This window comes from Mycobacterium noviomagense (genome assembly GCF_010731635.1).
Classification (GTDB): domain Bacteria; phylum Actinomycetota; class Actinomycetes; order Mycobacteriales; family Mycobacteriaceae; genus Mycobacterium; species Mycobacterium noviomagense.
In genome coordinates this window covers 2,107,236-2,337,921 of the sequence record NZ_AP022583.1, presented here as the reverse complement: position 1 = coordinate 2,337,921, position 230,686 = coordinate 2,107,236, and the positions used below count along the sequence as shown (strand labels likewise).

196 protein-coding genes, 1 tRNA gene and 8 pseudogenes (2 of these 205 only partly in view) are annotated in these 230,686 nt (G+C 65.6%); 102 read left to right on the top strand and 103 right to left on the bottom strand.

Features of this window, described 5'->3' with window-relative positions; all coding sequences use genetic code 11:
- Both G6N15_RS10700 and G6N15_RS10695 read left to right on the top strand, forming a co-directional pair.
- A protein-coding gene (locus G6N15_RS10700; RefSeq protein WP_083089735.1) for an aminotransferase class I/II-fold pyridoxal phosphate-dependent enzyme crosses the window boundary here: on the top strand, positions 1 to 2,771 show its 3' portion. 130 nt of this gene lie to the left of the window's left edge; only the last 2,771 of its 2,901 coding nucleotides appear in the window; the start codon falls outside the window, past its left edge; its stop codon occupies positions 2,769 to 2,771.
- Positions 2,768 to 4,159, top strand: coding sequence for an NAD(P)/FAD-dependent oxidoreductase (locus G6N15_RS10695; RefSeq protein WP_083089736.1), 1,392 nt, complete (start codon positions 2,768 to 2,770; stop codon positions 4,157 to 4,159). The genes G6N15_RS10700 and G6N15_RS10695 overlap by 4 nt, the downstream gene beginning before the upstream one ends.
- Here G6N15_RS10695 and G6N15_RS10690 read toward each other — a convergent pair.
- The 4 genes from G6N15_RS10690 to purT form a co-directional block, all read right to left on the bottom strand.
- Positions 4,156 to 5,310: a glycoside hydrolase 5 family protein gene (locus G6N15_RS10690; protein ID WP_083089737.1), complete on the bottom strand. Its 1,155-nt coding sequence runs from the start codon at positions 5,308 to 5,310 to the stop codon at positions 4,156 to 4,158. The genes G6N15_RS10695 and G6N15_RS10690 overlap by 4 nt on opposite strands.
- Positions 5,311 to 5,485: 175 nt before the next feature.
- Positions 5,486 to 6,757 (bottom strand): O-succinylhomoserine sulfhydrylase, encoded by a 1,272-nt coding sequence (locus G6N15_RS10685; RefSeq protein ID WP_372506541.1) that lies wholly within the window; start codon positions 6,755 to 6,757, stop codon positions 5,486 to 5,488.
- Positions 6,754 to 7,167 carry a rhodanese-like domain-containing protein gene (locus G6N15_RS10680; RefSeq protein WP_083089738.1) on the bottom strand — a complete coding sequence of 138 codons (414 nt, stop codon included), beginning with the start codon at positions 7,165 to 7,167 and terminating at the stop codon, positions 6,754 to 6,756. Before G6N15_RS10680 ends, G6N15_RS10685 begins: the two co-directional genes overlap by 4 nt.
- Positions 7,168 to 7,186: 19 nt before the next feature.
- Positions 7,187 to 8,536, bottom strand: a complete 1,350-nt coding sequence (purT, locus tag G6N15_RS10675; protein WP_083089739.1) for a formate-dependent phosphoribosylglycinamide formyltransferase — start codon at positions 8,534 to 8,536, stop codon at positions 7,187 to 7,189.
- A gap of 95 nt (positions 8,537 to 8,631) precedes the next feature.
- Between purT and G6N15_RS10670 the strand changes: the two genes are divergently transcribed.
- Positions 8,632 to 9,090 (top strand): winged helix-turn-helix transcriptional regulator, encoded by a 459-nt coding sequence (locus G6N15_RS10670; RefSeq protein ID WP_308203559.1) that lies wholly within the window; start codon positions 8,632 to 8,634, stop codon positions 9,088 to 9,090.
- A gap of 91 nt (positions 9,091 to 9,181) precedes the next feature.
- Positions 9,182 to 10,030: a class I SAM-dependent methyltransferase gene (locus G6N15_RS10665; protein WP_083089741.1), complete on the top strand. Its 849-nt coding sequence runs from the start codon at positions 9,182 to 9,184 to the stop codon at positions 10,028 to 10,030.
- A gap of 5 nt (positions 10,031 to 10,035) precedes the next feature.
- Here G6N15_RS10665 and G6N15_RS10660 read toward each other — a convergent pair whose 3' ends face one another.
- Together G6N15_RS10660 and G6N15_RS10655 are read right to left on the bottom strand one after the other, a co-directional pair.
- Positions 10,036 to 10,671 carry a PaaI family thioesterase gene (locus G6N15_RS10660; RefSeq protein WP_083089742.1) on the bottom strand — a complete coding sequence of 212 codons (636 nt, stop codon included), beginning with the start codon at positions 10,669 to 10,671 and terminating at the stop codon, positions 10,036 to 10,038.
- Positions 10,668 to 11,966, bottom strand: coding sequence for an adenylosuccinate synthase (locus G6N15_RS10655; protein ID WP_083089743.1), 1,299 nt, complete (start codon positions 11,964 to 11,966; stop codon positions 10,668 to 10,670). The genes G6N15_RS10660 and G6N15_RS10655 overlap by 4 nt, the downstream gene beginning before the upstream one ends.
- Between G6N15_RS10655 and G6N15_RS23795 the strand changes: the two are divergent.
- The 5 genes and pseudogenes from G6N15_RS23795 to G6N15_RS10635 all read left to right on the top strand — a co-directional run.
- Positions 11,965 to 12,291 (top strand): annotated as a pseudogene (locus G6N15_RS23795) (DUF2510 domain-containing protein); the annotation flags it as partial. The gene G6N15_RS10655 and the pseudogene G6N15_RS23795 overlap by 2 nt on opposite strands.
- A gap of 267 nt (positions 12,292 to 12,558) precedes the next feature.
- A complete protein-coding gene (locus G6N15_RS10650) occupies positions 12,559 to 13,770 on the top strand; it encodes a hypothetical protein (RefSeq protein WP_139797904.1) in 1,212 nt (403 codons plus the stop codon).
- Positions 13,771 to 13,932: 162 nt separating this feature from the next.
- Entirely contained in the window at positions 13,933 to 14,583 is a 651-nt protein-coding gene (locus tag G6N15_RS10645) for a peptidase M50 (protein ID WP_083088608.1), read from the top strand.
- Between the two features lie 111 nt (positions 14,584 to 14,694).
- Entirely contained in the window at positions 14,695 to 15,420 is a 726-nt protein-coding gene (locus G6N15_RS10640; RefSeq protein WP_083088650.1) for a site-2 protease family protein, read from the top strand.
- Between the two features lie 45 nt (positions 15,421 to 15,465).
- Positions 15,466 to 16,353 carry a cation diffusion facilitator family transporter gene (locus G6N15_RS10635; RefSeq protein WP_083088609.1) on the top strand — a complete coding sequence of 296 codons (888 nt, stop codon included), beginning with the start codon at positions 15,466 to 15,468 and terminating at the stop codon, positions 16,351 to 16,353.
- On the opposite strand, the gene G6N15_RS10630 is transcribed toward G6N15_RS10635, so the two are convergent.
- Positions 16,354 to 16,770: a DUF3151 domain-containing protein gene (locus tag G6N15_RS10630; protein WP_083088651.1), complete on the bottom strand. Its 417-nt coding sequence runs from the start codon at positions 16,768 to 16,770 to the stop codon at positions 16,354 to 16,356.
- A gap of 108 nt (positions 16,771 to 16,878) precedes the next feature.
- Between G6N15_RS10630 and G6N15_RS10625 the strand changes: the two genes are divergently transcribed.
- On the top strand, positions 16,879 to 17,778 hold the full coding sequence (locus G6N15_RS10625; RefSeq protein ID WP_083088610.1) for an Rv0361 family membrane protein: 900 nt from the start codon (positions 16,879 to 16,881) through the stop codon (positions 17,776 to 17,778).
- Here the strand turns inward: G6N15_RS10625 and fbaA are convergent.
- The gene (gene fbaA, locus G6N15_RS10620) at positions 17,775 to 18,809 is read right to left on the bottom strand and encodes a class II fructose-bisphosphate aldolase (protein WP_083088652.1); all 1,035 of its coding nucleotides are present in this window, start codon (positions 18,807 to 18,809) and stop codon (positions 17,775 to 17,777) included. The two genes, G6N15_RS10625 and fbaA, sit on opposite strands and share 4 nt — an antisense overlap.
- A gap of 95 nt (positions 18,810 to 18,904) precedes the next feature.
- Here fbaA and G6N15_RS10615 point away from each other — a divergent pair, with 95 nt between their 5' ends.
- A complete protein-coding gene (locus tag G6N15_RS10615) occupies positions 18,905 to 19,579 on the top strand; it encodes a DedA family protein (RefSeq protein WP_083088611.1) in 675 nt (224 codons plus the stop codon).
- A gap of 101 nt (positions 19,580 to 19,680) precedes the next feature.
- On the opposite strand, the gene G6N15_RS23525 is transcribed toward G6N15_RS10615, so the two are convergent.
- The 8 genes from G6N15_RS23525 to clpB form a co-directional block, all read right to left on the bottom strand.
- Positions 19,681 to 21,030: a 3-oxoacid CoA-transferase gene (locus G6N15_RS23525; protein ID WP_083088612.1), complete on the bottom strand. Its 1,350-nt coding sequence runs from the start codon at positions 21,028 to 21,030 to the stop codon at positions 19,681 to 19,683.
- 12 nt (positions 21,031 to 21,042) lie between these two features.
- Positions 21,043 to 22,173 carry a glycoside hydrolase family 76 protein gene (locus tag G6N15_RS10605; RefSeq protein WP_083088613.1) on the bottom strand — a complete coding sequence of 377 codons (1,131 nt, stop codon included), beginning with the start codon at positions 22,171 to 22,173 and terminating at the stop codon, positions 21,043 to 21,045.
- Between the two features lie 264 nt (positions 22,174 to 22,437).
- A complete protein-coding gene (locus G6N15_RS10600) occupies positions 22,438 to 23,082 on the bottom strand; it encodes a TrmH family RNA methyltransferase (protein WP_083088614.1) in 645 nt (214 codons plus the stop codon).
- Positions 23,079 to 23,951, bottom strand: a complete 873-nt coding sequence (locus G6N15_RS10595; RefSeq protein WP_372506543.1) for a hypothetical protein — start codon at positions 23,949 to 23,951, stop codon at positions 23,079 to 23,081. Before G6N15_RS10595 ends, G6N15_RS10600 begins: the two co-directional genes overlap by 4 nt.
- Before the next feature lie 26 nt (positions 23,952 to 23,977).
- Positions 23,978 to 24,517, bottom strand: a complete 540-nt coding sequence (gene pyrE, locus G6N15_RS10590) for an orotate phosphoribosyltransferase (protein WP_083088653.1) — start codon at positions 24,515 to 24,517, stop codon at positions 23,978 to 23,980.
- Position 24,518: 1 nt separating this feature from the next.
- Positions 24,519 to 25,295: an SDR family NAD(P)-dependent oxidoreductase gene (locus tag G6N15_RS10585; RefSeq protein WP_083088616.1), complete on the bottom strand. Its 777-nt coding sequence runs from the start codon at positions 25,293 to 25,295 to the stop codon at positions 24,519 to 24,521.
- A gap of 42 nt (positions 25,296 to 25,337) precedes the next feature.
- A complete protein-coding gene (ttfA, locus tag G6N15_RS10580) occupies positions 25,338 to 26,174 on the bottom strand; it encodes a trehalose monomycolate transport factor TtfA (RefSeq protein ID WP_083088617.1) in 837 nt (278 codons plus the stop codon).
- Positions 26,175 to 26,335: 161 nt separating this feature from the next.
- Positions 26,336 to 28,882: an ATP-dependent chaperone ClpB gene (gene clpB / locus G6N15_RS10575; RefSeq protein ID WP_083088618.1), complete on the bottom strand. Its 2,547-nt coding sequence runs from the start codon at positions 28,880 to 28,882 to the stop codon at positions 26,336 to 26,338.
- 160 nt (positions 28,883 to 29,042) lie between these two features.
- Between clpB and G6N15_RS10570 the strand changes: the two genes are divergently transcribed.
- Complete coding sequence (locus G6N15_RS10570) at positions 29,043 to 29,348, top strand: hypothetical protein (RefSeq protein WP_083088619.1); 306 nt, start codon at positions 29,043 to 29,045, stop codon at positions 29,346 to 29,348.
- Here the strand turns inward: G6N15_RS10570 and G6N15_RS10565 are convergent.
- A complete protein-coding gene (locus G6N15_RS10565) occupies positions 29,345 to 29,788 on the bottom strand; it encodes an SRPBCC family protein (RefSeq protein ID WP_083088620.1) in 444 nt (147 codons plus the stop codon). The genes G6N15_RS10570 and G6N15_RS10565 overlap by 4 nt on opposite strands.
- Positions 29,785 to 30,132: an ArsR/SmtB family transcription factor gene (locus tag G6N15_RS10560; RefSeq protein WP_372506542.1), complete on the bottom strand. Its 348-nt coding sequence runs from the start codon at positions 30,130 to 30,132 to the stop codon at positions 29,785 to 29,787. The genes G6N15_RS10565 and G6N15_RS10560 overlap by 4 nt, the downstream gene beginning before the upstream one ends.
- Before the next feature lie 49 nt (positions 30,133 to 30,181).
- On the opposite strand from G6N15_RS10560, the gene G6N15_RS10555 reads away from it, so the two are divergent.
- From G6N15_RS10555 to G6N15_RS10545, 3 genes are all read left to right on the top strand, one after another.
- Entirely contained in the window at positions 30,182 to 30,853 is a 672-nt protein-coding gene (locus tag G6N15_RS10555; RefSeq protein ID WP_083088621.1) for a GAP family protein, read from the top strand.
- Positions 30,854 to 30,923: 70 nt separating this feature from the next.
- A complete protein-coding gene (locus G6N15_RS10550) occupies positions 30,924 to 32,090 on the top strand; it encodes an FAD-binding oxidoreductase (RefSeq protein WP_083088622.1) in 1,167 nt (388 codons plus the stop codon).
- 25 nt (positions 32,091 to 32,115) lie between these two features.
- Positions 32,116 to 33,006 carry an aldose 1-epimerase gene (locus tag G6N15_RS10545; protein WP_083088623.1) on the top strand — a complete coding sequence of 297 codons (891 nt, stop codon included), beginning with the start codon at positions 32,116 to 32,118 and terminating at the stop codon, positions 33,004 to 33,006.
- Positions 33,007 to 33,091: 85 nt separating this feature from the next.
- Here G6N15_RS10545 and G6N15_RS10540 read toward each other — a convergent pair whose 3' ends face one another.
- The 5 genes from G6N15_RS10540 to G6N15_RS10520 all read right to left on the bottom strand — a co-directional run bounded on the left by G6N15_RS10540 (position 33,092) and on the right by G6N15_RS10520 (position 37,926).
- Complete coding sequence (locus G6N15_RS10540; RefSeq protein WP_083088624.1) at positions 33,092 to 33,469, bottom strand: heat shock protein transcriptional repressor HspR; 378 nt, start codon at positions 33,467 to 33,469, stop codon at positions 33,092 to 33,094.
- On the bottom strand, positions 33,469 to 34,647 hold the full coding sequence (gene dnaJ / locus G6N15_RS10535; RefSeq protein ID WP_083088625.1) for a molecular chaperone DnaJ: 1,179 nt from the start codon (positions 34,645 to 34,647) through the stop codon (positions 33,469 to 33,471). The genes G6N15_RS10540 and dnaJ overlap by 1 nt, the downstream gene beginning before the upstream one ends.
- A gap of 63 nt (positions 34,648 to 34,710) precedes the next feature.
- Positions 34,711 to 35,418, bottom strand: a complete 708-nt coding sequence (gene grpE, locus G6N15_RS10530) for a nucleotide exchange factor GrpE (RefSeq protein WP_083088626.1) — start codon at positions 35,416 to 35,418, stop codon at positions 34,711 to 34,713.
- Entirely contained in the window at positions 35,415 to 37,289 is a 1,875-nt protein-coding gene (gene dnaK, locus G6N15_RS10525) for a molecular chaperone DnaK (protein ID WP_083088627.1), read from the bottom strand. The genes grpE and dnaK overlap by 4 nt, the downstream gene beginning before the upstream one ends.
- 241 nt (positions 37,290 to 37,530) lie before the next feature.
- Complete coding sequence (locus G6N15_RS10520) at positions 37,531 to 37,926, bottom strand: hypothetical protein (RefSeq protein ID WP_083088628.1); 396 nt, start codon at positions 37,924 to 37,926, stop codon at positions 37,531 to 37,533.
- 193 nt (positions 37,927 to 38,119) lie between these two features.
- Between G6N15_RS10520 and G6N15_RS10515 the strand changes: the two genes are divergently transcribed.
- The 3 genes from G6N15_RS10515 (at position 38,120) to G6N15_RS10505 (ending at position 40,318) form a co-directional block, all read left to right on the top strand.
- Positions 38,120 to 39,622 carry an amino acid permease gene (locus G6N15_RS10515; RefSeq protein ID WP_083088629.1) on the top strand — a complete coding sequence of 501 codons (1,503 nt, stop codon included), beginning with the start codon at positions 38,120 to 38,122 and terminating at the stop codon, positions 39,620 to 39,622.
- A 62-nt stretch (positions 39,623 to 39,684) separates the two neighbouring features.
- Positions 39,685 to 39,924, top strand: a complete 240-nt coding sequence (locus G6N15_RS10510; protein WP_083088630.1) for a FitA-like ribbon-helix-helix domain-containing protein — start codon at positions 39,685 to 39,687, stop codon at positions 39,922 to 39,924.
- Positions 39,917 to 40,318, top strand: a complete 402-nt coding sequence (locus G6N15_RS10505) for a type II toxin-antitoxin system VapC family toxin (protein ID WP_083088631.1) — start codon at positions 39,917 to 39,919, stop codon at positions 40,316 to 40,318. The genes G6N15_RS10510 and G6N15_RS10505 overlap by 8 nt, the downstream gene beginning before the upstream one ends.
- 7 nt (positions 40,319 to 40,325) lie before the next feature.
- Here the strand turns inward: G6N15_RS10505 and G6N15_RS10500 are convergent, their stop codons facing one another.
- Entirely contained in the window at positions 40,326 to 41,393 is a 1,068-nt protein-coding gene (locus tag G6N15_RS10500; protein ID WP_083088632.1) for an NAD-dependent epimerase/dehydratase family protein, read from the bottom strand.
- Positions 41,394 to 41,503: 110 nt separating this feature from the next.
- On the opposite strand from G6N15_RS10500, the gene G6N15_RS10495 reads away from it, so the two are divergent.
- A complete protein-coding gene (locus tag G6N15_RS10495) occupies positions 41,504 to 42,310 on the top strand; it encodes a lysophospholipid acyltransferase family protein (RefSeq protein ID WP_083088633.1) in 807 nt (268 codons plus the stop codon).
- A gap of 7 nt (positions 42,311 to 42,317) precedes the next feature.
- On the opposite strand, the gene G6N15_RS10490 is transcribed toward G6N15_RS10495, so the two are convergent.
- Positions 42,318 to 43,754, bottom strand: a complete 1,437-nt coding sequence (locus tag G6N15_RS10490) for a WS/DGAT/MGAT family O-acyltransferase (protein WP_083088634.1) — start codon at positions 43,752 to 43,754, stop codon at positions 42,318 to 42,320.
- Between the two features lie 217 nt (positions 43,755 to 43,971).
- Here G6N15_RS10490 and G6N15_RS10485 point away from each other — a divergent pair, with 217 nt between their 5' ends.
- Positions 43,972 to 45,180 (top strand): cytochrome P450, encoded by a 1,209-nt coding sequence (locus tag G6N15_RS10485; protein WP_083088635.1) that lies wholly within the window; start codon positions 43,972 to 43,974, stop codon positions 45,178 to 45,180.
- A 9-nt stretch (positions 45,181 to 45,189) separates the two neighbouring features.
- Here the strand turns inward: G6N15_RS10485 and G6N15_RS10480 are convergent, their stop codons facing one another.
- On the bottom strand, positions 45,190 to 48,078 hold the full coding sequence (locus G6N15_RS10480; RefSeq protein WP_083088636.1) for an MMPL/RND family transporter: 2,889 nt from the start codon (positions 48,076 to 48,078) through the stop codon (positions 45,190 to 45,192).
- Complete coding sequence (locus G6N15_RS10475) at positions 48,075 to 48,521, bottom strand: MmpS family transport accessory protein (RefSeq protein ID WP_179961803.1); 447 nt, start codon at positions 48,519 to 48,521, stop codon at positions 48,075 to 48,077. The genes G6N15_RS10480 and G6N15_RS10475 overlap by 4 nt, the downstream gene beginning before the upstream one ends.
- A gap of 321 nt (positions 48,522 to 48,842) precedes the next feature.
- Here G6N15_RS10475 and G6N15_RS10470 point away from each other — a divergent pair, with 321 nt between their 5' ends.
- Positions 48,843 to 49,484 carry a cutinase family protein gene (locus G6N15_RS10470; protein ID WP_232070447.1) on the top strand — a complete coding sequence of 214 codons (642 nt, stop codon included), beginning with the start codon at positions 48,843 to 48,845 and terminating at the stop codon, positions 49,482 to 49,484.
- On the opposite strand, the gene G6N15_RS10465 is transcribed toward G6N15_RS10470, so the two are convergent.
- On the bottom strand, positions 49,485 to 50,093 hold the full coding sequence (locus tag G6N15_RS10465; RefSeq protein ID WP_083088637.1) for a TetR/AcrR family transcriptional regulator: 609 nt from the start codon (positions 50,091 to 50,093) through the stop codon (positions 49,485 to 49,487).
- 581 nt (positions 50,094 to 50,674) lie between these two features.
- Here G6N15_RS10465 and G6N15_RS10460 point away from each other — a divergent pair.
- The 4 genes from G6N15_RS10460 (at position 50,675) to G6N15_RS22870 (ending at position 53,552) form a co-directional block, all read left to right on the top strand.
- A complete protein-coding gene (locus G6N15_RS10460; protein ID WP_083088638.1) occupies positions 50,675 to 51,232 on the top strand; it encodes a hypothetical protein in 558 nt (185 codons plus the stop codon).
- Positions 51,233 to 51,253: 21 nt separating this feature from the next.
- Complete coding sequence (locus G6N15_RS10455; RefSeq protein WP_083088639.1) at positions 51,254 to 52,183, top strand: LLM class F420-dependent oxidoreductase; 930 nt, start codon at positions 51,254 to 51,256, stop codon at positions 52,181 to 52,183.
- A 57-nt stretch (positions 52,184 to 52,240) separates the two neighbouring features.
- Entirely contained in the window at positions 52,241 to 52,792 is a 552-nt protein-coding gene (locus tag G6N15_RS10450; RefSeq protein WP_083088640.1) for a hypothetical protein, read from the top strand.
- Positions 52,793 to 52,874: 82 nt separating this feature from the next.
- Positions 52,875 to 53,552: an oligopeptide transporter substrate-binding protein gene (locus G6N15_RS22870; protein ID WP_179961740.1), complete on the top strand. Its 678-nt coding sequence runs from the start codon at positions 52,875 to 52,877 to the stop codon at positions 53,550 to 53,552.
- Between the two features lie 220 nt (positions 53,553 to 53,772).
- Here G6N15_RS22870 and G6N15_RS10440 read toward each other — a convergent pair whose 3' ends face one another.
- Positions 53,773 to 53,997 carry a hypothetical protein gene (locus G6N15_RS10440; protein ID WP_083088641.1) on the bottom strand — a complete coding sequence of 75 codons (225 nt, stop codon included), beginning with the start codon at positions 53,995 to 53,997 and terminating at the stop codon, positions 53,773 to 53,775.
- 343 nt (positions 53,998 to 54,340) lie between these two features.
- Here G6N15_RS10440 and G6N15_RS10435 point away from each other — a divergent pair, with 343 nt between their 5' ends.
- The 3 genes from G6N15_RS10435 (at position 54,341) to G6N15_RS10425 (ending at position 60,523) form a co-directional block, all read left to right on the top strand.
- The gene (locus G6N15_RS10435) at positions 54,341 to 56,182 is read left to right on the top strand and encodes an Hsp70 family protein (RefSeq protein ID WP_179961802.1); all 1,842 of its coding nucleotides are present in this window, start codon (positions 54,341 to 54,343) and stop codon (positions 56,180 to 56,182) included.
- A 171-nt stretch (positions 56,183 to 56,353) separates the two neighbouring features.
- Complete coding sequence (locus G6N15_RS10430; RefSeq protein ID WP_083088642.1) at positions 56,354 to 59,215, top strand: heterodisulfide reductase-related iron-sulfur binding cluster; 2,862 nt, start codon at positions 56,354 to 56,356, stop codon at positions 59,213 to 59,215.
- 15 nt (positions 59,216 to 59,230) lie between these two features.
- On the top strand, positions 59,231 to 60,523 hold the full coding sequence (locus G6N15_RS10425; protein WP_083088643.1) for a pyridoxal phosphate-dependent aminotransferase: 1,293 nt from the start codon (positions 59,231 to 59,233) through the stop codon (positions 60,521 to 60,523).
- A gap of 153 nt (positions 60,524 to 60,676) precedes the next feature.
- On the opposite strand, the gene G6N15_RS10420 is transcribed toward G6N15_RS10425, so the two are convergent.
- Positions 60,677 to 61,120 carry a DUF732 domain-containing protein gene (locus G6N15_RS10420; RefSeq protein ID WP_083088644.1) on the bottom strand — a complete coding sequence of 148 codons (444 nt, stop codon included), beginning with the start codon at positions 61,118 to 61,120 and terminating at the stop codon, positions 60,677 to 60,679.
- A 195-nt stretch (positions 61,121 to 61,315) separates the two neighbouring features.
- Here G6N15_RS10420 and G6N15_RS10415 point away from each other — a divergent pair, with 195 nt between their 5' ends.
- Positions 61,316 to 62,605, top strand: a complete 1,290-nt coding sequence (locus G6N15_RS10415) for a YibE/F family protein (protein ID WP_083088645.1) — start codon at positions 61,316 to 61,318, stop codon at positions 62,603 to 62,605.
- Here the strand turns inward: G6N15_RS10415 and rfbA are convergent.
- From rfbA to dcd, 8 genes are all read right to left on the bottom strand, one after another.
- Positions 62,556 to 63,422: a glucose-1-phosphate thymidylyltransferase RfbA gene (gene rfbA / locus G6N15_RS10410; protein ID WP_083088646.1), complete on the bottom strand. Its 867-nt coding sequence runs from the start codon at positions 63,420 to 63,422 to the stop codon at positions 62,556 to 62,558. The two genes, G6N15_RS10415 and rfbA, sit on opposite strands and share 50 nt — an antisense overlap.
- Positions 63,423 to 63,432: 10 nt before the next feature.
- Positions 63,433 to 63,807, bottom strand: a complete 375-nt coding sequence (locus tag G6N15_RS10405) for a nuclear transport factor 2 family protein (RefSeq protein ID WP_083088647.1) — start codon at positions 63,805 to 63,807, stop codon at positions 63,433 to 63,435.
- Positions 63,808 to 63,856: 49 nt separating this feature from the next.
- Complete coding sequence (locus tag G6N15_RS10400; RefSeq protein WP_083088648.1) at positions 63,857 to 64,612, bottom strand: maleylpyruvate isomerase family mycothiol-dependent enzyme; 756 nt, start codon at positions 64,610 to 64,612, stop codon at positions 63,857 to 63,859.
- A gap of 4 nt (positions 64,613 to 64,616) precedes the next feature.
- A complete protein-coding gene (locus tag G6N15_RS10395; RefSeq protein WP_083088649.1) occupies positions 64,617 to 65,942 on the bottom strand; it encodes a UDP-glucose dehydrogenase family protein in 1,326 nt (441 codons plus the stop codon).
- Between the two features lie 90 nt (positions 65,943 to 66,032).
- The gene (locus tag G6N15_RS10390) at positions 66,033 to 67,658 is read right to left on the bottom strand and encodes a DUF7159 family protein (protein WP_443677491.1); all 1,626 of its coding nucleotides are present in this window, start codon (positions 67,656 to 67,658) and stop codon (positions 66,033 to 66,035) included.
- Positions 67,659 to 67,770: 112 nt separating this feature from the next.
- Positions 67,771 to 69,222 carry a DUF7159 family protein gene (locus G6N15_RS10385; RefSeq protein WP_179961801.1) on the bottom strand — a complete coding sequence of 484 codons (1,452 nt, stop codon included), beginning with the start codon at positions 69,220 to 69,222 and terminating at the stop codon, positions 67,771 to 67,773.
- Positions 69,223 to 69,360: 138 nt separating this feature from the next.
- A complete protein-coding gene (locus tag G6N15_RS10380; RefSeq protein WP_179961800.1) occupies positions 69,361 to 70,845 on the bottom strand; it encodes a DUF7159 family protein in 1,485 nt (494 codons plus the stop codon).
- 220 nt (positions 70,846 to 71,065) lie between these two features.
- Positions 71,066 to 71,638: a dCTP deaminase gene (dcd, locus tag G6N15_RS10375; protein ID WP_083090125.1), complete on the bottom strand. Its 573-nt coding sequence runs from the start codon at positions 71,636 to 71,638 to the stop codon at positions 71,066 to 71,068.
- An 82-nt stretch (positions 71,639 to 71,720) separates the two neighbouring features.
- On the opposite strand from dcd, the gene G6N15_RS10370 reads away from it, so the two are divergent.
- The 3 genes from G6N15_RS10370 (at position 71,721) to G6N15_RS10360 (ending at position 74,388) form a co-directional block, all read left to right on the top strand.
- Positions 71,721 to 71,794 (top strand) — tRNA-Gly (locus G6N15_RS10370).
- A gap of 191 nt (positions 71,795 to 71,985) precedes the next feature.
- A complete protein-coding gene (locus G6N15_RS10365) occupies positions 71,986 to 72,837 on the top strand; it encodes a L,D-transpeptidase (protein WP_083090126.1) in 852 nt (283 codons plus the stop codon).
- A 318-nt stretch (positions 72,838 to 73,155) separates the two neighbouring features.
- Positions 73,156 to 74,388: an IS256 family transposase gene (locus tag G6N15_RS10360; protein WP_083090143.1), complete on the top strand. Its 1,233-nt coding sequence runs from the start codon at positions 73,156 to 73,158 to the stop codon at positions 74,386 to 74,388.
- Between the two features lie 132 nt (positions 74,389 to 74,520).
- On the opposite strand, the gene G6N15_RS23190 is transcribed toward G6N15_RS10360, so the two are convergent.
- Together G6N15_RS23190 and G6N15_RS10355 are read right to left on the bottom strand one after the other, a co-directional pair.
- Positions 74,521 to 75,162 carry a hypothetical protein gene (locus G6N15_RS23190; protein WP_083089784.1) on the bottom strand — a complete coding sequence of 214 codons (642 nt, stop codon included), beginning with the start codon at positions 75,160 to 75,162 and terminating at the stop codon, positions 74,521 to 74,523.
- Between the two features lie 282 nt (positions 75,163 to 75,444).
- On the bottom strand, positions 75,445 to 76,110 hold the full coding sequence (locus G6N15_RS10355; protein WP_083089771.1) for a hypothetical protein: 666 nt from the start codon (positions 76,108 to 76,110) through the stop codon (positions 75,445 to 75,447).
- Positions 76,111 to 76,378: 268 nt separating this feature from the next.
- Between G6N15_RS10355 and G6N15_RS10350 the strand changes: the two genes are divergently transcribed.
- Both G6N15_RS10350 and G6N15_RS10345 read left to right on the top strand, forming a co-directional pair.
- On the top strand, positions 76,379 to 84,337 hold the full coding sequence (locus tag G6N15_RS10350) for a BTAD domain-containing putative transcriptional regulator (protein ID WP_439650662.1): 7,959 nt from the start codon (positions 76,379 to 76,381) through the stop codon (positions 84,335 to 84,337).
- Positions 84,334 to 85,095 carry a hypothetical protein gene (locus G6N15_RS10345; RefSeq protein ID WP_083089773.1) on the top strand — a complete coding sequence of 254 codons (762 nt, stop codon included), beginning with the start codon at positions 84,334 to 84,336 and terminating at the stop codon, positions 85,093 to 85,095. The genes G6N15_RS10350 and G6N15_RS10345 overlap by 4 nt, the downstream gene beginning before the upstream one ends.
- A 70-nt stretch (positions 85,096 to 85,165) precedes the next feature.
- On the opposite strand, the gene G6N15_RS10340 is transcribed toward G6N15_RS10345, so the two are convergent.
- Positions 85,166 to 86,407 (bottom strand): type II toxin-antitoxin system HipA family toxin, encoded by a 1,242-nt coding sequence (locus tag G6N15_RS10340; protein WP_083089774.1) that lies wholly within the window; start codon positions 86,405 to 86,407, stop codon positions 85,166 to 85,168.
- Positions 86,404 to 86,613, bottom strand: coding sequence for a helix-turn-helix domain-containing protein (locus G6N15_RS10335; RefSeq protein ID WP_232070393.1), 210 nt, complete (start codon positions 86,611 to 86,613; stop codon positions 86,404 to 86,406). The genes G6N15_RS10340 and G6N15_RS10335 overlap by 4 nt, the downstream gene beginning before the upstream one ends.
- Before the next feature lie 265 nt (positions 86,614 to 86,878).
- Here G6N15_RS10335 and G6N15_RS10330 point away from each other — a divergent pair, with 265 nt between their 5' ends.
- The 3 genes from G6N15_RS10330 to G6N15_RS10320 are packed head-to-tail and all read left to right on the top strand — an operon-like array spanning position 86,879 to position 90,149.
- The gene (locus tag G6N15_RS10330; protein ID WP_083089776.1) at positions 86,879 to 88,099 is read left to right on the top strand and encodes a PP2C family protein-serine/threonine phosphatase; all 1,221 of its coding nucleotides are present in this window, start codon (positions 86,879 to 86,881) and stop codon (positions 88,097 to 88,099) included.
- Positions 88,096 to 89,712 (top strand): sensor histidine kinase, encoded by a 1,617-nt coding sequence (locus G6N15_RS10325; protein ID WP_083089777.1) that lies wholly within the window; start codon positions 88,096 to 88,098, stop codon positions 89,710 to 89,712. The genes G6N15_RS10330 and G6N15_RS10325 overlap by 4 nt, the downstream gene beginning before the upstream one ends.
- Positions 89,709 to 90,149, top strand: a complete 441-nt coding sequence (locus tag G6N15_RS10320; RefSeq protein WP_083089778.1) for a response regulator — start codon at positions 89,709 to 89,711, stop codon at positions 90,147 to 90,149. Before G6N15_RS10325 ends, G6N15_RS10320 begins: the two co-directional genes overlap by 4 nt.
- A 13-nt stretch (positions 90,150 to 90,162) precedes the next feature.
- On the opposite strand, the gene G6N15_RS10315 is transcribed toward G6N15_RS10320, so the two are convergent.
- Both G6N15_RS10315 and G6N15_RS10310 read right to left on the bottom strand, forming a co-directional pair.
- Positions 90,163 to 90,555: an ATP-binding protein gene (locus G6N15_RS10315; protein WP_232070392.1), complete on the bottom strand. Its 393-nt coding sequence runs from the start codon at positions 90,553 to 90,555 to the stop codon at positions 90,163 to 90,165.
- Positions 90,556 to 90,632: 77 nt separating this feature from the next.
- Complete coding sequence (locus tag G6N15_RS10310; RefSeq protein WP_083089779.1) at positions 90,633 to 91,013, bottom strand: STAS domain-containing protein; 381 nt, start codon at positions 91,011 to 91,013, stop codon at positions 90,633 to 90,635.
- A gap of 144 nt (positions 91,014 to 91,157) precedes the next feature.
- On the opposite strand from G6N15_RS10310, the gene G6N15_RS10305 reads away from it, so the two are divergent.
- Positions 91,158 to 92,660: a glycosyltransferase family 39 protein gene (locus G6N15_RS10305; RefSeq protein ID WP_139798024.1), complete on the top strand. Its 1,503-nt coding sequence runs from the start codon at positions 91,158 to 91,160 to the stop codon at positions 92,658 to 92,660.
- A 6-nt stretch (positions 92,661 to 92,666) separates the two neighbouring features.
- Here the strand turns inward: G6N15_RS10305 and G6N15_RS10300 are convergent, their stop codons facing one another.
- On the bottom strand, positions 92,667 to 93,506 hold the full coding sequence (locus G6N15_RS10300) for a glycoside hydrolase family 16 protein (RefSeq protein ID WP_083089781.1): 840 nt from the start codon (positions 93,504 to 93,506) through the stop codon (positions 92,667 to 92,669).
- Positions 93,507 to 93,680: 174 nt separating this feature from the next.
- The gene (locus tag G6N15_RS10295) at positions 93,681 to 94,508 is read right to left on the bottom strand and encodes a glycoside hydrolase family 16 protein (RefSeq protein WP_275998628.1); all 828 of its coding nucleotides are present in this window, start codon (positions 94,506 to 94,508) and stop codon (positions 93,681 to 93,683) included.
- Between the two features lie 345 nt (positions 94,509 to 94,853).
- On the opposite strand from G6N15_RS10295, the pseudogene G6N15_RS10290 reads away from it, so the two are divergent.
- Positions 94,854 to 95,641, top strand: a pseudogene (locus tag G6N15_RS10290) (adenylate/guanylate cyclase domain-containing protein); the annotation flags it as partial.
- A 41-nt stretch (positions 95,642 to 95,682) separates the two neighbouring features.
- Here G6N15_RS10290 and G6N15_RS10285 read toward each other — a convergent pair.
- The gene (locus tag G6N15_RS10285; RefSeq protein WP_083089783.1) at positions 95,683 to 96,072 is read right to left on the bottom strand and encodes a hypothetical protein; all 390 of its coding nucleotides are present in this window, start codon (positions 96,070 to 96,072) and stop codon (positions 95,683 to 95,685) included.
- A 200-nt stretch (positions 96,073 to 96,272) separates the two neighbouring features.
- On the opposite strand from G6N15_RS10285, the gene G6N15_RS10280 reads away from it, so the two are divergent.
- Positions 96,273 to 96,740 (top strand): hypothetical protein, encoded by a 468-nt coding sequence (locus G6N15_RS10280; protein WP_179961799.1) that lies wholly within the window; start codon positions 96,273 to 96,275, stop codon positions 96,738 to 96,740.
- An 18-nt stretch (positions 96,741 to 96,758) separates the two neighbouring features.
- Here the strand turns inward: G6N15_RS10280 and G6N15_RS10275 are convergent, their stop codons facing one another.
- From G6N15_RS10275 to G6N15_RS10265, 3 genes are all read right to left on the bottom strand, one after another.
- A complete protein-coding gene (locus G6N15_RS10275; RefSeq protein WP_163748021.1) occupies positions 96,759 to 98,204 on the bottom strand; it encodes a DUF7159 family protein in 1,446 nt (481 codons plus the stop codon).
- A gap of 256 nt (positions 98,205 to 98,460) precedes the next feature.
- Complete coding sequence (locus tag G6N15_RS23520) at positions 98,461 to 100,416, bottom strand: Hsp70 family protein (RefSeq protein WP_083089974.1); 1,956 nt, start codon at positions 100,414 to 100,416, stop codon at positions 98,461 to 98,463.
- Positions 100,417 to 100,571: 155 nt separating this feature from the next.
- A complete protein-coding gene (locus G6N15_RS10265) occupies positions 100,572 to 101,801 on the bottom strand; it encodes a hypothetical protein (protein ID WP_083089975.1) in 1,230 nt (409 codons plus the stop codon).
- A gap of 38 nt (positions 101,802 to 101,839) precedes the next feature.
- On the opposite strand from G6N15_RS10265, the gene G6N15_RS10260 reads away from it, so the two are divergent.
- Complete coding sequence (locus tag G6N15_RS10260; protein ID WP_083089976.1) at positions 101,840 to 102,466, top strand: TetR/AcrR family transcriptional regulator; 627 nt, start codon at positions 101,840 to 101,842, stop codon at positions 102,464 to 102,466.
- Complete coding sequence (locus tag G6N15_RS10255) at positions 102,466 to 102,939, top strand: nuclear transport factor 2 family protein (RefSeq protein ID WP_083089977.1); 474 nt, start codon at positions 102,466 to 102,468, stop codon at positions 102,937 to 102,939. The genes G6N15_RS10260 and G6N15_RS10255 overlap by 1 nt, the downstream gene beginning before the upstream one ends.
- Here the strand turns inward: G6N15_RS10255 and G6N15_RS10250 are convergent, their stop codons facing one another.
- Positions 102,940 to 103,596 (bottom strand): L,D-transpeptidase family protein, encoded by a 657-nt coding sequence (locus G6N15_RS10250; protein WP_083089984.1) that lies wholly within the window; start codon positions 103,594 to 103,596, stop codon positions 102,940 to 102,942. It lies immediately after the preceding gene.
- Between the two features lie 269 nt (positions 103,597 to 103,865).
- Between G6N15_RS10250 and G6N15_RS10245 the strand changes: the two genes are divergently transcribed.
- From G6N15_RS10245 to G6N15_RS10215, 8 genes are all read left to right on the top strand, one after another.
- A complete protein-coding gene (locus tag G6N15_RS10245; RefSeq protein ID WP_083089978.1) occupies positions 103,866 to 106,391 on the top strand; it encodes an ATP-binding cassette domain-containing protein in 2,526 nt (841 codons plus the stop codon).
- Between the two features lie 77 nt (positions 106,392 to 106,468).
- A complete protein-coding gene (locus tag G6N15_RS10240) occupies positions 106,469 to 106,783 on the top strand; it encodes a DUF2563 family protein (protein ID WP_083089985.1) in 315 nt (104 codons plus the stop codon).
- Positions 106,765 to 106,899, top strand: a complete 135-nt coding sequence (locus tag G6N15_RS23790; protein WP_372506519.1) for a putative alpha/beta hydrolase — start codon at positions 106,765 to 106,767, stop codon at positions 106,897 to 106,899. The genes G6N15_RS10240 and G6N15_RS23790 overlap by 19 nt, the downstream gene beginning before the upstream one ends.
- A gap of 336 nt (positions 106,900 to 107,235) precedes the next feature.
- Complete coding sequence (locus G6N15_RS10235; RefSeq protein ID WP_083089980.1) at positions 107,236 to 109,194, top strand: TNT domain-containing protein; 1,959 nt, start codon at positions 107,236 to 107,238, stop codon at positions 109,192 to 109,194.
- 1,007 nt (positions 109,195 to 110,201) lie between these two features.
- Entirely contained in the window at positions 110,202 to 110,669 is a 468-nt protein-coding gene (locus G6N15_RS10230; RefSeq protein WP_139798055.1) for a hypothetical protein, read from the top strand.
- Positions 110,666 to 112,855 carry a DUF5632 domain-containing protein gene (locus G6N15_RS23585; RefSeq protein WP_308203550.1) on the top strand — a complete coding sequence of 730 codons (2,190 nt, stop codon included), beginning with the start codon at positions 110,666 to 110,668 and terminating at the stop codon, positions 112,853 to 112,855. Before G6N15_RS10230 ends, G6N15_RS23585 begins: the two co-directional genes overlap by 4 nt.
- A complete protein-coding gene (locus G6N15_RS10220) occupies positions 112,852 to 113,430 on the top strand; it encodes a hypothetical protein (RefSeq protein WP_083089465.1) in 579 nt (192 codons plus the stop codon). The genes G6N15_RS23585 and G6N15_RS10220 overlap by 4 nt, the downstream gene beginning before the upstream one ends.
- A 300-nt stretch (positions 113,431 to 113,730) precedes the next feature.
- Complete coding sequence (locus tag G6N15_RS10215) at positions 113,731 to 114,690, top strand: hypothetical protein (protein WP_163748017.1); 960 nt, start codon at positions 113,731 to 113,733, stop codon at positions 114,688 to 114,690.
- A 184-nt stretch (positions 114,691 to 114,874) separates the two neighbouring features.
- Here G6N15_RS10215 and G6N15_RS10210 read toward each other — a convergent pair whose 3' ends face one another.
- Positions 114,875 to 115,531, bottom strand: a complete 657-nt coding sequence (locus G6N15_RS10210) for a phosphatase PAP2 family protein (protein ID WP_083089467.1) — start codon at positions 115,529 to 115,531, stop codon at positions 114,875 to 114,877.
- Between the two features lie 94 nt (positions 115,532 to 115,625).
- Here G6N15_RS10210 and G6N15_RS10205 point away from each other — a divergent pair, with 94 nt between their 5' ends.
- Positions 115,626 to 116,108: a mitochondrial porin family protein gene (locus tag G6N15_RS10205; RefSeq protein WP_083089470.1), complete on the top strand. Its 483-nt coding sequence runs from the start codon at positions 115,626 to 115,628 to the stop codon at positions 116,106 to 116,108.
- Here G6N15_RS10205 and G6N15_RS10200 read toward each other — a convergent pair.
- On the bottom strand, positions 116,096 to 116,428 hold the full coding sequence (locus G6N15_RS10200) for a hypothetical protein (RefSeq protein ID WP_083089472.1): 333 nt from the start codon (positions 116,426 to 116,428) through the stop codon (positions 116,096 to 116,098). The genes G6N15_RS10205 and G6N15_RS10200 overlap by 13 nt on opposite strands.
- Positions 116,429 to 116,517: 89 nt before the next feature.
- Here G6N15_RS10200 and bluB point away from each other — a divergent pair, with 89 nt between their 5' ends.
- Positions 116,518 to 117,189: a 5,6-dimethylbenzimidazole synthase gene (bluB, locus tag G6N15_RS10195; RefSeq protein WP_083089475.1), complete on the top strand. Its 672-nt coding sequence runs from the start codon at positions 116,518 to 116,520 to the stop codon at positions 117,187 to 117,189.
- 11 nt (positions 117,190 to 117,200) lie between these two features.
- Here the strand turns inward: bluB and G6N15_RS10190 are convergent, their stop codons facing one another.
- Positions 117,201 to 117,404: a hypothetical protein gene (locus G6N15_RS10190; protein WP_083089477.1), complete on the bottom strand. Its 204-nt coding sequence runs from the start codon at positions 117,402 to 117,404 to the stop codon at positions 117,201 to 117,203.
- Between the two features lie 282 nt (positions 117,405 to 117,686).
- On the opposite strand from G6N15_RS10190, the gene G6N15_RS10185 reads away from it, so the two are divergent.
- Positions 117,687 to 119,087 carry a sulfatase family protein gene (locus G6N15_RS10185; protein WP_232070445.1) on the top strand — a complete coding sequence of 467 codons (1,401 nt, stop codon included), beginning with the start codon at positions 117,687 to 117,689 and terminating at the stop codon, positions 119,085 to 119,087.
- Positions 119,088 to 119,091: 4 nt separating this feature from the next.
- Here the strand turns inward: G6N15_RS10185 and G6N15_RS10180 are convergent, their stop codons facing one another.
- Positions 119,092 to 120,258, bottom strand: a complete 1,167-nt coding sequence (locus G6N15_RS10180; protein ID WP_083089482.1) for a zinc-dependent alcohol dehydrogenase — start codon at positions 120,256 to 120,258, stop codon at positions 119,092 to 119,094.
- 50 nt (positions 120,259 to 120,308) lie between these two features.
- Positions 120,309 to 120,803: an SRPBCC domain-containing protein gene (locus G6N15_RS10175; RefSeq protein WP_139797995.1), complete on the bottom strand. Its 495-nt coding sequence runs from the start codon at positions 120,801 to 120,803 to the stop codon at positions 120,309 to 120,311.
- A gap of 89 nt (positions 120,804 to 120,892) precedes the next feature.
- Between G6N15_RS10175 and stf0 the strand changes: the two genes are divergently transcribed.
- Entirely contained in the window at positions 120,893 to 121,696 is an 804-nt protein-coding gene (gene stf0, locus G6N15_RS10170; RefSeq protein ID WP_083089484.1) for a trehalose 2-sulfotransferase, read from the top strand.
- 13 nt (positions 121,697 to 121,709) lie between these two features.
- Here stf0 and G6N15_RS10165 read toward each other — a convergent pair whose 3' ends face one another.
- Positions 121,710 to 122,474, bottom strand: a complete 765-nt coding sequence (locus tag G6N15_RS10165) for a trans-aconitate 2-methyltransferase (RefSeq protein ID WP_083089487.1) — start codon at positions 122,472 to 122,474, stop codon at positions 121,710 to 121,712.
- Positions 122,475 to 122,556: 82 nt separating this feature from the next.
- Here G6N15_RS10165 and G6N15_RS10160 point away from each other — a divergent pair, with 82 nt between their 5' ends.
- Positions 122,557 to 123,474, top strand: a complete 918-nt coding sequence (locus G6N15_RS10160; RefSeq protein WP_083089489.1) for an amidohydrolase family protein — start codon at positions 122,557 to 122,559, stop codon at positions 123,472 to 123,474.
- 8 nt (positions 123,475 to 123,482) lie between these two features.
- On the opposite strand, the gene G6N15_RS10155 is transcribed toward G6N15_RS10160, so the two are convergent.
- Entirely contained in the window at positions 123,483 to 124,061 is a 579-nt protein-coding gene (locus G6N15_RS10155) for a TetR/AcrR family transcriptional regulator (protein ID WP_083089491.1), read from the bottom strand.
- 201 nt (positions 124,062 to 124,262) lie between these two features.
- Here G6N15_RS10155 and G6N15_RS10150 point away from each other — a divergent pair, with 201 nt between their 5' ends.
- The 3 genes from G6N15_RS10150 to G6N15_RS10140 all read left to right on the top strand — a co-directional run bounded on the left by G6N15_RS10150 (position 124,263) and on the right by G6N15_RS10140 (position 126,986).
- On the top strand, positions 124,263 to 125,480 hold the full coding sequence (locus G6N15_RS10150) for a cytochrome P450 (RefSeq protein WP_083089493.1): 1,218 nt from the start codon (positions 124,263 to 124,265) through the stop codon (positions 125,478 to 125,480).
- A 61-nt stretch (positions 125,481 to 125,541) separates the two neighbouring features.
- A complete protein-coding gene (locus tag G6N15_RS10145; RefSeq protein WP_083089495.1) occupies positions 125,542 to 126,162 on the top strand; it encodes a TetR family transcriptional regulator in 621 nt (206 codons plus the stop codon).
- Positions 126,162 to 126,986 carry a hypothetical protein gene (locus G6N15_RS10140; RefSeq protein ID WP_083089496.1) on the top strand — a complete coding sequence of 275 codons (825 nt, stop codon included), beginning with the start codon at positions 126,162 to 126,164 and terminating at the stop codon, positions 126,984 to 126,986. The genes G6N15_RS10145 and G6N15_RS10140 overlap by 1 nt, the downstream gene beginning before the upstream one ends.
- A 57-nt stretch (positions 126,987 to 127,043) precedes the next feature.
- Here G6N15_RS10140 and eccE read toward each other — a convergent pair whose 3' ends face one another.
- From eccE to eccA, 11 genes are read right to left on the bottom strand one after another with little or no spacing between them, the layout of a single operon-like run.
- Positions 127,044 to 128,006, bottom strand: coding sequence for a type VII secretion protein EccE (eccE, locus tag G6N15_RS10135; protein WP_083089498.1), 963 nt, complete (start codon positions 128,004 to 128,006; stop codon positions 127,044 to 127,046).
- 41 nt (positions 128,007 to 128,047) lie between these two features.
- A complete protein-coding gene (gene mycP, locus G6N15_RS10130; RefSeq protein WP_083089500.1) occupies positions 128,048 to 129,430 on the bottom strand; it encodes a type VII secretion-associated serine protease mycosin in 1,383 nt (460 codons plus the stop codon).
- Positions 129,427 to 130,830 (bottom strand): type VII secretion integral membrane protein EccD, encoded by a 1,404-nt coding sequence (eccD, locus tag G6N15_RS10125; protein ID WP_139797998.1) that lies wholly within the window; start codon positions 130,828 to 130,830, stop codon positions 129,427 to 129,429. Before eccD ends, mycP begins: the two co-directional genes overlap by 4 nt.
- Positions 130,831 to 130,889: 59 nt before the next feature.
- Positions 130,890 to 131,750, bottom strand: a complete 861-nt coding sequence (locus G6N15_RS10120) for an ESX secretion-associated protein EspG (protein ID WP_083089504.1) — start codon at positions 131,748 to 131,750, stop codon at positions 130,890 to 130,892.
- Between the two features lie 23 nt (positions 131,751 to 131,773).
- Entirely contained in the window at positions 131,774 to 132,064 is a 291-nt protein-coding gene (locus G6N15_RS10115; RefSeq protein WP_083089506.1) for a WXG100 family type VII secretion target, read from the bottom strand.
- A 30-nt stretch (positions 132,065 to 132,094) separates the two neighbouring features.
- Entirely contained in the window at positions 132,095 to 132,388 is a 294-nt protein-coding gene (gene esxG / locus G6N15_RS10110) for a type VII secretion system protein EsxG (RefSeq protein ID WP_083089508.1), read from the bottom strand.
- A 49-nt stretch (positions 132,389 to 132,437) separates the two neighbouring features.
- Positions 132,438 to 133,955, bottom strand: coding sequence for a PPE family protein (locus G6N15_RS10105; RefSeq protein ID WP_083089510.1), 1,518 nt, complete (start codon positions 133,953 to 133,955; stop codon positions 132,438 to 132,440).
- Positions 133,956 to 133,957: 2 nt separating this feature from the next.
- A complete protein-coding gene (locus tag G6N15_RS10100) occupies positions 133,958 to 134,266 on the bottom strand; it encodes a PE family protein (RefSeq protein ID WP_083089513.1) in 309 nt (102 codons plus the stop codon).
- Between the two features lie 25 nt (positions 134,267 to 134,291).
- On the bottom strand, positions 134,292 to 138,254 hold the full coding sequence (gene eccCa, locus G6N15_RS10095) for a type VII secretion protein EccCa (protein WP_083089516.1): 3,963 nt from the start codon (positions 138,252 to 138,254) through the stop codon (positions 134,292 to 134,294).
- Positions 138,251 to 139,852, bottom strand: coding sequence for a type VII secretion protein EccB (eccB, locus tag G6N15_RS10090; RefSeq protein ID WP_083089518.1), 1,602 nt, complete (start codon positions 139,850 to 139,852; stop codon positions 138,251 to 138,253). The genes eccCa and eccB overlap by 4 nt, the downstream gene beginning before the upstream one ends.
- A gap of 49 nt (positions 139,853 to 139,901) precedes the next feature.
- Entirely contained in the window at positions 139,902 to 141,743 is a 1,842-nt protein-coding gene (gene eccA, locus G6N15_RS10085) for a type VII secretion AAA-ATPase EccA (protein ID WP_083089521.1), read from the bottom strand.
- Between the two features lie 692 nt (positions 141,744 to 142,435).
- Between eccA and G6N15_RS23930 the strand changes: the two genes are divergently transcribed.
- Together G6N15_RS23930 and G6N15_RS10070 are read left to right on the top strand one after the other, a co-directional pair.
- A complete protein-coding gene (locus G6N15_RS23930) occupies positions 142,436 to 145,075 on the top strand; it encodes a PPE domain-containing protein (protein ID WP_456299208.1) in 2,640 nt (879 codons plus the stop codon).
- 83 nt (positions 145,076 to 145,158) lie between these two features.
- Positions 145,159 to 146,613: an aldehyde dehydrogenase family protein gene (locus tag G6N15_RS10070; RefSeq protein WP_083088805.1), complete on the top strand. Its 1,455-nt coding sequence runs from the start codon at positions 145,159 to 145,161 to the stop codon at positions 146,611 to 146,613.
- A gap of 68 nt (positions 146,614 to 146,681) precedes the next feature.
- On the opposite strand, the gene G6N15_RS10065 is transcribed toward G6N15_RS10070, so the two are convergent.
- Both G6N15_RS10065 and G6N15_RS10060 read right to left on the bottom strand, forming a co-directional pair.
- Entirely contained in the window at positions 146,682 to 147,590 is a 909-nt protein-coding gene (locus G6N15_RS10065) for a class I SAM-dependent methyltransferase (protein ID WP_083088804.1), read from the bottom strand.
- Between the two features lie 70 nt (positions 147,591 to 147,660).
- Complete coding sequence (locus G6N15_RS10060; RefSeq protein WP_083088803.1) at positions 147,661 to 148,560, bottom strand: oxygenase MpaB family protein; 900 nt, start codon at positions 148,558 to 148,560, stop codon at positions 147,661 to 147,663.
- A gap of 111 nt (positions 148,561 to 148,671) precedes the next feature.
- On the opposite strand from G6N15_RS10060, the gene G6N15_RS10055 reads away from it, so the two are divergent.
- On the top strand, positions 148,672 to 149,280 hold the full coding sequence (locus G6N15_RS10055) for a TetR/AcrR family transcriptional regulator (protein WP_372506524.1): 609 nt from the start codon (positions 148,672 to 148,674) through the stop codon (positions 149,278 to 149,280).
- Between the two features lie 6 nt (positions 149,281 to 149,286).
- Here G6N15_RS10055 and G6N15_RS10050 read toward each other — a convergent pair whose 3' ends face one another.
- The gene (locus G6N15_RS10050) at positions 149,287 to 149,862 is read right to left on the bottom strand and encodes a VOC family protein (RefSeq protein WP_083088810.1); all 576 of its coding nucleotides are present in this window, start codon (positions 149,860 to 149,862) and stop codon (positions 149,287 to 149,289) included.
- A 299-nt stretch (positions 149,863 to 150,161) separates the two neighbouring features.
- On the opposite strand from G6N15_RS10050, the gene G6N15_RS10045 reads away from it, so the two are divergent.
- The 3 genes and pseudogenes from G6N15_RS10045 to G6N15_RS10035 all read left to right on the top strand — a co-directional run bounded on the left by G6N15_RS10045 (position 150,162) and on the right by G6N15_RS10035 (position 154,089).
- On the top strand, positions 150,162 to 151,295 hold the full coding sequence (locus G6N15_RS10045; protein WP_083088801.1) for an alpha/beta fold hydrolase domain-containing protein: 1,134 nt from the start codon (positions 150,162 to 150,164) through the stop codon (positions 151,293 to 151,295).
- A 113-nt stretch (positions 151,296 to 151,408) separates the two neighbouring features.
- Positions 151,409 to 151,851 (top strand): annotated as a pseudogene (locus G6N15_RS10040) (2-hydroxyacid dehydrogenase); the annotation flags it as partial.
- Between the two features lie 30 nt (positions 151,852 to 151,881).
- Positions 151,882 to 154,089: an acyl-CoA dehydrogenase gene (locus G6N15_RS10035; RefSeq protein WP_083088800.1), complete on the top strand. Its 2,208-nt coding sequence runs from the start codon at positions 151,882 to 151,884 to the stop codon at positions 154,087 to 154,089.
- Between the two features lie 154 nt (positions 154,090 to 154,243).
- Here the strand turns inward: G6N15_RS10035 and fadD2 are convergent, their stop codons facing one another.
- Entirely contained in the window at positions 154,244 to 155,995 is a 1,752-nt protein-coding gene (fadD2, locus tag G6N15_RS10030) for a long-chain-fatty-acid--CoA ligase FadD2 (protein ID WP_083088799.1), read from the bottom strand.
- Between the two features lie 47 nt (positions 155,996 to 156,042).
- On the opposite strand from fadD2, the gene G6N15_RS10025 reads away from it, so the two are divergent.
- The 10 genes from G6N15_RS10025 (at position 156,043) to G6N15_RS09980 (ending at position 166,187) form a co-directional block, all read left to right on the top strand.
- Complete coding sequence (locus G6N15_RS10025; protein ID WP_083088798.1) at positions 156,043 to 157,275, top strand: DNA polymerase domain-containing protein; 1,233 nt, start codon at positions 156,043 to 156,045, stop codon at positions 157,273 to 157,275.
- 35 nt (positions 157,276 to 157,310) lie between these two features.
- Positions 157,311 to 157,895 carry an acyl-CoA-like ligand-binding transcription factor gene (locus tag G6N15_RS10020; RefSeq protein ID WP_083088809.1) on the top strand — a complete coding sequence of 195 codons (585 nt, stop codon included), beginning with the start codon at positions 157,311 to 157,313 and terminating at the stop codon, positions 157,893 to 157,895.
- Between the two features lie 7 nt (positions 157,896 to 157,902).
- The gene (locus G6N15_RS10015) at positions 157,903 to 158,883 is read left to right on the top strand and encodes an ABC transporter substrate-binding protein (protein ID WP_083088797.1); all 981 of its coding nucleotides are present in this window, start codon (positions 157,903 to 157,905) and stop codon (positions 158,881 to 158,883) included.
- A gap of 107 nt (positions 158,884 to 158,990) precedes the next feature.
- Positions 158,991 to 159,641, top strand: a complete 651-nt coding sequence (locus G6N15_RS10010) for a 5-oxoprolinase subunit B family protein (RefSeq protein WP_083088796.1) — start codon at positions 158,991 to 158,993, stop codon at positions 159,639 to 159,641.
- Positions 159,642 to 159,651: 10 nt separating this feature from the next.
- Positions 159,652 to 160,569, top strand: a complete 918-nt coding sequence (locus tag G6N15_RS10005) for a 5-oxoprolinase/urea amidolyase family protein (RefSeq protein ID WP_139797917.1) — start codon at positions 159,652 to 159,654, stop codon at positions 160,567 to 160,569.
- A 10-nt stretch (positions 160,570 to 160,579) separates the two neighbouring features.
- On the top strand, positions 160,580 to 161,128 hold the full coding sequence (locus G6N15_RS10000; RefSeq protein ID WP_083088794.1) for a GNAT family N-acetyltransferase: 549 nt from the start codon (positions 160,580 to 160,582) through the stop codon (positions 161,126 to 161,128).
- A 172-nt stretch (positions 161,129 to 161,300) separates the two neighbouring features.
- A complete protein-coding gene (locus tag G6N15_RS09995; protein ID WP_083088793.1) occupies positions 161,301 to 162,704 on the top strand; it encodes a nitrate/nitrite transporter in 1,404 nt (467 codons plus the stop codon).
- A gap of 173 nt (positions 162,705 to 162,877) precedes the next feature.
- A complete protein-coding gene (locus G6N15_RS09990) occupies positions 162,878 to 164,278 on the top strand; it encodes a nitrate/nitrite transporter (RefSeq protein WP_083088792.1) in 1,401 nt (466 codons plus the stop codon).
- A 77-nt stretch (positions 164,279 to 164,355) separates the two neighbouring features.
- On the top strand, positions 164,356 to 165,501 hold the full coding sequence (locus tag G6N15_RS09985) for a uroporphyrinogen-III synthase (RefSeq protein ID WP_083088791.1): 1,146 nt from the start codon (positions 164,356 to 164,358) through the stop codon (positions 165,499 to 165,501).
- Positions 165,498 to 166,187, top strand: coding sequence for a sirohydrochlorin chelatase (locus G6N15_RS09980; RefSeq protein ID WP_083088790.1), 690 nt, complete (start codon positions 165,498 to 165,500; stop codon positions 166,185 to 166,187). The genes G6N15_RS09985 and G6N15_RS09980 overlap by 4 nt, the downstream gene beginning before the upstream one ends.
- A gap of 4 nt (positions 166,188 to 166,191) precedes the next feature.
- Here the strand turns inward: G6N15_RS09980 and nirD are convergent, their stop codons facing one another.
- Positions 166,192 to 166,560: a nitrite reductase small subunit NirD gene (gene nirD, locus G6N15_RS09975; protein WP_083088789.1), complete on the bottom strand. Its 369-nt coding sequence runs from the start codon at positions 166,558 to 166,560 to the stop codon at positions 166,192 to 166,194.
- Positions 166,561 to 166,581: 21 nt separating this feature from the next.
- Positions 166,582 to 169,170: a nitrite reductase large subunit NirB gene (gene nirB / locus G6N15_RS09970; protein WP_083088788.1), complete on the bottom strand. Its 2,589-nt coding sequence runs from the start codon at positions 169,168 to 169,170 to the stop codon at positions 166,582 to 166,584.
- A 289-nt stretch (positions 169,171 to 169,459) separates the two neighbouring features.
- Between nirB and G6N15_RS09965 the strand changes: the two genes are divergently transcribed.
- The 5 genes from G6N15_RS09965 (at position 169,460) to G6N15_RS22735 (ending at position 173,657) form a co-directional block, all read left to right on the top strand.
- Positions 169,460 to 169,756 carry a hypothetical protein gene (locus tag G6N15_RS09965; protein ID WP_083088808.1) on the top strand — a complete coding sequence of 99 codons (297 nt, stop codon included), beginning with the start codon at positions 169,460 to 169,462 and terminating at the stop codon, positions 169,754 to 169,756.
- A 74-nt stretch (positions 169,757 to 169,830) separates the two neighbouring features.
- Entirely contained in the window at positions 169,831 to 170,652 is an 822-nt protein-coding gene (locus G6N15_RS09960; RefSeq protein ID WP_083088787.1) for a hypothetical protein, read from the top strand.
- 34 nt (positions 170,653 to 170,686) lie between these two features.
- On the top strand, positions 170,687 to 172,603 hold the full coding sequence (locus tag G6N15_RS09955; protein WP_083088786.1) for a fumarate reductase/succinate dehydrogenase flavoprotein subunit: 1,917 nt from the start codon (positions 170,687 to 170,689) through the stop codon (positions 172,601 to 172,603).
- Positions 172,603 to 173,349, top strand: a complete 747-nt coding sequence (locus tag G6N15_RS09950) for a succinate dehydrogenase/fumarate reductase iron-sulfur subunit (RefSeq protein ID WP_083088785.1) — start codon at positions 172,603 to 172,605, stop codon at positions 173,347 to 173,349. Before G6N15_RS09955 ends, G6N15_RS09950 begins: the two co-directional genes overlap by 1 nt.
- Before the next feature lie 146 nt (positions 173,350 to 173,495).
- Entirely contained in the window at positions 173,496 to 173,657 is a 162-nt protein-coding gene (locus tag G6N15_RS22735; protein WP_169922531.1) for a hypothetical protein, read from the top strand.
- 54 nt (positions 173,658 to 173,711) lie between these two features.
- Here G6N15_RS22735 and G6N15_RS09945 read toward each other — a convergent pair whose 3' ends face one another.
- Positions 173,712 to 174,716: an isopenicillin N synthase family dioxygenase gene (locus G6N15_RS09945; RefSeq protein ID WP_083088784.1), complete on the bottom strand. Its 1,005-nt coding sequence runs from the start codon at positions 174,714 to 174,716 to the stop codon at positions 173,712 to 173,714.
- Positions 174,717 to 174,917: 201 nt separating this feature from the next.
- Between G6N15_RS09945 and G6N15_RS09940 the strand changes: the two genes are divergently transcribed.
- Entirely contained in the window at positions 174,918 to 176,753 is a 1,836-nt protein-coding gene (locus G6N15_RS09940) for an acyl-CoA dehydrogenase (RefSeq protein ID WP_083088783.1), read from the top strand.
- A gap of 348 nt (positions 176,754 to 177,101) precedes the next feature.
- On the opposite strand, the gene G6N15_RS09935 is transcribed toward G6N15_RS09940, so the two are convergent.
- The gene (locus G6N15_RS09935) at positions 177,102 to 178,406 is read right to left on the bottom strand and encodes an acetyl-CoA C-acetyltransferase (RefSeq protein ID WP_083088782.1); all 1,305 of its coding nucleotides are present in this window, start codon (positions 178,404 to 178,406) and stop codon (positions 177,102 to 177,104) included.
- A gap of 196 nt (positions 178,407 to 178,602) precedes the next feature.
- Here G6N15_RS09935 and G6N15_RS09930 point away from each other — a divergent pair, with 196 nt between their 5' ends.
- Together G6N15_RS09930 and G6N15_RS09925 are read left to right on the top strand one after the other, a co-directional pair.
- Entirely contained in the window at positions 178,603 to 179,967 is a 1,365-nt protein-coding gene (locus tag G6N15_RS09930) for a 3-oxoacyl-ACP reductase (protein ID WP_083088781.1), read from the top strand.
- A 2-nt stretch (positions 179,968 to 179,969) separates the two neighbouring features.
- Positions 179,970 to 180,812, top strand: a complete 843-nt coding sequence (locus tag G6N15_RS09925; protein WP_083088780.1) for a MaoC/PaaZ C-terminal domain-containing protein — start codon at positions 179,970 to 179,972, stop codon at positions 180,810 to 180,812.
- Here G6N15_RS09925 and G6N15_RS09920 read toward each other — a convergent pair.
- Complete coding sequence (locus G6N15_RS09920) at positions 180,809 to 181,444, bottom strand: TetR/AcrR family transcriptional regulator (RefSeq protein WP_083088779.1); 636 nt, start codon at positions 181,442 to 181,444, stop codon at positions 180,809 to 180,811. The genes G6N15_RS09925 and G6N15_RS09920 overlap by 4 nt on opposite strands.
- 97 nt (positions 181,445 to 181,541) lie before the next feature.
- On the bottom strand, positions 181,542 to 182,690 hold the full coding sequence (locus G6N15_RS09915) for a glycoside hydrolase family 3 N-terminal domain-containing protein (RefSeq protein WP_083088778.1): 1,149 nt from the start codon (positions 182,688 to 182,690) through the stop codon (positions 181,542 to 181,544).
- Positions 182,691 to 182,834: 144 nt separating this feature from the next.
- Here G6N15_RS09915 and G6N15_RS09910 point away from each other — a divergent pair, with 144 nt between their 5' ends.
- From G6N15_RS09910 to G6N15_RS09900, 3 genes are all read left to right on the top strand, one after another.
- Positions 182,835 to 183,008: a DUF2613 domain-containing protein gene (locus tag G6N15_RS09910; RefSeq protein ID WP_071700116.1), complete on the top strand. Its 174-nt coding sequence runs from the start codon at positions 182,835 to 182,837 to the stop codon at positions 183,006 to 183,008.
- Positions 183,009 to 183,015: 7 nt separating this feature from the next.
- The gene (locus G6N15_RS09905) at positions 183,016 to 187,320 is read left to right on the top strand and encodes an alpha-(1->3)-arabinofuranosyltransferase (protein WP_083088807.1); all 4,305 of its coding nucleotides are present in this window, start codon (positions 183,016 to 183,018) and stop codon (positions 187,318 to 187,320) included.
- A gap of 83 nt (positions 187,321 to 187,403) precedes the next feature.
- On the top strand, positions 187,404 to 188,858 hold the full coding sequence (locus tag G6N15_RS09900) for a lipase maturation factor family protein (RefSeq protein WP_083088777.1): 1,455 nt from the start codon (positions 187,404 to 187,406) through the stop codon (positions 188,856 to 188,858).
- A gap of 41 nt (positions 188,859 to 188,899) precedes the next feature.
- On the opposite strand, the pseudogene G6N15_RS09895 reads toward G6N15_RS09900, so the two are convergent.
- A pseudogene (locus tag G6N15_RS09895) lies at positions 188,900 to 189,779 on the bottom strand (helix-turn-helix domain-containing protein).
- 192 nt (positions 189,780 to 189,971) lie between these two features.
- On the opposite strand from G6N15_RS09895, the pseudogene G6N15_RS09890 reads away from it, so the two are divergent.
- A pseudogene (locus tag G6N15_RS09890) lies at positions 189,972 to 190,840 on the top strand (alpha/beta hydrolase family protein).
- Between the two features lie 105 nt (positions 190,841 to 190,945).
- Here G6N15_RS09890 and G6N15_RS09885 read toward each other — a convergent pair.
- The 5 genes from G6N15_RS09885 to G6N15_RS09865 form a co-directional block, all read right to left on the bottom strand.
- The gene (locus G6N15_RS09885) at positions 190,946 to 192,100 is read right to left on the bottom strand and encodes an NAD-dependent formate dehydrogenase (RefSeq protein ID WP_083088806.1); all 1,155 of its coding nucleotides are present in this window, start codon (positions 192,098 to 192,100) and stop codon (positions 190,946 to 190,948) included.
- 373 nt (positions 192,101 to 192,473) lie between these two features.
- Positions 192,474 to 192,974 (bottom strand): Dps family protein, encoded by a 501-nt coding sequence (locus G6N15_RS09880; RefSeq protein WP_083088776.1) that lies wholly within the window; start codon positions 192,972 to 192,974, stop codon positions 192,474 to 192,476.
- A gap of 62 nt (positions 192,975 to 193,036) precedes the next feature.
- Positions 193,037 to 193,192, bottom strand: coding sequence for a hypothetical protein (locus G6N15_RS09875; protein ID WP_163748015.1), 156 nt, complete (start codon positions 193,190 to 193,192; stop codon positions 193,037 to 193,039).
- 78 nt (positions 193,193 to 193,270) lie between these two features.
- Positions 193,271 to 194,725: a catalase gene (locus G6N15_RS09870; protein WP_083088775.1), complete on the bottom strand. Its 1,455-nt coding sequence runs from the start codon at positions 194,723 to 194,725 to the stop codon at positions 193,271 to 193,273.
- A gap of 137 nt (positions 194,726 to 194,862) precedes the next feature.
- Positions 194,863 to 196,626 carry a GMC family oxidoreductase gene (locus tag G6N15_RS09865; protein WP_083088767.1) on the bottom strand — a complete coding sequence of 588 codons (1,764 nt, stop codon included), beginning with the start codon at positions 196,624 to 196,626 and terminating at the stop codon, positions 194,863 to 194,865.
- A 444-nt stretch (positions 196,627 to 197,070) separates the two neighbouring features.
- On the opposite strand from G6N15_RS09865, the gene G6N15_RS09860 reads away from it, so the two are divergent.
- Complete coding sequence (locus G6N15_RS09860) at positions 197,071 to 197,466, top strand: hypothetical protein (protein WP_232070390.1); 396 nt, start codon at positions 197,071 to 197,073, stop codon at positions 197,464 to 197,466.
- A gap of 67 nt (positions 197,467 to 197,533) precedes the next feature.
- Here the strand turns inward: G6N15_RS09860 and G6N15_RS09855 are convergent, their stop codons facing one another.
- Positions 197,534 to 197,746 carry a TOBE domain-containing protein gene (locus tag G6N15_RS09855; protein WP_083088733.1) on the bottom strand — a complete coding sequence of 71 codons (213 nt, stop codon included), beginning with the start codon at positions 197,744 to 197,746 and terminating at the stop codon, positions 197,534 to 197,536.
- A 239-nt stretch (positions 197,747 to 197,985) separates the two neighbouring features.
- Here G6N15_RS09855 and G6N15_RS09850 point away from each other — a divergent pair, with 239 nt between their 5' ends.
- Positions 197,986 to 198,918: a LysR family transcriptional regulator gene (locus G6N15_RS09850; protein ID WP_083088734.1), complete on the top strand. Its 933-nt coding sequence runs from the start codon at positions 197,986 to 197,988 to the stop codon at positions 198,916 to 198,918.
- 84 nt (positions 198,919 to 199,002) lie between these two features.
- Here G6N15_RS09850 and G6N15_RS22945 read toward each other — a convergent pair.
- The 4 genes and pseudogenes from G6N15_RS22945 to G6N15_RS09835 all read right to left on the bottom strand — a co-directional run.
- Positions 199,003 to 199,074 (bottom strand): annotated as a pseudogene (locus tag G6N15_RS22945) (FAD-dependent oxidoreductase); the annotation flags it as partial.
- Between the two features lie 28 nt (positions 199,075 to 199,102).
- A complete protein-coding gene (locus tag G6N15_RS09845; RefSeq protein WP_083088735.1) occupies positions 199,103 to 200,677 on the bottom strand; it encodes a succinic semialdehyde dehydrogenase in 1,575 nt (524 codons plus the stop codon).
- A 119-nt stretch (positions 200,678 to 200,796) separates the two neighbouring features.
- Positions 200,797 to 202,440, bottom strand: a complete 1,644-nt coding sequence (locus G6N15_RS09840) for an acetolactate synthase large subunit (protein WP_083088736.1) — start codon at positions 202,438 to 202,440, stop codon at positions 200,797 to 200,799.
- Between the two features lie 70 nt (positions 202,441 to 202,510).
- Positions 202,511 to 203,959 (bottom strand): RNA-guided endonuclease InsQ/TnpB family protein, encoded by a 1,449-nt coding sequence (locus G6N15_RS09835; protein WP_083088737.1) that lies wholly within the window; start codon positions 203,957 to 203,959, stop codon positions 202,511 to 202,513.
- 350 nt (positions 203,960 to 204,309) lie between these two features.
- On the opposite strand from G6N15_RS09835, the gene G6N15_RS09830 reads away from it, so the two are divergent.
- Together G6N15_RS09830 and G6N15_RS09825 are read left to right on the top strand one after the other, a co-directional pair.
- Positions 204,310 to 204,714 (top strand): GNAT family N-acetyltransferase, encoded by a 405-nt coding sequence (locus G6N15_RS09830; protein ID WP_083088769.1) that lies wholly within the window; start codon positions 204,310 to 204,312, stop codon positions 204,712 to 204,714.
- A 97-nt stretch (positions 204,715 to 204,811) separates the two neighbouring features.
- A complete protein-coding gene (locus G6N15_RS09825) occupies positions 204,812 to 206,227 on the top strand; it encodes an NADP-dependent succinic semialdehyde dehydrogenase (RefSeq protein ID WP_083088738.1) in 1,416 nt (471 codons plus the stop codon).
- Positions 206,228 to 206,239: 12 nt separating this feature from the next.
- On the opposite strand, the gene G6N15_RS09820 is transcribed toward G6N15_RS09825, so the two are convergent.
- Together G6N15_RS09820 and G6N15_RS09815 are read right to left on the bottom strand one after the other, a co-directional pair.
- On the bottom strand, positions 206,240 to 207,181 hold the full coding sequence (locus G6N15_RS09820) for a R2-like ligand-binding oxidase (RefSeq protein WP_083088739.1): 942 nt from the start codon (positions 207,179 to 207,181) through the stop codon (positions 206,240 to 206,242).
- Positions 207,178 to 207,849, bottom strand: a complete 672-nt coding sequence (locus G6N15_RS09815) for a TetR/AcrR family transcriptional regulator (RefSeq protein WP_083088740.1) — start codon at positions 207,847 to 207,849, stop codon at positions 207,178 to 207,180. The genes G6N15_RS09820 and G6N15_RS09815 overlap by 4 nt, the downstream gene beginning before the upstream one ends.
- Before the next feature lie 189 nt (positions 207,850 to 208,038).
- Here G6N15_RS09815 and G6N15_RS09810 point away from each other — a divergent pair, with 189 nt between their 5' ends.
- On the top strand, positions 208,039 to 209,019 hold the full coding sequence (locus G6N15_RS09810; protein WP_083088741.1) for a phosphotriesterase family protein: 981 nt from the start codon (positions 208,039 to 208,041) through the stop codon (positions 209,017 to 209,019).
- 53 nt (positions 209,020 to 209,072) lie between these two features.
- The gene (locus G6N15_RS09805; RefSeq protein ID WP_083088770.1) at positions 209,073 to 210,494 is read left to right on the top strand and encodes an AMP-binding protein; all 1,422 of its coding nucleotides are present in this window, start codon (positions 209,073 to 209,075) and stop codon (positions 210,492 to 210,494) included.
- Here the strand turns inward: G6N15_RS09805 and G6N15_RS09800 are convergent.
- Entirely contained in the window at positions 210,463 to 211,701 is a 1,239-nt protein-coding gene (locus G6N15_RS09800) for an acyltransferase family protein (RefSeq protein ID WP_083088742.1), read from the bottom strand. The genes G6N15_RS09805 and G6N15_RS09800 overlap by 32 nt on opposite strands.
- A gap of 129 nt (positions 211,702 to 211,830) precedes the next feature.
- Here G6N15_RS09800 and G6N15_RS09795 point away from each other — a divergent pair, with 129 nt between their 5' ends.
- Both G6N15_RS09795 and G6N15_RS09790 read left to right on the top strand, forming a co-directional pair.
- The gene (locus tag G6N15_RS09795) at positions 211,831 to 213,171 is read left to right on the top strand and encodes a DUF3068 domain-containing protein (RefSeq protein WP_163748013.1); all 1,341 of its coding nucleotides are present in this window, start codon (positions 211,831 to 211,833) and stop codon (positions 213,169 to 213,171) included.
- 30 nt (positions 213,172 to 213,201) lie between these two features.
- Entirely contained in the window at positions 213,202 to 214,917 is a 1,716-nt protein-coding gene (locus G6N15_RS09790; RefSeq protein WP_083088771.1) for a hypothetical protein, read from the top strand.
- A 34-nt stretch (positions 214,918 to 214,951) separates the two neighbouring features.
- Here the strand turns inward: G6N15_RS09790 and G6N15_RS09785 are convergent.
- Positions 214,952 to 215,185 (bottom strand): annotated as a pseudogene (locus G6N15_RS09785) (type II toxin-antitoxin system VapC family toxin); the annotation flags it as partial.
- Between the two features lie 38 nt (positions 215,186 to 215,223).
- On the bottom strand, positions 215,224 to 216,414 hold the full coding sequence (locus G6N15_RS09780; protein ID WP_083088744.1) for a glycosyltransferase family 4 protein: 1,191 nt from the start codon (positions 216,412 to 216,414) through the stop codon (positions 215,224 to 215,226).
- A 25-nt stretch (positions 216,415 to 216,439) separates the two neighbouring features.
- Between G6N15_RS09780 and G6N15_RS09775 the strand changes: the two genes are divergently transcribed.
- On the top strand, positions 216,440 to 217,207 hold the full coding sequence (locus G6N15_RS09775; protein ID WP_083088745.1) for a class I SAM-dependent methyltransferase: 768 nt from the start codon (positions 216,440 to 216,442) through the stop codon (positions 217,205 to 217,207).
- Between the two features lie 114 nt (positions 217,208 to 217,321).
- Entirely contained in the window at positions 217,322 to 218,794 is a 1,473-nt protein-coding gene (locus G6N15_RS09770; protein WP_083088746.1) for an aldehyde dehydrogenase, read from the top strand.
- Between the two features lie 11 nt (positions 218,795 to 218,805).
- On the opposite strand, the gene G6N15_RS09765 is transcribed toward G6N15_RS09770, so the two are convergent.
- Entirely contained in the window at positions 218,806 to 219,543 is a 738-nt protein-coding gene (locus G6N15_RS09765; protein WP_083088747.1) for a polysaccharide deacetylase family protein, read from the bottom strand.
- Positions 219,544 to 219,612: 69 nt separating this feature from the next.
- Positions 219,613 to 220,599: an FAD-dependent oxidoreductase gene (locus G6N15_RS09760; protein ID WP_083088748.1), complete on the bottom strand. Its 987-nt coding sequence runs from the start codon at positions 220,597 to 220,599 to the stop codon at positions 219,613 to 219,615.
- A gap of 96 nt (positions 220,600 to 220,695) precedes the next feature.
- Between G6N15_RS09760 and G6N15_RS09755 the strand changes: the two genes are divergently transcribed.
- Together G6N15_RS09755 and G6N15_RS09750 are read left to right on the top strand one after the other, a co-directional pair.
- The gene (locus G6N15_RS09755; protein ID WP_083088749.1) at positions 220,696 to 221,793 is read left to right on the top strand and encodes an acyl-CoA synthetase family protein; all 1,098 of its coding nucleotides are present in this window, start codon (positions 220,696 to 220,698) and stop codon (positions 221,791 to 221,793) included.
- Positions 221,794 to 221,836: 43 nt separating this feature from the next.
- Positions 221,837 to 223,202: pseudogene (locus G6N15_RS09750) on the top strand (aldehyde dehydrogenase family protein).
- 17 nt (positions 223,203 to 223,219) lie between these two features.
- On the opposite strand, the gene G6N15_RS09745 reads toward G6N15_RS09750, so the two are convergent.
- On the bottom strand, positions 223,220 to 223,774 hold the full coding sequence (locus G6N15_RS09745; protein WP_083088750.1) for a nuclear transport factor 2 family protein: 555 nt from the start codon (positions 223,772 to 223,774) through the stop codon (positions 223,220 to 223,222).
- 568 nt (positions 223,775 to 224,342) lie between these two features.
- Between G6N15_RS09745 and G6N15_RS09740 the strand changes: the two genes are divergently transcribed.
- On the top strand, positions 224,343 to 224,918 hold the full coding sequence (locus G6N15_RS09740; RefSeq protein WP_083088772.1) for a TetR/AcrR family transcriptional regulator: 576 nt from the start codon (positions 224,343 to 224,345) through the stop codon (positions 224,916 to 224,918).
- Between the two features lie 25 nt (positions 224,919 to 224,943).
- On the opposite strand, the gene G6N15_RS09735 is transcribed toward G6N15_RS09740, so the two are convergent.
- From G6N15_RS09735 to G6N15_RS09725, 3 genes are all read right to left on the bottom strand, one after another.
- Positions 224,944 to 225,240 (bottom strand): hypothetical protein, encoded by a 297-nt coding sequence (locus G6N15_RS09735; RefSeq protein ID WP_083088752.1) that lies wholly within the window; start codon positions 225,238 to 225,240, stop codon positions 224,944 to 224,946.
- 29 nt (positions 225,241 to 225,269) lie between these two features.
- Positions 225,270 to 226,769, bottom strand: coding sequence for a class I adenylate-forming enzyme family protein (locus tag G6N15_RS09730; protein ID WP_083088753.1), 1,500 nt, complete (start codon positions 226,767 to 226,769; stop codon positions 225,270 to 225,272).
- A gap of 124 nt (positions 226,770 to 226,893) precedes the next feature.
- Positions 226,894 to 227,247, bottom strand: a complete 354-nt coding sequence (locus tag G6N15_RS09725; protein ID WP_232070389.1) for a methyltransferase family protein — start codon at positions 227,245 to 227,247, stop codon at positions 226,894 to 226,896.
- Between G6N15_RS09725 and G6N15_RS09720 the strand changes: the two genes are divergently transcribed.
- A complete protein-coding gene (locus G6N15_RS09720) occupies positions 227,171 to 227,611 on the top strand; it encodes a TetR/AcrR family transcriptional regulator (RefSeq protein ID WP_163748301.1) in 441 nt (146 codons plus the stop codon). The genes G6N15_RS09725 and G6N15_RS09720 overlap by 77 nt on opposite strands.
- Here the strand turns inward: G6N15_RS09720 and G6N15_RS09715 are convergent.
- Positions 227,608 to 228,444: an arylamine N-acetyltransferase family protein gene (locus G6N15_RS09715; RefSeq protein WP_083088755.1), complete on the bottom strand. Its 837-nt coding sequence runs from the start codon at positions 228,442 to 228,444 to the stop codon at positions 227,608 to 227,610. The two genes, G6N15_RS09720 and G6N15_RS09715, sit on opposite strands and share 4 nt — an antisense overlap.
- A gap of 12 nt (positions 228,445 to 228,456) precedes the next feature.
- Complete coding sequence (locus tag G6N15_RS09710; RefSeq protein WP_083088756.1) at positions 228,457 to 229,239, bottom strand: crotonase/enoyl-CoA hydratase family protein; 783 nt, start codon at positions 229,237 to 229,239, stop codon at positions 228,457 to 228,459.
- A 215-nt stretch (positions 229,240 to 229,454) separates the two neighbouring features.
- Between G6N15_RS09710 and G6N15_RS09705 the strand changes: the two genes are divergently transcribed.
- Both G6N15_RS09705 and fadD12 read left to right on the top strand, forming a co-directional pair.
- Positions 229,455 to 230,261: a 1-acyl-sn-glycerol-3-phosphate acyltransferase gene (locus G6N15_RS09705; RefSeq protein WP_083088773.1), complete on the top strand. Its 807-nt coding sequence runs from the start codon at positions 229,455 to 229,457 to the stop codon at positions 230,259 to 230,261.
- A 13-nt stretch (positions 230,262 to 230,274) separates the two neighbouring features.
- Positions 230,275 to 230,686 carry the 5' end (the start) of an acyl-CoA ligase FadD12 gene (fadD12, locus tag G6N15_RS09700; protein ID WP_083088757.1) on the top strand. 1,229 nt of this gene lie beyond the right edge of the window, so only the first 412 of its 1,641 coding nucleotides appear in the window; the start codon lies at positions 230,275 to 230,277; the stop codon falls past the right edge of the window.

Below are 230,686 nucleotides of genomic sequence, written 5' to 3'. Positions count from 1 at the left end.
TCGAGATCGTGGAGGGGCTGCTGGCTCAACTACGGCCGTTCGAACGCTACTGGGCCTTCCCCGGTATTCATGTGTTCAACCAGACGCACCGGCTCTTCGCCACCGGCGCATTCGACAAATTCGGCAGGACGGTCGCCAAGATCAACCGCGCCTTGGTCACCGAGTCCTACCGCACCGGCGCGCTGGGATCACCGCTGGAAGGCGAGAACGAGGCACTGAATGCGGGCCCGGCGATCGCCGAGGTGCTGGGCCACCACCTGCCTATGCGGCCGTACTTCGAGCTGCTGATCGTAGCGACGATGAGCGAGGGCGAAGAACGCGCGTTAGCCAACGAGATTCGTAGCTGGCGCCGCCCGGACGACGCGTTCGTCTACGAGATTGTGGTCGTCGGCAGCGGTGACGAAGCAATGATCGCCGCCCGGCTGAACGCCAACGTGCAGGCGTGCGCGATAACGCGGAGGTTCTCGCACCGCTCGCGTCGCGATCTTTCAGCGTTGGCGCACTTCTGCGATGCCCACGTCGCCGAAGACCTCGCTGATCACACGCCCGAGGAACGAGCCGAAATTCTGGCCATAGCGCTGCGGGAAACCCGCCCGGAGATCGACCTCTATCTGATCACCGAGCTCGAAGTGGAGGACGTCGCCGCGCGGCTCGGCCACCACTTCCGACGGGTCTTTCATGCCGGGGAAGGCACACTCGACCGGCATCTGTCGCTGCTCGAGGGGGTCGCAGCGCGCTACCGGACACCGTTTTTCAGTGCTCTGCGCGAATACAGCCACCGGCCGACCGGGGTATTTCACGCGCTCCCGATCTCGCAGGGCAAGTCAATTGTCAACTCGCACTGGATTTCCGACATGGTCCAGTTCTACGGGCTGGAGCTGTTTTTGGCGGAGACCTCGGCAACCTGCGGTGGGCTGGACTCGTTGCTGGAGCCGACCGGGCCGCTGCGAGACGCACAGCAGTTGGCGGCCAAGACATTCGGCGCCCGGCAGACCTACTTCGTCACCAACGGCACTTCGACGGCCAACAAGATCGTCGAGCAGGCGCTGGTCGCGCCCGGCGACATCGTATTGATCGACCGCAACTGCCATCAGTCCCATCACTACGGGCTGATGATGGCCGGCGCGCAAGTCACCTATCTGGACGCCTATCCGCTCAACCAGTATTCGATCTACGGCGGGGTGCCATTGCGCGAGATCAAGTCTCGGCTGCTCGCGCTGCGCGCGGCCGGCAAGCTCGAGCGGGTCAAGCTGCTGGCGCTGACCAACTGCACGTTCGACGGGATTGTCTACGACGTCGAGCGGGTGATGGAGGAATGCCTGGCGATCAAGCCGGATCTGGTATTCCTTTGGGACGAAGCATGGTTCGCGTTCGCGCGGTTCCACCACGTGTACCGCAAACGGACTGCGATGCACGCGGCACGGGTGATTCGCGAACGGCTGCGCTCGCCGGAGTATCGGCGGGCCTACCACGACTACGCCGAGCAGTTCGCCGGCGCCGACGACCAGACGCTGCTCGATACCCGGTTGATGCCTGATCCCGCCGCTGCCCGGGTCCGGGTGTATGCCACCCAATCCACACACAAAACGCTTACCTCGCTGCGCCAGGGCTCGATGATCCACGTCTTCGACCAAGACTTCGATCAGAAGGTGCAAGAACCCTTCCACGAGGCATACATGGCACACACCTCCACATCGCCGAACTACCAGGTTCTGGCGTCGCTCGACATCGGACGGCGCCAAGCCGACCTCGAAGGCGTGGAGCTGGTGCAAAAGCAGGTCGAAAACGCGATGCAGCTGCGGGATGCGATCGACAAACACCCACTGCTGAGCAAGTACATGCATTGTCTGTCGACGGCGGAAATGATTCCCGATCGATTCCGCCCGTCGCATCTCGACCAGCCACTGCGCACGGGCTTGACCAACATGGCCACCGCGTGGGGCCAAGACGAGTTCGTGCTCGACCCCAGTCGCATCACCCTGTACATCGGGCCCACCGGAATCGACGGCGACACCTTCAAACGCACCGAATTGATGGACCGCTACGGGGTTCAGATCAACAAAACGTCGCGCAACACCGTGTTGTTCATGACTAACATCGGCACCACTCGAAGCTCGGTGGCCTATTTGGTGGAGATTCTGGTCAAGCTGGCCCAAGAGCTCGACGAGCGGGTCGGCGACATGAGCTTGACCGAGCGCGCGCACCACGAACGGGCGGTACTGCGGTTGACGACACCGTCGGCGGCGCTGCCCGATTTCAGCGGATTCCACGCCTGCTTCCTCGAGAAGAACGGTGACAAGGCGGCGTCGACACCGGACGGTGATCTGCGCCGGGCGTTCTACCTCGGCTACGACGACAGCTTGTGCGAATACTTAAGTGCCGACGACATCGAGGAGAAGATGGAGTCCGGTCAACCGGTGGTCTCGGCCACCTTTGTCACCCCATATCCGCCGGGGTTTCCTGTCCTGGTTCCCGGGCAGGTCTTCAGCCCCCAGATCCTGTCGTTCATGCGCAGCCTCGATATCGCCGAAATCCACGGCTATAAGCCGCATCTGGGCTATCGGGTGTTCACGGACAAAGCTTTGGAAATGGCCGAGGCCAGCTTGCGCCCCTGGAGCCGGGTCAGTGACGGGCGCCAGGTGCCCAGTGGGTCGGGCATGCGTCTCGACGCAGAAAGCCCTGCGGCTCACCGTGAACCGGCGCCGTCGTCGGCCGGTCCGACCGCAGCGGAACCGGCGGGTCCGCCAGAGCCGCGGGGGGCCGGGCAATGACGGGGGCGGCCGGCCGGCATCATGTGGTGATCATCGGCTCCGGGTTCGGCGGCCTGACCGCGGCCAAGGCGTTGAAGCACGCCGACGTCGACGTCACCCTGATCTCCAAGACCACCAGCCACCTGTTCCAGCCACTGCTCTATCAGGTGGCCACCGGGATCTTGTCCGAGGGCGAGATCGCCCCCACGACTCGGCTGATTCTGCGCAGGCAGAAGAACATCCGAGTGCTGCTGGGCGATGTGGAGGCCATCGACCTTCACGAGCAGACGGTGACGTCGCGGCTGATGACCATGCACACCGTCACGCCGTTCGACAGTCTCATCGTCGCTGCCGGCGCTCAACAGTCCTACTTCGGCAACGACCACTTCGCCACCTACGCGCCGGGCATGAAGACCATCGACGACGCGCTTGAGCTTCGCGGCCGGATTCTGGGCGCGTTCGAGGCCGCCGAAGTCAGCACCGATCCTGCTGAGCGGCAACGCCGTCTGACATTCGTGGTGGTAGGCGCCGGTCCGACAGGGGTCGAATTGGCCGGCCAGATAGCCGAACTCGCCGAGCGCACACTGGCCGGGTCGTTTCGCACCATCGATCCCAGCGAGTGCCGGGTGATTCTGCTGGACGCCGCGCCGGCGGTAATGCCTGCGATGGGTGAGAAGCTCGGCGGCAAGGCGCAGCGCCGGCTGGAGAAGATGGGCGTCGAGATTCAGCTCAACGCAATGGTGACCACCGTTGACTATCAAGGTATTACAGTCAAGGACAAAGACGGCAGCGAACATCGCATCCAATGCGCGTGCAAGGTGTGGGCCGCCGGTGTGCAGGCCAGCCCGCTGGGCAAGATCCTCGCCGAGCAGTCGGACGGGACGGAGGTCGACCGCGCGGGGCGGATGCTGGTGGAGCCGGACCTGACGGTCAAGGGCCACCCGTATGTATTCGTGGTCGGCGATCTGATGGCCGTACCGGGTGTGCCGGGGATGGCACAGGGCGCGATCCAGGGCGCGAAGTATGCGACCAAGTGCATCAAGCGTTCGCTGAAGGGCCATGACGATCCCGCTTCGCGGGCGCCGTTCAAGTACTTCGACAAGGGCAGCATGGCGACGGTGTCTCGGTTCAGTGCTGTCGCACAGGTCGGCAAGCTGGAGTTCGGTGGCGTTGTGGCCTGGCTGGCCTGGCTGGTCCTGCATCTGGTCTATCTGGTTGGGTTCAAGAACCGCTTCACCACCTTGATCCACTGGGGAGTAACCTTCCTGGGCCGCAGCCGAAGTCAGATGGCCATCACCAGCCAGATGATCTACGCCAGGTTGGCGATGAGCAGGCTCGGCGAGCAGGAGCAGGGCGCCCTGGCCGCCGCCGAGCGCGCCGAGGAAGCCGAGCAGGAGGCGGCGGGTTAGGACGCGGTGCCGAGGCTCAGCGACTTGATCGCCTGGATTTCGTTGTCCTGGAAGGGCCGTCCGTCGGGACGGAGCAGGTCGTGGAACCAGGGGTTGGGAATGGTCTGGTACGGGTGATCCCACGAGTCCCAGGGGAAATACGTCTGGGTCTTGCCGGCGACCAGGCCCCAGTTGATTGCACCGACGTTGTACCGCTTCGCAATTGGCAGGATGCCCTGAATAGTGCTGCCGAGCGGACGAGCCATGTACTCGGTGCAGAGGATGGGCCGGCCCAGCGGGGTGAGCTCATTGATGCGGCTCTCGAAGTTCGCCGGCTCGCCATAGCAGTGGAATGTGATTACGTCGGCGTTGTCCAGTTGAATACCCGCAATTGTGCTGCGCTGCGAGGCGTCTGCCCACGTACCGTCCCACACGCCGCTCGTCAGCGGTTGACTAGGGTTCACCGAACGCGCCCATTGAAACACCTGAGGAAGCAGGTCCGCGACAAGCTGCAGCTTGTCTTTCCTTTCGACCGAGCTGTACACGCGCGCCGGGTTGTCGGGTTCATTCCACAGATCCCAACCCAAAACCCTGTCGTCATTTCGGAATTGGCTCACCACTCCCGTGACATAGTCGTACATCGTGCGGATGTAGCGGCGGTCGTCGAGTCGTTCTGCGCCGGGGCTTTGCACCCAGCCGGAGTTGTGCACCCCCGGTCGTGGTGCGCGCTGCGGGCCCACTTTCGGCAATGGGTCCCAACAGGAATCGAACAGAACAAACAGCGGCTTGATACGGTGGCGCGCCGCGATGGCCACGAACTGGGCGAGCCGAACCTGGAAGCCTCGGTGATCCTGCGCCCACAGCAGATCGTGAAGGAAGACCCGCACCGTGTTGAGTCCGTGGAACCGGGCCCAACCGAGCTCGGTGTCGATGCGCCGGGGATCGTAGGTGCCCGACTGAAACATCTCTAGCTGATTGATGGCGTTGGAGGGAATGTAGTTGGCGCCGACGAGCCAGCCTTGCGCTTGATACCAGCGGTTGGCACGGTCCGGCGACCACCGGGTTGCCTCGCCGGCGGCGCGGGGCGGTTCCGCAGCGGCGCGTGGTGCTCGGGCCAGTGCAGCGCCTCCTGCCAGCATCAGCGGTAGCTTCAGGACCGTTCGACGGTACACGAAGTGACCATAATTTGGCTGAGGCCGAATCCCCGGTAACTGCTTAGCGAGTCGGGCTAGTTTGCGTTGAGAATTGTTATCTGACCGTCACCGCCGTGACCGATGGCGTCGAAATGGACGCTTTGCAGCGGAAGTTCGAGTACCGGCCCGCGAAACGTTGGCGCAAGGAAGCGGGCTAGTCCAGCGCCTGGTCGAGGTCGGCGATCAGGTCGTTGGTGCTTTCCAGCCCGACCGAGATCCGCACCACGTTGTCGCCCAGCCCGATCGCGGCTCGCCCCTCGGGACCCATCGCGCGGTGCGTGGTGGTCGCCGGGTGAGTGATAAGCGATTTCGCGTCGCCGAGGTTGTTGGAGATGTTGATCAACCTCAGCTTGTCGACGACCTCGAAAGCCCGTTGCTTCGCCACGTGCTCCGGTGCGTCGAGCGCGAAAGTCACGACGGTGCCGCCGCCGGTCATCTGACGCTTGGCCAGGTCGTGCTGCGGATGCGACGCCAGATACGGGTAGCGCACCCAGCTCACCGCCGGATGGCTCTCCAGGAACTCCGCCACCCGCTGCGCCGAGGCGTTGGCGTACTCGACCCGAATAGCCAGTGTCTCAAGGCCTTTCAGCAGCAGCCACGCATTGAAGGCACTGATCGCAGGGCCGGTGTGGCGCATCAGCTTCTGCACCGGGCCGTCGATGTACTCTTTGTCGCCGAGGATGGCCCCGCCGAGCACCCGGCCCTGCCCGTCGAGGTGCTTGGTGCCCGAGTACACCACCACGTCGACACCGAGCGGGAAGCCCTGCTGCAGCAGCGGTGTGGCAAAGACGTTGTCCAGCACGACTTTCGCACCAGCAGCATGCGCCATCTCGGTGACCGCGGCGATGTCGACCAACGACTGCATCGGGTTCGACGGTGTCTCGAAGAACACCGCCTGAGTTGGCTCGGAGAGCGCCTTCTCCCATTGCGAAAGGTCGTCGCCGTCGACGAAGACGGTCTTGATTCCCCACCGCGGCAGGATTTCGTCGCACACCACGAAACACGACCCGAAGAGGCTTCGCGCGGCCACCAGCCGGTCGCCGGCTCCCAGCAGCGCGCCCAGTGACACGAACACCGCAGCCATGCCACTCGCGGTCGCGAACGCCTCCGGCGCACCCTCGATCAGGCGCAGCCGCTCCTCGAACATGCTGATGGTGGGGTTGCCGTAGCGCGAGTACACGTAGCGGTCGGTTTCGCCGGCGAACGCCTTCTCCGCGGCATCGGCGGATTCGTAGACGTAGCCCGAGGTCAAATACAGCGCTTCGGCGGTCTCTTCGAACTGCGACCGGATGATTCCGCCGCGCACCCCGATGGTGGCCGGTCCGACACCCTCGGGCAGTGGCTCAGGGGTCCGCGCCGAGCGCTGCGCAGTCAATTTGCGCCGCTCCTCCTCTTCGCTGCGCTCTGCATCGTCGCCGGCGCTCATGACTGCTTCCATGGCAGGCCGATCGCCCGCCAGCCCGACCCGCCGCGATGTCCGGCTTCGTCGAGGTGGCCCTCGAAACCGTCCAGCACGTTGTATGCCGGGGCGATGCCTACCTCGGTGGCAGCCTCAGCCGCGCCGACTGAGCGGTTGCCGGAGCGACACAAAAAGATCACCGGGCGGTCTTGGCGCGGTGGAACGTTTTCCAGCAGCTCGGCGACGAAGTTCTCGTTACGCTGCCCGTCGGAGCGGTTCCATTCGATGTAGACGACGTCGCGGCCGAGGCTGGATAGGTCGGGCACCCCGACGAAACGCCATTCGGCGTCGGTGCGGACGTCGACCAGCACCGCCTCGGGGTTATCACTCAGCAGCTTCCATGCCTGCTGGCAAGTGATATCTCCTGCGTAGCTCACTTGCGTGAGTCTCGCATACTCAGCCCGGGCCCGGCGAACTCGGCGGTTGCCACAACCTGCGCAGGGCGGACGACACCTGGCGCGCGCGATCACGCGCTGCCGACACGTCGGGGGCGGTGGCCAGTGCCACCCCCAGCCTGCGCGGCGCTTCCGGCTCGTGGTGAGCGAAAACCCGGATGTCGCTCTCGGGCACCCGCAGCGCGTCGGCCAGGGCACGGGCATCGGCCCTGGGCTCGAGGGCTTCCCGCCCCGCATACATCACCTGGGCCCCGCCTGGCGAGATCATGATGGTGTCGATCGCCAGCCCGAGAATCGCGCGGGCGGCCAGCTCGAATACCGACAACCGCTGGGTGCGCAGCGTCACCAGACCGCTCTCATAGGGGCGGGCGGTGACGTCGCAGAAGTAGACCTCGTCGCCGCGCACCATCAACTCGACACCGAAGAGGCCGCGGCCGCCGAGCGCCTTGACAATCCGCGCGGCGATCGACTTGCCGGCTTCCAACGCGGCATCGCTCATCTGTTGCGGCTGCCAGTATTCGCGGACGTCGCCAGTCGCCTCGTCGTGCCCGATCGGCACACAGAACTCCATCACCGGCCCTTTCGGGCCGTCGCTGCGCACGGTGAGCAGGGTGACGTGGTAGTCGACCTCGACCACGGTTTCGGCCAGCACCCGGGTGCTGGTGACGCGCCCGCCGGCGGCTACCGCACGCTGCCAGGCGGGTTCGACGTCGTCGGGTCGCGACACCAGCGACCGAGCCTGACTGGCCACTACCCCCACTGGCTTCACCAGCAGCGGGTAGCCGGCGTGGGCGGCGACGGCCCGAAGTTCGTCGAGCGAGCCGGCGAACCAGAACGGCGCGGTGGGCAGCCCCAGCTCGTCGGCGGCCAGGCGTCGCAAGCCCTCGCTGTCGGTGGACAGCCGGACGCTGCGGGCGCTGGGAACCACCTTGCTGAAACCGGTGTCCTCGGCCGCGGTCAGGGCATCGGCGGCGATCACGTCGGTCAGCGTCACCACGAAATCGGGCTGCAGGCGTCCGATGACCGCCGCCAGCTCGTCGGCGTCGGTCATCTTGACCACCAGCGACTGGTCGGCGACCCCGTGTGCTGGCGCGTCGGCGTAGCGTTCGACCGCGATCACCTCGGCGCCGAGCCGCTGAAATGCAATCGCCAGTTCCCGGCTCAGCTCACCGGAACCCAGCAGCATCACCTTCGTGCGGTGGCCGCCGTCGTGTGCCCGCGCAGGCTGATCGCCTGGGTCGCTTGCTGTTTCGTGCCCGGGTGCCTGCTCGTGTTTTGCATGGCCCGGTTGCCCCTGGTGATGTTCGGCGGTCCGATCCTCGGCCACGAACTCAGCCCCCTGCTGCTGCATGCTGCTCAGGATAGGGCCGTTTGCTAAGGCGACGATGAGTCCGTTCTGGGGCATCACTCCGGGGTGACTTTCGTGATGCAACTAATATGGCCGTTATGCTGCCCCGCACGTACGAGCATCAAGTCTGCTCGATCGCTCGCAGCTTGGAACTGATCGGCGACCGGTGGACGCTGCTGATCGTTCGTGACGCGCTGCGCGGTGTGCGCCGGTTCGACGACTTCCGCGCCCGGCTGGGCGTCGCGCACAACGTACTCAGCGATCGGCTGTCGCGGCTGACTGAAGCCGGCGTGCTCGAGCGCCGGCTTTACCAACAGCGCCCGGACCGCTACGAATACCACCTCACCGAGCAGGGCCGTGACCTGTGGCCGGTGTTGATGTCGCTGCTCGCGTGGGGTGACCGATACCTCGCGCCGCAGGGCCCACCGCTGCTGGTCTCACATCGCAGCTGCGGCGGGCGGCTCACGCCGCGGCTGACCTGCGCTGATTGCGGCGCGCACTTGGGGCCGGACGACGTCGACCTGCGCCCAGGACCAGGCGCGCGGGACGTCAGCTGAGCCCGGCCCAGCCAAAGGTCTATTGCTTCATGCAATCGACTATGCAATAGTCAGTTGCATCACGCAATCAACTAGGTCTCAAGGAACAGCAATGACCACAGGCAGCACCACTGACACGTCACCGAGACCGGGCGACAGCACCTATGTGCTGGGTCATGCCGACGCCGAAGTTCGGCGACTGCTGCTTCAGGCCCGGCTGTACGACGACCACACGGAGCAAGCTCTGCGCCTGGCGGGCTTGCGACCAGGGATGCGGGCGCTGGACGTGGGTTGCGGGCCTGGCGACGTGTCCTTCGTGGCCGCACGGCTGGTCGGTCCCGCCGGGGGAGTCCTGGGCGTGGATGCGGCCCCCGACATCATCGAGTTCGCTCGTGCCCGGGCCGCCGAGCGCGGCATGTCGACCGTCCGCTTCGAACACACCGTGATCGCCGACCTCACCCTGGACGAGCCCGTCGACGCGGTGATCGGGCGATTGATCCTCATGCATCTGCCCGATCCGGTTGCCGTGCTGCGCCAGCTTGCGGCGCTGGTGCGACCGGGTGGCCTGATCGCGTTTTCGGAATTCGACACCACAGCCGCCAGCAGTGTGCCGGACCTGCCGCTGTGGCGCGCCGCCCGCGACGGCATCGGCGCGACATTCACCGGCATGGGCCTGGACCCGGCCTTCGGCACGACACTGCACAGGCTGTTCCAGCGCGCGGGGCTGGGGAGACCGCGGCTGACGCTGAGCGCACCGCTGGGCACCGTCGACGACACCGACACCATGGCCTTCGTTGCCGAGACGTGGCGCTCGCTGTTCCCGGCTGCCCAGGGGCTGGGCCTGGCCGTCGGCGGACTCGCAGATCCGGACACTCTCATGGCGCGCCTGCGCGAGGAGGTCGCGGCCACCAATGCTCTCGTGCAGATGCCGGCGCTGATTACTGCCTGGGCTCGGGTGTAGGCCCGTTATGGCTGGCCCGGCAGCAACCGCACCATCAGTGCATGCACCTCGGCCAGCACGGTGTCGTCTTGGTCGACGAGTTCTCCGGTGATGAACGCCTTGCGGCCCTCGGTCTCGGCGATGCGCCCGCGGGCGGCCAGCGGGGTGTCGATCGGGGTGACGTTGCGGTAGTCGACCTTCAAGAACGCCGTGCGGCTGATCGGGCGGCCCGCGGCGTGCACCACCATCCCGCACAGCCAGTCGAAGACCAGCGGTATCACCCCGCCGTGCACCGCCATGTTGCCGCCGACGTAGTAGCGGCTGAACTGGCCGCGCATCTCGACACCGTCGGCGTCGAACTTCGCCATCGTCCACGGCGGCATCAGCAGGCTGCCCATGCCGGGCAGCGACGGGACCCGTCCCGCGGGAGCGACCCCCTCCGGCGCCTGGAACGGGTCGAGCAGCTTGACCAGCTCTTCGGCTCGCTCGGCGGCTTCGTCCCAGGTCTCGTCGTCCGGATCGGTCGACACCGCCAGGTCTTGCAGGCGCCGCATCGCGGTGACGAACTTGGCGAAGCCCGGTCCCGGCCGCGCGGGCTCATAGCGCGGGAATCCGCCGTGATGCTCGTATTCGGGGTCTTGCGCCTCCGGCTGGTCGCTCACGGGTTAACCTGCAGCACATCGCGGCGCACGATGGTCTGGTCGCGGCCCGGGCCGACCCCGATGCACGAAACCGGCGCTCCCGCAAGCTCTTCCAGCCGCAGCACATAATCGCGCGCCTTGGCCGGCAAGTCGTCGAACTGCCGCGCCCGGGAGATGTCCTCCCACCAACCGGGCAGTTCCTCGTAGACCGGTTCGGCATGCGCCAGTTCGCTCTGCGTCATCGGCATGTCGTACGTGCGTTTGCCGTGGATCTCATAACCCACGCACACCGGCACGGTTTGCAGGCTGGAGAGCACGTCGAGCTTGGTCAGGAAGTAGTCGGTGATGCCGTTGACGCGCGTGGCGTAGCGGGCGATCACCGCGTCGAACCAGCCGCAGCGCCGGCGCCGGCCGGTCGTCACCCCGAACTCGCCGCCGGTCTTGGACAGATATTCGCCGTTCTCGTCGAACAACTCCGTGGGGAACGGACCGGATCCCACCCGGGTGGTGTAGGCCTTGAGGATTCCCAGCACGGTGGTGATGCGGGTGGGGCCGATGCCCGAGCCGACGGCCGCGCCGCCCGCCGTCGGATTCGACGACGTCACATACGGATACGTGCCATGGTCGACGTCGAGCAGCGTGCCCTGCGAGCCTTCCAGCAACACCGTCTCGCCGCGTTCCAGCGCCGCGTTGAGCAGCAGTCGAGTGTCGGCGATGCGATGCTTGAAACCCTCGGCCTGCTTGAGCAAGGTGTCGACCACCTGGGCCGGCTCCAGCGCCTTGCGGTTGTAGATCTTGACCAGCACTTGGTTTTTGAACTCGCACGCCGCCTCGATCTTGCGGGTCAGCGACTCCGGGTCGAACACGTCGGCCACCCGGATCCCGATGCGGGCGATCTTGTCCTGGTAGCACGGGCCGATGCCACGGCCGGTGGTGCCGATCTTCTTGTTGCCCATATAGCGTTCGGTGACCTTGTCGATCGCAACGTGATATGGCAGCAGCAGGTGCGCGTCGGCGGAGATCAGCAGCCGCGAGGTGTCGACGCCGCGGGCCTCCAGACCGGCCAGCTCGTCGAGCAGCACACCGGGATCGACCACTACCCCGTTGCCGATGACGTTGGTGACTCCGGGCGTCAGAACGCCCGAGGGAATGAGGTGCAGCGCGAAGTTCTCACCGGTCGGCAAGACCACGGTGTGCCCGGCGTTGTTGCCGCCCTGGTAGCGCACTACCCACTGCGCTCGGCCGCCGAGCAGATCGGTGGCCTTGCCTTTGCCCTCGTCGCCCCACTGGGCGCCGATCAGGACGACTGCCGGCATGGTTCTCCTGTTTATTGTGGTCCAGCCGGTGACCAACACTATCTCAGCTGTTTGCGAAGAGGCCGTCGAACCGCCCGGCTGCCCTTATCTGCCCGCATCTGGCAAACGGCCACTAGCCGTGCCCTGTCGGCATACGATCCGCGTCAAGAAACTTCCAAGACGGTCGCTCCAGACTTTGCCAGGGCCCCGCACCACAACATCCACAGGGGAGAGAGCAATGGCGACAACCTCCCGTCAGCCCGGCTGGTACGACGACCCGAATGACCCGAACGCGCAGCGTTACTGGGACGGTCAGGATTGGACACCACACCGTCAGCGAAAGCCGGCTTCCCGGCCGGCACCGCGGCAGCAGCCTCCCGCACAGGCGCAGCCTCCCGCACAGGCGCAGCCTCCCGCACAGGCGCAGCCGCCCGGCAGGTCCACGCCGCCGCCCCCGCCGAACGTGCCACCGCCTCCACCCACGCAGGCGCAGCCGCCCGGCTGGTCGACGCCGCCGCCACCGCCCCCGCCGAACGTGCCGCCACCTCCACCGACGGAGGCGCAGCCGGCCGGCGGGCGCCGGGTTACGTCTGGCGCGATCAAGACCGCGGCCGTGCTCGCGGGCGTTGCGCTGGTATTGGTCATTGCTGCGTTCGTGGCCGGCCGCGTCAAGTTCGGCTCGTTCCTGCCAGGCATCTTGATTGTCGTTGCGATCGCGGCCATCGGCGCATTCTTCACGCTCCGGTCGCATCAACCAGCCGCGCGCAAGGCCATGGTCGTCAGCGCCATGGTGCTAGTCATCGCGGTGGCGATACCGGCGAGTTCGAAAGTGGCCTTCCCGGTGTACAGCCACTTCTTCGGGCAGAAGTCTGGTCAGGCCTCCCAAGCGGGGACAGCCAGCCCTGGCGAGGGGGCGGCGACCGGCGGCTCCGGCTCGAGGGGAGGGGCACCCTCCTCAAGCGGCCCGGCGGCAGCCGCGCCGAAGTCGGGCGGGGCGAAGTCGGGAGTACTCGTGGCGACGGGTTCCACCACCGAGAGAACCTATGGCTTCATCGACCCTGGCTCCGGCAACTATTCGAAAATCGCGTCCTTCAATCTCGCAAACACCGCGGGTGGAGTTGGTGGACTGCAAACCGGCGATGTGAGTCTGTCGCCAGATTTGACTAAACTTGCAGCTACGGAAATGATCGATGGACAACGAAGCGCTGGATGGATAGACACATCCGGAAACTTCACTAGGGTTACACCAAAATTCGAAACCGGCGCGTTCGGGGGTAACGCGCCGAGCTACCAGTCGGTTGGCTTCGACGGTGCCGGAAATTATTACTACACCAAAATTACCGGTGGCGATGTCGAAGGATATAAATTAGCGGCCGGGTCGACCAGCAATGCACAAAAGGTAGCATCGGGCACTGGCAACGAGGTCTTCTCTACGGGGGTGCTCAATTATGACGGTTCTATGCTGTTACAGTGCGGCATCAGAGTGAATTGGCTGGGGCCCAATTATGCCGTAGAGGCTAGCACCACACAGATAAACAAGGTTGCGATCAAAGGCACCGACGACAAAGGTTGCCCTCAGATTGATACCACTGCGTCCAAGACGCCCTTACTGCCCCAAGGAAATGTTGCCGATGTTAAAGATGCCATTGGCAATCATGATGGCACAAAGGTCGTGTTTAAGTATCTAGGCCCATCCGCCCACGAGATAGACAATCCCAGTTTATATACGGTGAACGCGGACGGCAGTAGCCAGCCGACAAAAATAAACCTGCCGAACCTAGCCGGCAGCCAATTGTCACAGATGACGTTTATTAAATGGATATGAGCCGTCATCGCGGTCACGGCGACCCAGCCCTCTCTCAGACGTCGCTGTCCTCGTCTATCGCCACGTGCCAGGACCGCACCACAGCCGGGGTCAGATCGGCAGATCGAATAGCTTGAGGAGACCGGCTAGCAGGGCTTGTCCCGGGAGGTTTGCGCGGAACCGATGAATACCGGCGGGAACGCCGCCAGCGTGGCGGTGTTGTTGTTCGGCGATCGTCGTGCCCCCGGTCCGCTGCGCAGCCTGCCCACCCAACGGGTTAAAAGCCCGGCCGATGTGGACGCCGCGGTGGGACCGTATCGACGGCTGGTGGTGGTAGGTGCCGATGCTGACCTGGCCACAGTGCTGACCCGGCTGCTGCGGGCCGACCGGCTCGACGTCGAGGTCGGCTATGCGCCGCGCCGCCGCACGACGGCGACCCGGGTCTACCGGCTGCCGGCGGGCCGTCGGGCGCTCCGGCGGGCGCGCCGCGGTTCTGCTCGGCGGGTGCCGCTGATCCGCGACGAGACCGGGGCGGTGATCGTGGGCAGCGCGTTGTGGCGAGGTGTCGACGGGCCGCTGCACGGGGAGGCGGTGGTCGACGACGCGACGCTGTTCGACGGCGACGTCACCGGTGTACAGATCATGCCGACCGCGGCGCTGCCGGGTCTGCGGGCCCGCGTGGTGAGCCGTTGGCCTCGTCGCTGGGTGCTCGGGCGAGCGGTTCAGCTGGGTTGCACCGGAGTGCTGGTTACCCGCGACGGCGTGGCCGCCGGCCGCCCCGCGCGGCGCTCGACGTTCTATCGGCACATCGAGGGCTGGCTACTGGTCCGGTGACGAGCGCCGCGAGGGGCGAGGAGCCGGCCCATTGACCTCAGCCGGTAGCTTCATGAGGTGAGCATCAGCCGCCTGCATGAGTCGGTGCGACCAAGCCCCATCTTTTTGGCAATGGTCGGGCTGACGGCGCTCGGCGGCGTGCTGGCGTGGCTAGCCGGGGCCGACATCCAGGCGCTGGCCTACGTCGGGGTGTTCATCTTCGTGATCTCGGGCTGGCTGGTGTCGCTGTGCCTGCATGAATTCGGGCACGCCGTCACCGCGTGGCGATTCGGCGACCGGGACGTCGCGGTGCGCGGCTACCTGACCCTCGACCCGCGGCGCTACAGCAACCCCATGCTGTCGCTGGGGCTGCCGATGCTGTTCATCGCGCTCGGCGGCATCGGCCTACCGGGTGCAGCGGTGTACCTGCGAACCTCGTTCATGACACCGGCGCGGCGCACGATCGTCAGCCTGGCCGGGCCGTTCGCCAACCTGGTGCTGGCCGTGCTGCTGCTGGTGCTGGTCCAGCTCTGCTACCAGCCCGACCACCCCGTGCTGTGGGCCGGCGTGGCGTTTCTGGCTTTCCTCCAGCTCACCGCGGTGGTGCTGAACCTGCTGCCCATCCCCGGCCTGGACGGCTACGGCGCGCTGGAACCGCACCTGAGCCCGGAGACGCAGCGGGCGCTGGAACCGGCCAAGCAGTTCAGCTTCCTGCTGATCCTCCTGATCTTCCTCGCCCCGGCGCTGAACCAGTGGTTCTTCGGCGTCGTGTACTGGCTTTTCGACCTGTCCGGGGTGCCGCACTGGCTGGCCGTCGCCGGCGGGCGGCTGACCCGGTTCTGGAGCGCCTGGTTCTGACCCAGCCCTTGCCATATATGCATAAGCACGCATATATTTCTGGCTATGGGCGCCGGTCACACGCACAGCGACGCCGACGCCCGCATATCGCGGATGATCAGCGCCGCCGTGCTGCTCGCCGGCTTCTTCGCGGTGGAATTGAGCACCGCGCTGCTGATCGGTTCCATTGCGCTGCTGGCCGACGCCGGGCATCTGCTGACCGACCTGGCCGCCGCGTTCATGGGGCTGGCCGCGCTGATCCTGGCGCGCCGCGGCAGCTCGTCGCCGCGGCGCACCTACGGCTGGCATCGCGCCGAGGTGTTCACCGCGGTCGCGAACGCGGTGCTGTTGATCGGGATAGCGGCGTTCATCCTCTACGAAGCGGTGCAGCGGTTCGACAACGCTCCGGCGATCCCGGGCATCCCGATGATCGTCGTCGCACTCGGCGGTCTGGCCACCAACACCGCAGTGGCGCTGCTGCTACGGTCGCATTCCACCAGCAGCCTGGCCGTCAAGGGCGCGTACATGGAGGTCGTCGCCGACACGGTAGGCAGCATCGGTGTGCTGATCGCCGGGCTGGTCACCGTGACGACACACTGGCCCTACGCGGATGTCGTTGTCGCCGTTTTCGTCGCGCTGTGGGTGCTGCCGCGAGCGATCTCGCTGGCCGGTAGCGCGCTGCGCATCCTGTCCGAATCCTCGCCGAGCCACATCGACGTCGACGAGCTACGCGCGGCACTGCGCGCCGTCGACGGCGTCACCGATGTGCACGATCTACACGTGTGGACGCTGGTACCCGGCAAAGACATGGCGACCGCCCACCTGACCAGCCGGGGCGACGCAACGCGAGTACTCGACGACGCCCGCGCGGTGCTGGCGGCGCGTGGGTTGCAGCACGCCACCGTTCAGGTCGAGCCGCCGGGTGGCGTCGGCGACTGCTCGGCCAGCTGGTAGCTAGCTAAAACCCAGCTCCGAGCGGGCACTGGGATCGCAGTCGTCGAGCAGGTCCAGGCAGCGTTGGTATTCGTCGGTCTCGCCGATGGCCTCGGCGGCGCGCGCCAGGGCGGCCACGCATCGCAAGAACCCGCGGTTGGGTTCGTGCGAATACGGCACCGGGCCGAAACCCTTCCACCCGTTGCGCCGCAGTTGATCGAGCCCGCGGTGGTAGCCGGTGCGGGCATAGGCGTATGCGGTGACGGCCTTGTCCTCGGCCAGCGCCTCTTCGGCCAGCGCCGCCCACGCGACCGACGCCGACGGATGGGCGGCGGCGACGATGGCCGGGTTCCAGTTGGCCCGCAGCTCGGCTTCGGCGTCGCGGTCGCCCGGCAGCAGGATCGGATCGGGCCCCAAAAGGTCACGCATCGGCGTCATGGGTTTCATTGTGCCGTTGTGGCGCGCCGCATTATCGCCAGGCGCACAATTGCATTCTGGTCTCGCTAAGCTTCCTACTGACTCGATAGCCGGAGGACAGCAACGCCCATGCCCAACCCACCAGGGCCCGACCGCAACGACGCCTCGAACGCGGCCGGGCTCGAGCCTGAAGCCGTCGACGACGGCGGTGCCGACCGGGTCGCATCCGAGAGCGACCCCGTCGAGGAGCAGACGGCCGCATCGGAAGCCGACGACGTCACCGAGGCCTATCCACGGGCCGGTAGTGACGTCGAACCGGCTACCGAGGTGATGAGCCAGCCCGGTCAGGAGAGCCCGGGTCAAGCCGCCCAATCACAACGGCAGCGCGGTGAACGTCGCTTCACCGCACCGGGTTTCGATGCCAAGGAGACGGTGGTGATGGATACCGCCGCCGAGCCCGCCACCGAGGTGTTCCGCGCTCGCGAGCACCAGTCCAAAGCGGCAGCTCCGCTGAACGTGCCGCCGAAAACCGCTACACCGCAGCTGATTCCGCCGCGTCTGGGCGCGAAGTTGCGGCCGTCGACCCAACGCAGCTGGGGCTGGGTGCTGGCGCTAATCCTGATCATCTTGGCGCTGTCCGCGGTCGCCGTTCTCGGCACCGTGCTGCTGACCCGCAGCAAACACCACAAGGCCTCACAAGAGGAGCAGGTTCGCACCACCATCCAGAACTTCGACGTCGCCGTGCAAACCGGCGACCTGTCGATACTGCGCAGCATCACCTGTGGCAGCGAGCGCGACGGGTACGTCAACTACGACGAGCAAGCGTGGCACGACACGTACCGGAAAGTCGCGGCGGCCAAGCAGTTTCCGGTGGTGGCCAGCATTGACCAGGTGGTGGTCAACGGAGAACACGCCGAAGCCAACGTCACCGCGTTCATGGCCAATGCCCCGCAGGTGCGCTCCACCCGCAGCTTCGACCTCCAGTTCCGCGACGACCAGTGGAAGATCTGCCAGTCGTCGAGCAGCTAAACGCTTAGCGACTTCCCGGCGCAGTGCAGGTCGTTGCAGGCCTCGATGACCCGCTCGGTCATCGAGGCTTCGGCCTTCTTCAGGTAGCTGCGCGGGTCGTAGTCCTTCTTGCGGCCCACTTCGCCGTCGATCTTCAGCACACCGTCGTAGTTGGTGAACATGTGGTCGGCGATCGGCCGGGTGAACGCGTACTGGGTGTCGGTGTCGACGTTCATCTTCACCACGCCGTAGCGCAGCGCCTCTTCGATCTCCGACTTCTCCGAGCCGGAACCACCGTGGAAGACGAAGTCGAACGGCTTGGCGTCCTCGGGTAAGCCGAGCTTGGCCGCGGCGACCTTTTGGCCCTGGGCGAGGATGTCGGGACGCAACTTGACGTTGCCGGGCTTGTAGACGCCGTGGACGTTGCCGAACGTGGCGGCCAGAAGGTATTTGCCGTGCTCGCCGTGCCCCAGCGCGTCGATGGTTTTCTCGAAGTCGTCCGGGGTGGTGTAGAGCTTCTCGTTGATCTCGTTGGCGACGCCGTCCTCTTCGCCACCGACGACGCCGATCTCGATTTCCAGGATGATCTTGGCGGACGCCGCCTCCTTGAGCAGTCCCTGGGCGATCGCCAAGTTTTCGCCGATCGGTACCGCCGAGCCATCCCACATGTGGGACTGGAACAACGGGTTCTTGCCCTGGGAGACCCGCTCCTGCGAGATGACCAGCAGCGGCCGCACGTAGCCGTCCAGCTTGTCCTTCGGACAGTGGTCGGTGTGCAGCGCGACGTTGATCGGGTACTTGGCCGCGACGATGTGGGCGAACTCGGCGAGCGCCGTCGCGCCGGTCACCATGTTCTTCACCCCGAGCCCGGAGCCGAACTCCGCGCCGCCGGTGGAGAACTGGATGATGCCGTCGCTGCCGGCGTCGGCGAAACCCTTCAGTGCGGCGTTGATGGTCTCCGACGACGTGCAGTTGATGGCCGGGAAGGCGTAGGAGTTCTGCTTGGCGCGCTCCAACATCTCGGCGTAGACCTCGGGCGTTGCGATGGGCATCGAACTTCCTTCCTGGCTGCTGCGGCGCACCTCAGTATCGCAACAACGATCCGGCGTCAACAGCCCGCCGGGGGCCGCCGGTATCTTGATGGGCAATGACTACCACCCTGGCCATGCCCAACCTGCTCGACCCGATGTACTGGTTGGGCGCCAACGGCGTGTTCGGCCATGCGGTACTGCCCGGCATTTTGTTGATCGTGTTCGTCGAGACCGGTCTGCTCTTCCCGCTGCTGCCCGGTGAGTCGCTGCTGTTCACCGGCGGCTTGCTGGCCGCCAGCGCCCATCCCCCGGTCAGCATCCAGGTGCTGGCCACCTGCGTGGCCATCGTGGCGGTGCTCGGTGACCAGACCGGCTATTTCATCGGGCGGCGGATCGGCCCGGCACTGTTCAAGAAGGAGGACTCGCGCTTCTTCAAGCAGCACCACGTGACGGAGTCGCATGCGTTCTTCGAGAAATATGGGCCGATGGCCATCATCATGGCCCGGTTCATGCCCTTCATACGGACGTTCACCCCGGTGGTCGCCGGGGTGTCCTACATGCGCTACCCGGTATTCCTCGGATTCGACATCGTCGGCGGCATCGCCTGGGGGGCGGGCGCGACGCTGCTGGGCTACTTCCTGGGCAACAACAACTTCGTCCACCACAACCTGGAAAAGATCATCCTGGCGATCTTGTTCGTATCAATGATCCCCGCATTCATTTCGGCGGGAAGGCTGTGGCTGAACCGTCGCCGCGCCCCGAAGCGCGAGAAGCTGCCGTTGCCGGACTAGGTGTCGGCTAGCCACTGGCGTTCAGATTGCGTGCACGGTTGTGATCGAGCGAAATTCGCGACCGTAGATGCAATTTCGCGCAAGATTTGCGCACTGCTAGATCAGACGGTCACCCGGAAATCGCAGCCGGTCTTGGCGCGCACGTCGGCCACCGTGACTCCGGGGTGCAGCTCGGTCAGGGTTAGTCCCTGCCCCGGCTCGACGTCGAAGACGCACAGGTCCGTGATGATCATGTCCACCACTCCCTTGCCGGTGATGGGCAGCGTGCACTGTTTGAGGATCTTCGGGCTGCCGTCTTTGGCGGTGTGGTCCATGACCACGATCACCCGTTTGACACCCGACACCAGATCCATGGCGCCGCCTGGCCCCTTGACCATTTTTCCCGGCACCATCCAGTTGGCCAGGTCGCCGTTTTCGGCCACTTCGAGCCCACCCAGGATGGACAGGTCGATGTGGCCGCCGCGGATCATCGCGAACGAATCGGCGCTGGAAAAAAAGCTCGACCCTGGAATCGCGGTGATGGTCTGCTTGCCGGCGTTGATCAGATCCGGGTCGACGGCGTCGTCGCTCGGGTAGGCGCCGATGCCGAGCAAGCCGTTTTCGGACTGCAGCGTCACGTCGATGTCGTCGGGAATGAAGTTGGCCACCAGGGTCGGGATCCCGATGCCCAGGTTCACGTAGTAGCCGTCGCGTAATTCCTTGGCGGCGCGGCTGGCCATCAGCTCGCGAATGGGGCTGTAGTTCTTCAGCGCGGCACCGCCGCTGGTGGTGCGAAACTCGATGCGCTTCTCGTAGTCGCGTCCTTCGATGATGCGGTCGACGTAGATGCCGGGGGTATGCACCAGGTCGGGATCCAGTTCGCCAACTTCGACCAGCTCTTCCACCTCGGCCACCGTCACCGCGGCGCAGGTGGCGATCATCGGGTTGAAGTTGCGCGCGGTCTTGCGGTAAACGAGGTTGCCGGCCGTATCGCCCTTCCACGCCTTGACGATGGCCAGATCTGCGCGGATGCCTTCTTCCAGAACGTATTCCGTGCCGTCGAAGACGCGGGTGTCTTTGCCTTCGGCGAGCGGGGTGCCGTAGGCCGTGCGGGTGTAGAAGCCGGGAATGCCTGCGCCGCCGGCGCGCAACTTCTCGGCCAGCGTCCCCTGAGGGGTGAGCGTGAGGTCGAGCTCGCCGGCCAGCACCTGGCGCTCGAACTCCTTGTTTTCCCCTACATAGGAGGCGATCACCTTCTTCACCTGGCGGCCCTTGAGCAGTAGACCCATCCCGAAATCGTCGACGCCGGCGTTGTTTCCGACGATGGTGAGGTCCTTGACGCCGCTGTCCACCAGCGCGTGGATGAGGTTTTCCGGGATGCCGCAAAGGCCAAAGCCGCCGGCCGCGATCGTGATGCCGTCCTTCAACAAGCCATTCAGAGCTGACGCAGCGTCGGGGTGGACCTTTTTCACGTAGTTGCTCCTCTACTCGTCCGACGATTCGGCAGACACGTTATCCGCAGTCACGTTATAGGCGGCCTCCATCAGCATCCACCCGGACAGCTGCACCGACAGGTCACGTTCGGGCACCTCCGAGCCGGTGACCGCGCCTTCGACGAACTCCGCCTGCGCGCCGGCCGTGCTGGGCAGTTCGGCGGTGCGATCCCAGAACGGCCCGAACACGGGCAGCCCGCCGACGGTCTGGCGGTAGTCCCACGCCGACTGGGCAGAGGACAGCACCAGCTTTCGGGCGGTGTCGCGGGCGGCTACGTCGTCGGCGGAATCACCGGGCAGCGTGGTAGCCACCAGAGCCAGGTAGCGGGCGGTGACCCCGCCGAACAGCCCGCCGTCGCCACCGCCGGCGCCCTTGATCACCCCGGCTGGCGCCATTTCTTTATCGACCGCGTCGACCAGCCGATAAACTCGCGGTGCGTGCCGGGGATCGCCTGTGCGCGCGGCCAATTCGGTTTCCAGGCCGAGCACTACGCCCTGGCAGTAGGTGTACTGGGCGCGCGAAAGCGAACCGGCTTTGATGCCGTCGAACACCAGATGCGTCTCCGGGTCGATCAGCGTGGCGTCGATCCAGTCGGCCATCTGCTGCGCCCGTTTGAGCCGATCGCCATAGCGGGCCAAAAAGATTCCGGCCGGGCCGTTGGCTGCGGCGTTGAAGAACTGGTCTTGTTTGCGCCAGGGGATGCCGCCGCCATCCTCGGGCACCCACGCTTTGACGAACTGGTCGGTCAGCTTGTCCAGGGCCCGGTGGCAGTCGATGCCGACCAGCCGGGAAGCGCGCTCCAGCGCCAACGCCAGCCACGCCATGTCGTCGTAGTAGTCGTTGATCCACCTACCGACGTTGCGCAGCCGGTGCGAGCGGATCTGGCGGCGAATCCTCTTGCGGCGCTCGGGGTTTGGATCACGCAGCTGTGCGTCGATGAGGCAGTCCAGCAGGTGAGCCTGCCACCAGTAGTGCCAGTGCCCGAACATGCGGTCGCGGCGGGCCGGCGGCCAGGCCACCACGCCGAGCTGGGTGCCCGGCAGGGCCCACAGTCGTTTGAGATGCCGGCGAGTGACCGCGGCTTCGGCGCTGGCTGCCCGGTTGGCCCAGACCTGTTCCATACCTGCTGATCATGCCGTAGCGGGTGCCTTGCCGATCCCACGGTTCCCCCGGTGCTGACCGTGGTCCTCAAATCGGCTTGGAACGGCGGCTCCAGTTCATGCGGCGGCGCCGGGCCGTACGCGGGGATAGACCCGCACTCAACAGCCATCTTCCTGTTCGACGCCGGCAATTGGTGACCGAGACCTACGGGCCATTCGCGGCCTACCAGGCAACCGACGGCACGCAGCAAGTCCGAGCCGAATACCCCTGAGGACACCAGCGCCCTACCACGCGCGGGAGAAATTTCCGTGCTGGACGATCCAGGCGTGCATTGCGATTCCGGCGGCGACGGCCACGTTGATACTGCGGGTCGAGCCGAATTGAGCGATCGATACCGTCAGCGCCGCAGCCGCTTTCGCGTCGTCGGTGATCCCCGGGCCTTCCTGTCCGAACACCAGCAGACACTGCCGCGGCAGCGCGGTCTGCTCTAGGCGGGCAGCGCCGGGAATGTTGTCGACGGCGACGACGGTCAGCCCCGCGTGCGCTGCGAAGTCCATCAGCTCGGCGGTGGTGTCGTGGTGGCACAGCCGTTGATAGCGGTCGGTGACCATGGCGCCGCGGCGATTCCAGCGCCGCCGGCCGACGATGTGCACGGTGTCGACCGCGAACGCGTTGGCGGTGCGCACCACCGCGCCGATATTGGCGTCGTGGCCGAAGTTCTCGATCGCGATGTGCAGCGGGTGCCGGCGCTTGTCGATGTCGGCGATGATCGCCTCGCGCGTCCAGTACCGGTAGGCGTCGACGACGTTGCGGGTGTCACCCTCGCGCAACAGCGCCGGGTCGTAGCGAGGGTCGCTCGGCAGCGGACCTTCCCACGGGCCGACGCCGCTGGCCGGTACGCCCCACTCGGTGGGGCCCGGGTCGGTCATTTGACGGTCCAGACTGCGGCATGGGTGCCTACCACCGACACCGTGGCATACAGCACCGCCTGGTTGATCTCGCCCTGGGTGCACAGCGACGGGCTGACGTGCACCGCGTCCAGCGACGCCTCGGGCAGGATCAGCACCGACGCCCCGTAGGCCGCGCAGGCCGGGCCCAGCCCCGGGCTGGGCAGGGTGGGCGCGACGACCAGCATCATCGGGCCGCCGCGGGCGGCGGAGTCGTCGCGGTAGCGGGCGGCGACCGCGTCGACCGTCAACCCCAGCAGCATGTAGCCGCTGCCGGTGAAGACCCCGGGATCACCGAGCGACGCCTGGCTGAGCTGTGTGCCGTCGGCGCGCCAGGCCGACACACTGGTGGTCTTGACCACCAGGCCGGTGTCGTTCTGGGTGGTCGGCAGCATGCCCATCGGAAACGCCGCCGGATAAGCCGCTGCGGTGCCGGGGAGCCGCTCGCGGGGCGAGTAGGTGTACACGCCGCGCACAGCGCTGCGATCCGTCAGCGGACCCAGACATACCGTGCCGGTGATCCGGTCAGGCGTGGGCGTCGACAACGATTGCACGACAACATTTTTCACGTGCTCGCAGCTACCGACACCGGTGGCCTCCATCGGGTGCGCCAATGCGCCGTAGAGCCCGAACCGGATGTCGTCGGGTTTGGCGTGCGGCGCCGACGGGTCAGTCGGTGCGGCATCGACATCGACCAGAACGTAGTCGGCGTTCCAGCGCAGGTTGGACACCGACATGTTCCAGCCCAGCACCACCAGCGACTCCCCCAGCCGCGCGGTCGGCGCGCGGTAGATCCGGTGGTTCGCGCTCGAGCAGGCCGCCGTCCACGCCACGACCAGCGTCGTCAACACCGCAGTGACAGCCCGCACGACGCTCTCTAGGCCAGTCCCAGATCCGCCAGACCCAGCAGGCTGCGGTAGGGCAAGCCCTCGGCTTCGATGGCTTCGGCCGCGCCGGTGGAACGGTCGACCACCGTGGCCACCCCGACCACTTGGCCGCCGGCGTCGCGGACCGCGCGCACCGCGGTCAGCGCCGACGCGCCGGTGGTGCTGGTGTCCTCAACCACCAGCACCCGCAGCCCGGAGACGTCGGCGCCTTCGATAAGTCGTTGCATGCCATGGGTTTTCACCGATTTGCGAACCACGAACGCGTCGATCGGTCGGCCGGGCGCGTGCATGACGGCGGTGGCGACCGGATCGGCGCCCAACGTCAGGCCGCCGACCGCGGCGTAGTCCCAATCGGCGGTGAGTTCGCGCATCAGCCGGCCGATCAGCGGGGCGGCGCGGTGGTGCAAGGTGGCGCGGCGCAGGTCGACGTAGTAGTCGGCTTGCTTCCCCGAGGACAGCGTGAAGTTGCCACGCCGCACCGAAAGCCGGCGCACCAGCTCGGCCAACTCCTCGCGGTCGGTGACGGTCAGGTCAGGTGCGCCCACGTCCCCGGCCCATCGCGTTCACAGCGGCCCGCGCCAGGGTTCGCGGCATGATCCGTACGGCACCAACCAGCGCCTTGTACTGCGCGCCGGGGATGCTGAGCACCTTTCCGCGGGCGATGTCGGCCAGGCTTTCCCGGATCACGTCGTCGACCGAGAGCCACATGAACGACGGCAGCGACTCCATGTCGATCCCGGCCCGGGAATGAAATTCGGTGCGCACGTATCCAGGGCACACCGCGTGCACGCCGACGCCGGTGCCTTTCAGCCCGCCGGCCAGCCCTTCGGTGAACGACACCACCCACGCCTTCGACGCCGAGTACGTCGATCCGCGGCCCGACAGCAACCCGGCGACACTGGCGACGTTGATCACGGTGCCCACCCCGGCGTCGAGCATGGGCGGCAGCGCGGCGCGCGTCAGCTGCATCACCGCGGTCACGTTCACGTCCAGCTGTGCTTGCAGCAGGTCGGGATCGGCGGTCCAGAACTCGCCGGACGTGCCGAAGCCGGCGTTGTTCACCAGCACCCGCACCCCGGCGGCCAGCCGGTCGGCGACCTTGCCGCGATCGGCGGCATCGGCTAGGTCAGCGGCCAAAACCTCGACGCCGCAACGGGCTTCGTCGCGCAATTCGGCGCTCAGTTGCGTCAGCCGGGCGGTGTCGCGGGCGACCAGCACCAGGTCGAAGCCGTCGGCCGCATAGCGGCGCGCATACCCGGCGCCGATTCCAGACGTCGGTCCGGTGATCAGGGCGACAGGGCGGGGCATGACCGACAGCGTAGCGAAGGCGACAACGCAGGCCCGGAGCCGTCACCGCTGGTAGTGCGGCGCCTGCTGACCGTTGCGTCCGGTGGGCGGGCGCTGGGTGGGCGCCGCGCGTCCCGTGTCCGGGCGGCCCGGGTCGGCCGGTGCGCGGCGAACCGCATCAGGTGGGGGCACGGTGTCACCGCGCCGCGGCGGCAACTCGGCACGGCCGGCCGGGGCCAGCGGGCGGCTCGGCGCCGCGTTACGGCGGGGTGCGGGCTTCGACACTTCCTGCGGCACCGGCGGCAACACCCGCAGCAAGTCGTTGAACTGGCGCACGGTGCGCAGGCCCTCGTCCCATTCGGCCCGGCCGCTGGTGACCGGCATGCTCACCAAGGTCCAGTTCTGCTCGTTCCACATGATCTCGGCGCAATCCGGCGCGGTGTGCGCGAAGGTGACCATGCGCCGGTCGCAGGCCCGGCGGGCGGCGTCGAGGTTGGTGGAGTACACCATCCGCGGCCCGATCGCTCCCAGCAGCCAAATGTCGCTCTCCCGGGGCTCTTTGAGACCCTTGAGCCGCAGGTCGACGACGACGCTGGTGCCCACCTTGCGGTGCAGCGCGATGACAGTGGCGACTTCTTCGAGGTCGAAGATGTACACCGCCTCGCCGCGGATCTGGCCAAGCACGACGTTGCGGGCCGGGATCTCACCGACCGTCGACATCACCCCGCGCTTCCAGCGCTGGGGCAGTTCGCTGTTCTCCGGTTCGTAGTCGAAGCCGTGTGAGCGCGCCCACGACCTGCGCCGCCTGCTGCGTCCGCGCCGTCGATCGATGTCGACGTACAGCAGCACCGCCGCGCCGACAAAGCACAGCGCGGACAGGGTGAACCACAGGGGGACCATCCCGGCTAGCGTATCTGCTGTTAGCCCAGATCCGGGAATGTGAGCAGGTCACAACCAAATTAAGGTTTGCTAGTCCGCGCGTACAATCCCCTCGCGAGCAGACACAAAAGCCCCCAATTTCGTTGGAAATGGGGGCTTTTGCGTCTGCTCGCGGGGCGAAATCAACCCAAAATCAACGAATCGCCGTCGGGGCTGACGTTGACCGGCACGGTGTCGCCGTCGTGCACCTGGCCGGCGAGCAGCATCTTGGCCAGCTGGTCGCCGATGGCCTGCTGCACCAGTCGGCGCAGTGGGCGCGCCCCGTAGACCGGGTCGAACCCGCGATGGGCCAGCCACTGCTTGGCTGCCAGCGACACCTCCAGCTGCAGCCGTCGCTGCGCCAGCCGCTTCTGCAGCTGGGCCAGCTGGATGTCGACGATCTGCACCAACTCGCCGGGCTCGAGGCCGTGGAAGATGATCACGTCGTCGAGGCGGTTGATGAACTCCGGCTTGAACGTCGCCCGCACCGCGGCCATCACCATGTCCTCGTCGCCGCCTGACCCGAGGTTGGACGTCAGGATCAGGATCGTGTTGCGGAAGTCGACCGTGCGGCCCTGCCCGTCGGTGAGCCGGCCCTCGTCGAGAACCTGCAGCAGCACGTCAAACACGTCCTGGTGGGCCTTCTCGACCTCGTCGAACAGGATCACCGTGTACGGACGCCGGCGCACCGCCTCGGTCAGCTGGCCACCGGACTCGTAGCCGACGTAGCCCGGCGGGGCTCCGATCAGCCGGGCTACCGAGTGCCTTTCCCCGTACTCGCTCATGTCGATGCGGACCATCGCGCGCTCGTCGTCGAACAGGAACTCGGCCAGCGCCTTCGCCAGCTCCGTCTTACCGACACCGGTCGGGCCGAGGAACATGAACGCCCCGGTCGGCCGGTTCGGGTCGGCGACACCGGCCCGGCTGCGACGCACCGCATCAGAAACAGCCTGCACCGCTTTCTTCTGCCCGACGACCCGCTTGCCCAGCTCGTCTTCCATCCGCAGAAGCTTGGCGGTCTCGCCTTCGAGCAGCCGCCCGGCCGGGATGCCGGTCCATGCCGACACCACCTCCGCGATGTCGTCGGGGCCGACCTCTTCCTTGAGCATCATGGCCTCGCGGGCCTGCGCTTGCGGCAGCGCGGCCTCGAGCTTCTTCTCCACTTCGGGGATGCGCCCGTAGCGCAGCTCGGCGGCTTTGGCCAGCTCGCCGTCGCGCTCGGCGCGCTCGGACTCGCCGCGCAGCGTTTCCAGCTGTTCCTTGAGCTCGCGAACGGTGTCGATGGCGTTCTTCTCGTTCTGCCAGCGTGTGGTCAGCTCGGAGAGCTTCTCTTTCTGGTCGGCCAGCTCGGAGCGCAGCTTCTCCAGCCGCTCCTTGGAGGCGTCGTCCTCCTCCTTGGCGAGGGCCATCTCCTCGATTTCCAGCCGGCGCACCAGCCGCTCGACCTCGTCGATCTCGACGGGCCGGGAGTCGATCTCCATGCGCAGGCGGCTGGCTGCCTCGTCGACCAGGTCGATGGCCTTGTCCGGCAGGAAGCGGGCGGTGATGTAGCGGTCGCTCAAAGTGGCCGCCGCCACCAGCGCCGAGTCGGTGATCCGCACACCGTGGTGCACCTCGTAGCGGTCCTTCAGCCCACGCAGGATGCCGATGGTGTCCTCGACCGACGGCTCGCCGACGTACACCTGCTGGAAGCGGCGCTCCAACGCGGCGTCCTTCTCGATGTACTTGCGGTACTCGTCGAGCGTGGTGGCACCGACCAGCCGCAGCTCGCCGCGGGCCAACATCGGCTTGATCATGTTGCCGGCGTCCATCGAGCCTTCGCCGGTCGCGCCAGCGCCGACGATGGTGTGCAGCTCGTCGATGAACGTGATGATCTGACCGGCGGAGTTCTTGATGTCCTCGAGCACCGCCTTGAGGCGCTCCTCGAATTCACCGCGGTACTTCGACCCGGCGACCATCGAACCGAGGTCCAACGCGATGATCGTCTTGTCGCGCAGGCTTTCCGGCACGTCGCCGGCGACGATGCGCTGGGCCAGGCCCTCGACGATCGCCGTCTTACCGACACCGGGCTCACCAATGAGCACCGGGTTGTTCTTGGTGCGCCTTGAAAGCACTTGCACGACGCGGCGGATCTCGGTGTCACGCCCGATGACCGGGTCGAGCTTGCCCTCGCGGGCCTGGGCCGTGAGGTTGGTCGAGTACTTCTCCAGCGCCTGGTAGGTGCCCTCGGGGTCGGGGCTGGTGACGCGGGCGCTGCCGCGCACCTTGACGAACGCCTCCCGCAACGCTTGCGGAGACGCGCCGTGGCCGGTCAACAGCTTGGCGACCTCGGAGTCACCCGTGGCCAGGCCGACCATCAGGTGCTCGGTGGAGACGTACTCGTCGTCCATCTCGGTGGCGAGCTGCTGGGCAGCCGTGATCGCAGCCAGCGACTCGCGGGACAGCTGCGGTTGCGAGCTGGCTCCGGTGACCTGGGGCAACCGGTCGATCATGCGCTGGGCTTCAGCGCGGATGGTGGCGGGCTCGACGCCGACTGCTTCCAGCAGCGGCGCAGCGATCCCGTCGTTCTGCGTCAGCAGCGCCAACAGCAGATGAGCGGGCCGAATCTCGGGATGCCCGGCGGCCGATGCCGCCTGTAGCGCCGAGGTCAGCGCCGCCTGAGTCTTGGTAGTCGGGTTAAAAGAGTCCACGACACCTCCGTTCGGGTATCTCAAAAATGCTTGTCGCGATGTTCAACGCCGTCAAGGTTGAGTCTGTTCCGCTCAACTCTAGCGAATTTCAGCGGTCCTAGCGCGGGCGCCGATGTGCCATACAGCAGCCTGGCATCGTATTCGAACGTATGATCGATGAATGGGCCAGCTGGCGTCGATCGGCTACAACGGGCAGCCGGTCCGCAGCCCGTTTCGGGTCGTGCGTCCACCGATCACGGTGCTGGTCGACCTCACCGTGCTCTTCCCCCGCGAGCCGCACCGCTCGGGCCGCTATCACCCCAACGGTCTGCAACTGCACAAGGTCGTCGAGGGCCGACTGACCTGCTGGGGCATCTGCGAGCAGGGCGATTGGTGGGGGCTGGTGACCTACCCGGTGGCCTACGGATCGAAGAGCAAAACCGTCACACATTGGGTGCCGGCCTGGACGCTGCGCCGGAAAGGCTAGTCGCCCAGGACGTCGCCGAGTCGGGCCGCGATACGGATCCATCCGTTGCCCACGACGGTCCGTGCTCGTTGCTGGACGTCGTCGTCGGGATCGAAACCGGTGTGGCGCAAGATGACCCGGGTGCCATGCCCCTCTGGGTGCAAGCTCCAGGTCACCACCCAGGTCGCCGGCTTGTCGGAGCGCGCGTCGGCCCAGCTCATCGCCAGCTGTTGACCCGGCGCCACGGCAAGAACCTCGCACGCGACCTCACCGGAAAAGCCGACCGAGGGCATCGGCTGGCCGCGGAACGTGAAGCGGATGCCGACCACCGGCTCGAAGCCATCCGGTTCCATCAGCCAGCGCGCCATCAGCTCCGGTGTGGTCAATGCCCGCCACACCCGCTCGGGTGGATGCGGATAGAACTGGTCGACCTCGATGATCGTGGCGTCGGCGCGGGTCATGCATCCTCCATCTCGTCGAGCACCTCACCCAGCGCGGCCAGCCGCTCGCGCCAGAACCGTTCATAGGGGCTAAGCCACGTCGAAATCTCCTGCAGCGGTTCGGCATTGACGCGGTAGCGCCGAAACCTGCCCTGTTTGTCCTCGGCGACCAAGCCGCAGTCCCGCAATACCTTGAGGTGTTCCGAGATGCTGGGCCGGGCCATATCGAAGCGCTCGGCGATCTTGATCACAGTGCGCTCGCCGCCGAGCAACATGTCGAGGATGTCGCGGCGGGTCGGGTTGGCCAGCGCCGCGAAGACGGCGTCGGTCCGGCTGGCCTTGGCGCGCAGAGGCATACCGGTCATATTAGGTAGGATTTTTCCTACCTGTCAAACCATCGGCTACGGTTCTCGCGTGGCAGCCAGCTGGGGTTCGGCGCTGACCGGGCTCGTTTCCCTCGCGCTCGTCATCGCCCTCTCCCCCCTTTCGGTCATCCCGGCCGTACTGGTGTTGCAGACGCCGCGGGCGCGGGCCGGCAGCCTCGCCTTCCTGGCCGGGTGGCTGACGGCGCTGGTTGCCCTGACCGCGATCTTCGTCGCGGTTTCAGGCCTACTCGGCAGCCTGCACAAGTCGCCCCCGACGTGGGCGTCGTGGCTGCGCATCGGCGTAGGCGCGGCGCTGATCGTGTTCGGTGCCATCCGGTGGCTGACCCGCCAGCGCCACACCCAGACACCCGGCTGGATGCGGTCGATGACCAACCTCACTCCCGCTCGGGCAGCAGTGACGGGGCTGGTGTTGGCCATCGTGCGGCCCGAGGTGTTGTTCGTCTGCGCGGCGGCGGGATTGGCGATCGGCAGCGCAGGGCTGGGCGTCACGCGCGCGTGGATCCCCGCGGCGATCTTCGTGGCCGTGGCCGCCTCGACAGTCGTAGTCCCGATACTGGCCTACGCGGGCGCAGGTCACCGTCTCGACGATCCGCTGGCCCGGCTCAAGGAGTGGATGGAGCGCCACCACGCCGCACTGATCGCCGGCATCTTCGTGCTGATCGGGTTGCTGGTGTTGTACAAGGGGATCCACGCCCTATAGCGCGCCGGCAGCCCGAGCCCGCTGTTCGCGATCTCGGGGCGGCCCGCTCGGGCCTCTAAAATCGTCGCCCGTGGGCCTAGAAGACCGGGATGCGCTGCGGGTTTTGCATGCCGCGTTTGACGAAGGCGCCTCGGGCGACGAATTGGTTCGTCGCTTCTACACCCGCTGGTTTGCCCTCGACATCTCACTGCGGGACAAGTTCCCGCCCGATATGGCCGGTCAGCGCGCCGCATTCGCGCACGCCCTGAACTGGGTGTACGGCGAGCTGGTGGCCCAGCGCGCACAGGAGCCGGTGCAGTTCTTGGCCCAGCTGGGAAAAGACCACCGCAAATACGGCGTCACCGAAGCGCATTACGAGACGCTGCGTCAGGCGCTGTATGCGACGCTGCGCAGCGATCTGGCCGACGAGTGGACCGATGCCGTCGACGAGGCCGCCCGCCAATCGCTGAACCTGATCACCGGCGTGATGAGCGGTGCCGCCGACGCCGACCATGGCCCCGCCTGGTGGGACGGCACGGTGATCGAGCACCTGCGAGTGTCGCGTGATCTGGCGGTGGTGCGGCTGCAACTGGACCGGCCGCTGCCCTACCACCCCGGCCAGTACGTGCACGCCTCGATCCCGCAGTGCCCGCGGCGCTGGCGCTACCTGACCCCGGCCATCCCACCCGACGAGAGCGGCGCCATCGAATTCCATGTCCGGGCCGTTCCGGGCGGCCTGGTCAGCACCGCGATCGTCGGCGAAACGCGGCCCGGAGACCGCTGGCGGCTGTCTAACCCGCACGGCGGGTTGCAGGTCGACCGCGACGGCGGTGACGTGCTGATGGTGGCCGGCAGCACCGGGCTGGCCCCGATGCGCTCGATCATCATGGACCTCGCCCGCTGGGCCGAAAACCCGCGGGTGCACCTGTTCTTCGGCGCCCGCTATCCATGCGAGCTCTACGACCTGCCGACACTGTGGCAGATCGCATCGCACAATCCGTGGCTGTCGGTCTCGCCGGTGTCGGAGTACACCGGTGACCCGGCCTGGGCCAGCGACTATCCCGACGTCACGCCGCCGCGCGGGTTGCACGTGCGCCAGACCGGCCGGCTGCCCGACGTGGTGACCAAGTACGGCAGCTGGAGCGATCGGCAGATCCTGATCTGCGGCGGACCTGAGATGGTGCGCGCCACCAAGGCCGCGCTCATCGCGAAAGGCGCACCGCCAGAGCGCATTCAGCACGACCCGCTCTCTAGCTAGATCGCGAGGCACTACGCTGGCCGTCGTGCACATCGTCACGCTGCGCGACCCTTCGGCGCCAGTGGTGGCGCAGTATGCACCCAGCGCCGGCATGATCGGTATCTCACTGACCGATTCCGGGGTCGAGCTACTCGGCCAGCGCGCGGGCTTGGATGCCTATCTGGCAGCCGGCAAGACCATGGGCATCCCGATCCTTTACCCGTGGGCTAATCGGCTCGGCGGACGCAGCTACACGGTCCGCGGTGAAGAAATCACGCTGGCGGCCGATGCGTTCGGCGTCCGCACCGACCCGAACGGCTTGCCGCTTCACGGCTTGCTGGCCGGCTACCCGAGCTGGCGGGTGATGACGGAGTCGGCGAACGAGCTCACCGCCGAGTTGGACTTCGCCGCCGACTCGGCACTTCTGGCCAGCTTTCCCTTTCCGCATCTGCTGGTAGTCCGCGTCACGCTGGCCGAGCGCTCGCTCACGGTCCGCAGCACGGTGTCCGCCATCGGCGACAAGCCCGTACCGCTGTGCTTCGGCTTTCACCCGTATCTGCAGCTGCCCGGGGTACCGCGCGCCGAATGGCTCATCGAAACACCGCGGCTGCGGCATCTTCTCCTCGACGACCACGGCCTACCGACCGGTGAGACCGAGGAACAACCACCGATCCATGAACCGTTGGGACACAAGGCGTTCGACGACGGCTACGACGAGGTGCCCGAGGGCGCGGTGTTCGCGGTGTCCGGCGGCGGGCGTCGCATCGAGGTGCACTTTGAACAGGGGTATCCGGCGGCGCAGATCTTCGCGCCCGCCGGTGAAGAAGTGGTGTGCTTCGAGCCGATGGCCGCGCCCACCGATGCGCTGCGCCGCGGCGGCTACCGCAGCGCGAACCCGGGTGAGCCGGCGGTCGCGGTGTTCTCGATCCGCGTCTAGCGGCTCACGAGGCTCGACTCTGCGGATTTGTACACCGCGCCAGCGTGTCCCGTACGAAACCGCAGAGTCGAGGCCCGCGAACGCCCTAGCTCATCTGACGGGGCTGCCACACCACCAGCGCGGTGCTCTTGGGCAGCACCGCCAGGTCGCGCCGCTGGCTGCACCGCAGCCGGTCGACCTCCGCGGTCAACTCCTTGATCCGCGCCTGCAATGCCTCGACCTGGTTGGTCAGCTCGATGATGCGTTTGATGCCGGCAAGGTTGACGCCCTCGTCCTGCGAAAGCCGCTGCACCTCGCGCAGCAGTTCCACGTCATGCTCGGAATAGCGGCGTCCCCCACCGGAAGTGCGCTGCGGACGGACCAGGCCGAGCCGGTCGTAGGTCCGCAGCGTCTGAGCATGCATGCCGGCCAGCTCGGCCGCCACCGAGATCAAAAAGGTTCGAGAATCGTCTTTTTTAGCCATCAGCGATTTCCTGCCCATCCGGCCCTCGGATCAAAGCCGCTAGCCCGCTCGGCGGCGGCGTAGGCCTCCAGCGCCTCTTTGGCGGCACCATCCAGGTTCGGCGGGACGGCGACCTGAACGGTGACCAGCAGGTCGCCGCTGCCGCCGCCGCGCTTGGGCACGCCGCGCCCGCGCACCCGCAGGGTGCGTCCATTGGCGGTACCCTTCGGCACCCGAACACCGACCCGTCCGTCCAGCGTCGGCACCGAAAGCGTTGTGCCCAATGCCAATTCGGCAAAACTGACCGGGACGGTCACGGTGAGGTCGTCGCCATCACGGCCGAACACGGGGTCGGACCGCACGTGCACGGTCACGTACAGGTCACCTGACGGGGCGCCGCGCAAGCCGGCCTCGCCCTGTCCGGGCAACCGGATGCGCTGGCCATCCTCGACTCCCGGCGGGATCCGCACGTTGATGGTGCGGGTCCGGGTCGTCACACCGGTTCCCTTGCACTGGTCGCAGGGATGCTCGATGATCGACCCGCTTCCGCGGCAGTCGGTGCACGGTTCGGAGAATCCGAAAGCGCCTTGGTTGCGGCTGATGACACCCGAGCCGTTACAGGTGGGGCACACCCGCGGGCTGGTGCCCGGCCGGGCGCCGCTGCCATGACAGTTGGTGCACGGCGCCGGGCTGGTCAGCCGCAGCGGCATCGCCACGCCCTTGGCGGCTTCCACGAAACTCAGCTCGGCCTCGGTCTCGAGGTCGTTGCCGCGGCGGGGTCGGCTGGGCCGCGTGGTGGCACCACGACCGAACAAGCCACCGAACAAGTCGCCGATGGTGCTGCCGCCGGTCTGGCCGGCGGCGTCGAACAAATCGCTCAGGTTGAACTCGGCGCCGTCGCCGCCCATGCCGAAGCCGCCGAAGTTGGCGCCGCTGAACCGCCGGCCGAACCCGCCGCCGCCGGCGAACAGCCGTCGGGTCTCGTCGTACTCCTTGCGCTTGGCCGGGTCCGACAGCACGCTGTGCGCCTCCGACACCGCTTTGAACCGCTCTGCGGCCCGCGGGTCGTCGCGGTTGGCGTCGGGGTGCAGCTCGCGCGCCAACTTCCGGTAGGCGCGCTTGATCTCGTCCTGGCTGGCGTCAGGGGAGACGCCTAGCTCCTTATAGAAGTCCTTCTCGACCCATTCGCGTTGGGCCATGCTGCGTCACCCCCTTCCCGCCTTCCTCTGGCTTGCTCTTGAGTTGTGCGCCGCCGGCCGCGCTTACTCGGCCGACGGTTCTGATTCTGCGTCCTGCTCCCCCGCCGTGGCCTCGTCGTCGGGCGTGTCAGCCGTGTCCGCCACCGCAGGTACAGCTTCGGCAGTCTCGGTCTCGGCCGCCACATCGGCACCGTTCTCGATCACCGTGTCGACGACCACCACCAGCGCGTGCCGCAGGACTTGGTCGCCGAGCTTGTAGCCTTGCCGCAACACGCTGCCGATCACCGGCTTGGTGCCCTCGGCGCCGTCGCCCTCGTGCTGGACGGCTTCGTGCAGCACCGGGTCGAAGTCGTCGCCCTCGGCGCCGAAAGCCGTCAGGCCCAGTCCGGTCAGCGCGCTGGTCAGCTTGTCGGCGACCGACTTCAGTGGACCCGACTCCAAGTCGCCGTGGCTGCGGGCGCGGTCGAGATCGTCGAGCACGCCCAGTAATTGGCTGATCACGGTCGCCTTGGCCCGGTCAGCCGCCGCCTGCTGGTCACGCAGTGCGCGCCTGCGGTAATTGGTGAAGTCGGCCTGCACCCGCTGCAGATCGGCGGTCAGCTCGGCGACTTTGTCCTGGGCCGCCGTCGCGGCCGGCGCCGGCGACGGTGCCGCCGGTGCCGGCTCGCTGGGCGCCGAACCGGATGAGACGTGGCGAACCTCGCCGGTCTCCGGATCGATTCGCCGCTTGTCGGTGACCGTTACCTGTTCGCGTGGGTTACCTTCTGTCACTTGGCCTCCCGGTCATCGTCGACAACCTCCGCGTCAACGACGTCGTCGGCACCGCCGGCGCCGTCACCGGTGGGACCGCTGGCTGCGCCGGCACCCTGCGCGGCTTGAGTGGCCTCGTAGATTGCCTGGCCGAGCGCCTGCGACTCGTGGCCCAGCTTTTCCATCGCAGACTTGATCGCGCCGATGTCGGTGCCTTCCAAGGCCTTTTTCGCTTCGTTGACCGCGGCCTCGACCTTGCTCAGCGTGTCTTCCGGAACCTTCGAGCCGCCGGATTCGGACGCTGCACCCCTTTGTTCAGCGACGAACTTCTCCGTCTGGTACACCAGCGTCTCGGCCTGGTTGCGGACGTCGGCCTCCTCACGGCGCTTGCGGTCCTCCTCGGCATGCGCCTCGGCGTCCTTGATCATCCGGTCGATCTCCTCCTTGGACAGGCCGGAGCCTTCCTGGATTCGGATCGTGTTCTCCTTGCCGGTGCCCTTGTCCTTGGCGGTGACGTGCACGATGCCGTTGGCGTCGATGTCGAAGGTGACCTCGATCTGCGGCACGCCCCGCGGCGCCGGCGGAATACCGGTCAGCTCGAAGGAGCCGAGCAGCTTGTTGTGCGCGGCGATCTCACGCTCGCCCTGATAGACCTGGATCATCACCGACGGCTGGTTGTCGTCAGCCGTGGTGAAGGTCTCGCTGCGCTTGGTCGGGATCGTGGTGTTGCGCTCGATCAGCTTGGTCATCACGCCACCCTTGGTCTCGATACCGAGGCTCAGTGGCGTAACGTCCAGCAGCAGAACGTCTTTCACCTCACCCTTGAGTACACCGGCCTGCAGCGCCGCGCCGACGGCCACGACCTCGTCGGGGTTGACGCCCTTGTTGGGCTCCTTGCCGCCGGTGAGCTCCTTGACCAAGTCGGTCACCGCAGGCATCCGGGTCGAACCACCCACCAGCACGACGTGGTCGATCTGCGACACGGAGATGCCGGTGTCGGCGATCACCTGCTGGAACGGCTTGCGGCAACGGTCCAGCAGATCCTGGGTGATGCGCTGGAACTCCGCGCGGGTCAGCTGCTCGTCGAGGAACAGCGGGTTTTTGTCGGAGTCAACGGTGATGTAGGGCAGGTTGATCGAGGTGCTCGGCGAGCTGGAGAGCTCGATCTTGGCCTTCTCGGCCGCCTCCCGCAGCCGCTGCATCGCCATCTTGTCCTTGGTCAGGTCGATGCCGGTCTGCCCCTTGAACTTGTCGGTCAACCAGTCGACGATGCGCTGGTCCCAGTCGTCACCACCGAGGTGGTTGTCACCGGAGGTGGCACGGACCTCGACCACGCCCTCACCGATCTCCAGCAGCGAGACGTCGAAGGTGCCGCCGCCGAGGTCGAACACCAGGATGGTCTGTTCTTTCTCGCCCTTGTCCAAGCCGTAAGCCAGCGCTGCGGCGGTGGGCTCGTTGATGATGCGCAGCACGTTGAGGCCTGCGATCTGCCCGGCCTCCTTGGTGGCCTGCCGCTGGGCGTCGTTGAAGTAGGCGGGCACGGTGATGACCGCGTCGGTGATGTCTTCACCGAGGTAGGCCTCGCCGTCGCGCTTCAGCTTCATCAGGATGCGAGCGCTGATTTCCTGCGGCGTGTATTTCTTGCCGTCGATCTCGATCGCCCAGTCGGTGCCCATGTGGCGCTTGATCGAGCGCACGGTGCGTTCGACGTTGGTCACCGCCTGGTTCTTGGCAGGCTGGCCGACCAACACCTCACCGTTACGGGCGAACGCGACGATGGACGGCGTGGTCCGGGAGCCCTCCGAGTTGGCGATGACGGTGGGATCGCCGCCCTCGAGGACGCAGATGACGGAGTTGGTGGTCCCGAGGTCGATTCCGACCGCACGAGCCATGGTGAATCCTCCTGATAGTTGAGCTTCGTTACTGCACTATGCTGAGTGAGCCACGCTCAAGTCTCCCGCCGGCAGCTGGCGCTGTCAACCAACTTGAGCGCAGCACACTCAACTCATCGACGGAATCAACGGCACAGCGGGCAGGTTTGTTCCTCAATGGCTCGGTCATGTGGAGTGCTCGTGTGCAGGAGCGCTGAGCCTAGATTGCCGCCTAGCCAGCGATGCGCGGTCTTACCGGGCGCTAACTGCCCAGGAATTTGGAATCGAGTGATTGTCCTTGGCCTCTGGCCCGCAATTGGCCGCGAGCTGTCGGGGCCGACGTGCTACATGCCCGGAATGGGCAGGAACTCGAGGACCTCGATGTGCCCCCGTGCGTGGTGTGGGGATGACCCTCCAGCACTTGCTGGAGTGCTTGGGCTGAATCGGCCTGGAGAATCGAGAATCCGCCGATGGGGTCGCCGCCGCCCGCGCTGTCACGCGTCGGCTGCAACGGTGAACCGAGGTCGACGATGGCCGAGCCGGCCTTGCCCGCCCAGGCCATCCAGTCCTCCATTCCGGCTTGCTGATCTTCGGCGCTGCCGAACATCTGCTCAGCCGCCGTCTGTGGAGCTCTGTACAGCACCAGAAACTTCGTCACCTACCGCTCCTTCCACCGCGCGGTTCGCCCCTGCACGACGACACGAGCGCTCGTCGTTCAGAGTTCAATCGCCGCGCTCATTCGGCTTCGTCCACGCGCGCGGGGGTGCGACGGTTGGGGTAGCCTGCAGCCAACCCATCTTGGGGTGTGCCCGCGTCGCAGCGTTGCACGAAGGCCGCACGATAGGAACTTGATGTCACTGCTGCCCAGCGCACCCCGACCCGCCCCCAGGGCCGGCGCGCCCGACTCGCTCACTCGCGAGGATGCCGGGTATCACCACGACCTGCACCGCCGGCAGCTGCAGATGATCGCGATCGGCGGCGCCATCGGCACCGGCTTGTTCCTCGGCGCGGGCGGACGCCTCGCATCGGCGGGACCCGGGTTGTTCATCGTCTACGCGATCTGCGGCGGCTTCGTGTTCCTGATCCTGCGCGCACTCGGCGAACTGGTGCTGCACCGCCCATCGTCGGGCTCGTTCGTTTCGTACGCCCGCGAATTCTTCGGGGAGAAGGCGGCTTTCGTCGCCGGCTGGATGTACTTCCTGAACTGGGCGATGGCTAGCATCGTCGACAGCACCGCGATCGCGAACTACCTGCACTATTGGAAGGCGCTACAAGTCGTACCGCAGTGGGCGTTTGCGCTGATCGCGCTGGTAACGGTGGTGTCGGTCAACCTGATCTCGGTGAAGGCTTTCGGCGAGTTCGAGTTTTGGGCCGCGGCGATCAAGGTGCTGGCGCTGGTCACGTTCCTGGTCGTCGGGAGCGTCTTTTTGGCCGGCCGCATCGACGTCGACGGCCAGCGCACGGGGTTCGGCCTATGGAAAAGCCACGGCGGGTTCTTGCCGACCGGCGTACTGCCGCTGGTGCTCGTCACCTCCGGGGTCGTATTCGCTTATGCGGCAGTCGAATTGGTCGGCACCGCAGCCGGCGAGACGGCGGAGCCGGAGAAGGTCATGCCACGGGCGATCAACTCCGTCGTGGTGCGCATCGCGGTCTTCTACGTCGGGTCGGTCCTGCTGCTGGCCCTGCTGCTGCCCTACACCACCTACAAGGAACACGAAAGCCCCTTCGTTACCTTCTTCTCCCACATCGGTTTCAACGGCGCCGGCAGCGTGATGAACGTCGTGGTCGTCACCGCCGCGTTCTCGAGCCTGAACGCGGGGCTGTACTCCACCGGCCGGATCCTGCGGTCGATGGCGGTCAACGGCAGCGGCCCGAAGTTCACCGGGAGGATGTCGAAAAACGGTGTGCCGTATGGGGGAATCCTGTTGACCAGCACCATCGGGCTGTTCGGCGTGGTGCTCAACGCAGTCAAACCCGGGCAAGCATTCGAGATCGTGCTGAACATCGCCGCGGTGGGAATCATGGCGGCCTGGGCAACGATCGTGATCTGCCAAATCCGGCTATACCGCAGGGCGAAAGCCGGCGCAATGCAGCGGCCGCGGTTCCGGATGCCGCTGGCACCCTACAGCGGCTACGTGACGTTGGCCTTCTTGGCGGGCGTACTGGTGCTGATGGTGTTCGACCACGAGCGCGGACCGTGGATCATCGCGACGCTGGTGCTCGGCGTTCCCGCGCTCATCGGCGGCTGGTTCATCGTCCGCAACCGGGTGACGGCCACGGCCCAGGAAGTGTCGTCGACCGCGCCCAAGGGTTCGCCGGCGGTGGCCGGCCCGGCCGCCGTCGCCGACGACTGATCACTTGGCCCAGTGGCCCACGAAGCGCCGAACTAGCGCTATAACAGCGCTAGAATAGCGCTATGGCCACCATTCAAATCCGTGATGTGCCCGAGGAGGTAGCGCAAACGTACCGACGCCGCGCCGAGGCGGCCGGCAAGTCTTTGCAGGCTTACATGCGCGAGCAGCTGATCGAGGGTGCGCGACGGCGCGACAAAGCGGAAGTGATCGCGGTTCTGGAGCAGACGCTGGCCAGCAGCACCAAACCCGGGATCAGCCGCGACACCATCGAGGCATCGCGGCGGGAACTACGGGGTGACTGAATACGTCGTCGACGCTGCGGCGGCCGTCGACGCGCTGGCCGGAAAGGGCGCCACGGGAATTGCGTTGCGGTCGCGGCTCGCGGACTCAACATGCCACGCACCGCACTTGATCGACGCAGAGGTCGGGCACGCGTTGCGGCGAGCATTGCTCAATGGAGAGATCTCCGAAGACGTGGCGCTCACGGCATTGCGGGCGCTGCCCGATCTCATCGAAAACCGCTACCCGCATACGCCCAGACTGCTCGAGCACGCGTGGGGGCTTCGGCACAACGTCACCTTCTACGACGCCTTGTACGTGGGGCTGTCCGCACTCCTAGACGTTCCGCTCCTCACCGGTGATGCCCGGCTGGCCGGGGCACCGGCACTCAGGTGTCGAGTCGAGCTGATTCGCTGACCCCTCGTCAAGTGCTGACGTCGAGGCCCGGCTCCCCCAGCCTGGACCGAATAGCTCCCCAGGGATCGGCGTACTGGCCCGGCGCGTCACGGTAGACCGCACGGCGCTTTAGGAATTCGCGCGCGACCGGAACGACGAGCCGCATCGCGTGGCGCTTCCAGCCGGCGCGCTCCTGCATCTCCGCGAGCATGTCGGGCCAAGAGTGCTGCTGAAACGCCAGCGCCTGCTGCGCGCGAGCGGTGTCCATCCAATCGGTGACAAACCAGTCGTCGTCACTGTCGGGATTTCCGGGCCGGCCGGCCGGCCACACGCCGGGCAGCCCCCGGGCGGCTGCCAGGGCCGGTCCGACCTCGCCCTGTCTCACCCGGTGCGAGTCGTCGCCTGCAATCAACAGGATCTCTCCCGCGACGTCTGCGGAGGTGGCCGCGGCGAAGGCCGATGCGACATCGCGCACATCGACGCTATGTAGCCGCCCATCCGTCGGCAGCATGCTTTCGAAGAGCAACGCGTCGGCGGTGATCGGCATGGCACCCGGCTCGACGCTGAGCACCCCGCCGAGTCGCAGCACCACCCACTCGAGGTTCGACGAGCGCACGTGCTCTTCGGCTTCGAGTTTGTGTCCGCTGTAGAGGTCGCATGGTTTCGTCGGCGTATCAGCGCGGACCACATCCGCGAAGCGGTGCGGGTTGCGGGCGCCGTACACCGCGTTGCTGGACGCCTGGACAAACCGGGGCGGGTCGGTGCACGCCGCTGCGGCGCGCACCAACGCGGCGGTGACGTCGACGTTGACCCGGCGGGCAAGTTTGGCGTCGCGGTAGATGTGTGGGGGGATGATCGCGGCCAAGTGAATGATCACCGCGGGCCGCACCTCGGCCAGCAGGCGGTCGACCGCCGCCGCGTCGGTCAGGTCGACCCAGCGAGCTGCCACGCTCGCAGGCAGCGTCTCGGCGACTTTGCGGTGGCCGGGTGTGCCCAGATCCGTCGCCACCACCCGGCGCCCGTCAGCGGCCAGCCGTCGTACCGTCACCGATCCGACCAAGCCGAAGCCGCCCGTGACAAGCACCGTCTCCGACATCCGTCCCCCTGCTTTCGGCTCGGCCCCAGCCCGGGCCCGATTATGACATTCTCAAAATCAGAGAGTAGCGTATCCGCTGACAGAAGGCATTTCCGAGAAGCGAGGGGGCGATGGGCGGCGACTCTGCGGACAGCCAGGAAGTTGCACAGTGGGATCCCGGCTTCACCAAGCAGATCACCAACGTCGTCGCGCCGCTCGTCAAACGATGGTTTCGCGCCGAGGTGCGGGGCCTGGAGTCTTTTCCGCGCACGGGTGGCGCGCTGGTGGTGTCCAATCACTCCGGCGGCATGCTGACGCCCGACGTTTTTGTGTTCTCCTCGGCCTTCTACGACACCTTCGGCTATGACCGCCCGGTCTACACCCTGGCCCACTACGGCGTATTCATCGGGCCGCTGTCCGGTCTACTACGCCGGCTCGGCGTCATCTACGCCAGCCGAGAAAACGCCGCCAAGGCGCTGCGCTCCGGTGCGGTCGTGCTGGTGTTTCCCGGCGGCGACTACGACGCCTACCGGCCGACACTGCGCGAGAACGTGATCGACTTCGACGGCCGCACCGGATACGTGCGGACCGCGATCGCGGCCGGTGTGCCGATCGTGCCGGTCGTGTCGATCGGAGCCCAGGAAACACAGCTGTTCGTCACCCGCGGCAACTGGCTGGCCAAGCGGTTGGGCCTGACCCGTGCCCGGATGGACATCCTGCCGGTCAGCATCGGTTTCCCGTTCGGGGTCAGCGTGATCTTTCCGCCCAACATGCCGTTGCCATCCAAGGTCGTCACCGAGGTCCTCGAGCCGATCGACGTCGTCGCCCAGTTCGGTCAGGATCCCGACGTCAAGGAAGTCGACGCGCACGTCCGTGGCGTGATGCAGGAGGCGCTGAACGGGCTGGCGCGACAGCGCCGGTTCCCGGTGTTGGGCTGAACCCGTGCTAACCGCTTGCGCGCGCCGGGCCCATCGCCGTAGTGACCTCGGTAGGGCTGCCGGTGAAGCCGGCCGCACGGCGGAGTTCGGCGAACGAATGAACCATCGCGTCGGTGGCTTCGTGGACGTCGTTGAACGTCCGGTCGTCGGACAATACGGCGATGTCGACCTGGTCGACGTAACTCCAGACCGTCATGTTGAAGGCACTACCGGCCGAGAGGACTCCGACGGAGTAGATCTCACTCACCGGAGCACCGCCGAGATGGCCCCGTTCCCTCGGCCCGGGAACGTTGGACACCGCGACATTCATCAGCTTGTTGTGGTCAGCATGCTTGGACTGCCACCGAAACATGGCCGGGGCCAACAGCGGTGGCAGGTATTCCATCAGCCGGCCCTGCAACTTCGGGCCCATCAGGTCGAGGTCTTCCTTGGCCCTTGCCGTGGCCAATGCGATAAGCCGCACCCGCTCCAGCGGATCGTCGATGTGCACCGGCAGCGACACCACCAGGCCGCTGATCTCGTTGCCGGTAATCCGGTCGGCGGACTTGTCCGTACTGACCGGCACCGACGCCACGATCGGCCGGTCGGCCCTGCCGTCGTAGCGCAACAGCAACTCGCGCAACCCGCCGGCCGCAATCGCCAGCACCACGTCGTTGAACGTGACGCCGAAACTTTTCGCGATTGCTTTGACCTCAGACAGCGCCAACGACGCGGTGGCGAATGTCCGCACCGGCGATACGACGTGATTGAGAAAAGTTGGCGGCGTCCGGAACAGCTTTGCCATCTCCGGGTGGTCACGCCGCTCTCGTGCGCGCCGCCGCACCCGCACAAAGCCGCGAACGGCGTCGGCCATCAACCCGGGCAGGGCGGCCGCGTGCTGCAGATGGTCACGTCCGGTTGCCCGCAGCAGCTCGCCCTTCGACGGCATCGCGCAGACGGGGTAGTCGGCACCGTCGTCGGTGGCCGAGCCGGCCAGATCCATCAGCCGCGCCAGCAGGTTCGCCGAGGCCACCCCGTCGGCCAGCGTGTGGTGCACCTTGCCGATCAGTGCGAAGCGGTTTTCGGCCATGCCCTCGGCGAAGTGGAATTCCCAAAGCGGACGGCTGCGGTCCAGCGGGGTGCTGGCGATCTCGCCGATGACCTCGTCGAGTTCTTTGCGGCCGCCTGGGCTGGGTACCTGGACGCGTCGCAGGTGGTAGTCGAGGTCGACCTCGCAGTTTTCCAACCACATCGGGTGGTGCAGTCGGTACGGAATGTCGATCAGCTTGAAGCGCAGCGGGTCCAGCAAATGCAATCGACGCTCGATGATCTCGCGAAAGAACTCGAAGCTGAATTCCCCGTCGAAGTCGGCGGCGTTGACGACCGCGACCTTCAAGGTGTGCGTGTGCAGGTTGGGTGTCTCGCTGTAGAGCAGCATGGCATCCATACCGTTGAGCCGCTTCATACCAACCTCGCCGATTCGACTGGCGCGCTTTGTGGCTCCATCGAATCACCGATCAAGGCCGCATCAGTGGACTTTCGAAACCCGGTCTTTTCGGCGGCGGCCCAGCAGCTTGACCGCTCGAGCAGCCGCATGCTAAGCAGGTGCTCAGCATGAGCCGGATGCTCTGCATCGACAACAGCAGTGGCGACCGGGGTCGCATTGATGACGAGGGGATGCGATGACCAAGCCGCAGTTGGTGTTCGATCCGTTTTCAGACGAGTTCTTCAACGACCCGTATGAGACCTACCGCCGAATGCGGCAGGAAGCACCGGTCTATTACGACGAGCAACACGACTTCTATGCGCTGACCCGCCATGAAGACGTCGCGGCCGCGTTCAAGGACCACGAGACCTATTCCTCGGCGCGCGGCGTCGATCTGGCGATGGTGAAGAGCGGCGGGCTGCCGCCGGAGCAGAAGTCCCTTATCTTCATGGATCCGCCCGAACATCGCCGGATGCGCAGCCTGGTCAACAAGGTGTTCACCCCGCGTGCGATCGGCGCGTTGAAACCGATGGTCACCGAACTGATCGACGGGTTCCTGTCGGCGGTCAACCCCGACCAGTTCGATGTGGTCCAAGACTTTTCGGCGCTGTTTCCGGTGGAAGTGATCACCACGATGCTCGGTGTGCCACCCGAGCACCGCCAACAAATTCGCCACTGGGTCGACAGATCGCTGCACCGCGAACCGGGCCAAATCGAGATGGACGAGGGCGGCTGGGACGCGGTGACCAAGATCGGAATAGTCTACTACGATCTCATCCAGCAGCGGCGCGAGCACCCGCAGGACGACATGATCAGCGCGCTGATTGCTGCCGAAGTCGAGCGTGACGACGGCCAGACGACTCGCCTGGACGATGTCGAAATCACCGGTTTCGCAGTGCTTTTGGGCGGTGCCGGTGCCGAGACCGTCACCAAGCTAGTCGGCAATGCGGTGGTGCTGTTCGCGCGCAACCCCGATCAGTGGCAAAAACTACTCGACGATCGCAGCAAGATCCCGGCAGCAGTGGAGGAAGTGCTGCGCTACGAGGCGCCCGCGCAGTACAACGTGCGCTATTCGCTCAAGCCGGTGTACTTGCACGGCGTAACGATCCCGGCCGGCAAGCCGGTTTTTCTGCTCGGCGGCTCAGCCAACCGCGACCCTGATGCGTTCACCGATGCCGACAAGTTCGACATCGACCGCGACCGCACGGAGGCGCAAAACCTCGGCTTCGGCTACGGGATTCACAGCTGCCTCGGTGCTGCGCTGGCCCGCATGGAAAGCGCGATCGCGTTGGAGAAACTGTTGGACTTCATGCCGCGCTACGAGGTCATCTGGGAGGGCTGCCGACGCGTCAGCATGCAAAACGTTGCCGGCTGGTCCCACGTACCGGTGCGGGTGCGGCGCTGAGAGCGTCGATCACCGTGAAACGGTCGGAGTCACGACTTTATCGTCGTCTTCCCACAAGAGCAGTTGACGAACCGCCGACCGCGGCCCGTAGGGCCGAAGCATCTGACTGGCCGGCCGCGGGCGCACTCGCTGCGGCCACCAGAACCAGCGCCCCAAAAGCGTTGCGACAGAGGGAGTCATAAACGACCGCACGATCAGCGTGTCGAACAGCAGGCCCAGCGCGATGGTGGTCCCCACCTGAGCGAGAATCACCAATGCACCGAAGGCGAAAGTCGCCATCGTGGCAGCAAATACCAGGCCAGCAGACGTGACCACCGAGCCAGAGCCAGCCATCGAGCGGATAATCCCAGTTTTCAGGCCGGCGCCGATTTCCTCTTTGAATCGCGAGATCAGCAGCAGGTTGTAGTCGGATCCGACCGCCAACAGCAGAATGACCGCCAGCGCCAGCACGACCCAATACAACTGGATACCGAGAATGTCCTGCCAGACCAGCACGGAGAGCCCAAATGAGGCGCCCAGCGACAGGGCCACCGTGCCCACAATGACGATCGCGGCGACCAGGCTTCGGGTGATGATCGTCATGATCAGGAAAATCAGGCTCAACGCTGCGATTCCAACGATCATCAGGTCATATTTCACCGATTCCTGGATGTCTTTGTAGGTCGCCGCCGTTCCGGCGAGATAGATGTGGGAGCCCTCCAGGGGAGTTCCCTTCACGGCCTCTTTTGCTGCATTCTTGATTGCGTCAACATGGGAGATGCCCTGTGGCGTCGCCGGATAACCTTCATGGGTGATGATCATCTCGGCGGCCCGGCCGTTCGGTGACATAAAGAGTTTCAGACCCCGCTTGAAATCGGGGTTCGAGAACACCTCCGGAGGCAGGTAGAAGGAATCGTCGTTTTTTGCCTTGTCGAAGGCTTGGCCCATCGCGGCCGGGTTGTCGTTCGCATACGCCGACTGGTTGGTGATCCCGGAGTTGGTGGCGTAGTTGGACAGCGTCAGTTCCAGATTCGTCATCTGGCTGTCTATCTGGGGAGGTATCAGCGCCACCAGTTGCGGCTGGAGCGCATCCAATTTGTCCAACGACGCGGTGATACTCGTGAACTGCTCGGCGAGCTCGTCGAAGCCGTCGATGGCGTCAAAGACATTTCTCAATGCGAAACAAACAGGGATATCGTAGCAGTGCTTCTCCCAGTAAAAATAACTGCGAATCGGCCGGAAGAAGTCATCGAAGTTGGCGATCTTGTCCCGAAGGTCATTGATCGTGGCGATCGTGTCGTGAAAGCTTTGCGTCTGCTCGTGGGTAGCGGCGGCCGCCTGCTGTTGGAGAGCATATTGCTGCTGCAATATGTTGATCGTTTTCCTTAGCTCGGCTGCCTGCTTTAACAGGTCGGCCGCTCGGTCTTGCTGGTATTTCAGGTTCATGACTTGACCGACGCTTTGCTGGCTGAGCTGAAACGGTATCGAGCTATGGTCGAGCGGCGTCCCCAAGGGCCGGGTAATCGCCTGCACCTTCGCGATACCCGGGGTGTGGAAGACGTTTTTGGCCACCCTCTCCAGGAGGAGCATGTCGGCCGGATCGCGCAGGTCATGATCCGCCTCGACCATCAGCAGCTCAGGATTTAGCCGCGCCTGCGAAAAATGCCGCTCGGCGGCCGCATATCCGATCTTGGCCGGGGTCGCGGCCGGCAAGTAGGGCTTAGAGTCGTAACTTGTTCTGTATCCCGGCAGGGCAAGCAGACCGATAAGCGCAACAGCGATTGCCACCGCAAGGATGGGCGCCGGCCAGCGCACGATGGCGGTGCCGATGCGCCGCCATCCCCGCATTCTAATGGTGACCTTGGGTTCGAGTAGGCCGAGCCGACTGCCCACCGCTAGTACGGCGGGGCCCAGGGTAAGCGCGCTCAGAACCGAAACCAGCATACCCACTGCGGAGGGAATGCCCATGGATTCAAAGTAAGGCTGCCGGGCAAACCTCAGGCAAAATACCGCCCCGGTGATCGTCAGGCCCGAGCCCAAGACGACGTGGGCGGTGCCATGGAACATCGTGTCGAAGGCGGTCTTTCGATCTTCGCCGGCTGCACGCGCCTCGTGATAACGGCCGAGAACGAATATCGCGTAGTCTGTGCCGGCGGCGATCGCCAGCAACGTGAGGATATTGACCGAGAAAGTCGAAAGCTGGATCAAGTTCAGGTTTCCCAGAACGGCCACGACTCCCCGGGCCGCAGCCAGTTCGACAAGGACCGTGATTAGTACCACCAGTGTGGTGACAGCGGAACGATAGACCCAAGCCAACATCACCACGATCACCAAGAAGGTGATGAGCGTGACCTTCAATATTCCTTTGTTGCCGACCTCGAACTGATCGGTGATCAGCGGCGCCTGCCCGGCGACATAGGCCTTGACACCCTTCGGTGGTGGCGTGTGATCGACGATGTCGCGGATGGCGTCTACGGACTCGCCCGCTAATGCGTCACCTTGATTACCGGCAAGATATACCTGGACCAAAGCGGCCTTGCCGTCGTTGCTCTGCGAGGCCGAGGCCGTCAGCGGATCGCCCCAAAAATCCTGGATGTGCTCGACATGCTTCTTGTCGGCCTCGAGTCGGCGGATCAACGTGTCGTAGAAGCGGTGGGCGTCGTCGCCCAGCGGCTTGTCGCCCTCCAGCACGATCATGGCAGCACTGTCGGAGTCAAACTGTTGAAACACCTTGCCGATGTGCTTCATCGCCTGCAGACTTGGCGCGCTAGGCGAACTCATGCCCACCTGATGCGCCTTCGCCACGGCCTCCAATCTCGGTACCGCAATGTTGGTGACGGCAGCGATGCCCAGCCAGAACAGGATGATCGGCACCGCGAGCCGGCGGACGGTGTGCGGTATGGCGTTGTGGTTGCTCATCCGGATTTGTCCAGGCAGAACGTGTAGGCGTTCACTTCGTTGACGGTCCTCTCGTCCTTCACCTCGTCGTTGATGATGATGCGGCACCCGAGGGTGCTGCTGTTACCTTGTGCGGTCAGGTTGGCGATGACCGCGGGGTCTGTGGTGGTGGCCTCGTACTTCCACGGCAGCGGCGCGTGGTCGACTCGCTGCGGCGCAGCATGGATGTCTTGGTAGTTGATGGTTGCCACCGCCCCGGGGTCACCGAAGACCTCGTAGACCACGTGTTTGGGATTGAACGGCACGCCCTCGCTCAGGACGCCGGTCGGGGTGGACGTGTCGTTGTGTGATCCGAAGATGCCGTGCAGCCTATATACGCCGAACCCCGCAAGCGCCAGCACTGCGATGGTGACCAGCACTATCCACCAGCGCCTCACGACGTGGGTTGGTGAAATCCCAGCCACCTTTGGGCCTTTCGGTAACCGGCGACGCGACCGCTTGCGACTCCGTCTGCAACGCGGGAGTCGACGGCAATAACAGTACGGTACGGGACCGGACACTACAACGGATGACCGAGCGCTGCTCGTTGAGCATCTGCTCACCAGGGTCATCAGTTGTCTGTAGCGTTGGCATCTGGTCGGGATTGAGCCATACAGTGGGGGTTGGCAATGAACGACGTCAGATCTATGCGCAATCAATGGGCAGGCCGGCTGAAGGCAGCGATAAGGGGCCGCCTTCCCCTGCTTAGTGCTGTTGTGGTGGCGAGCGCGGCGGCGCTGCTGAGCATGCCGCCCGCGTCCACATCAGCACAGCCGTGCCCCGACGTCGAGGTGGTGTTCGCCCGCGGCACCGGCGAGCCGCCTGGAGTCGGCGGGGTGGGACAGGCCTTCGTCGACGCGCTGAACGCCCAAGCCGGTGGCCGGTCGGTCGCGGTCTATCCGGTCAACTACGCCGCCAGCAGCGATTTCGGCGGGGGCATCGACTTCGCCAGGACAGTTGTCGACGGCATTAGGGACGCGGGCGCTCACATCGAGTCCACGGCAGCGAACTGCCCCAACACCAGGATCGTGCTCGGCGGATATTCCCAAGGCGCGGCGTTGGCCGGCTTCGTCACCTCAGCGGCCATACCGAAGGAAGTGCCCGCTCAGTACGTCTCGTACATCCCCCAGCCGATGCCGCCGGAGATCGCCAACCATGTCGCCGCGGTGACGCTGTTCGGCCGACCCTCGAATCAGTTTCTGACGGAGAACGGCGCACCGCCGATCACTATCGGCCCGCTGTATGCGCCAAAAACACTCGACTTGTGCGCCCCCGACGACACGATCTGCAACGGCGCGCCCAGCGGGCCGCCGACGCTCGCGCATGCGGCGTACTTGACGAACGGGATGACCAACGACGCCGCGGCCTTCGTCGTCAGTCACCTGTAGTCACTTAGCCACCCGGGTGAGGCTCGGGATCATGACATCGTCGACTAGGGCCTGCACGGTCTCAAGCGTGGGCGGCCGGCCCGCGATGATGGACCGGAAGATGAGGTAGCCGGGCAGCAGGTCCCACAGTTCGTCGTTGATGGCGGCCTCGTCGATCTCACCGCGGTCGATGGCCTGCTGCAGAATGTGGCGGATCAATGCTTTGCGCTTGACGAGGAACTGGTGTTGCATGACGTCGTTGAGCGCGGGGTTGCGCGACACCTCGACAAGCACTGCGCGGATCGTGCTGGCGTGCTGGCGGCCATGTTCGCAAATCACTTCCCCGACCCGCACCAAATCGCCGCGCAGGCTGCCAGTCTCGGGTGCGACGGCGACTTGTCGGATGCCCTCGATGAACGCGGCCAACACCAATTCGGCTTTCGACGGCCAGCGCCGGTAGACGGTGGCCTTGCTGGCCCGCGCGGTGGCGGCCACCGCGTCGACGGTCAACCGGTCGTACCCGTGTTCCTGCAGCAGCCGCAACGTCACCGCAAGCAGCTCGCTCTCCCGGGGTGACCACGGTGAGGGCTCCGCGGCGGTGTCGGCAGTTTGGGTCACAGCGCCCACCATAGAGCTGACTGGGTAGTACAGACCAGTACCGTACTCGTGCGGCGACTAGGGCTGGTCGATGTCGCGACCGGTGGCCAGGTCGCTGCACTCGACGTGTTCGACGTGGTCGCGGGCACGCAGATAGGTGCCTGCGCCCTGGTTTCCCGGTCACCGCGGCCGGGGGCACCGGCTACGGTTCATCGCCACCCCGCATGTGCCGCACAGCTGGGAAAGCGGACTGTAGTTCGATGAAACAACGGCGACGCTGCTGGCCGGCGATCTGCTCACCCATACCCGTCAGTGCCCCGCACTCACCGAATCCGACTGTGCCGCAGCGGCTTTGGAAGCCGAAGCGGCTTTCCGCGCGACCGCGATGAGCACCAACCTGGGACCGACGCTCGAGCGGTTGGCGCAGCTGCAGCCCACCACTTTGGCGCTCATTGCACGGCGCCTCCTTCACCGGTGACGGCGCCGCACAACTGCGTGGCCTCGCACACGGCTATGCGGCGATGGCCGGTTGACCGAGACCGGGCGCGTCACTGCAGTCACTTCCGTCACAGCGTGCGTAGGCTAAACGGAGTAGTGCAGGTAGGGGAGCACGGGTGCGGAGATCGCAAACACAACGTCTTGTCGTGGCCGCTGGGTGCCTGCTGGCTGGCGCCCTGATAGTCGCAGGATGCAGTTCGACGGTCGGCGGCAGACCCATCGCGTCGCCCGGGGCGGGGGCAACCGAACCGTCCTTCCCCAGACCCAGCCGGGCCCCGGCGCCCAAGACCCCACCGCAACCGGCGCCGCCATCGTCGCAAGCGCCGGCCGGTGCCATCCCGCTGCCGCCCGACGAGAACGGCTATGTGTTCATCGAGACCAAATCCGGTAAGACGCGCTGCCAGATCGATATCGAGAGTGTCGGTTGTGAGGCGCCGTTCACCAACTCCCCCATGACCGAAGGTGAGCACGCCAACGGCGTCAACGTCACCGCCGGCGGCGCCGTCCAGTGGGTGCTGGGCAACATCGGCGCGATCCCCGCCGTCACCATCGATTACCGCACCTACACAGCGCAGGGCTGGACCATCGCAGCGACCCTCGACGGAACGCGGTTCACCAACGACCGCACCGGCCATGGCATGTTCGTCAGCGTCGACAACGTCGAAACGTTCTGAGCTGTCCGTACTCTGAGCCTCGTGGACTTCCGGGTATTCGTCGAACCCCAGCAAGGCGCCAGCTACACCGACCAACTTGCCGTGGCCCAAGCCGCTGAAGGATTGGGTTACTCGGCGTTCTTCCGGTCCGATCACTACGTGGCGATGAGCGGCGACGGGATGCCCGGACCCACCGATTCGTGGGTGACGCTGGGCGCGATCGCTCGAGAAACGTCCTCGATCCGGCTCGGCACGTTGGTCACCTCGGCTACATTTCGTCATCCCGGGCCGCTGGCCGTGTCGGTCGCCCAAGTCGACGCGATGAGCGACGGGAGGGTGGAGCTCGGCATGGGCACCGGCTGGTTCGAGCGCGAACACCAGGCCTACGGGATCCCGTTCCCACCACCCGGCGAGCGGTTCGCCCGGCTGACCGAACAACTGGAGATCATCACCGGGCTGTGGACGACGCCGGTCGGCGAAACATTCGATTACGCCGGAACCCATTACGCGCTGTGTGACTGCCCCGCACTACCCAAGCCGGTGCAGCGCCCGCATCCGCCGATCGTCATCGGTGGGTTAGGTGCCAAGCGAACGCCGGCGTTGGCCGCGACGTTCGCCGACGAGTTCAACGTGCCGTTCGCGACGCTGGACGCCGTGCAGACCCAATACCAGCGCGTCGCCGACGCCGTCGACTCCGTGGGCCGCTCTACGGATTCGATAACCTATTCCGCGGCTTTCGTGCTCTGCGCCGGACGTGACGACGCCGAGCTCACCCGCCGGGCGGGCGCCATCGGCCGCGACCTCGAGGAGATGCGCTCCAACTCCCCCGTGGTGGGCAGCCCCCAGCAGATCGTTGATCGGCTGGGTCCCTTCGCCTCGGCCGGCGTGCAACGGGTTTACCTGCAGTTGCTGGATCTTGCTGACCTCGATCACCTGGAGTTGTTCGCCGCCCAGGTGATGCGACAGGTCTGAACCGGGTAGCCCGAACAAAGGTCACGGCGTTTACCCAGCATCAGTACGATCGGTCCCGTGGCACGCGACGTCGGCCGGGACGACCCCAGCAACCGGCCTACCGAAATGGCGCAGTACGGCGCCGGCGGACCGATGCGGCCCGATTCGGATGCTTACGGGTTGCCCGAGCAGCCGGACAACACCGACCAGTTCGAAGCACTCGACGCCGAAGCCGCGCCCACCCCTTGGTATCGCAAGCGCGCGGTGCTCGTCGGATGGGGCGCGCTGGTCGTGCTACTGATCGCACTGATTATCTACGGCCTCATCGAGCTTTCCACCGGTGGTGGCGGCGGTGGCGCGCCCTCCACCACGTCGTCGACCAGCACGACGACCACCACGACCACGACGAGCCCGACAACCACGACCACAACGACCACCGAGAGCAGCGCACCTGAGGCACCACCGCCGCCGCCGCCTGGTGGCGCCGCTCCGCCGCCCCAGCAGGCGCCGCCACCGGCCCAGCAGCCTCCGCACCGACCGCACGTCCCCAACCTGCCGCCGCTGCCGTCGGTGATCACGATCCCGCAAGTGCCGACCGTGATTACGTTGCCGCCGCACATCGGGCGCTGACGGCTGACCGCGGCAAGCCGGTCCCCCTTCGTCCCGCGTGGCAGCGGTGTTTATGCGGTGCTCACCGCTACCATCAGCGACCGTGACGGACTATGGACCCCCAGGAGGCCGCGGCGACGACGAGCCGACCAGATACGCCGGCTACGGCCAAAGCGGCGATGAGCCGACCCGATACGGCGGTAACTACAGCGAAAGCGAGCCCACCCAATACGCCCCCAGCTACGGGCAAGGCGAACCCACCCGGTACGCCGCCGATTACCCCCAAAGTGGGGGAGCGCCAGAATACTCCGACTACGCCCAGAGCCCACAAGAGCCGGCAGAAGAGCCCGTCCCGTGGTATCGCAAGCCATGGGCCCTGGTCGCCTTGGGTGTGCTTATCGCGATCCTGATCGCGCTGATCATCTACGGCATCATCACCCTGGCGAGCCAGGGGCACGGCAAGCCCTCAGCTCCCCCGTCGTCGACAACATCGGCCACCACTGCGACGACGACGGCAGCACCGACGACCACCGCCGCACCGGTCGTTCCCCCGACCACCTCCGCGCCAGCAACCACCACTACCACCCCGACGACGACCGACACGACCACGACGACCACTACGACAACCACAACGACGACCACCACCACCACCACTACAACGACTGACACGGGAACGACGACCACCAGCACGAGCACCGCGCCACCGGGCGCGTTCAGCCCGCCGTCGCAGATCACGCTGCCGCCCTTGCCCACCGTCATCAACTTGCCGCCGGGCCTCTGACCTCGGTCGCACCACTGGTTTTTGCAGTGCAGTAGTCGATACGATCGCTGTTTGTGGGGGGCAGCGAACCACCGGATCACGCAGACCGCCGCTCCAATGACGATTCGCAATTCGACGAGCAAACCGCGGATCAGGACGACCAGTCTTCGGCGTGGTATCTCAAGCCGTGGGTGCTGGCCATTTGGGGCCTCATGGTCGTGATTTTGATCGTGGTCATCGTCTACGGGCTTCTCGTGCTGGCCAGTAGCGGTGGCGGCGGCGCGCCATCGACTACCACTCCGTCGAAGCGCACCACGTCGTCGACAACCAAGTCGTCAACCATGACGACCACGACCACTGCGACCACCACGCCGATCCCGGCGACCACGACGACCGCCGTACCGGTCTCGCCCATCGCACCTTCCACCGCGACCTCGGCGCCGGTAGCACCCTCGCCGACGAGCACGCACCGCCATCACTGGTGGAACGACTACACTCCGCCCAGCATCCACGTCCCGGGCGTTAACCCGTAAGGGGTATCTTCGTAACCAGCTTGGTGTTTCAAGCTAGCGTCTAACAGCAGGCGTGTGCCGCCTTGAAGATCGGCTCGCCGTCGTGGCAAGCCCGAAATGTGCGGCGATCATCAGCAGAAATCCCTTCCGGTTTGCTCTGCGGAGTAATAGGGAGCACCGCATGCGCTGGCACCGAAAGTCGAATGGGGGAAACGGGCTGTTGAAAGCCGAATGAACGACGCAGGGATGCATGGCTCGAGCGACTCGCTCGGGTTGTCAATTGGAATAGCGAATCTGGTGGCAGCCCGTGTGGGCAGCCCGCCGGTGTCTCGACGCTCCGTATTGACGCTGTTCGGGCACCGGCCACCGGAGGTCGGCACTCCCGACGAAAACCCGAACCTGACCGAGCCTGGGCTGGTGCTGCAGGGCTTCATCGAGCGGGTCGGCGACCCCACTCCGTTTGTGGCGGCTGACGGGTCAACCCACCGCAGCGACGTACTCGCGGTCGAGGCGCTCGAGGCGGTGGCGCGCACCGTCAATTACGGGGCCCCGGTCGCCGTCGCGGTTCCCGCGCATTGGCGCGAAGAGTCCGTCGTCGCGCTGCGCGAGGCGCTACGCGGCAAGCCTTCTTTGGCACCCCAAGGTGCGCCGCCGGCGCTGATCTCTGATGCCACCGCCGCGCTCGCCGCGCTGTACGCCAAACCGGGATTTCCGACCGACGGCATGGTTGCGCTCTGCGACTTCGGCGCCAGCGGCACCAGCGTTACCCTCACCGACGCTGCATCGAATTTCCGGCAGATCGGCGAGACGGTGCGCTACACCGAATTCTCCGGTCACCAGGTCGACCAGGCGATTCTGCGCCACCTGCAGGCGCACGGCGCCTCGGCCTACGACGACGACGGCGCGAAAACCGCGCCCGTGGGGTCGCTGGCTCGGCGGCTTGACCAATGTCGACGGGCCAAAGAGCAACTGTCGGCCGCGACTGTCGCACTCGTCCCGGCAGAGATGCCGGGTGTCGGCCAGGACGTCCGCCTGTCCCGCGCGGAGCTCGAAGAGATGGTCTCCGAACCGTTGGACCGATTCGTGGCCACCATCGAGCAGATATTGCAGCGCAACGAGATTCCGGCTGCCAAACTTGCCGCGATCGCGACGGTCGGCGGCGGTGCCTGCATCCCACTGATCACCGAACGTCTGTCGGATCGGCTCCGTGTGCCCATCGTGACGACCCCGACACCGATGCTCAGCGCGGCCATCGGCGCGGCGGTGCTGGCACAGCAGCGATTCTCAGCGAGCAGATCACCCGCGATGGGCGCCGTTGCGAGCACACCGCCCGCCGCCGATGCCACCGTCAGCGCCGCATCCGCTGCCGGCGCGGCCACCGAACGCGCCGAAGGGGTGCGGCCGGCTTTCGATCCGGGGGCCCCACCCGGGTTCGACGCACCGATCCCGACGGATATGGCCCCGTCGGCATGGGCGGCCAACGCCGCGCTGAGCGCGGCGGACGAGTCCTCGGTCGATGGTGCTGAGTCGGCGACATACCGTGCGCTGGCCTGGTCGCAAGACCCAGGCACCGGAGAGGAGCCGGTGCCCTACACCGGCGAGGACCACAGCGGCGAGTACAGCGGTGGTCCGCCGGCTGCCCCCGTGCCGGTGCAGTACACGCGCCCCGCGCCTGCTCCTGAGCCAGAAGTCCGGGCCCGGTTCAAAGGTTCACCAATGCTGTTTTTCGTGGCGGCCATCGCCGCGCTCGTGGTGCTCGGCGGATTGGCCGTGCTGGCGGTCAAGATCAGCACGGCCAACACCAAGCCGACCAACAGCACCAGCAAGGTCACGACGCCGAGCCGACCATCCACCACTCGACCATCCACCACCCGGCCGGCATCACCACCGCCGGTGGTCACGGTGACGGAGACGCAAGAAGGCACCACCGAGACGACGGTGGTGACACCACCCCCGTCGACCGTCGTCACGACGACTCAGCCGCCCACCACCACGACCACCCGGCCGACTACCGCTATGCCGACAACCACCAGGTCGACGACCCCATACGTCCCGCCGCGGGTGACGTCCAGCCCGCCGCAGATCACCAATCCCGCCATACCGATCTATCCGGGGCCGGTCAACGACTACGGTCCCTAGCGCGAGCAACGGTAGGCAGCGTCAAGTTAGGGCAGCCTTTGTCGCGGCAAATCCCGCGAAGATGTCACTATGAGCAGGCCGAGCAGCACCTCAGCAGGCGCAGTGGTCAAGTTACCGGCTAGTAACATTGGCTTGGTTACCGCTCAGTAACGCGAATTGGAGAGACGCTCCGTGGACACGCAGATGCTGATCAGACTCGTGGTGGGCCTAGGCATGACGGCGATCGTGGGATTGTTCGCCGCCAGGCGCGTCGGCTGGCTGGCGAAGCTCACGCTGTCAGGCCAGCCGGCCACCGGGCGCACCGACAACATCGGCACCCGGATCTGGACCGAGGTCGCTGAGGTGTTCGGGCAACGCCGGCTGCTGAAATGGTCAATTCCGGGCCTGGCCCACTTCTTCACGATGTGGGGCTTCTTCATTTTGCTGACGGTCTACATAGAGGCCTACGGGCTGCTGTTCCAGCCGAACTTCCACATCCCGATCATCGGCCGCTGGGACGTGCTGGGCTTTCTGCAGGACTTCTTCGCGACGGCGGTGTTCGTCGGTATCACGACGTTCGCGATCATCCGTTTGATGCGGAGCCCGCGCGAGATCGGCCGGACGTCCCGGTTCTACGGCTCACACACCGGCGGCGCCTGGCTGATCCTCTTCATGATCTTCAACGTCATCTGGACCTACGTGCTGGTGCGCGGCTCCGCTGTCAACAACAGCACGCTGCCGTACGGCAAGGCAGCGTTTCTCTCGCAACTGTTCGGCGTGATCCTGAAGCCACTCGGCCACACCGGCAACGAAGTCCTGGAAACCGTGGCCCTGCTGCTGCACATCGGCGTCATGCTGGCGTTCCTGATCATCGTGCTGCACTCCAAGCACCTGCACATCTTCCTGGCACCGATCAACGTCATCTTCAAGCGACTGCCCGACGGCCTGGGCCCGCTGCTGCCGATCGAGGCAGACGGCAAGCCGATCGACTTCGAAAACCCGCCGGACGACGCGGAATTCGGCCGCGGCAAGATCGAGGACTTCAGCTGGAAGGCGATGCTCGACTTCGCCACCTGTACCGAGTGTGGACGCTGCCAGTCGCAGTGCCCGGCGTGGAATACCGGCAAGCCGCTCTCCCCCAAGCTCGTCATCATGGATCTGCGCGACCACTGGATGGCCAAGGCGCCCTACATCCTTGGGGAAAAGGAAGCCGACGCCGAGGGCGGTTACATCGAGTCCGGTCGCGGCGAGGGCCACCATGTTCCCGAATCGGGGTTCGGCCGGGTACCCGGCTCCGGGCCCGAGCAGGTCAACCGCCCGCTGGTCGGCACCGCCGAACAGGGCGGCGTGATCGACCCCGACGTCTTGTGGTCCTGCGTGACCTGCGGCGCCTGCGTCGAGCAGTGCCCGGTCGACATCGAGCACGTCGACCACATCGTCGATATGCGCCGCTACCAGGTGATGATGGAATCGGAGTTCCCCTCCGAGCTGTCGGTGCTGTTCAAAAACCTTGAGACCAAGGCCAACCCGTGGGGCCAGAACGCCTCCGACCGCACCAACTGGATCGACGAAGTCGACTTCGACGTCCCGGTCTACGGCCAAGATGTCGACAGCTTCGACGGCTACGAGTACCTGTTCTGGGTGGGCTGCGCGGGCGCCTACGACGACAAGGCCAAGAAGACCACCAAGGCGGTCGCCGAACTGCTGGCGATCGCCGGCGTGAAGTTCATGGTTCTGGGCGACGGAGAAACCTGCAATGGCGACTCCGCTCGCCGCTCCGGCAACGAGTTCTTGTTCCAGCAGCTGGCCCAGCAGGCCGTCGAGACGCTGGATGGGGTGTTCGAGGGCGTGGAGACCGTCGACCGCAAGATCGTGGTCACCTGCCCGCACTGTTTCAACACCCTCGGCCGCGAATACAGGCAACTGGGCGCCAATTACACCGTGCTGCACCACACCCAGCTGCTCAACCGGCTGGTGCGCGACAAGAAGCTGGTGCCGGTCAAGCCCGTCGACGGCAACGGCAGCGGACCGTCGATCACCTACCACGACCCGTGCTACCTGGGCCGGCACAACAAGGTCTACGAGGCGCCGCGCGAGCTGATCGGCGCCTCCGGTGCGACGTTGACCGAGATGCCCCGGCACGCCGAGCGCAGCTTCTGCTGCGGTGCCGGCGGGGCGCGCATGTGGATGGAAGAGCACATCGGCAAGCGAATCAACCACGAACGCGTCGACGAGGCGCTGAGCACCGGCGCCACCACGGTCGCCACCGCCTGCCCGTTCTGCCGGGTGATGGTGAGCGACGGTGTCAACGACCGCGCCGAAGCCGCCGGCCGCGAGGACGTCGACGTGCGCGACGTCGCCAACCTCCTGCTGGAATCCATCGACCGCAGCTCGGTGAAACTGCCGGAAAAGGGCACGGCCGCCAAGCAGGCCGCCGAGGCGGCACCGAAGGCCGCGGCGGCGGCGGCGGCCGCTCCAGCCGCTCCGGCCAAGGAGACCACAGAGGCACCGACTAAGGCCGCCGCGCCTGCGGCGGAAAAACCCGCCAAAGCCGGGCCTCCGCCTGCCGCTAAAGGTCTGGGCATCGCCGGGGGTGCCAAGCGGCCCGGCGCCAAGAAAACCGCGGCCGCGCAGCCAACCACCGCGGAAGCCAAGCCCGCCGAGGAAGCCAAGCCCGCCGAGGAAGCCAAGGCGTCCGCCGCACCCGCCAAGGGGCTGGGTATTGCCGCCGGCGCCAAGCGACCGGGCGCCAAGAAAGCCGCAGCACCAACACAATCCGCTGCCACCGCGGAACACGAAGCGAAAACCGAAGCTGCAGAAGCAAAGCCGTCGACCGCACCGGTCAAGGGCTTGGGAATCGCTGCCGGCGCCAAGCGGCCCGGCGCCAAAAAGGCCGCGGCACAACCCGCCGCCGAAGAGCAAAAGCCGGAGCCAACACCACAACCGGAAACCGAACCCGCTGCTTCCGACAAGGACGGTGACCAGGAAACGCAGACGCCGCCCGTGAAAGGTTTGGGCATTGCCCGCGGCGCCCGTCCGCCGGGCAAACGCTGACATCACCAAATTTCATTGGACAAGGGTGGCACTATGGTTGACGTGACGACCCACCAGCTGCCCTGGCATACCAGCGCCCACCACCATCGGCAGCGCACGTTCGCGCAGTCATCCAAACTGCAGGATGTCCTCTACGAGATCCGCGGCCCTGTGCACGCGCACGCTGCGCGGCTGGAAGCCGAAGGGCACCGCATCCTCAAGCTGAACATCGGCAACCCCGCGCCGTTCGGCTTCGAGGCGCCCGACGTGATCATGCGCGACATCATCCAGGCGCTGCCGTACGCGCAGGGCTACTCGGACTCCAAAGGAATTCTGCCGGCCCGGCGCGCGGTGGTCACCCGCTACGAACTCGTCGACGGCTTCCCGCAATTGGACGTCGACGACGTCTACCTCGGCAACGGTGTTTCCGAGTTGATCACCATGACGCTGCAGGCGTTGCTGGACAACGGCGATCAGGTGCTGATCCCCGCACCGGACTACCCGCTGTGGACGGCGTCTACGTCATTGGCCGGCGGCACACCCGTGCATTACCTGTGCGACGAGACCCAGGGCTGGCAGCCCGACATCGCCGACCTGGAATCCAAAATCACCGAGCGCACCAAAGCGCTGGTCGTCATCAACCCGAACAACCCGACCGGAGCGGTGTACAGCCGCGAAATCCTCACTCAGATGGCCGATTTGGCGCGCAAGCACCAGCTGCTGCTGCTCGCCGACGAGATCTACGACAAGATCCTCTACGACGACGCCAAGCACATCAGCATGGCCTCGGTAGCGCCCGACCTGCTGTGCCTGACGTTCAACGGTTTGTCGAAGGCATACAGAGTGGCCGGATACCGGGCCGGCTGGCTGGTGATCACCGGTCCCAAGGACCACGCCGGCAGCTTCATCGAAGGCATCAGCCTATTGGCGAACATGCGGCTGTGCCCGAATGTGCCTGCGCAGCATGCAATTCAGGTGGCGCTGGGCGGTCACCAGAGCATCGAGGACCTCGTGCTGCCCGGTGGCCGGCTGCTCGAGCAGCGCGACGTCGCCTGGACCAAACTCAATGAGATCCCCGGCGTGTCGTGCGTCAAACCCGCTGGGGCGCTGTACACGTTTCCGCGGCTCGATCCCGAGGTGTACGAGATCGACGACGACGAGCAGCTTGTGTTGGACCTACTGCTCCAAGAGAAGATCCTCGTCACCCAGGGCACTGGATTCAATTGGCCCGCACCCGATCACCTGCGCATCGTCACCCTGCCGTGGTCGCGGGACTTGGCCAACGCGATCGAGCGGCTGGGTAACTTCCTGGCCAGCTACCGCCAGTAGGGACGGCATACCGTCATACCGTCGAGGCTGCGCGTACGGCGTCGAGTCTGCGCCTATGGCGTCGAGTCTGCGCGTATGGCGCGGCTTCCCGCGTTTTCGCCGCCGTGGACGCAGAGTCGACGCGGTGAACGCAGGTTCGGCGCCGATGTGCGCCTAGTCACCCGTGGCCTCGTCTATCGAGCCCTCCGGGCAGTACACGCTGATAGCGGTCTCGGCGAAAGCGGTTGCGGTATCCGCTGACATGCCCGGTGTTCCCTGAACAATGTCTTGGACGACCTGCTGTTCGCTTTCGCCGCGCGCAATGCGCAGGCAAACGCGATGCGCGTCACTGATCGTGGCGTCGGGAGCTGTCCGTACCTGTAGCCCTTGAGCGGTCAGCAGGAAGATGAATCGGCCATCTTTGTCTAGCAGTGGCTGCGATGGCGCAGCGGTCGGCGGCGCGGACATGGCCTGCGAATCGGGCGTAGTGTGCCTCGGTACGACGCGATCGTGTTCCCGGTAGTAAACAACCACCCCGCCAATAGCTGCCATGGCGGCTACCAGCGCGGCCACCACGGCCATGCCGGGCACGGACGGCGGATTTGGTGTCGTTGTCATCGTTATGTAACCAAGCGTAGGCGTGCTAACGGTTATCGTGTGCCGCCCCGGGCGACGCGTCTGCTACTACTTTGCTGAAACCTTCCGCTCAGCCCGCCCAACTGGCCTGGACGTTCGCCCGGACCGCGGCCCGGGAGTCACGGGCGAGCGTCCCGTCGTCAACTAGCCCATTACTGCGCTCCCTACGCTGTACCGGTGACCCACTCGCATTCGCACAGCTTGTCGTCCTCCACCTCGCCTTTTGGCCGGATGGCCGCCAATATCGTGGTGGCGCTGCTGGTCGCCATCGGCGTGGCCGTCCTCGCCGGAGCGGTGTGGCTGTGGCCCAGCCGGCAGAAGGTCGACATTCCGATGCCGTTCCAGAACGCGGCGGGCGGCGCGGTCAGCACTGTGAGCGGGCACGTGCGCTCCAGCGGGCTGGGCGACTGCGGCAGCCGATCAGCAGGTCAAGTGCTCACGGCGGACCCGCTGCCCGGCATACCCGGTAGCGGACAGTGCGTGCGCACGGTAGTGGCGATCGATTCCGGACCGAACGCGGGGGCCGACACGCTGCTGGAGTTCACCCCCGGCCCTGGTCAGCCCCAATTGAGCGCCGGTGAGCACATCCGCATCGTCCGACAGCTCGATGCGCAAGGCGCCACCGGCTACGCGTTCTACGACTACGAACGCACGTGGCCGCTGGCCTTGCTTGCCTTGGCGTTCGCGGTGGTGGTCGTCGCGGTGGCACGCTGGCGCGGCCTGCTGGCACTTGTCGGCGTTGTGGTGGCCTTCACCGTGCTGGTGGTGTTCTTGTTGCCCGCACTGCGCGACGGCGCCCCTGCTGTCCCGGTGGCGCTGGTAGCTTCCGCGGCAATCCTGTATGCGGTGATCTATCTGGCGCATGGGGTGAATCTACGGACCAGCGCGGCGCTGCTGGGCACCTTGTCGTCGCTGTTGGTCGCAGCTGGATTATCCTGGGCGGCAATCCGTTTGGCGCACCTTACCGGGCTGTCGGAGGAACAGAACAATCAGGTCGCCGCCTATCTGGGCCACGTGTCGATCACCGGCCTGCTGCTGGCGGGCTTCATCATCGGATCCCTCGGCGTGCTCAATGACGTCACTGTGACGCAGGCGTCGACGGTGTTCGAGCTCGCCCACCTGGGCACCAACAACTCGCGACGGGCCATCTTCCTCGGTGCGATGCGAGTGGGCCGCGACCACATCGCCAGCACGGTGTACACCCTGGTGCTGGCCTACGCGGGCAGCGCTTTGCCGCTGCTGCTGTTGTTCAGCGTGGCCAACCGCTCCCTGGGCGACGTGCTGACGAGCGAGAACGTGGCTATCGAGCTGGCTCGTTCAGCCGTGGGTGGCATTGCGCTTGCGCTCTCGGTGCCGTTGACGACGGCGATCGCCGCGTTGCTTGCCACGCCGCACCACAGCGCGAAGCAACGGGACATCAGCGTCGTTCCAGCAGCTCCAGCAGGTACCGGCCATAGCCGGACTTGAGCAGAGTGTGGGCGCGGCGGGCCAGCTGCTCGTCGTCGATGAAACCCATCCGCCACGCCGCTTCCTCCGGGATGCTGATCTTGAGGCCCTGCCGGCGTTCGATGGTGCGCACATAGTCGCTGGCGTCCAGCAACGAGTCGAAGGTTCCGGTGTCCAGCCAAGCGGTGCCGCGGGCGAGCACCTCGACCGCGAGCCGGCCCTGGTTGAGGTAGATCTGGTTGACTTCGGTGATCTCGTATTCGCCGCGCGCGGATTTCTTTAGGCCCCGGGCGATCTCGATTACGTCGTTGTCGTAGAAATACAGGCCCGGCACCGCGTAGTTCGACTTCGGTGTGGCCGGTTTCTCCTCGATCGACAGCGCGATGCCGTCGTCGCCGAATTCGACGACGCCGTACGCCGACGGGTTGGCCACCCAGTAGGCGAAAATGGCTCCGCCGTCGATTGTTTGGAAGCGGCGAAGGCTCGTGCCCAAGCCGGGACCGTAGAAGATGTTGTCGCCCAACGCCAATGCCACCGTGTCGGTGCCGATGTGGTGGGCGCCGATGACGAAGGCCTGCGCCAGGCCCTCAGGTTGGTCCTGAAACGCGTAGCTGATGTTGACGCCGAATACGGCGCCGTCGCCGAGCACGCGGTGGAACGCAGGCGCATCGTGAGGAGCGGTGATGACCAGAATGTCGCGGATACCCGCCATCATCAACGTGGACAGCGGGTAGTACACCAGCGGCTTGTCGTACACCGGCAGCAACTGCTTGCTCACACCCATGGTGATCGGATACAGCCGCGTGCCTGAGCCGCCGGCCAGGATGATTCCGCGCATCAACGACTCCTCAGTCGACGAGGTCGGCCTCGGTGAGTTCGGTGGCCGCCAACGCCGACGCCAGATCGTCGTGGCGGAACACCGAAGTGACGTGGTCGTGGACCACCCGAAACGCCGACGCGGCAGTCCTGGTGGCCTCGGGATTGTCTGGGCTGCTGATTTTTTCTTCGACGACGACGACGCCGTCATGGACGTACATCCGGCCCGGCTCTGCGGTGGTCTTGGTGTCAGCCGCCCACTTGCGCAACGCCTGGTGACCTTGCACGGCACCGTGAGCGTCGCCGACTTCGATGTCCTCGCTGGACAATGCCACCAGGGTGTCGAGGTCGGCGGCGTTCAGCGCGTCATGCCACGCCAAAACGGTGGCGATCTCCGATGTGGTCATGGTGTGAAAAGTACCGTGCGTGGTGCTGGGCTTGACATGATTGCCCGCGCTAAAAGGGCGTGTGGTCAAGCCAGTTCTGCCACACCGCGGTGTCGCCGAACACCGCGATGCCGGTATCAGCCGTCGGAACCCGGCGCACCATCGCCAGCATCAAGTCGGTGGCGGTGCCGCGCAGCGCAACCGTGCCCTTGCCGTGCTCGTGCAACCAGGTGATCCTGCCGTCGTCGGCGTGGATGGTCCATTCGCCGGAGGCGCCCAGGCCGGGGTCGGTGGCGTGCAGGTGGACGGTGTTGCCGGGCTCGAGGGGCAGCGGCTCGCCCTCGCGGCCGGCCTGGCTGGCGACCCGTTCCAGCCATTCGCTGATCGCGTCGGCCGCCAACGCCGGTTCAACCGTGTACTCGGCGCCCAGCGCGAGTGCGGCGTCGGCTCGGTGCACGGTCGCTTCGTGCAGCCGGCGCCGGATCCACCAATACGCGGGCCGCTGCCCGATGAACGTCCAAACTGGCGCGTCGAGTCCGGCCTGTTCGACGGCATCGATCAACCGCTGCGCGCCGTCGTGCAGCCAGGCGATCGCCTCGTCGGGATCCGCCGGCGGCTTGCCGCCTTCTACCGTGCGAGGGTCGAGATAGTGCTCGACGCGGTCGGTGATGATCTGCGCGGCCCACCGGTCGCCGCGGCCGACGTGGCGAAACAGCTCCTTGAAAGTCCAGCCCGGGCAGGTCGGCACTGGGGTCGATTGGTCGCCGCTGCGGATGACTTCTCCGAAGGCGCGGTTTTGCTCGAGGAATGCTGCCGCGTAGTCCACGCGGCTAGGCTACGCGGCGGCCCAAACAGTGCACCCGCCAACCGGCGCCCAGCCAACGATGCACGTCCAGGCAATTGCGGCCATCGACAATGACCTTGGCCCGCACTCGGCCGGCGAGGTCGTCGGGGTCGAGGTCAACGAACTCCTGCCATTCGGTGAGCACCAGCACCGCGTCGGCGCGCTCGCAGGCTTCGGCCACCGACACCGCGTAGTTCAGGGTGGGAAACACTCGCTGAGCGTTTTCGAGGGCCTTGGGGTCGTAGACGTTGACCGTGGCGCCGTTGAGCTGCAATTGGCCGGCGACATTGAGCGCCGGTGAGTCGCGCACGTCGTCGGATTCGGGTTTGAACGCCGCGCCCAGCACCGCGATGTTGGCGCCAAGCAGCGAGCCTCCGCAGGCGATGGTCGCCAATTCGACCATCCGGGTGCGGCGCCGCATGTTGATGTTGTCGACCTCACGCAGGAAAGTCAGGGCCTGGTCGGCCCCCAATTCGCCGGCGCGTGCCATAAACGCGCGAATGTCCTTGGGCAGACAGCCGCCGCCGAAACCCAGGCCCGCGTTGAGGCATCGTCGTCCTATCCGCGGGTCGTGTCCGAGCGCGTCCGCAAGCAGGGTGACGTCAGCACCGGCGGCCTCGCACACCTCGGAGATCGCGTTGATGAACGAAATCTTCGTTGCCAGAAAAGCATTGGCGGAAACCTTGACCAATTCCGCTGTCTGCAAGTCGGTCAGCAGAAACGGGACGCCCGCCTCTAGCAGCGGTCGGTACAGTTCACGGACCGCCTGCTCGGCACGTCGCGAATCCGGTTGTACACCAAGCACAATGCGGTCTGGGCGCAGCGTATCCTGCACCGCGAAGCCCTCCCGCAAAAACTCCGGATTCCAGGCGACTTCCACGTCGACTCCCGCCGGCGCCAGCGCCCGGGCCCGCTCGCCGAGCTCAGCGGCGGTGCCGACCGGCACGGTGGACTTTCCGACGATGACCGCTGACCGGGTCAGCCGCGGCACCAGGCCATCGATAACAGCATGAACGTGCCGGAGGTCAGCGCCGTACTCGCCTTTCTTCTGCGGAGTGCCGACACCGAGAAAGTGCACGTCGGCGAAGTCGGCGGCGAGGTCATAGTCAGTGGTGAACCGTAGACGGCCCGCAGCGATGTTGTCCGACAACATCTTTCGCAGCCCTGGCTCGTAGAACGGGATATCGCCGCCGGCCAGCTTGGCCACCTTACCGGGATCGATGTCGACGCCGACGACGTCGTGCCCCAGTTCAGCCATCCCGGCAGCGTGGGTAGCGCCCAGATAGCCCGTGCCGAAGACGGTGCACCTCATACTGCCCTATGTAGGCGGCCGCGATGAGCTAACTGCATCGCAGTGTTGAGCGGGAAACGAACTGCAGGTGACGGTTTGCTGCGTGTCGGGTTAGAAACCGATGTGGAACCCGGGTATCCCGATACCCACGTGAGGACCGCCACCTCCGCCGGGAGCGCCTCCGCCACCCGGGATCCCACCACCAGGTATCCCGCCACCCGGCAATCCGCCACCCGGCGGCCCGCCGCCGTGGCCCCAGCCACCTCCACCGTGGTCGCTGCCCCACGGTTGCATGGGTGGCCCCTGAGCCGGCGGGCCGAAATATTGCGGTATCTGGGGAGCAGCGGGCGCTGGGGCAGCGGGCGCCGGGGCCGGAGCAGCGGGTGCCGGCGCCGCAGGTACAGGCGCAGGTGCCGCAGGCACGGGAGCTGGCGCTACGGGGGCCGGCGCAACCGGCGCGGGGGCCGGAGCCACTGGAGCAGGTGCGGGAGCCGGCGCTACGGGAGCCGGGGCCGGCGCTACGGGAGCGGGACTCGGCGGTGGAGCCGCAGGTGCGGGCGCCGGCGCGGGCGCTGCAGGTGGCGGCGCGGCCGGTGGCGATGCATTCGGCGGCGGGGCCGGGGCCGGTGCGGCGGGTGGCGATGCGTTGGGCGGAGCCGGGGCCGGCGCGGCGGGTGTCGGAGCATTCGGGGCGACCGCCTTATGGCCGGGGGTGGGCCGCAGGCCAACCGACGGTCCAATGGTCATCGCCAGCGTGATCACGAGCGCGACAACGCCGACGACGAAAATCGCCGTTATCGCGCTGCCGACCAGCATGAACGGCCTGCGCCGCTGCTTGCGCACGACGGGTCGGTACACACGGGCGTTGACGGCCGGCTCATCGGCCACCGCGGTGTAGGCGTCGGCTTCGTCGTCGGGCACCGCGCTGTAGGCCAGAGCCCGCTCGCCACCTGCTTCGGCGGCGTCGGGAACGTCGAAGTAGCCGGGGGCGACCCGGTACGGGTCGACGACTCCGGTGCCGGGATCTTGGGCATAAGCCAGTGCAGCGGTCGAGGACGAGAACAACGGCGCGTTGGCCGACGCAAGCGCCGCGCCGCGGGCCAGCGCGGTTTCCGGCTCTTCAGCGGCGTTGACCGGTAGCGAGGTGGCCGCTTCCAACCGCGGCTTGAGCGCCGCAATGTCGACACCGGAACCCACAACGAACACCCCTTGCGGGCGTTCCGGCAACGCCTCTGCACCAGCGACAATCGCGGTCAGTTGGGAGGTCGGGTCGGCGCCGGTCAGCGGCTGTCGACGCACATCGGAGACCGAACCGTCCGCCGAATCGACGACGGCCAAGGTAGCGGTGTCGGGCTCGACGAACAGCAGCGCGGTGTTCTGGTAGCCGACCGCGTTGCCGACGTTCTGTGCCAATGCGGCCGCGGCCAAGAACGCCGAGACCAGCATGACGTTTTCCATCTTGTGCGACGCCAACGCGTCGCGCAGCGCGGCGGCGTCAGTGGGGTCGGTCCAGGTGATCCCCGCCGACGACAGCTGGTAGCCGCTTTCCTTCGCGCCTTCCTGCGTGCCGAGGATCGCTGATACCACCTGATCCGCCGCGCTCACAGTTGTCGAGTCGCCGCCCCGGGTGACGTCGAGGCTGTCTTCCTCCACCGTGACGCCCTCGGCGTTCTCACCTTCGACTAACACCATGCGCACCGTCTTCGGCGCCATCGATACGCCCAGTACGGTGTCCACTATTCCTCCATAGTTCGGTCGGCTAGCCAACATCCTTCTGAAGCAATAGCCACGCAGGCCACCGTCCCAAACGTCGGTGCGGCGTCACAGGCGCCCCGAAGATTCCGGCATGTCAGAACCCGATGCCCAGCTTGAGTCCGGGGACGGGCAACGGGACTTGGACCCCGATGCCAGGACCGCCGCCACGGCCGTGGCCCCAGCCGCCACCACCGTGATCACCACCCCACGGTTGGATCGGCGGGCCTTGTACGGGCGGTGCGAGTATCTGCGGCAGCGGCGGAAGCGGTGGCGGCGGTGGAGGCGGCGGCGCAGGAGCAGGAGCCGGGATGCGCACCGGTGCAGGAGCCGGAGCAGGAGCAGGGGCAGGTGTACGAGCCGGGGCAGGTGCTGGCGCAGGAGCGGAAGCAGGTGCAGGAGCGGGAGCAGGTGCAGGGGCCGGGGCCGGCGGGGCTGGCACCTGGGCTTTCGGCGCCGGCGGGGCCGGCGCCTCTTTGGTTGGGGCGACCGCGTGTTGGCTCAGGTTGGGTCGCTGGTTGGCATGGGGTCGGATACTGATCGCCAGCGAAAGTACAAGCGCCACTACCCCAACGACGAAGATCGTCAGCACGCTCAGCGCCACCAAAAATGGTGTGCGGCTGGACTGCTCCGTCGCTTCGGCACCGATGTCATCGAGGGTGCCGGTGGTAAACCGTCGCTCCTCCCCGGGATAGGCATCGGCGGCCACGGTGTAGGCGTCGGCCTCGTCGGGAACAGCGCTGTAGGCCAGCACCCGTGCACCGGGGATGGGCGACGCCGCCAAATACCCCGGCGACACAGCATATGGGTCCACCAGACCGGTGCCGGGATCTTGGGCATAAGCCAGCGCAGCCGTCGAGGAGGCGAACAACGGCGCGCCGGCCGACGCCAGCGCCGCCCCTCGAGCCAGCGCGGTCTCGGGCTCCTCGGGAACGCTCACGGGAAGCGACGTCGCCGCCTCCAGCGCCGGTTTGATCATCGGAATGTTCACGCCGGAGCCGACGACAAAAACCCCGTCCGGGTGCGATTCCAGGCCATCGACTTGGGCGATCATATCGGTCAGCTTGGCCACCGCTTTGTCGTCGTCTTCCGGCAACATCTCGCGCCGCACATCGGCCACTGAGCCGTCGGCGGAGTCGACCATGGCCAGCGTCGCGGTATCAGGCTCGATGTACAACAACGCGGTCTGCTCATAGCCCGTGGCGGTCCCCACCGCTTGCGCGAGAGCCGCCGCGGCCAAGAACCCCGAGACCAACATGACGTTTTCGACTTTTCGGGCCGCCAGTGCATCCCGCAGCGCAGCGGCCTGAGCTGGGTCGCTCCAGGTCACTCCTGTCGAGCGCAGCTCGTAGCCGGCCTCGGCCGCGCCTTCGCGGGTGCCCAAGATCGCCGCCACAACCTGGTCGGATGCCTGCACGGTTGGCGCTTTGCCCTTGGGGGAGATTTCGAACTGCTCTTCGTCGACGGTCGCGCCCGCGGCGCTCTCCCCTTCGACCAGCACCATTTGGACCGCCGTCGGCGCCATCGACACGCCAAGTACGGTGTCCACTGCCCCCTCCGAAGTCTTTGCTGCGCGACCGCGCGCGATCGGTGCCCGCTCAGGCCGTCAACCACAAAGTTCGTCACCGCAAAGATCATGCGGTGTTATGACACCAAGATTAGCTTCGGCCGGCGCCGAGGTGACGGCTCAGTGACCGCGGCCGTGGCCGCCACCGAAGCCGCCGTGGCCGCCACCGAGGCCGGGAATCCCGAAGCCGCCGTGGCCCCAGCCGCCGTCGTCGCCACCGCGTGGTCCTATCGGTGGTCCGATCACGACGGGAGGCGGAACGATCTGGGGAATTATCGGGACGACCGGCGGCAACGCGGGCGGCGGCGGCGCGGGAGCGGGTGCCGCCGGCGCCGGAGCGGGTATCCGAACGGGTTCCGGCGCGGGGGCCGGAGCAGGTGCCGCCGCAGGAGCCGGCGCTGGAGCAGGGGCAGGCGCCGCCGCGGGGGCCGGCGCCGGAGCGGGCGCAGGCGGGGCCGGCACCGCCGCTTTCGGCGGCGGTGGTGCGGGCAGCTGCTGCACCGGAGCCACCACGTTCTGACCAAGGGTGGGCCGCTGCGCAACATGGGGCCGAATGGAGACCGCGAGCGAAAGTACCAGCGCCACAACACCGACCACGAAGATGGTCAACACGCTCATCGCCGCCAGGAATGGCCGGCGGCTAGATTGCTCGGCGGCTTCGGCGCCGAAGTCCGGGAACATTCCCGTGGTGTAGGTTTCCTCCTCGACCGCCGCGGCGTAGGGGGTCGGGTGTTCGTCGGCGGCGAGCGTGAACGCCTCGGCCTCCTCGTCGGGCACAGCGCTATAGGCCAGGGCCTCGTCTACCGCGTCGGCGCCAACCGGCACCTCTGCCGCGGCCAGATAGCCGGGAGTCACCGCGTATGGAGTCACCGCGCCGGTACCGGGATCTTGGGCATACGCCAGAGCAGCCGTCGACGACGCGAAGAGCGGAGCGCTGGCTGAGGCGAGCGCCGCTCCGCGGGCCAGCGCGGTCTCCGGCTCCTCGGGTGCGCTGACGGGAAGCGGGCTCGCCGCCTCCAACGCCGGCTTGATCATCGGGATGTCGACGCCGGCGCCGATGACGAACAAGCTTTCCGGTTGTGCTTCCAGATGGTTTGCGCCCGAGACCATCTCGACCAGCTTGGCCACCGCTTCGTCGTCGTCGTCCGGCAGCAGCTCGCGGTGCACGTCGGCGATGGATCCGTCGGCGGTGTTGACCACGGCCAAGGTCGCGCTGTCCGGCTCGACGTAGAGCAGGGCGGTGTGCTGGTGATCGGTCGCGCTGCCCACCGTCTGCGCCAGCGCGGCCGCAGCCAAAAACGACGAGACCAGCATGACGTTCTCGACCTTGCGGGCGACCAGCATGTCCCGCAGAGCGTTGGCTTGCACCGGGTCGGTCCAGGTCACGCCGATCGAGCGCAGCTCGTAGCCTGCCTCGGTCGCGCCCTCGCGCGTGCCCAGGATCGCAGAGATGACCTGGTCAGCTCCCGTCGACGGCGCTGACTCGTCGTCCGCTGGTAGTTCGATGTTTTCCTCGTCGACGGTGACGCCGTCGGCGTTTTCGCCTTCGACTAACACCATGCGGACCGTCGTGGGTGCCATCGACACACCAAGTACGGTGTCCACTGCCCCTCCAAGTCGTTTGCTCGCCGCCTGAGATCTGCGCCGACTTGCGCATCCTCGGTCCGGCAGCCACCCACTTCATCGCCGCAGCGTTGTGCGGCGTCATACCCCAAAGTTAGCTGGACGGTATCTAGTTCTGGCAGGCGCGAGACGTTGAGCCCCCACAGTCCCGTAGCTCGACTTTACTGCGTGTCGCCGGAAGACGCCCGTCCTGTCGGGCTCTTTATGTGGACTCGATGAAGTTTTGGTAGTAGCGCGACGGCGTCGGGCCCCGCTGGCCCTGGTATTTCGAGCCAACCCGAGCGCTGCCGTAGGGGTGCTCGGCCGGACTGGTCAACCGCAGGATGCACAGCTGACCGATCTTCATGCCCGGCCACAGGGTGATCGGCAGGTTGGCGACGTTGGAGAGCTCCAGCGTGATGTGTCCGCTGAAGCCCGGGTCGATGAAACCCGCCGTCGAGTGGGTCAACAGGCCCAGTCGGCCCAGCGAGGATTTGCCTTCCAACCGGCCGGCAAGGTCTTCGGGCAGCGTGCAAACCTCAAGCGTGGATCCCAGTACGAACTCTCCGGGGTGCAGCACGAACGGTTCACCGTCGACCGGCTCCACCAGGCTGGTGAGCTCGTCTTGCTGCTGGGCGGGGTCGATGTGGGTGTAGCGGGTGTTGTTGAATACCCGAAACAGGCTGTCGAGGCGGACGTCGACACTGGACGGCTGCACCAGGGAATCGTCGAACGGGTCGATGACCAGCCGCCCGGCATCGATTTCGGCCCTAAGATCACGATCGGAGAGCAGCACACGGCGAGCGTATCTGCTGATATCGCGCCCGCGATGTCGATGACCGACGCAACGCCGGATGCTAGCCTTCCGAAGCGACCGCGCCGATGTAGTTCAATGGCAGAACATCAGCTTCCCAAGCTGAGAACGCGGGTTCGATTCCCGTCATCGGCTCCATATCGCCGCCGACGCAAGCGTGCCGCCATGACGGGTGCCTCGCCTCCCGCGGACGATCAAGTTGATTCGCCGGCCGTAGCCGAAACGTGACGAAGGCTTGATCGAGTCGCTAACGCGCCCTTGCGCTTTCCCACGTCACAGCGCCCTACCATCCCTATTACAACTCTGTCGATTAATAAGGACCTGGAGCCATGCGGGCCGTAGTTCGGTGTGTTCTTGCGGTGATTGGTGTCGCTGCGATGGTGGTTGCGGGTCCGGCCGACGTAAGCCTTGCGGCGACGAACCAGTCGTATCGGTTCGCCATCGCATCGGTTCAACCGACGCTGGGACAGGTTGTGGGTGTGGCGCACCCCGTGGTCGTGACGTTCCGTGCTCCCGTCGCCAATCGACACCTGGCCGAGAACGCTATTGACGTCAGATCGACGCCCGAGATGACCGGCAGGTTCGACTGGCTCGAAGACAATGTCGTGCAGTGGGTTCCCGACCGGTTCTGGCCCGCACACAGCACTGTGGCGCTTTCGGTAGGCGGGCAGCCCACAAAGTTCAAAACCGGTCCAGCCGTCATCGGTATCGCCGATATCTCCGATCACACATTCACCGTCAGCATCGACGGAGTCGCCGACGGAGCGCCCCGGCGACCCGCGCCGCACCACCGACCTCACTGGGGCGAAGAGGGCGTGATGCTGGCCTCGATGGGCAGGCCGGAATACCCGACGCCCGTTGGCTCCTACACCGTGCTGTCCAAAGAACGCTCGGTGATTATGGATTCGAGCAGCGTCGGCATCCCCGTTACCAATCCCGACGGTTACCGGATCCCGGTGGAGTACGCCGTGCGTATCACCCGCCATGGCTTATTCGTGCATTCAGCTCCGTGGGCTATCAATTCACTCGGCAGTCAGAACGTCAGCCACGGATGCATCAGCCTGAGTCCCGCGGACGCCGAGTGGTATTTCAACACGGTCAACATCGGTGACCCGGTGATCGTCGAGGAATCAGGAATAGAGCGACCACACCGGCTTCCCCCAGGCTCCCCACCTCGTTGATCTGCGCGCGCAGCGCCACGCTGCTGTTGTAGTACGGCTGTCGATGCCCGCATAGCTCAGATGTCAACCGCGGCCAGAGAGTTGACGCTTCGGCGCCGTGCCCACACATCGGCGCTCGCGAGATGCACATGCAAGAGTCGATGCAGCGGTGCTCGCTGGGTGGCGCTCGGAGTCATAGCTTGACCCGACGACGCGTCGTTAGGTTGACGTCCCTGGGTGTGGTGGAAATGGCGGCGTGTCGGTTCTGATGTAGAGGGGGCCATCGCGTGAGTCTCTGTGGTGAAACCGCCAAGTATCACTACCGAGAGGAACATCGCGATGGCCCTGGATCAGTCTGCCTTGCTGGAGGTGTTGGACGCACTACGCAATGCCGATGCCGCTGGCCGGATTAAGCAGGCCGCCGAAACCATTTATCAGGCGTTGATCGACGCCGAACTGACCGCGGTGATCGGCGCTGGCCCCTACGAGCGCAGCGAAGCCCGCACCAACCAGCGCAATGGCTCACGGCCGCGCACGCTTTCCACAGTGGCCGGGGATCTGGAGCTGCGGATCCCCAAGCTCCGCAGCGGATCGTTCTTCCCGGCGCTGCTGGAACGGCGCCGCCGGGTCGATCAGTGCCTGTTCGCGGTGGTCATGGAGGCCTACCTGCACGGCACCTCCACCCGCAAGGTCGACGATCTGGTCAAAGCCTTGGGCGCCGACAGCGGTATCTCCAAATCCGAGGTGTCGCGCATCTGCGCTGATCTGGACACCGAAGTCGCCGCCTTTCGGGATCGGCCGCTGGCCGATCAACGATTCCCGTACATCTTCTTAGACGCCACCTACTGCAAGGCCCGCGTCAACCACCGCGTGGTCTCCCAAGCGGTGGTCATCGCGACCGGGGTCGCCGCCGACGGACGCCGCGAAGTGCTGGGTTTTGATGTCGGCGATTCCGAGGACGGCGCGTTTTGGACGGCGTTTTTGCGCTCGCTGAAATCGCGGGGTCTGTCTGGGGTGCAGTTGGTGATCTCCGATGCCCACACCGGACTGCGCAACGCCATCGAGGCGATCCTGATCGGCGCGAGTTGGCAACGCTGCCGGGTGCATTTCCTGCGCAACCTGTTGGCTCAGGTTCCCAAAGGCTCGGCGGAGATGGTCGCCGCAGCGATCCGCACCATCTTCGCCCAACCCGACGCCGAGCACGTGCGCGAGCAGCTCGACACCATCGCCACCATGCTTGGCCGCCAATTTCCTAAAGTCGAAACGATGCTGCGCGATGCCGGCCCAGACATCACCGCATTCGCCGATTTCCCTGTGCCGCACTGGAAAAAGATCTGGTCGACCAATCCACTCGAGCGCCTCAACAAAGAGATCAAGCGCCGCACCGACGTCGTCGGAGTCTTTCCCAACCCCGCCGCACTGTTGCGGCTCGCCGGCTCGGTGCTCGTCGAGGCCCACGACGAATGGCAGGTCGCCGACAAACGCTACCTCTCCGAAACCACACTCGCCCTGCTCAATCCCGCCACCAAACCCGAGCAGAACGTTGCCACATCGGCAGCCCTCACGGCATAGTGAACAACCGCAGAGCCTCAGGCGAAACGCCCGCTTTACTTACACCACTCCACGGGGCACGACCGTCGTTAGCTGCCGCGAAGCAACGCGACGCGTCCGCGGGTCCCGAAGGATCAGCCTGGAACAGGCGGCCTAGGAAGGACCGGGCAGGACGGGCTGACCGGGCACCGGTCCACCGGCCGGCGCGGCACTCGTCGGCTGGCCCTTGCCCCCGTAGGTACCAGACATGTCGATGAGTGGAGCACCATCCGGCATCGGAACAACCGCCGGGGCACCAGCCGCGACCGGAGCACCCGCCGCCAATGGAGCACCCACCGGCACTGGAGCACCGACGGGAGCGCCAACCGGCACCGGTGCACCGACCGGAGCACCAACCGGCACCGGCGCACCGACCGGAGCACCAACCGGCACCGGCGCGCCCACCGGAGCACCGACCGGCCCAGGTGTAACTAGCGGGATACCAGCCATGTCAGTGAGCGGAGCGCTAGCCGTGCACGCGCCAGCAGTTACCGGTCCCCCGCCGGCCACCGGCCCTGCACCGGCCACCGGTCCGCCAGCAGTCGCAAGTCCTCCACCGGCTACCGGTCCGCCGGCGGCCGGTACCGTCCCGCTCTCGGGGACCAACGGTGCAGCTTCGGCCGACTGTCCCTGCATGCAGGCGTAGCCACCCGTTATGAGCGGCGTGGCTGCCGCGTTCGGGGTCAAAGCTATTGCGGCTCCGCATAACCCAGCGCCGGCAACTACTTTGATGCTCACTCGATCAAAGATCATCATCACCGTCAGCTCCTTTATTCGCGCTCGGATTCCGTTATCAAACGGTGCAGCAGAACCGCATAGCCGTACGGAAGTCCTGTTTAGACGACGGTCTAATTGTTAGGGGCCGCGGCGGGGCACGAGCCACGGCGCACCGGTCGTTTCCAAATGGTGACGTGCCGTGCCCAAACGGTGACGTTCGGCCCGAAGTGGTCCCTCAGAAACGCAGCTCTAGACGGCAAGTCGATGTCGGCCGAATCACGACACCTGGTAGCGACCTAACGCCGTAGCACCGTCCGGCCTTCAGCGGATGTAGACCTCGCCACCGGTGGGATATCCACCTCCGGTGGTTGTGATGTGGACGTGGTCGTAGTGGCCGTATCCAGAGCTTTGGGGACCGGCAGGCGTGTAGTAGACGTCGCGCCAGATGGCATCTTGTATCCCGAAGCGATCGGCATTCTGGAGGACGAACGCGACGATTTGGTTGCCCAGCGCGATGCCCTCCGCGCTGCTGGGGTTGGGAATCATCACGTCGAGCGCCAGGCCGTTGGGGTGCCACCTCAGCGCATCCGGTCGAACACCGCCGATGCTTTGTATCTCGGGAAATATCGCGCTGATGGTGCGAGACACCAAGATGGTCCTGACCTGCAGGCCGCGCTCCGGAGCTTTGCCAGGGGGTAGCACCTCCGCAGCTGCCTGGTGCACCACCCGCAATCTCGAGGCTCGCACCAACTCGTCGCGATCGAATTGCTTATGTGAGCGAGCCGACGACAATGCGCCCGGTGGTGCTGCCACAAGCTGCACGCAGCACGGGCCAACGCCGTCACCAACCGGTTGGGCCTCAACGGTTGCACGGACTGGGTGGGCGCTTCCGCTGACGGCAAAGAATATGGCGGCGGCTGGGCCTCCCATTGCAGCCGCGACCACCGATGACGCCGGTCGGCGACTAGGTAGCCGATGTCGTCCCACGATGCACCTCACGAGCAAATGGCGGAAGGGTCACGGAATGATAACTAAAGGCCTCTGACGGCCGCTTCCTTGGGTCCCGGCTTCGCCCAGCTACTCGACACGAGTTCAAAACGAGCGACAGGCCGAAGCAGATCAGGGCACCGACTGCTCGACGCCGCGCTGCGATGGACAGAAACGGCCCGCAGCCGCAGGCGCGACGGCTTTACTCCACCTTGACCAGGTGTTGAATCCCCCACCCGACGATAGCGACGTGACTACGCTTCCAACGGTGGAGCTGGGGGTTTTGGGACCTCTCCAGGTCCGGCAAGACGGCACTCCCGTCATGATCCCGGGCGCCAAACCCCGCGCCATTCTCACGATGCTCGGGCTGCACAGCGGCTCGGTCGTATCGGCCGACGCGCTCGTCGAACTGCTCTGGGGCGACGATCCGCCGCGCACCGCCGCCAAGGCGCTACAGACCCACATCTCCTCGCTGCGTCGCACACTGGGCGACGGTGTCGTCGTCACCGAGGGAGCGGGCTGGACCCTGGCCGGGACAGAAGTCGACGCCTCGCGATACAAGCTGGCCGCCAAGATGGGCCGCGACGCCGCGGCCGCCGGTGACACCGGCACCGCGGTGGCGAGATTCGACGAGGCGCTGACTCTGTGGCGCGGCACCCCTGAGCTGCCCGATTCCCGGCGCGGAGTCTCCGAAAGGACGCGCTGGAGCGAAGGCCACGCCGCGTTGGTCGAGGATCGCGCCGATGCACTGCTGGCGACGGGTCGCGCGGCCGAGATCGTCGGCGAACTCGAGGCAGCGGTCACCGAGGCGCCGCTTCGCGAAAGGCGTTGGGGACAACTGATGCTCGCGCTCTACCGCGCTGGCCGGCAGGGCGAAGCCCTGGGCGCGTATCAGCGAGCACGCTCGCTGCTGGCCGATGAGCTAGGTGTCGACCCGGGACCTGAGCTTCGGCGGCTCCAAGCAGCAATCGTTGCACAAGACGCCAAGTTAGACATGCCTGTGGCGCAACAGGTTTCGACGGTGACGCGCGCAGTAACGTTCCTGCTCACCGACATCGAGGGGTCGACTGCCGCCTGGGAAGCGGAAGCCGACGCGATGGCGGCGGCGCTCGCGCGCCACGACGAGCTCGTCGAACAAGTCGTCACCTCCCGCGGTGGACGGCTGATCAAGACCCGCGGCGAGGGCGATGCGACGTTCTCGGTTTTCGATCGACCGTCTGCCGCGGCCGCCGCCGCCATCGAGCTGCAAGACGCGATCACCCACGAGCCGTGGGCCTTAAGGGATCCCATGCGCATCCGGGTGGCACTGCACACCGGCGAGGTCGAGCTGCGCGACGGCGACTACTTCGGCCGGGCGGTCAATCGCGCCGCGCGGCTGCGGTCGCTCGCTGCGGGCGGCCAGATCCTGTGCTCGGGTGCCACCGCCGAGCTCGTGATCGACTCACTGCCCGATGACGTCGTGCTCGCCGACTTGGGCATGCGCCAGCTGCGCAACCTCGCGCGCCCGGAACACGTCTTCGAACTTCGCCTGGAAACCGAAGACGCGCCCAAACCGCAGACAAGCGAGGCGCCGGTCGAGCGGCCTGCTCTGCCAGCGGTACTCGTCGGTGCCGGCCCGTTCGTCGGTCGGGTCCGCGAGCTTGAACGGCTGCTATCCGCGTGGCAGACCGCGCTCGCGCGCGGCGCGCAAGCGGTACTGATCGCCGGCGAACCGGGTGTCGGCAAGACGCGCCTGGCCGGCGAATGGTCCAGGCACGCCTACGAGCAAGGAGCGGTCGTGCTGTACGGCCGCTGCGACGAGGATCTCGGCGCGCCCTATCAGCCGTTCGCGGAAGCGTTGCGTTCCCTTGTGCCGTCCCTTGGCGCCAACCGGCTGCGAGGACTGCGCGGTGTCGAAGCGTTACTTCCGCTGGTTCCCGGGCTGACCGATGTCCTCCCCGACCTCTCAGCACCGCCTCGCGCCGATCCCGACACGGAACGCTATGCACTGTTCGACGCCGTCGTCGCGCTGCTGGAAATCGCTTCTGCGAGCGCGCCGGTCGTCCTGATACTCGACGACCTGCACTGGGCCGCTAAACCCACGCTGTTGCTGTTGCGGCACCTGCTGCGCTTCGGCGAGCACGCCTCCGTCCAGATCGTGGGCACCTACCGCAGCACCGACCTCGACCGCTCCCACCCTCTGGCCGCGATGCTCGCCGATCTGCACCGCGACGGCACCGACAACCGCATCAGCCTCGGCGGTCTCGACGAGGACGACGTGACCGCGTACGTCGCTGAGGCCGGCTACGACGACGAAGAACTCGCCCGGGCATTGGCGTCCGTCACGGGTGGCAATCCGTTCTTCCTCATCGAGGCGCTGCGCCACGTCGACGAGAGCGGCGGGGTTTGGGATCCCAGTACCCTGCCCCAGGGTGTGCGAGAAGCCGTGAGCCGCCGGCTTTCTCGACTTCCAGCAGAGACGAACAAAGCCCTTGCCGCAGCCGCGGTCGTGGGCAGCCGGTTTGCGGTGGACCTCGTCGAGCGTGTGGTAGGCGAGGACCTGGTCGACGCATTCGACGAGGCGTGCAAGGCCGGCATCGTCATCGAAGAACCCGGCGGTCGCTACCGGTTCAACCACGCCATCGTCCGCCAGTCGCTGCTCGCCGAGCTGGCATCCGTACGGCGCATGCGACTGCACCAGCGCATCGCCACAACATTGGAGAACGAGCCCGGCGCCGACGACGAGCTGCTGGCTGAGCTGGCTTATCACTACTTCGAATGTGCGTGGGCAGGCAACGCGGCCAAGGCCGTCGAGTATTGCCGCCGTGCGGCAGATCAGGCGATGGCACGGCTCGCCTACGAAGGTGCTGCCGACCTCTACGACCGCGCCGTGCATGCGCTGGAGGAGCTTGACGAGGAGCTGCCCGACCGCGAAGACCAGCAGGCCGAACTACTGGTCGCGCGCTGCGAAGCACTGCTGGCCGCAGGTGACGTGGTATCGGCGGCGGGCGCTGTCTCACAATTGCAGTCCGCGACAGTCGATTCGGCGCGATTGGCGGCCTGGGCGACGTGCTTCGACGGCCAGCTCTCGATGCTGGTCCATCCCGAGCGATTGGATGAGGTCGAGGCCGCGTTGGGGGTGGCCGCCAACAAGCTGGCCGAATTAGACGACGCCGCAGGCGAAGCCAAGGCGCACACTGTGCGGGCGGGATGCCTGGCCCGCCTCGGGCGAATCGCCGACTGCGAAATCGCGTTGGACAACGCTCTTACTGCGGCGCGACGTGCACGTGATCACCGGCGGGTGAATGCGGTTCTGGCGGGCGCGCCGCTGGCGGCGCTGTGGGGTCCGAATCCTGTTCCGCGCGCGGGCGGGCGGTGTCTTGACGTTGTGCGGCTGCTGCGGATCACGACGGACTCGCCTGCAGTGGAGGCGACTTCGACGCGATGCCAAGCGGTGTTGGAGGCCTTCCGCGGCCGGGCAACCGCGGCCCGACGGATGATCGACTCGGCGCGGCGCACCGTCACCGAACTCGGCCTGCGCCATGCGCTGCTTGAGGTTGAGCAGTTTGCGGGCATTGTCGAGCTGGTTGGCGACGATCCTGCTGCCGCGGAGCGACATCTTCGCCAGGCCTACAACGGTTTTCGCCGCATGGGTCTTGAGGCGGATACCGCCGAGACCGCTGCGCTGCTGGGTCGCACGTGTCTGGCGCTCGACCGCGATACCGCGGCCGACGAATTGTGTTCGGAGAGTGAGCGGCTCGCTGGCCATGCGTTGAAGGCTGCGATTGCCTGGCGCACCCTTCGGGCGCTTCTGCTTTCGCGGCGAGGCGAGCACGGCGAGGCGAGGCGGGTTGCTGAGGCCGCCGTCGCGCTGGCCGAGCGGACGGACCTCTTGGTCGACCACGGCGACGCGTGTCTAGCGTTGGCGACAGTGTGGGAAGCTGCCGGAGACACCGCCGCGGCGCGGGCCGCCGCTGAGCGAGCGGCGGATCTGTACGAACAGAAAGGCGCTGCGGCACTTGCCGAAAGGGCGCGGCAAGTTCTCGACAAGCACGTCCCGCCGACGGCTCCGGCGCCGCCTGAACCGCTGGCTGTCGAGCTGGAAACCGCGGCCGTACGAGCGGGCGAGCGCGTGATGGCCGCTATTGACCGCGAGGCATGGGACGAGTTCGAGGGGCTTTTCGCACCCGATGGCTCCGTTGAGAGTCGCCGAAAGATTGTCGGCTTTGGGCAGGGCGAGTTTCGCTCGGACGAGGTGATGCGTCAGACGAGGCGCGATCTCGAGACGGGTGCCATGCGCGTCGACCGCGTCGCTATCGCCGCGCGCGGTGAGCGCCTAGCTCTTCAACGAGTGGTGGTTAGCACTCCCGACGTGAGCGCTGGGGCGCCGCGCGACGAATTTCTCCAGCTATACGGCATCGACGACGAAGGTCGAATCGCACAACAGGTCTGGTTCGACGTCGAAGACATCGACGCCGCTATGGCCGAGCTCGACGCGATGCACGCCCGATTCGAGTCGCAACGTCCGCCGGCTGAGCGGGTCGAGCTGGACAACGCGTGCGTGCGGGCGGGTGAACGGCTGTTAGCTGCCGTTGAACGCCGAGACTTCGACCAAATCGAGCAAATGTTTTCAAACCAGCCAGTCGTCGAGAGTCGCCGGAAGATAGTCGGATTCACGCAAAGCGACTTGCCTTCGGCCGACTGGGTGCGGGCGAACAGGCGCAATCTCGAGGCCGGCACCATGCGGCTCAGGCAAGTCGTTATCGCCGTGCGAGGCGAGCGCCTGGCCCTATCTCGACTAAGGGTTGACAGCTCCGACGCAAGCCCCGGAGCACCGTATGACGAATTTCTTTCTCTATACGGCATCGACGAGGACGGCCGATTCGCACTTCAGGTGTGGTTCGACCTCGAAGACATCGACGCCGCAATCGCCGAACTCGACGCTCGCTACCTCGCCGGCGAGGCGGCACCGTACGCGAAGACGTGGTCGGTGATCGCTGGCGGCTACACTGCCCTTAACCGACGCGAAATTCCAGTGACGACACCGGACTTTGCGAGCATCGATCATCGCCGCGGCACAGCGTTTGCTCCCGGCGAGCTGATCGAATACCTACGCGCCGGGTGGGACCTCGGGCAAGACGTCAAGCCTTACATCGAGGCTGTGCATCGGCTTAGTGAACTCGGAGCGGTCATCACTCACGCGGCGTATTGGACCTCGAGCGAGGGTTTCAACGGGGAATGGCGAGAAGTCCACTTTTGCACGACTGATGGTGAGGCGTTCAACCGCTCGGAGCTTTTCGACGAGGCAGACCTAGACACCGCAATCGCGAAATTCGATCAGCTCAGCCGGCTCGAGAATGCATGCGCGCGAGTTGTCCGAGAAATCGACGGCGCGGCCCATCGGGAGAACTGGGAAGAGATTGAGCAGTATTTGGCACCCGAAATCGTACTCGAGAGTCGCCGCAGAATCGTCGGCTTCCCGCGCGCGGTCGTTACGCCTAGCCAATGGGTCAGGGACGTGGTGAGGAGTGCGCGTGAGATGGGCGGCGTGCGACACCGCCACATCGTTGTCGCTGTGCGCGGTGAGCGTCTGGCTCTTACGCGGCTGGAGATTGGCACTGCAGACGCGGGCGCCGGGGCGCCGGAAGACAAAATGTTGCAGCTTTGCGGTCTCGACGAGGAAGGTCGCATGGCGCTACACGTGTGGTTCGACGTCGCACACATGGAAGCCGCGATCGCCGAACTCGATGCCGTGCACGGCCGTTCCGACGAGCAGCAGCCGAAGGCACGGCGGCTCGAAAACCCGGCAAGCCGACTGTACGAGCGATTCAAGGTGTCCTTCGCGGCACGCAACTGGCCTGCGATAACCGACATGATCGCCGAGAACCTTCGCAAAGAGGACCGTCGCCGGGTAGTCAATGCGGGTGCCTGGCAAGGCCGCGATGCCCTGATCGCTGAACTGAGGGCGATCGCCGACGTGGGAATTGAGCACCTGACTTCAGATGTCATTGCGATCCGCGGCGCACACCTCGTCCTCAGTCGTGTTCGGGCCTCGACTGGTGATTTCCAAATGGAATACCTTGACATCCTCCAGGTCGACGCCGACGAACGCTTGGTAGCACACCTCGTGTTCGACGTGGACGACGTCGACGCCGCGATCGCCGAGCTTGACGCGCGCTATCTTGCCGGCGAAGCGGCCGCCCACGCGCAAACGTGGTCGCTCGTCGCCGGTGCCTACTCAGCAATCAACCGCCACGAACTCGCCTCAACCACTCCGGACTTCGTGAATGTCGACCACCGCCGGGCGGCAGCGTACGCGCCCGGTGACCTGATTGCATATGTCCGCGCCGGGTGGGACCTCGGGCAAGACATCAACACCTACATCGAGGCAGTGCACCGGCTGGACAACCTCGGAGCTGTCGTAACCCATGCTGCGCATGGGAGTTCATCAGATGGCTTCAACGCCGAATGGCGAGGAGTTCAGATATTGACGGTCCAAGCCGGCGCAATCAGTCGTTCCGAGCTGTTCGACGAGGCAAACATCGACGCCGCGCTTGCACGCTTTGAGGAGCTGGGCCCGCAGGCGCACCGTCTCGAAAACGCGGCAATCAGAGTGCTTGAGCGCTACTTCGCGCGCTTTGCGGCCCGCGACTGGGACGTCATGGCCAAGACGCTAACCGACGACTTTGTGACGGACGATCGTCGACGGGTCGTGAACGCGGGGGTCAGGCGTGGGCGGGATGCCGAAATCACGAACATGCGGTCTTTCGCCGAGATTGGAATCCTAAACATCGCGCCTACCGCCATTGCGACCCGTGCGGAGCGCCTCGTCCTCTGTCGCCACTGTGTGTCTTTCGGCGACTGGGCCGAGCCTTCCAGTGACGTCACCGGCGTTGTCCAGGTCAACGCCGACAACCAGATCTCGGCCCACGTCATGTTCGACGCCGACGACCTCGAAGCTGCGGTCGCCGAACTCGACTCGCGCTACCTCGCCGGCGAAGCTGCCGCCCATGCGCATGCGTGGTCGGTGATTGCCGAAGCGTATGCCGCGTTCAACCGGCGCGAGCACCCGACGACAACGCCGGACTGGGTGAACATTGACCATCGTCGCGCAGCAGCTTTCGCCCCCGGCGACATGATCGCGTACATCCGAGCCGCCTGGGACGACTCGCCTGACACCAAGATCTACATCGAGGCTGTGCATCGGCTCAGCAACGTTGGCGCAGTCGTCACCCATGTAGCGAATGGGATCTCACAAGTTGGTTTCGACGCGGAGTGGCGGGATGTTTTGCTTCTCACCGTCCAAGACGACGCGATCAATCGCTGCGAACTCTTCGATGAGGCTGACCTCGACGCCGCGCTCGCGACGTTCGATCAGCTCAGCAGGTCTACACCGCGATTGGAAAACGCGGCAAGCCGAGTGGCCGCCCGCTTCACGGCGTACTACACGGCGGGCGACTGGCAGGCCATGGCAGATGTATTGGCCGAAAACTATTCGAGTGACGATCGCCGTCGCGTGGTCGGCTCCGGAGTTCGACATGGTCGAGACGCCCACCTAGCAGATATGCGGGCGCGCGCGGAGATTTGGCCAGACCGTATGTCGACCGTCGTGGCGACCCGCGGTGAGCGCCTTGCCCTCATTCGGATCGGTCTCTCAAGCCGCGATCAGGGACACGAGGCGTTCTTCACAGAGGTACTCATCATCGATGAGATCAACGCCGACGAGCGACTAGTGGCCGGCGTCGCGTTCGACCACGACGACTTCGACTCCGCCATAGCGGAACTCGACGCCCGCTATCTCGCCGGCGATGCAGCGCCGTACGCGCGCACGTGGTCGGTCATCATGCACGCCATTGCTGCGGGCAATCGCAACGAGCTTCCTCCGGCGACGCCAGACTGGGTGACCATCGATCACCGGCGAGGGAGAGCGTTCGACCCGGGCGAACTCTCGGTGTACATTCGCGCCACTTGGGACATCGTCCCGAACACCAATGTTTACGCCGAGTCCGTTCACCGGCTGAGCAATCTCGGAGCCGTCGTAACGACTGCTGTGCACGGAACTTCGCGAGACGGCTTTGACGCCGATTGGCGGGAAGTCTCCGTGGTGATGGTTGACGGAAATCACTACAGCCGCTGCGAGATGTTCGATGAGGCCGACCTCGACGCCGCAATCGCGCAGTTCGACGAACTCAGCCAACCGGCACGGAGGCTCGAAAATGCAGCGAGCCAAGCGGACCAGAGGTCATGACGGGGACCTCACGGGAGGGCTTCGATGCGGAGTGGCGCGAGATCGGCCTTTTCGCATTTGAAGGCGACCTGCTCTGCCGGTTCGAGATCTTCGACGAGGCAGACCTCGACGCCGCACTCATGAGGTTCGATGAGCTCGATCGGCCGGCGCCTCTCCTCGAGAACGCCGCGACCCGGGCCCGGGCACGTTTGGCCGATGCATTCAACCGCCGCGACTTGAACGGTTATCTCGCCCTCATGTCTGCGGACGGATGGTATGAGGACCAGCGAAAGGTCCTGCGCGACGAGCGCCCGGCGCGGCCCGAGGTTGCACGCGCAGTGTTCGAGGCACCCAAGTCATGGCGGTTGGCGACAGAGCCGTTCGCCATCAGGGGATCTCGCCTCGGACTGACTCGCGATAGGTACCGGGACGCGTTCGCCGAACTAAGCGCCGGTGCGACGTACGTCAACCACCGGCAGTTGTCGACTCCAGGCGTCCACACGGTCGCCGACAACATGTCATCGTTCCGAACTATGGAGTCGCTCATACCCGACTATTGGGTCGAGCTCGCCGAAATCCTTACGCACTCGGCGATCGGCGTCGCGAGCCATGTGGTCTTGAGGGGCACATCGACCGATGGAGTCGCGATCGAGATTCCGCTCGTCACGCTCACCTTCCTAGATGGTTATCGCGTCAGCCGTTTCGAGGCCTTCGACTACAACCAGCGCGACTTGGCCCTGTCGCGGTTCAACGAACTCAACGTCAAGGATCAACCGTAGTAGCTGTCGGGCGCCGCCTGAGGCCGAAACGTCAGGCATCACTGGCTTCGAACGTCACGATCGTCGCCGCTTACGCTTCGGCCTTCTTGAGGGTGCCGATCCTGTTGTGCAGCATCTCCGAAAGAAGCTCGGTCTGCCGGTCGTCGAAACCGATGTCGCCGCACCGACCCGGCCAATCCTGCGCCGCGTCGATGATCGAATCGATCGTCCGCGACGTAGCGCGTGGACGCAGGCCGAGCCGTTCGCCAGCTTCCACGACGTGATCACGGGTAAGCCGATTAGCACGGCCATATAGGCTGAGCGCCATAGGATCACGCCAGCGCATGTAGGGCTGGGTGCACAGCAAGTCATAGGCAGGTGTCGGTTGCCATGCGCCGTCGGGGTTGTAGATCGACAGATTCTTACCATGCAGGTCGCCGTTGCCGATCAGCCAGGAGAACACAACGGTCTTAAGCAATTCCAGTACACCCGCTGCCCTTGAACCGCCGCCGCGCGCACATGCATCGGCGAGGACACCGATCGCGGTCTCGGCCTTGATGCGGTACTTGGAGGCCGGGTAGATATCGGCGACTTGGCAGGCGTCTTCCTGCGCGATACGCGTCAGCCCGTTACGGTCGAATCGTCTTACCAACAATGCACTCCGACCGTCAGCATCATGGAGCAAAGACGTTGTGGCGACCCGTAGTCCACAAGCCGCAGCCATCGACATAAAGAAGTGCTCGTTTTCAACCAACAACGGATATTCCACGGGATTTAGCTTGAGGATCGCCGGCCCGGAGCGAGTCAGTGTAGGCGCCGAAATCATCGCAGCGCTCACTTTCGGCTGAACCCCCGCCAATCCGACTGGATCTGCATCAACCGAACCGACCAGTTTGTTGAACACGGCCCGAAAGTCGGTGTCACGCTCGGGCTCGAACATCGGCAACGGTCGAACACTCTCTGCGCTGGAGGGCACCACCCTGACGTTGCCGACAGTGTCCGCGCCAATCGCCAATAGCAATGTCAGGTGATCGTCCGCTGAGGTCTTTGTCGATGATGTCACTACACCCAGCCGGACGCCCTCGGGAAGGAGCCCTGCGAAGAACGCTGGAACTGCGCCACCCGTGGTGATCACGGGGTAGCGATCCGTGCGGAGGAGTGACCATGACACCGAGCGCTCGCGCACCGGTACATCGGCTGAGTCGTGATCGGGAATGTAGTCGAAGCTGATCGTGTCGCGTTGCCCACGCACCAAGTGGGCCACCAAATCATCGCCCAGGTACACATCGGCTTCGGCAACCTCACGTAGGTCAAGCCGCGTTGGTGTAGTCATTTGGACGCCGCACTGATGTCGATATGCAGTCCGAGCACCTCGGCAATTTCGACGACTGCACCGAACTTGATCGAGCCACTCCCCCGCTCCAATGCTTGAACACTGGAACGGGACACGCCAGCGAGGTCTGCCAGGGTCTGTTGGGTGAGCCGTAATGCGATGCGGCGCTCGGCAAATCCTCGGCCTATGCGTGCAATATTAGGCATAGTCGGTTCAGAACGCGGTCGTCTGCGCCTAGGACCAGCCATCGGACTCCTTATGCTTTGTTATCCACGCATATAGCGTACATGGTGCCTCACCATGCCCACCGGAGCTTCTATGCTTGAAATTCTAAGCTTATGCAGGGTGGACCGCGCCAGGGCTGGAGGGAGCGGCCACGACTGCGGCTCGGTATTGTCGAGGCATTGTCACTGAAGCAAAGGGTCAGCGCGACCGGGTGACGTTACGAGAGGACATGATTACCGATGCCCGATGCGCGCGCCATTTGACGCTAAATCCGAGTCTGCGCCCACGATCGGCGCTGCCCGTGGCGTAGGCGGGCACAAGCTATCGCTGCTGTTGGTAGAGGACGATCGGGCCGATGGCCTGCTGGTCGAGGAACTCATCGCCGACGCGGCGGCCGACATCGGCCTCACGTGGGCGCAGACAATGGCCGACGCTGAACGCGAGCTCGCCTTCGCCCGCCCGGACTGCGTCCTGTTGGACCTGCACCTACCCGACGCCGACGGCATTTTCGCACTGAAGCGCGTCGCCGAACACGATCCGACACTGCCGATCATCGTGCTGACCGGGCTCAATGACGAGCACTTCGGCGTCTCGGCATTGGCCTCCGGTGCGCAGGACTACCTGGTAAAGGGACGCGTCGACTCGGAAACGCTGCGACGCGCCGTCCTCTATGCGATCGAGCGCAAACGTGCGGAGCTCACCGCGGTGGAATTGCACGCCAGCCAGCTCCGCGCTCGGGAGAACGCGCGGCTGGAACGGGGCCTGCTCCCGTCACCGCTTCTGCTGGACGATCCCGGGGTGGAAATCGTCGCGCAGTATCGGCCAAGCCGGGAGAACGCCCTGCTCGGCGGCGACTTCTACGACTTCGTGCAGACCGCGGACCGGATCGTCCATGTGATGATCGGCGACGTCTCCGGGCACGGCCCCGACGAGGCCGCGCTGGGTGTGGCATTGCGCATCGCCTGGCGGACGCTGACCTTCACCGGCCTGCGCGGCTCGGAAAGGATGCGCCAACTCGAGCGGGTACTTCATGCCGAACGCGCCGGCAAGGGCACTTTCGCGACCATGTTGAGCTTGGCCATCCCTCCCGACGGTGGCCCCATCACCGCGGTCCGGGCTGGCCATCCCGGCATGCTTCTGCATGGTCACGGCACCGTGCAGTGGGTCGAGCCACCCGGTGGACCGGCCCTGGGCGTGCGGGCCGGCGATTGGCGGCCTCAGCAGCTGGAGCTGCCGGCCGGCATGGGGCTGGTGCTGCTGACCGACGGGTTGTTCGAAGGTCACTCGGGCCGGGGCAGGGAACGCCTGGGTGAGGAAGGACTGCTCGAGGTGGCTCGATCGTTTGCCGCGTTGCCGGGGCTGGATTTCGTGGCCGCACTCATCGACGAAGTGGAGCGGCGAGCGCAGGCGCAGGGCGGCATCAGCGACGACATCGCGGTCGTGCGGGTGGAGCGAATCCCGACATGAGCGAACCACCAACCGAGGCGAGCAGCGCGGAGAACAAGAGTCAGCAGCGGGCTCGACGCCTCACGGTCCAGGGCTGGCAAAACGTAGTGCTCTCGGTGATGGGTGTGCTGGTTCTTGCGGGCGCGGTGGCCGGCGGGCTGTTGCTCACTCGCACCGACCACGTCTCCCGTGAGCTGGTGGACCAAATCGAGCCGACGCGCGTAGCCGCATACCAATTGCAGTCAGCTCTGCGCGACCAGGAGACCGCTGTCCGCGGGTACGTCATCACCGCCGATCGTCAGTTCCTCATGCCGTATTACGAAGGACAACGCAACGAGCAAGCGGCGGCCCAAGACATCCGCAACCGTATGGCCCACCACCACACCATGATCGACGACCTGCAGGCCATCGAAAACGCCGCCGCCAGCTGGCGCAGCACCTACGCTGAGCCGCTCATCGCAAGCGTCAGCCGCGGCGGCAATGCCGCGACCACCAACACCACACAGGGCAAGGCCGACTTCGACCGCTTGCGTGGGCTTTTCGACGCGCAGAACCAACGCCTCCTTTTCGCCAGGGACGCGGCGGTCGATGAGCTGACCCGGGTTCGCCGCTGGCGTGACACCGTCTTGGCAGCCATGTTGGCAGCGTTCTTCGCCATGACTGTTCTGTTGGCTTTGTTGGTGCGCAACGCTGTCACGCGTCCACTCGCAGCGCTGGCCACCTCATGCCGGCGCATCACCGCCGGAAACTTCAGCGAACGTATCGTGCCCAGAGGGCCGAAAGACATTCGCGCCATCGCACGCGACGTCGAAGAGATGCGCCAGCGAATCGTGGAGGAGCTCGACGCGTCGCGGTCGGCTCGCGAGAGCCTCGACGCACAGGCACTCGAGTTGCGCCGGTCCAACGCCGAGCTCGAGCAGTTCGCCTACGTCGCCTCGCACGACCTGCAAGAGCCGCTCCGAAAAGTGGCATCGTTTTGTCAGCTGATCGAAAAGCGTTATGGCGACAAGCTCGATGAGCGCGGAACCGAATACATCGGCTTCGCCGTTGACGGCGCCAAGCGCATGCAGGTGCTCATCAACGACTTGCTGACCTTCTCACGAGTCGGGCGACTCAACGCCACACACACCGACGTGGACCTCAATGATGCCTTGGATTCCGCGCTGGCCAACCTGGCCACCGCGATCGAAGAGTCCGACGCACAGATCATTCGTCCGGAGCATCCTCTGCCTACCGTCGAGGGCGACCCGACGCTGCTTGTCATGGTGTGGCAGAACCTCATCGGCAACGCGGTGAAGTTCCGGCAAGAAAATGTCGCTCCTCGAGTCGTCATCGACTGCGAACCCGCCGACGAGAAGTGGGTCTTTTCGGTGGCCGACAACGGCATCGGCATCGCCGACGAGTTCACCGACAAGGTGTTTGTCATCTTCCAGCGCCTGCACGGTCGAGACACCTACAGCGGCACCGGAATCGGTCTTGCGCTATGCAAGAAGATCGTCGAGCACCACGGGGGAACCATCTGGATCGACACGTCATACACCGACGGAACCCGGTTCCGCTTTACCTTGCCCGCAGTGCCTGTCGCCCCGCCGGAGGAGACATCGGCCAACCTCCTGGAAGGAGCACACGAATGACATCGGCTACGCAAGCCATCGACGTCCTACTGATCGAGGACGATCCCGGCGACGAGCTGATCACCCGAGAAGCGTTCGAACACAACAAGATCAACAACACACTGCACGTGGCCCACGACGGCGAGGAGGGCCTGGACTTCCTCTACCGGCGTGGGCAATACGAAGGCGCACCCCGGCCAGATCTGATTCTGCTGGATCTGAACCTGCCGAAATACGATGGGCGACAACTGCTCGAGACCATCAAGTCTGATCCGGACCTCTGCCATATCCCGGTCGTCGTCCTCACCACCTCGTCGGCTGAGGAGGACATCCTGCGCAGCTACAAGCTGCACGCGAACGCCTATGTCACCAAACCCGTTGACCTTGACCAGTTCATGAGCGCGGTGCGGCAGATCGACGAATTCTTTGTGCAGGTGGTACGACTGCCGCAGTCATGAGGCGGCGAGGTCTTCAAACCGCGTCGATGCCCGTCCATTCCAGGCGCACTCGCGTGCCCGTCGCGGATCCGTCGATCACGGCCCGGTCGGCGAGGGCATGCATTAACGGAATACCCCGACCCCGGGCCACATCGCGCGGCTTCCCGTCGGCCGACAACCAGGAACCTTCGTCGGTCACGGTAACCGACAGGACAGCAGCGGCGGGGTCGTATTCGGCGAGCACGTGCATGGCTCCGGGCTGATCGGCGGCCGCGTATGCGGATTCGGCCGCGTTGGCCAACGCCTCGTTGACGGCCAAGACGACGTCGCTGATCTTGGCTGCGTCGAGCGAGAATTGCGTTCGCAGCCAGCCGGAGAACTCTTCACGAATTAGCGCGGCCGTCACCGGGTCTGCCTTGGCGTCCATTCGCGCAAAATGCGTACGCTGGCGTGACTCCTCGGGGGCTGACATCTCGGACACTTGGCTACCCAATGTGTCGATATCTAATTCGTCAGAGCAGCAAGTGCTTCGTCCAGCGTCGGGTAAAGGTCGATGACGTCGGCGAGGCCCACGACCTTGAGCGGCCTGCTGGTGACCGGCCCGTCGGCCACCACCGCGAAGCGCACCGACGGAGTGAGCTCATCGTGCGCGGACATCAGCACGCCCATGCCTGCCGACGCCAGGAATTCGACGGCTTTCAGGTCGACGACCACTGCTTTCGGTGGGCGCTGGCCCGCCGCAGATATGGCTTCTTGCAGTTGGGGCGCGGTAAGCATGTCAACCGTGCCGGTAACCGACACGACACTGATGTCGCCGATTTGCCGTTCTTCGATAGCGCAGCTACTTGCCGCGGCGTCACCAGTAACTTCGGGCCCGCTACCCATCCCCACCTCCACCGGTTTGTTTGCCCGCAGATTCTACCGGCAGATCTGAGGCCACCTCGCCTGGCGGTGCCGGAACCCCACCTGACGCTCGAGATTCGACGGGCAACGACGGGGGCCGCGGCGACCGATGACAACATTTCCGACATGACCGATCCAGGGGAGCCACATGGTGGCTCCGTCGCCACGGGTCGAGCCAACCCGCCGCCCGGGCGATTGCGGCTCCACGTGCCCGACCGTGCCGATCCCTGGATAGCGGCGATCGCGGCCACACTGCTCGGAATGCTTTTCTCGTGGCGGCCGTCGTTCTGGTTCGACGAGGCCGCCACGGTCGCCGCGGCGAACCGATCGGAGATCGACATCCTGCGGTTGTTGCTCAACTTCGACGCGGTCCATGGCCTGTACTACCTGGCCATGCATGCCTGGTTGTCGTGGGTGCCGATCAACGAGTTCACGGCGCGACTTCCCAGTGCAGCAGCGGTGGGCGCCGCCGCTGCCGGCGTGGTTGTGCTGGGCAAGCTGGTGGCCGACCGGCCCACCGCGTGGGCCGCGGCGGTCGCGTTCACCGTGCTGCCGCGCACGCTGTGGTCCGCGGTCGAGGCCCGGTCGTACGCGCTGACCGCCGCGGTCGCGGTGTGGCTGACGGTGGTGCTGGTGATCGCTGCGGCTCGACGCGGGTCTGCGCTGTGGGTTCTGTACGCTCTGACACTCTCGCTGGCGATCGTCGCCTACGTGTATCTCGGGCTGTTGGTGCTTGCGCACGCTGTCACGCTCATGCTGCGACGAAAATGGCGGCAGCTGTTGCCTTTTTCGGCCGCGGTCGCAGTCGCGCTTGCTCTGGCGTCACCCCTCCTCGCGTTGGCAGCCCGTCAACGCCACACCCAGCTCTGGTGGATCAGCGGAGGCGGCTACCTCACCGGTGTCTTCTGGGAGCAATGGCTCACCGCCTCACGGCTTTTCATGTGCGCAACAGTGATCCTGTTGGCGTGGGGATCGGTAATCCTCCTCAAGAGAAAGAGCGGCCAGGATGTTCTCGCGGTGGCGTTGCCCTGGGTTGTCGTACCGACCGCGGCACTGGTCGGCTACTCGGCCGTCGTCACCGACATCTACGCGCCGCGATATTTGACGTACACCGCACCAGGTCTCGGCTTGCTGCTCGGAGTCTGTGCAACCGCCATCGCGCGCGAGCGATCGCGAATCCTGGTTCTAATCCTGACAGTTCTGACACTCAGTTCAAGCACGGCGTTCGTGACACAGCGCAGTCCATACGGAAAACCCGGCGGCGCTGACTATTCCGAAATCGCCCGCGTCGTCAAAACCAATTCGCGAGCGCACGACTGCGTCGCGTTCGGGTCAGTAGAGCATGAACCGTTGCGGGCCGCTGCCGCTGCGCGTCCCGACGCGTTCGCTCGGCTCGACGATGTTGCGGCCGGTGTGCCCGGTCCGTATGCGGCCCAGTTGTGGACGCAGGACCTTCCGCTCGACAGCGACGCGGTGCGGCCCCGGCTAGCCGCCTGCACGACGTTGTGGGCAATCGTCGATCGGAGCGCACCGTCGCCTGTCCTGAATGCCACGGAACAGCAAGGATTCAAAGTGAATCACGAATGGATCCTGCACCGCAGCAAGGTTATTCGGTTACAGCGGCTTTGAGGCGGTTCACCAGACGCGGATGTAGTCGATCAGCATCTGCGACGGGAACGTTCCTGCGGCAGGATCGCCGGCGCCAACGCCGCCGACCGCAAGCGTGAACATGGGGGTCATCCAGTAGCCGGGATTGTTGAACGGCCACCGCTTGTCGTCGGGATTGCCGTGGACCGGGATGGGTTTCGCCGGAACGCTGAAGTACGCAGCCCCGTCGCGCGAGAAGTGGAAGCCGTCCTCGAGCCATGCCATTTGCCAGGTGTGCCAAGCACCGTCGACCATGCCGGGAATCGATTTGCCTTCCCACGTTTTCCCGTTGGATGCCGCGTGGACCGTGGTTCCCGGGGGCCACTGGCCGTTGCCGTACCACTCGAAAATGTCGACCTCGCCGTCTGGCATGGGATCCTCGTTGACCGTCCAAAACGAGGGCCACAGGCCGGGGTACAGACAATCCAGCTTTATGCGGGCTTCCCAAGTGTGGCCGATAGGGCCCCGCCAGTTACCTCGCACTTTGCCGCTGTAGTACTGGTTGCCTTCTCGGGTGGCTTGGAGCACGAGATTGGAATTGCCGTCGAGAAAAACGTTTTGGGCGCGGTAGATTCCCTCGACCGGCGGGAACACGTCGTCTTGCCAGGTCTGCACCGTCCACTTGCCCGGATCGGGGCCCGAGCCCGCCGGCCCGTCGAACTCGTCGGAGAAAATGTAGTTTCCGCCCGAGGAACCGGCCGGCGCGGCCGGCGGTGGCACCGGAACCGGCGCGTCCGGAGCAGGGGGATGCGCCCACGCCTGGGGGAGCCGGACTGCGGCTGCCAGCGCACCGAGCCCCGTCATCAACAACATGCTGCGACGATCCATCTCAGATACCACCAATCAGAACAGGCTGGGAATCAGACAAGGCGCAAATCGCTGTAGGCGCAACGTTCGCGAACGGCGCTCGAATGAAACCATGCGAAGCACCAGCCGCGCGACGCAATCCGACGACGTGCCTGGCCCGCACGGTGTCGAGATCTCGGACTAACACACTGGTGTTCACCAGACACGCACCCAATCAATGAGCATGTCCGCCGGATAGGTACCCGGCCGCGGATCGCCGCCACCGGAACCGGCAACCGCCAGGTTCAGCACCGGGAATGCCTGGTAGCCAGGATCATTGAACGGCCAATCCGCGATGGAGTTCGCCGGAACCGTGAAGTATGGCTGGGCGCCGTCAACATAGTCCTGCCAGAAGCGGATACCGGCGTCGTCCCACTGGCATCGCCAATTGTGCCAGCCGCTGTCCACCGCGATGTTGTGAGTCGCCCATTGCGAGCCGTTCGCTTTCGTATGGACGGTGGTCGCCGACGGCCAGTTGCCGTTGCCGTACCACTCGAGGATGTCGATTTCGCCGCGATCGTCGTTGCCTAACCAGAAAGCCGGCCAGCAACCGGCGGTCAGACAGTTGAGTTTTATCCGGGCTTCCCAAGTGTGGCCGATGCCGCCGCGCCATGGGCTCTGGACTTTGCCGCTGTAGTAGGTGGGGCCGTCTTTTGCGGCGCGCAGGACAAGATTGGATTTGCCGTCGAGGAACACGTTTTGGCGATCGTCACGGTATTGCCCGACATTTTCCGGCCTCTCCCAAAATGTCGGGTCTTTCATCGGCTCCCGGGCCCGAGCCACGGTCCACTTCGACGGGTCGGGGGCCGAGCCGGCCGGGCCGTCGAATTCATCGTGGAAAAGATAGTTTCCGCTGGCCGCGTTACCGGGCGGCGCGGCGGGCGGCGGCAGCCGATCCAGCGGCGCGTCCCGTCCGGACACGGAAGCCGCAGCTGGTGGAGCGGGCATCGCGGCAGCCAGCACACCGATACCCGTCATCAGCATCAGACTGCGACGATTCAACTCAGCCACAGCTCGAATGAAACCATGTGCTGCAGGGATTGCGCAGCAGGACCCGGCGCCGCGCCGCAGGTCAAGCCCGTCGCCGCAGGTCAACGGCCCAGCCACAGTTGGAGGGTTACCTCATCGCGGCACTGTCGCAACCTCAGCGACTGCGTTTTCTGCGCTGCGACGCACCATCCATATAGCTGGACGTGCGCGGGCTCAGCAGGGTATTTGTCGCTGCCGGTGCTGTATGCGTGGCGGTTCGAATGGGTAATCCTCCGTAGTCGTCGCTAGAGGCGATCAGCCGTTCAGTTAACCCAGTCGTGGGGTGGATGAGGTTGCAGACTGGCGTGGCTAAGGGCCACGCCGGTGCGTGGTGTGCGAGCGGCACTCAAAAACGTAGAAGAGGTTGGATCTCGGCTGCAGGCTGGTCGCGTTCGACGGCACCGAATTGGGTGAATTGCAGCGCGGATTCAACGCGATGGTGGGCGGGCTGCGCGAACGTGAGCGCCTACGAGACCTATTCGGCCGCCATGTCGGACGCGAGGTCGCCCAAGCTGCAGAACAGCAACAGATTCAACTGGGCGGCGAAGAGCGTTATGTTGCGGTGCTTTTCGTCGACATCGTCGGCTCGACCAGTTGGTGGCCCGTGCGGCGCCGATCGAGGCGATCGAACTGTTGAATCGGTTCTTCGCCGTCATCGTCGAAGAAGTGGATCGCCACCACGGCCTGGTGAACAAATTCGAGGGCGATGCTGCGCTGGCCGTGTTCGGTGCGTCGCTTCAACTCGAGCAGCCCGGGGACGCCGCGTTGTCAGGCGCACGCTCGATAGCGGATCTCGTCTGCGAGGAAGTACCCGACTGCCCGGCTGGGATCGGAGTGAGCGCCGGCCAAGTGGTTGCGGACAACGTCGGCACCAAGCACCGGTTCGAATACACCGTTATCGGCGACCCGTCAATGAGGCAGCGCGATTGTGCGAGTTGGCGAAATCGCGTCCCGGGCGAGTCCTCGCGTCTGCTGACGCCCTTGACTGCGCGAGCCAATCGGAGCGCGTCTGCGGGCGCGTTGACAGCGAGGTCGTGCTACGAGGGCGCGACGAACCAACCCGGGTGGCCGTCTCCCGACCGTGCTGAAAATCTGAGCCACGTTGTTCTCGGCGCGCCTGCGCCGACCGCTAGGCAGTCTCTTCGCGGTCGTCGTCGTCGAGCACGCTGACCGCAATGCCGTATGGGAGGAACCGGACCTTGCGCGCCGGGTCGGTGTTGTTCTTGTTTGCGCGCAGGGCATGGAGTTCAGTCGCGTACACCTCTTCGATGTGGGCGCCGCCGTCCTCTCCCACGGTGTAGATCACCCAGACGCCGTCGCCGGTCTCGCCGGTGGTTTCCGGTTCAGGTCGCCCACGTCGCCCGAAATCGTCGAAAAACGCAGACCAGCCCGCCCGCTCGCCGGGAGTGGTGATGAACCTGCCAACCCGCTCGAGGACGTCGCGGAGGCCCTCGCTTGCCTCGCGGATCACTCGATCGAAGTCCTCGGGGTCGAAACCGAAGGCACCGTAGTCGCTCATCACACCCTCCTGGCTCGCGCCGGTCACACCTCAGTGTGCGCGCCGGAAGGACGTTTCGCCACGTCCCGTCGGTTTTGCTGGGAGGCGTTGCCGACAGCCCGCGACCGGGACCGTTCCAGACGCGCCGGCGTCGCAGGTTTGGCGGGTGACCAGCGCGGGAAGCCCCGCTGTTGGGTTGCTGTCTAACAAAGGAGTTCGACATGGCTGCCAGCACCATTGTCGGGATCGTCATCGCGGTAGTCGCGGCCCTGCTGATCATTGCTGTCCTCGTCTGGGGTGTGCGCAGGCGCGGCGAACATCGTCGGCGAGTTCAGGCCGAGCAGATCCGCCAGCGAGTCGACCAGGAGTCGGTGCACGTACAGCGTCGCGAAGCACTTGCCGATGAGACCGCCGCCAAGGCACGCGCCGCGCAGGCCGAAGCCGAAGCCAAGGCCGCCGAAGCAGCGCGGTTGCAACAACGCGCGGAAACTCATCGCTCGAATGCCACGGGTGCGCGCGAGCAACTCGATGAGCAGCGCGCACACGCCGACAGCCTCGACCCGCGCGCCACGGCGCACCCCGAGGAAGCACAGCAGCAACCTGGTGAAGTCGGCCCGACGGACGCCCCCCGCACCGCGCCGACCGACAGCCCGCACACCGGGCCAACCGACAACCCGCGCGCGAGCTAACGGTATCGGCGCCGCGCGTTACGGTCCCGGCGGCGGTGCCGGCGGCGGAGGCGGGTTGATCGGAATCGGCACCGTAACGAACGGCAGATGTAAATACGCCGTCATCGGCGGCATCGCCGGCGCCGGAGGCGGCGGAGGTGGTGCAGCAGGCGGCGGTGGGGGCGGCGCGGCCGGCGCTGGAGGCGGTGCCTCTGGAGCTGGCTGCGGTGCCGGTGCGGCAGGCGGCTGGTAGGCCGGCGCTTGCCGGGTCGGTGCCCGCTGCACCGGCGCTGGGTTGGGGGCCACCACTGGCGCCGGCTCGGGGATCGTTTCCGGTGGCGGCGCGGGGGCAGCCGTCGCGGGGGGTGGTGGTGCCGCCGGCTCGGGTGACGCGGCGGGCGGCGGCGCTGCCGGTGGCGGGGATGAAGCGGCCGGCGCAGGCGGTTGCGCGTGTGGCGGCGCGGGTGCCTGCTCGGTGGGAAGGACGACATTTCCGCCGGGGTTGGGTCGCTGACCGACCGTCGGGCGCACATCGGCCACCAGCGAAACGATCAGCGCCACAACCCCGATCAAAAGCACCGCCGCCAGCGCGCTGCCGACCAGCAAGATTGGTCGACGTGGCCGCTGACCGGGCTCCCCGTCGTCCTCGGGCAGAGCGCTATAGGCCAGCGCCGCGCTGCTGAGGCCGGCGTGTCCGGAAACGTCGAGGTAGGTCGGCGCAACCGCGTACCGGTCCACCTCACCGGTGCCGGGGTCTTGGGCGTAGGCCAGAGCAGCGGTCGATGAGGCAAACAGCGGCGCGTTCGCCGAAGCCAGCGCCGCGCCCCGGGCCAACGCCATGTCCGGCTCTTCGGGCGCGGTTACCGGGAGGGTGGTGGCCTCCTCGACTCGCGGCTTGATGGGGACGACGTCAACGCCGCAGCCGACGATGAACACCCCGTCTGGGCGGGATCCCCACGACTCCAGCCCAGACACCATCGAGGTCAACTCCGCCGCATCGGCCGACAGCGCGGCCGTATCGCCGTCGTCCCACACGTTGTTCACCAGCCGTCGGTGCAAGTCGACGATCGAGCCGTCGGCGCAGTCGACCACGGCCAAGGTGGCGCTGTTGGGTTCCATGTACAGCAGGGCGATATGCCGGTAGGCCAGTGCGCTGCCCACGGTCTGCGCGAGTGCCGCAGCGGCCAGTAGCGGGGCGACCAGCATGACGTTTTGGATTTGCTGGGCAGCCAGTGCGTCACGCAGCGCCGGGGCATCGCCAGGGTCGGTCCACGTCACGCCGGTCGACATCAGTTGATAGCCGGCCTCCACCGCGGCTTCCCGCGTGCCCAAGATCGCGCCGATCGCAGCTGAGGTTGCCGAGTCGCCGTTGCCAGCCACATCGAAGCTGTCTTCTTCGACGGTGACGCCGTCCGCGTTCTGTCCCTCGATCAGCACCATGCGGACCGTCGTAGGTGCCATCGACACCCCAAGTACGATGTCCACAACTCCTCCAAAGTACTTTGCTGCCACGGTCTGGCGGAGGAGTGCACCGCGCCGGCCGCCATCTTCAAACTTCGTCGCCGCACCTGTCTGCGGCGTTACACCCGGACTACGGCACCAGCAGCTACGGGCCTCGCCGACCGTGGTACTTCAACCCTACCGCTAGTTTTCGACGCCGACCGTTGTTCGCCGTTGCCGGACGGGAGGCGTTGCCCTGGGTAGCTGGGTCCCCCCGGTCGGGGTGACGCAGCGTTTGCTGTCAGTAACCGCCGCCCGGATTCACATACGGGTTCTGGGGCTGGTTCTGCTGCGGAACCTGAATCGGTATCGGGACCGGCACCAGCGGAAGCGTCAAGTACTCCGTTGTCATCGGCACCGTCGTGCTGGTGGTTGTGGTGGTCGTCGTGCTCGGCGGCGGTGTCGTGGTCGTGGTGGTGGTGGTGGTCGTTGTGGTTGTCGTCTGCTGCGCCGTGGTCGTCGGCGACGGCCGATCCGTCGTGGTGACCGGAGGAGGCGGCGGTGGCGGCGGTTCCACAGACGACGGAGGAGGCGGTGGCGGCGGGGCAACGCTGCTCGGCGCGGGTGCCACGCTGGGCGGCGGTGCCGCCGGACTCGGCGACGGCGGCGGGGAGCTGAGTGGCGGCGGCGGAGCGAGAGGCTTTGTGCTCTGCCGCGCCGGAGGCGCGTGGTGCTCGGTGGCGCTTGTCAGCGAGTACGCCACCCCGCCGATCGCGATCATCGACGTCAGGGCAGCGAGCCCGATAGCCAACTGCGGCAGACGGTACCGCCGCCGTTTCCGCTCAGCGGGCGGCTCAATCGTCGGCAGGAGTTGAGACGGGGCGGCGCGGGCCCCGTCATCAAAGGGGTCGGCATAAGAGCTGTAGAACGAACCGGTAAACGGCAACGGTTCCTTGCCGCTGTCGTCGGCCTCCGACCAGGCCAACTGGCGAGGCGTCGCGTCATCACCGAGAGGCACATCGCCGTTGATTGCGCCGAAGCCGCCGGTAGACAATCCGAAATCGTCATCTAGCGTGCCAACCGCGCCGTCTGCTGCGCCGAAAGCCCCTGTCGGAGCAGTGAAGCCGCCCGTCGACGCAGTCAAGCTGCCGGTGGAGGCGCCGGCCATCGCCGCCATCGCCGTCGGTGCTTCGATCTCGTCCTCGGCCTGCGCCTCGACCGGCGGTTGCCCCGCGAGCATCATCGCACCGACAGCAGCTGCGAGCTCAGGTTGCACAGCCGTGACTACAGGCGAATTGGCGTGAGATGAAAGGCGTTGGGCAACCAAGGGTATTCTCGCCATACCGCCGGCCACCGCCACCGCAGCAAGATCCTTGCGGCCTATCTTGTTGCGGGTCAACATATCCTCGAATGCGCGCAACACACCGCTGAGGCGATCTTCGACCAGGCGGTCCAGATCGGCTCGGGTAATCCGGATTCGGCCGCTTTGTCCCGGAAGCTCGGTGGCGAGTTCGGTCGCTTCCTCGGTCGACAAGCGTTCCTTGGCCTGCCGGCACTTCTCAAGCAGCTGGGCCAAGTCTCCGACCGCCGCAGTGCTGGCGGGATCGGACTGGCCGATGTGGCCGATGCCGTCCAACGCGTGCATCATCAAGGCCTGGTCAACCGCTTCGCCGGAGAAGTCGCGATAGCGCAGCGTTTTCGCGATAGGCGCGAAGCCAGAAGCCGCATCGGCCAGCGTGATGCTGGTGCCGCTGGCGCCAAAGTCGAACAGGGCCACCACGCCGTCTGCTGGCAGGCGTGCTTGACTGTTCAACGCCGTCAACGCGGTGACAGCATCGGAAACGAGTCGCGGCGGCATTCCGATTCTGGCGAAACCCGCGTGGGTACTCAGCGCTTCCTGCAACGCGCGAAGCGCTTGGAGTTCCCAGTGCGCGGGTGCCGCGATCGCAATCTTGGACGTCGAGGCGTCGGCTCCTGTGGCTGCGATCATCGCGTCGAGCGCCTCGACCAGCAACAGTGCCGGGTCGTGAGCCGAACCAGTAGCGGACACTACGGCGTTGGAGTCACCGACCCTTTCGACAAAGCCGGTCATCCGAATGCCAGGCTCGGCCGAATCCGAATCATCCAGGGGCACGCCGAGTTCCGGTGAGCGGTGTGGGTAGAGGGTCAACACAGCGCGGCGGGTGACGGTCGGACTGCCGTTACGCACCGCAACTAGGTTGGTGGTCCCGATCGACAACCCCAACGGGTCGTACATAGAGCGAATACTTTCGTCGATAGCGGTCGGTGGCCAGCGTCAACCATAGCCACGACGCGCACTTTTTCGAATCGGGCACAACCCCATTGGTATGCGGTCGATGCGGTTGCGTCACCGAAGTGATACCGCCGTCGTCTTGACAGATTACGTCGGTCTCACACCACGGTCAGTGGCAGCGATCGCCTCGGCTGGAATTGGAATGTCGATCCCCGGCTGACCTTGGCAATCGACACCTCAGGCAATTCGTCGGCCGTGATGTCTGTTTCGACGAACTGTACGCTCCAGTCGCTGCTGGTCCCGGTGACGCGAACTTGAATATGGGGGTCAACTGCCGTGGCGATCGCCTGCAGCGGCTGCGCGGATTGTGGCGTGCAGAGCGAGATCCAGGCACCGTCGTCGTGAGCCGGTGATCGCTGCACCACCAGCCGATCGCCGGCGATTTCGGCCATAACGTAGCCGGCGGGATTGAGCAGCGGATGCAGTTCGAGAACCGCTAAGACACCGCCGATCCCACCGGGCAGTGACAACGCACGCTGAATCCGTTCGGCGCCAAGCCCGGCCACGCCGGTCAGCTGCCGGGTGCACACGGAGGTGGCCAGGTCGGCGTCGGCTCCGGCGCGTGCCCGCACCGCGATCGCGAACGACAGATAGAGCAAGTGCATCTGCAAACACACTTCGTCGGCCATGCGCACCAGCGCCGAATGAGAGAATGCGCCGAAGTCGAGGTCGGATACCAGCGGGCCGCAGTAGTCGGCTTGGCCTTCATCGGCGCGATCGATGGCGTCGAGTTCCCATGTGGCAGCGCGAGTTCGACGTACGACGTCGAGGGCCGGGATGCTCTCGGCCGGCGGATAGGACTCGTCGATGATGACCGTCCACGCGCAGTGCGGATGCCGGTCTGAAGGCACCCGGGGCGGTCGGTGGATGGGCCGCATCTGTGCTCGCGGGTTGGTTGCCACCGCGGTGGCGTCGAAGGTCGGGTCCTCGATGGTGTGGCACATGCCGAACACGTACCCGTCGCCCATGGGCTCGACGTCGAGCAGCGCGCCGCAGTGGTCGAGGTGGAACTCGCCGTGCCAGCGGTCGTGCACGGTGTAGCGGAAGTCCATGAACTGCGGCGGCGCGCCGATGTCGAGCTGTAGCCCTTTGAAGATCGTGGGCACGTCGTCGCCCTCGTAGTTCAGCGCACGCTGCATGCGTTTGGTATAGACAGGGCTGGCGCCGGCCCACTCCTCGATGGCGATCTGCAGCATCTCGTCGTGGCCGAACTCCTTGATGCACCAGGCCATCCCGGAGCGGTCAATCATGTGCCCGATCAGCAACAGCTCTGGGACCAACACGGCCAGTTGCTCACGCGACAGTTGTGCGTACCGGGATTGGCTCACAGTGCAAAAATAGACTCGACTATGTTATAAAGTCAACGATGACTGTTACTGCAAGACGGGCCGTCTCGCCCACTCGGCGTACCTCCGCGCCGCGCAAACGCGGGGACGAAACGCGCGCCAAGATCATTGATGAGACGGTCCGCTGCATCATCGAGGAAGGGTTCGAAGCCGCCACCGCCAAGCACGTCGCCGAGCGTGCGGGTGTGACGTGGGGCGTCATCCAATACCACTTCGGCGACCGCAACGGCCTGCTGATGGCTGTCGTCGACGAGGGGGTGGCCAAACTGCTCGACAGCCTCTCGTCGGCCGAAGTCGGCGAGTTGGCGCTGCGGCAGCGCATCGAGGTCGTCGTCGACACCGCCTGGGCGTGTTACAGCAGCCCCACGTCGATGGCGGCGTTCGAAATCTTGCGGGCCACCCGCGGCGGGCTTGGTGAGTCCTCGCGGCGGCATTTGCTCGAGATGAACTCGGCGATCAACCGGCTGGGCACGTTGGTCTCCGACGATCCAGCCAATGACGGTGTGGCCGAGGTGATTTGGGCGACTCTCCGCGGCGTGGTGCTGGCTCAGATGCTCACGGGTATGCCGATCGACTGGCAGCGGGAGCGGCGAGCGCTGATCGATATGGTCACCCACTACGTGCAGCGTTGTGCTCCAATGACCTGATGAGCCGTCACGACGTCAGCACCGACATCGCCGAGATCCAACAGGTCAAGTACCGCTACCTGCGGGCACTGGACACCAAGCACTGGGACGACTTCGCCGATACCCTGACCGAGGACGTCACCGGCGACTACGGGTCGTCGGTGGGCGAGGAACTGCACTTCACCAACCGCACCGACCTGGTCGACTACATGCGCTCCGCGCTGGGCCCCGCAATCATCACCGAACACCGGGTGACCCATCCGGAGATCACAGTGAGCGGTGACGAGGCATCGGCTACCTGGTACCTGCAAGACCGCGTCATCGTGCCCGAGTTCAATTTCATGCTGATCGGTGCGGCGTTCTACCACGACCGCTACCGGCGTACCACTGACGGCTGGAAGATCAGCTCCACCGGCTATGACCGGACCTATGAGGCGACAATGTCGTTGGCCGGCTTGGATTTCAAGGTCAAACCCGGCCGCGCGCTCGCCTGACTACTGTCCGATCGCCATCAGCGCACCAGGTTGCAGCCAACGGATGATCTGCACCAGCCTGTCGTCGTCGATGGCGACGCATCCCTCGGTCGGCCCGCCATCGGTGGTGTGGAAGAAAAACGCCGCGCCGTTTCCCGGGACGCGAGCGGTGTTGACTCCCATTACCACGGCGTGTTTGTACTGCGGGATGTCGAGGTTTTCGCTTGCGGAGGTGTCGAATGCGCACTGGTCTTTTCGACAGACCTGCATGGTGTTGAAGGTGGGGCTGTGGTCGTCGCCGCTCCACCAGTGGTCGGGGCCGACTTGGACATACTTCAGCCCGCCACCGGGATTCGGCGCGGTGCCGAAGGCATAAGGCAAGGTGAAGACCCCCATCGGGGTGGCCGGATATCCGCTCTTGGCCTGCGGCGCCAGACCGGCCGACCCGATGTGGGTGGGTATGCCCGCCGCGATCGGCTGCCAGCCAGTGGAACCGCGCTGATAGACGTCCATCTTGGCGTTCGAACCACCCACTCCGACAACCGAAATCACTTGGGTGGCATTGCCGACGGATCGCGCGAACCAGGGGTTGACCACCGCAGCGCTCAACGGCGCGACCGCCAGCATGAACCCGGCCGCGCACAGGGCAGCGCAAAGCAGGCCCACTAGTCGGCGCACCGTTTCATGATCGACGCGCCAGATTCGCAGGGTCAAGTAAAGATTCAGACTCGATTGGGTCACCGACCGCGCTCGAGCCGGCAACAGCCATCGGCGCATCGGCGGATGCGCCTATATGATCGGGTTGCGATGTCCTCGTCGGGCGGCGAGAAGACTTGGACTCGTTGAGTTTTCACGAACAGGGCGATCTCACGGTCGTTTGCCGCCCGGCCAACTGAGTGGCCGCACCGAATGTCCAACCCGTCCCCCGGGGTGATCAGAGAGCGTCGATGACACCAACAAACCGCGGCACCACGCCGTCTCACGAAGAACAAACCACCCGGCTAGGCGTAGTAACCGAAGAGAAATCACCGCTGACCGTCTGGCTCGGATCGGCGATGTACACGTTTCCCACCGACCGTGACGTCACAGTGGGCCGCGACCGCGACTGTGACATCTGTCTGCACGACGGCGACCGCGCCGAGCTTGGCCTGATATCGCGCATGCACGCGATACTGCGATTCGACGGCGCGCAGTGGGTCGTGGTCGACAAAAGCCAGAACGGGGTTTTCGTCGACGGTGTGCGCGCCCCGATGGTGCCGATCGGCAACCGCCGGCGAATCACGCTCGGCAGCCCGCGTGGGCCGCAGCTGACCTTTCGCGCCGCGACATCGGCTGCGTCATTCGAGCCGCGCAATCCCCCAACGCTGGAACGCATGCCGAGCAGCCGAAGCCGGACCGACAGCGCCAACAAGACCCGGCTTACCCCGCCGCCGATTTCACCGCCGCGTGTGCGGATCCCACCGCCGCCGCGACCGGGCCGCCCGCAGCCGAGTCGCCGCGAACGCATCGGCGACACGATGCGCTTGTTGCTGCCGCCGCGCACCGGCTCCGCGCCGCGCGGGTCGAAGACTGTCGGCCGCTTCACAAACAACGACGTCGTGGTCGACGACGCGCTGGCATCGCGCGTGCACGCGATGCTCGTTCCCACCCCGGCCGGTATCGAGATCCGCGACAACAACAGCAGCAACGGCACGTTCGTCAACGGCGCCCGCATCCGGAGCGCAGTGCTGCGGGAGGGCGACGTCGTCACCATCGGCAACACCGACCTCGTGGCGGTGGGCAACACGCTGGTACCGCGCACCGCGCATGCGCGCACCAGCGGACTCACCGCCCACGGGCTGGGCTTGAGCATCGACGGACACACGCTGTTGACCGATGTGTCGTTCACCGCGCGGCCCGGGACGCTCACGGCGGTCATCGGACCATCCGGTGCGGGTAAATCGACCTTGGTCAAGCTGATTGGCGGCACGACGGCGCCGAGCGCCGGAGTGGTCAGCTTCGACGGGCACGACGTGCACGCCGAATACGCGTCGATGCGCTCCCGCATCGGGATGGTGCCCCAAGACGACGTCGTGCACCGCCAATTGACCGTTGAGCAGGCGCTGAACTACGCCGCGGAACTGCGGCTGCCTCCGGACACCTCGGCTGCTGACCGTCGTCAGGTCGTCGCCCGGGTGCTCGACGAGCTGGAGCTGACGCCGCACCGAAAGACACGCGTGGACAAGCTTTCCGGCGGTCAGCGCAAGCGTGCGTCGGTGGCCATGGAGCTGTTGACCGGTCCGTCGCTGCTGATCCTCGACGAACCGACCTCGGGCCTGGACCCGGCGCTGGACCGGCAGGTGATGACGATGCTGCGCCGGCTGGCCGACGCCGGTCGGGTGGTTATCGTGGTCACCCATTCGCTGACCTACGTGAACATGTGCGACCAGATCCTGCTGCTGGCACCCGGCGGCAAGACCGCCTTCGCCGACCCGCCCCAGCAGATCGGTCCGGCAATGGGAACCACCGACTGGGCCGACATCTTCGCCCGCGTCAGCACCGACCCCGACGGTGTGCACCGAGCATTTATGGCGCGGCATCCCGCTGCCCCGCGCCAGCCGTCGACGACCGAGGGCGCAGTGCCGCTGGGCACTCCGCCGCATACCAGCCTATGGCGGCAGGTGTCGACGATCGCACGCCGTCAGATGCGGCTCATCAGGGCCGACCGCGGCTATTTCGCGTTCCTGGCCGTGTTGCCGTTCGTTCTCGGCGCGCTGTTGCTGGCAGTTCCGGGGAACACCGGTCTGGGGGTGGCCAATCCCCGTGGAGCCCAACCCAATGAGCCCAGCGACATCCTGATCCTGCTCAACGTCGCGGCGGTGTTCATGGGAACCGCGTTGACCATTCGCGACCTGGTCGGTGAACGCATGATCTTCAAACGCGAACAGGCCGTGGGCCTTTCGGCGTCGGCTTATCTGCTGGCCAAGGTGCTGATCTACAGCCTTGCGGCGTTGATCCAAACCGCGATCCTGACAACGATTTTGGTTGTCGGGAGGGGCGCCCCGACCCGAGGCGCAGTGTTGTTGGGCAACGGTGTCGCCGAGCTGTACGCGACACTGGCGGCCACCGCCATCACGTCGGCCATGGTGGGGCTGGCGTTGTCGTCGCTGGCGCGCTCCACCGAACAGATTCTGCCCATGCTGGTCGTGGCGATCATGGTGTCAATGGTGTTGGCCGGCGGGTTGATCCCGGTGACCGGCCGGATCGGGCTGTCGCAGGCGTCGTGGCTGCTGCCCGCGAGGTGGGGTTTAGCGGCGTCGGCATCGACGGTGGACCTGCGCCACATAGAGGTGGACGTGCCAGCCGACCGGCTGTGGCTGCATGCGCCGCGCTATTGGCTTTTGGATATGGGGATGCTGGCGGCACTGGGACTGGTGGCAACTGTGTTTGTCCGCTTCAGGCTCCGCCTGCCGGCGCGCGGCCATGCTCGCTAAGCCGCTGGCGGCGGTTGGGGTGAATTGACGGGGTGGCAACCCGGAGTAGCGTTACTGCAGCTTCGGAAGGGGTCACGATGTTCATCGACACTGGGTTGCTGCATTCGGGAGCCGATGATTCCCACCGCGCTGGCGGGCATGCCGGTGACGGCGCCGCTCACCTGGCGGGCACGTCTGCGGTGGCGGGGATGTTCGGCGACTTCCCGGCGGCGCACGAGTTCCACGAGGCGGTCAGTCAGGCACACACTCACCACACTACGAAACTGCGGGCCCACCAACAGACCCTCAGCGACGTCGCCAACAAGGCCCGTACCGCTGCTACGGCGTTCACCGATATGGAGGACCGCAATACGGTGAAGTTGGACGCGGTGCGGTGGAACTCCGCTACATAAGCGTCCCGCTGCTCATCGCCGCGGCCCGTGGCGACCCGTGGCAGGTGGATGCCAGCTCCCAAAGCGGCTGTGCTGCGATGTTCTGTGGCACAACGTTTCTGGCACCAAACCGCTAAGGAATGTGTCGTCGCTCCCTTAATGGCAGTTTCGGATAGGGATAGGGATAGTCGTCGACACCGTGTCACCGCGGCGCGCCGTGGCCGATCCGTACATGGCGGGAGGCATATCGATGTTGGGGTTCGTAACCCGTTACGGGACGTCACCGCTCGGCGAATTATTCGTCGTGTTCGCCGGACCGCTTGAATGCCTCGGAGCGGTCAGCCAACTCCGCACCCACCACGACGAGACGGCGAGCTCACCGAATACCCGTAGCATCAACGGCCAGGTCGGTACGGCTGAGTGGGCGTCCACCGATATCACGAACGCCAGAAGTAGATGCTGGACGCGGTGAGGTGCAACTTCAACACATAGATCTCGGAAAGCTGATCGCCGCAGCCGGCGGCGACCCGTGGGCAATCAACCACAGCCTTCAAGCCGGCCGCCCGGCACAGATTTCCGATCTGGCGGAGGCGTTTCGCAACGCGGGTCAATCGACCGCCGAGTCCGATCGCGCATTCGCGGATGCCCGCCGCCGGTTTGAGTCGTCCTGGAATCGGGAGGGCTGCCAGCATCCGATCAACGACTCTGCGGAGGTGCAGCGAGTTACCCAGTCGCTTGGGGCGCAGGCCGCCCAGTTGCCCAAGATCGCTGTTGATTTGGAAAACGTCGCCGCCACGCTAGCGGAGGCGCAGCGAACCTGCGGGGTGCTGATTTCGACTCTCGACGACCGACTAAAAACGCTCGACGACTGGATCGGCCAAGCAGAAGAACTCATCAACTACGATGCGTACCTGCTTGCCGAAGCCGACGACCCCGACGACATCGCCGATCTTGAAGACGACATATCGAGGCTCGAACAATACATCGCCGACTGTGAGCAGGAAGCCATCGGCGACACGGCGTCCACCCTGGCCCAGCTGCAGTCAATCCGCGCCGGTTACTCCGACTACCTGCAGCGGGCGTCGGCCAGCCTGCGCACTGACGGATACGACCCGACTGCGATCCAAGCAGTCGACGCGGAAGAGACCAAAAATCAAGACCCTGGGAACATTCCACCATCTGGGCTAGAGGCCAGCGAACTAGCCGACATCAGACGGGTCACGAATCAGGCCGTCGTCGATCAGATGGCCAAGGTGCGAGCCGCGCAGAAGGCCATCGATGACGCACTGGCCACCGCCTACACCAAAGGCCAAGGCTCGCCCGAGGGACAGGCCGCTTTGGCGAGTCTGCCCCAGCTCAAGAAAAACCTCGCCGATGCCCTGAACACCCTCGGCAATCTGCCCGATTACAACAACGTCGACCCGTCGGCGATGCGCTCCAGCCCCGACGGCCATTTCCTGTTCGGCTACACCGCCGACGGGCAGCCAGTACAGGTCACCGGCCAGCTTAAGAACGGCACCGGCGAAATCTTCGACCAGGGCACGGGTACCTACTACACCTTCAAGGACGGAAAGCTTGTAGGCACTCGCACGCTCGACCCCGGCCGCGCCCAAGCCACCGATGAACCGCTTCTAACCGCCGTCACCCTGGCGGTTGGAGCGCCCGAACTCAAGGCAGGTGGCGAGGCCGCCTGGCAAGGCCTGAAGACCCTTTTCACCCGCGAAGGACTCGCCTCTAGCGCTGGTATCACGTCAGACAACGTTTTGCCCCGAGCCTTCGCCGCGGCCGAGACCAGGGCAGCAGGTGCTGCGCAAAACCTTGCCGAGCAAGCTTCGATGCCGCACTCTCCGGTCGCCCCTACCGCCGAGCACCCGGGTCCGTTAACTGCAGCCGAGCATCCCGCTTCACCGCCGACGCACGAACCGGCACTGCCGGGCGCCGGCCCGGAGGTTCCCCACCCGCCCGGTCAGGTCCCACAACCTTTACCGCACGATTCGCCGCTATTCGAGGGATACCATCCCGTCGAGCCGGGTCCAGAATTCACCGCCGCCGACGGTAGCCTCATCTACCCGGACGACAGTATTGCGAGCAAGCCCTACGCCATAGCTGGCACTGTCATCCCCGATGCTCACCTACCGGCGGGGACAGAGCTGGGCCGCTTCGGCTATCCGGGCGGTGCCTACCTGGCTCCGGAAGGAACTCCCTTCGCCCAGCTCTCACTTCCGCCAGAAAGCGCGCTCAAACCCTATTTCAAATACGTCGTCAACGACCCCAACGCGCTTCCTCCTGGCTGGCGTATAGAACAGTCCCAAGCAGCACCATGGTTTCATCAACCTGGTGGAGCCACTCAGTATCGAATAATCGACGAATTCGGGAACAGTGGTAGCGTCGAAGAGCTGGTCAGGTGGGGATTTCTTAGGAGGACCAACTAGTGGTGGATTTTGCTCGGTTGTCGATGCACTGGTACCAGTGGGCACCTGCAATGGGCGGCGGCAATATTTCTGTCTCGACGGACTGTAGTGACTGCCGAATCCTCTTCAGATCGTCTGACTATTCTGTTCATCTCCGCAATGATGAAACTTGGTGGATAGTGGACACTGTAAACGACCGCGGACAGCGGCGGAATGGCGCCGCTAAGCTATCGAGTTTCGATCTCACGGAGAAGTACCTTATCTGGGACTGGGCAACGACCGCGTGTCAAAGCCTTGCATCTGGGTCATTAGGCGTCGAACTTGCCAGGCGCGGATACGCGCGTGATATCAGAGTTTCTCAGGCCGAGGGAGGCCATGAGATTTGTTCGAATGATGATTGCGCCATACTATCTGTCGTTAACGCCACTATTTTCAGTCATCTGATGACTAAATCGGTTGAGGAGATTGAGCAGATGATACGGGAGGGCCTCAAATAGTCCATCGATGTTGTGCGAATAGGCTAGAAAATAGAAGCGGATCAAGGCTCGGCATTCCCGCATACATAGACGACACAAGCCTCCACCTGTGGCCATGCGGTGCGTTGCAGACCGCGAATTGTTATCTAACGATTAAGTACACCCTGCATTTGAGGTCCCTGATGTCGCTTCGCCCGGCATGTTCGTCTCGAAACACCGTCCGACCACGCGCTCAAAAGGCATTCTGCAATAAGCCTCGGCAATATTTCACACGGTTAGCGCGGGACATTTTATAGACCCGAAGGCGCCGGCGTCTCGGCAACAGCTAGGGGAGCCACACTGACCGCCATGGATTCAGGAACATATTGACGCCACGCAATGCCGAACTAGCTGCCACGAGAGACGTGACTACCGTGATCGCGAAGGAGCGATACGATCAAGTCCATGTCGCAGTTGCCGCCCCCGCCATCTGCACGACCTCCGGGCCCATCGGCAGTGCCACCGCCATGGCCACCCATAGGGCCGCCAACGGCACGGCAGCCATCGCAGTGGGTGAAGCGCATTCTGCTCGTGACCGCACTCGCGGTAATTGGTGGCATCGCGATCGGCGCCTGGTTTCGTCCAACGCCGGGCAATAAACCACCTCCTGCTCCGGCGGCGCCAACCTTTACAAGTCAGGAAGTCAGCGAGGCGAAAGCAAATGTATGTGCGGCCTACCAGAAAGTGCACCATGCAAACGAATTGGGCAGATCACTGTACTTAGGCGACGATCAGGTCGCGAAACAGACAGTAGCCGTGGGGGGATGGCTGGCACTCGATAGTGGCAGCAGGTATCTAACGACAGCCCTGGTTGATGAGCCCGCAACTCCCCCCGATCTCGCCCAGGCGGTTCGCAAACTCGCGAATGTGTACCAGTTGCTTGCGGTCGATTACATGGCTGACGTTAGCCATCCCGAAATCGACTCCGCACGACAAACAGAGAAAACTGTGTCGGCGTCGATCGAACGGATGTGCGCATGAGTGATTTTCCACAAGGCAAATGGGATTTGCTGCTCGTCGGCCCTCAGTGGCCCTACGACACTGCACTGGCAGCCATGGGCGTCGGTGCAGATAACCGTTCGAACGTCGAAACGGGATACAACCATCTTGCGGACAACTTGTTCAAAGCTCGCACAGGTGCGCTGCCCGAGCAAAAGGGCATAACGGCGGACGATACGCGTGAGAAGCTCCAGCAAGGAGAAAACCACGCTCGCGAAGTAGCCTCAAAAAATGGTGCCAAGAAGGACATGTATAACACCGCGCGCGACAATGCCGAGAGCCTCCAATCCGAATTGCGTGAACTGGCGGCACATGGCAATAAGCAGATAGAAGACATCGAGACGTCGAAAGAGCCGGCGGCGACGAAGCTTGCAAAAATTGTGGGTGTGGTCGCCGACAGCCAACGGCAAGCGAATCAGGCTGCAGCAAAGTACGGCGCCAACGTGATCGACGCGATGCAGAGTGTTCTAAACCAGGAGGGCGGCCAGTCGGCGTACGTGTTTGCCAAATCCCATGGCATAGATCTCCAGAGCCTGTACCCACAGCCAGACGAAAATACCATTCAACGGCAAGTGCAGAGCATGCTGGGCCAACCCAGCTCACCTACATCTACCTCTGACAATTATTTAAGACAGCCCGGACAGGCCGCACCCTCACCACCACTCGCACCAGCTACTGGCACCCCTGCAAGTACACCTGACAATTACTCCAGGCAGCCCGGACAAGCCGCGCCTGCCGCGCCACTCCCGCCAGCAACCGGCGGAATTCCAAGTACCCCTGACACTTATCTAAGACAGCCCGGACAGCCACCCGCGGCGCCGCCCGTGCCGAGAGCGCCTGTCCCGTCCGCTGCGCCATCGTTCTCCGCCACGGGTAGCCCGTCGCTGCCAAGCACTGCATCGGTACCTTCTACTCCAACATCGCTCCCGGGCACTCCGCTCACCACGGCACAGGGCCCTCCCCAAGGGTTGACTCCGGCCAGTTTGATGCACAGTTTCGACCAGGGCCTGCAAGCAGGTGCACCGGGGTCGTTGGCCGAGAGCGCAATGCCTCCCGCTCCAACAGCACCAGCGGAGGCTCAGGCACCACCGACCGCGCCGACCACGCCGACGGCAGCAGTCAACGCGCCGGTGCACGCGCCCATGTATGACACGCCTCCGCCGGTCCAACATGCAGCAGCGCCAGAAGCTCCGCCGCCCACGCCGATGGTGGCCGGCCCGGCGATGGCCCCTGCCCCACCTCCGCCCACCCCGGGTCCGTTGCCCGCCTACGGTGCCGACCTGCGGCCTGCGGCTGCAGCAGCCCCTGCGACACCTGCACCATCGCCTACCCCGCCGTCACCCGCGGCCGCAGCACCGGGATCGGCACCGGTCCACCCAACAGGCGCACAAACCAACATTGGTCAATCCGCTGTGGTGAGGCAACCAACCACACCGTCGACATCGGCGGGATCATCGTCTTCGTCGAGCCTGGGCGCTCAAACCGTCGCTGCCACCGCGGCCGGCGCCGTCGCGGGCGCTTCGTCGGCCGAGGCGACCGCGCGGTCCCGGCTGCAGCGGCTTGTGGACTTTGTGGCGCGCCAGGAACCACGGCTGGCCTGGGCCGCTGGCGAACGCCCGGATGGCACAACGGTATTAGTGACCGATCTGGCGAACGGTTGGATACCACCCGACGTCGAACTGCCCGCCGCTGTCAGCTTGCTCGAGCCGGCGCGCCGCCGCGGCGGAATCGAATCCCTGCTGGGCGAGGTGAGCGTCGTCGCCAGCTACAGTCCTATCCACTCTTTGCCCGCCCAAGGCGACGAGCCGGTTCCCACCTCGCCGCGGCCGCGGCACGCACCGGAAATCGAAGAACTGGGCTGGGAACTTAACCAAGCAACTCATTGGCGCGACGGCTTGCCCCGGCTCGCCCACACGTTGGCTATCGCCGCCTTCAGAGGCACCGGCGTTGTCGAGAAGGAAGTAGAGGTGCTCCACGAAGAGTTGGCGAAATTGAGTGCCAAGGTGCTTGAAAGCTACCCCGATCGTGTCAATCACGAGCAAATCGGCAATTGGCAATTGATGGCCGCCATCGACGCGCTGGTAGTCGGCGACAAAACGGTCGCCAACTACCACCTGGCCTGGTTTCTGGCCTGCCATACCGGAGCGACGAAGAGCATCGCTCGATGACCGATATGGACTTGGGCGCCTTGCTGGCCGCCGCTGCCGCCGACCCTCGACCAGCCACCTCTACGCCCGACGACGTCCCAGGCGGGGATTCCCCGGTCGATCAAGCCGTAGCCGGGTACGTCATGGCCGTCAATTTGGTCATGTCAACCGCCGAAGCCGATCAGGATCTCGCCTGGAGATGGCGCCGGAAAATCTACGCAAAAGAAATCGCGCGCTTGCAAGCCGAAGGCGGAACCGTCGACCCGGTGGTCATCGACACCCTGAACCGGGAGAATGCCAGGGCTGAGCTCAACGACCGTTACTACGCTGACCTGAAGAAAATCGCCCAAGCAGGATACGAGCGCATCTTCGAAATAATCGCTCCGCTCACGGAGCATCTAGCCCTACTCACAGCTGCGCCAACGAGGCTGCGGGAAGCCGGAATCAGCCGAACGGAATTGCTCATGCGCGTAGCTAGTGCGGTCGACGAAATCAACGCGCAGACTCAACGTCTCATCGACCAGCACTGCCCAGGAGCCACAGTTGCCGACTTCTTAGCCGCCCGCCGTGTCGACACAACCGTTCCGCTGGACTGAATGCTTTGCCAAATGACTCTCCTTGTGCGAGCGGCCAGCGGAGATTCACCGCTATCTGGTCTTTATCCCGGCAGTTCGGGAGGCGCGGGATGGGCCGTATAACCGCACGATGCTCGATGAATGACTCGCCGTCAGTTGTGGTCACATGCTTAACTGAAGCCAGACACTGTCGACGCCAGCTAGCACAATTAGCGGCTGCTCGCAGGTATCGGCACACGGGTCAAGGGTTACGCGACTGGGGAAGTTACCAGTTCGACTGGTTTCACGGTTGGACCAGCCGGCAGCGGGAGGAGCGGCGCGATGAGCAATGGCGACGACCTACTTTTCGAACTTGAGAAATGGCTGGCCGCGCACGGGTTGAATGTTCCGCCGCCACCGATCACCTCCGACCCGGTGGCCCCGGTACGTTCGTCCTTCGATGCGTTGCTAGCAGCGGTGGGTCTGGCCGCCAACGGAGGCGACCCAGCTGACAACGCCGCTGCGCAGGACGGGCACGCCGAACGCGAAGCGAAGATCGCTGAAGCCACAACCAAATTCCCTGCCAATGAAGAGCAGTCGGCATCGAAACTTGCTGGCGTCGGCGATCCGAACCAGATGCTTCAGATGGTCCAGCAGATGCCGCAGATGGCTACAGGTGCTGCCCAATCAGCCGCTGGTGCCCTAGGCGGTTTAATGAACCCGCTGATGCAGGTCCCGCAACAAATCGCCCAAGTGGGTCAGCAAGCCATGCAGGCAGGCATGGGGGCGCTGCAGCATGGAGCAGGTAGCGGCGCTGCAGCGGCTGAGGCCCTACCGGGTGAGTTGCTTGGCGCTGGCGGCGGACTGGGTGGTGGAGCAGCTGAATTGGCAGGCGCCGCAGGCGGAGCGGGCGGAGCCTTGGGCGGCACCACCCCGACCGCAATGCTTGGGCCGCCGCCTGCTCCGTCAGCCGGAACGGTCCCAATGTCGTCACCTACCCCACCACCCGTGCCGCCAAGCCCTTCCGAGCAGACGGGCGGCCCGCGAGGAGGAATGTCCGGCATGCCGATGGTGCCACCGGGTGCCATGCACGGAGGTGGGGCGACAGGTAACGACGCCAAGGCGGACACCAAACGTGTTGTTCCACCTTCGGTGAAGAATGGTGCACCTGTCCAGGGGCGTATGGTCACGCCGCCATCCGCACCGGAAGTAACAAAGCGCGTCCATGGCAAGCCGGTGGCCGCACGGCGAATCCTTGCCCCCGATGTCAAGCCGGAGGAGGATGCGGACCAAACCCGCTGAGCGTATTGCCGACTCGACGGTTCCTGGATCAGCTGTGCAGTTGTTCAACTCCTATCGGCATTGCGGATTCGGCTTCGGTAGCTCGATCACATCGACCAGAGGCAGTGGGCTATCCGTGACGCCGACGGCGACTCAGGAAACGCCACCACCGGCCATGACAAGTGGACGCCCTGCGGCATTCGATTCAACGCCTCAGCGCGCCAGCCCGCGTGAGCGCTCTCGGTCGAAATGCCAACGCGCACAACAGAAAATACAGATAACCCAACGCCCAGCCGGCAACCACGTCGGAGACGTGGTGCACGTTCAGCGCAACGCGCCCGAATCCGACGGCCACCACAATCAGCACGCCCACTGCCGCGGCAACCACGCGCATCGACCGGCCAAGTATGGGGAACAGCATGGTCAGCAACGCCAAGACGACGGCCATGGCCCCCACTGCGTGCCCGGATGGAAACGAAGACGACGACGCGTGGACCAGCGGCGTCGCCGGCCGTGGACGATGGGCCAGATGCTTGGCGACGTGCGTGATCAGTTCGTTGAATTCGGTAACCGCAACCAAAAACAACGCTTCCCGCACCAGACGCTTGGCCAGCGCGACTACCGCAGCCACCACACCCAGCAGCTCAAACGCGCCCGGGCTGAACACCGTGCACACCACGTCCCAAAAGCGCACCCACAGCGGATGCTTGACACCGACGTCATAGAGAGCCTGCAACGACGACGTGTCGGCCGATCCGAGCCAACCCCAACCATGCCGATAGCCCACCCACATCACGGCATACACCACCGCCGCGAGCACAGCCATGGCAACGGTCACGACCGTCGACCGGAGTGAAGGCATGGCTATACCTCTACCAGGACGACAGCCTTACCTGACCGCCAGCCAAAGCCCGCCGGCCAACGCTTTGTCGGGCACCCGACGTCATACTGGATTGATGGCAGTCTTCGTCCGCAGATTGTTCGGGATCGGCAAGCTGCCCGACGACCTCCGCGAAGAGGTGAAAGCCGAGGGCTTGATCTACCTCGCCGACTACGTCGCCGTGACCCGACGGTTCAGCGGCGCCATCCCCGGTCTGCGCTCGTCGCACAGCGTCGCCAGCTACGTGGGGTCGCTGGTGTTGACGTCGCAACGCGTGCTGGCCACGCTGTCGTCGCTGCCGAAGCTGGCCGGCCCCACGGTCGATGTGCGATGGGACGAGGCGCACGCCGGCCCCGCAACGGCCGAGGTCGCGTCGACCGGTCTGCACGTCGAACTCGACGTCGCACGCGTCGACTCGCGGTTCAGCGGTCATTTGTCGCTGCACTACAAGGCCACCATTCCCGGTGACGTGCTCACCGGGCTGCCGCGCCGCTCGTTGGCGTTCGACGTGCCCCCGGAATACGTGTTCCGGGCGGTCGGTGTGGCCTACAGTCCCTGACGCAGCGAGCCTCGCAGATCCGGCCACGGCGGGCGGCGCAGCACCGCCAGACTGCCGATCACCGCTGCCAGAAGACCGGTGATCACGCCGATCAGCGCTATCCGGTTCACGTCGACGGCTCCCACCCAGGACGTCTTGTCGCCGCGGATGACGAACGCCCCGAGCGGCGTAGCCGTCAAGCCGTCGCCGAAGCGAGCGCCACCACGAATCCGGGCGGCAGGGATGAGGGTGGTGCCGTCCCCCGTCTGGAAAGGCTCGCCGAAGACGCGCCCGACCACGTCATCGGTGGGCAACTGGTCGAAGATGTCTGGGATTTTCATTGCGCCGCTCCCCGTCCGCCGAGTGGGTCTCATCTTGCCGCGCCCTCGGCCTCCCACGCGATAGGCATCGCGGTTTCTACGATGGCCGCATGACCGGTCACGCGTTCAGCCCGCAGGAGCGGGCCGCTGTCTACCGGGTGATCTCTGAACGCCGGGACATGCGCCGGTTCGTGCCCGGCAGCATCGTTCCCGACGACGTGTTATCCCGAGTGCTGCGGTCCGCGCATGCCGCACCCAGTGTGGGGCTGATGCAGCCGTGGCGGTTCATCCGCATCACCGACGACACATTGCGGCGGCGCATCCACGCCCTCGTCGACGAGGAGCGGCTGCTCACCGCTGAGGCGCTGGGACCACGCGCCCAAGAGTTTCTGCGGCTGAAGGTGGAGGGTGTTCTCGACTGCGCAGAACTGTTCGTAGTGGCGCTGTGTGACGGCCGAGATGCCTACGTGTTTGGGCGGCGGACTTTGCCGCAGATGGACCTGGCGTCGGTGTCGTGCGCCATCCAGAACCTGTGGCTATCGGCTCGCTCGGAAGGGCTCGGCATGGGGTGGGTGTCGCTGTTCGACCCGCAGCGGCTGGCCGCACTGCTGTCGATGCCGCCCGACGCTGAACCGGTGGCGATACTGTGCCTTGGCCCCGTGCCCGAATTTCCGGATCGGCCGGCACTGGAACTGGACGGCTGGGCTTTCGCGCGGCCGCTGACGGATTTCGTCTCAGAGAACGGCTGGGGCGTCCCCGCGACCGCGACGCAACCCGAGTAGACCGACGGCCGCTATTGGGCGGCGGCCACCGCGGCCAACGGCGGCTGAGCAGTCGTCTCGACGGAGATCCACGCGGTCGGTGCGAAATGAAGAGTGACCGCGGGACGCGGGAGCTGACTACGCACAACGGTGAGCACGCCATTGCCGCCGATGCTGAATTCGCCGTCCACAGTCAGCGACTCGCCGCTGGCCAGATGCACGACAAACGATGCCACGGCCAACTCCTTCCGCCGAGGTTGTCAACAGTCGCAGGAGGCTCGAAGGTTACGAGACCGCCCTTCTCACCACCGAGCGGCGCCGGGTCGGCGGGCACGCCGGCTCCCCGACCGATAGCAGCGGCCAAGCCGCGCGATGCGACCACAACCTGCGTATTGTCCGACAGCACCTGCCAGCCGCCGAGTACCGATCAGCGTGGTCCTCGATAAAAATCACGGCTGGAAAAAGGGGGCCACAGCGAACCCTAAGGCGCGCCGATGCAAGCTAGGGACGTGACGGCAATCGGCGACCGCGATGCGACGCAGCCCCGGCGCGACAATGTGCTGATCGTGCACTGGCATGACCTGGGACGCTATTTAGGCATTTACGGCCACACCGACGTGTCCAGCCCCCGGTTAGACAGGCTGGCACACGAGGGGATCCTTTTCACCCGCGCCCATGCCACCGCGCCGCTGTGCTCGCCGTCGCGGGGTTCACTGTTCACCGGCCGCTACCCGCACAGCAACGGCCTGGTCGGTTTGGCCCACCACGGCTGGGAGTACCGCTCGGGAGTGCGGACGCTGCCGCAGATTCTGGCCGACTCAGGCTGGTACTCAGCACTTTTCGGAATGCAGCATGAGACATCGTATCCGAGCCGGCTGGGCTTCGACGAGTTCGACGTGTCGAACTCGTACTGCGAGTACGTGATCGACAAGGCGCAGGGTTGGCTGCGCGACCACGACGGCAGCAGCCCGTTCCTGTTGACGGCCGGATTCTTCGAAACGCACCGGCCCTACCCGCATGACCGCTATCAACCGGCCGACGCCGCCGAAGTCAAGCTGCCAGACTACCTGCCCGACACCCCGGAGGTGCGTCAGGATCTGGCAGATTTTTACGGGTCAATCGCCACCGCCGACGCCGCCGTCGGCCAACTGCTGGATACGCTCGCCGACACGGGGCTCGACGCCAACACGTGGGTGGTGTTCTTCACCGATCACGGCCCGGCGTTCCCCCGCGCGAAATCCACGCTCTACGACGCCGGCACCGGCATCGCGATGATCATCCGACCACCGACCCGGCTGGCGGTGGCGCCGCGCGTCTACGACGAGCTGTTCAGCGGGGTCGACCTGGTGCCCACGTTGCTCGAGCTGCTCGGCGTCAACCCGCCCGCCGACGTCGACGGCGTGTCGCACGCGCGAAGCATTCTCGCGACCGACACGCACACCGCGCCGCCACGCGATCACGTGTACACCATGAAGACCTATCACGACTCGTTCGACCCCATTCGTGCAATTCGCACAAAGGATTACAGCTACATCGAGAACTACGCACGCCGGCCGCTGCTGGACCTGCCGTGGGATATCGAAGAAAGCCCGTCCGGGCAAGTGGTCGCACCGCTGGTGGCGGCGTCACGACCCGAGCGTGAACTTTACGATCTGCGCACCGATCCCGCTGAGGCAAACAACCTGCTGACCGACGCCAACCCGGATGGCGCGCAGGCAGTCGCGGCCGATTTAGCTGTGCGCCTTAATGATTGGCGCCAGCAGACCGGCGACGTCATCCCGTCGGAATTTGCCGGAACCCGGATTTCGGAACGCTACACCGAAACCTATATCCAGATCCATCACAGGGCGCCGACCAGCCGCTCGGCGATCGCCGCGGATCGCGGTATCGAGGAAGAGGTCAAACACACCGAGCACTAGTTGCTCAAGGCCGCAGGACGACGCGGATGCAGCCGTCGTGCTTGTTCTTGAACATGTCGTAGGCGCGGACGCCGTCTTCGAGCGGCAGGTCGTGGGTGATCAGCACCGACGGGTCCAGATCGCCCTGCTGCACATAGTCGAAGCACTGCCGGATGTAGCGATGCCCGTGTTGTTGAGCCGTTTTCACGGTCAGCCCTTTGTTGGTGACGACACCCATCGGGAACTTGTCGGTCAGCCCGTAGACACCAAGTACAGCGACGATGCCGCCCTTGCGGCAGGCCAAGATCGCTTGGCGAAGCGCGGTGGCGCGGTCGGTTTGCAGGCGCAGCAGTTGCATGGTGCGGTCGTAGAGCTGCTGCAGGCCGGTGCCGTGTCCTTCCATGCCGACGGCCTCGATGCAGGCATCAGGACCGCGGCCGCCGGTGGCTTCCCGCAGTGTTTCCTGCACGCTGTCCACTGCGGTGTAGTCGACCGTTTCAGCGCCGAGTTTCGCTGCTAGAGAAAGCCTTTCGGGCATGCGGTCGACGATGATCACCCGTTCGGCGCCCCGCAGCAACGCGCTGCGTGCGGCCATCAACCCGACACCGCCCGCTCCCCACACCGCCACGGTGTCGCCCGCGTCGATCTCGCAGAAGTCGGCACCCATGTATCCGGTAGGCACCGCGTCGGACAAGAACAGCGCCTGTTCGTCGGTGACGTCGTCGGGGATGGCAAAGCAGTTGGCGTCGCCGAACGGCACCCGGATGTACTCGGCATGCGAACCCTGGTATCCCCCGAACGGATGGGTGTAGCCGTAGATACCTCCGGTCGGAAAGCCCAGAATCGGTTGCTGCAACTCGGCGTTCGGGTTGGTGGTTTCGCACAGCGAGGTCAGGTCGTGCTGGCAATACCAGCAACGGTTGCAGGCGATGAAGGACGGAACAACGACGCGGTCTCCGACGCGGGTGTCAGTCACCTCGCGGCCCGCATCGACGACTTCGCCCATGAACTCATGGCCGAAAACGTCGCCGGCTCGCATGCCGGGCAGGTATCCGTCGATGAAGTGCAGATCCGACCCACAGGTGGTGGTGAGCCCGACCTTGACGATGACGTCGTGCGGGTTCAACAGCATTGGGTCGTCGACGGTTTCCACCGATAGCTCGTTGACCCCGTTCCAGCACAGCGCTCGCATCGATATTCCTCCTGTAGTCAGCGGCCCGACCGTCGTGCGCTGAGGTTGTATCAGATGGTCGGTATTTCCCCGGTCTGCAGCAGCGCCCGGGCGCGGTACAACAGCTTGTAGGCCATTGCGCCCGACAGCAGCCCGGGCGCAGGGCTTTTGACCCGCAAAGTGACTTCTGTGCCCCGCCCACCCTGTGCCTCGCGGAAATCCAGCACGATCTCGCTGGCGATGCCGTCGTGTCGGCCGGAGTCGACGAAACGCAACCGCCGCTCTTCGGCGACCATCAGGCACTCCCAGCTGATTCCGTCCAGAGGCCCTTTTCTGATCACCACGCGCAGCCGGTCATCGGCACCGGCTTTGACAACGTCGGCCACGCCATCCAGCACCTGTGACAGCTGCTCGGGATCTCGGAAGAAGCGCTGGACGGCGTCGCGGGGGCAGCTGATCGTCAGCGATTGGGACTGCTCACGATGGCCCAACCGGTCGACAACGGTGACGACCGCGTGGCGCAGCTGTTCTTTTGCGGTGTCCAGGGCAGCATCGAAATATCCCACTGGTGGTTCTCCCTATCGCATCCACCGAGCCATACCCGATGGCCTGCTCACCAAACACCCCCAGGCGTGTCGGGCATTACGCTCACGTCGTGTCCACCACCCCGAAGTCGTATCTGGTGCTGGCTTCCCAGCGCAGCGGCAGCACGCTGCTGGTCGAGTCGCTGCGCGCAACCGGAAGTGCCGGCGAGCCCCAGGAGTTCTTTCAGTATCTGCCGAAAACCGGCATGGCGCCGCAGCCACGGGAATGGTTCGCCGACGTCGAAGACGAATCGATCTTGCGGCTGCTGGACCCGCTCGAGCCCGGCACACCGGACACCGCGACGCCGGTTGCCTGGCGCGAGCACATCCGCAGCTCAGGACGCACCCCTAATGGGGTGTGGGGCGGCAAGCTGATGTGGAACCAGACTCCCCTGCTGCTGGAGAGGGCCGCAGGCCTGCCGGACCGCTCCGGCGAAGGACTGCGCTCGGCCATCCGCGACGTCATCGGCAGCGAGCCGGTTTACATCCACGTCTACCGGCCCGACGTGGTGTCGCAGGCGGTGTCGTTCTGGCGGGCGGTACAGACTCAGGTGTGGCGGGGCCGCCCGGACCCGGAGCGAGACAAGCGGGCCGAATACCACGCCGGCGCCATCGGCTACATCGTCACGATGCTGCGCGAGCAGGAGAAGGGCTGGCGCAATTGGTTCGCCGAGGAGAACATCAACCCGATCGATGTGTCGTATCCGGTGCTGTGGCGCAATCTCACCACCATCGTCGGCGACGTCCTCGAGGCGCTCGGCGTCGATCGCCGACTGGCGCCGGAGCCGGTGCTGGAACGCCAAGCCGACCAGCGCTCGGATGAATGGGTGGACCGCTACCGCGAGGAGGCGCAACAAAAAGGGCTTCCGGTGTAGGAACTAGCCGGCGTCATCTCACCCGGGCGACGACGAACACCCGCCGGAATGGGAAGAACGTGCTGCCATCCGGGCGGGGCGGGTATGCGTCGGCAAGCAGGGGGATGAGCTCCCCGCGGAACTGCTCCCACTGCTCGTCGTTGAGGCGATCGCGCACCGGAACCAACGCGGTGCCGGTGATCCAGTCCAGCACCGGGTGCTCACCGGTCAGCTGGTGCAGGTAGGTGGTCTCCCACACGTCGACGGTGCAGCCGGCGTCGATGAGAAGCTCGGCGTATCGAGCGGGCGGCTGGACCGCTGAGCCGATCCGAAATGGAATGTCGCGCAGGGTTTTTGCGAACTTCTCACGCCGAGCAACAGCGCGCACCGCGGCGTGTGACGGGGATTCGAAGTTGCCGGGCATCTGGACGGCGATCCACGAGCCGGGGCCCAGGCGACCGGTCCAGCGGACCATCAGCTCGGCATGCTCGGGCACCCACTGCATGGCGGAATTGCTGACCACCACGTCGGTGTCCCGGTGCGGCTTCCAGTCCCGCAGGTCACCCACGGTTGCATCGAGCCCGCGCTCACGGGCCGCCGCGACCATCTCCGGTGAGCTGTCCAACGCCTCGATCACCGCGTCGGGCCAACGCCGCGGCAGCTGCAGAGTCAGGTTGCCGCCCCCGCAGCCGAGGTCGACGACCCGGCGCGGCCGTTCCGCGGCAACGCGGGAGAGCAGGTCGTAAAACGGGCGGGCACGCTGACTGGCGAAGGCCAGGTATGTGTCGGGATCCCACATCGTGGCCCTCCTGCTCACCGCGGCCGAGCATCGGCTGATATAGACAACCTATTACTGGATGCTTACCAAGCGAGGACAACTAATGCCCCACCAGACCGGCGGATACGGCGTGACCGCGGTTGCCGACGAGGCCGCGCGGGTGCGGCAGGTCTGGTCCGCATTAGGGCTGCCGGGTGTGTTCGACGTGCACACCCATTTCATGCCCACGTCGGTGCTGGACAAGGTGTGGCGCTACTTCGACTCGGCCGGTCCACTGGTCGGGCGTCCCTGGCCGATCGCGTACCGCATCAACGAGTCGCGACGGTTGCAGACGCTGCGGCAGTTCGGAGTGCGTCGGTTTACCGCGCTGGTTTACCCGCACAAGCCGCAGATGGCGTCGTGGCTGAACGAGTGGGCAGCGCAGTTCGCCCGCTACACGCCCGATTGCCTTGCCACGGCGACGTTTTACCCTGAACCCGAGGCCCCTGACTATGTCGAGAAAGCCATCTACGGTGACGTCCGTGTCTTCAAGGCGCATGTCCAGGTCGGCCGCTACGACCCGAATGACCCGCTGCTCGACCAGGTTTGGGGGCTCATCGAGGACGCCGGCGTACCGGTCGTCATCCACTGTGGGTCCGGCCCAGCGCCGGGCGAGCACACCGGGCCTGAGCCCATCCATCGCCTGCTTGGCCGGTATCCGAGACTGCGGTTGATCGTCGCGCACATGGGAATGCCGGAATACTCCGAGTTTCTCGACATCTGCGAGCGCTATCCGGAGGTCCGGCTGGACACCACGATGGTGTTCACCCCTTTCGCCGAAGAAATTATGCCGTTTCCGCCGGCGCAGCTAGATCGGTTGCCGCAGTTCGGTGATCGCATCCTGTTCGGCAGCGACTTTCCGAACATTCCCTACGGCTACTCCGAGGCGATGCGGTCGATTATCCGGTTGCCTGGTATCGACGACGACTGGCTGCGTGGCGTGTTCTACGAGAACGCCGCGCGGCTGTTCGACTGCCTGTAAACGGGGCGTTACGTAGCCCTGTGCCGGTTGCTCTGCAGTGAGGCAAATGGTGGGCCTAGGAACCGTTGCAGCATTTGGTGCTCGAGGTCGGGATCTGAAGGGGGCCAGCACCATAGCGCGAGCACTACGCGGATGAGCCATTGCGCGGCGACGGGATCGGCGGTGGCCGAACCGATCATTTCTTTGGCAAGCCCAATGATGAGCGGCGACGTGGTGATCCATTGATCGGCGTCTGGATCGTGGATTGCGCGCCCCATCACTTGCGCTAATGGCTCAGCGCGGATGTGTTGGAGTGCAATGGCAGACGCGGTGACTACGCGTTCAGAGCCGGTCAGGCCGTCGATGGCTTCACGCACGTTGGCGAGGATGCGCGATGCGAGACGCAAGGTCACAGCATCACGGATCACCGCTTTGCCTCCGGCGTGGCGGTAGATGGTGGCCGGCGAACAGTGGACTTTGCGGGCCAGTGCCTCGATCGTGAAGGCGTCAAATCCGTGACGGGCGATTAGCTCAGCGGCGGCGCTATAGATGCGCTCGGCGGCCGCAGCAGCGCGGTCTTGTCCGATCAGCCAGTCCTCGCGGCTCATGCAGAAATCGCTCTCCGGATATGGGCGCCATAAGCTTTGTCGGGATTTTCGCACGGTGAGAAGCTTTCGGGTCAATGTTTCGCGGTGATCTGCAGCTCAATGGGGCTCGCTGAGAATTTACGAGCCCTTGTTTCGATCCGGGCTTGTCAGGTTCGCCCCGCGGCGTTGACCGCGCGCCGGGCCGGGGTTCAGCCTGAACCTATGCCCGCTGTCCTCGCCGAGGCCGCCGAGTTCTTCGGTCCCACCGCCCTGCAAGATCCCTACCCGCTCTATGCGCGTATGCATGCCGCTGGGCCGGTGCACCGGGTAGGCGAGTCTGAGTTCTACCTGGTTGCCGGCTGGGACGCGGTGCTCGAAGTTCTTGCGCGCGTGGATGATTTCTCGTCGAACCTGACCGCGACGATGGTGTACGGCGATGACGGAACGGCGAGCCCGTTCACGATGGCGCCGCTTGGCGATCCGTCGCACGCTTTGGCGACCGCCGATGACCCAGTGCATGCGCTGCACCGCAAGCTGCTGATCCCACATCTGGCGGCTAAACGGCTGCGCGCGATTGAGTCGTTCGTCGCCGAGACCGCCGACCGACTCTGGGCTGAGAACGCCCGCTGCGGACGTATCGAGTGGATGAGCAGTATCGCCAATCGATTGCCGATGATGGTTGTCGCGCGGTTGATCGGAGTTCCCGCCGAGGATGTCGACCGACTCACCCAATGGGCTTATGCGACCACCACCCTGCTGGACGGGGTTGTCGCTGCCGAGCAGCTCGGCGCCGCGACTGCGGCCGCAATGGAACTCGGGGGCTACGTCGTCGAACATTTCGAGAAGGCTTCCACGCAACCGCCGCAGACACTGCTGTCGGATCTTGCGAGCCGCTGTGCGGCGGGAGATCTCGAGCAGTTGCCCGCGCTCGGGATCATGCTCACGCTGTTCAGCGCCGGCGGCGAGTCCACCGCCTCGCTACTCGGTAGCGCGGCCTGGATCCTTGCGAGCCGCGCGGACATCCAGCGCCAAGTTCGAGACCGGCCGGCACTCTTAGAGCCATTCATCGAAGAGGTTTTGCGTTACGAGCCGCCGTTCCGCGGCCACTACCGGCATGTCCGTCGCGACACCACCCTTGCCGGTTTCGCGCTGCCGGCCGATGCACACCTGTTGCTTCTCTGGGGTGCCGCCAACCGAGACCCGGCCCAGTTCGACGGGCCGGACGAATTCCGGCTTGATCGGCCCGCCACCAAGAACCATTTGGCCTTCGGCAAAGGTGTCCACTTCTGCGTCGGCGCCGCGCTGGCCCGACTGGAGGCGCGCGTTGTTCTTGCGAACCTGCTGAAGCGGACAACGTGGATTGAGGTCGACGACGTCGGCGAGTGGCTGCCCAGCATTCTGGTCCGCCGTCTTCGCCATCTTTGCCTAATCGCATACTGAGGATCCTTCCACTGACGACCGTCATTGACATCCGTCAGTCTGATTCTGTAGCGTAGCCGACGTGGCGGCAACAACATCGACCACCAAGCCTGATTCGCCGCGTAGCGGCATGCGTGAGAACCAGCGGCTGCAGACGCGGGCGCGGGTGTTCGAGGCCACGGTGGCCGAAATCGGCCGGTCTGGGTTGGCGGGCGCAGATGTCGCGGCAATCGCCGCAGCGGCCGGCGTGTCGCGTGGCACGTTTTATTTCCACTTCCCGACCAAAGAGCACGTGCTGGTCGAGTTGGAGCGGGCCGAGGAGACCAACATCGTGGCCAGCCTCGAAAAGGCCAAACCCGGCGACCTGATGTCGCTGCTGACGCTGCTGGTGCGGCACGTGCTCGCCGCCGAACGGCGATTAGGCCCAGTTGTGTTCAGAGACATGCTGGGGCTGCACTTTTCGGCGACCCGGCCGGTCGAGGACGAGCTGGTTGAGCATCCGCTCGCAGAGTTCCTCATTGCCGCGATCGCCGACGCGCAGGCAGCCGGGCGAGTGTCGCAACACGCGGACGCCGCGGAACTCGCGGTCATCTTCCTTACCGGGCTGTTCGCGCTGCTGGCCACTGGTCGTGCCGCACCGCGGAAGCGCAATGCGCTGCTCGACCGGTATGTCGAGACAATTGTTCAAGGAATCGAGGACTGATGAACGCCTTGGGTATTGAGGGTTACCGCACCTATCTGGCGCAGCGCGACGGCGATGCCGATCTGCTGCATCGACGCCTTACCGGCCGGGAGCGATTCTTCGGAGCGTTGGAGGCCGAACCAGTTCGCTCAGCCCGTGTCATTGACCGGGATGTGTTCGTGCGCAACCTGCACCGCCGCCGGCCCGAACCGGATCTGGACCGGCCGATGCTGTTTGTCTTGGCCACCGCCAAGCTGAATCAGGCCGAACGGTTCGGGGTGGGCCTGGGCGAGACCTACGGAAACAACAGCGGCGACGACGCGCCGCCGGAGCGGGTGTACATGGAGCTCGAGGAGCACTACCACACCCGCCTATTGGCCTATGTACTCGACATTTTTGGTCTGCCGTTCCACATCGTCCCGCCGCCACTGGTCATGCGCCAGTTCGTCAAGACTGCTGTATTCCTTCCGGAGAGAATCGGATTCGCGTTCGTAGGCGCCGCCGAGATGGCCGGTTGCATTATGTTCGACGAATTACGCCGCGTCGGCGTCGAACTGTTCGCCGACGAACCCGACGTGACCGCGCGGATCGAGCAACTCTACAACGAGATTCTGACCGACGAGATCGGCCACGTCGGCTACTGTGCAGCGCGCTGCACCCCGGTGGAACGGGCACTCATGCGCTGGCTCTACCCACGGATCGGACGGCTAGTCGCTCGCCAAACCGCCGAGATCAGCCGCCTCGTCGACCCGAAGGAGCTTCACGCGCGGCTTGACCGGCCGTTTGATGTCGCGGACCTGGCCGCCGGACTGCCAAACGAGACGTTCCTTGCCGCACACCCTTGAGCCCTAACGGCATTCGCTGGCGTGCGGCATAGCGCGCCACTGCGGCCCTATTCGGGTTCAAAATGCGGCTGCGTGCCGCGGCCTCGACGGCGCCGGACCGGCCGTGCTGGACCAGCGCAGCCTTTCCAGGAGGCTGACGGGCACGTCGGTGTGGCCGTCGAGGCGCCTGGTGGATACCGGGTCGAGCGCCATCAGCGCGGGCCAGTGGTTGCCGTTCTGCGCTGTGAGCCCCGGCAGCGGCGAGCTACCGCTGGGCTTGCCCTCGGTGCGGAAGGCGCAGGCGACGCCCAGCGTGGGCCGGTCTTTGGTGCCGCTGATCTCCAGCGCCGTCCAGGTCTCACGTGTGGCGTGCGAGCGGATGGCCGCCAGCATGTCGGGCAGCGCCGAATCGACGTTAACCCGATAGGCCGCAACGTATTCCGTGTGGCGATCGCGGACACCCCGCCAGCCTTCCCGCGCTGAGCGGCTGAACAGCCGCGGAATGTCGTCGGCTGCGGCGGTGCTGACTGTCCATCCCTGCTCGCGCAGGTGGTCGGCGAGCCGGCGCACCGCGACCTCAGTGGTCTCGGCCAAGGGAATCTGCGACGAACGGGCTTGCAGGGCCGCCAGGTTGTCGACCGCCGACACCGTCATCCCGATCCAGGTGTCCCGCTGCGGCACGCCCGTGTCAGCTCCGGTGTCGCGGCTGGTGATGCGCACCGTGTCGGCGCGAATGCCGTAGCGGTCCAGGTATGCGGCGAGCAGCGGAATGGGAAGCGAGTCAACGCTTTCCGTCGACGGCCTGACGTGCAGCAGTGCGGTGGCCCGCACATCGATGCCCGGTTCGCGGTCCGGCCGCAGCCCGCTGTTGCGGCTGATCATCGCCACCCGGCGACGCAGGATCGTGGTGACGTAGACCCCACCCCACCGGCCCAGTACCAGGATCGCCACCGCGGCGGCGACGCCGAGCACCCAACGGTCGCGCACCGACTGCCACGGGTACGCCAAGGCGGCGGACGCGACGGCCAGCAACACCAGCATGACGCGTCCAGTGCCCGGCCAGACGGTCGATCGGCGCAGGCTCACGGGGTGGGCTCCTTTCGTCGGCGCGCGGCTATCGCGGCGACAACTGCGACGGCCAGCGCGAGGACCGCGGTGCCGGCAAAGGCGACGATCCGCGGGGTGGGGTCTTTGGGTGCCGGTTCCGGCGGTGCGGAGAGCTGCTTGACCGCCGGTGCTTGCGCGTCGCTGGTGGCCGGCAGCTCCCAGGTCAGTGCGGCGACCGGGTCCACGGTGCCGGCGCCGACGACATTGGAGGGCGCCCTGGCCCCCTTGTGCGCGGTTGCGGTGATGCGTTGCATCACTTGCGTCGCGGTCAGTTGCGGGTACTTGCTGCGTACCAGCGCCGCGACGCCCGCCACGTAGCCGGCGGCGTAGCTCGTGCCGTTGAGCGGAATCAACTGTTGCTTCTCGTTGGGCAGCGCGTTCGCCAAGCCGCCGTCGTCGCGGTTGCTCACCGACACGATGTTCTCGCCGGGTGCGGCAATTCCGACCCACGGGCCCGCCATGGTGAACTTCGACGGTTGCGCCTCCGGCGTCAGCGACGCCACCGAGAGCACGTAGGGCTGCCACCACGACGGGATCGACACCGACGTAACACCGGACCAGTTGCGCGGGTCGTCGGGGCGGCTCAGGTCAGTGAGCGGGTTGGACTCGCACGTGGTTCCGCCCAACGAACCCGTCGCCCCGGTGTTGCCGGCCGCAGCCACTATCACAGCGTCTTTGTCCACCGCCGCATAGCGGATCGCCGCGCCGAGCTGTGTCTGGTCGACGCCGCGGTCGGCCGGCAGGCAGGTCACCGTGGAGATCGCGATCACCCGGGCGCCGCGGTCGGCGGCATGCACGATTGCCCGGGCCATCGCAGCCACGTCGGCCGACGCCTGGGCCAGCGTCGGGTCGCCGCCCGGCATCTTCGGCATGAACTTGCCGGACGCGGCCCGCAGCGCCAGCACCCGCGCAGCGGGCGCCACACCGGAGAACCCGTCGTCGCCGGGCTGGCCGGCAACGATGCCGGCCACCAGTGTTCCGTGCCCGTCGCAGTCGGTCAGCCCGTCGGTTGTCTCCAGATAGTCTCCGCCGGGGTCGACGTTGGGCAGCCGCGGCCCAGGCCGCACCCCGGTGTCGATGATCGCCACCACTTGGCCCTCGCCCCGCGAAAGCCGCCAGGCCGCAGGGAGATTCAGCATTGTCTGGTTGGGTGTGGTGACGGCGGGGTCGGTGCCCGGCATGATGGCGGAGGCGCTGCACTCGGCGCGCCGCTCGATCGGCTGCACCGGCCCCGGCGCGCCGTCCGGCGGCTTGGCGCCGGGGTCGACGACGGGCGGCGTGATCGCCAGCGCTGACGGACAGGTCCACATCACCGCGGCCAAACCCGCAGTGAGACAGGCCAATCCAAAGCGTGTCATCGATTGAGCACCCAGCCGAAGAGGCCGACCAGATACGCCATGACCGGAATCAGCGAGCCGTCGAGACCTGACGCGGCAAAGCTCACCAGCCGCCGCAGCGGCAGTGAGTAGCTGTCCGGTGAGGCGATCGGCGGATTCAGGGCAACCACCACCAACACCAACACCAGTGCGGCAAGTACTCCGGCCGCGGACAATGCCGGGACGTAGCGTCCGGTCGCGGTGTAGAGCGCCAGCAGCACCGAGCTCACCAGATACGGCTCGGCCAGCAGCCACGCCTTGCAGGCGGCCGAATCCCAGACCCGGGCGCGCAGCGCGGTGGCCGCCGCGGTGGCCGCGACGACATACCAGCCCAACACCGGCACCGCCTCCGGGTGCAGCGCGATCGCTACCGAACCCAGCACGCTGATCAGCACCGCGGCGGCGATGAAGCCGCTCTGGTGGGCGTCGCTGATACGCACCCGCCGGGGCAGGTCTTCCAAGAGGTGCACCGACGGCGCCGACGGTGTGGGGTCCCCCGGCGCGGGGATGACCGGCAGCGGGAAGCGCGCACACAACGCCGACAATTGAGCGGCCTCGACGGTGACCAGCAGCGCGACCACGATCAATCCGCATCCGATGCTCAACAGCGGGAGCTGCCAGAGCAATTCGGCGCCGGCGGCCAGCAGCACCGCAATCCCCAATACCGTGGTGGCGGTGAAAGGTCCGACCGCCCGTTCCCGTTCGCGCGCGGGCAGGATCAGGCTGATCAATGACCACGCGGCGACTCCGGCCGCGCCCAGCATCACCTGGGCCGGCCCGAAAGCGCCGGGTACCGCCAATGCCAGCACGGCGGCGATCGGCACCAGTGCGGCGATCGACAGCGCGACGCCGGTGCGCGGCGACCGCGCCCTGCTCACCAGACCGGCCAGCGCAGTCAGCACCGCGATCGCGCCGAGCGCGAACAGCCCCACCGGCGCCTTGGTGACGACGCGGTGGGTGACCGCTAGCCCGGTCGCCGCCAGAATCGCAACGATGACCGCGGCCAGTGCCCCGCGCTGGATATGGGTGATGCCCCATGGTTTGAACCGGGAGGCGGAGAAGATCACCGCGGCGTCGGCGATGTCCTCGACGATGCCGGGTGCGGCCGGTCCGGTGGGCACCGGCTGCAATGCGAGCAAGTCGCCGTCGACGACCCCGACCGTGTCCAAGCTGGCGTCCAGGCTGAACGGCGCCCCACCGATCGGTGCGAGGCTGAGCCGAGTCGGTGTCGCCGCCGCGTCGGCGTCGCCATCGGGAGCCACCAAACGCTGGACCGCGGGCAGGATTTCGCGCAACGGCAGTTCCGCGGGCAGGGCCATTTCCGTCAGCCGGCTTTCGGCGAGGACGGCGACCCGCACGATCGGCATCACAGCGCTCGACATCACCGGGTCCTCAGACGTTGGTGGGACATGTCTTCTCTTTCTCTCTTTGTAGGCCAGCGCTAAGGCGACTGGCTGGTGAAATCTCGGGACAGCCGCAGGCCCGGAAACCAATGGCCGCCAGGTAATTCCGACATCAACTGCTCGAGCGCGACGGCGATCGCAAACGGTGTCCCGGGCCGAAACGTCGATACCCATTCGCCGTCGAAGGCCCTTGACGGGCTGACCAGCACCCGGCCTGCCGTACTGTCGACGACGCTCATCCCGACCTCGGTGGTGGTGTGCTGGCCGTCGTGGCGGCAGCCGGCAACCACCTCGACATAGCTGCGCGGCCCCGTGAACACCGACTCGACCACCGGACGTGCGGACTCCGGAATACCCAGGTAGTCAAGGACTTCGGAAAGCGGTGCGCCGCCGCGCAGCCGCTCGTCGGCGCGGGCGCCGACCCGGGCCGGAAGGCTGAACTCATCGAACCGCGCCGGCGGCCGCTGCGCCAGGCCTACAGCGAGGACCGGGACCAGCGCCCGCGGGTCGTCGATTTTCATCGACGTGAACGTGACCAGCTGCGCGTTCCGCAGCACGACCACGGTCCGCTCGTCTCGCCGCGCGACGATTCCGCGCAGCATCTGGTCGCTGCCGCTGGCGAGGGACCGCCCCACATAGCGCAGGTCGAGCCACCGTTCCGGGAAGCACACCACCCGAATCCAATCGGCCACCGCCGGGTTGACGACGCCATCCGGCGACATCAGGCCCATCCGCTTCAGCTCGGCGGTCTGCCGATCCATGAACGCCCCTCGCTGGGCAGCGTCGTAGTACGGCGCGGTGATCGCGAGCACCCATGGAAACGTCCCGGCGCCAACGATTTCCGCGATGCACCACGCCTGCTCGACGGTCAGCTCGACGGCGTTGGGCTCAGCGTCCATCTAGGTTGCAGAGCTCACCCGGGTCAGCCGCCCCATTTGGCGGCTTCGGCTTGGTCGCGCGCCAGCATCGAGGTGGTGTTGGTCTCGTGGGTGCCGGCCATCGCCCGATACGACAGCACCAGTTGCTCCATGGCCTGGTTCCACTGCGCCTGCCAAGCCTGATACGTCATCCCGGTGTCACCTTGCCAGGCGCTCGACAACGCCGCCTGCTCACTGGCGATGTCGGAGCCCAGCGCCTGCAGCGTGCCCGCATAACCGGCCATATCGGCGGAATGAGCCAGCATGGCCGGGTAGTTGTACATGATCTGCGACATCACAAACCCTTTCGCTCAAGTGTTGACAGCTCAGAAACCGGTGTAGGTGGACGCGGCCGCGGCATCGGCGGCGGTGTAGGTGCCCGCCGCATCACCGAGGTTGGCCTGGGCGATATCCAGCAGCGTGTTGATCTTGGCCGCTACCGCCACAAACCGGGCGTGGGCTGCCTGAAACGCCGCGGCGGACTCGCCCACGTGAAACGCCTGCGCCGACATCGCTTCCTGCTCGGCTTGGCCGATCGTCGAGCGCATCAACGCCGCCTTGGCGCTAAACGCCGACTGCGCCGCCACCAACTGCGGAATATGAGCATCCAACATACTCATGGATTTCCCTTTCTCTTTGACTGTTTACCTTGTCCTGCAATGCTTTTCGTCAGGTGCGTTCTCCCCCCTCCCCATCGGGGGGTCCGTCGTGCTCCCAGCTGCCCGGCATCATCGGCATCCGAGGACCCTCACCGAAATCGTCACTGGCCAGCGTCGTCAACCCCACGGCCTCGGCAACGCTGTCCTTGTGCACAGTGCCGGCGAAGCCCAGCGGTCCCGCACCCGTATCGGAGGCCGCCGACGCGGCGACGGGCTCCTGCTGCGGTGGTCCCCAGTCGGGGTCGACGTCAACATCCATGTCCATGAACGCATCGCCGTGCCCGCGCTGCTTCGCGCGACGACGGCGCCGGGCGCGGGCCTCCTCGCGGCTCGGCACACGTGCCGCCGCTGCTGCCGCGGGCACAACGGAACCCGGCGTCTTGGCTCCCTCGCGGTCGTGCAGGGTCGGCCCGCCCTCGGCGTCCGGGTCGATACCGCCGACCACGTAGCCGAATCCAGCGGCAGCTGCTGGCGCTGCGGTGCCCGCGGGGGCAGCCGGCGTCGATGCCGGCGCAGACGTCGAGATCGCTGCCGGGCTCGCCACCGTCGGGGCCAGCGCCACCACTGGCGAGACGGTCGCGGACGGCTGGGCGGCCGGTGTCACCGGAGCGGCTCCCACGGCGCCGGGGATGTCGACGGCCTCGACCGGCGGGGTCAGCGACTGCAGGTAGTTGATGCCCAGCCCGAGGATGATGGGCAATGCCACCGCCAGTGCAAGCATGGGCCCGTAGGTCGCTATCGGCGAAATCACTTCGTAGGCAGCGAAAGCACCGACGAAGAACAGGAATGGTCCGTAGGCGATCAGCGCCGCCAACGGATTCGCCGCGAAGGCGCTCAGCATCTGCTGCAGGCTGCCCAGCGGGTTTCGCAGAAATTGCAGCAACTGCGACCAGATATCCGACAGGTTCAGCGACGTCCCGGACTGGACGGCCTGGGCGTGGGCGCCGGTCTGCGCCGCGGTGGCCATCGCGTTGCCGGCCTCGCCGACACCGGGTTGGACCACCATCGGCGCCGGCGTGGTGCGCGGCGCCGACGCCAACGCCACGCCGGAGGCAGCCTGATAGGTGGCCATCGTGGTGGCTGCCTGTATCCACATCCGCACGTAGTCGGCCTCGTTGAGGGCGATCGGAATCGTGTTGATGCCAAAGAAATTGGTCGCCACCAACACCGCATGGATCGCGTGGTTGGCGGCCAGCTCCCCCAAGGTGGGCATTGCAGCCAACGCCGTGGTGTAGGCCGCCACCGCGGTCTCATGCTGGGCGGCCACGCCCGCACTGTTGAGGCTAGCCTGGGTCAGCCACGCCAGATACGGCATGTGGGCGGCCACATACTGTGCCGCGGTGGGCCCTTCCCACGAGCTCTGGGCCTGAGTCACGAGGGCACTGAGTTCGCTTGCTGCCGAGGCGTATTCGGCGCTCAGCGACGACCACGCTCCCGCCGCCGCCAACAACGAACCCGGGCCCGGTCCGGCGCTTAGCAACGCCGAATGCACCTCCGGCGGCGAAGCCATCCAGATCGGTGCGGTCATGGTCAGGAGCCGGCGACCATATACGTCGACGCCGCGGCCGCATCGCCGGTGGCGTAACTGACGCCGGACTCGCCGACACCCACACCAGCGCGACCCAGTTCTTCGACACCCTGGGCGGCCACCGCAGCGTGCTCGCTGCCCTGCGCGCTGAACCCAACCGCGGTCTGCAGTGAAACCGGGTCGGCCGCGGGCGGCATCACTGCCGTGATCAGCGGGGCCGCACCGGCATGCGCGGCCGCCAACCGGGCCGTCAGCGCCTCGACCGCTGCACTGGTGGCGGCCAGGCCTTCGGGAACCACTCGTAGCGTCATGACAACTTCTCCTTCCGGTTAAATCTCACCGACCGTCAACGGTCACGCTTTCGTCGACGAGCGGGTTGACCAACTGCACATACGTCGGAACATCGGTGTCGCCCAACAGGATCGCCCGCCCGGCCGGCAGTCGGCCGAACCGCTGTCCGCGGATCTTGCCGCCGTCTTGCGGATTGCCCGACAACATCAGCGTGGTCGCCTGTAGCTCGTTGAGCCGGCGCAGCAGCGGGCTGGTCATCAACGCGTGCGCCGACCCGGTGGCGCGTGCGGTGACGATCACCCGCAACCCCAGGTCGCTGGCCTGTGACAGCAGCCCGATGAGGCTGGTCCACGGCCGCTGGCCGACGAATGCGCCGCTCATCGCCGGGGTGTCGGGTATCTGGTCGACGTCGTCGATGATCAGGTAATGGGTGTGGCCTTGGTAGTTCCAATTGGTCAGCTGCGCCGCAGACATGCCTGCCGGCGGCCGCCGCGACTCGATGAGCGCTGAAAGGCCGAGCATCACCGGCAGGACCCGGTCCACGTTGACGGTGTACTCGTTGTCGGGGAATAACGGTTCGTCGACAAGATGCAGCCGGCGGTCCACCACCGTGAACGCGACCTGATCCGGGGTGGAGTGGTCGCGGACGGTGCGAATGATGTGGCGCAGCAGCGTGGTCTTGCCGGACTTGGTGTCGCCCAACACCATCAGCAGCGGGTTGTCGGCGAAGTTGAGCTCGACCGGTGCGAGGTCTTCCTCGCGCTGACCGATGACCACCCGCTCCGGGCCCGGGTAGATGTTCCCAACGGCGTTCGGCGGCAGGTTCGTCGGCAACAACCGCACCGGTGGCGCGCTTACGCCGGTGTAGCGGGCGTTGATCTCGGCGATCTGGTCGAGGTCGGGTTCGGCGAACAGGAAGTGCTCGGCGGCCATGGTGAGACCTCGGCCCGGCTGATCGGGCGGCACCGCCTCGGCCGGGCGGCGCAGGGCCCCGACGACACGCACGTTGCTGTCGCGCGCGTCGTGCAGCTTGAGCTCGAGGCGCAGGCCCAGACCGTCGCGCATGGCCAGCGGCACCTCGAGCCAGCTCGGGGTGGTGATGACCACGTGGATGCCGTAGGCCAACCCGATGTTGACCAGCTCGGTGACTTTGGCCAGCAACGGGTTTCGGGTGTTGAACTGGTCGGTGTTGTCGCGGCCGAACGCGTAGATGTTGTCGATGACCAGGAACACCTCGCCGTACCCGTCGTCCATGCCGGAGGAGCCGTTGCCGCGCCGATGCCGGAAGACCTCCCGCCGCTGACGAGCCAGCAGCAGCTGCTCGAGTTCACCGAAGGTGCGCCGGATGCGTTCGGGTTCCAGCGGCGAGGCCACGCTGCCGACATGGGCGAGGTCTTCGAGCGCGCGCAGCTGGCCGCCGCCGTAGTCCAGGCAGTAGAACGTCACCTCGCGCGGCGAGTGCAGGTTGGCGGCCGACAGGATGAACGTCTGCAACGCAGTGGACTTGCCGGATTTCGGACCGCCGTGGATGACCATGTTCCCGGCCGACGACAATGCGTCGAAAACCAGCGGGTCACGGCGCATCTCGAAGGGCTTGTCGATCTCGCCCAGTGGCCAGCGCCATTGCCGTGGCGGTATGGCGGCCCGGGCCAGCACTGTGTGCAACGGAATGGAGTCGTCCAGCGGTGGCAGCCACAGCTCCGGCGCGCGCGGCCCGTAGCGGGCCAACTGCTCGCCGATGGTGGCGATCAGCTTGCGCGGCGGACCGCTCGGCTCCTCCTCGTCGCTTCCAGCGAGCACCGTCTCCGGGTCCGGCTCCACCCGCCCCGCGGTGAACAGCTTCGGTTCCGGAGCCGATTGCACCACAACGGTTTTCGTGGGCCGGGGCGGTTCGTAGATGCCGTCGACGTAGGTGCTGCGAAACTTGATCGGCGCGGCGCCGGGAGCGGGCACCAGGAAGCCCACGCCCTTGTGCTCCTTGCCCGATTCGATGTGGTAGGCGTCCTCCACGCCGATGATTTGCCGCGACACCGCCGGGCTGGCCACCTTCAAACCGATCCGGTACGAGGTGTTCTTGTCGATGTCCTTGATCCTGCCCACGTCCAGCGTCTGCGAGGCGAACAAGATGTGGATGCGGAACGAGCGGCCTTTGCGGGCCACGTAGTCGAAAAGCTCGGCATATTCGGGATGGTCGGCAAGCATCAGGGTGAACTCGTCGGCGACCACGAACAGCGTTGGGATCGGGGCCAGGTCATATCCGGCCGCAATCGCGTTCTCGTATTCAGTGACCGAGTTGAATGCGCTGCCCTGAACCCGCCGTCCGGCCTCACGCAGCAGCACCTCGCGGCGGGCCACCTCGCCGCGCAGCGTGTCGGCGAACCGGTCGGCCAGCGACTTCTTTTCGGCCATGTTCGAGATGACTGCGACGACCTGGGGGAAATTGCGGAAGCTGTCAGCGCCGGCCTCGCCCTTGAAGTCGGCGTAGATGACGATGAGCCGGTCGGCCGAGTGAGTTGTCAACAGCGACAACAGGATCGACATCAGTGTCTGCGACTTGCCGGAGCCGGTCATCCCGATCATCAGCCCGTGCGGGCCCATCCCGCCTTCGGCTTCGTCTTTGAGGTCGAAGATCAGCGGCTCGCCGGTGGCGGTGACACCGATCGGGACCCGCAGTTCCTCCTCCCGGGGCCGCGGCGCCCACAGCGCGGGAACGTCGAGCCGGGAAGCGTCAGGGATGCCCAGCAGGGTGGTGAAGGTGGCGCCCCGGGTGGCCGCAGAGCGCAGGCCGGCATGGGTAGGGTTGGAGTCCCAGCGGGATAGCTGGCGGGCCAAGTGGTTGGCTTCGTCGGCGTCGAGCTGGTCGGCGGTGTCGATGTAGCGCTGCCAGCCGCCGGTCTGCCAACGCTCGATGCGTCCCTTCGTGATCCGCAGAATCGGGCGCTCGGGATCTGGATACTGCTCGCGGTGCGGCGGTGTCGCCGAGCGCTGGATGACGGTCACGCCGGCCCGCGCGGCCGAAAGCGGCGAGGCGTTCAGCTCGTAGTCCGGGCCGTCGACGACAATCAGCAAGTGACGCAACGCTTCCGACGAGCCGCCGGTGAACGCCGGGCGATCCGCGAGCGCCGGGCCCAGCAGCCTGGACAACTCGTCGGGGTTGCCCGTCAGGTACCGGGCCGGGCCGACACCGTCGAGCTGGCCGGGGATGTCGGTGTGCGGCAACCACTTCAGCCACGACCAGTCCGTTGCTTCTAAATCTGGTGTGGCCAAAGCGACACCGAGCACCGTCGGGTCGTGCCACGTCACCGCCTGGGCGATCCAGGCCCGCAATGCGGCGCGCACCTCGTCGGCCTCGCCCAGCACGGTGATTCGTGAGACCTTGGCCAAGTCGATGCCCACCGGCACGTCGCGCACCGTGCGCTGGGTGTCCAGCAGGCTACGTAACGCGCTGTGGCACACCGGTTCCAGGTCGATCTCGTCGGCGATGTCGTTGACCCGCACGGATGTGGCCAGGGGCACCGTGTGCCGGCCGGCGCGCACCACCAGGAAGTCGGAGTCGTTCGGGTCGCGCTCCCATTGCCGGCGTGAGCCGGGGATGCTCGCCAACTCCGTCGGGTCGGGGTGCGACCATTCGGCTGCCATGCGCTGCTCGGCGGCTTGGCTGCGGATGTTGTCGCGGACCACCGATAGGTAACGCAGGTAGTCGGCGCGTTCGGCGTCGACTTCCTCGGTGCGCGTCTTGTTGCCGGTGCCGCGATACAGCGCGGTCGCGGCCAGCAGTAGCACGAACGGGAAGAACAGTGTCTGTGGGGAGATCACCCGCATCCCGGTGGCGAACAGCGCGACGATCATCCCGACGATCAGCATCACGATCACGACAGGCAGCGCGCGGCGCAGCAGCGACGGCGGGATCACCCGCGGCAGTTCCGGCGGCGCCTCGATGGTGATGGTGCCCTTGCGGGTCACCGGGGGTGGCAGCCGTCGGCGGGCCTCGAAAATCAGGCGGCTCATCGGGTCTCCTGTTGAGCTGAAGCTTGGCGGCTGCGTCGGGTGTCGGGCGGCAGGCCGTCGTGGGCCAGCAACGCGTCAGCACGGGACAGCGTCGGCCCCGCTGCGAACAGCGAAAGCGCCGACCACGGGATCGGAACGGGCGGCGGTGTCAAGCCAAGTGCCTCAACGGCTTTGGAGTGTCCGCTGGACCCGGCTTCATTGTCGATCCCGTATCGGACACCGGTGTCGGCGATCCAGGACAGCGAGCCGGCCGGTGGTGATGTCGCGTCTTGACCGACGGTCTGCGTGAAGTATCCGCGACCTGGGGTCAGCGCGACACGCGCCGCGGTCCCGCCCGCGCCGGCGCTGACGAGTTCCACGGCGCGCGTGGTGTCGGGCACCGGCAGCGCCGAGCCGGACAGCAACTTCAGCGAGCTGGTGGCGGCTCCGGCCGGCTTGCTCCAGTACGCGCAGGTGACCGGGGAGCGCGCGGCGTCGACCAGGCTTAGCCGCTGGTCGGGGTAACGGGAGGTGTCCAGCATCCGCGAAACCGGCAGGCGGGCAACCTGATCAGCGCCCAGCCGCGGCGGCTGGTCCAAGCCGTAGGAGTTGGTGTTGCGCAGGATCGCGGCGAGCACCGGTGAGATTGGCTGCAATCCGTCGGGCAGCACCGCGTAGTACAACGTGCTGTTGTCCGCGGCGTAAGCGACGACCACGGCCCCCACCGGCGCGGGCAGGGACAGCGGGAAATGCGGTGGGCTGCCCGCGTCCGGGATGGTCGGCGGCGTCAAGGCCGGCGCCTCAGGAACCGCGTTGAACAGACCCTGCCCGATCGGCCGTGCGGCGGGGACCTCTGTACCGAGGCCCAAGGCGTTGATGACGGCATGGTCGGCCAGATCGATCCGGCTGCGTTTGCCATCCCACAGCAGCCAGGTGCCGGCGCCCCTGTCACTGGGGAAGTCGACCAGCTCCGCCTGCCCAGCGGGCAGCGCGGCCGCCCGCGCCCCGCTGGTGTCCAGCGGTCCGCCGATCACCGTGACACCGGTGCTGTGTGCGGCGTGACCGATTCCGCTGATCGCATCACACACCGTCCATTCGGCGTTCTGCGAGGTGTCTTGCACCATCCGTTCCGGGGCGCCGGGAATACCAATCAGGTTGCCGCGCGGAAACTTGTCCAGCTCACTGCTTCTCACGGTGGTGGGGTTGACCGGTCGGCCGGCGATCAGCCGCGCCGAGGTCAAGTTGAGCACCGGGTGCAGCTGGTCACCGACTCGCACATACAGCGCGGCAGTGGACCGGTCGGCCAGCACCGGATTGGTGCCCGCCGACCCGCCGGGCCGAATCAGCGAGAACACGAAGCACCCGATCAAACCGGTCACCAGGATGAGCGCGCCCATCAACACCGCGCGTGACTGGGTGCGCAACGGGTCGACAAGCATCCTGGTGTCGTGCAGCGCGACGCCAGAAGCGATGCGGCGCATGACAAATCGCCACCCGGTTACCTGGTGACGGGTAACGAAGCCGCGGCGATACACCACCTTGTCGGGGTTGTCGTTGACCGGGGTTCGCGACGTGAACGAGCGACGTGCCTCTCCCCATTCGCCGTCGGGCTCATTCATTGGCGCCGCTCCTCCTCATCGCTGCGCTCTGCATCGTCGCCGGCGCGCGTCATGCCGGCTCCAACAGGCCGAGGCCTTGCAGTAGCGGCTCCACCGAGTTGCGGACGTCTTCGGCGGTGATCGTCATCAGCTCCTCGTCGGTGAACTCGCCGGTTTCGGCGTGCTCGGAGTGGTCCAGCCGGAATTCGCGTTCCTCTTCGGATTTTTCGACGACGTTGCGCACGAACCGGCCGTTACCGGCGATGTCCAGCCCGCGACGTTCGACCCCGGATGCGTCGGGTTTGGCGATGTTAGCCAGATGCGCGAACAACGCTTCGAGGTCGTCGAGGGCGGCCTGCTCGAAAACGCTGTCGCGCTTGGCGGCCATAAACTTCGCGATCTCGATCAACTCGGCCGGCTTGTACGACGGGAAGTCGATGCTGCGGGTGAACCGCGACCGCAGGCCTTGGTTGGTGTCGAGGAACTTGTCCAGATCGGCGCGATACCCGGCGATGATGACCACCAATCGATCGCGGTCGTTTTCCATCCGGGCCAGCAACGTGTCGATGGCGACCAAGCCGAAGTCGTTCTTGGCGCCGGTGGCCACCAACGCGTAGGCCTCGTCGAGGAACAGCACCCCGTCCAATGCGCTGTCGATGATCGCGTTGGTCTTGGCCTCGGTCTCGCCGATGTGCTGGCCGATCAGGTCGGCGCGGTGGACCTCTCGGATGTTTTCCTTTTTCAACAAGCCCAAGCCGCAGTAGATCTTGGCGATCACGCGAGCGATCGTGGTCTTACCAGTACCGGGAGGCCCGGCGAACACCAGGTGATGGGTGCGCTGCGCCACTTCAAGGCCCCGTTGCTTGCGCACCACCTCCATGGCGACTGAGCTCTTCAACCGGGCCACCTGGTCTTTGACCTTGTCCAAGCCGATGAACTCGTCGAGCTCGCGTTCGGCCTCTGCCAGCAGCACCCGCTTGCGCTCCTTGGCCTCGGGGTCGACGAAATCGCCTGGGCTGGGCTCCGTTTCGGGATCCCATGGATCGGTGCGGGCCTCGATCCGCGCTGCGGTGGTGGTGACGATCCCGAAGCTGGGATCGGTCAGGGCGTGCTCGATCTCCTCGTTTTCGGGGTGGGCGGCATAGAGGTCCTGCAAGACCTCGTTGGCGCTGTCCTCGTCCACGTGCGCGCGCAGCACCAGAGCTTTGGCCAGTGCGCCGTCGACCGCCGCGACGGCGATGGGGCCGTCGGGTTCTTCCAAGTAGGACAACGCCGGGGCGAACATCCCCAGCCTGGCCAGCGCGATGCCCAGCGTGACCTTGGCTGCGTGGGCGAAGACCTCGTCAAGTTGAGAGTCGTTGACGATCGGCGTGAGCAGCTTAACGACATCCGACCACCGCTGCGCCCGGTGGTGGATGGCTGCCGAGACCCAGCGAGCCTCACGGCATTCCGGCCGGCGTTGCATGACGTCTGACGCCAGGCGATGCGCGTCGGCGAATCGCCCGTCGGCCGCCAGCGCCGCGGCATAGGCAAGGTGGAAATCGTCCGGCTCGCTGGCACGGAACCGCAAATACAACCCGGTGTCGTACTGGAAGCCCAGCGCGCCAGGCGCTAACTCGATCCGGCGTTGCAGTAGGCCGGCAGTAGCGGTGGTGCGTGATATCGATTCGAGCACTGGGGTGGACGCGTCGCCGGCAGCGGCCAGGCCGGTCCACGCGTCGCAGTGGTCGTGCGCGATCCGGGTCAGCGCGGAAAATCCGGAACGGGCCGCGGCGAGGTCGGCTGGGCGTCGGCGCTCGTAGACCGTCAGGCCGAGGGCCCGGCAACAGGTGGCAAACCGGCTGACGACGTCGTCGTCTACCCGAACAGCAGCGGGACGAGCCGTGAGCGTCCCCATGTCACCGCCGTCCACGGCCCATACCCTCCCAGGGTTTCTTAGTGCAACCTAACTTCGCTGAAGTTAGCATTGCATAAGCTAAGTGTCGAGATGCGGAGTTGGCTAATTCATGGCCTCTGCCATTGCTGGACGAGGCGCCCAACCACTGTCGATGAGGTAACACCCGCCTCCTTCCGCCTCCCGAGGGCCGGCCCGCCGTGATGAAAACAATTTTCAACTTGCCCTTTGGAACCATATCTAAGATCGGCCCTGCTAGTGAAAACGAATGTCGTTACTGGTTCGCTTTTCTGCTCTTGCTGGCGGACGGAAGTTCTGTTGGTGCCCGGGGGACCGGCTCGCGGTATCCGGATCGAACGCCGCTCAGGTAGTCGGTAATGCGGCCGCATCGGTTCCGAGACATGGCTCGTTGTCCTCGGGCTACCACCCGTCCACCCGAACGCCCTTCCCCTGGTTACAAGCCTGAGGTTGCTGCGGCGATAATAGCGCCATAAACCCGTAATTGACGGAGTTAATCGGCATATTTATCCGTGTATGCGGATGGCAGGCGCGTAATCATGTGCGACGGTCCTACCAGACAGCCGTCCGCGTTGATCACTGAAGCTGCGGCGCTGGTGGGTGGCCCCGAATCGAAGGGAGCCTGCAGTGACGTCGGGTGTTGATCGTCGAAGTGTGGTGGCGCCGGTGCGTTCGGTTGCGCGAGGTCGGCCATGGTGGCGCCGGTCTGGCTGGCGTTTCCGCCGGAGTTGCATTCTGCTCTGCTGTCCAGCGGCCCTGGCCCCGGCCCGTTACTTGCCGCGGCAGGGGCGTGGAACTCGCTGAGCGTCGAGTACGCCTCGGTGGCAGACGAACTCACCGCCCTGCTGGGCGCTGTACAGGCGGGTGCATGGGAGGGGTCGACGGCAGAGCAATACGTGGCCGCGCATGCGCCATATCTCGCGTGGCTGTTGCAAGCGAGCGCTGACAGCGCTGCCACAGCCACCGCACACGAGACTGCGGCGGCGGCTTATACCGCCGCACTGGCCGCGATGCCGACGTTGGCTGAGTTGGCCGCCAACCACGCCACCCAGGCGGTGTCGGTGGCGACGAACTTCTTTGGTATCAATACGGTTCCGATCGCACTGAACGAAGCCGCCTATGTGCGGATGTGGATTCAGGCCGCGACAACCATGAGCACGTATCAAGCGACGTCGACGGCCGCGCTCGCTTCGGCGCCACGGACCACACCGGCACCCCAGATCATGAAGTCGAACAATTCGAGCGGCATGGGGAACAACGGCTCGGGCATGGGGTCGGGTTCGGGCATGGGCAACTCGGGCGGCATGGGGTCCGGCTCTGGCATGGGCGGTGGCATGGGCAACATGCCCGGCATGGGCACCACCCTGCCCACCACGCCAGAGCAATGGCTCCAAGCCATATTTCCGCCGCAGTTCAACCCGTTCTCACCGAATTCGTTCCAGACGATGCAGCCGAGTCTGGCGACGTTCCTGCCCCGGGCTGAAGCCATGCTGGCCAACTACGCAAACAATCCGGTGCAATTCGCCGAAGCTGTCTTGCTTCTCGGCATCCAATTCGTCGTCCACCGGACCCTGGACTTGACCTGGATTCTTCTCAACAATCCCGCGCTGCTGCCCGCCTTTATTGCGGCCAATCCGATCTACTCGCTGGGCTTGGCGACGCCGATGGTTGCCGCGCCCGTTGCAGCCGCCGGGGCGGGAGTGGCAGGCAGTGCGGCAGGCCTGGCCAGCGCGGTCGCTGCGGTGCCGGCCGGTAGCCGCACCGATTCCGCTCGCGCCGGCACCGGTGCCCGCCACAGCGGTGCCCAGTGCGCCCGCAGCCGGGCCCGCTCCCGTCGTCAGCTCCGCGCCGGCGCCCGCCTCGGTTCCGGTGTCGGCTTCTGCTCCCGCCGCTCCACCCCCGCCGGGCGCCCGGCCGCCACCGCCGCTCGTGGGAACGGAGGGCACCGTCGGCGCGCAAAGCGCGGTGGGCGCACAAGTTCCGTCTACCCATACCTGGTGGGCGATCTCGGAGCAGGGTCGGGGACAAGTAACCGATGTTGCGGGCGCTTTACGAAGCCCTCGCAGCAGACATCGCTGCCTGGTGCGCTGCCCGAAACCTGGACGAGCCGAGCCGAGCCGAGCACGGTCCTCGTTGAGCAACAGATCGCCAGGCTATCTGCACGCCGGCTCGACACACCGAATCATTTGGGACGCCTGACCAAACCATGCGGAGATTCCCAGTTTTCGCCCAGCTTGCGTCACTGGCTCGGTGCAGTGGCGGGCCATGCCCGCGGCCCCGAAATGGACGGCGGTCCCGATGCCGGCCGGTACGTCATGCCACGATGGGGCATGGCCGACGCGGAGGGCGAGGTGTCCAGCGCAGGCAAAGTTACGCGGCCCACGCATGCTGACGTAGCGCGCCTGGCGGGCGTTTCGACCGCAACGGTCAGCTACGTCCTCAACGGGGCTGGCGGTCGACGCATCTCGGCACGCACTCGGGAAGCGGTGTATCGCGCCGCCGAACAGCTGGGCTATCGGCCCAATGCCGCAGCACGCAACCTCGCCAGCGGCAAGAGCGGTGTGGTGCTCTATGTGGTCCCACGGGTAGCCGTGGGTGACATGCCGATGCAGGCCGGCAGCCGGATGACCACCGCGCTGGCGCGCCGCGGCCTGGTACAAGTACAGATTTTCGAGACCGAGGATGACCAGCATGCGGTCGACGCGGTCGAGAATCTTGACCCGATTGCCGTCACCAGCCTCTTTCCACTGAGCAGTGGTGCGCTGAGCGCGGTGCGCGACGCCAACGTTCCCTACATCGAGATCGGGACGTTGCCCGCGCTGGGCGATCAGCATCTGTCCGTCGGCGCGCTGCGCGTCGACCACCTAGTAGCGCGAGGCCACCGACGAATTGCATTTGCCTACACTGCGATCGCCAAATGGCGTGCACTGGGCGACTTTTGGCTCGAGGGTGTTGCTCGCGCCGCCCGGGCCCACAGTCTGCCGCCCGTCAAGGTCGACGACGTCACGGTGGACAGCGCTGCCGACGTGGTCGCCCGCTGGGTGGCCGACGGCGTCACCGCGGTCTGCGCGCAAAGTGACGAGATCGCGCACCTAGTCCTCTACGGCATCCGCGAGGCAGGGCTGCGCTGCCCACGCGACCTCGCCGTCATCGGCGTCGACGCCACTCCGATGGGCGAGATCAGTTCGCCGCCTCTGACCACGGTGGAGTTCAATCCCACCGCCGTCGCCGACGCCGCGATCGCTGCCGTCCTCACCGAACTCGGATATCCCGCGCCGGCGCCCCCGCAGCCCACCGACATCGCCCGGCTGATCGTGCGCGCCTCGACGTAAACCGGGTGCCCTAGACATCCCGTGGTTAAGCGCATAACCTACGGCTTCGAGAACGTCCGCAAAGACGCGAGAAGGGGACATCAATGTCGGTGCAGGCTGTGCTGGACGAGGTTCGCAAACGACCAGGCACCGGTGACGAGATCCCGGTTTTCAATCCAGCCACTGAAGAGCAGATCACCGAGTTCAAAGACTGCGGCCCGGAAGCCGTCAACGAGGCGGTGGCCCGGGCGAAAGAAACCGCCGAGTCGGGCGTGTGGCGGGACATGGCACCCAGCGAGCGGGCCAAGATCCTGTGGCGGGTCGGCGAGCTGATCGACCAGAACGCCGAGATCCTGGCCGAGCTCGAATCGCTCAACGCCGGCATGACCCCACTGCAAGCCCAGGGAACGGTGACCGTCGGTTCGGAGTTCTTCCGCTACTACGCCGGCTGGTGCACCAAGATCGAGGGCATCGCCGCCGACGTGCACACCGGCGGTCTCACCGGCATCGACTCCCACCAGCACGCCTACACCCTCAAAGAGCCCTACGACGTGGTCGGGCTGATCTTTCCGTGGAATGGGCCGGTCTTCAATTTCTGCTGCAAGCTCGCGCCGGCGCTCGCGGCGGGCTGCAGCAGCGTCGTCAAACCCGCCGAGGAGACTCCGCTGTCGGCGTTGGTGTTGGACAACATCCTGCGCGAAGCCGGGGTGCCCGACGGTGTCGCGAATTTGCTGCTCGGCTACGGGCACACCGCCGGCGCGGCGATCACTGCGCACCCCGACGTCGACAAGGTTGCGTTCACCGGATCGACCGAAGTCGGCCGGGAAATCGTCCATGCGGCCGGCTCAAGCAACCTCAAGAAGGTGACGTTGGAGCTCGGCGGCAAGTCGCCGGTGCTGATCTTCGACGACGCCGACCTGAACGCGGCCATCCCGATGGCGGCCTTCGGCACGTTCATCCACTCCGGGCAGGCGTGTGTGTGCGGGTCACGGATCTTCGCCCAGCGCGGCGTGTACGAGAAGGTCGTGGAAGGCCTGGCGAATATCGCGAACACCCTTCAGCTGGGCGGCCCCAAGGACGAGGGCACCATGATCGGCCCGCTGATCAGCCAAAAGCAGCTGACCCGGGTGCTGGGCTACCTCGACCAGGGCAAGTCTGACGGCGTCGACATCGTCACCGGCGGGCACCGGCTCGACCGCAAGGGCTACTTCGTGCATCCCACCGTGCTCACCAACGTCGCCACCACGAGCAGGCTGTTTCAGGAGGAGATTTTCGGGCCGGTGGTCGCGGTGCTGCCGTTCGACGACGAGGACGAAGCGGTTGCGCTGGCCAACGACACCACCTACGGGCTGGCCGCCACCGCCTGGACGACGAACCTGGCCCGCGCACACCGAATTGCCAAGCGGCTCAAGGCCGGAACCGTGGGGCTGAACTGCCAGATGCAGTTCGACCACTCCATGCCGTTCGGCGGCTACAAGCAGTCGGGTTGGGGTCTTGAATCCGGCAAAGCGGGTCTGGAAACGTACCTGCAAACCAAGATCGTCTGGGCGCAGCTATAGGTCACGCAAGGTGCCGTATGTGAACAGGAGATGCACCAGCGACACCCTAAACACAGAGTGGCGACAGCTCAGTCCTTGACGGCGCTGACCAGAGTGTTGCGGGAGACCATCGGCCCGGCCGCGGTATTCTCCGGTCCCGGCACGGGCCGGCCGAGCTCGCGTAGGTAGTCGGCCAGCGGGGTCGCCTCCGGGATCCAGCCGTGCTCACTCAACCACCGGTCGGCCAGGGCGAAGTGCTCGTTGTAGATCAACTGGAAGAACAAGCGCTGCTCGCCTCGAGCCACGGCCTCGCGTTCCTCCTCAACCTTGGCGGCGTACTCCTGCGCCGGCAGCGGCGCCCCATCTTCGACGGCGATGTGGCTACCCGCTGCCGCCAACGCGTCGACGCCGCTGAACAGTTGCTGCTGCGCGGTGGCGGGCAAGTAGATCAGCAGACCCTCGACAATCCAGGCCGACGGCTTGGCGGGGTCAAATCCGCTGTCGCGCAGCGCTTGTGGCCAGTCTTCGCGCAGGTCGACGGCCACGTCGCGGCGCTCGGCCTTGGGCTTGGCGCCGTGCTCGGCGAGCACCTCGCGTTTGAACTCCAGCACCTGCGGTTGGTCCAACTCGAAGATCGTCGTCCCGTCGGGCCACGGCAACCGATAGGCCCGCGAGTCCAGCCCCGCGGCCAAGATGGCGATCTGCCGCACGCCGGCGTCTGCGGCGCGACCGAAGTACTCGTCGAAATACTTGGTGCGCGCGCCCTGGAAGTTCACAAAATGTTCGCCGAAGTCCGTTGTCTTCAGCGGGTGTTCGAACGCTTTGCCATCGAGGACGTCGGCCGCGGGACCGCCCACTGCGCGGCAGAACACCTCGGCGAATGGGTCGACGGACAACGGGTCATGCTTCTGGGCCTCCAATGCTCTTGCGGTGGCCACAAATAACGCGGTCGAACCGACGCTTGTCGTGATGTCCCAGGTGTCATTTTCGCTACGCACTCGACCGACCCTACGCCAAAGTGCTTAGTCTGGCTTCGCAGGCGACCTGGTCGGTATGACTCGGACGCTGTCACACCAGCGGGCGGCCCGTCCTGATCCGCCGGTCGAGATCCCACAGCAAAACGTTGAACGGGAACTGCCGCACGAATCGCGGCATGAGGTGGTTCACCGTGCGCAGCAACGCCATCAGCCGGTCGAAGCGTCGTTGCTTGGCGGCATCCCACGGAAACCGCATCTCGTCGCGGAACCGTTGCGGCAGAAAGCCCGTGGTGATCAGCAGCGCGATCCCGTCCAACCAGCGCTGCAGCGGGCCGGGCAGCCTCACGCCCGGCATCCGGCCGGCGGCAATCGGATACAGGTACTCGCGCACGGCGTCGTCGATGTGCACCTTGTCCAGCGACTCGTGCCAGTACTTGTCGAACGCGTGGCGATCCGGTGGCCACATCTCCGGCGGCACCTGCAGTGTGGTGCCCAACGCCATTCCCTCGCGATAGTGGCGTTCGGCCTCCTCGTCGTCCATCTCGCCGATAAAGATGCGGTGGATATCGACGGCGCCCTTGTACAGACACGCTCCCACCCACAGCTGCAGGTCGGGGTCGAACGCGTTGTACTGCACGGGGCTCTCGGGTGTGGAGTACACCTGGGCGTGCGCTCGGTTGACTGCTCGTCTGAACGCCAGCTTCTGAGCCTCGGTACCCGCGGTGGCCACCGCAAGATAGGTGAACGTGGTGCGTGCTCGCTTGATCGGGTGCAAGTCGACCCGGCCGCTTTCCACCCGGCTTTCCAGCACGCCGTAACCGACCCCGGGGCGCGCCAACTGCATGATCACGTTGGCGGGTCCCGCCAGCAGTGCTACACCCATCAAGCCGTCGTCGATACCGGCTCGTCGCGCCCTGCGACGCCGCGGCTTCCTGACTGGCGGGTCGGCGACCGGGCGCTCAACATGCTGGATGGGTCCGCTGATCGTCATAGCCGCACCTGCCCGCTAATTGTGAGAACGCTTGTTTCCTGATATTGCCGCGCGCCGAGCAGCAATGTCAAGATGGTGCCCATGGCCGCCAAATCCGGGTTAGCCGAAACCATGCGGCCCTATCGCGGCGTCGACGCCGCCGACCGGCTTGCCGAGCGCCGGCGCAGGCTGTTGTCCGCCGGCCTGGATCTGCTCGGGGCCGATGAGCCGACGGAGTTGACCGTTCGCGCGATCTGTCGTCGAGCAGGGCTGGCCGCCCGCTATTTCTACGAAAGCTTCGCCGACAAGGACGAGTTCGTCAGCGCGGTGTTCGATTGGGTGATCGCCGATCTGGCCGCCACCACCCAGGCGGCGGTCGCCGCCGTCTCACCCCGCGAACAAACCCGCGCGGGCATGGCCAACATCGTGCGCACTATTGCCGGCGACCCCCGTGTCGGGCGGCTGCTGTTCAGCGCGCAGTTGGCCAACGCCGTGCTGGTTCGCAAGCGGGCCGAATCCAGTGCCCTGTTCGCGATGCTGTCCGGCCAACACGTGGGAAGCACGTTGCGCATCCCGGAAAACGACCGCATCAAGGCTGCGGCGCATTTCGTCGTCGGCGGCGTCGGGCAAACCCTGAGCGCCTGGTTGGCCGGACAGGTACGCCTGAGCGCCGAGCAGCTTGTCGACCACCTGGCGTCGCTGCTCGACGAACTCGCCGATCCGAGCCTCTACCGCGACTAGACGCCGTTACCGCGCAGCAGGAACACGCCGGTCTGCTGCGGTCTTCGGGACGGCTTGCGTATCGCTCTCGCCGAATTCCTTTGTCCAACAAGCAAACTCGAGCGTGATCCCATCGGGGTCCTGGAAGTAGAACGAGCGGACGTAGACGCCGGGATGCAGGGTGCGCGAAACCTGCATTTCGCTTTCGTCGTGGTTCAGCACTGGGCCGACCCGCACACCTTTGTCCTTGAGCCGCTGGCGGTAGGCGTCGAACTTCTCGGCAGGAACGTGGAAAGCAAGATGGTTCATGGTGCTGACCGCGCTGGTGATATCGCCGATGCCCGGAATGGCCGCCGGCGAGGAGATACCGGGCACCGCATCAGGCGCATCGGCGAACCAGAAGAACGCCACACAGTCGCCGTTGCCGGCATCGAAGAAGAAATGCTGCCCCTGACCGTTCGGCAAATCAAGCGATTTGATCAACGGCATGCCGAGCACGTTGGTGTAAAAGTCCACAGTGCAGGCCATATCCGAACACACCAGAGCGACGTGGTTGATCCCGCTCAATTCGAATTCGGTGTTGGTGTTGTGCGGCTTGATCATCGCGGCCCCCGTGAACTCCGAGATGTATTCGGCGGTCTGGCCAAGACCGTGGACCCAAATTACCACCAGGTTCGCCACATTCTGCTCTCCCAGCCAGCCCAAGCCCGCGATAATCCGTCCAACGCCACGAGAGGAGGCGCGGGGGTGTCTACGGTGTCCGAGCAACGGACCAGCACGCCGAGTTCCGGACGTACCGCCGCCGGCGGACACGGAAAGCGATCGAGGCCGTCCGCGCGGTCATTCGAAGACACTGGCCACCGTTCTCCCTCGAGCCGTCGACCTGGGGGAGGTCCGCTGACATGACTCGTGCATCCGGGACGCCCGGCGTGATCCGCGAGTTCATCGGGCTGCCCTCGCCCACCGCCCGGCGCGCCGGCGCCGGCGGGCACCCCTGCCAGGGGCTGTATCACCGCGGCGTGGGCCGCAAACCGAAAGTGGCCATCATCGCCACCCACTACCAGATCGACTTCTCCGAGCATTACCTGGCCGACTACATGGCCACCCGCGGCACCGGATTCCTCGGCTGGAACACCCGCTTTCGCGGCTTCGAGAGCAGTTTCCTGCTCGACCATGCGCTGGTCGACATCGGTGTCGGTGTGCGCTGGCTGCGTGACGTTCAGGGCGTGGAAGCCGTTGTGTTGCTGGGTAATTCCGGTGGCGGATCCTTGATGGCCGCCTACCAGTCGCAGGCGGTGGAGCCGAACGTCACTCCGTTGCCCGGCATGCGGCCGGCGGCCGGGCTCACCGATTTGCTTCCCGCCGACGGCTATGTGGCCAGCGCCGCCCATCCCGGGCGCCCCGACGTGCTGACCGCATGGATGGACGCCGCCGTCGTCGACGAAAACGACCCGGTCGCCACCGATCCCGAACTGGACCTGTTCAACGAGCGCAACGGCCCGCCGTACTCGCCCGAGTTTCTCAGCCGCTACCGAGCAGCGCAGGTCGCTCGTAATCACGCCATTACCGATTGGGCGGAGAAGGAGTTGAAAAGGGTTCGAGCCGCTGGTTTTTCGGACCGGCCGTTCACAGTGATGCGGACGTGGGCCGATCCGCGCATGGTCGACCCCAGCATCGAGCCGACGAAGCGTCAGCCCAACATGTGTTATGCGGGCGCCCCAGCGAAGGCCAACCGCTCCGCACATGGGATCGCCGCGGCATGCACCCTGCGCAACTGGCTGGGCATGTGGAGCCTGCGGACTGCGCAGACCCGCGCCGAGCCGCATCTGGCCCGCGTCACCTGTCCGGCGCTGGTGGTCAACGCTGAGGCGGACACCGGCGTCTTTCCCTCGGATGCCCAACGCATTTACGACGCGTTGGGCACCGCCGACAAGGCTCAGGTCTCAATCGACACCGACCACTACTTCACCACCCCGGGGGCGCGCAGCGAGCAGGCCGATACCATCGCCAGGTGGATCGCCAAGCGGTGGCGCTGAGAGTTTTAGCGCACTTTGTCCCAGGCGGGAAGGTACTCGAATACATTGCGCACGAGGCGGATTGGCTTGACATCCGATGGTGCGCGGCGGATGACGACGCCGCTTTCTACCGCGAGCTGCTGGCTGCCAGCGATGTCGTCTCGCTGCACCTACCGTTGACGCCTGCCATTCACGGGCTGCTCGGCCGTGAGGCGCTGGCCCGGATGAAGCCGGGGGCGGTGTTGGTCAACACGGCGCGGGCCGATCGTCGACGAGGCTGCCCTGATCGAGGCGTTGCGCGAGCGCCGGCTGGGCGCTGCGGGGCTGGACGTGTTCGAAGTCGAGCCGGTGCAGCGGGACACCCCCTGCTGGGGTTGGACAACGTGGTGCTCACACCGCATGTCAGCTGGTACATGACCCCATGGTCCGGCTCCTCCTCAGGCCGCTCCACGGCCCGCATCGTCGCCGGACGGTCGACACCATGCACCGCTACCTCGTCGCGGCGGTCGCGAACTGCCGTCGGCTACGCGACGGGCAGGCGCTGGCCGATGTGGTCAACCAACCGACCGGTTATTAGATTGGGGACGTCACCGAGGGAAGGCGAACAATGCCGATCGCAATCACTCCTGAGCATCAAGACCTGTCCGACTCCGTGCGGTCACTGGTGGCGCGGATGGCGCCGTCGGAGGTGCTGCACGAAGCCTTAGAGAACCCGATCGAGAATCCCCCACCGTACTGGCGGGCCGCCGCGGAACAGGGGCTGCAAGGTGTGCACCTGGCTGAATCGGTCGGTGGGCAGGGTTTCGGCATCCTCGAATTGGCGATCGTGCTTGCGGAATTCGGCTCCGGCGCGGTGCCCGGGCCGTTCGTGCCGTCGGCGATCGCCAGTGCACTCATCTCGGCGCACGACCCGGAGGCCAAAGTGCTGGCCGCGTTGGCGTCCGGCGCCGCCATCGCCGCGTACGCATTGGGTTCGGGGCTCACCGCCACCCGGCACGCGCAGTCGGATACGGGGCTGGTGATCCGCGGCGAGGTGCGGGCGGTCCCAGCGGCGGCTCAGGCGTCAATCCTGGTGCTGCCGGTCGCCATCGAAAGCGGCGAGGAGTGGATCGTGCTGCGCGCCGATCAACTCGAGATCGAACCGGTCGCCAGCATCGACCCGCTGCGCCCGATCGCGCACGTGCGCGCCAACGCCGTCGAGGTCGACGACGACGCTGTGCTGAGCAACCTCAACACCACCACCGCCCACGCGCTGATGTCGACCCTGCTATCGGCGGAGGCCATCGGTGTGGCGCGGTGGGCCACCGACACCGCGGCGCAATACGCCAAGATCCGTGAACAGTTCGGCCGGCCGATCGGCCAGTTCCAGGCCGTCAAGCACAAGTGCGCCGAAATGATCGCGGACACCGAGCGGGCCACCGCTGCAGTGTGGGACGCCGCCCGCGCACTCGACGAAGCTCGTCAAAACGGTTGGCACGCCGCGGGTTCCGCGGTCGAGTTCGCCGCAGCGGTGGCTGCGACGCTGGCGCCGGCGGCCGCACAGCGCTGCGCCCAGGACTGCATCCAGGTGCACGGTGGCATCGGCTTCACCTGGGAGCACGACACGAACGTGTACTACCGCCGGGCGTTGATCCTGGCCGCATCCTTCGGACGCCGCACGGACTACCCGCAGCGCGTGGTCGACACTGCGACCAGCACCGGCATGCGCAAGCTCAACATCGACCTGGATCCCGAGACCGAAAAGCTGCGATCCGAGATCCGGGCCGAAGTCGCCGCGCTCAAGGCGATACCGCGCGAAGGACGCAACGTCGCCATCGCCGAGGGCGGCTGGGTACTGCCGTATCTGCCGAAACCATGGGGCCGGGCGGCCAGTCCGGTTGAGCAGATCATCATCGAGCAGGAGTTCAGCGCCGGACGGGTCAAGCGTCCGATAATCGGCATCGCGTCGTGGATCGTCCCGTCGATCGTGGCGTTCGGCACAGATGAGCAGAAGCAGCGGTTCCTGCCGCCGACGTTCCGCGGCGAAATCATGTGGTGCCAGCTGTTTTCCGAGCCGGGCGCCGGATCGGACCTGGCCGGGCTGACCACGAAAGCGACGAGAGCCGAGGGCGGTTGGCGCATCACCGGCCAGAAGATCTGGACCACAGCCGCGCAGTTCTCCGACTGGGGAGCGCTATTGGCCCGCACCGACCCCAGCGCACCCAAGCACAACGGCATCACATATTTCCTGTTGGACATGAAAAGCGAAGGCGTGCAGGTAAAGCCATTGCGCGAGCTGACCGGCGGCGAGATGTTTAACACCGTCTTCATCGACGACGTGTTCGTGCCCGACGACTGCGTGCTCGGCGAGGTGAACCGTGGCTGGGAGGTCAGCCGCAACACCCTGACCGCCGAGCGGGTGTCGATCGGCAGCAGCGAGGCACCGTTCCTGGCCAACCTCGAGGGCTTCGTCGACTTCATGCGCGACGGCCAGTTCGATCAGGTGGCCCAGAACCGCGCCGGACAGCTGATCGCCGAGGGCCACGCCGCCAAGGTGCTCAACATGCGTTCGACGCTGTTGACGCTGGCCGGCGGAGACGCCATGCCCTCAGCCGCGATCTCGAAGCTGCTGTCGATGCGCACAGCGCAGGGCTATGCCGAGTTCGCGGTGTCGACGTTCGGCACCGACGCCGCGATCGGTGACCCCGACGAACTGTCCGGCAAATGGGGCCAGTACCTGCTGGCCAGCCGGGCAACGACGATTTACGGCGGCACGTCGGAAGTGCAGCTCAACATCATCGCTGAGCGGCTGCTCGGCCTGCCCCGAGACCCGTAAGTTGCTCGCGCGAGATTGCAGCCATGGTCGTGATCCTGCGAAAACCACAACCCTGAGTGCAATCTGGATCGAGCGGAGGGCCGCGACGACCGATGATGTGCGTGAACAACTCGACGACGCAACCGGATTACGACCGCTGAGCCGCTTGTAGCCGCTACTCTTTGTCGGCTTTCGCGGACTTGTCGGCTTTCTGGTCTCCGGCCCCTTTCTTGCCTTGCTGATCGTTGTCGCCGTCCATCTCGCGCAGTTCGCGCTTGAGGATCTTGCCGGTCGGGTTGCGCGGCAGCTCGTCGAGGAAGACCACTTCTCGCGGAACCTTGTACTTGGCCAGCTGGTCACGCACGTGCTTTTTGATGGTGTCCTCGTCGAGGTCGGAGCCCTCCTTCTTGACCACGAAGGCCTTGAGGCGGTGACCCCACTCCTTGTCCTCGACGCCGATCGCGGTGGCCTCCGCCACGTCGGGAAGCCCGCTGATGCAGTCCTCGACTTCGGCCGGGAAGACGTTCTCGCCGCCGGAGACGATCATCTCGTCGTCGCGGCCGCTGATGAAGAGCAGGCCGTCCTCGTCGAAGTAGCCGACGTCGCCAGAGGACAACATGCCGTTGATGATCTGCTTGTTGCCGCCACCGGTGTAACCTTCGAACGGGAAGCTGCTGCCGACGAAGATCCGCCCGACCTCGCCCTGCGGTAGTTCCTTCCCGTTGTCGTCGAAGACCTTGACCTTCACACCCTTGACGACCGGTCCCGCCGTCGACGGGTTCTTCTGCAGATGCTTGGGCTCCGCGATGGTGGCGAACGCGATCTCCGTCGAGCCGTACATGTTGTAGAGGACGGGTCCGAACTCCTTGAGCGTCCGTTCGGCCACGTCGGCATTCAGCGCCGAACCGGACACGAAAATGATTCGCAGGCTTGACAGGTCAGGCTTTTTGTCCATCTTTTCCAGCGCGTCGAGCATGCGCGAGAGCATCACGGGGACGACGACGATCGCCGTCACCTTGTGCTTTTCCACGTCTTGTAACACCACGTCAGGCTTGAACTTGCGGTGCAGCACCAACGTCGATCCGAGAAACATTCCGATGGTGAAGTGCAGGAAGCCGAGGGCGTGGAAGATCGGCGCCGGCAGCGACGTCACCTCGCCGGCCTTGAACGGCACATGGGACAAGATGCCGCCGATCGGGCCCAGGCTCGGCGGGGTGCTCCGGTTGGCGCCCTTTGGGGTCCCGGTAGTTCCGCTGGTCAGGATGATGATCGACGAGTGCTTGCTGGCCTTGGGCGCTGGCTCCTTGCTGCTGTGGCCGATCAGGTCGGCCAGTGTCTCGTCGGTGCTGCCGGACTCCTTATCGGCGTCCGGGTTGGTGCCGAGTGCCCGCAGCTTGCCCAGCTCAGGCTTCGCCTGGCTGACATCCTTGGTGTACTCGTCGTCGTAGATGATCAGCTTCGCGTCTTCGCGCTCGGACACTTCCTTGATCTGCGGGCCCGAGAACGAGCTGTTGAGCAAAATGATGCGTGCCCCGACCCGCGCGCATCCGAAGCCCGCGATGGCAAACCAGCGACTGTTACGCGCCAGGATCGCGACACCGTCGCCGCCACGCACACCCTTGGCCAGCAGACCGTGGGCGACTGCGTTCGCGGCTTCATCGAGCTCTTTGTAGGTGATCGAGCCCTCGTCGTCGATGATCGCCGTCTTGTTGGGCGTGCGTCTGGCCTGGAAGGACGGCAGCATGCCGATCTCACCCCAGCGGCGGATGTCGGCGGCCATCGCCGCGTAGTTCAGCGGCGGCTCCAGCCGGAACGCGCCCGATTCAATGATTTTGCGGAGGTAGTGCAGTTCGGCCAAGCCCCGGTCGGCGTACTGCAGGGCTTTGGGCGCGGCGTTCCAGGGGAGCAGATCAGTGAGCTTCGGCATATCCCCACAATATGTGACCGGCGTCTCAGCGCGGCTGGGAAATTAGCATGATCGGCATGGTCGGTCCGCTGTCCCTTGAGGTGGACGGACGCTCGGTCGCCGTCACGCATCCGGACAAGGCGGTGTTTCCCGGCCAGGACGGTCGAGGCGGCCACACGAAGCTCGATCTGATCCGCTATTACCTGAGCGTGGCCGACGGCGCGCTGCGCGGCGTGGCCGGGCGTCCAATGATCCTGAAGCGGTTCATCAAGGGCATCGACCAAGAGGCGATCTTCCAAAAGCGGGCACCGGCGAAGCGGCCGGACTGGGTCGACGTCGCCCAACTTCGCTACGCAAGCGGCACCTCGGCCGAAGAGGCGGTCATCCGCGACCCCGCCGGGCTGGCGTGGGTGATCAACTTGGGCTGCATCGACCTCAACCCGCATCCGGTGCTCGCCGAGGACCTCGACCACCCCGACGAATTGCGCGTCGACCTCGACCCGATGCCCGGTGTGGAGTGGGCGCAAATCCTCGACGTCGCCTCAGTCGCCCGCGACGTGCTGCAGGACTACGGGTTGACGGCCTGGCCCAAGACGTCCGGATCACGGGGCTTCCACATCTACGCACGCATCGCGCCGCGATGGCCCTTTCGCCAAGTACGCCTGGCCGCCCAGGCGGTGGCCCGCGAAGTCGAGCGACGCGCACCCGATCTGGCCACCAGCCGCTGGTGGAAGGAAGAACGCCAGGGAGTCTTCGTCGACTTCAACCAGAACGCCAAAGATCGCACGGTGGCGTCGGCGTACTCGGTGCGAGCCACGCCTGACGCCCGGGTGTCCACGCCGCTGAGCTGGAACGAAGTGGCCGACTGCCGCCCTGAAGCGTTCACGATGACGACGGTGCCCGAAAGGTTCGCCGACATCGGCGACCCGTGGGAAGGCATGGACGACTCCGCCGGCGGACTCGAGTCATTGCTGGCTCTGGCCGACGAACAGGGACCGGCCGAGAAGCCGCCGAAGGGAGCGGGAAGAAGCCGTGTCGGCAGACGGGTTTCGTCGATGCCGCTCATCGAGATCGCCCGCACGAAAACCAAAGACGAGGCGATGGCCGCGCTGCAGACCTGGCGCGACCGCCACCCCGCCGCCGCCGAGCAGCTGCACCCGGCCGACGTGCTGGTCGACGGGATGCGCGGGCCCAGTTCGATCTGGTACCGGATTCGGATCAACCTGCAACACGTGCCACGCGATCAGCGCCCACCGCAAGAGGAATTGATCGCCGATTACAGCCCATGGCCGAGCCGCTAACCCTGGCACCGCCGAGTCTGCGGGAGAATCGCAGCATGCGGGCGACTGAGCAAGCGCTGGGTCTGCGGGAACGCAAGAAGATCAAAACCCGCCAGGCGATCAGGCGCGCGGCGTTCCGGCTGATCGAAGAGAACGGGTACGCCGCCACCACTGTCGAGCAGATTGCCGAGGCCGCCGAAGTCTCGCCGAGCACCTTCTTCCGCTACTTCCCGTCAAAGGAATCCGTGCTGCTCGCCGATGACTTGGACCCGCTGATCCTGGAAGCCTTCGCCCAGCAACCGCCCGACCACACGCCCATCCAGGCTTTCCGCGGCGCCTACCAGACCGTCATGGCCAACATGTCCGAAGAGCAGCGTGAATTCGAGGAAACCCGGCAGCAGCTGATCTTCTCGATACCCGAACTCAAGGCCGCCCTTTACGAGGAATACCAGCGCACCGTCACCGTGATCGCCGAGGCGGTAGCTCGCCGAACCGGGCGTAGCCCAAGCGATTTCGAAATCCGGGTGTTCGCCGGTGCTGCCACCGGCGCCATGATGGCGGCTTCGGACGGCGCCCCGGTCACCGCCGAGCTGGTCTACCGCACCATGGATTTCATCGACGCCGGCATGCCGCTGACGTGAGGTAAAGATGGCCAACCAACGGAGTCGACGCGAATTCCTATGCGGGGCAGGCGTGCTGGTGGTCGGCACAGTAGCGGCGTGCGCGTCGCATAAATCCGCACCTGGCGCGGGCAGTGCACGGTCGGTCACGATCAGACACATCTTCGGGGAAACCCGTATTCCCGCCCCGCCCAAACGGGTGGTTAGCGCCGGCTACACGGAGCAAGACGACCTCCTGGCGCTCGGCGTGGTGCCGATCGCGGTGACCAACTGGTTTGGCGATCAACCGTTCGCAGTGTGGCCGTGGGCCCAACCCAAGCTCGGCGGCGCCCAGCCGGTGGTGCTGAACCTGGACAACGGAATACAGGTCGACCAGATTGCGGGCCTGAAACCGGATCTGATCGTGGCCACCAACGCCGGCGTGGATGCCGACACTTACCAGAAGCTCTCGGCGATCGCGCCGACCATCCCGCAATCCGACGGCGACGCCTTCTTCGAGCCGTGGAAGGACCAGGCCGCCGCGATCGGCCAAGCCGTCTTCCAAGCCGACCAGATGAAGACGTTGGTCGACGGCGTCGACGCCAAGTTCCGCGCCGTCGCCAACCAGAACCCGCAATTCAAAGCCAAGAAGGTGCTGTTACTGCAGGGCAGCCTGTACCAGGACAACGTGGTGGCGACCCTGCCGGGCTGGCGAACCGAGTTTTTGACCCTGATGGGCTTGGTGGTCGCCGACAGCATTCAACCGTTCGCTGTCGACGGTCAGCGCGCCTTCGTTCCGCGCAACCAGATCAGGTCCGCGCTCGAGTCCGCCGATGTGCTGATCTGGACAACCGACAGCCCGGACGAGCAGCAGGCGTTGCTCGCCAACGCCGACGTGGCGGGGTTGCGGGCACACAGCATCTTCACCACCAAAGAGCAGGCCGGTGCACTCGCGTTCGCCTCGCCGCTGAGCTACCCACTGGTGGCCGACCAACTGCCGCCGCTGATCGCCAAAATCGTCGCCGCCTAGGCCTTTCCGGACGGCACACCGGGCGGTGTATGAGTGTTCACTAAGGCACCTCTGGCAGTGCTCGAAAATTTCTCGTCGCCCACCCAAGCCGGGGTTACCGTCGAGTAATGAGCGTGGCAACAGACCCGATCGTCGCCGACAGCGTTCACGACTACGGCGACCAAGCGCTGCTATTGCAGTTCGACAGCAGCGCCGACGTCCTGGCGGCTACGGTCGCGGTGCGCGACGCGGCGCTGCCCGGCGTGATCGACATCGTCCCGGCCGCGCGCACCGTGCTGGTCAAGCTCGACGGCAACCGCTACCAGGGAGTCACCCGGCACCGGCTGCGCAAGCTGGAGATCAACCCGGATGCCGTCCAGACCGCTCCGCCGGACGGTCGTGTCGACGTGGTGATCGACGTCGTCTACGACGGCGTGGATCTCACCGAGGTCGCCGACCTCACCGGGCTCACCACCGCCCAGGTCATCAACGCGCACACCACAACACCGTGGCGGGTCGGTTTCGCCGGCTTCACCCCGGGCTTCGCCTACCTGGTCGGCGGCGATCCGCGGCTGGCGGTACCGCGGCGCTCCGAACCGCGGACATCGGTACCCGCCGGCTCGGTCGGCTTGGCCGGCGAGTTCAGCGGGATCTACCCCCGCCGATCGCCGGGCGGATGGCAACTGATCGGGCACACCGATGCGGTGCTGTGGGACATCGACCGCCCCAACCCGGCGCTGTTGACACCGGGCATGTGGGTCCAGTTTCGAGCCGCATAGGAGAGACATGGTGGCAACCCTGGAAATCTTGCGCACCGGGCCGCTGGCGCTCGTTCAGGACCTGGGGCGGGTCGGTCTGGCCCACCTCGGTGTCACCCGCTCGGGGGCCGCTGACCGTCGCTCGCACACCCTGGCCAACAGGCTGGTGGCAAATCCGGGCGACCGCGCCACCATCGAGGTGACATTCGGCGGTTTCGCTGCCCGAATCCGCGGCGGCAGCGTCGACGTCGCGGTAACCGGAGCCGACACCAACCCGTCCGTCAATGGAATCGCCTTCGGTACCAACAGCATTCAGCATGTGTGTGACGGTGACGTCATTTCGATGGACGCCCCGCTTGTAGGACTGCGCAGCTATCTAGCGGTGCGCGGGGGATTTGATGTAACGCCCGTGCTCGGGTCGCGCAGCTACGACGTGATGTCGGGCATCGGGCCGTTGCCGTTGCAAGCAGGAGACGTGCTGCCGGTCGGCGAGCACACCGACGCCTACCCCGAACTCGAGCAGGCCCCGGTGGCGGGCATCGAAGAGCACCTGGTGGAACTGCTCGTGGTACCGGGACCCCGCGACGACTGGCTGGTCGACCCCGACGCCCTGGTGCACACGATTTGGATGGCCACCGACCGCAGCGACCGGGTGGGGATGCGGTTGGAAGGACGCCCACTGCGGTATCGCTGGCCGGATTGTCAATTGCTCAGCGAAGGTGTCACTCGCGGCGCAATTCAGGTGCCGCCCAACGGTTTACCGGTCATTCTCGGCCCGGATCATCCGGTGACCGGCGGCTACCCGGTGGCCGGCGTGGTCGCCGAGGACGATCTCGACAAGGTTGCCCAGATCCGGCCCGGCCAGTATGTCCGGCTGCATTGGTCGCGGCCCCGGTCGCCGCGGCGTTCCGAATTGACCTCGGCTGCGGCGGGGGCGTCAAACTGGTAAACCGGGGAGTGTGCGCACCCAGGTCCACACGGCACGCCTAGTTCACACTGCCGACCTGGACATCGAGACCTACCACAGCGCCCGCCAAATGGTCAGCGCGGCGTTCGGCGATGAATTCAGCGACACCGACTGGGAGCACGCCCTCGGCGGGATGCATGCCCTGATCTGGCATCGCGGCGCGATCATCGCGCACGCTGCCGTCGTGCAACGTCGGCTGCTCTACCGCGGCGCCGCGCTGCGCTGCGGGTACGTCGAAGGGGTGGCGGTCCGCGAAGATTGGCGCGGTCAGGGGCTGGCGATCGCGCTGCTAGACGCCGCCGAGCAGGTGATGCGCGGCGCTTATCAAATCGGTGCCATCAAGGCCTCGTCGGACCGGGGCCAGCAGATGTTCACGTTGCGCGGCTGGTTGCACTGGCGGGGGCCCACCTCGGTACTGGCTCCGACCGGACCGACCCGCACCCCCGAGGCCGACGGAGCGGTGTTCGTGTTGCCGATCGGCATCAACATGGACACCTCGGCCGGGCTGACGTGCGATTGGCGGGACGGGAAAGTCTGGTAGCGACTTGGTGCGGACTTCGCCACATTGCACGCGTGAATCGACGCGGGACCGTACGCGTCGCATGTGCACAGCTGCACGGTCTCACATGTGAGACCCCCGATTGTGAAGTGAAATTCACGCCTGGGTGACGCCAGGGAGATTGTCGGCAACACAACATTTTTAGCGTGGCCCCATGCCACGTTCACATCTGATAACCGACTGGGATCCCGAGGACACAGTGGCTTGGGAGGCCGGCAACAAGAAGATCGCTCGCCGCAACCTGATTTGGTCGGTGGTCGCCGAGCATCTCGGCTTCTCGATCTGGTCGATCTGGTCGGTGATGGTGTTGTTCATGCCACAGGCGGTCTACGGGTTCACCGCCGCCGACAAGTTTCTGTTGGGCGCCACCGCCACCCTGGTAGGTGCGTGCCTGCGCATTCCCTACACCTTGGCCACCGCGACGTTCGGCGGCCGCAACTGGACGACGTTTTCGGCCTTCGCACTGCTGATCCCGACACTCGGCACGCTGTGGCTGCTGGCCCACCCGGGCCTGCCGCTATGGGTGTATCTGGTGTGCGCGGCGCTTGCCGGGTTCGGCGGCGGCAATTTCGCGTCGTCGATGACCAACATCAACGCCTTCTACCCGCAGCGGCTCAAAGGCTGGGCACTGGGTATCAACGCCGGCGGCGGCAACATCGGCGTGCCGATGATCCAGCTGGTCGGCCTGCTAGTGATCGCCGTCGCCGGCAACCGCTCGCCCTACTGGGTATGTGCGGTTTACCTGGTGTTGCTGGCCATCGCCGGTATCGGCGCGGCCCTGTTCATGGACAACCTCGCGCAGCACAAGATTGACGTGACGGCCATGCGTGACATCCTGTCCGAGCGCGACACCTGGGTCGTCGCGATGCTCTACATCGGCACTTTCGGGTCTTTCATCGGCTTTTCGTTCGCGTTCGGCCAGATCCTGCAGATCAACTTCACCGCCGGCGGCCAAACCGCTGCCCAGGCCGCACTGCACTCTGCGCAGATCGCGTTCATCGGCCCACTGCTGGGATCCATTGCACGGGTGTACGGCGGCCGGCTCGCCGACCGAATTGGCGGCGGCCGTATCACGCTAGTCACCTTCGGCGGGATGATCTTGGCGGCCAGCCTTCTCATCGCCGTCAGCACCGTCGATGATCATCGAGCCGGCCCGGCGACGGCCACCACGATGGTCGGCTATGTCGTCGGCTTCGTCGCGCTATTCGTGTTGTCGGGCATCGGAAACGGCTCGGTATACAAGATGATTCCGTCGATTTTCGAGGCGCGCAGCCGCTCGCTGGCCCTCAGCGAGGCGGAACGCCGGCAGTGGTCGCGAGCGATGTCAGGGGCGCTAATCGGATTCGCCGGCGCCATCGGCGCACTCGGCGGTGTCGGCATCAATCTGGCGCTGCGACAGTCGTATTTGACCAGCGGCTCGGCTACAGCAGCCTTCTGGGTGTTTGTCCTCTGCTACGTCGGGGCCGCAACGCTGACATGGTTGCGGTACGTCCGCCGCCCGGTGCTGACGGGCCTGCCACACCTCGTGCGAGACGAGTTGGCTCCGGCATCCACATAGCGCTGCGTCGCTGAAACACGGTGTGCGCCAGGCGCGGATCTACGTCCGATGTGGTGTGCGCCACTGGGAGTCGGCAGGATCACTGCCGACTCCCAGCTTTCACACTGTCACTTTCCAGCCACCGGCCGTAGATTCGCGTCTCGGTCAGTGCCGGCAGTTGAGGAGGAGAATTGATGGGCCGTTCGCATCGCATTTCGGATTGGAATCCGGACGACACGGCGGCCTGGCAAGCGGGTAACAACACGATCGCCCGTCGCAACTTGATCTGCACGGTGATCGCCGACCACGTCGCCTTCTCGGTCTGGTCGTTGTGGTCGGTCATGGTGCTGTTCATGCCGCAGCACGTTTACGGATTCTCCGCGGCCGACAAATTTCTCTTGGGCGCCGTCGCCACGTTCGTCGGCGGCTGCGTACGCATCCCGTACACATTGGGCATCGCGAAGTTCGGTGGCCGTAACTGGACGATGTTTTCGGCGCTGGTGCTGCTCATCCCGACCGTCGGCACCATCGCGCTGTTGGCCAACCCGGGGCTGCCGCTGTGGCCGTACGTGGCATGTGCGGCGCTGACCGGTTTGGGTGGCGGCAACTATTCGGCGTCCCTGGCCAACGTCAATGCGTTCTACCCGCAACGGCTCAAGGGCCGGGCACTGGCCGTCAACGCCGGCGGCGGCAACCTCGGCGTGGCGGTAATCCAGGTGGTCGGCCTGCTGGTGCTGGCGGTCGCCGGCAACCGCCAGCCGTACTGGGTGTGCGCAATCTATTTGGTGCTGTTGGCCGTTGCCGCTCTCGCGGCGGCGCTGTTCATGGACAACCTGGACCACGCCATCGAAGTGGGCAACTTGAAGGCGATCTTGTTTGTGCGCCACACCTGGGTGATTTCGCTGCTCTACATCGGCACCTTCGGGTCGTTCATCGGCTTCTCCTTCGCGTTCGGCCGGGTGCTCTACATCGATTTCATGGACAGCGGGCAGACGGCCTCCCAGGCGTCGCTACACGTCGCCCAGATCGCTTTTCTCGGCCCGCTGTTGGGATCGTTGTCACGGATCTACGGCGGCCGGCTCGCCGACCGCATCGGCGGCAGCCGCGTCACGTTGGCGGTGTTCGTCGGCATGATCCTCGCGGCAGGGCTTTTGGTCGCAGTCAGTACGTACGACGGCACCAGACGCCCCGCGGCGAGCGGGATCGTGATGGTCGGCTACGTTGTCGGCTTTGTCGCCCTCTTCGTACTGTCCGGGGTCGGCAATGGCTCAGTGTTCAAGATGATTCCGTCGATCTTCGAGGCACGCAGCCGCGACTTGGACGTCAGCGAATCAGAACGCCGCCACTGGTCGCGGGCGATGTCCGGAGCGCTGATCGGGTTCGCCGGCGCGGTCGGCGCTCTCGGCGGCGTCGCGATCAACCTGACACTGCGTCAGTCCTACGTGAGCACCGGCGAGGAAACCTCGGCCTTCTGGTTGTTCTTGGCGTTCTATGTTCTAGCGTCGTTGCTGACCTGGCTGATGTATGTGCGTCGGCCGGCCTCGGCTCCGCGCAGGGCGGGTGCACAGCCGGAGTTGACGCCGGCACAGCTGTGACTGAGGCCGCAGACCGGGCAACGCTTCGGCAATTGCCTGGTAACGCAGCCGAAATCTATGGGGAATACACACTTCATATGGGTCAGCCAGCCGCGGCGCCGCTCACCGGCTACCGGGTCGCGGTGACGTCAGCGCGCCGCGCGGAGGAACTGTGCGCGTTACTGACCCGCCAGGGCGCCACGGTCTGCAGCGCCGCCGCGATCACCATGGTGCCTCTGCCTGAAGACGACGAATTGCACTGCCACACCAAGGCTTTGATCGCGAAACCACCGCATATCCTCATCGCGACGACTGGAATCGGGTTCCGCGGCTGGATCTCCGCCGCCGACGGATGGGGTTTGGCCAACCAGCTGATCGAGGCGTTGTCCACCGCGAAGATCGTGGCCCGCGGGCCGAAGGCGACCGGTGCGCTGCGCGCCGCCGGCTTGCGCGAGGCATGGTCGCCAGAATCCGAATCGTCCCGCGAGGTGCTACGTTATCTGCTCGAACACGGCGTCGCGGGCATGTGCATCGCGCTTCAGCTGCACGGCGCCACCGATGATTGGGACCCATTCCCGGAATTCGCCGACGAATTGCGCCGCGCCGGTGCCGAAGTCGTGCCAGTCCGGGTGTACCGATGGCGACCCGCGCCCCGAGGTGGCGAGTTCGACCAGCTTGTCATGCAGATCGCCCAACGGCAGGTCGACGCGGTCAGCTTTACCTCGGCACCGGCGGCCGCAGCGACGCTGATGCGGGCCGACGAATTAGGGCTTCACGACCAGTTATTGGAAGCGCTGCGCACCGATGTACGGGCGATGTGCGTGGGCCCGGTTACCGCACAGCCCTTGGCGCGATTAGGCATTCCGACATCTTCACCTGAGCGGATGCGGCTGGGTGCGCTGGCCCGCCATATCGCAGATGAGCTGCCGTTGCTGCGTTCCCGCACCGTGCGCGCCGCCGGCCATGTGATCGAGATCCGTGGTACCTGCGTGGTGGTCGACGGTGTGGTCAGGTCGCTGTCGCGGGCCGGAATGGCGATACTGCGGGTGCTCGCGCAACGCCCGGGTGCCGTCGTTTCCCGCGACGACCTGCTGCGCGCTCTGCCGGGCAACGGCAGCGACACCCACGCGGTCGATACCGCGGTGCTTCGCCTGCGAGGTGCCTTGGGAGACAAGGGCATTGTCGTGACGGTGGTCAAGCGCGGCTATCGATTGGCGATCGACGAACAGACTGGGGTGGCATGACGCTCCTGCTCGTCGCGCACGGCACGCGCCGGCCGAGCGGCGTTGCCATGATCGGCGACATCGCCGACCATGTCAGCCGGTTGCTGGACCGCAGGGTGCACGCTGCGTTCGTCGACGTGCTGGGGCCCACGCCCACTGAGGTGCTCTCCAGCATGGCGCCGGTCGACGAGCCGGTGATCGTGGTGCCAGCCTTCCTGTCCCGCGGGTACCACGTCCGCATCGATCTGCCCGCCCATGTGGCGGCCAGCGGGCATCCGCACGTCGTCGTCGCCCCGACCCTGGGGCCAAGCCCACATATCGTGCGGCTACTCGGCGAGCAGCTGCTGAAAGCTGGCTGGCATCAGGGTGATTCGGTAATCCTGGCCGCGGCAGGCACATCGGACGCAACGGCCCGCAGCGATCTGCACACCACCGCGACACTGCTCTCGGCGCTGACGGGGTCGCGGGTGGAGTTGGCGATTGCGGCCATCGGTGCTCCCAGCGTGGCCGATGCGGTGGCCAAGGCACGGCGCCGGTCGTCGCGCCCGGTCGTGGTGGGCTCGTATCTGCTGGCGGACGGACTGTTTGCGCAGCAGCTGCGAAACTGCGGCGCCGACATCGTTACCGATCCGCTGGGTAACCACCCGCGGCTGGTACGGCTGATTGCCAGCCGGTTCCAGCGGGCCCGCATGCCGCTGCCGGCGTGACGCCCTATTGCCCGATCTCCACCATTCCGTTGACCAGCCGGGTGCGATACACCGGCACCGCCACTGACGGATCGTCGAAGCAGCGGCCGTCGTCGAGCGCGAATGCCTGCTTGCCGATGGGCGATTGGACCATGGGCCGTCCGGCGCGGTCCCCGACGAGGCCACGCGACATCACCGCGGCGCCGGTGAACGGGTCGATGTTGCCGATCGCGTGCAAGGAGCCGTCGTCAAGCCGGAACAGCGCCGCCTGCGAGCCGTCGGCGAGCAGCACGCCGACACCCCGGTTGGGAACCAGATAGTCGTAAGAGCAAGCCGCCGTCCAAGTTTCGACGTAGACGGACAGCAATTCGGTGGTGTCGTCAAGCAGCGTCATGGCATCTCCTTACTTCGGTGTTCATGCCCGCACTCGCGGCATACCGATCAGCACCGGATCAGCCTGTCCGTCGTTGGGCGGCGCCGGTCTCTTGCGTCCGTTGTATTCGGTGAATGTCACAGTGGGGTCAGGGGTGTCGGGTGCGTTGACGAACGACACGAACCGGGAGAGCTTGTCCGGGTCCTCCAGCACCCCTTTCCATTCGCACTTGTAGTTCGCTACGTGGCGGGCGATCGCGGCCTCGAACTCCTCGGCCAGCCCGAGGGAGTCGTTACACACCACGTCACGCACGTGATCCAGTCCGCCCTCGAGTGATTCGATCCACGGCGCGGTGCGTTGCAGCCGGTCGGCGGTGCGGATGTAGAACATCAGGAAGCGGTCGATATAGCGGATCAGAGTCTCTTTGTCGAGGTCGCCGGCCAGCAGTTGCGCGTGCTTGGGGGTGAACCCGCCGTTGCCGCCGACGTAGAGATTCCAGCCCTTTTCGGTGGCGATGACGCCGACGTCCTTACTTCGCGCTTCGGCGCACTCGCGGGCACACCCGGAGACACCCATTTTGATTTTGTGCGGTGCCCGCAGCCCGCGGTAACGCAGCTCCAAGTCGATGGCCAGCTGCACCGAATCCTGAACACCGTAGCGGCACCAGTCGTTTCCCACACAGCTTTTCACGGTGCGAAGAGCTTTGCCGTACGCGTGGCCCGATTCCATCCCAGCGTCGACCAGCCGCTTCCAAATCGCGGGAAGCTGGTCGACTCTCGCACCGAACATGTCGATCCGCTGTCCCCCGGTGATCTTGGTGTACAGCCCGAATTCCTGCGCGATTTGGCCGATCAGAATCAGATGCTCCGGCTTGATGTCGCCGCCGGGCACCCGCGGCACCACCGAGTAGCTGCCGTTCTTCTGGATGTTGGCCAGGAAGTGGTCGTTGGAGTCCTGCAAAGACGCCTGCTCGCCGTCGAGGATGTGCTCGGACCCGGTAGAGGCCAGGATCGAGGCGACCGCAGGTTTGCAGATGTCGCAACCTTTTCCGCTGCCGAACCGCGCCAACAGGCCCGAGAACGTGCGGATTCCGGTCGCCATGATGATCTCGAACAGCTCTTGACGTGACTGGCTGAAGTGTTCGCACAGCGCCTTGGACTGCTGTACCCCTTGTGCTTCCAACAGCTGCTTGAGCATCGGCACGCAGGAACCGCATGAGGTGCCCGCGGAAGTACACGACTTCAGCGCCGGCACGTCAGCGCAACCGTTGGCGATGGCCGCGGTCAGATCACCTTTGGTGACGTTGTTGCAAGAGCAGATCTGGGCCGAGTCCGGCAGGGCGCTGACCCCCAAACCTGCTGCAACGCCGCCATTTTGGGCTGGTGCGATCAGTGTCAATGGATCACCCGGCAGTTGGGAGCCAACCATCGGACGTAGCACGCCGTAAGTGGAGGCATCGCCTACCAGGATCCCGCCGAGCAGCGTCTTGGCGTCGTCGGAGAGCACCAGCTTGGCGTAGGTCTGGTTCACCGCGTCGTTGACCACAACCTCTAAGCAGTTGGGCGTGGTGCCCATAGCGTCGCCGAAGCTGGCCACGTCGACGCCGAGCAGTTTGAGCTTGGTGGACATGTCGGCTTCGGGAAATTCCGCCGCGCCGCCCAGCAGCTGATCCACCACCACCTCAGCGCTGGTGTAGCCAGGACCGACCAAGCCGTAGCAACGCCCTTCGATCGCCGCGACCTCGCCGACCGCATAGATGTCGGGATCGCTTGTGCGACAGGATAAATCGGTGAGGACGCCGCCGCGGTCAGCGATAGCGAGCCCAGCGGCGGCGGCTAGTTCGTCGCGTGGGCGAATACCGGCGGCGAAGATCACCACGCCGGCGTCGATGGTCTCTCCGTCGGAGAGCCGCACCCGCACCGACGTCGAACCGTCTGGGCGAGTAGCGGATTCGAGGCACTCGGTTTTCACCTCGAGGTGTACCGCGATCCCGAGTTCGGTGATCATCCGGGCCAGCAGCGCGCCGCCGGCCTCGTCGACCTGCTGGGCCATTAGTCTCGGCATCATCTCGACGATGTGGGTGTGCAGGCCGAACTGGCGCAACGCGTTGGCCGCCTCGAGCCCCAGCAAGCCGCCGCCGATGACCACGCCGGCCGTGGTGTGCCCGGACTCCAGCGTGCGCTGGGCGTCGGCTCGGATGGCGTCGAGGTCGTCGAGAGTGCGGTAGACGTGGCAGGGCGGCAGGTCACGTCCGGGCACCGGCGGGACGAAGGGGTACGAGCCGGTGGCCAGCACCAGTGCGTCGTACCCATACCGGTGCCCGTCGGCGGTCAGCACGGACTTGGCGGCACGGTCGATTTCGACGACGCGGCTTCGCAGCAGCAACCGCACGTTGTCGTCGCCGGCATAGTCGTTGCCGGGCAGCGCGAGCAGGCCGCGGTCCCAGTGCTCGGTGTAGCCGGTCAGCCCGACCCGGTCGTAGGCAGCGTCGGCCTCCTCTGCCAGCACGGTGATCCGCCAGTGCCTATCGGTGTCGCGCGACCGCAGCGCCTCGACGAGCCGATGGCCCACCATCCCGTGCCCGACAACGACGACCTCACGGATCGCCGTCCGGTGTGCCGCTGCCGCCATGGCCCCGAGGCTAGGAACGCGATATTGCCGCAATGTTTCGCTTCGTGTCACACAGCCATGACGGAGTCCTCACACCGCTGTGCGCGGCCGGTGACACCGTTGCGCCGGCGTGTATTCCCAGGTGGGCCTTGAGCGTGAGCGACTCATAGTCGAGCCGGAGATCAAGATCACAACGCGGGGACACGCCGAGCCTTGGATGACGGCCATGCGTCGGTCGCCGCCGTTGTGTGGGCTGGATAGTATCGGGGTCGTACTGTGATCCGTGACACGTCAGCTGCAGGGAGATCCGTTGTCGACCACTACTGAACTAGCCGAACTTCACGACCTCATCGGTGGCCTACGGCGGTGCGTCACGTCATTGAAGTCCCGGTACGGCGACACACCGGCGATGCGGCGCATCGTCATCGACGCTGACCGGATTCTCGCTGACATCGAGCTGCTCGATATCGACGCCGGAGAGCTGGATTTGGCGCGGGCCGGCGTGACGGAATCGGGAGAGAAGATCGCAATCCCCGACACCGACTACAACGCCGAGTTCTGGCGCGACGTCGACGACGAGGGCGTCGGCGGCCACAGCAGGGCCTGACACACCCCCCGCGATAGCGGGTGCGCTCTTCTTCAGTACGCTCCGACGAGGCAACCAGAAGAGGATCACACCAGATGAGCGCACCTACGGCGAACCGTCCTGCGACCGGCGTCTTCTCACCTGCCCGGGCACAGCTAGATCAGCGCACCTTACGCACCGACCGCTGGTGGTTGCCACCGCTGGTGACCGACCTCGGTCTGGCGGCATTCATCGCCTACGCGACCGTACGCGCGTTTTGGGGCAGCAGCTACTGGGTCGAGCAGTACCACTATCTGACGCCGTTCTATTCACCCTGCATCAGTGCGTCCTGTGTGCCCGGATCCAGCCATCTCGGCGTCTGGTTCGGCCACTTCCCATGGTGGCTTCCGTTGGGGGCGTTCATATTACCGTTCCTGCTCGCCTTCCGGATCACCTGTTACTACTACCGCAAGGCCTATTACCGCGCCGTGTGGCAATCGCCGACCAGCTGTGCGATTCCCGAGCCGCGCGCGCACTACAGCGGTGAGACCCGGCTTCCGCTGATCATCCAGAACAGCCACCGGTACTTCTTCTATGTTGCGTTCTTGCTTGCGGCACTCAATACCTATGACGCAATCGTGGCGTTCCACTCCCCGTCCGGTTTCGGATTCGGTTTGGGCAACGTGATTTTGCTGATCAACGTGCTGCTGTTGTGGGCCTACACGTTGGGCTGTCATTCGTGCCGACACGCCACCGGCGGGCGGCTCAAGCACTTCTCCAGGCACCCGGTCCGCTACTGGATGTGGACCCAGATCAGCAAGTTGAACACGCGGCACATGCAGTTTGCGTGGATCACGCTGGGCACGCTCGCGCTCACCGACTTCTACATCATGCTGGTGTCCAGCGGAGCCATCTCCGACTTGAGATTCATTGGCTGACAAGCAGTATCGCCGATTAGTTTAGCGAGGTTTCATGGTTGAGGTCGAACGGCACTCCTACGACGTGGTCGTGATCGGTGCCGGCGGCGCGGGGTTGCGCGCGGTGATCGAGGCGCGGGAACGCGATCTGAAGGTCGCGGTGGTGTGTAAGTCGTTGTTCGGTAAGGCGCACACGGTGATGGCCGAGGGCGGCGCCGCGGCGGCGATGGGTAACGCCAACCCGAAAGACAATTGGAAGACGCACTTCGGCGACACCATGCGGGGCGGCAAGTTCCTGAACAACTGGCGGATGGCCGAATTGCACGCCAAGGAGGCGCCAGACCGTATCTGGGAGCTGGAGACGTACGGCGCGCTGTTCGACCGCACCAAAGATGGCCGCATCAGCCAACGCAACTTCGGCGGGCACACCTATGCGCGGCTGGCCCACGTCGGTGACCGCACCGGGTTGGAGCTGATCCGCACGCTCCAGCAGAAGATCGTGTCACTGCAACAGGAGGACCACGCCGAACTGGGCGACTATGAGGCGCGGATCAAAGTATTCGCCGAGTGCACCATTACCGAGCTGCTCAAAGACGGCGACCAAATCGCCGGAGCCTTCGGATACTGGCGCGAGACCGGCCGGTTCCTGTTGTTCGAGGCGCCGGCGGTGGTGCTGGCCACCGGCGGCATCGGCAAGTCGTTCAAGGTGACGTCGAACTCCTGGGAGTACACCGGCGACGGGCACGCCCTGGCGCTGCGGGCCGGCGCGTCGCTGATCAACATGGAGTTCGTCCAGTTCCACCCGACCGGCATGGTGTGGCCGCCCAGCGTCAAGGGGATCCTGGTCACCGAAGGTGTGCGCGGTGACGGCGGCGTGCTGAAGAACTCCGACGGTAAGCGGTTCATGTTCGACTACATTCCGCCGGTGTTCAAGGGCCAGTACGCCGAGACCGAGCAGGAGGCCGACCAGTGGCTCAAGGACAACGACTCGGCCCGGCGCACCCCCGACCTGCTGCCCCGTGACGAGGTCGCTCGCGCCATCAACTCCGAAGTCAAGGCCGGCCGCGGCACCCCCCACGGCGGGGTCTACCTCGACATCGCGTCACGGCTGACACCCGCGGAGATCAAGCGGCGGCTGCCGTCGATGTATCACCAGTTCATGGAGCTGGCCGGGGTCGACATCACCAAGGAACCAATGGAAGTTGGCCCGACCTGTCACTACGTGATGGGCGGCGTCGAGGTTGACCCGGACACCGGAGCGGCCACCGTTCCCGGGCTGTTCGCCGCCGGGGAGTGCTCCGGCGGTATGCACGGCTCCAACCGGTTGGGCGGTAACTCGCTGTCGGACCTGCTGGTGTTCGGCCGGCGCGCCGGGCTGGGCGCCGCCGACTATATCCGGGCGCTAAAGAGCCGACCGGCGATCGCCGGGGAGGCCGTCGAGGCAGCCGCCAAGCTTGCGCTGTCACCGTTTGACGGACCCAAAGACGGCTCGCCGGCGGAGAATCCGTACAAACTGCAGATCGATCTGCAGGACACGATGAACGAGTTGGTCGGCATCATCCGCAAAGCCGACGAGATCACCCAGGCGGTGAACCGGTTAGAGGAGCTGCGAGCCCGGTTCGCCAACCTGCAGGTCGAGGGACACCGGCAGTACAACCCGGCCTGGCATCTGGCCATCGACCTGCGCAACATGCTGCTGGTCAGCGAATGCGTGGCCAAAGCCGCGCTGGAACGCACGGAAAGCCGCGGCGGGCACACCCGCGACGACCATCCCGCCATGGATTCCAAGTGGCGCAAAGTGCTGCTGGTGTGCCGCGCGCAAGGTGGCGAGGGGAGCCTGCCGCACATCGACATCAGCCGCGAAGAACAGGTTCCGATGCGGCCAGATTTGCTGGAGCTCTTCGAGATCTCCGAACTGGAGAAGTACTACACCGACGAAGAGCTGGCCGAGCATCCAGGACGGAGAGGCTAATGACGTACAACGCGAGCATGCGCGTCTGGCGCGGCGACGACACCAATGGCGCACTGCAGGACTTCACCGTCGAGGTCAACGAGGGCGAGGTGGTGCTCGACGTCATTCATCGTCTGCAGCAGACCCAGACACCGGATCTGGCAGTGCGGTGGAACTGCAAGGCGGGCAAGTGCGGTTCGTGTTCGGCCGAGATCAACGGCAAGCCGCGGCTGATGTGCATGACGCGGATGTCGACGTTCGCCGAAGACGAAGTCGTCACCGTCACGCCGCTGCGGACGTTCCCGGTGATTCGCGACCTGGTCACCGACGTGTCGTTTAACTACGAAAAAGCCCGGGAGATCCCGTCTTTCACTCCGCCCAAGGAATTGCAGCCCGGCGAATACCGGATGGCGCAAGTCGACGTCCAGCGCTCGCAGGAATTCCGTAAGTGCATCGAATGCTTCCTGTGCCAAAACGTCTGCCATGTGATCCGCGACCACGAGGAGAACAAAAAGGCATTCGCCGGTCCGCGCTACCTGATGCGAATCGCCGAGCTGGAAATGCATCCCCTGGACACGCTTGACCGGCGCAGCCAAGCGCAGGAGGACCATGGCCTGGGCTACTGCAACATCACCAAGTGCTGCACCGAGGTCTGCCCGGAGAGCATCAAGATCACCGACAATGCGCTGATCCCGATGAAAGAGCGCGTGGTCGATCGCAAATACGATCCGGTGGTGTGGCTGGGCAACAAGCTGTTCCGGCGCTAGGCGCCGCTCGCCGAGCAGACGCAAAAGCACCCTATTTCGTGCCGAATACGGGTGCTTTTGCGTCTGCTCATCCCAGAGCTTTAGTGCTCGGTTGATCCGGGTATGCCGTAGGGCAGCCCAACGGAACGACCGGAAAGGCAGCTTCGATGGCCATACGTGAACCTGCCAGCATCAACGACATTCGCACCGCGATCCGGGAGTTGTCGGTTCGCGCCGATCTCGCGCACAAAGAGGGCCGCCACGACGACGCCGCCGAGATCGAGCAGCGCATCCAGGGCTACCGCGAGGAGCTCAGCCAACGGCCGTAACGGCTCGTCTCTACGCGGCGTAACCGTACCGATCGTCGCGCCAGAATCAATCGATCAATCGCGCGGATAGCCGTGCGCGGCTGCGACGTCGGGGTGTGCCCGCAGTCTGCTCTTCCATGCGTTGCGGCCATAGACGGAGAAGATGGGATCCGCCGGGTCCACTCGCAACCGGGCCTGCGCCGCGAGTTTCGGCGGGAGCTGCAACACCGGGATCTGCGCGTCCAGCCGGGGATTGAAGAAGTACGGCACGGAGATTCGCTCGCGTGACGGCTGACGCTGGATCACCCGATGCTCGGTGGCCCGCAGGTAGCCCCCGGTGGCGACCTCGAGCAGCTCACCGATATTGACGATGAAGGCCCCGTCGACAGCGGGAACGTCGATCCAGCCGTCCTCGTCGTGCTCGCTGCGCGGGCGGCGCACCTGTAGGCCCCGGCTGCCCGGTTCGGCTAACAGCAACGTGAGCACGCCGGCGTCGCGGTGGGCTCCCACGCCTTGGGAGGTAGCGGCACGCGCCGGATAGCGGACGATTTTGATCAGGGTCGCCGGTGTTTTGGCGAACGCCGCGTCGAACACATCTGGCGGGCTGCCCAGGGCGATGGCCAAGTGCCGCAACAGGCTGCGAGCCACCGCCGACAGTGCGCCATCCCACTCGGCCATCACGGCGCGCAACTGCGGCAGCCTCGCCGGCCACTGGTTGGGCCCCTGCTGCCACAGGTACTCGGGCTTACCGGGCCCGCCGACCGGCGCACGCTCGGGTCCGATGTCGATCTGCTCGCGCCAGTCCACCGCACCGAGGGTCAACTCCCCGCCTAGCCGCGTGTAGCCGCGGAAGTGCGGGCTATTGACCATCGCGATCGCGTCTTTGTCGGCCTGGGGCAGGGCAAAGAACGACCGCGCCACGTCGAGCACCTCGTCGGCCAGCGACTGCGCCACGCCGTGCCCGATCAGATAGCAGAAACCGAGGTCGTGAACGGCATCGCGCAGCCGCTTGCGCAACACGCCGGGTTCGTCGCGGAGGTCGACCGTCGGCAGGGCTGTGGTGCTCAACACAGTGGCCATTGATACATCATTACTGCAGGTCAGCCGGTCTGCCAGGGTCTAGATCACCCGGAACCCAACCGGTTGGTTAGTTAGGCAGTGCTATTTAGCTCACACTCGCTTGCTTTGAAGTTACTGACGCGTTAAGTTTGGTCTGTTACTGGTGGGTAACTTAGCCCTAGTACCCAACCATTGGTGGCGTTCTCATCGAGGAGGAAGCACGTGAGCCACTACAAGAGCAATGTCCGCGACCAGGAATTCAACCTGTTCGAGGTCTTCGGTGTCGACAAGGCATTCGGCGACGGACCATACAGCGACCTGGACGTGGACACTGCCCGCGAGATGTTGGCAGAGATGAGCCGGCTGGCTGAGGGCCCGGTTGCGGCGTCGTTTGTGGAGGGCGACCGTAACCCGCCGGTCTTCGATCCGGAAACTCACTCGGTGACGCTGCCGGAGTCATTCAAGGACTCGGTGCACGCGGTGCTCGAGGCTGGTTGGGACAAAGTCGGTATCGACGAGGCGCTGGGCGGCACTCCGATGCCCAAGGCGCTGGTGTGGGCGCTGCATGAGCACCTCCTGGGCGCCAACCCGGCGGTGTGGATGTACGGCGGCGGCGCTGGCTTCGCCAACATCCTCTACCACCTGGGTACCGAAGAGCAGAAGAAGTGGGCTGTGCTGGCCGCCGAGCGCGGCTGGGGCTCCACCATGGTGCTGACCGAGCCGGACGCCGGTTCCGACGTGGGCGCTGCTCGCACCAAGGCCATCCAGCAGGACGACGGTTCCTGGCACATCGACGGCGTCAAGCGGTTCATCACCTCGGCTGACTCCGGCGACCTCTTCGAGAACATTTTCCACCTGGTGCTGGCCCGCCCCGAGGGCGCTGGGCCCGGCACCAAGGGCCTGTCGTTGTTCTTCGTACCGAAGTTCCACTTCGACCCGGAGACCGGCGAGCTGGGCGAACGCAACGGCGTATTCGTCACCAACGTCGAGCACAAGATGGGCCTGAAAGTCTCCGCCACCTGTGAGCTGTCGTTCGGCCAGCACGGCGTGCCGGCCAAGGGCTGGCTGGTCGGCGACGTGCACAACGGGATTGCGCAGATGTTCGAGGTCATCGAGCAGGCCCGGATGATGGTGGGCACCAAGGCAATCGCCACGCTGTCGACCGGCTACCTGAACGCACTGGAGTACGCCAAGTCCCGTATCCAGGGCGCGGACATGACCCAGATGACCGACAAGACCGCGCCGCGGGTGACGATCACCCACCACCCCGACGTACGCCGGTCCCTGATGACACAGAAGGCCTACGCCGAGGGCTTGCGCGCGCTGTACACCTACGCAGCGACGTTCCAGGACGAGGCGGTGGCCGATGCGGTGCACGGTGTAAACGCCGAGCTTGCTGTCAAGGTCAACGACCTGCTGCTGCCGGTGGTCAAGGGAGTGGGTTCCGAGCAGGCCTACGCCAAGCTCACCGAGAGCCTGCAGACCTTCGGCGGATCGGGCTTCCTGCAGGACTACCCGATCGAGCAGTACATCCGTGACTCGAAGATCGACTCGCTCTACGAGGGCACCACGGCCATCCAGGCGCAGGACTTCTTCTTCCGCAAGATCGTCCGCGACAAGGGTGTGGCGCTCGCCCACGTGGCCAGCCAAATCGAGGAGTTCGTCAAGAACGAGAACGGCAACGGCCGGCTGAAGGCCGAGCGTGAGCTGTTGGCCACCGCGTTGACCGATGTGCAGGCCATGGCCGCGACCCTGACCGGCTACCTGATGGCCGCGCAGGAGGACATCTCCAGCGTCTACAAGGTGGGCCTGGGCTCGGTGCGGTTCCTGATGGCCGTTGGCGACCTGCTGATCGGTTGGTTGCTGCAGCGTCAGGCTGCCGTGGCGGTCGAGGCCCTCGACGCGGGCGCCAGCGACGCCGATCGGGCCTTCTACGAGGGCAAGATCGCAGTGGCGTCGTTCTTCGCGAAGAACTTCCTGCCGCTGTTGACCAGCACCCGCCAGGTGATCGAGACGATCGACAACGACCTGATGGAGCTCGACGAAGCCGCGTTCTGACAGCGCGTACGTCGGGCCCTGTCCGGCGACCAGACGCAAAGGTCCCCCGTTTCACTCCGAAACGGGGGATCTTGCGTCTGTTGGGTCGATATGCTGCCGACTCCGCGGCGCTGCGGACGCCCGGAGGGCGAGAATGACAGAAGGCCGCCGCTGGATCCCCTCACTCCAGCGGCGGCCATTCCCGACCGACCCTGTGTCCGGGGCTCAACGGTCCATCAGGGCCATTCAGGGATGCCCCGCGTTGCCATCGGGTCGGGGGGTCGGACGACAACACGGAGCTATCCGTTATTTCGCTTACCCAAACGCCCGCGTTACTAAACTTCCCAACGGAATTCAGCGTTCGGCGGTTCACGCCTCCAGAATGGCGGCCACCCCCTGCCCGCCGGCCGCGCAGATCGAAATCAGCGCGCGCAGCGGCTTGCCGGCGGCACCTTTTTGCTCAGCCTTCTTGTGGGCCAGCAGTTTCGCTGTCTGCGCCAGGATGCGCCCACCGGTGGCCGCAAACGGGTGACCGGCGGCGATAGACGAGCCGTTGACGTTGAGCTTGGAGCGATCAATCGGTCCCAGCGCGGCGTCTAGGCCCAGCCGCTGCTTGCAATATTCCTCGGACTCCAACGCTTGCAAGTGCGCCAGCACCACCGATGCGAATGCCTCGTGAAACTCGTAGAAGTCGAAGTCCTGCAAGCTCAATCCGTTGCGCGCCAGCAGTCGCGGAATGGCGTAGGTGGGCGCCATCAGCAGCCCGTCGTTGCCACTGACGTAGTCCGCTGCCGCTGTTTCGGCATCGACGAAGTAGGCCAGCGGTGTCAGCGAGTGCTGAGCCGCCCAGTCCTCACTGGCCAACAACGCGACTGACGCGCCGTCGGTGAGCGGCGTGGAGTTGCCCGCAGTCATCGTCGCGTCACCGGCTTTAACCCCGAACACCGGCTTGAGTTTGGCCAGCTTCTCCAACGACGCGTCCGGGCGCAGGTTGTCATCGCGGTAAAGACCCAAAAACGGGGTCACCAGATCGTCGAAGAAGCCGCCGTCGTACGCGGCGGCCATGTTTCGGTGGCTTGCCGCGGCGAGTTCGTCTTGGTCGACCCGCTTGATGCCCATCTGCTTGGTGGTGATGGCTTGATGCTCGCCCATCGACAGCCCGGTGCGGGGTTCGGCGTTCACCGGGATTTCGACGCCGAGGGTGGCGGGCAGCATGCCCACCAGCCGAAGCCGCTCCAGGTTGGACTTGGAGCGGCGCAGCTTGAGCAGCGTGCGACGCAGGTTGTCCCCCAAGCCGATCGGAGGATCGGAGGTGGTGTCGACACCGCCCGCGGCGGCCACCTCGTAGCGGCCGGCGGCGATGCCGTCGGCCGCGGCAATCGCCGCCTGCAGCCCGGTGCCGCAGGCCTGCTGCATGTCGAAGGCCGGGGTATGCGGCGAAAGCGCCGATCCCAGTACACATTCGCGCATTAGATTGAAGTCGCGGCTGTGCTTGAGCACCGCGCCGCCGATGACCGCGCCGAGTTGTTCGCCGGCCAGGTTGAACCGCTCCACCAGTCCGCTCAGCGCCGCGGTGAACATGTCCTGGTTGGACGCGTCTGCGTACGCGCCGTCGGAGCGCGCGAACGGGATGCGATTGCCGCCCAACACGGCGACACGTCGCCGGGACTGCATACTTTTGCCGGCAGGCTGGGTACTCGCCTGAGAACTAGTCGAATCACTTGCTGGGGCCACGTTTGTCTCCGTGTTGTCGATGTGAAATAGGTCCGCCGATGAAGGCCATACTACCCACTGTTCTTACTCTGGAGTAAGTTCGTCGTTGGTACACGTTGTTCGATCCAAGGCACGTACTCACACGGAAGGCAGCTCAGTGGCACCGAAGCTCTCATCCGATCTATTCTCGCAGGTCGTCAACTCCGGTCCTGGGTCGTTTCTCGCCAAGCAGCTCGGTGTTCCGCAGCCCCCATCGCTGCGTCGCTACCGGGTCGGTGATCCGCCGCTGGAAGGCTCCCTGCTGATCGGGGGCGAAGGCCGCGTCGTCGAGCCGCTGCGGACGGCGTTGGACCGAGACTACGAGGTGGTGGCCGCTAACATCGGCGGCCGTTGGGCCGACTCGTTCGGCGGGCTGGTCTTCGACGCCACGGGGATCACCGAACCGACCGGTTTGAAGGGCCTGCATCAGTTCTTCACCCCGGTGCTGCGCAACCTGGGCGCCTGCGGCCGCGTCGTCGTCGTCGGCACCACCCCGGAGGCCGCCGGCAGTACCGACGAGCGGATCGCGCAGCGTGCGCTGGAGGGTTTCACCCGCTCCCTGGGTAAGGAGCTGCGGCGCGGGGCGACGGTCCAGCTGGTCTACGTTTCGCCGGACGCCAAACCGGCCCTGACGGGTTTGGAGTCGACGATGCGGTTCATCCTGTCGGCCAAATCGGCATACGTTGACGGCCAGGTGTTTTACGTCGGTGCGGCCGACTCCACACCACCGGCCGATTGGGACCGCCCGCTGGACGGCAAGGTCGCGGTGGTGACCGGTGCCGCCCGAGGCATTGGCGCTACAATCGCCGAAGTGTTCGCCCGCGACGGCGCGCGCGTCGTGGCCATCGACGTGGAAGCCGCTGCCGAGCCGCTTGCCGAGACCGCGAGCCGAGTCGGGGGAACCGCGCTGACCCTCGATGTGGTTGCCGCCGACGCCGTCGACCAGATCACGCAGCATCTGCGCGACCACCACAACGGTCACGCCGACGTCCTGGTCAACAACGCCGGCATCACCCGTGACAAGCTGCTGGCCAACATGGACGATGCCCGCTGGGACGCGGTGCTGGCCGTAAATTTGCTTGCGCCGCTTCGTCTCACCGAAGGGCTGGTCGGTAACGGCTCGATCGGCGAAGGCGGTCGGGTGATCGGGTTGTCGTCGATGGCCGGTATCGCGGGCAACCGGGGGCAGACCAATTACGCGACCACCAAGGCCGGCATGATCGGCATCACCCAGGCGTTGGCACCCCGGCTCGCCGAGAAGGGCATCACGATCAACGCCGTGGCGCCAGGGTTCATCGAAACGCAGATGACCGCGGCCATTCCGCTGGCCACCCGCGAGGTGGGCCGCCGACTGAATTCGCTGCTCCAGGGTGGCCAGCCGGTGGACGTCGCCGAAACCATCGCGTATTTCGCCAGCCCGGCGTCGAACGCGGTGACGGGCAACGTCATTCGCGTCTGCGGCCAGGCAATGCTGGGAGCGTGAGCGTGACTCAACCGAGTGGGCTGAAAAACCTGGTGCGAGCGGCGGCCGGGGCATTGCCGTTGGTTCCCCGCGACGACCGGCTGCCCGACCGGACGATCAGCGTCGACGACCTGCCGATCGATCGCACGCATGTGGCCGCCTACGCTGCGGTCACCGGCTTGCGCTACGGCGATACCGTACCGCTGACCTACCCCTTCGCGTTGGCCTTCCCGACGTTGATGTCACTGGTGACCGCGTTCGACTTTCCTTTTGCCGCAATAGGAGCCATCCACACCGAAAACCACATCACCCAATACCGGCCCATTACGGTGACCGACACCGTCGGCATCAAGGTCCACGCGGAAAACCTGCGCGAACACCGCAAGGGCCTTCTGGTCGACCTGGTGACCGACGTCAGCGTCGGCAACGACAAGGCGTGGCACCAGGTGACGACCTTCCTGCACCAGCAGCGCACCAGTTTGTCCGACGAACCCAAACCGCCGCCGCAAAAGCAGCCAAAATTGCCGCCGCCCAACGTGGTGCTGCGAGTCAGTCCCGGGCAGATTCGCCGCTATGCGGCGGTGGGCGGCGACCACAATCCGATCCACACCAACCCGATCGCGGCCAAGCTGTTCGGGTTCCCGACTGTGATTGCACACGGAATGTTCAGTGCCGCAGCGATATTGGCCAATATCGAGGCCCGCCTTCCGGAAGCGGTGAGCTATTCGGTGCGGTTCGGCAAACCGATGGTGCTGCCCGCAACGGCCGGGTTGTACGTGGAGCGCGTCGACGACGGCTGGGATCTTGCGTTGCGCAATATCACCAAGCGCTACCCATATCTCACCGCGACGGTGCGCGCGCTCTAAGAGCCGGTTGCGACCTTGGATGCGGTGCCGGCGTCGCGATCGGCCGGCCAGGCCTTAAGACCGCGCCAGAAGAGGTTGATCATCAGCTCGGCCGCTTCGTCGACGTCGGTGTCGCCGGTACTGAGCCGGGTGGCCACCGCCTCGCCCGCGCCCACCAGCGCCACGGCCATCATCTCGAAGTCGGTGTCCGGCTCGGGATTGCGGGTGCCCGAGCGCAGCAGGCGGGCGACCAGCTCGATGATCCGCTCGCGGCCCTCGCGCACGGTTTGAGCGAACGCCTGCGAGCTGGTGGCCTGCGTGTACATCACGATCCACGACGCCCGGTTGGCGTCGATGTAGCGCAGGAACGACACGATGGTGTTGCGCAGCAAGTCCTTCGGGCTCTGCTCGAAGTCGATGTCCTCGCGCACGCCTTCGATGAAGCGCGACAGTTCGCGGTTCAGGCACGCACCGAACAATTCTTCTTTGGACCCGTAGTACAGGTACAGCATCGGCTTGGAGATCTCGGCCTTGGCGGCGATCGCATCCATCGAGGTCTCGTGATAGCCGTTGACGGAAAACATCTGGACGGCCGCATCGAGCATCTGCTGCTCGCGGACAGCACGAGGCAACCGTTTGGTACCACCTGCCATCTGCTGTCCTTCGCGAACTGCCGAGCTTGAGCTGCCCGAGTTGTCATCCGACGTTATGTGACTCCAGAGTAAGCAATGGGCTTGCCGCCCACATGCTCTACCGGCGACAGGCCGGGTTGGGGCCCTTCACCGCGGCCATCCGCAACACCGATTTGTCGACCGCCTGCGCCGTCAACTCGCCTGCGGCCAGCGCCTTCTCCAGTCGGTCCAGCACCGCGGGCACCTCGTCGGTCGTGACCCACAGCGCGGTGTCGGTGCCGGCCTGCAACGTCCGCAACACCGCCTCCGCCACGCCGTAACGGTCCGAGATCGCGGCCATGCTTGACAGGTCGTCGCTGAAAACGGGCCCGTCGAACGGCGGGCCACCGTAGCCGCCGGTGCGCAGCAACTGCACTGCGGCCCGGCTGAGGCTTGCCGGCTGGTTCCCGGTCAGGCCGGGAACTTGCATGTGACCGATCATGACCCCGACGGGGCTGGCGGTGACCAACGTCCGATACGGCACCAGATCGTCGTGTTGCAGGTCGGCCAACGGCGGTGTGGTGACGGCTCCGGTGTGCGAGTCACCGGAGCCGTGCCCGTGGCCGGGGAAATGCTTGAGCACCGGCAGCAGCCCGGCGTCGCGCAGACCGCGTGCGTAGGCGCCGGCGTAGGCGGTGACGACAGCCGGATCCGATCCGAACGACCGGTCGCCGATGACCGTGTCGGCCGGGGCATCGGTGACGTCGACCACCGGCGCGAAGTCGATGGTGATGCCCAGGCCGCGCATTTTGTGGCCGCGGTCCAGGGCCATGCCGTACACCTGATCGGCGGTTTTCGTCTGGGCCAGCACCCTGGCCGATGGGGCCGGTCCTATCCGCGGGGACAGCCGCGCCACCCGGCCACCCTCCTCGTCAACGCTCACCGCCAGCGGCAACGGGCCTGCGCTTCGAGCGATAGCGGTCAGCGACCCGTCGGTCAGCATCGATAGATCCGTCCAGCTGCCGATGAAGATGCCTCCGACGTGATGGTTGGCCACAACGGCTTTCGCATCGCCGGCGTTGCGCACTCCCACCATCAGCAGTTGGGCCAGCTTGTCGCGGGTCGACATTGCGGCCAGCATCGCCGTCCCATCCCCACATGCCGGGGGTACCGGTTTGGCTGAGGCGCCAGGGCTCGGCTGCCGTGACGGTGCAGGGCGCTCGGCGTGGCTGCATCCCGCCAGCACTGAGACGGCGGCCAGCACGGCCAGTATGCGGGCGACAAACATCAGCCCATGCTGTCACGACGCCGATCGGGGACGGCATGAGGCCACATGCGGCATTAAGCCCACCGACCGGCCGCTCCACCGGCCGGGAATGGGATTTCTGCTAGGTTGGCGACAACCCACGAGTGCAATTTCGAGGAGCCACCGATGAACCGGTTCGTTGCGCCTGCGGCGGCTAGCGTCGTGGTTGGTCTGCTGCTCGGCGCCGCCGCGATCTTCGGGATCACGCTGATGGTGCAACAGGACACCAAGCCGCCGCTGCCCGGTGGCGATCCGCAGTCGTCGGTGCTCAACCGGGTCGAGTACGGCAACCGCACGTAGCCCCATGATGCGGGCCGATGTGGTGGCCCGGGGAAGCGCGGGGCAACCCGGATCTAGATCGAGCGCAGCGAGCCACGCTGCCTTTCCACAGTCGGCTGCGGCGCCGCTACCACGCCGTTGGTTGTGGTTGGTCGCAGCAGTCGCGTTGGCGCTGAGCTTCGCGCAGTCGCCCGGGCAGATCTCCCCCGACACCAAACTCGACCTGACCGCCAACCCGCTGCGCTTCTTGGCCCGCGCGACCAACCTGTGGAACAGCGAGCTGCCGTTCGGCCAGGCTCAGAACCAAGCCTACGGCTACCTGTTTCCGCACGGCACCTTTTTCCTGGCCGGCCACCTGCTCGGGCTACCCGGCTGGGTCACCCAGCGGTTGTGGTGGGCGCTGCTGCTCACGGTCGGGTTTTGGGGATTGTTGCGGGTCGGCGAAGCGCTCGGCATCGGCAGCCCCAGCTCGCGGGTGATCGCCGCTGCGGCCTTCGCGTTGTCGCCGCGGGTGCTGACCACCCTGGGGTCCATCTCGTCGGAAACCTTGCCGATCATGCTGGCCCCCTGGGTGCTGTTGCCGACGATTCTGGCGCTGCGCCCGGAGCCGGGCAGATCGGTGCGACGGCTGGCCGGGCAGGCCGGGCTCGCGGTCGCGTTGATGGGCGCAGTCAACGCGATCGCGACGCTGGCGGGCTGCCTACCCGCCGTGATCTGGTGGGCATGCCATCGCCCGAACCGGGTGTGGTGGCGCTATACCGCGTGGTGGCTGCTGGCCCTGGCGCTGGCGATGCTGTGGTGGCTGGTGGCGTTAATTCTGCTGGCCCGGATCAGCCCGCCGTTTTTAGATTTCATCGAATCCTCCGGCGTCACCACCCAATGGTCATCGCTGGTCGAGGTGCTGCGCGGAACGGACAGCTGGACGCCGTTCGTGGCACCCCACGCCACCGCAGGCGCGCCGCTGGTGACCGGATCGGTGGCCATCCTGGCCACCTGCCTGGTCGCGGCCGCCGGCTTGGCCGGACTGACTGGGCTCGCCGGGCGCGCCGCGCCCGGAAGCGGGCGGCTGGTCACGATGCTGCTGATCGGCGTGACGCTGTTGGGCGCCGGCTACTCCGGTGGGTTGGGCTCACCGGTGGCGCATCAGGTGCAGGCGTTTCTCGACGCCGGCGGCGCACCGCTGCGCAACGTCCACAAGCTGGAGTCGCTGATCCGTATTCCCGTCGTGCTGGGTCTGGCTCAGCTGCTGGGCCGGGTACCGCTGCCGGGCAGCACGCCCGTCCGCGAATGGGTCGCCGCGTTCTCTCATCCCGAACGCGACAAGCGGGTTGCGGTCGGCATCGTCGTCCTCATCGCGCTGCTGGCGGGCACGTCGCTGGCCTGGACTGGTCGGCTTGCGCCGCCGGGCACCTTCCGCGCGATACCGCAGTACTGGCGTGACGCCGCCGACTGGCTCACCGAGCACAACACCGGCACCCCGACGCGCGGGCGGGTGCTGGTGGTTCCCGGCGCGCCGTTCGCGACCCAGGTCTGGGGCACCAGCCACGACGAGCCGCTGCAGGTGTTGGGTGACAGCCCGTGGGGCGTCCGAGACTCCATCCCACTCACGCCGCCGCAAACCATCCGGGCCCTGGACTCGGTGCAGCGGTTGTTCGCCGCCGGGCGGCCATCAGTGGGGTTGGTTGATACGCTTGCCCGCCAAGGCATTTCGTATGTGGTGGTGCGCAACGACCTGGACCCGCAGACGTCGCGCTCGGCGCGGCCGATTCTGGTGCACCGGGCGATCGCCGGGTCGCCGGGGCTGGAAAAGGTGGCACAGTTCGGGGCGCCGGTCGGTGCCGGCGCGCTGTCGGGGTTCGTCACCGACAGCGGGCTGCGGCCGCGGTATCCCGCGGTGGAGATCTACCGAGTCGCCGCCGCCGGCAATCCGGGCGCGCCCTACTTCGCCGACACCGACCAGCTGGCCCGCGTCGACGGCGGCCCCGAGGTGCTGCTGCGTCTCGACGAACGACGCCGCCTGCTCAACCAACCCGCGCTGGGCCCGGTCCTGCTGAGCGCCGACGCCGCCCGGGCCGGCCTGCCGGTGCCGTTGGTGACCGTCACCGACACCCCGTTGGCCCGCGAGACTGACTACGGCCGCGTCGACAACCACTCGTCGGCGATCCGCGCCGCGGGCGACGCCCGGCACACCTACAACCGGGTGCCCGACTACCCGGTGCCCGGTGCCGACACGGTTTTCGGCGGTTGGAACGGCGGCCGGCTCAGCGCGTCGAGTTCATCGTCGGACTCCACCGCGCTGCCGGATGTCGCGCCCGCCACCTCACCGGCTGCGGCCATCGACGGCGACCCGGCGACGGCGTGGGTGTCCAATGCGCTGCAGGCCGCGGTCGGCCAATGGCTGCAGGTCGATTTCGACCATCCGGTGACCAACGGCGTCATCACCCTGACGCCCAGCGCCACCGCCGTCGGCGCCCAGATCCGCCGCATCCAGGTCGCCACCGTCAACGGCACCACCACGCTGCGGTTCGACCAGGCCGGCAAGCCGCTCACTGCGGCGCTGCCCTACGGGGAAACGCCGTGGGTGCGGATCACCGCCATCGGCACCGACGACGGGTCCGCCGGTGTGCAGTTCGGTATCACCGATCTGTCGGTCACCCAGTACGACGCGTCCGGCTACGCCCATCCGGTCGAGCTGCGCCACACTGTGCTGGTTCCGGGTCCGTCACCGAATTCGGTTGTCAGGCAATGGGATCTGGGCTCAGAGCCGCTCGGCCGACCGGGCTGTGCCAAGGGACCCGACGGCGTGCACTGCGCGGCGTCCATGGCACTGACCCCCGAAGAGCAGGTGGGTTTCAGCCGGACGCTCAGCGTGCCGCGGGCGGTGTCCGTGACGCCGACGGTGTGGGTGCGGCCACGGCAGGGCCCCAAGCTGGCCGACCTCGTCACCGAGCCGGACACTGTGCGGGCCCGCGGCGACTCCGACCTTATCGACGTGCTGGGCTCCGCATACGCCGCCACCGACGGTGATCCGGCCACCGCGTGGACAGCACCGCAGCATGTCGTTGCGCACAAGACCCCGCCGACGCTCACCCTCACCTTGCCGCGGCCCACGGAGGTGACCGGACTGCAGCTCACCCCGAGCATGTCGGCAGTGCCGGCCCACCCGACCATGGTGGCCGTCGACCTCGGCGACGGTCCGCAGGTTCGCGAACTGAAATCAGGCGACCGCACGGCCCCGCAGACAGTACGGCTCAAACCGCGCACCACCGACACCGTTACAATCAGCCTGCTGGACTGGCGGGACATCATCGACCGCACCGCGCTGGGTTTCGACCAGCTCAAGCCACCAGGCTTGGCCGAGGTAGCGGTCCTCGGCGGTGACGGTCGACCCGTGGCTGCGCCCGACGCACGGCGCAACCGGTCGCGGGAAATCACCGTCGACTGCGGCAACGGCCCGGTCATCGCGATAGCGGGCCGCTTTGTGCACACCTCGATCCGCACAACGGTGGGCGCGCTGCTCAACGGCGAACCAGTGGCAGCCCAACCGTGTGAACGTGAGCCCATTGCGCTGCCGGCCGGCCAGCAAGAGTTGGTCATCAGTCCCGGCGACGCGTTCGCGGTCGACGGTGCCGCGTTGACAGCTTCCGGAGCATCCGAATTACCCACGGCCACAAAGGCGTTCGCCGTCACTGGCGCATGGGGCCCGGCGCGCCGCGAGGTCCAGGCGCCCCCGGCGAGCACGTCGCGGGTACTGGTGGTACCGGAAAGCATCAACCCCGGCTGGGTGGCACGCGCCGACGACGGAACACGGTTGACGCCGGTCGCTGTCAACGGGTGGCAGCAAGGCTGGGTGGTGCCCGCGGGCACCTCGGGAACGATCACGCTGACCTTCGTCTCGAATTCGTGGTACCGCGCCGGGCTGCTGGGTGGACTGGCTCTGCTGCCGCTGCTGGCCCTGCTCGCGTGGTGGCCGGCGCGACGACGGCGTGACGACGACGTGCCGGCGCGTCCGTGGGCTCTCGGGCGGTGGGGGGCGGTCGCGGCGCTGGGCGCGGGCATCGTGATCGCCGGTGTAGCCGGGTTCTTCGTGTTCGGTGCGGCGCTGGCGCTGCGCTATGCGCTGCGCGAGCGGCAGCGATGGTGCGACGCGATCACGCTCGGTTTGACGGCCGGCGGGCTGATTCTGGCCGGTGCAGCGCTGTCGCGACATCCCTGGCGGTCGGTCGACGGCTACGTCGGACACTCGCCGTGGGTGCAGCTGCTGGCCCTGGTGTCGCTGGCGGTGGTGTCTTCATCGGTGACGATGCGGCCCGCAGAATCGCGCGATCAGTAACTGCAGACCTTCGGCGACATCGCGTTTTAGGCTGAGATCTAGAGAGGCGGTTGTCAACGTCCACGGTCCCGGGAGTTGCGGACATGGGATGGTTTACGGCACCGGAATATTGGCTGGGCAGACTGGTACTCGAGCGCGGTGTGGCGGCTGTCTATGTGATCGCATTCGTCGCCGCGGCGAGGCAGTTCCGTGCGCTTCTCGGAGAGCGCGGAATGCTGCCGATACCGCATTATCTGGCCCGGCAGACGTTTTGGCAGGCGCCGAGCCTGTTTCATTTCCACTATTCGGACCGGTTTTTCGCAACCATTTCGTGGTTCGGCGCGGCGCTGTCGGCCGCGATCGTCGCCGGCGCCGCCGATCTTGTGCCGTTGTGGGCGGCGATGCCGATGTGGCTGGTGCTGTGGGTGCTGTACCTGTCGATCGTCAATGTCGGGCAGACGTGGTACTCGTTCGGCTGGGAGTCGCTGCTGCTGGAGACCGGCTTCCTCGCGATCTTCCTCGGCAACGAGCACGTTGGACCGCCGGTGCTCGCGATGTGGCTGGCGCGCTTGCTGCTGTTCCGGCTGGAGTTCGGCGCCGGGCTGATCAAGCTGCGCGGCGACCTGTGCTGGCGCAACCTCACCTGCCTGTACTACCACCACGAGACTCAGCCGATGCCAGGGCCGTTGAGCTGGTTCTTCCATCACCTGCCCAAGCCGCTGCACCGGTTGGAGGTGGCGGTCAACCACTTCGCCCAACTCGTGGTGCCGTTCGGCTTGTTCGCCCCGCAACCGGTCGCCAGTGTGGCGGGTGCGATCGTCGTCGTCACCCAGCTGTGGCTGGTGATCTCGGGCAACTTCGCCTGGCTGAACTGGCTGACGATCTTGTTGGGCTGCAGCGTGATCGACGACTCGTCGTGGGCGACGGTGCTGCCGCTGCCCAAGCACCCCGTGTGGCACGGCCCGCCGTTGTGGTTCGCCGCGCTGGTGATCGCGTTCACGGTGTTCTCACTGTTCTTGAGCTACTGGCCGATACGCAACATGCTTTCCCGCCAACAGCGGATGAACATGTCGTTCAACCCCTTCCACCTCATCAACACCTACGGCGCCTTCGGCAGCATCGGCCGGATCCGCCGAGAGCTAGTCATCGAGGGCACCGATGAGCCGGAGGTCACCGAGCAGACCGGATGGAAGGAATACGAATTCAAGGGCAAGCCCGGCGATGTACGCCGGCTGCCGCCGCAATGGGCGCCATACCACCTGCGGCTGGACTGGCTCATGTGGTTCGCTGCGATCTCACCGCTGTACGCCGAGCGGTGGCTGGGTCCGTTGCTGGTGCGGCTGCTGGAAAACGATCCGGCGACGCTGCGCCTCCTGCGCCACAATCCGTTCCCCGATTCCCCGCCGCGGTATTTGCGGGTCCAGTTCTACGAGTATCGCTACACCACCTGGCGTGAGCTGTTGCGCGACCGGGCATGGTGGCACCGCACGCCTATTGGCGAATACGTCGGGCCGGTCACGCTGGGCAGGGCGAAAACATCACCGGCGTCCGGCGACTGACGGTTCGAATAACGTTGCCGCAGCGCTTATTCCGCCTCGACCTATGCATCGGTGCTTTGCTCGGCGTCAGTGGCGGCGTGGTCGGTGGCGGTCCAGCTGGCGAGTAAACGCAAGGCTTCTTCGGACCGTGAGTGCGGTTGCGCGGTGTAGCCGATCATGGTCAACCCTCCCGCGGCGGTAATGTCCAAGGCGTTGTAGGTGAGCGAAAGTTCGCCGACCTCCGAGTGCCGAAATCGTTTGACGCCGTGACGATGTGCTTTGACGTTGTGCGCTGCCCAGCGGGTACGGAATTGCTCGCTGCGAGTGGCGAGTTCCCCAACACGTCCGGTGACAGCTGTCGAGTGCAGGGACCGCGCAGCTTCGGCCCGCAGCAGGGCACGGCATCATCGGCGGCGATGTTCCACTCCGGGAAGAGGTAGTCGGCGCAGGGATCGAAGAAGACGAACCGGGCCAGGTTCGGCGTCGCCGTCGCCCGGTCGAAGACAGGTGCATACAGAGCCCGCCCAAGCGCATTGGCGGCGACGATGTCGAGGTGGCCGTTGATGACGACAGCCGGTGCGGTGACCATGCTGTCCAGCAACGCCTGCACCCCGTCCGGGACACCCCGGTCGGTGCGCCGCAGCCGCGTCCTACCCGCCTTAGTGGTAGCGGCGCGGGCCAGATCGAACAGGTGCGTGGTCTCCGCCTCGGTGAGTCGTAGCGCACTGGCGACGGCATCGAGCACCGCGTCGGAAACGCCGGTGACGTTTCCCCGCTCGATCTGGGTGTAGTACTCGATGCTCACGCCGGCCAACTGTGCGACTTCCTCGCGCCGCAGCCCGGAACGCGCCGTCGCCGCCCTGCCGGGAGGCCCACCTGCTCGGGCGTGATTCTCGCGCGGCGGGACACCAGGAAGCCCTTGATGTCCTGGGCGATGTCCATGTGGAACACAGTAGGCAAAGGGCCGCGGTCGCAGGGAGGGTCCGCCAGTACCCCTAGGACCAGCACCTGCCTTTCCGGTCCGGTCCTGCGTAGCGTCGATGTGGCAAGCGCATTCACGTCGACATCGAGGAAGTCACCGCCATGGCGAACCAGGACCAGCAGGGTCAAGCAGCCCTCGACAGTTTCGTGGACATGTGGGTGACGGGCACGACGGCAGGCCGGCGTGCACCGGTGCTGCGCCGTCCCGGGGAGGTGGGCCTGGAGTACGAAGAGGTGTTCTTTCCCTCGATGGACGGCGTTCCGCTCGAAGGGTGGTTCATCCCAGCCGATTCGGACAAGCTGATCATCCATAACCACTTCTGCCCGGCAATCGGTACGGCTATCCCGGCCATCTGCCGGAGTTCGGTGGGTTGGGTGGATTCGAGGTGAACTTCCTGCCCGAGTACAAGGCGCTGCACGACGCCGGCTACAACATCTTGTGCTACGACATGAGCAACCACGGGCTGAGCGGAGCACGCAACGGCGGCACCGCCGGAATCGGTCTGCTGGAGTATCGCGACGTGATCGGGTCGGTGCGCTACGCCCAGTCGCGTCCAGACACCGCGTCGATGACCACGTTTCTGCTCAGCGTGTGCCTAGGCGGTGACTCGACCTGCGTCGCGATGGCCAAGCACCCGGAGGAGTTCGAGCACATCAAGTCGCTGATCCTGCTGCAGCCGGTGTCGGCGAACCCGGTCATCGAGGAGTTCGTCAGGGCCAACAACATTCCGGACGGATACGAGCGATTCGCCAAGGCGGTCCACGAACGAACCGGTTTCCATCTGTCCGAGCAGTCGCCGATCGAGTACGCCAAGTCGATCCGCATCCCCACGTTGGTGGTGCAGGTTCACCACGACTCGATGACCCGCCCAGAGGATGTGCAGTCGATCTATGACGCCATCCCCGCGGAGGAGAAGAAGCTGCACTGGATCGAGGGAACAACCCGACGCTTCGACGGCTACAACTACTTCGGCGAGCACCCCGAACTGCCGATGGATTGGTTCAACACGCACGCTGCATAGCCAATCGCGTGCTATCCCAGTAGAGCGTTCAAGACCAGCCAATATTGAATTGGAATCGGACGGCTTCCGATAATCCGCCGCCCGCGGATGGTTGGATGTGGGCGGCTACTGCTGGTAGGACTTCGCCCCGGTGCCGGCGAACTTTCCGCCCTCCACGATCAAGTACTCCGAGCGGATGGGCTTGCCGGCCAACCAGTCTTCGAGGATTTCGCGGGTGCCGGCGGCGTAGCGCGCCTGCGCTGATAAGGTGGTGCCTGATACGTGCGGCGTCATCGCGTTGTTGCGCATAGTGCGCCACGGGTGGTCCGTCGGGGGCGGCTGGGGGAACCACACGTCACCGGCGTAGCCGGCGAGGTGGCCGCTTTCCAGCGCCGCCACGATCGCCTTCTGGTCGGTTTCCTCGGCCCGGGCGGTGTTGACGATGTAGGAGCCGCGTCGCATTTTCTTCAGCAGTTTCTCGTTGAACATGCGGTGGGTCTGCGAGATCAGCGGTGAGTGGATCGACACCACATCTACCGAGCTCGCCAGCGATTCCACGCTGGGGTGGTACGTGACGTTGAGCTCCTTCTCCGCCTCGGGCGACAACCGATGAACGTCGAAGTAATGCAGGTGCACTCCGAACGGCTTCATGCGCTCCAGCACGGCCCGTCCTATGCGGCCGGCGGCGATCACCCCGACATCCATGCCTTCAACGTCGTAGGCACGCTCCACACAGTCGGCAATGTTCCAGCCACCGTCGACTATCCATTGGTGCGATGGGACGAAGTTCCGCACTAACGCCAGGATCTGCATCACCGCGTGCTCCGCGACACTGACGCTGTTGCTCCAGGTTTCTTCGGCGACGGTGACGCCGCGCTTTTGCGCTTCGTCAAGATCCACATGGTCCGATCCGATGCCAGCGGTGAGCGCCAGCTTGAGTTTAGGCGCCTTGGCGAACCGCTCTTTGGTGATGTACGCAGGCCAAAACGGTTGAGAAATCACGATGTCGGCATCGGGCAGCTCCCGCTCGAACTCTGAGTCCGGACCGTCCTTGTCCGACGTCACCACCAACTCGTGGCCGTTCTCTTCGAAAAACTTCCGCAATCCCAACGCCCCCGATACACAGCCGAGCAGTTCGCCGGGCGTGAAGTCGATCTTCGACGGCGTCGGCAACGACGTCCCATCCGGGTAGCTCTTGATCACGGGGATGCTGTCGCGAGCGTACTTCGGCGGGTATCCGTTGACCGGATCGGGATACAAAACCATCACACACTTCGCCATCACTTCTCCTCAAATGCAATTTCCGGGACGGCCATCAGCCGATCAGCCGGTAGCCGCCACAACCAGTGTGATCCCTTATCTGGCGGGGAGTCCAAGATGCGCCAGCTATCGGGCGGTATCCGCGTTCTATCAAGCGTCGGCTGTCGCTTGCGACGAGTGCACCGTCGTCGCGCCTGAGCCACTTCACGTTGACACTGCGCCACTGCTTTTTGCACCTGGGAGATGCCAAAGTAGTTGAAAAGCTGTTTGTCAGTTGGCAGATTGACCTGGTAGTTCTCTTGACTTGCTTCTTGATCATGCATCCCACGCTGTCATAGCAGGCCTTAGACGACGAAACCACTTGCGCCCAAGTTCAACGGATCAAATGGATAACTTACGCTTTGCGGTTTTCGGATTTAAGCATCCAGGCTTGCTTCTCCAGGGCATCAATGATGGCGTGTAAGAGGTCAGCGGTCGACGGATCGGCGGCGCCCACGTCGTCATGCACTGTGCGCATGGTGTCCACCACCGCATAGATCCGGTCGGTGATCGTGTCGACCGTTTCAGTGGTGTTCAGCTCTCCTGGTGTTATGGCGGGGACAGTTGTGGTCGCCGCGACCGTGTCGGAGCGTCCGTCCGGAACGACCCAAAGAGCCCGCATACGTTCGGCGATCGTGTCACTGGCTCGGCGTGCCGTGTCGACGATGCTGTCGAGTTGTAGGTGCAGATCTCGGAAGTTCGTTCCGACGAGGTTCCAGTGCGCTTGCTTGCTTTGGAGGTGCAGCTCGATCAAGTCCACGAGTACCTTCTGCAGATTCTGCGGCAAGCTATCAGGAGCTTGGAACATGTGCACATCGTTGACGTCACGACGGGTGCTCGGAACTGAAGTGGTCATGACAGATTCCCTTCCTGGTATCGGTGGCGCCGGAAACCGCGTATTTCAACCTAATGCCGAAGTCAGGATGCGACCAGAAGCGCCTGCGGCGCTTCGGCTTTCATCCGCATTCGTAGCCATGCCAGCCGCGTTGAGATGTGCTGGCTGCAGCCGGTCACCAGCGTGACCAGGTCGCGGTCGCGAGCGTCGTGGGAGGTCGTTGTATTGTTCTCCGCCATATCGCGCCGGCATTTACGGTGGAACAGCTTTCAAGGTGCACCGTAGCGGTAGACACTGGGTGCCGCGACTTCCGCTTTTTACCGGCTCAGGTTGGCTGCGCGGATACCGTCCTCGATTTTCTTGCCTATGTCGGCGTCGATGTTGTACCAGTATTCGACGACTCGGGACAGCACGGGTTCTTTCACGCCATCGGAGACGTGATGAACGACATTGTGCACCAGGCGCTCGCGTGCCGCGTCGTCCATGACCTCGCGCACCAGGGTGCCGGCCTGACTCCAATCGTCATCATCCGGCCGCAGCGTGTAGGCGGCGCGCACCATCTCTCCATCGGCCGACCAGCGCACCTCGGACGCCCGATCGGGATCGGCCTTCGGCCCACCGACGGAGTTGGGGGCATACACCGGGTCGGTGGAGTTGACAAAGCGCATCTGCCCGTCCTTGGAATAGCTGCGCACCTCACACCTAGGGGCGTTGACCGGGATCTGGTTGTGGTTGGCCCCGACGCGGTAGCGGTGCGCATCGGCGTAGGCGAAACTGCGCCCCAGCAACAGCTTGTCCGGGCTTAGCCCGGTGCCGGGCACCAGGTCGTGGGGCGCGAAGGTGGCCTGCTCCACCTCGGTGTGGTGATCGGTGACGTTGCGGTCCAGCGTCATCGTGCCCAGATCGATGAGCGGATAGTCGGAATGCGGCCACACCTTGGTCACATCAAACGGATTGAGCCGGTAGGTCTTGGCGTCGGCGAACGGCATGATCTGCACCTTGAGCGACCAGCTCGGATACTCCCCGCACGCGATCGCCTCATGCAGGTCGCGCATGCAGCAGTCCGGGTCGGTGCCGGCCAGCCGATCCCCGTCTTCCTGGGTCAACCATTGGATGCCCTGATTTGTCTTGAAGTGGTATTTGACCCAACAGATCTCCCCAGCGGTGTTGATCCAGCTAAACGCGTGCAGGCCGTAGCCGTTCATGTGCCGAAATGTCTTGGGAATACCGCGGTCCCCCATCACCAGCGTCACCAGATGAGCCGTCTCGGGCGACAGCGTCCAAAAATCCCACTGCATGTTGTGGTCGTGGCAATTGTTGTTCGCGCGGCGCTTGGCCGAGCGGATCAACTGCGGAAACTTGATGGGATCGCGGATGAAAAAGATCGGCACATTGTTGCCGACGATGTCTAAGTTGCCCTCGGTGGTGTAGAACTTCACCGAAAATCCCCGGGTGTCCCGCAGGGTGTCGGCGCTGCCGCGCTCACCGGCATTGGTCGCGAGCCGCACAAACACCTCGGTCGTAGCTCCCGGTTGGAACACCGCGGCCTTCGTGTAGGCGCTCAGATCATTGGTGACCTCGAAACGACCGAACGCACCAGCCCCCTTGGCGTGCGGCTGACGCTCCGGCACCCGCTCCCGATTGAACGCAGCCATCTGCTCGATAAGGTAGGAATCCTGCAACAGGATTGGCCCATCGGGGCCCAATGACAACGATAGTTCGTCACTCGGCGCTGGAGCACCCGCATTCGTCGTGGTGTAGTTATCCGCCATTTCACTATCTCCTTGCATTTGAAATCTCAAGGCAGCTACGCCAATACCGTGCAGAGGCCCTGAAAGGCAATTGAGTTGGAATCGGCGGGGCGGGTTGGGTCGTGGGGGCGCCCCGCCGATAGGTCAAGGTGGGCGCGTTACTTGAAAAGGTCCTTGTGGTCATCCTTGATCATGTCCGCGCCCTTTTCGCCGATCATGTAGACATGGTTTTGGATGCGGCAGTCAGGGATGACGGGGGTGACCGAAGCATCGATGACACGGAGGTTGTTGACCCCGTGGACCTTGAGCTTCGGGTCGACCACACCCTGGTCAATGTTCTTTGACAGCCGGGCGGTACCGCATGGGTGGAATGACGTCTGGACGCGGTCCTGAATAGACGTCCTCATCAACTCGTCCGAATCGAGAGGCATATCCCAGGGGTACTGGCTGACCACGAGGTCCTTGAAGCCGTCACCCTTGGTGACAACGTCATAGGTGAACCTGATGCCCTCACGCAAGGCAATGATGTCAAGCTCATCGGCGAGGAAGTTCAGGTTGATGTTGGGCTGCACGAGCGGGTCGGCGCTGTTGAGTGTCACCTCACCGCCTTCGGACACCGGTCGGACCAGGTCAACCATCACCGTGAGGTGGTCACCTTCCTCGGGGGTCGGGTATTGCCACTGAAACGCACTGCCGAACATCGAGACAAAATCGAGTTCGAAGTGCGGCTGTCCCTCCGGAGAGAACGGGTCGAGCCCGCCGTTGGCGGCCTTGGCCTCGCGGTAAGTGGGGTCCTTCTCCAGGTACTCGTCGACGCGGGGGAAACCGATCATTTCCAGCAGACCCGAGCCGATGGGTCCGGAATGGTCCTTCCGGTAGGCGGCAACAGCAGCTTCGTACTTGGAACCATGGCGTATAAGGGTGTCGTCCATACCGAAGCCGTCGTTGATGCGCAGCACGAAGGGCACTCCGGGGTGGTCAAGCAGGTGCTGGCCGACGTGGCGAGAGTCGACAATCACGGCGATACCGTGCTTAGCCAACTCGCGGGCAGGACCGATACCGCTGAGCATCAGCAGCTTAGGGCTCTCGAAGACCCCTTGGGACAGGATGACTTCACGGTTGGCGTAGAAGTTGCGCTCGTTGCCGCTAGCGTCGACGACCGTCACACCCTTGCACGTGCGATCGGCGTAATCGATGATCAGACGCTTCGAGCGAGTTTCAGACAAAATCGTGATGTTGGCCTTGTCCTTCACGAACAGGTAGCTGCCGGAGCGCTGGCCCTGGTAGATGCTGTTGATCGAATGGGTGAGGCCGTTCATCTCACCGTCATAAATGTTTTCGGTCAAGGGCAACCCACGCGACGTCCACGCCTTTATGAGAGCGTCGCGGAAGTTTTGCAACTCAGGGATGTCGGCATGAGAAATGGGGATGGGGCCACCGGCACCGATCTTCTCGAGCTCGGCGGGGTAACGCTTGGCATCCTTGGGGTCGCAGTGGTAGGTCGCGCTCTTGCGGAGGTACGGGACAAGCGGCTCCCAGCTCCATTCCTGCCCACCGTATTCCGCCCACCGATCAAAGGTCGGCTTGCAGCCAGGAATCCAGCTGAAGTAGTTGCCAGAGGAGCTACCACCGAGCACCCGCCCGCGGGTGCATTGCTTGTCAATGCGCTGCCAAACATTCCGGTTGACGAACATCGCCTTGTAGTTCCAGTCTGACGCAGTGCCGCGGATTTCCATAGCCAGTGACGGAGTGGTAACCAGCTCAACGTCCCAGGGGTTTCCGATGCCTGCCTCAACGATCAAGACGTTGACATTGGGGTTCTCGGCAAGACGGCCGGCGACGACGCAACCCGCCGTTCCGCCGCCAACGATCACAAAGTCGAAGCGAGCTCCGTCCTGGGCGCTGAGTTGTTCCTCTAACATGAGTTTCTCCTCGGACTGGGTTTGCACGCGAGCCATTGGCCGTCGCCACTAGTCTTGTCGGCCGTCCTGTCGGCCGTCCAAGACGCAGAAGTTATTGGTCGATGCACGCCGCTTATGAAGTAACGACTCCGCTGAATGCTTCAATGCAGGGTAGGTTCTGCGAATTCGACTGCGGTAGTACGTGATTAGGTTGGAGCATCCTGTGACCAGTACACGGCGAGTCCGGGAATGACCACCCCGATGGCAACCGGCACGCGTGCAGATCCCAACAGCCAAGGCTTGATCGATCGGATTTATCAACCAGTCGGAAACATCTCTTGGACGCCCTGGAGGCCGTCGTATGACACTGAGATTGCTTCAGCAACCCGGGAAGGGAGGTTTTGCGGAAAAACCCGAACGGTAGCGTGAGGACAGAACGATTCGCGATATGCAAGGTGAACAGCGATGAGCACGCCGCGCGAGAAGGCACGCCACGGACTACTCCTCGACGGCCTCGGTAATATATTGGATCTCAATGCTGTCGATTGGCATGTCAGACAGCAGAACCCGGCGGCATCACCCTCGGAAGTCCAGAACGAGGCCCTGGAAGTCATTCGCTCGTTGGTCAGCGATGGCCTGGTCAGGCTGGGAGGCATGGCCCAGGAGAAAGAACACTCCCCTGAACGTTTCATTGCCTGGACTGACCCGCTCGAGCATTCGATGCATAAGATTTCCCTCGTCTACGTCAGACACTACGATGACCCCGAGCGATGGATGTTTTCGGTGTGGTTGCAGCTCACAGACAAGGGCGAACAGCTTGCACAATCAATTGAGAAGACGGATCTAGAGGGGTACAGATAGTCGAAACCTGCACTAGCACACCGTGTTGGGTGTCAAGCGCAAACAGCGCAGCGTGACAGCCGGGTGCTCAATCGACGCCGATCGTTACTTCCGTCGACTTGATGAACACCGTCGCAGGCTGACCCGCCTTCAGACCGAGGTCTTCCGCGGCATCCTTGGTGACCGAGGATGTGACAACCTGGTCGCCGCCATCGAGCCGAACCTTCACGATCGCCATGACGTTGCCGAGGTCAACATCGGTAATGGTCCCTTTGAGCTGGTTTCGAGTCGACAATCGCATCGCAGTCCTCCATATCGGTGGTTTGCGACGAGCATAGGCCCGCGGATTGGTCGGCGTTGCAGTTTCAGCCTCGAGCGTCAGCTGGCGCCATGTCGTGCGAAATCCCCGGCGGCAACGTCGTGTTAGGCAACAGGAGGTTACCGATCAGCGTGAGGAGCTGTCAGATTTGTCCGCAGCTGCCAGCCTTATCCGGGACACTAGGCTGATCGGGCCCAGTAGCAGCCTTGGAAGGAGATCTCGTGCTCTTCCGGCAGCTGGAGTACTTCGTCGCGGTCGCCGAGGAGCGGCACTTCGCTCGGGCGGCCGAGAAGTGCTATGTGTCGCAGCCCGCGCTCTCGGCCGCGATCGCGAAGCTGGAACGCGAATTGGATGTCACGCTGATCAAGCGCGGACGCAGCTTCGAGGGTCTTACTCCTGAGGGAGAGAGGCTGCTGGTGTGGGCCAAACGAATACTGGCCGAGCACGATATTTTCCGGGCCGAGCTTCGCGCGATGCAGTCCGGGGAAATCGCCGGCACACTCCGGCTCGGGACCATACCGACCGCTTCGACCACATCGTCACTGGTGATTTCGTCATTCTGTTCAGCGCATCCGCGGGCTAAGGTACAAATCCGTTCTCAACTAGCCACCTCCGACTTGTACCGGCGGTTGCGGGCGTTCGAGCTCGACGCCGCCATCGCCCCCGTCGCGCCCGAAGAGAGCCAAGGTTTGGACGTTGTACCGCTCTACGAGGATCGCTATGTATTCGTCGTGCCGACAGACATGCTTGCTGAAGATGCGTTGACACTGCGGTGGGTGGATGCGGGCCAATACCCGCTGGCGCTGTTGACCCCGGACATGCGTGTCCGGCAGGTGATCGACGCGACTTTTGCCCACCATGGCATCACTGTGAGTCCGCAAGTTGAGACCGACTCGGTCTCTACGTTGCTCGCGCAGTCCGCTAGTGGTGACAGGGCGTGCATCGTCCCGCAGACCTGGCTGTGGACCAACCTGATGAGTGCTGGCCTTCGCGCGGTCGAACTCGTCGATCCAAGCTTGGAGACGCAGATCGCCGCTGCCGTTAATTCCAAGGGGCCCCGATCGCCGCTGGCCCGCGCGTTTGTTGCGAGCGCGCAACACCTTAAACTGGGTGAGTTTTTCGCCAAGCGGCTTGGCGGCCTGTATCGGCGCTGACCGAGAACGATCGCCAAAGAACTTGCGCTCCTGCCGGTTGGTCTTGGGCAGTTGTCATCCTCGGCTGGCGGTCCGGCCTCTAAACCCCACCCGCATTACCTTCTCGGTCAGCCGTAGCGCTGACACCAATCCACCGAAGCCTGATCCGATCACCACGACGTCGTATCGAAGGTCTTGCGGCTCTCTATTTGACGCCGGGCAGTCGCTTGAGGGCGCGCAAGCCGGTGGTCATGACACGCGCATAGCGACCGGCGTTGATCCACGGCGGCGCACCGACCGGCAGCACACGCTCGATCGCGATCGTTTGGGGCTCAGTGTATTTCAGGATGCCGTGCTCGCCGTGGCGACGCCCGATGCCGGACGCCTTCATGCCGCCCATCGGCGCATCCATCGAACCCCAGGCCGCCGCGTATGCTTCGTTGACATTCACGGTGCCCGCCTGCAGCCGGGTCGCGACCCGCCGCCCGCGCTTCGGGTCGGAGGTCCAGACACTGAAGTTTAGGCCGTAGTCGCTGTCGTTGGCCTTCTGGATCGCCTCTTCCTCGCTGTCGACACGGTACAGAGAGACCACCGGGCCGAACGTCTCGTCGGCGAACGCGGCCATGCCTTCGCGGACCCCGGTCAGGATGGTCGGCTCGTAGAAGTAGGGGCCGATGTCGGGCCGCGGCTTACCCCCGGCCAGCACGCTGGCGCCCTTGGCCACCGCGTCGTCGACGTGCTCCGCCACCGCCTTCAGTTGCTTCTCGGAGATCAACGACCCCATATCGGCCGAATAGTCCAGAGCAGCAGAAAGTTTCAGCGACTTTGCGGCGGCGGCGAACTTCGACGTGAACTCATCCCACAGTGTCGCGGGCACGTAGATGCGTTCGATCGAGATGCACAACTGCCCGGCGTTGGAGAACGCGGCGCGCACCGCGCCGGACACCGCCTTACCGACGTCTGCGTCGTCAAGCACCAGCAACGCGTTCTTGCCGCCCAGCTCCATCGAGCAATCGATCAGCCGCTCACCGGCCTGCGCGGCCACGGTACGGCCCACCGCGGTGGAACCGGTGAACATCAGATAGTCGGACTGCTCGATGATCGGTGTCCCCAGCTCGGAGCCCGAGCCCGTGACCACCTGCACCAAACCCGGCGGCATACCGGCTTCCTCGAGCAGCTGAACCGCCCACAACGCCGAAAACGGTGTCTGCTGATCAGGTTTGGTCAGTACGGCATTGCCGGCAACGATCGCCGGAATCGCGTCACTGATGCCCAGCGTCAACGGATAGTTCCACGGCGAGATGATTCCCACCAAACCTTTGGGGTGATGGTGCTCCCACACCTGGGTCAGCGCCAACTGCACCCCCTGCCGACGCTTGGGAGCCAGATAGTCGGCCGCTGTGTTCGCGTAGTAGCGCGACGTCAGGCAGACGTCGAGAACTTCCTCGAAAGCATGCCGGCGCGCCTTGCCGTTCTCGAGCTGGATGAGATCGAGCACTTCGTCTTGGCGCTTGAGCACGAGATCGTGGAAGCGCAGCAGCACCTCCGCCCGCTCGCGCACCGGCCGCGCGGCCCACGCCGGCTGCACGGCACGGGCGCGCTGCGCGGCAGCTGCCACATCATCAGGTGTGCACCGCGGAACATCCCCGAGCAGGTGGCCCGTCATCGCGTTGCTGACCTCCAGGCGGGAATCCGCGTCAGCCGCCACCACCCGATCGGCCAGTTCCTTGAGTAGAACGGTGTCTACCGTCTCGGGCGAACGCCCGGCGATCGTGGTCATGGCGTTACTCCTTTTACTCACTACCGACAAGCTGCTTCTGGTTTGGGGCATACCCGTTTCAGTCTGCGCCGATTACACCGTGAGGGTGAGTGGTTCGACCACCGGTCTCGGGTGAGCCGCTACAACGTCGCGTCCAGCTGGCCGAGCCGGTCGGTCAGCCGCAGGTTCTCGGAGTAGTCGACCGGGCAGGAGATCACCGACACGCCGTCGTCGTCGAGCGCCCGCTTGAGCGTCGGCAGCAGTTCGTCTGCGCTGCCGATGCGATAGCCCTTGGCGCCGAAGCTTTCGGCATAGGTCACGACGTCGGGATTACCGAACTTGACGTAGTAGTGGTCGCCGAGTTCGAGGTCCATTTTCCATTCGATGAGACCGTAGCCGCCGTCGTCCCAGATCAGCACCACCAGCGGTATGCGCTCGCGAACCGCGGTCTCGATCTCCTGCGAGTTCATCAGGAACGCTCCGTCGCCCACCGCGGCCAGCACCTTGCAGCCCGGGCGGGCCAGCTTGACGCCGAGCGCTCCGGGCAGCGCAAAAGACATGGTGGACAATCCGTTTGAGATCAAACAGGTGTTGCGCTCGTAAGTGGGATACAGCCGCGCCATCCACATCTTGGTGGCCCCGGTGTCGACCAGCACGACGTCGCTGCGGCCCAGCGCCGCGCGGGTGTCGGCGACCACCCGCTGCGGCGCCAGCGGGAACCGCGAATCTTGTTGTCCACGAGCGAATTCATCGGCCAGCATCTGGCACACGGGGGCGGCGTCACTGGAGTAGCGCTGCCCAGCTAAGGCGTCGGTGAGTGCATTCAAAGACGCGCTGATGTCGCCGATGATGCCGACGGCAACCGGGTAGTGCACATCGACTTCGGCTGGGAAGCGGTGAATGTGAATGATCTTCTTGTCGCCGCTCGGGTTGATCTGGACGGGATCGAACTCCTGCAGCTCGTAGCCGACGGCGATGACGACGTCGGCGTTGTCGAACCCGAAGTTGACGTAGTCATGCCGCATGAACCCGATCGTGCCGATGCTGTTGGGGTGGTCGTCGGGCATGACGCCCTTGCCGTGGAATGTGTTGGCGACCGGGACACCGAGCTCGTCGGAGAACCGCACCAGGGCCGCGCTGGCGTCGTTGCGGGCGGCTCCGTGGCCGGCCAGCACCACCGGGCGCTTCGCCGAGCGCAGAATCTCGACCGCCCGCTGCACTTGACCGGCTGCCGGGGCCTCGGCGCGCACCACGTTGCGGGGCAACGGCGTCAGGTCGTAGTCGGCGTCATCGGCGTCGATGTGCTCGGGCACGGCCAGGTATACCGCGGCCGGGCGTTCCGTCTCGGCCACCTTGAACGCCTTTCGGAACATTTCCGGTATCGCCCGCGCGGTGGGAACACCGTCGGCCCAGCGGGTGATCGGAGCGAACATCGACACCAGGTCGACGTACTGGTGCGACTCCTTGTACTCGCGGTCATGGCCGACCTGAGCCGAGATCGCGACCATCGGGGTGCTGTTGGTGGTGGCGTCGGCGACGCCGAGCTGCATGTTGATCGCACCGGGTCCCAGCGTCGTCGACACAACCGCGGCCCGGCCGGTGACCCGGCCGTACATCTCGGCCATGAACGCCGCACCCTGCTCATGGCGGGTCAGCACGTAGCGGATATCGGAGGCGGCCAGCGCCTGCACGAAGTGGATGTTCTCCTCGCCGGGTAGTCCGAAGACCACGGACACACCTTCGTTTTCGAGGCATTTCACCATCAGCTGAGCGGCTGTACTCACCTCGCCACGATAAAGCCTGCCGAATAACTCCTGGGAGTGTTCGGCACCGCCCTTCTCGGGCGTCCTCGGCTCAGGCCGCGGATGCGGTGTGAGCGTCGGTTCCCGCTTCTTCCGGGCTGGTTTCACCCGCACACGTAGGGTGCTGGTCAGCGCCGTCCCGTCGGCGGGCGTTGGTGGCCCGGCCTCCTGCTTGGGGGTCCGGGGACCGATGAAGGTCGTGATGGGCCTGGCCCCAGCGGGCCAGATTCACCGCTGCGTTGGTGTCCCTATCCGCGGAATGCCCGCATCCGCAGGTGAACACACGATCGGCCAATGTCAATGCTGTGTTCACGCCGCCGCATGCCGAGCACGTCTTGCTCGATGGGAACCAGCGGTCGACGGTCAATACTTGACCGAAGCGCCATGCCTGCTTGTAACGCAGCTGCCTGGCGAACTCGGCCCATCCCGCGTCCGAGATCGACTGTGCCAAGCGCTGGTTCGTCAGCATTCCGGACACGTTGAGGTCTTCGATGACGAGCCGGTCGTGGGTCTTGACCAGCGCGTTGGAGACCTGATGCAGGAAATGTCGTCGGACGTTGGCCACGTGGTTGTGGTGCCGGCCGAGCTTGGCGCCGGCGTCTTTGCGGTTTTGCGATCCTTTCTTCTTGCGTGACAGTTTCTTCGCCAACCGCCGCTGGCGACGCATCCCGGCGCGCAGTGCCTTGGGAGCGTTGTCGACTCGGGCGACCTCGGCGCCGTCGCTGGTGGCGGCGACGAGGAAAGCCGATAGGCCACGATCCACCCCGACCCACCCACCAGAATCATCTTCGCCGCGCGGTGCATGTTGATGGGCGGGGTGCAGCTCGGCGGCCTGGATGTTTAGCGAGACCCACCAGCGCCCGCGGTGCCGCGAAACGGTGGCGAAGAGAATCTTGGCGCGGTTTTTGGTGAGCATGCGCCGCAACCGGCGGGTGTCATCACGAATCTTGATTGCGCCAATGCCGGGCAGGGTGACCGACCGGGGCAGGCTATTGTCGCCAACCCGAATCGGCGGTGGCCGGTCTTTTTTGTGATTGTTACGCAGCCTGAACGAAGCCACGTTGTCGGTTTTCCTTTTGAAACGCGGGAACCCGACCCGCTTGCCCTTGCGTTTCCCCGAGCGGGAGTCCGACCAGGCCCCAAGCGCCCGACCACAATCGATGGCAGCTTCCTCGAACACCTGCTGGCACACACTGCGCCGCCATGACAGGCCGGTCACCACGACTTCGGCCACGCCGGAGCTGTCGACAGTGAATACTCGGCCAGCGTTCTCGGTCTTTTTCCATGCATTGAACGCGTTGATCAGATCGAAGCCGGTCCAAGGCACAGGCGTCTCCGGGTCGGTTTTGTGATGAGTGAGCGAGGTTTTCACCATGCGTAGGCACTGGTTGAAGGCGAACCGGGAGGCCCCCGAGTGCCGGGTCAGCGCTTCGTGCTGTTCCACCGTCGGGTCGAGGCAGAACCGGAATGTGGTGTGCCGAGTCATCTCAGCTGTGAGCATCCCACGACCTACCGACAAAACCTGCGGCTGCGGGGAAGCGCGACGCTACGGCTGCGAGCTGTTGCGCCTGACGGCAGTTGCCACGACTCACCATGCGTTAGTCAGGGAGGCTCCAACACTTCCTGCGCTCGTGCCACCGCGAGCCGGACCCGCAGCTTGACTTCATCCGCGATAAGGCTGGCGCCGGTGGCCGCGTGCGTAGACCGTTCGCAGCGGTGGTTCACTCGTCCGGACTGAAGGGTGACGCCGCAGCTTCGTCAGTCAAAAAGGGGCGCGGATCCAATCCTTCGCACTCGATAGTGGCAGGCTGGAGGGCGGTTCTGTCGATCGAGCAGCCGCAGGATGTCACCATGTCATTTCTTCGAAAGAGGCGGCAGTCGGATCGGGGCGTCAGCGGCGACCCGGTCATTACCAACGCCGCCGAGCTGAGACACCGGCGGTATGCGATCAGCGTCGACGGCGTCGAGGTCGGGCTCACGGCCTACGTCGACACCGACAGGCAGCGCATCTTCTACCACACCAAGGTCAGCGACGAATCCCGCAGCCGTGGGCTGACCGACCGATTGATCATGACGGCACTCGACGACACCCGCACGACAGGTAAGCGCATCGTGGCGCTGTGTCCTCGCGTCGCGGCCTACGTCGACAGGGAAGAGAGTTACGACGACCTGCTGGATCCGGTGACCCCGCGAGCCCACGCCGCGGTCCGTGCGGAGTTGGCCGGCGATGCCCTACCAGGAATCGGACGCGGGTAGCGGTAGACGTCGCTGTTTCGATCAGGCGCCTGCGCCGGCGCCCGCGGTGGCAGGCTGGAGGTTGGTTTAGTAGGTCGAGTAGCAGAAGGATGTCAGCATGCCCATCGCCACGATCAACCCGGCCACTGGAGAGACAGTCAAGACGTTCAATCCGGCGACCAACGAGGAAATCGACGCGGCCATCGCGCGGGCGCATGCCCGCTTCCTCGACTACCGCCGCACCAGCTTCGCTCAGCGTGCCGAGTGGACGCGCGCGACGGCCGACCTGCTGGAGGCCGAGGCCGACGAGACCGCGGCAATGATGACCCTCGAGATGGGCAAGACGCTGGCGGCATCCAAGGCCGAAGTACTCAAGTGCGCCAAGGGATTTCGGTATTACGCCGAGAACGCCGAGCAGCTGCTGGCCGACGAGCCGGCCGACGCTGCAGCGGTGAACGCGGCCAAGGCGTACACCCGGTATCAGCCGCTGGGGGTGGTGCTGGCCGTCATGCCGTGGAACTTCCCGCTCTGGCAGGCGGTGCGGTTCGCCGCCCCCGCGCTGATGGCCGGCAATGTCGGGATCCTCAAGCACGCCTCCAACGTCCCGCAGACGGCGCTCTATCTCGCTGACGTGATCGCTCGCGGCGGGTTCCCGGAGGGTTGTTTCCAGACGCTGCTCGTCCCGTCCAGCGCGGTGGAAACCATCCTGCGTGACCCACGGGTGGCGGCGGCGACGCTGACCGGCAGCGAGCCGGCGGGACAGTCGGTGGCGGCGATCGCCGGCGACGAGATCAAGCCGACCGTGCTCGAACTCGGCGGCAGCGACCCGTTCATCGTGATGCCGTCGGCCGATCTCGATGCGGCGGTCAGCACCGCGGTCACTGCGCGGGTGCAAAACAACGGCCAATCCTGCATTGCCGCCAAACGGTTCATCGTCCACACCGACATCTATGACGAGTTCGTGGACAAGTTCGCCGAGAAGATGGCCGCGCTGCGGGTCGGCGATCCGACAGATCCGGACACCGACGTCGGTCCGCTGGCCACCGAGTCCGGCCGCGCCGACGTCGAGAAGCTCGTCGACGAGGCCGCCGCCGCCGGCGCGGTAATCCGTTGCGGCGGAAAGCGTCTGGACCGGCCGGGCTGGTTCTATCCCCCGACGGTGATCACCGACATCAGCCGCGATATTCCGATCTTCTGCGAGGAGGTATTCGGGCCGGTGGCCTCGGTGTATCGCGCCGCCGACATCGACGAGGCGATCGAGATCGCCAACGCCACCACGTTCGGGCTGGGCTCCAACGCCTGGACCCGCGACGAGGACGAACAGCAGCGCTTCATCGACGACATCGAAGCCGGGCAGGTCTTCATCAACGGGATGGTGGTGTCCTACCCCGAGCTGCCGTTCGGCGGCGTAAAGCGCTCCGGTTACGGCCGTGAGCTTTCCGGCCACGGGATCCGCGAGTTCTGCAACGCCAAGACCGTGTGGGTCGGCTCAGCAGACAGCGGTGACGCCGGCGGCGGGAAGAAGGTCGAGTAGCGCTAGATGGCCTCAGGCCGAAGCGGCCAGCGCCTTCGCGTCCTCGTCGCCGAAAGTGTCCTCCAGTTGCAGCGGCGAATAGTCGAGGTCGATTTCGTCGAGCGGACGTCCGCGGGCGCTGCTGATCGTGCCGAGTCGTCGCATCCCTTTGTCGGTGGCGTAGGCCATGAACTCATCCAGTGACAGGTCGAACGGAACGTCGGGGGCATACAGCGCAAAACCCTCGTCGATGAGGCGCTGGCCCAGCGGGATCAGCTCGTTCATCCGGGTTTCGAACACCGTCCAATTCGTGTCGTCGGCGGCGACGTGGCGCCGACAGGTGAAGGTGCCCCACGCCATGTGGCGGCGCTCGTCGTCACCGATGTGCTGCACCAACTGCTGCATCCCGGGCAGAATGCCGCGTTCTACGCAGATCTTGTGCCAGGCGTAGTAACCGGTCAGGGCCAACATGCCCTCGACGATGTGGTTGTAGGTCACCGACGCCCGAACCTGTGCGGCCGGCGAGGGATCCACGTAAAGCGCGTTGAGCGATTCGGGCAGTTCGTCGTTGAAGATCTGCCGGTATGCCGGCAGGTCGTCGAAGTAACTGTGCAGGTCGTCGGTGACGCCGACGGCGTCGAGCCAGAGCCGGAACACCTGGGTGTGCTTGGCCTCCTCGAACGCGAACTGCGTCAGATACATTTCGTCGCCCAGCCGCCCTTCGGCCCGCATCGCGGCCATGAATGGCTGGATGTCCTTGGTGACCGCTTCCTCGCCGGCGATGAACTCCGCGCACAGCCGGGTGGCGTAGTCGCGTTCCCGGTCAGATAGTGCCTCCCAATCGGCCCGGTCGCGGGAGAAGTCGATGTCGGCGGGATTCCAGAATTTCTCGTTGCCACCGGCAAAGAGCTTGAGCGGCAAGCTGTCCCAGTTCAGGCCGCCCGCGGCCAGTGAACCGTACTGTGTGCGTGTCATGTGACCTCCTTTTTCATTGGCTGCTTAGCCGGCGAGAACGCGGCCGAGAGCACCGCGACCAGTCGGCGCACTGCCAGCGCCGGCTGCTCGGGGGTGGGCTCGTCGAGGCCAAGGATCGGATCCATGCCACGCACGTAGGGTGCGAGCGCCAGGTGCGGAAAGATCAGCAACAGCAACGACAACAATGCGTCGGTGTCGGCGTCCGCCCGTAAATCACCGCGAGCTTGAGCGTCGCGCACCAGCGGCCGCAAGACCTCTAAGTAATGCCGGTGGATCACGGAGCGCACACTGATGCGGGCGTCGGTATCTACCTCGAAACTCGCCGCGGCATGAAGCGCTCGCTCCCGGGGATGGTCGGCGAAGTACGCGACCCAGTCGTCGAGCAGGTCGGTGAGAAATTCGAAGAACGGCCGGCTCGGATCGAGCTCGCGAATGCGTGCTTCCATGTAGGACCGCACCCGCTGGCTTCCGACGTCGGCGATGAACGCGTAGAGGTCGCGCTTGTCCGCGAAGTACTGGAACAGGCTGCCTTTGGCCACCCCGGCGCGCCGCGCGATGACGTTCAGGCTGCCGCGGGAAAACCCATGCGCACCGAACTCCGCCTCCGCGGCCTCTACCACCGCTGCCCGACGCGCCGGGTCCACCCGCGCCCACGTCACTGTCGGCATCGGTCCTCCTCGTGTCGATGACCAGTGGTCATTTTAGTGTGAGCCAGTTCACTCATCAAGGGCCAGCCGGTGTGTGGATCCGTACGCCCCTGCCCCGCGTCGCGCCGCACACTCGGGATGTCCCGGAGCGGATAGCCCGCGCTTCCCAATCCACCGACAGCGCCACCCGATCGCTCTAGCATCGGCTGCGTGGCGCAAGTGAATACCGCACGGGGACCCATCAATACCACCGATCTCGGCGTCACCCTCATGCACGAGCACGTGTTCGTCATGACCACCGAGGTCGTCCAGAACTACCCGGAAAGCTGGGGCGACGAGGCCAGACGCGAGGCCGACGCGATCGAGCGCCTCAACGAGCTGAAGTCCCGCGGCGTCGACACCATCGTCGACCTCACGGTCATCGGGCTGGGCCGCTACATTCCGCGCATCGCGCGGATCGCACAAGCCACCGAGCTGAATATCGTCGTCGCGACCGGCTTGTACACCTACAACGACGTCCCGTTCTGCTTCCACTATCTCGGCCCGGGCGCGCCACTGGACGGTCCCGAGATCATGACGGACCTGTTCGTCCGAGACATCGAGCAGGGCATCGCCGACACCGGGGTCAAAGCCGCAATCCTCAAGTGCGCCACCGACGAACCCGGCGTCACCCCCGGAGTTGAACGGGTGCTGCGCGCCGTCGCGCAGGCCCACAAGCGCACCGGTGTGCCGATCTCCACCCACACCCACGCGGTCACCCGGCGCGGCCTCGAGCAGCAACGCATCTTCGCCGAGGAAGGTGTCGACCTGTCCCGCGTGGTGATCGGTCACTCCGGCGACACCACCGACATCGACTACCTGCAAGAGCTGATCAACAACGGGTCTTACATCGGCATGGACCGGTTCGGCATCGACGCGTTCCTGCCGTTCGAAGACCGGGTGAACACCGTGGCGCGGATGTGCGAGCGCGGGCACGCCGACAAGATGGTGCTCTCCCACGACGCCAACTGCTTCTTCGATGCGCTGCCCGAAGACCTGCTGCGGGTTGCTGCGCCAAATTGGCACTACCTGCATATCCACAACGACGTGATCCCTGCGCTCAAGGAGCGCGGCGTCACCGACGAGCAGCTGCACACCATGCTCGTCGACAACCCGCGCCGCATCTTCGAACGCCAGGGCGCGTACCAGTGACACAGCCTGAACCGGTGCCGCCGATCAGCACCCAGATCTCGCGGCTGGCCGAAATGGCGCCGGACGAACCGGCGGTCACCTGCGACGGACGCACCATCACCCGCGCCGAACTGGACACCTCGACCAACCGGCTGGCCCGCGCCTACGCCGAACGCGGCGTCGGTGTCGGCGACTACGTGACGATCGTGCTGCCCAACTCCGTCGAATGGATACAGGCGGCGGTCGCGTGCTGGAAACTCGGGGCGGTGCCCCAGCCGTTGTCCCCGCGGCTCCCCGGCCCGGAATTCGAGGGCTTACTGGAACTGCGGCCGCGAGCACTGCTGGTCGGGCGCGAAGATCCTAAAGGTGAAATCCCAAGCATTCCAGCCGGTTTCATGCCTGATACCTCGGACGCCCCGCTGCCGGAAGCGGTTTCACCGTGCTGGAAGTCGATGGCGTCCGGCGGCAGCACCGGACGTCCCAAGCTCATCGAAGCCGGCGGCGACAGCCGGATACCGCCCATCATCGGCTATCCGCTGGGCGCCCAGGAGGGCGACACCACCCTGGTCTCGGTGCCGCTGACCCACAACACCGGCCTCACGACGGCGGTGATCGCGTTGCTGATGCGCCACCACCTGGTGCTGATGAGCCGGTTCGAGCCGCATGAGTTTCTACGCCTCATCACCGAGCATCGCGTCACCTTCTTGACGACGGTGCCGACGATCATGCAGCGGCTGCTGCCGGTCTACTGCGCCAACCCCGATGCCTACGACCTGTCGTCGATCCGGCGGTTCTGGCATCTCGGGGCGCCGTGCCCGCCCGCAATCAAACAGGCCTGGATCGACCTACTCGGCCCGGAGAAGGTGTGGGAGCTCTACGGCGGCACCGAACTTCAGGCGTTGACGTTCATCTCCGGCGAGCAGTGGCTGACCCACCCGGGGTCGGTGGGCGTCGTCGTCGCCGGCGAAATGAAGGTGCTCGACGACGACGGCCGCGAGTGCCCGCCCGGCGTGGTCGGCGAGATCTATATGCGGCCCAGCCCGGGCACCCCGCCGACCTATCGCTACGTCGGTGTCTCGGCCAAGTCCCGCGACGGCTGGGACTCGCTGGGTGATCTCGGCTACTTCGACGCCGACGGCTACCTCTACCTGTCGGACCGCCGCGTCGACATGTTCACGGTCGGCGGCCGCAACGTGTATCCCGCCGAGATCGAGAATGCGCTATCGGCGCATCCCGACGTGCTGTCGTGTCTGGTCGTGGGTGCCCCCGATGACGATCTGGGTCAGGTGCCCTACGCGCTGGTACACACCTGCGACGGGTCGGCGCTGAACGAGGAAGCGCTGCAAGCGTTTCTACGCGAGCGTATCGCTGCTTACAAGGTGCCGCGCGCCGTGGAATTCGTCGACGCCCCACTGCGCGACGACGCCGGTAAGGCGCGCCGCTCGGCGGTGCGCGCCGATGTCATTACGCGGTTGCAGGCGCGGCAACACTGCTGACCGGTTCGAGCCCCGGAACATCCCGCGGGTCTTGCCCTGGCTGCGTGCTGCGATGTTCCCAGCGGCGCAACGCTTCTCGGCACGGTGACTCGACGAGCGCGTAGCTGACCGCGGCGATCGCGATGGCGAATATCAGCGTCAACACCAGCACGACGGGCATCGAACCGCTGAACGCGAATTCACCGATCACCGGAAACACCATGGCCAACGCGGCCAGGTGCCAGACGAAAATGCCATAAGACCAGCGGCCCAAGGTCACCATGCCCGCAGTGGCCAGGAAGCGGTGCGGGGTGTCGGGCCGGTCCAGTACCAGCGGCGCGACCAACGCGAAGGCCAGCAGCGCGCCCATCGCGGTCTTGACGGTGAATTGCGCTGCGGTGCTGGGTGTCAGCCCGGCCGGGCCGGCCAACGGGGATGCCCCGATCAGGTACGCGGCCAGTGCGACGCCGGCGATTAGCACCCTGCGCCGCGCCAACCAGTGCGGCAGCCCGAGCGGGGTGTGAAGCCATTCGGCCAGCAGCATGCCTGCAGCGAACCACGAGAAAAACGCCGGCGGCCAGTTCAGCGGGTTGAGCCCCGGCGTCGCCCCGAACGGGATCCAGCCCCATGCCCAACTCGCGACTGCGACAGCCGCGATCACCGGTATCCGCAGCCGGACCGGGATGCGCCGGGCCAGCAGCGCCAGGATAGGCAAGGCCAGATAGAAGCTGACCTCAACCGACAAGCTCCACATCTGCGTCAACCCCGCCGTCAGGGTGAGCGGAACGTAGATCTGGGTGAGCGACAGGTTCGCCAGCCACACCGTCAGGCTGGCGTGATCGGCATCAGGCAGCAGGCACAGGATCACGACGACGGCCACCACGTAGCCGGGCATGATACGTACCACCCGGGAGCGCAGATAGTGACCCGTCGCCGGCGGGAACCCGAGGCCTCGTGCCGCCGCGGCATGCCCGCGCCACAGCAAAAAACCCGACAGGGCGAAGAACACCGCGACAGCGAAGTCGAAACGGCCGAACAAGCGGCCATCGATACCGCTGGAGTGACCGGTCTGGAAAGCGACGTGGGTGACGACCACCCCGATAGCTGCACAGGCGCGCATGCCTTCCACGGCCGGCAGGAAGCTGCGGGTGCCACCAACCCGCGCATTATCGGTCACGAGCACAGTCTGCCGTGCGGTGTCGGACTGCCCAAGCTGGGTACACCGCATGTGCTTGCAGCGAGAAGCGGTACATAAGCCGCGACCTTAAGGTCTGCTGTTAGGGTCGAACGGGTTTTGCCTCGCTGCCTGGTCACACGCCGGTGGCGGCGATCTCGGACCAGAAGGAGGTCACGCAGCGTGAACCGAGCAGTCATGTTGCGGATCGCCGCGTGCGGAATCATGGGGCTCGGGGCTGCTCTGCTGATCGCCGCGCTGCTGCTGTGGACATACACCACCAGCAGGATCACCAAGATCCCGCTTGATCTTGACACCACGTTGATCAGCGACGGCAACGGAACCGCGCTCGATCCCGCGTCGATGGCCGGCGACCACTACGTGGTCAACCAGAACGTGCCGCTGGTGTCGCAGCAGCAGATCAGCGTCGAGTCGCCCGCCAACGCCGACGTCGTCACACTGCAAGTCGGCAGCACGGTGCGGCGCAGCGACAAGCAAAAGGACACCGGGCTGCTGCTGGCGATCGTCGACACCGTCACCCTCAACCGCAAAACGGCGATGGCCGTCTCCGACGAAACCCATCCCGGCGGCTCGGTGCAAAAACCCCGCAGCATCAACGACGAGAGCCCGCCCACCAACATCGCGCTCCCACACGACGGGTTGTCCTACCGGTTTCCGTTCCACACCGAGAAAAAGACCTACCCCTACTTCGACCCGATCGCCCAGAAGGCGTACGACGCCAACTACCAAGGCCAAGACGACGTCAACGGGTTGACCACCTACCGGTTCACCCAGAACGTCGGCTACGACGGTGACGGCAAGCTCGTCGACCCAGTCAAATACCCCTCCCTCTACGCCAATGACGACGACGGCAAAGTCACCGCATCGGCAGCGATGTGGGGCGTGCCCGGGGACAACCCGGACGAAAAAATCACCATGACGCGCTATTACGCGGCCCAGCGCACGTTCTGGGTTGACCCGGTGTCGGGCACCATCGTCAAGGAACAAGAGCACGCCAACCACTACTTCGCCCGCGACCCGCTCAAGCCCGAGGTGACGATCGCCGACTACAAACTCACCTCCAACGAGGAAACCATTGAGTCGCAAGTCAACGCGGCCCGCGACGAGCGTGACCGGCTGGCGCTGTGGTCACGAGTTTTGCCCATCACGTTCACCGCGGCCGGTCTGATCGCGCTGATCGGCGGTGCTGTACTCGGCTGGTTCAGCCTGCGGACCGAAGCCGCGCTGATCGACCCCGGCCTCGACCGAGCCGACCACGGCTTCTTCGGCCGCGACGACACAGCGGGCCAACCCGTGTCGGGGGCTGAAGCCGAGACCGAGATACTGCCGACGCGCCCCGACTTGCAGGACGAGAGCCCTCCACCACACTCCGGCGCGCCCCCGGGGCCCGCACCGCCGTCAGGCACGCCCACCGCTGGTGCACCTCATCCCGAGTCGGGGCCGGCCGAGTCTGGTCCGGCTGATTCCGGTCCGCACAAATCAGGTCCGCCCGAGCGTCTCTAGCCGACTGTGACCCGGATACTCCGCCGGGCTCTGCGGTGGTCGGCGCAGGGATACGCCCTGCTGCTGGCGCTGCTCGTGGTGGGGCCGTTGCTGGGCCCCGGCTATCTGTTGCTGCGCGACGCGGTGTCCACGCCGCGGTCGTATCTGTCCGATACCGCGCTCGGGTTGGGAGAGTCGGCGCCGCGGGCAACGCCACAGGATTTCGCGGTAGCGCTGGCCTCGCATGTGCTCGACGGCGGCATCGTGATCAAAGCGCTGCTGGTGTTGGCGCTGTGGCTGGCCGGCTGGGGCGCGGGCCATTTGGCCGCAGTGGTGCTGCCCGAGTCGGGACGGTCCGGTCAGTTCGTCGCGACCACGCTGGCGATCTGGAACCCGTATGTCGCCGAGCGGCTATTGCAGGGGCATTGGAGTCTGCTGGTCGGCTACGGCTGCCTGCCATGGGTTGCGGCGATCATGCTCGGTCTGCGGTTGGCGGGCGGTCGTCGAAAGTTTTTTGCGTTGGCTTTCTGGGTCGCGTTGGCGGGATTGACGCCGACCGGGCTGATGCTGGCCGCGATCGTCGCGCTGGTGTGCGCGGCGACGCGCGGCTCCGGCTGTGGGCGCTGGCTGTGCGGGAGCGCGACGGTCGCCGTCGCGGTGGTGGCGGCGCTGCCCTGGTTGACGGCGTCGGCGCTGGGGTCGTCTTGGGGTGCGCGTACTTGGGCGCAAACTTCGGCGGTTGCCGTGTTCGCCGCGCGCGCCGAACCCGGTTTGGGCACTCTCGGCAGCCTGGCGAGTCTCGGCGGAATCTGGAACGCCGAGGCCGTACCAACGTCGCGCACAACGATTTTCGCCCTGGTGGCAGCCGTGGCGCTGCTGGCGGTGGTGGCGATTGGTGTGCCGGCATTGGTCCGGCGGCCGGCGGCGGTGCCCCTGCTCGGGTTGGCAATGACCGCCGTGTTCGTGCCAGCGCTGCTGGCCACCGGGCCTGGGTTGGCGCTATTGCGAGCGCTGGTCGACGTTGCTCCGGCACTCGCGGTGGTGCGGGACGGTCAGAAGTGGGTGGCGTTGGCCATGCCGGGATATGCACTGGCCGGCGCCGGCGCGGTGCTGACCCTGCAGCGTTGGCTGCAGCCGGCGGTGACGGCCGTGGCGTGCTGCGTCGCGCTCGTTGCGGGGCTGCCCGATCTGGCCTGGGGAGTGGCGGGCAAGCTCGAGCCGGTGCACTACCCCGTCAGCTGGCCCGCCGTGTCGTCGCTGATCAACCGCGACCCCGGCCCGGTGGCGGCATTGCCGGCCGGCACCATGCGCCGCTTCTCCTGGTCGGGTCGGGCACCGGTGCTCGATCCGCTGCCGCGCTGGCTGCGCGCGGACGTGCTGACCACCGGTGACCTGACCGTTTCGGGGGTCACCGTTCCCGGCGAAGGTGCCCACGCACGCGCAGTGCAAGGCCTGCTGCTGGCAGGAGCCGATCCCGGCGCGCTGCGCGATGCCGGCGTGGCGTGGCTCGTCGTCGAGTCGGGGACCGCAGGCGACATGGGTGCGGCAGCCCGCACCCTTGACTCGCTGCCTGCGGTCTACCGTGACCCTGATCTGGTGCTGTACCGCATCGGCGGCCACCGGGTAAGCCCGGTGGCGCACCGGCGGTTTGCGGTGCTGGTCGCACACATGGCGTGGCTGGCATTGCTCGTTGGTGGCGCTGCGGGGTCGATCGCCGCCGGCTGGCGTCGTGTGTTTCGGGAACCGCTCGTCGGCGAACGTCGGTGACCAATGGGTGGTTCGGGGGCAGCCTTTGTGATCCGGCGATCAGTTCGATCTCTGCGCGATGGCCCTGGGATTGCGCCAGGCGCTCGTCGCAGGTGATCAACGGCGCAGCAAGTCCCTCGGCGAGCGCGACATATACGCCGTCGGCGACGGTGTGGGCACTGCGTAATTCGTAGGCACGGCGGATGAAAGGCTTTGTCGGCCAACGTCGCAGCGGCAGGCTATGGAAATCGGCAACCGCGACGAGTCCTTCGTGGTCGCTGATCAGCTGAGCGCCCCACATGCACCTGCCCGGGGTTTGCCCAGGCGTTACACCAAGCCGCTGACCCGGCGGCCGGATTGCACCGCCTCCAGCACACCGCGCATCGCGTCAGCGCTTTGCCGCCACGAGAACTCACCGCATCGAATCTGCGCCTTGTCGCCGAGTTCGTCACGCAGCACCGGATCGGCCAGCAGTTCTTCGAGCCGGCTCACCAGCTCGTCGTGGTCGTCGACCAATATCCCGGTCACCCCGTCGACGATCGAGTCGCACAGCCCGCCGGAGGACCGGTAGCCGATCGTAGGCACCCCATGCTGAGCCGCCTCGACCACAGCCAAGCCCCATCCTTCTTTGCGTGACGGCAACACGTGTACCCAAGACCGTTGCACGACATGATGTTTGGTTACGTCGTCGACGTGGCCGTGAAATGTCACCGCGTCGCTGATGCCGAGCCGCGCCGCATGGTCGACCAGGCGCGGCTGCCACCATCCGCCGCCGACGACGTCGAGGTGCAGACCCGGTATCCGTGGCCGTAACAGCGCCACTGCGTCCAGGGCGTGCTCGATCTGCTTGTGCGGCACCAGCCGCGACAGCACAACCACGCGCGGCGACTGCGCGCGTGGACCACTGAGGGTTTGCGGTGGCGCCTCGTCAAGCCCGTTGCGCACCACGGCGATCCGACCGTTGTGCACGCCGAGGTCGACGAGGTCGCGGGCCGACGGCAGCGACACCGTCACGTATTGATTGCGGCGGTACACGCGCGGCGACAACTTCGACTCGACAAACCAGCCAAGTCGGCCGAGCACGGGGCCGGCCACCGGCCACTGCTCGCGGTGACAATGGTGCACCAGCACCGCGACTTTTTGGCCGTGGAGCAATCGGGCCAGAAACGGCAAGCCGTTCTGGGTGTCGATCACCACGTCGGGCCGCACCCGCCGCAGCGGCCCCAACCCCACCCGGGCGGCCGCCATCGCCAGCAGCGCCCACACGTACACCGAATACCGGCCGCCCGCACGGCTGATCTGCACACCGTCGACCACTTCCCGTCGCAGCGCGCCCGGGTAGCGCGCGGTGCGCAGCGTCACAGCCACCCCGGAAGCGACCAGCTGGGCGCCGATGCGCTGCAGATAAGCTTCGCTGCCGCCGCCTTGCGGATGACCGGTGTCCCGCCAGCACAGCAGCAATACCGCGCTGACACCCTGGGATCGCTGGCCCGTGGGCTCACGTTGCGCGGCAGACATTGGATGACAGCCTAGCCTGGGCCCGATGGCCGTCACCGACATCTTCGCTCGGCGGGCGACACTGTCCCGCTCGCTGCGACTGCTGTCAGAGTTCCGCTACGAGCAGTCGGAGCCGGCCCGGTTCTACGGCGCACTGGCCGCGGACACCGCGGCGATGGTCGCCGACTTGTGGCGCGCCGCCAATTACAGCCCGCTAGTTGGCCGTACCGTGCTCGACGTTGGCGGCGGCCCGGGATATTTCGCGGCAGCCTTCGCCGATGTCGGTGCTCACTACCTCGGGGTCGAGCCTCATCCCGCCGAGATGCATGCGCGCGGACCGGCGGCCCGCGACGACTCGGGGGTGTTCGTGCGGGCGTCGGGGATGGCGCTGCCCTTCGCCGACGACAGCGTGGACGTCTGCCTGTCGTCCAATGTCGCCGAGCACGTGCCGCGACCCTGGCAGCTGGGCAACGAGATGCTGCGGGTCACGAAGCCGGGCGGCCTGGCGCTGCTGTCCTACACCGTGTGGCTGGGCCCTTTCGGCGGCCACGAAATGGGCCCCACGCACTACATCGGCGGGGCCCGCGCCGCGGCGCGCTACGCCCGAAAACACGGTCACCCCGCCAAGAACAACTATGGGTCGTCACTTTTCGCGGTGTCGGCGGCCGACGGGCTGACGTGGGCGGCAGGCACGGGCGCGCTGGTCGCCGCTTTCCCTCGCTACCACCCACGATGGGCGTGGTGGATGACGTCCGTGCCGGTACTGCGAGAGTTTCTGGTGAGCAACTTGGTGCTGGTGCTGCGACCACAGTAAGCCAACAATGTCTCTTGACTGAAACGTGTTCTCGTTTTGCCGTCGGCTGGGTAGGGTGGCGGGCATAGCCGCCGGCGACGATGCAGAGCGGAGCGATGAGGAGGAGCGGCGCATATGCCCGACAGCCAGAAGACCGAGTACGACAAGCTTTTCATCGGCGGCAAGTGGACGGAGCCGTCGACGTCAGACGTGATCGAGGTGCACTGCCCGGCCACCGGCGAGTATGTCGGCAAGGTGCCGCTTGCGGCGGCCGCCGACGTCGACGCCGCCGTCGCGGCGGCCCGCAAGGCGTTCGACACCGGGCCCTGGCCGTCCACCCCGCCGGCCGAGCGCGCGGCCGTCATCGCCAATGCGCTCAAGGTGATGGAAGAGCGCAAGGAGCTGTTCACCAGATTGCTCGCCGACGAAACCGGCCAGCCGCCGACGACCATCGAGACGATGCACTGGATGAGCTCGATCGGAGCGCTGAATTTCTTCGCCGGCCCCGCCGTCGAACAGGTCAAGTGGAAAGAGATCCGCAACGGCGGATACGGGCAAAGCATCGTCTATCGCGAGCCGCTCGGTGTCGTCGGCGCGATCGTCGCGTGGAACGTGCCGCTGTTCCTAGCCGTCAACAAGCTGGGTCCGGCGCTGCTGGCCGGCTGCACGGTGGTGCTGAAGCCCGCCGCCGAAACACCGCTGAGCGCAAATGCTTTGGCGGAGGTGTTCGTCGAAGCCGGCCTACCCGAGGGTGTGCTCTCGATAGTTCCCGGTGGGATCGAGACCGGGCAAGCATTGACGTCCAACCCGGACATCGACATCTTCACCTTCACCGGCAGCTCGGCCGTCGGGAAGGAGATCGGTCGGCGCGCCGCGGACCTGCTCAAGCCGTGCACCCTGGAACTCGGCGGGAAATCGGCGGCCATCGTCCTCGCCGACGTCGATCTGGCCTCTGCCATCCCGATGTTGGTGTTCTCCGGGATCATGAACACCGGGCAGGCCTGTGTGGCTCAGACCCGTATCCTGGCGCCGCGGTCGCGGTACGACGAGATCGTCGATGCGGTCAGCGATTTCGTGCAGGCACTGCCGGTCGGGCTGCCGTCGGACCCAGTCGCCCAGATCGGTTCGCTGATCTCGGAGAAGCAGCGTAGCCGGGTCGAGGGTTACATCGCCAAAGGCATCGAGGAAGGCGCGCGGCTGGTCTGTGGCGGCGGCCGTCCCGAAGGCCTCGACAGCGGCTACTTCGTGCAGCCGACGGTGTTCGCCGACGTCGACAACAACATGACGATCGCGCAGGAAGAAATCTTCGGACCGGTGCTGTCCATCATCCCGTACGACAGCGAGGAGGACGCGATCGCGATCGCCAACGATTCGGTGTACGGGCTGGCCGGCAGCGTGTGGACCACTAACATTCCGCGCGGCATCGAGATTGCGGAGAAGATCCGCACCGGAACGTATGCCATCAACTGGTACGCGTTCGATCCCTGCTGCCCGTTCGGCGGCTACAAAAACTCCGGCATCGGCCGCGAGAATGGGCCTGAGGGCGTCGAGCACTTCACGCAGCAGAAGAGCGTGCTGATGCCCATGGGCTACACCATCGACAGCTGACCGGCGCTTGGTTAGGCGGCGACGTCATTCAGCGTCACCGTCCGCAGATTGCGGCTGTGGATGAGGTCGAGCAGCGCTGGATAGCAGCGGGTGATGGTGGGCAGGTTGGCGTGCGCGAGCACGATCTGCTGCGGCTGAAACGACTTGCTGGCGTTGGCGATGAGGCTGGCTTCGCTCTCCGGGGCGGAATCGCCCAGACTACTGCTCCACATCGTGATCGTCGTATAGCCCTGATCGGCGGCGACGCGGTCGATGTCGGCGTTGTGGATGCCGTACGGCGGGCGAAAGTAAGGGGTGCCGTCCACACCATAGGTGCTTTGCAAAAAGTCGGCGTTGCGCCGAATCTGGTCGGCTACCGCGCCCAGCCCGATGCGGTTGAGGTATGGGTGTGACCAGGTGTGGTTGGCCATCTGGACCTGCCCGGAGTCGACCAGTGGCCGCAGCGCGGGGGCATTGGCCGACCATGACGGATTGGCACCGGTGACGAAAAAGGTGAGCCGAGTGCCGCTGTCGCGACAAAACTCGGCGAACGCGCCCACGACCGGGACGCTGGCACCGTCATCGACAGTGAGGGCCAACTGATTACCGCCTCCGGGCAATCGGGTGAGCACACCGGCCGCCGTGGGCAGCGGGGCCAGCGGAATCGCCCACCGCACCGGGCCGGCACCCGCCGGCGCCGCCCGGCTTGCTGCCGCCGCGAAGGTGGCGGCAATGACGGACAGCATCGTCCGCCGATCGATATTCGGCATAGGGTCAAAGCTACGCCGGGTCGCTGAAGCGACGCTTTCCTATTGTGCCACTTGATTTTTGGCTCTGGATCACTCCCGAGACGCTGTTGACGCCAATGCCAGTTTCGCGGCCTGGCGGGCACAACCCCAAGAGAGGGTGACTCCGTTGCTGCCGTGGCCGTAATTGTGCACGCAGCGTGCCGAGCCCAAGGGCTCGACCTCGACCCGCACGGCTGGGCGGCCCGGCCGCAGTCCAGTGGCGATCTCGATAATCTCGGCGTCGGCCAGACGCGGCTCGACCGCCCTGCATCGCTGCAGGATCCGCTCGGTTACTTCAGGTTCGGGTGTTCGGTCCCAGCGGCCCGGCACCTTGATCCCACCGCAGACCACTCGTTGCGGATGCGGAAAGACGCACGTCCAGTCCGCACCCTCGGTCAATTCAAGGAACACCTGATCCAGCCCGGGATTGCTCAGCACCACGTGCTGGCCGAACAGCGGTTCCAGCGTGTCGTCGCCGGCGAGTTCGCGCGCACCCAGACCGGTGCAGTTGACCACGATCGGTGCGGACTGGGCGGCATCGGCTAATGACTCCACCCGGCGGATGTGGATCTGTCCGCCCGCCGCGGCCAGACGGCCCACCAGGTACTGCAGGTAGCGCGGCATGTCGATCAGCGGCATCGTCGCCTGAAAACCCTGACGGAACCCCGCCGGAACCTGCGCGGCAGCGCAGCGCCGAAGCTCGGGGATCAGGTAGGCCTGCGGCGGCAGCTCGTCGACGTTCGCCAACTCGCCGACTACCAGCACGGGCGCCAACCGCACCCCGGTATCGGGAACGGTGGCCAGCTGCTGGAACTCGCGCAGTGATATCGCCATCCACGCCAGAGTTTGGGTGGGCGACTCCTGGAAGGCGGGCCCCCAGAGCGCTCCCGCGACGACGGAGGTGGTCTGCGCTGGCGGCTCCGCCGCCCACACCTGCACCGGCGAACCCGCCTCAGCCAAACAGATCGCTGTGGTCAGTCCGCTCACCCCGGCACCGACCACCACGACCGGTTCCGCGTTGTTTGATCGACCGTTCATCGTCTTATTGTGTCGGCCGGCGTTGGCGTCGGCTAACGACCTCGCAGACGACGCCTGCGATTGCCGGGTGGTCGGTGGTGCGCCAAGATCGGTGGCGTGGCAGGAGTCGATCTGTCGTTGTTGGACGTGCCCCGCTCAGAGCCGGTTCAAGATCCGGGAGCCTACCTGCGTGCCGTGGTCGGATGGCACTTCACCGAAGAGACCGGTTCGCCGTTCTGGTTGCGCACTGCCGCCACACTGAACTTCGACCCACTGACCGACATCAACAGCTTCGCGGATCTGCGCTTGTTTCCCAACCTTGTCAACGAACTGCGCAATGCGCCGGTGGAGGAGCTGATTCCACGCGGGTACGGTTCGCCGCCACCAGTTCCCCAAATCTTCGAGTCCGGTGGCACCACGGGTCCCCCCAAACGGACCGTGCAAATGCCCGATTGGATCGAGCAAGTCATCCGCTGGCAGACCGAGGATTTCGCTACGGGCGGCTTTCTGCCGGGCCGCGGCTTCCTGTGCATGATGCCCAGCGGACCGCACGGCGTGGGTTATTTTTCCCGTCATGTCTCTGCTCGGCTCGGCTCGATTTTCCACTCGATCGACCTCGATCCCCGTTGGGTCAAAAAGATTGCCGCCCGCAACGCCGCATCCGAGGTGCCTGCCTACGTCGACCACGTGATCGAGCAGGCGGTCCACGTTCTGCGGAGCCAAAATGTCGCGAACATGCACACCACTCCCCCGCTGCTGGATATGATCGCCCGCCGCGATGACGTGGTGGACTTGGTGAACCAGAAGATTCGCTACGTGTTGCTCAGCGGCGCCCACGTCGACGCCGACACCCTGGATCTGCTTCGTGGAATCTTTCCGGATACCGCGATCACGATGGTTTTCGGCAGCACCATGATCCTGTCGCAAGCCAGCACCCGCAGCGCCGGCGACGGCGAGCCGTTCGTTTTCGACCCGCGCACACCGTATGTGGTGTTCTCGGTGGTGGACCCCGACACCGGGGAACAGGTGAGGTACGGGCAACGCGGTCAGGTGGTGATGAACCACCTCAGCAAGGGCATGTTCATACCGAACAACCTGGAACGGGACAGCGCAATTCGAATGCCGGGACCAGCAGGACAGGTCGGCGACTCGCTGAGCGAGGTGCAGCCGGTGGCCACATTCGACGGCGAGGTCGTCATCGAAGGTGTGTATTGACGTGACGTCACTGACCAATCAACAAGCCGGCGCTGCAACCGGCTTGGTCTTTCTCGACGCACTCGGCCCGGACGGGCCGTATCGGACGCGCAACCGCCAAGTTATTGCCACCACGACCGGTGTGCCGGTTGCGGAGCTGAGTATTGCGCCGCCGCTTTATGTTTCGCGCAGCATCAGCGCGCAGCGCAAAACGCAGCCGTTGCCGCTCGCGCAGCGCCAGGCCGCGCTGTCCGCCGCCGCCGACGCGTTCGCCACGACGGTGATCGCCGGACTGGAATTCGAGACCTACGTCGGGCTCGCCAGCCGAGTATCAGGACTGCCGATCACCGTGACCCGCGCCGGGGCCCCGCGGGGTCGCCGACCGCGTCGCGTCGGCATTCGATGCGGTGCGGCCGGCTCGCCCTCGCGGGGCGGCGCTGGACTGGCGCGAAGAGTGCGTACGCAGCGGCGGCGCGGTGTGGACCCGCCGCGGCGAGGTGTTCGCCGTCCATGCCTCAGGCAACGGTCCCGGCGTTCACGGCCTGTGGCCCCAGGCGCTGGCGCTGGGCTACCGGGTAGCGATCCGCCCGTCGAGCCGCGAGCCGTTCACCGCGCACCGTCTCATAAACGCTCTGCGGGACAACGGCTTTCGTCCGGAGGACGTTACCTATCTGCCGACAGACCATGACGGAGCCGACGAAGTCATCCGATGGGCCGACCTGGCCATGGTCTACGGCGACCAGCACCTCGTCGACGCATACGCCAACGATCCGACAGTGTTCGTCAACGGCCCGGGACGCGCCAAAATTCTGATCACCGCAGACCAGGATTGGCGCGACCACCTCGATACCATCGTGGACTCGATCGCTCACCTGGGTGGGATGGCCTGCGTCAATGCCACCGCCGTGCTCTATGAAGGCGACCCGGCACCGCTAGCGCAGGCGATCGCCGAGCGCTTGTCGACGATCGAGCCGCGACCGACCGAGGACGAGCGCGCGATCCTGCCCACCCAAAGTCTGGACAAGGCTCATCAACTGGCGAACTATCTTGCGGCCAAATCCGCGGGGACGACGCCGTTGCTCGGCGCCGATCGCGTGGTCGCCACGCTCGGCGATGGCTGTGCCGCCCTGCGCCCCGCTGTGCATGTGCTGGCCGCGCCCGATGTCAACAAGCTCAACACCGAATTGCCGTTTCCGTGCGTGTGGGTGTCGCCGTGGTCGCGGGACGACGGGACTGTTCCGCTGCGGCACTCGCTGGTCGTCACCGCCATCACCAACGACGAAGCGTTGATCGACGCGCTACTAGCCGAGCCCACCGTCGCCAACGTTTACTACGGCCGCCACCCGACCTACTACAGCGCACCCGAGGTCCCGCACGACGGGTTCCTGGCGGATTTTCTGATGCGCACCAAGGGTTTTGTTCGCGACTGACGCTGCGCGCCAAATTGTCAGCGCGCTACTGCCCGAGGCAGGTACTGGTCTAAATAGGCCGAGCCGTAACTCGGGCTGCAAGCAATCGGACGCCAGCGGTCATTCATGGTCGTCGGCCCGACGTGGCGTTCGAAGATCCTCCAGCCGCGGTCTGTTCGCCGCAGGCGATCCGTCATCGCGGAGTAAACCCAGATCGCCGGCAACTCCTCCGGCGTATCAAGCACCTCGCCAGTGACCATGCCGTCGTCCGGCGCCGCATACCTCACGAGAAGGTTGTGGTAGCGGACGATCACCCCGTCACCGTCACGATCGACGATCGGGTTGGTCGCCAGCCGGCTGACGCCCGGGACACTGTACGGGTAGGCCTGCTGGAAGAACCGCCGTATCTCCGCATGGCCACGATTGACGCCTTGGGTGTGGTACATGACGCAATTCGGGAGGAAGGCCTCGACCATCGCATCGATGGCCCCGGCATCGAACAGCAAGTTCACGCGGTTGATGAAGTCGACCGCGCTTGTCCGGTCTGCGAGATCGACATCACTGTCGAGAACGATGGGCGGCAAGTCCGGCATTACCACACCTCTCGGGGTGGTGCGTTGGTTCGAGCACGAAAGCACCGTCAGTTTACCATCGGTTCACCTTCAGTTAACCGACCACACTTGGGCGTGTTGGTCAAACCTTGGATAAATGATCGCCTCGCCGCGATAACGGCGCTCTCCGTTTTCAGGACCAGTGATTATGCGACCCTGCATACTCCTGGATGCGCCAACAGCCCAAAGCCTCGGGATTAGGCAGTAAATTCGTCGAAGCAAAGCCTTACTTCGTTAGCGTGTGTGTATGTTGTATGCTCTTGTGCATAGTCGTGGGTCGGCGCATCTGGCCTGTGAGTCAGGAGATAAGGATGTGGGTTATCGAGCTCAATTTTGCGGGTCATCGGTTCACCCGTGAGGTCTCCGACCAGCGCAGCCAGCCATGGCGGAGCGTGCGGTTCGGCCGAAGCCACCTGCACTGGCGCGCCTCGCAGCTCCGTCACTCGCCCGCTGCATAAACGACGTAAACGATCCGGCATCAAGGGGGACGGCGATCGTGTCGACGGCAGTAGACGCCGCGCGGAAGAAACGGGGGGACACCCGCACCAACATGCTGGTCACCGCCGCTGAGGTGATGCGTGAGCGCGGCGCGGCCGGCGTCACCATCGACGAAGTGCTGACCCGCAGCGGCGCACCCCGCGGCTCGGTCTACTACCACTTTCCCAACGGCCGCAACCAGATCCTTACCGAGGCCCTGCGCTACTCCGGTGAGGCGATCACCGCCACCATCGATGCGGCGGCCGACCGAGGCGCGATGGCACTGGTACGTCACTTCGTCGAGTACTGGGAACAGTTGCTGGCCGACAGTAACTTCACTGCCGGCTGCCCGGTGGTGGCTGCAGCGATCGGCTCCGCCGACGACGAACCGCGGCTGACCACCGAGGCGGGCCGGATTTTCGACCGGTGGCGCGCAGCACTGAGCCGGGCCTTCGCCGCCGACGGCTTCGACCAGGCTGACGCGGACTCGCTGGCGGTGACGTGGATCGCCGCGCTTGAAGGCGCCGTCGTTTTGTGCCGCTCGACGCGCAGCGCCGAACCGCTACGCGAAGTCGCCGACCAGCTCGAATTCCTTATCAAGGCACGGGATTTCGTCCGCCGCAATGGCGTGCCGCATCGCCCGCGGTAACGGAAGGCGGCTATTGGTGGACCGGTCAGTCGCTGGCCGGTAGCGGCTTGGCCTCTTTGAGTTGCAGCGGGGTCTCGCCAATGGTCAGGGTGCCGGCGCCGGCCTTCGTCACCAGTACTTCGGCGCCGTTCTCGTCGACGTAGCGCTTGCCCATCACGGTGCCGTCGGCGAACGCCGGGTTCAGCTCGCCTGACCGCTCGGCGCCGATCGGCACCATCGGGGCACCGCCGCAGCGCAAGTCCTCGAGGCTGTCGGCGGTCCGCACGACGATCACCTGGGTGTCGCACACCTGGCTGGCGAGGCGGGTTCCGTTCTTGATCATGGCGTGGTCCTCTACTGGTCGCTTCCCTATTACTGCTCGGCCGGGGCGGCACGAAGTTCGTCGACTAACACGCGGCGCAGGACCTTGCCGGTCGCATTGGTTGGCAGCTCGTCACGAAACACTACCCGGTCGGGCGTACGCGAACCCCGCAAGCTTCTGCGGACGTATGCGCGCAGATCCTCGGGGTCGGGTTCGGCGCCTCCGGCCGGCACGACCACCGCGACGATCGCCTGCCCCCACTGGGGGTCGTCGACACCCACCACTGCTACGTCGCGCACCTGGGGATGTTCGATCAGCACGTCCTCGAGCTCAGCCGGAGCGATGTTCTCGCCACCGCGAATGATGGTGTCGTCGCTACGTCCGCCGATGAACAGGTAACCGTCCTCGTCGAGCATGGCGATGTCTTTGGTCGGGAACCAGCCGTCGTCGTCGAGCACTGAGCCGATTCCGGTGTAGCGGCCGGACACCTGATCCCCACGGACGAACAACTCACCCGTCTGGCCCGGCCCGAGCACTGCACCGTTTTCGTCGCGGATCTGCAGTTCGATGCCCGGGACGGCCTGGCCGACCGACCCGAGCCGCTTCGCCACCGCGGTATCGGACGCGGCCAAGGCTTGCCGGTGATCCTCCGGGGTGAGCACGGCGATCGTCGAGCTGGTTTCGGTCAGCCCGTAGGCGTTGACGAAACCGACGTTCGGCAACAGCTCAAGGGCGCGGCGGACGAGCGGCAACCCCACCTTCGAGCCGCCGTAGGCCAGGTTGCGCAGCGACGGCAGCTCGTGGCCGCTTTGCTCCAGCACCCGGGCGATGCGGTCGAGCATGGTGGGCACCACGGTCGCGGTGGTGACGTGTTCGGCGTTGACCAGCCGCACCCATTCCTCGGGGTCGAAGTCGGGAAGGTAGACCATCTTGCGGCCCGCGTAGAGGTTGGACAGCGCGGCGCCCACCCCGGCGACATGGTAGGGCGGCACGCAAATCAGCGCGGCGTCGTCAGGCTCCGCTGAGTCGAATTCCACCGTGCCGGTGATGTAGCTGGTGAGGTTATTGTGGGACAACTCGACCGCTTTGGGCTGCGAGGTGGTGCCAGAGGTGAACAACACGATCGCCACCGCGTCGGGGTCGGGAAACTCCGCGGCCGGTGCGGCGGTGCCGGCGTCGCTGAAGAATTGGTCGGACAACAGCGTTTGCCGGCCGACGTCGCCGACCATCTCGCGGTAGCGGCTGTCGGCGATCACCAGCGGTTTTGGCAGCCGCCGGATCAAGGTTTGAATACCGTCAGCGGACAACCGGTAGTTGATCGGCGTGAACGCCAGCCCGGCACGCGCCGACGCGAAGATCAGCAGCGGCAGCATCACGCCGCCGGTGCCGACATAGGCGACGTGGTGCACGTTCGATTCGGCGATGACGCCCGCCCCGCCGTCGGCCAGGTCGCTCAGCTGCTGGGTGGTCAACCGGACGTCGCCACAGACCACGGCGGTTCGATCCGGATTGCTCGACACAGCCATCTCGAGAAGTAACGAAATGCTCATCCTCGAATCCCTCTGTGCCTAAACCCTTTTCGAAATCAGCCTTTGGGTGGGACGTGACACTCGCGCCCAAAACTGTATTGTAGACCACCTAACCGAAATGCCCTTCGGGAGTGCTGCGAGAGGTCTACCTGGCCGGCTCCCATCCAGAAATTCGCGGGATCCAGCGCGGCACATTGCGACGATAGTCCAGGTATTCGCTGCCGTAGCGCTCGGCGAGATGCGGCTCTTCCCAGAACCGGATGGCAGTGGCCTGGAACACCAGGAACGTCGCAAACCACGCCAGCAGCCAAGCCAACGCGGTGATAGCTGCCTCGCCGAGCAGAATGCACAGCACACCGGTGATCATCGGGTTGCGCACATGCTGATAGGGACCCCGTACGACGAGGTGCACCGGCTCTCCCATCACCTCACCCAGACCGAGGGTTCCCTCGCCGACGCGGTCGAACAGCACCACCGTCCAGATCAGCAAGCTGGCCACGCTGCTCGACGAGGGCGCCGAGCAGATCGGCCCGCGCCTGGTGCGCCGCTTCCTCGAGCACTGGGACGACGGCGGCGTCTACGAGCCGTTCCTGACGTTGTGGCGATCGGCGGCGATTCAGCCGCGGGCCCGCCAGGTGCTGCACGACGCGATGGCCGGGCCGATCGCCGAGCGGGTGGCCGCCGAATTCGGGGTGGCCGATGCCGAACTCCGCGTGGAGCTGGTGGCCAGTCACCTGGCCGGGCTCGCCTTCGCGCGTTACCAGCTTCGCATCGAGCCGATCGCCTCGAGCGCCGTCGAGGAGCTGGTTGCCTGGGTGGGGCCGACGGTGCAGCGCTACCTCACCGAACCGAACCCGTACTAGCTGTCAAGCACCTCCGCCACCCGCGCCTCGACGTCACCCAGCCCGGACACGTCGATCTTGAACGTGTCGGTCAGCGCGTCGAGTACTTGAGCGGCGGTATCGAATCGGGTTCGCTCGGTCTTGCTGCGGGAATGCCTGGCGAGGTTGCGCCCCCGTAGATTCCATCGGGCGTCGTCGGTGACCAGCGCAGCAGTGAGCCCGGTGACGAACGGCGACTCGGGATTTGTTGAGGCATACCAACTTCCGACCTTGAGGTCGATCAGCGGGCGCGGCTCGTTGGTAAAGGTATAAAGAGGCTGCCAAACATCGCGCACCAGCGCCTCCAACACATAGCCTCGACCATAGGTCTGCAGCCGGTACGGCTCGTGTCTGGTTTGCTGGATCACCCCGGCTACCAAGCGGATCGGCGAAGACAGGGTTTGGCCGCCGAAGCCGATGTCCACCAGGAACACGTCGTCGACATCAGGGATACGTACGGCAAGCGCCTGATGGTCCTCTGCAGTGGGCGGCCCGTCTAATCCGTGGGTGCTCATCCACACCACCCGCGCGACCAGCGCATCGACTTCGAAACCCAAGTGCTGCAGCACATATCGCATGAGATTGTTGTGCTCGTAGCAGTAGCCACCGCGTCGGCGGCGGATCAGCTTGTCGCCCAGCGCTGTTGGCCCGAGATCGACTACCGGGACTCCGAGCAACGGATCGAGATTCTCGAACGGGATACAGCGTCCGTGGGCAGCCACCAACTCGGTCAATGTCTCCAACGTGGCGTCGGGCGGCCCCGAATACCCGATGCGCGCGAAATAGGCCGCCACATCGATGTCGTGCTCAGCCATCGCGCGCCGAACTCACGTCCCGGTCCAGCGCGGCGCCCGCTTCTCGGCGAACGCGATCGCCCCTTCCTTGGCGTCGTTGGACGCGAACACCGGCATCAGGATTTTCATCTGCTCGGCGAACATCGTCTGCGGGCTCCAACCGCGCGACTCGACGATGATCCGCTTGGTGGCCGCCACTGCAAGTGGACCGTTGGCGGTGATCTTCTCCGCGAGCTTGATCGCCTCGTCCAGTGCGTTGCCGGGCTCGGCCAACACGTTGACCAGCCCCAGCGCATGCGCCCGTTCCGCGGGCAGGTTGTCGCCGGTGAGCGCCAGCTCCATGGCGATCGCGTATGGGATGCGCTGCGGCAGCCGCAGCAACCCTCCCCCGCCGGCGACCAGCCCGCGTTTGACCTCGGGGATTCCGAACGCCGAATCCGTCGACGCCACGATCAGGTCGGTGGCCAACGCCAGTTCCGTGCCGCCGGCCAGCGCGTAGCCCTCGACCGCGGCGATCACCGGTTTGGCGGGCGGACGCTCGGTGAAGCCCATGCCGCGGCCCTCGACGATGACGTTCTCGCCACGCGCGAACGCCTTGAGATCCATGCCCGCACAAAACGAGCCACCTGCCCCGGTCAAAATCCCCACCGAAAGCCCGGTATCGCCGTCGAGGTGGTCCATCGCATCGGCAAGGCCCTGGCTGACCGCGGCGTTGACCGCGTTCTTCGCCTCCGGGCGGTTGATCGTGATGATCAGGATGCGGTCGCGCTGTTCGGTTAGGACTACGGGCTGGCTGTTTTCGGCTTCTGCGCTCACGACGCTGTGACGCTCCCTTCCAACTCAGGGACAGATGACCAGGCGATCGTATCCGCGGTCGTCGCTCGCGGAGGGTGCGGCTCCTCGGGCTGCCGCCCAGCCCGCATCGTTGCCGGGCTCGATTCGATTGCCCGGCTCCTCCTCGGGCTGCCGCCCAGCCCGCATCGTCGCCGGGCTAACATCACAGCAAATCCGTGCTAGGTCAGGGGGACGCGTTGACTGCCATCGATACGGAGCCCACAGAGATCTCCAAGTGGGATCCCGGCCTGACCGAACGCGTCATCGGCTTGATCCGGCCGCTGATCAAGGGCTATCACCGCGCGGAGGTGCGCGGCCTCGACAGCTTCCCACCGGGCGGTGCGCTGGTGGTGTCGAACCACTCCGGCGGGCTGTTCCCGATGGACGTTCCGGTCTTCGCCACCGGCTTCTACGAGAAGTTCGGCTATGACCGTCCCGTCTACACGTTGAGTCACGACCTGCTGTTCAACGGTCCGACGGCCGACTTTCTGATTCGCACCGGCTTTATCCGCGCCAGCCACGAAAACGCCGAGCAGGCGTTGCGCTCCGGTGGGGTGGTCGTGGTGTTCCCCGGCGGCGACTACGACGTGTACCGGCCGACGTTGTCGGAGAACAAGATCGATTTCGATGGTCGTACCGGTTATGTGCGGGCGGCTCTGAACGCCGGGGTTCCGATCGTGCCGGCCGTGGGCATCGGCGGTCAGGAAAACCAGCTCTACCTGTCCCGCGGTATGGGTCTGGCGCGCCTGCTGCGGCTCGACAAATTGATGCGGTCCAAGATCTTGCCGATTTCCATTGGCTTCCCGTTCGGACCTTCGGTGGTGCTGCCGGTCAATATCCCGCTGCCGACCAAGATCGTCATGCAGGTGCTCGAGCCGATCGACATCACGGCCGAGTTCGGCCCGGAACCTGACGTCGACGCGGTCGACGCGCACGTCCGCCGGGTGATGCAAAAGGCGCTCGACACGTTAGCCAAAGAACGCCGCCTCCCGGTGATCGGCTAAGCGGGTGGCTGCGATGGCAGGCCCGAGCGCGCTGACCCGCTTCACCGAAATCGGCGGTCTGCTCAGCACTTTGGCCCGGGCGCGGATCATCGCACCCCTGCGGCCGGACAAGTATCTTCGGATCGCCGCGGCAGGACGCCGCGAGCGCATGTCGATGACAAGCGGCGTCGCGATGTCGGCGCAGCGCTGCCCCGACCGCCCGGCGCTGATCGACGAGCTGGGCACGCTCACCTACCGCGAACTCGACCAGCGCTGCGACGCGTTGGCGGCGGCGCTGCAGGCATTACCGGGCGGCAGCCCTCCGGTCATCGCGATCATGTGCCGCAACCATCGCGGGTTCGTCGAGGCGTTGGTTGCCGCCAACCGGCTCGGCGCCGACGTGCTGTTGCTCAATACCTCGTTCGCCGGGCCCGCGCTGGCGGAGG

Bases quoted from the DNA above. Each gene is read 5' to 3' on its own strand.
- G6N15_RS10695 (WP_083089736.1), top strand. From the start codon at position 2,768: ATGACGGGGGCGGCCGGCCGGCATCATGTGGTGATCATCGGCTCCGGG.
- G6N15_RS10685 (WP_372506541.1), bottom strand. From the start codon at position 6,757: ATGAGCGCCGGCGACGATGCAGAGCGCAGCGAAGAGGAGGAGCGGCGC.
- purT (WP_083089739.1), bottom strand. From the start codon at position 8,536: ATGCAGCAGCAGGGGGCTGAGTTCGTGGCCGAGGATCGGACCGCCGAA.
- G6N15_RS10670 (WP_308203559.1), top strand. From the start codon at position 8,632: ATGCTGCCCCGCACGTACGAGCATCAAGTCTGCTCGATCGCTCGCAGC.
- G6N15_RS10665 (WP_083089741.1), top strand. From the start codon at position 9,182: ATGACCACAGGCAGCACCACTGACACGTCACCGAGACCGGGCGACAGC.
- G6N15_RS10655 (WP_083089743.1), bottom strand. From the start codon at position 11,966: ATGCCGGCAGTCGTCCTGATCGGCGCCCAGTGGGGCGACGAGGGCAAA.
- G6N15_RS10645 (WP_083088608.1), top strand. From the start codon at position 13,933: ATGAATACCGGCGGGAACGCCGCCAGCGTGGCGGTGTTGTTGTTCGGC.
- G6N15_RS10640 (WP_083088650.1), top strand. From the start codon at position 14,695: ATGGTCGGGCTGACGGCGCTCGGCGGCGTGCTGGCGTGGCTAGCCGGG.
- G6N15_RS10635 (WP_083088609.1), top strand. From the start codon at position 15,466: ATGGGCGCCGGTCACACGCACAGCGACGCCGACGCCCGCATATCGCGG.
- G6N15_RS10630 (WP_083088651.1), bottom strand. From the start codon at position 16,770: ATGACGCCGATGCGTGACCTTTTGGGGCCCGATCCGATCCTGCTGCCG.
- G6N15_RS10625 (WP_083088610.1), top strand. From the start codon at position 16,879: ATGCCCAACCCACCAGGGCCCGACCGCAACGACGCCTCGAACGCGGCC.
- fbaA (WP_083088652.1), bottom strand. From the start codon at position 18,809: ATGCCCATCGCAACGCCCGAGGTCTACGCCGAGATGTTGGAGCGCGCC.
- G6N15_RS10615 (WP_083088611.1), top strand. From the start codon at position 18,905: ATGACTACCACCCTGGCCATGCCCAACCTGCTCGACCCGATGTACTGG.
- G6N15_RS10605 (WP_083088613.1), bottom strand. From the start codon at position 22,173: ATGGAACAGGTCTGGGCCAACCGGGCAGCCAGCGCCGAAGCCGCGGTC.
- G6N15_RS10600 (WP_083088614.1), bottom strand. From the start codon at position 23,082: ATGACCGACCCGGGCCCCACCGAGTGGGGCGTACCGGCCAGCGGCGTC.
- G6N15_RS10585 (WP_083088616.1), bottom strand. From the start codon at position 25,295: ATGCCCCGCCCTGTCGCCCTGATCACCGGACCGACGTCTGGAATCGGC.
- ttfA (WP_083088617.1), bottom strand. From the start codon at position 26,174: ATGGTCCCCCTGTGGTTCACCCTGTCCGCGCTGTGCTTTGTCGGCGCG.
- G6N15_RS10570 (WP_083088619.1), top strand. From the start codon at position 29,043: ATGGGCCAGCTGGCGTCGATCGGCTACAACGGGCAGCCGGTCCGCAGC.
- G6N15_RS10565 (WP_083088620.1), bottom strand. From the start codon at position 29,788: ATGACCCGCGCCGACGCCACGATCATCGAGGTCGACCAGTTCTATCCG.
- G6N15_RS10560 (WP_372506542.1), bottom strand. From the start codon at position 30,132: ATGACCGGTATGCCTCTGCGCGCCAAGGCCAGCCGGACCGACGCCGTC.
- G6N15_RS10540 (WP_083088624.1), bottom strand. From the start codon at position 33,469: ATGGCTAAAAAAGACGATTCTCGAACCTTTTTGATCTCGGTGGCGGCC.
- dnaJ (WP_083088625.1), bottom strand. From the start codon at position 34,647: ATGGCCCAACGCGAATGGGTCGAGAAGGACTTCTATAAGGAGCTAGGC.
- dnaK (WP_083088627.1), bottom strand. From the start codon at position 37,289: ATGGCTCGTGCGGTCGGAATCGACCTCGGGACCACCAACTCCGTCATC.
- G6N15_RS10515 (WP_083088629.1), top strand. From the start codon at position 38,120: ATGTCACTGCTGCCCAGCGCACCCCGACCCGCCCCCAGGGCCGGCGCG.
- G6N15_RS10510 (WP_083088630.1), top strand. From the start codon at position 39,685: ATGGCCACCATTCAAATCCGTGATGTGCCCGAGGAGGTAGCGCAAACG.
- G6N15_RS10500 (WP_083088632.1), bottom strand. From the start codon at position 41,393: ATGTCGGAGACGGTGCTTGTCACGGGCGGCTTCGGCTTGGTCGGATCG.
- G6N15_RS10495 (WP_083088633.1), top strand. From the start codon at position 41,504: ATGGGCGGCGACTCTGCGGACAGCCAGGAAGTTGCACAGTGGGATCCC.
- G6N15_RS10490 (WP_083088634.1), bottom strand. From the start codon at position 43,754: ATGAAGCGGCTCAACGGTATGGATGCCATGCTGCTCTACAGCGAGACA.
- G6N15_RS10485 (WP_083088635.1), top strand. From the start codon at position 43,972: ATGACCAAGCCGCAGTTGGTGTTCGATCCGTTTTCAGACGAGTTCTTC.
- G6N15_RS10480 (WP_083088636.1), bottom strand. From the start codon at position 48,078: ATGAGCAACCACAACGCCATACCGCACACCGTCCGCCGGCTCGCGGTG.
- G6N15_RS10470 (WP_232070447.1), top strand. From the start codon at position 48,843: ATGCCGCCCGCGTCCACATCAGCACAGCCGTGCCCCGACGTCGAGGTG.
- G6N15_RS10465 (WP_083088637.1), bottom strand. From the start codon at position 50,093: ATGGTGGGCGCTGTGACCCAAACTGCCGACACCGCCGCGGAGCCCTCA.
- G6N15_RS10420 (WP_083088644.1), bottom strand. From the start codon at position 61,120: ATGACAACGACACCAAATCCGCCGTCCGTGCCCGGCATGGCCGTGGTG.
- rfbA (WP_083088646.1), bottom strand. From the start codon at position 63,422: ATGCGCGGAATCATCCTGGCCGGCGGCTCAGGCACGCGGCTGTATCCG.
- G6N15_RS10405 (WP_083088647.1), bottom strand. From the start codon at position 63,807: ATGACCACATCGGAGATCGCCACCGTTTTGGCGTGGCATGACGCGCTG.
- G6N15_RS10395 (WP_083088649.1), bottom strand. From the start codon at position 65,942: ATGAGGTGCACCGTCTTCGGCACGGGCTATCTGGGCGCTACCCACGCT.
- G6N15_RS10365 (WP_083090126.1), top strand. From the start codon at position 71,986: ATGCGGGCCGTAGTTCGGTGTGTTCTTGCGGTGATTGGTGTCGCTGCG.
- G6N15_RS10360 (WP_083090143.1), top strand. From the start codon at position 73,156: ATGGCCCTGGATCAGTCTGCCTTGCTGGAGGTGTTGGACGCACTACGC.
- G6N15_RS23190 (WP_083089784.1), bottom strand. From the start codon at position 75,162: ATGATGATCTTTGATCGAGTGAGCATCAAAGTAGTTGCCGGCGCTGGG.
- G6N15_RS10345 (WP_083089773.1), top strand. From the start codon at position 84,334: ATGACGGGGACCTCACGGGAGGGCTTCGATGCGGAGTGGCGCGAGATC.
- G6N15_RS10340 (WP_083089774.1), bottom strand. From the start codon at position 86,407: ATGACTACACCAACGCGGCTTGACCTACGTGAGGTTGCCGAAGCCGAT.
- G6N15_RS10335 (WP_232070393.1), bottom strand. From the start codon at position 86,613: ATGCCTAATATTGCACGCATAGGCCGAGGATTTGCCGAGCGCCGCATC.
- G6N15_RS10330 (WP_083089776.1), top strand. From the start codon at position 86,879: ATGCGCGCGCCATTTGACGCTAAATCCGAGTCTGCGCCCACGATCGGC.
- G6N15_RS10325 (WP_083089777.1), top strand. From the start codon at position 88,096: ATGAGCGAACCACCAACCGAGGCGAGCAGCGCGGAGAACAAGAGTCAG.
- G6N15_RS10320 (WP_083089778.1), top strand. From the start codon at position 89,709: ATGACATCGGCTACGCAAGCCATCGACGTCCTACTGATCGAGGACGAT.
- G6N15_RS10315 (WP_232070392.1), bottom strand. From the start codon at position 90,555: ATGGACGCCAAGGCAGACCCGGTGACGGCCGCGCTAATTCGTGAAGAG.
- G6N15_RS10310 (WP_083089779.1), bottom strand. From the start codon at position 91,013: ATGGGTAGCGGGCCCGAAGTTACTGGTGACGCCGCGGCAAGTAGCTGC.
- G6N15_RS10305 (WP_139798024.1), top strand. From the start codon at position 91,158: ATGACCGATCCAGGGGAGCCACATGGTGGCTCCGTCGCCACGGGTCGA.
- G6N15_RS10300 (WP_083089781.1), bottom strand. From the start codon at position 93,506: ATGGATCGTCGCAGCATGTTGTTGATGACGGGGCTCGGTGCGCTGGCA.
- G6N15_RS10295 (WP_275998628.1), bottom strand. From the start codon at position 94,508: ATGCTGATGACGGGTATCGGTGTGCTGGCTGCCGCGATGCCCGCTCCA.
- G6N15_RS10285 (WP_083089783.1), bottom strand. From the start codon at position 96,072: ATGAGCGACTACGGTGCCTTCGGTTTCGACCCCGAGGACTTCGATCGA.
- G6N15_RS10280 (WP_179961799.1), top strand. From the start codon at position 96,273: ATGGCTGCCAGCACCATTGTCGGGATCGTCATCGCGGTAGTCGCGGCC.
- G6N15_RS23520 (WP_083089974.1), bottom strand. From the start codon at position 100,416: ATGTACGACCCGTTGGGGTTGTCGATCGGGACCACCAACCTAGTTGCG.
- G6N15_RS10260 (WP_083089976.1), top strand. From the start codon at position 101,840: ATGACTGTTACTGCAAGACGGGCCGTCTCGCCCACTCGGCGTACCTCC.
- G6N15_RS10255 (WP_083089977.1), top strand. From the start codon at position 102,466: ATGAGCCGTCACGACGTCAGCACCGACATCGCCGAGATCCAACAGGTC.
- G6N15_RS10245 (WP_083089978.1), top strand. From the start codon at position 103,866: ATGACACCAACAAACCGCGGCACCACGCCGTCTCACGAAGAACAAACC.
- G6N15_RS10240 (WP_083089985.1), top strand. From the start codon at position 106,469: ATGTTCATCGACACTGGGTTGCTGCATTCGGGAGCCGATGATTCCCAC.
- G6N15_RS23585 (WP_308203550.1), top strand. From the start codon at position 110,666: ATGAGTGATTTTCCACAAGGCAAATGGGATTTGCTGCTCGTCGGCCCT.
- G6N15_RS10220 (WP_083089465.1), top strand. From the start codon at position 112,852: ATGACCGATATGGACTTGGGCGCCTTGCTGGCCGCCGCTGCCGCCGAC.
- G6N15_RS10215 (WP_163748017.1), top strand. From the start codon at position 113,731: ATGAGCAATGGCGACGACCTACTTTTCGAACTTGAGAAATGGCTGGCC.
- G6N15_RS10210 (WP_083089467.1), bottom strand. From the start codon at position 115,531: ATGCCTTCACTCCGGTCGACGGTCGTGACCGTTGCCATGGCTGTGCTC.
- G6N15_RS10205 (WP_083089470.1), top strand. From the start codon at position 115,626: ATGGCAGTCTTCGTCCGCAGATTGTTCGGGATCGGCAAGCTGCCCGAC.
- G6N15_RS10200 (WP_083089472.1), bottom strand. From the start codon at position 116,428: ATGAAAATCCCAGACATCTTCGACCAGTTGCCCACCGATGACGTGGTC.
- bluB (WP_083089475.1), top strand. From the start codon at position 116,518: ATGACCGGTCACGCGTTCAGCCCGCAGGAGCGGGCCGCTGTCTACCGG.
- G6N15_RS10180 (WP_083089482.1), bottom strand. From the start codon at position 120,258: ATGCGAGCGCTGTGCTGGAACGGGGTCAACGAGCTATCGGTGGAAACC.
- G6N15_RS10165 (WP_083089487.1), bottom strand. From the start codon at position 122,474: ATGTGGGATCCCGACACATACCTGGCCTTCGCCAGTCAGCGTGCCCGC.
- G6N15_RS10160 (WP_083089489.1), top strand. From the start codon at position 122,557: ATGCCCCACCAGACCGGCGGATACGGCGTGACCGCGGTTGCCGACGAG.
- G6N15_RS10155 (WP_083089491.1), bottom strand. From the start codon at position 124,061: ATGAGCCGCGAGGACTGGCTGATCGGACAAGACCGCGCTGCTGCGGCC.
- G6N15_RS10150 (WP_083089493.1), top strand. From the start codon at position 124,263: ATGCCCGCTGTCCTCGCCGAGGCCGCCGAGTTCTTCGGTCCCACCGCC.
- G6N15_RS10140 (WP_083089496.1), top strand. From the start codon at position 126,162: ATGAACGCCTTGGGTATTGAGGGTTACCGCACCTATCTGGCGCAGCGC.
- eccE (WP_083089498.1), bottom strand. From the start codon at position 128,006: ATGCTGGTGTTGCTGGCCGTCGCGTCCGCCGCCTTGGCGTACCCGTGG.
- mycP (WP_083089500.1), bottom strand. From the start codon at position 129,430: ATGACACGCTTTGGATTGGCCTGTCTCACTGCGGGTTTGGCCGCGGTG.
- eccD (WP_139797998.1), bottom strand. From the start codon at position 130,830: ATGTCGAGCGCTGTGATGCCGATCGTGCGGGTCGCCGTCCTCGCCGAA.
- G6N15_RS10120 (WP_083089504.1), bottom strand. From the start codon at position 131,750: ATGGACGCTGAGCCCAACGCCGTCGAGCTGACCGTCGAGCAGGCGTGG.
- G6N15_RS10115 (WP_083089506.1), bottom strand. From the start codon at position 132,064: ATGTCGCAGATCATGTACAACTACCCGGCCATGCTGGCTCATTCCGCC.
- esxG (WP_083089508.1), bottom strand. From the start codon at position 132,388: ATGAGTATGTTGGATGCTCATATTCCGCAGTTGGTGGCGGCGCAGTCG.
- G6N15_RS10105 (WP_083089510.1), bottom strand. From the start codon at position 133,955: ATGACCGCACCGATCTGGATGGCTTCGCCGCCGGAGGTGCATTCGGCG.
- G6N15_RS10100 (WP_083089513.1), bottom strand. From the start codon at position 134,266: ATGACGCTACGAGTGGTTCCCGAAGGCCTGGCCGCCACCAGTGCAGCG.
- eccCa (WP_083089516.1), bottom strand. From the start codon at position 138,254: ATGAGCCGCCTGATTTTCGAGGCCCGCCGACGGCTGCCACCCCCGGTG.
- eccB (WP_083089518.1), bottom strand. From the start codon at position 139,852: ATGAATGAGCCCGACGGCGAATGGGGAGAGGCACGTCGCTCGTTCACG.
- G6N15_RS23930 (WP_456299208.1), top strand. From the start codon at position 142,436: ATGGTGGCGCCGGTCTGGCTGGCGTTTCCGCCGGAGTTGCATTCTGCT.
- G6N15_RS10070 (WP_083088805.1), top strand. From the start codon at position 145,159: ATGTCGGTGCAGGCTGTGCTGGACGAGGTTCGCAAACGACCAGGCACC.
- G6N15_RS10060 (WP_083088803.1), bottom strand. From the start codon at position 148,560: ATGACGATCAGCGGACCCATCCAGCATGTTGAGCGCCCGGTCGCCGAC.
- G6N15_RS10055 (WP_372506524.1), top strand. From the start codon at position 148,672: ATGCGGCCCTATCGCGGCGTCGACGCCGCCGACCGGCTTGCCGAGCGC.
- G6N15_RS10050 (WP_083088810.1), bottom strand. From the start codon at position 149,862: ATGATCAAGCCGCACAACACCAACACCGAATTCGAATTGAGCGGGATC.
- G6N15_RS10045 (WP_083088801.1), top strand. From the start codon at position 150,162: ATGACTCGTGCATCCGGGACGCCCGGCGTGATCCGCGAGTTCATCGGG.
- G6N15_RS10035 (WP_083088800.1), top strand. From the start codon at position 151,882: ATGCCGATCGCAATCACTCCTGAGCATCAAGACCTGTCCGACTCCGTG.
- fadD2 (WP_083088799.1), bottom strand. From the start codon at position 155,995: ATGCCGAAGCTCACTGATCTGCTCCCCTGGAACGCCGCGCCCAAAGCC.
- G6N15_RS10025 (WP_083088798.1), top strand. From the start codon at position 156,043: ATGATCGGCATGGTCGGTCCGCTGTCCCTTGAGGTGGACGGACGCTCG.
- G6N15_RS10020 (WP_083088809.1), top strand. From the start codon at position 157,311: ATGCGGGCGACTGAGCAAGCGCTGGGTCTGCGGGAACGCAAGAAGATC.
- G6N15_RS10015 (WP_083088797.1), top strand. From the start codon at position 157,903: ATGGCCAACCAACGGAGTCGACGCGAATTCCTATGCGGGGCAGGCGTG.
- G6N15_RS10010 (WP_083088796.1), top strand. From the start codon at position 158,991: ATGAGCGTGGCAACAGACCCGATCGTCGCCGACAGCGTTCACGACTAC.
- G6N15_RS09995 (WP_083088793.1), top strand. From the start codon at position 161,301: ATGCCACGTTCACATCTGATAACCGACTGGGATCCCGAGGACACAGTG.
- G6N15_RS09990 (WP_083088792.1), top strand. From the start codon at position 162,878: ATGGGCCGTTCGCATCGCATTTCGGATTGGAATCCGGACGACACGGCG.
- G6N15_RS09985 (WP_083088791.1), top strand. From the start codon at position 164,356: ATGGGTCAGCCAGCCGCGGCGCCGCTCACCGGCTACCGGGTCGCGGTG.
- G6N15_RS09980 (WP_083088790.1), top strand. From the start codon at position 165,498: ATGACGCTCCTGCTCGTCGCGCACGGCACGCGCCGGCCGAGCGGCGTT.
- nirD (WP_083088789.1), bottom strand. From the start codon at position 166,560: ATGACGCTGCTTGACGACACCACCGAATTGCTGTCCGTCTACGTCGAA.
- nirB (WP_083088788.1), bottom strand. From the start codon at position 169,170: ATGGCGGCAGCGGCACACCGGACGGCGATCCGTGAGGTCGTCGTTGTC.
- G6N15_RS09960 (WP_083088787.1), top strand. From the start codon at position 169,831: ATGAGCGCACCTACGGCGAACCGTCCTGCGACCGGCGTCTTCTCACCT.
- G6N15_RS09955 (WP_083088786.1), top strand. From the start codon at position 170,687: ATGGTTGAGGTCGAACGGCACTCCTACGACGTGGTCGTGATCGGTGCC.
- G6N15_RS09950 (WP_083088785.1), top strand. From the start codon at position 172,603: ATGACGTACAACGCGAGCATGCGCGTCTGGCGCGGCGACGACACCAAT.
- G6N15_RS22735 (WP_169922531.1), top strand. From the start codon at position 173,496: ATGGCCATACGTGAACCTGCCAGCATCAACGACATTCGCACCGCGATC.
- G6N15_RS09945 (WP_083088784.1), bottom strand. From the start codon at position 174,716: ATGGCCACTGTGTTGAGCACCACAGCCCTGCCGACGGTCGACCTCCGC.
- G6N15_RS09935 (WP_083088782.1), bottom strand. From the start codon at position 178,406: ATGCAGTCCCGGCGACGTGTCGCCGTGTTGGGCGGCAATCGCATCCCG.
- G6N15_RS09920 (WP_083088779.1), bottom strand. From the start codon at position 181,444: ATGGCAGGTGGTACCAAACGGTTGCCTCGTGCTGTCCGCGAGCAGCAG.
- G6N15_RS09915 (WP_083088778.1), bottom strand. From the start codon at position 182,690: ATGTTTGTCGCCCGCATACTGGCCGTGCTGGCCGCCGTCTCAGTGCTG.
- G6N15_RS09910 (WP_071700116.1), top strand. From the start codon at position 182,835: ATGAACCGGTTCGTTGCGCCTGCGGCGGCTAGCGTCGTGGTTGGTCTG.
- G6N15_RS09905 (WP_083088807.1), top strand. From the start codon at position 183,016: ATGCGGGCCGATGTGGTGGCCCGGGGAAGCGCGGGGCAACCCGGATCT.
- G6N15_RS09900 (WP_083088777.1), top strand. From the start codon at position 187,404: ATGGGATGGTTTACGGCACCGGAATATTGGCTGGGCAGACTGGTACTC.
- G6N15_RS09885 (WP_083088806.1), bottom strand. From the start codon at position 192,100: ATGGCGAAGTGTGTGATGGTTTTGTATCCCGATCCGGTCAACGGATAC.
- G6N15_RS09880 (WP_083088776.1), bottom strand. From the start codon at position 192,974: ATGACCACTTCAGTTCCGAGCACCCGTCGTGACGTCAACGATGTGCAC.
- G6N15_RS09875 (WP_163748015.1), bottom strand. From the start codon at position 193,192: ATGGCGGAGAACAATACAACGACCTCCCACGACGCTCGCGACCGCGAC.
- G6N15_RS09870 (WP_083088775.1), bottom strand. From the start codon at position 194,725: ATGGCGGATAACTACACCACGACGAATGCGGGTGCTCCAGCGCCGAGT.
- G6N15_RS09865 (WP_083088767.1), bottom strand. From the start codon at position 196,626: ATGTTAGAGGAACAACTCAGCGCCCAGGACGGAGCTCGCTTCGACTTT.
- G6N15_RS09860 (WP_232070390.1), top strand. From the start codon at position 197,071: ATGAGCACGCCGCGCGAGAAGGCACGCCACGGACTACTCCTCGACGGC.
- G6N15_RS09855 (WP_083088733.1), bottom strand. From the start codon at position 197,746: ATGCGATTGTCGACTCGAAACCAGCTCAAAGGGACCATTACCGATGTT.
- G6N15_RS09845 (WP_083088735.1), bottom strand. From the start codon at position 200,677: ATGACCACGATCGCCGGGCGTTCGCCCGAGACGGTAGACACCGTTCTA.
- G6N15_RS09835 (WP_083088737.1), bottom strand. From the start codon at position 203,959: ATGCTCACAGCTGAGATGACTCGGCACACCACATTCCGGTTCTGCCTC.
- G6N15_RS09830 (WP_083088769.1), top strand. From the start codon at position 204,310: ATGTCATTTCTTCGAAAGAGGCGGCAGTCGGATCGGGGCGTCAGCGGC.
- G6N15_RS09825 (WP_083088738.1), top strand. From the start codon at position 204,812: ATGCCCATCGCCACGATCAACCCGGCCACTGGAGAGACAGTCAAGACG.
- G6N15_RS09820 (WP_083088739.1), bottom strand. From the start codon at position 207,181: ATGACACGCACACAGTACGGTTCACTGGCCGCGGGCGGCCTGAACTGG.
- G6N15_RS09815 (WP_083088740.1), bottom strand. From the start codon at position 207,849: ATGCCGACAGTGACGTGGGCGCGGGTGGACCCGGCGCGTCGGGCAGCG.
- G6N15_RS09805 (WP_083088770.1), top strand. From the start codon at position 209,073: ATGGCGCCGGACGAACCGGCGGTCACCTGCGACGGACGCACCATCACC.
- G6N15_RS09800 (WP_083088742.1), bottom strand. From the start codon at position 211,701: ATGCGGTGTACCCAGCTTGGGCAGTCCGACACCGCACGGCAGACTGTG.
- G6N15_RS09780 (WP_083088744.1), bottom strand. From the start codon at position 216,414: ATGTCTGCCGCGCAACGTGAGCCCACGGGCCAGCGATCCCAGGGTGTC.
- G6N15_RS09775 (WP_083088745.1), top strand. From the start codon at position 216,440: ATGGCCGTCACCGACATCTTCGCTCGGCGGGCGACACTGTCCCGCTCG.
- G6N15_RS09770 (WP_083088746.1), top strand. From the start codon at position 217,322: ATGCCCGACAGCCAGAAGACCGAGTACGACAAGCTTTTCATCGGCGGC.
- G6N15_RS09765 (WP_083088747.1), bottom strand. From the start codon at position 219,543: ATGCCGAATATCGATCGGCGGACGATGCTGTCCGTCATTGCCGCCACC.
- G6N15_RS09760 (WP_083088748.1), bottom strand. From the start codon at position 220,599: ATGAACGGTCGATCAAACAACGCGGAACCGGTCGTGGTGGTCGGTGCC.
- G6N15_RS09745 (WP_083088750.1), bottom strand. From the start codon at position 223,774: ATGCCGGACTTGCCGCCCATCGTTCTCGACAGTGATGTCGATCTCGCA.
- G6N15_RS09740 (WP_083088772.1), top strand. From the start codon at position 224,343: ATGCTGGTCACCGCCGCTGAGGTGATGCGTGAGCGCGGCGCGGCCGGC.
- G6N15_RS09735 (WP_083088752.1), bottom strand. From the start codon at position 225,240: ATGATCAAGAACGGAACCCGCCTCGCCAGCCAGGTGTGCGACACCCAG.
- G6N15_RS09730 (WP_083088753.1), bottom strand. From the start codon at position 226,769: ATGAGCATTTCGTTACTTCTCGAGATGGCTGTGTCGAGCAATCCGGAT.
- G6N15_RS09715 (WP_083088755.1), bottom strand. From the start codon at position 228,444: ATGGCTGAGCACGACATCGATGTGGCGGCCTATTTCGCGCGCATCGGG.